Below are 227,290 nucleotides of genomic sequence, written 5' to 3'. Positions count from 1 at the left end.
CATGCAGGCCCGCGCGATCTTTGAAGCGACGATCGAAGCCAGCAAAAACGGCGAACCTGTCGTTCCCGAGGTGATGATCCCGCTGGTTTCCGCGAAACGCGAAGTCGAGCTGGTCAAATCGCGGATCGACTCTGTTGCGGCTTCGGTTGCGGCCGAGCGGGGGCAGGAATTCGAATACAGGTTGGGTGTGATGGTTGAAACACCGCGCGCCTGCCTGCGCGCAGATGAAATCGCGCCACAGACCTCGTTTCTAAGTTTCGGAACCAACGATCTGACCCAGATGACCTACGGGCTGTCGCGCGATGACGCGGGACGGTTTATGTCCGCCTATGTCCGGCAAGGTGTCTTTGCCGAAGATCCGTTCCATGTATTGGATGCAGACGGTGTTGGGGAACTGCTCAAGCTCGGAGCCGAGAGGGGGCGGCAATCGCAACCTGACGTGACCTTGTCTGTGTGCGGTGAACACGGTGGAAACCCCGAATCAATCGCCGTTTGTCGAGATCTGGGATTCGACTATGTCTCGTGTTCACCCTTCCGGGTACCGGTCGCTCGGCTGGCTGCCGCTCAACTGGCGATTTCGTCCAGACTTGGGGGTTGACAGCCCTATGAAACCCTAAGAATAGTAGGAAACAACAAGCATCGCCGTGGGTTATTTTTGACGTAACGGCGATTTTCCACTTGCTTTTTCGACAAAACTGGACGTTTCCGATTCAATTCGGTAAGAGCCTCGTCGCGCCCGCCGGGGGAGGGTTTGGCGCATCATGTGCCTATGCGAGGTTATCTGAATGCTACGTTACATAATGGCTGTTGCCACGATGGCAGCAACCGTGCTGCCAAGTGTTTCCGTCGCTGAGAGGGAAGCCACCGATACTGCCAAGCGTGAACTTGTGGCCCGGACCGAACTGCCCGGTCAAAACTTCCGCGATTACCTGAATTTGTTCAAGCCCCGAAAGGCGGCTGAACCACAAAAAATATCTTACTCGAAGGACTGGCTGGACCAACAGCCCAAGGCCACTGGGGACGAGCACTTCAAGTGCCTGGCCGAAGCACTGTACTTCGAAGCGCGTGGCGAAAGTGTGCGCGGACAGTTCGCGGTGGCCGAGGTCATCCTGAACCGCGTGGACAGCGGACGTTTTCCCGATACTCTGTGCGGAGTGATCAAGCAGGGGACAGGTAAGAAATACCAGTGCCAGTTCACCTATACCTGTGATGGCCGCAAGGAGGTAATCCGCGAGAAAAGAGCCTATGAACGTGTTTCGAAAGTCGCACGTGCGGCCATCGACGGTGACGTGCCTGCGTTGACCGAGGGTGCCACTCACTACCACACAACAGCCGTTCGGCCTTCTTGGGCGCGTGTCTATACGGAAACCGCACGGATCGGCGTGCACATTTTCTACCGGCACAAACATCGCACGGCGAGTAACTAACTGACGCACCCGCGCTGGAAGCTGAATGGCGCGGGGCGTTTTTTGATCTATGTTGCGCGCCAGGAGGCCCGCAATGCTGTTAAATCGTCGACAATTCCTGGGCGCGTCTGCCGCGCTATCTGTGTTTCCCAAAGTGGGTCTGGCCGCTTATCCCGAGCTGGTGGCGCGCGAGGCGGTGCAGCAGATCGCACCGGCTGAGTATCCTGAAACGCCGGTTTGGAGCTTTGGCGGGACTGTACCGGGTACAGAAATCCGTGTGCCGCAGGGTGGGCGTGTGCAGCGCCAGCTCTCGAATGCTCTGCCTCAGGCCACGTCGGTTCACTGGCACGGCATTCGGATTGACAATGCGATGGACGGTGTTCCGGGCCTGACGCAGGACGTCATCGAGCCCGGATCCACGTTCGACTATGATTTCGCCGTGCCTGACGCCGGGACGTATTGGTATCATTCCCATAACCGCACAATCGAACAGGTGGCGCGTGGACTTTATGGCCCGCTGATCATCGAGGAATCCGATAAACCCGACGTGGATCGTGAACTGACGCTGATGCTGGATGACTGGCGGCTGGACGCTGAAACAGCCCAGATCACCAATGATTTCGACAACGGGCATGATCTCAGCCATGCTGGACGATTGGGCAATATTGTTACGGTCAACGGTCAGTTCGACCCTTCGTATAAAGTCAGAGCTTCCGAGCGTCTGCGTCTGCGCCTGATCAATGCATCCAACGCCCGAATATTTGATCTGGGCATAGATGGGCTGACCGGTTGGATCGTTGCGCTGGACGGTATGCCGCTGGAGACTCCGCTGGAGATAACCGATCGTTTCCCACTGGGGCCGGCGCAACGGGCAGACATGATCGTGGACGTGCGTGCCTCTGCGTCCGAGACGGCCAGCCTTGTGAGTTTTGAGCGGGACGGGGGCTTTGGCCTTGTGCGCTTTGATGTATCTGGCCCGGGTGGGGCAGTGCGAACCGGTATCGCGGCGCTACCGCCAAATCCACTGCCGGAACTCTCGGTCGAGGGTACGCCTATGCATCGGATGTCGATGCAAGGCGGCGCGATGCGTTGGTTAAGTTCGGCCAAACTAGGCGAGACCGAGTTGTCAGGACAGGAACTGGCGCAGCTGGGTCGTTTCTGGGCGCTGAACGGGTATGCCGAGCGCCCCAAGGATCCGTTTTTGGACGCGCGATTAGGCGAAACGCATCGGATTGAGTTTGCCAACGAAACAGCCTTTCCCCATGCGATGCACATGCACGGTCATCATTTTCGCATCGTTCTGTCGGATGGCAGCCTTGGTCCGTGGCGCGATACGGTTCTTTTGGGGCGCGGGCAATCGCGCCAGGTTGTTCTGGTTGCAGACAATCCGGGCAGCTGGCTGTTGCATTGCCACATGCTGGGTCATGCCGCGTCGGGGATGATGAGTTGGTTTCGCGTGACCTAACGACGCATTCGATGGCTGGAAAGGCGTTTGTTGCGGTGCTATACGCGCCCGCAACGTCTAATTTGGGCAGATCAGTCCCAAAGCCCGAAAAGGTCCGACCTATGAGTTCTGAAATCCGCCTTGCCTTCGCGCATCCTTCGGAGCGTTCCGAGGCTACCGCGACCCGAGGTCCCTTGGATCGCATTTCGTTGCGGGATCATATTGTCGAAGTCGAGATCGGTGCCTTTCAGGCTGAACGCGGCACAACGCAGCGGGTTTGTTTTAACATTGTGGTTGAGGTGCGGCCACTGACCGACCCGATTGACGATGATGTCGACCGCATCTTGTCTTACGATCGAGTGACCGAGGCGATCGCCTTTGAACTGGCTGCTGAAAGGTTGAACCTTCTCGAAACACTGGCCGACCGGGTGGCAGAACGTATTTTGCTTGAACCACAGGCTGTAAGGGCTTTTGTTCGCATTGAAAAACTGGATCGGGGTCCCGGTGCTCTGGGGGTCGAGATTGTGCGCGGCAAGGATGCAGTTCACCATGATGTGGTCGAAGAAGAACGCCCGCATCCTCGTTTGGTCTTTCTATCGAATGAGGCGATTGCGTCGGGCAACCTGACTGGATGGATCAATCAGCTGGAAAATCGTCAACGCCCGCTGATCCTGTGTGTGGGTGCAGCTGACATGGCTGTTTCGCAAACGGGACATGCGATGACACAACGCCGGATCGACTTGTTGGCGATCGAGCAAAACGCCTGGGTTCTGGCCGCACGGGATCACCGCTGCGTCGTCGTCTCGACGCGGACGGAATTGGACTGGGCGATGAAAAACGGTCAGATTTGCGTCTGGGCGCCGTCCAAGATCGTTCTGGATGCGGTTGATGGCCCTTCGGCTGCGCCATCGGACGCCGTGGCGCTGGCGGCTTGGTTTGCAGCGACGTTCGAAGCCAGCGAGATGATGGTCATCGGTGGTGCGTTGCCGGGCGATCCTGAAACACCACTGCGAGCAATCTCTGTGGAGCAGGCGCAACTGTGACAACCTATTACCGTCCGCTGGTCCAGAACGGCGCGCGGCGTCCCGATGGTGCCGTGTCTTTGGCGGGGCAAGCGCTTTGGTTTACCCATGCGGAACGGCTGAGTCGCTCGGAACGCTCTTCCATTGTCGCAGCACAAGACATGCCCGACGATATCCTCGAATCTCTGTCCCATCCTCGCGCGCCGATAGCGGGGTTGGACATGAATCGGGCTCAGATCATGGGTATCCTCAATGCGACACCGGACAGTTTCTCGGACGGTGGGATGCATAACTCAGTCCAGTCTGCATGCCATGCGGCCGAACAGATGGTCACGCAGGATGCGACGATCCTGGATATTGGTGGCGAATCTACCCGGCCCGGGGCTGCTTTTGTCCCGGAAGATGAAGAGATCGCCCGGACGGAGCCTCTGATCCAAGCGATCCGAGAACAAACGCAAGCGCTGATTTCGATAGACACGCGCAAAGCAAGCGTTGCCAAAGCGGCGTGGCGGGCTGGGGCGGGGCTGATCAACGATGTCTCGGGCTTTACCTTCGATCCTGACTTGGCTCCGTTCTGCGCTGAAGTTGGGGCACCGGTCTGCGTCATGCATATGCAAGGCGACCCGACCACCATGCAGGACGATCCCAGATATGATGACGTGCTGCTGGACGTGTATGACTTCTTGAACGATCAGGTGCAGCAACTAGAAACCCTTGGCCTGAGCCGTAACCAGATCATCGTGGATCCGGGCATCGGGTTTGGCAAATCGGTGGCCCATAACACAACCCTGCTGCGCAATCTCAGCCTGTTTCACGGGTTGGGCTGTCCGATACTGCTGGGCGTATCGCGCAAGGGGTTCATCGGACAGATCGGCAAAGAGACGCGCAAGGACGCCCGTGCGCCGGGTTCGATTGCAGTCGGGTTGGCCGGTCTGGCACAAGGGGTGCAGATCCTGCGGGTTCACGACGTGGCCGAGACCGCTCAGGCCTTGCGTCTGTGGGCTGCCGTCCGTTAATCCGGTCGCAGGCAAGAAACGACGGAGACATATCAATGCGCAAGCTGTTCGGAACCGATGGGGTGCGGGGCACTGCCAATACTCATCCGATCACGGCCGAAATGGCCCTGCGCATTGGCGCAGCCGTAGGTCGGTATTTCCGTCGTGACCAGTCTGGCGCACATCGCGTCGTGATCGGCAAGGACACGCGCCTGTCGGGCTATATGCTGGAAAACGCGCTAACGGCGGGGCTGACTTCGACCGGTATGAACGTTTTGCTGCTGGGGCCGGTTCCGACCCCTGCGGTTGGGTTGATGACCCGGTCGATGCGGGCGGATCTGGGCGTGATGATCTCGGCCAGCCACAACCCGGCCGAAGACAACGGGATCAAGTTTTTTGGCCCCGATGGGTTCAAGCTGTCGGATCAGGCCGAGATCGAGATCGAGCGTCTGATTGAAGAAGGTGTCAAACCCGCGCAAGCCCGGAATATTGGCCGCGCGCGCCGCGTAGATGATGCCCGCTTTCGGTATGGCGAGCGGGTAAAGTCCTCTCTGTCCCGCGATCTGCGGTTGGACGGCCTCAAAGTGGTGGTCGATTGCGCCAACGGTGCGGCACACCGAACCGCCCCCGAAGTGTTGTGGGAATTGGGGGCAGACGTCATCCCTGTCGGGATTGCGCCAAACGGAAAGAATATCAACCTGAATTGCGGCTCGACCAAACCCCAGTTGGCGGCCGAGACTGTGGTGGCCCATGGCGCGGATGTTGGCATCTGTCTGGATGGCGACGCGGACCGTGTGGTGATGGTCGACGAACATGGCAAGGTGGCCGACGGCGATCAGTTGATGGCGCTGCTTGCTGGCAGTTGGTCAAAGGCGGGGCGCCTGCAGGGCGGCGCGCTGGTTGCGACGGTTATGTCCAATCTGGGGCTGGAACGGCACTTGACCGCGTTGGGTCTGCGCCTTGAACGGACGGCGGTCGGCGACCGCTATGTTGTTGAGAGGATGCGAGAAGGCGGTTTCAACTTGGGCGGAGAACAATCAGGCCACATCGTCATGAGCGACTATGCCACCACGGGCGACGGGCTGATGGCCGGGCTGCATTTCCTGGCCGAGATGGTGCATTCGGGCCGTAAAGCTTCGGAATTGGCTGTACAGTTCGAAACGGTTCCGCAGCTGCTGAAAAATGTGCGCTATGGTGAAGGTCAAACTCCGCTGGAAGTCGCCAGCGTGCAGGCCGCCATTGCCGATGCCGAGGCGCGGCTCAACGGGCAGGGCCGTTTGCTGATCCGCAAATCGGGGACGGAACCCTTGATCCGTGTGATGGCCGAGTGCGAGGATGACACGCTGCTGGCGCAGGTCGTCGACGGCATCGTCGCTGAGGTAGAGGCTGTGGCTGGTTAACGCCCGATCAGCATCCGGCGCAGGCTGAACCATTGGCTGATGGCCAACCCGGTGAGGATCATGGCCAGCGCTATGAAGAATCTCAATGGCAACGCCTCGGACAGAATCCATGCGCCAAAGACCATCGACCAGATGGGCACCTGATAGTTAACCAGCGTTAGGAATACCGACCCCGCGCTGCGGATGATGGACACGCGCAGTAGGGTGGCGAATGCGGTGGGGAGGAGACCAAGCGCGATGATTGCCAGGCCAGGGCGCGTGCCCTGCCATTGTGGGACGCCCTCGGTCAGTAGCATGACGGGCAACAATAAAACCGCCCCGACCATCAGCGACAACGCCGCCAACGCGACCGGATCAATCGGTGGACAACGTCGGGTGAAGATCGACGCGCAGGAATAGCAGAGCGCCGCCCCGATACAGGCCAGTTGCGCCAGTGGTTCAGCCCCTTGTCCGATCTGCGCCAGACCGGGGCCGATCAGCACCAAAGCCCCGGAAAAACCCAGCGATACGCCCAGAAATCTGCGCAGATTTAATGGCTCGTCCGAGAAGAAATGCGCTAGTGGCAGTACCATTAGCGGAATCGCTGCCATCGACAGCCCTGCAAAGGCCGAAGGTACATATTGCTGCCCCCAACTCAGTAGCAGAAAGGGCAACGCGGTCGATAACAGGCCGATGATGGCAATAAAGAACCACAGCTTGGCATCGCCCGCAGGCAATTTGCGACCAGTCACAGCCATCATTGCCAACAAAGTGACTGCCCCCAACGTGGTCCGCGCGGTTGCAACCGTGACGGGGCCGTACCCTTCCAACGCCATGGCCACGACCATGAAGGTGCCGCCCCAGATAAGGCCCAGGGCGATAACGCCGCTCCAGTCGCGGGATGTGGGTTGATCAACCATGCGCGGCCTCCGATTGGGACAAAAAAGGCGACCCGAAGGCCGCCCTTTCGCGTGATCCCGTGGGGATCAGTTCTTTTCTTTGTCGACCATTTTGCCGGCCGAGATCCAGGGCATCATGGCGCGCAGTTTTGCACCGGTTTCCTCGATCATGTGCTCGTCATTGGCGCGGCGCGACGCTTTGATGGTCGGCTGGCCAACGGCGTTTTCCAGCATGAAGTCGCGAACGAACTTACCCTGTTGGATGTCGTTCAGAACTTCTTTCATACGCGCTTTGGTCTCGTCGTATTTCAGGATACGCGGGCCGGTGACGTACTGGCCGTACTCAGCCGTGTTCGAGATCGAGTAATCCATGTTCGCGATGCCGCCTTCATAGATCAGGTCGACGATCAGCTTCACTTCGTGCAGACACTCGAAATAGGCCATCTCGGGCGCGTAGCCTGCTTCGACCAGCGTTTCAAAGCCGCAGCGGATCAGCTCAACCAGACCACCGCACAGAACGGCCTGCTCGCCGAACAGGTCGGTTTCGCATTCTTCGCGGAAGTTGGTCTCGATGATGCCGGAGCGACCGCCACCGATGGCCGAGCAATAGGACAGGCCGATTTCCAGCGCCTTGCCGGTTTCGTCCTTGTCGACGGCCACCAGACAGGGCACGCCGCCGCCTTTGACGTATTCGCCGCGCACGGTATGGCCGGGGCCTTTGGGGGCCATCATGATGACGTCGACGCCTTCTTTCGGCTCAATCAGGCCAAAGTGGACGTTCAGGCCGTGGGCGAACGCGATGGCCGCGCCGGGCTTGATGTTGTCATGCACATATTTCTTGTAGGTTTCGGCCTGCAGTTCATCGGGCATGGTGAACATGATCAGGTCACACCAGGCGGCGGCTTCGGCGATACCCATTACGGTCAGACCTTCGGCTTCGGCTTTCTTGGCCGAGGCCGAGCCTTCGCGCAGCGCCACAACAAGGTTCTTCGCACCCGAGTCGCGCAAGTTCAGCGCATGGGCGTGACCTTGCGAGCCATAGCCCAGGATTGCCACTTTCTTGTCTTTGATCAGGTTGATGTCGCAATCGCGATCGTAATAGACGCGCATGTCGCTGGTCCTTTCTGTTTCGATTGCGGATGGTTCTACTGGCTTGAGATGGGGAATGCGATGGTATTTTTCTTGAAATTCGTATGCTGAGGTGAGAATTTATTCGTAGTTAGCTAGATAATGGAAAAAATCATGCTCGATGACATCGACCGGCGTCTTCTGCGTCACTTGCAGGCGGACCCCAGTCTGGCGACTTCGGAATTGGCCGAGCGAAGCAGGATTAGCGCCAGCCTCTGCTGGCGACGTCTGGAAAAAATGCACGAGGCCGGGATAATACAAGGGCAAGAGGCCGTGATCGACTGGGCCGCGCTTGGATATGCTGTTGAAGTGTCTTTGCGGGTTACTCTGGACAAGACACAATCCCGCGCCTTTGATGAATTCACTGCGGCAGCTCGAGGTGTGGCGGAGGTCATCGAGATACAGACCTTTCTGGGGCGCGTCGATGTACGGCTCTCTGTTCTGGCGCGGGATATGTCGCATTACCAGCAGGTCTATCGGGAACAGATTCTGACGCTGCCGCATATCGCGGATATCGAAGCGCTGATGCATATAGCGCGTGTCAAAAGTGATCTGGTGTTGCCGGTATGATTGAACTGGACGAACTTGACCGCAAAATCCTGCGGGCACTGATACAGGATGCGGGGCAGAGCGCCGGAGCCCTTGGGCGAAAGCTGGGCCTGTCTCAGCCAGCGACGTGGCGCCGCATTAGACGACTGGAGCAGGCCGGTGTGATCAAGGGGCGCCGGCTACGCCTGAACGCCGAAGCCCTTGGGTTCGGGGTTACGGTTTTTCTTGGGGTAAAGCTGGCTCGAAAAGGTCAAATCAGCTTGGAAGACTTCGAACGTGCCGTCAGTGCCATCCCCGAAGTGCAAACGGTCGAGCACGTGCTGGGGCTTTACGACTATCGCCTTCGAGTTGTCGCGCGCGATCTTGCCGATTTCGAACGCGTGCTGCGTCGCCGTATCATGACTCTGCCGGGCGCAGGGGATGTCGAGGCCAACGTTCTGCTCAGCGAAGAAAGGTTGCCGGGTCCGATTGGCTGATCAGTACTTGGTACGGATGCAATAGCCGGGATGATGCGTCATGCGCGCAAAAGTCATCGGTTGACCATCCCGCCATGTCGTACGCTCAAGCTGTATCATTGACGCCCCGGTCGTGGTCCCCATGAATTCGGCAAGGCGACCATCCGCCGAGACGGCGCAAAAGGCGACCTCGGCCTCGGTAAACGGGGCGGCCTTCAACAGCCATTCATGCGGGCCATGCTCATTCAGGTCTGCAAACTCGACCTCTGGTACAGCGGCGATATTGATCCAGCGTTCCTCTAGCTGAAAGGGACGGTTGTCGGCGTAATGCATACAGATCACGTGCAGAACGCGTGCATCGTGAGCCACGCTCATTTGCGATGCCAGCCAACCCGGGCTATCGACCACGTTTCGTTCTACAAGCGAATACCTGTAAGTGGAGTTTTGTCTTTCGACCGTTTGGCGGGCCAGTGAAAACTCCAGTTTGGCATGTTTGCTGGGTTCTTTCTTAACCCGCGTTCCGCTTTTGCGCTTGCGTTCCACAAAGCCTTGATCGGCCAGTTCTCGCAACGCGCGGTTAACGGTCGCGCGCGCGCAGTTGAATTCCTCGGCAAGCTGCGTTTCGGTGGGCAGCAACGCTCCCTGCGGCCAGATGCGGGTTTCTATCCTCCGCTTCACCTCGTCCCGAACAACTTGAAAACTGATCCGCTTAGGCGCCGTCACGTTAGGAAATACCTTTCTTCCGTAAAGTGAATGTATCTGGTCAGAAACACGTATGAGTGTAAAGAGCTGGTGACACTAATTGGCGTCATTTATTGATCTATTGCCACCCGAAAAAGTAAATTTTTTGTTGAAGTTACTGGGTTCCCTTGGGTCAATTTTGAAGGTTACAGTGCCGCTGATCCGAACTGGCCCAACTGGTTGGTCAGCTGGTTTATTTGAAAGGAACACTCATGGCAGCGCTTTTGGACACAGTTGACCCAGATGGGTTTGAAGAGTTTTCAGTGGTATTCACCGATCGTTCGCTGAACCATATGTCGGTTAAATTTCAACGGGTCATGCTGGATATTTCTGACATGCTGAGGCAAGTCTACAATGCAGATGGTGTGGCTGTGATACCCGGCGGCGGCACCTATGGGATGGAGGCTGTTGCGCGGCAGTTTGCCCGCAACGCCAATGTGGTTGTCGTACGTAACGGCTGGTTCTCGTATCGCTGGAGCCAGATCATCGAGACCGGAGGGTTGACGGCCTCGGCCACCGTGCTCAAGGCGCGGCAAACCGGGAATTCCAGCCCATCCCCTTTCGCACCTGCACCGATAGACGAGGTTGTGGCGACTATTCGCGATCAGCGTCCGGATGTGGTTTTTGCCCCGCATGTGGAAACGTCGGCTGGGGTTATTCTACCGGACGATTACGTGACCGCCATGGCTGCGGCGGCGCATGAGGTCGGCGCGCTGATGGTGCTTGATTGCATCGCGTCGGGCTGTGCCTGGGTCGATATGAAAGCAACGGGCGTGGATGTGTTGATCTCGGCTCCGCAAAAAGGGTGGAGCGCCTCGCCCTGTGCCGGTCTGGTCATGCTGTCCGAGCGCGCCGAGGCGCGACTGGAGGAAACAAGTTCTGACAGTTTTGCCGTGGACCTCAAGAAATGGCGGCAGATCATGCAAGCATACGAGGCGGGCGGGCACGCCTATCACGCCACCATGCCCACCGATGCGCTGAAGGAATTTCGCGACACGATGGTCGAGACCCGCGACTATGGGTTTGAAAAACTGCGCGAGGCTCAATGGGCACTAGGAAATGGTGTTCGGGCAATGTTGAAGGACAAGGGCATTGTCTCGGTCGCGGCTGATGGGTTCGGAGCGCCCGGCGTTGTTGTCAGCTACACTGACGATGCCGAAGTGCAGAACGGCAAGAAATTTGCGGCCTTGGGCATGCAGATTGCGGCAGGCGTGCCCCTGCAGTGTGATGAGCCTGAGGGGTTCAGTACTTTCCGTCTGGGCTTGTTCGGGCTGGACAAGCTCTATGATGTGGATGGCACGATCGCGCGTTTGAAGCGGGTGCTGGATCAGGTGATATAGGTGCGGGTCAGCGCACACCCAGGCCCATCTGCATAAGCGTCTTGCGCACCGGTGGTAGGGAATAAAGCGCATTCAACCCCATCGCCCGCGCATCACGCAGCGGCCGTGCCTCGATCATCGAGGCGCGGTTCAGCAGGTCGATTCCTTTCACGCGCATCTCGATCTCGGCGTGGCGGGACTTGTGATAGGCGTCCAGCATCTGCGCGTCGCCCAGCCCCTCGGGGCGGGCTGTCGCGAGATCCAACAGGCTGCGCAGATCACCCAGTGACATGTTCAATCCTTGCGCGCCGATGGGTGGCACGACATGGGCAGCCTCGGCCATCAGGGCGATGCGTTCGCCGGACAGACGCTCGGCCGATTGGCTGATGATCGGCCAGATCGTCCGGCGCGACGCCAGTTTCAGTGGCCCGAACAATCCGCACGAACGCTCGGTCATCTGCGCCTCGAACGCGTCGGGATCAGAGTTCAGCAATTCGACCGCGCGCGGCCCACGCTCCATCCACACAATCGCCGAGGAAGGCTGACCCTGCCAGTCGGGGAGGGGGACCAGCGTGAACGGCCCGCCTGAGCGGTGAATCTCGGTCGAGACGTTTTCGTGCGGGATTGGATGCGTGACGGCAAAGGCCAGCGCCTTTTGGCCATAACGGGTTGTGTGGGTTTGGATGCCCGTTGCCTCGCGCATGGGGGAGTTGCGCCCGTCCGCAGCCACAACCAGTTTGCAGCGGATACGGCTGCCGTCGCTGAGGCCCACGCGCGCCTCATTGGTGCGGGTGAACAGGCTGACCGTGCCGGTACCGGGGCGAAAGTCCACATTGGGCAGTTCGGCCAGACGCGCCACCATCTCGCGCCGCAGCAGCCAGTTGGGCAGGTTCCAGCCAAAGGGTTGGTCCGAGATATCGGCGGCATTGAAATCACGCACGACTCGGGGTTCAGGAACGTCCCCGCCCGCGTCCACGATCCGCATGATTTGCAGCGGGGCCGCATGGGCATCCAGCCGCGCCCACAGCCCGCATTGGTCCAAGAGCCCGTGCGCCGGTTGCAGGAAGGCCGTGGTCCGCATGTCGGACCCGTCCACGTCGCGTTCCACCACCGGAGGGGTGGGGTCGACACAGATCACGTCGAACCCGGCTGTTCCGAAAGCCGCCGCAGCGGTCAACCCGGCGATTCCGCCGCCGGAAATCAGGATGTCACAGCTATCTGTCATGGGCTTGGCCTCCGTTTGGGCAGAACCTAGTGCGGTTCCGTGCGGGGTGCCAAGTGACATCCTGTCCCGTGTCTTACCCGCGTGAAATCAGGATGAGGATCAGGAACATCACTGGCACCATCATCACGGCAGGGATGTAGAGACCCGGCAGGCCAAACAACAGGATGGAACACCCCCACATGCTGAAGATCGCCAGGGCGGTATAGCCCCAATCCTCGGCCTCACCATGGGCGGCGTCCTTGGCCATCCAGCCAAACAGGGGAATTGCAAACAACAGGCGCTGCCAGATAGGCAGGCGCCGAGGGGCCTCGATCGCGCTCATGGGTTTCTCCAATTCTGTTCGTCGCTGAGGTGCATATAGGGCCGATGCTGCACCTGCAAAACGAACAGAAGGTCGCAGTGTGACAGCCTATCGCAGGCGGGCCAGAAACGCGGTCAGATCATCGGTGTGGTGGTGGATGTGATCGGCCTTGTGCGGCTCGGGCGCGACGTGGACAGTGCGCATTCCCATCGCGTGTGGCGCGGCCAGATTGCGCGGGTCATCCTCGAACATGGCAGCCTTTTGGGCGTCGATTCCGTCTTGGGCAAAGATCGCCTCGAACGCGGCCTGTTCGGGCTTGGGGCGATAGCCCGCATGTTCGACACCGTAGATCGCATCGAACAATCCGCTGAGGCCACGCGCGGCCAAAACACGCTCGGCATAGGGTGCGCTGCCATTGGTATAGACGATACGTCGGCCGGGCAGGGACCGGATGTGGTCGGCCAGTTCCGCGTCGGGGTCCATATGGCTCATGTCGACCTGATGAACCGCGTGCAGATAAGGGTCGGGGTCCAGATCATGCTCGGCCATCAACCCGGCCAGCGTGGTGCCATATGCGCGCCAGTAGTGCGACCGCAGCCGATCCGCCTCGGCCCGGTCCACGCCGATGGCCTGCACCACATAGTCGGTCATCAGCACCTCGATCTGATCGAACAGGCGCATGTGAGGCGGGTAGAGCGTGTTGTCCAGATCGAACACCCATTGGGTGACGTGGGAAAAGGCGGGTTTGACCATGGGGTTGGGTTTAGGGCGTGGCGAGTTGGTTTTCAATGCCGCACTTGATCCGAAGGGCCGGACGCGGATAGACATGTCCGAACCAGGAGATGAACCCCCCGATGCCCCAATCCAGACAGCCGTCCAAAGACGCTTATAGCCTGATACTCGAAGCGATTGATGTGGGCGTTTACAAGCCTGGCGACCGGCTGGTCGAAAGCGAGCTTGCCGAACGGTTTGGCGTGTCGCGCACCCCCATCCGTGAGGCATTGCAACGGCTAGAGACGCAATCGCTGTTGGAACGGGACGGGCGTTCGCTGATCGTGGCTTCGCTGGACCATAACCAGATGGCTGAACTTTATGTGGTGCGACGCGAGTTGGAAGGGCTGGCCGCAAGCCTGGCCGCCAAGCATGCGACCGAAGAGGAAATCCGGGTACTACAGGACATGGTCGCCGCCGATGATGCGCTGGTCGATGATCCCACAGCGCTGTCGCGCGCCAACCGCCGGTTTCACGAGCAGATTCATCTGGCCTCGCATAACCGCTATCTGGTGCAGCAGTTGGACCTGGTGCATCGCACCATGGCGTTGATGGCAACGACCTCGCTGGCTGTTCGCGGACGCGGAGAGATTGCCCAAAGTGAACACAAGGCAATTGTCGAGGCTATCGCTGCACGCGACGAAGAGGCCGCCGCACGCGCGCTGAAGGAACATATCTCGGTCGCCTTCATGACTCGTCTGAAACAGGATGCCGTTCGGCGTGAAGCCTAAGCGTCAGGGCAGTTTCACGTCTTCTCCGGCCTGTCCGTGCTGTGTTTTGTCCCAGAAGAAAGGATTGCTGACCAACTCCCACAGGGCTTTGTAGGCCGCCAGAACGCCCAGCGGAAAATACAGGGGCATGGTGGGAACCCAGGGCAGCAGAAAACGTCTTTCCTTGGCTGCTACAGCCAGAATTCCGACGACCAGATTGGTGATCTCGGCGGCGACGAAAAGACAAATAAGACCGAAAATGATGTTGTTTGACAGGATCTGATCCAGCGGGCCGGGCTGACCCAGGGTTGTCAGCCAGAACAACCACAGGACCGGGGCCAGTAGAAACTGTCCGACTGTACCCAGAAAGAACGCCTGCACGCCCAGAAACCGTTTTAACCCCAGATCATTAAGCAGGCGCAACGGCGCGCGCATGTGCACAAGATAAGTGACCATGAACCCCTTAAGCCAGCGTGACCTTTGCTTGACCCAGGGCCAGGCGCGGAAATTCGCTTCTTCAAACGTGGTGGTGTCGACCATCTCGGTCCGGTATCCAGCGCGGCTGAGCCTTACCCCAAGGTCGGCATCCTCGGTGACGTTATGCGCGTCCCACCCACCCAGTTCGACCAGCTTGTCGCGTCGAAAGAAAAAGGTTGTGCCCCCCAACGGAACGACCAGACCCATGCGGGCAATCCCTTGCAATATGACACGGAACCAACTGCTGTATTCGATCGTAAAACAGCGCGAGCGCCAGTTTGTTCTGGGATTGTAATAATCCAGGACGCCCTGAAGGCAGACTACGTCCTCGTCCATGCGCGCAAATGTGGAAACGACGCGTTCAAGTTGATCGGGCTGCGGCGCATCTTCGGCGTCCCAAACCCCCAAGATATCACCTCTGCAAAAATCCAGCGCGTAGTTCATGGCGCGAGGCTTTGTCGTCAGCCCGTTCAAGGCGGGGACTTCAACTATCCGGATCCAACTGGGCAGGTCGACACTGGAAAGCGCAGAACGTGTGACCTCGTCGGATTCCTCTAGCACAAGAATGACGTCCAGCAGCGCTTTGGGATAGGTCAGACGATGCAACCGCCTGATCAGAGCGTTCGCGATTTCACGCTCCTTGTACAGAGGGACTAGGATCGATACACAAGGCCGTTTGCCAACTGACGTATGTTTGTCGGCCGTGTCGTGGTCGTTTTGAGGTTTTGTTAGAAAGGCTATCAATCCCGCGACGCGAAGCACCATGAACATAATAAGCGAGAGCGTCGCTAAGGTGACTAGAAGTGCTAATCCATTAGCGGGGAAGACTGTGAAAAGGAACGCAATGGTGATCACGCCGACAACAGGCCTCATCCGCGCGTTTAACGTCCATGAACGGCAGCTTTGTTCAGCGGGGACACGAACCTCTGCGGCTTGTGCAAGGTGGCTTGAATGTACACGAGCGATTTCCCGGTCAATATGTTCGGCCGGCGCTAGGACAGGTATTGCGGTGTAATCTGTATTCTTGAATGCGGCGCGTACCGTATCAAACTGGTCGGGCCGAGATGTCGCTATCAAAAGGATTGGACCAATGCGTTTCCAAGGGACGACATTGTTCTGTAGCCAGAAATCCACGGGCTTCAGGCGACACGCGTCACTTTCCGCGGGAAAAAGATCCAAATCCGCGATTTGCAGCCCGGACTGTTCCGCCAGTGCATGTAGGACGTCCTGCCTGTCCACCCAACCTTCGCCAACCAGTATTTCGCCCAGCGGAGCGTTCTGCCGGGTCCGAAGGTGCAACGCTTTTTCCAACTGATTGTGGGTAATCAACCCACGATCCAACAGGCAGGCGCCCAAGGGTTTCCTGACCTTTGGCGGTATCGGTCTTGCCCGCGCAAAATGCTGCCGGTTCAGTACGACCATGAAAAAACCCTGACACGTTTGACCGCTGTCAGGGTTTATCTATTAAGGTTAACAACCGGTTAACCTTGTTCAATGCAGGTTTATGCCTGTGCTTTTTTGTCCGCCATTGCCGTGGCGAAGCGCTCGAACAGGTAAAAGCTGTCCTGCGGCCCAGGCGAGGCTTCGGGGTGGTATTGCACCGAATAGACAGGCCGGTTGGTCATGCGGATACCACAGTTGGAACCGTCGAACAGCGAGCGATGCGTTTCAACCACGCCCTCTGGCAGTGTTTGCGCGTCGACAGCAAAGCCGTGGTTCATCGAGGTAATCTCGACCTTGCCGGTCTCTAAATCCTTGACCGGGTGGTTTGCGCCGTGGTGGCCGTGGTTCATTTTGACCGTTTCTCCACCCAGTGCGAGGGCCAGCATCTGGTGACCCAGGCAAATGCCGAAAACGGGTAGATCGGTGGTGTCCAGAACCTCTTTGATCATTGGTACAGCGTATTCTCCCGTCGCCGCCGGGTCACCGGGGCCGTTGGACAGGAACACACCGTCAGGATTGTGGGCCAGAACTTCGGCAGCAGTGGCTGTAGCGGGCAAAACAGTCACGTCGCACCCGGCCGAGGCCAGACACCGCAGGATGTTGCGCTTGGCGCCAAAATCCAGCGCCACGACCTTATGCGCAGGCGCTTCTTGCCGTGTGTAGCCATCGGGCCAAGCCCAACGCATTTCGTCCCAACGATAGCTTTGGGCGCAGGTGACATCTTTGGCCAGGTCCATGCCTTCCAGCCCGGCAAAGCCACGGGCGGCAGAGACGAGTGCTTCAATATCGAAATTGCCGTCGGGATCATGCGCCAACGCAACATGAGGGGCGCCTTGCTGCCTGATTGCGCGGGTCAGGCGGCGGGTATCCACGCCACCGATTGCGATGCGTCCACGGCGGGCCAACCATGTCTTCAACTCTTCAGCCGAACGCCAGTTCGATGGCTCGGTCGGATCCCATTTTACCACCATGCCCGCCGCGACAGGATCGCCGGTTTCGTCATCCTCGGGGTTCACGCCGACATTGCCGATATGCGGGAAGGTGAAGGTAACGACCTGACCTGCGTAAGATGGGTCGGTCATGATCTCCTGATACCCGGTCATCGCGGTGTTAAAGCACAGTTCAGCCACGGTTTGACCTGTGGCACCGAAACCCGTCCCGTAGAACAGTGTGCCGTCGGCCAAAGCCAGACATGCGGTGGGCTTGGACGGGGCGTTCTGGGCCATGGCGCGACTCTCCTGCAAGGTAAACCGGCGCATACCTAAGAGGGTTAAGCGCTTGGGTCAAGCCTGTTCAAATTTTGGGCTATATATAAAAATCAATAACTTAGCGATATTCACCCCCTGTTGTATCACGCTTTTTGTTTCGATATGGTCGGGGTTCCTTTTCCATGGGGATGGACAGATCATATGGATATGCGATCACGGGTGAACTCTGCCCTGAAGCAAGCGATGAAAGACAAGGAGGCCGAGCGTCTGTCGACGCTGCGGTTGATCAATGCTGCAATCAAGGACCGCGATATCGCATCGCGCGCCTCGGACAACGAAGAGGTCAAGGGCTGCGGTGATGCCGAGGTTCTTGAAATCCTTGGTAAAATGACCAAGCAGCGCAAGGAAAGCGCCCGAGCCTATGAAGAGGGTGGGCGGCTGGACCTGGCTGAACGTGAACTGCGTGAGGTTGAAGTCATCGAAGAATTCCTGCCCAAGCAGTTGGATGATGATGAGGTCTCTCAGGCGATTCAGACGGCGATCACGACCACAGGTGCTGGCTCGATCCGGGACATGGGTAAGGTGATGGGCGAGCTCAAGACGCGTTACACCGGCCAGATGGATTTCGGAAAGGTCGGACCGATGGTCAAAGACCATCTTTGTGCGGCATCAAGCAACGGCTGCTGATCTTTTTCTGCTAGACAGCAACACTTACTGCGCGACAGGTTCGCGCAGTTTTTGCGTCAGATCACCGTACAACGCTATGCGCTCTTCCTCTGAGAGAAACGCGCCGATTTCCACTTCTCTACCGTCACCTGTCAGGGTTACGTAGTTCGGAACCGGGCCGCCGTGTTTGTGCATCTCTGGCCGGGCCCAATACCGGTTGCAAACCCATTCCTGCTGGCCGGTGCGGGGGTTATGGTGCACAAGACGCGCCTGAGTTCCCGTCAGAGTGAACACTTCGAACACACTGCGAGATCTGTAGTTCGCCTGAATAGCCAGCCAAAGCCCCAAAACTGTCACCAATAGGAACGGTAACAAGCCCCACAGCACCGCTGAGCCAAGCACAGCCATTAGCGGAAGCAGTACGAATATAAAAAGCGAAAACACAACTCGGATCGCCCAGCGAGGCGGCAGAGAGTTATGCGGCCAAAGTCGCAGCTCTTGTTCGGTATTTGAGGTTTGATTCCACTGGTACGGCATAGATCAAAAATAGCGCGGCAGCTTTTGGTGTCGACGGAAAATGCTCAGGCTACGTGCCCGACGCGGGCCCATGACAAAGCGTCTTCCAGGCGATCATCACCCCAGAAAACCTCACCGCGGACAACGAGGTTTGGGGCACCGAAAATGCCGAGCCGAAGGGCCTGATCCGTTTCAACTTCTAGCGCGGACACTATGTCCGGACTGCGCGCACGGGCAAGAACGATGCGAGGATCCTGCTGGCATCTGTGCAGGGCTTCGGTCATTGCGGCTTCGCTGCCAGCTTCGATGCCGTCCTCGAACCAGATACGGTAGATGTTCTGTGCAAAGGACTTACCCCAACCATCACGCATTCCCAGCAACGTAACCTGATTGGCCAGCGCCAGATCGGACACGGGATAGGGCGCGGGCAGGTTGGCATGCAAACGATACTTGGCTGCACGACGCTCGATATCGCGCCACATATAGGCGGATTTTGCAGGGTTCCCGGCGAAGGGGATGTTCTTCTGTTCGGACATAATGGCGCGTACATTGAATGGACGCCAATTGACTGTCGTGTTGTTTTCAACGCACCAGTCGTCCATCCGCATGATGGTTAGAAAGCTATATGTACTGCCAATCGAAAACCAGAAATCAATCTTGGACATTGGATTCCTCCGGACCTGTTGGATAAGGAGTTGCCCCTAGAATAGCCTGTCCTGCAGGTTCTGGCGAATATTCTGAAAACAAGGGAATGCAAAATGAAAAGCCCCGCCAATTTGGCGGGGCTTTCTTTAGATCTTATGGGGTCAGTGGGCGTGGCCCTTGTCCCAGTCTTCCTGCTTGGGCAGCTGCTCGAACGTGTGTTCGGGCGGCGGGGTGGGCAGGGTCCATTCCAGCGTATCTGCATATTCGTTCCACGGGTTGTTCCGCGTTTCCTTAGCACCACGGAACAGGGCGTAGAACACGATGCCGAAGAACAGCAGGAACGAGGCGAACGAGATGAACGCACCAATCGACGATACAAAGTTCCACTGGGCGAATGCCTCGGGATAGTCGATATAGCGACGCGGCATGCCCTGACGACCCAGGAAGTGCTGCGGGAAGAACGTCAGGTTGGCGCCGATGAAGAACATCCAGAAGTGGATCTTGCCCCAAAACTCGGAATACTGACGACCGGTCATCTTGCTGAAGTAGAAGTACACGCCTGCAAAGATCGCGAACACGGCCCCCAGCGACATCACGTAGTGGAAGTGAGCAACCACGTAGTAGGTGTCGTGATAGGCGCGGTCGATACCGGCCTGCGACAGAACCACACCGGTCACACCGCCGACGGTGAACAGGAACAGGAAGCCGAAGGCAAACAGCATCGGTGTCTTGAACTCGATGGAACCGCCCCACATGGTCGCAATCCACGAGAAGACCTTAACGCCTGTCGGAACCGCGATGACCATCGTGGCCAGCATGAAGTAGGCCTGCTGACGCAGCGACATGCCGACGGTGTACATGTGGTGCGCCCACACGACAAAGCCCAGAACACCGATCGCGATAATCGCCCAGACCATAGGCAGATAGCCGAAGATCGGCTTGCGCGCGAAGGTCGCAATCACGTGGCTGATGATGCCGAACCCGGGCAGGATCACGATATACACTTCCGGGTGGCCGAAGAACCACAGAATGTGCTGATACAGGATCGGATCGCCGCCACCGGCCGGATCAAAGAACGTGAAACCAAAGTTGCGGTCCATCAGCAGCATGGTGATCGCGCCTGCCAGAACCGGCAGCGACAGCAGAATCAGCCACGATGTGACGAAGATCGACCAGCTGAACAGCGGCACCTTGAACAGGGTCATGCCCGGAGCACGCATGTTCAGGAAGGTGGTGATCATGTTGATCGCGCCGAGGATCGAGGAGGCGCCCGATACGTGTACGGCAAAGATCGCAAGGTCCATGGACATGCCGCCCTCGGTCGTGGACAGCGGCGGATACAGAACCCAGCCAACACCTGAACCGAGCTGATCGTTACCACCGGGGCTGAGCAGCGAAGCCACACCCAGCGACGTACCAGCGACGTACAGCCAGAAGGACAGGTTGTTCATCCGCGGGAACGCCATATCCGGCGCACCGATCTGCAACGGCATGAAATAGTTGCCAAATCCGCCGAACAGGGCAGGGATGACTACGAAGAACATCATCAGAACACCATGGTAGGTGATCATCACGTTCCACAGGTGACCATTCGGGGTACACGGATCAGCCATGAACCCTTCGAGGCACATGTACTGCACACCGGGGTGCATCAGCTCGAGCCGCATATAGACAGTCATCAAAACCGAAATCAAACCGGCCAAAGCCGAGAAGATCAGGTAAAGAATCCCGATATCCTTGTGGTTGGTCGACATGAACCAGCGCTGGAAAAAGCTGCGCTCGTCTTCATGTCCGTGACCATGAATGGCTGCGTCTGCCATTAGGTGCCTCCTGTTACAATTCTACCGCGCAGCCGAAAGTCTCCGACGCGCGGGATTCCTGCTGGTTTTAGATTGCGAATGGGGCGCCTTCAATGGTCGAGTTTGATCTGGATCAAGAATAATTGTCGCGGGTCGCGGGGCCACTCGCTTATTTTCGACCAAAATCAGCTGTTAGCTGGGTATCACGTCAGGATTTTCAAGGGCTCGGCCTTGGGTTTCAATTCGTCGCTTGACCCCGGCTGGGGGGCACAGCAGAACTGGTGTCGATATCGCGCTTGGAGAACAAACATGACCGCTTACGATACCGACAACATCTTCGCCAAGATCTTGCGTGGGGAAATCCCTTCGACACGTGTGTACGAGGATGACGAGAGTTTGGCGTTCATGGATATCATGCCTCGGTCTGACGGGCATTTGCTGGTGATCCCAAAAACTCCGTGCCGCAATCTTCTGGACGCGACGCCTCAGCAACTGGCGGCAGTCATCGCAACAGTTCAAAAGCTATCGAACGCTGTGGTGAACGCATTTGAGGCTGATGGCGTCACCGTACAGCAATTCAACGAAGCCGCCGGAGGGCAGGAAGTCTTTCACCTGCATTTCCACGTTCTGCCACGTCACGAAGCCGTGCCGTTGCGTGCGCCGGGAAAAATGGGGGATTTCGATCTGATCGCGCAGCATGCCGAAAAGATCAAAGCCGCATTGGGTCAATAAATCGACCGAGCAACTGCAAGCGTCTGACCGTAGAACGAAACCGTCTCTGAAATAGAATTGCCGTTCCGATTTGGGGTCGGAACGGCAGACTCGTTACCAAGAACTTTTCCGATGCACTGGGGGCTTCCGGTGCTGACCGGTTAACACACCACTCACTCTAGAACGGTGAATACATCTTACTCTTGAAACGGTCTCGTGTATTCATTTGAGTGGTTTTTGGGTAAATTTTAGCTTTTGCACCGGGCTACGCCCTAAAGATCAAACCTCTTTTGGAAACAGAGGTGCTGCCACGATACAGATTGTTCGCGATCTTCCCAAGTCTTGCGCGATTCGCGTCTCTATGGGATTGGCGCGATCGGCTCGAACACGCGAGCAAAGGTTTTTCGCAGCGCAATGTCCACGTCAGCTGTTGTAACGGGCAGCCCTAGATCGACCAGCGAGGTGACGCCGTGTTCACTGATGCCGCAGGGAACGATGCCTGAGAAGTGTTCGAGGTCGGGTTCGACGTTGATCGAAATACCGTGAAAGCTAACCCATTTGCGCAGGCGCAACCCTATGGCGGCAACCTTATCTTCGGCAGGTTGACCAGTCGGGGTCAGCGGTTTGTCATCCCGACGCACCCAGACACCAACGCGCCCGTCGCGGATTTCACCGGTAACATTAAACTCGGCCAAGGACGCGATGACCCATTCCTCAAGCTGCTTTACAAAGCGCCGCACGTCCTTGCCGCGCTTGTTCAGGTCAAGCATCACATAAGCAACCCGTTGGCCAGGGCCATGATAGGTATATTCGCCGCCCCGCTTTGCCTCGTAGACAGGGAACCGGTCGGGATCGGTCAGATCACTTGCTTTGGCCGAGGTGCCAGCCGTGTAAAGCGGCGGGTGTTCCAGAAGCCAGATACACTCATCCGCGTCGCCGGCTGCGATAGCCGCAACGCGCTTTTCCATAAAGGACAAAGCCTCGCCATAGTCTGTCAAGCCGTCTGTGATCTTCCATTCCATGAGGGCCTCATACCCCGCAGATGAAGCGTTGAAAAGAGGTCAGGCTGCTTCGGTCAGGCACCGCTGTAGGACTTGGGAATAGGTCTCGGAGCCCTGAGCGCCTGTTAGCAAGTATTTGCCCCCAAAGACCATGGATGGCACGCCCGAGATTCCACGGCTGGTCCAAAACTGCTGCTTTTCGCGTACCGGCCCTACATGCGCACCAGATGCAAGCGCTGCCTGTGCTGCGTCACGATCCAACCCTGCAGCTTGCACCGCTTTCAGCAGCACCTCGGTGTCTGATACATCCAGGCCATCCGTGAAATACGTTTTGAACAGCGTTAGTTTCAACGGGTGTTGTTTGCCCTGTGACTCAGCCCAATCCAAGAGTTGGTGAGCTGCGAATGTGTTAACGATCCGGCTGTCGTCGTTGAAGTTAAAGGTAAAGCCAAGTTCGCCGCCGATTTGAACCAAGCGCTCGCGGGCCTGTTGGCTTTGTTCCGGCGTCGAGCCGTATTTCTCGGTTATGTGCTCCCTCAGGTTTTGGCCCTCGGGTGGCATATTCGGGTTTAATTCGAACGGGTGCCATCGGAGGCGTGCCAGAACGTTTGCCTGTTGCAACGCGATGTCCAATTGCCGAAACCCCACAATGCACCAGGGGCAGACCACATCTGATACAATATCCACCTGAATGACGGGGCGTGGGTCTGGTGTGGTCATGTCGGCGGGCTCCTGTTCAGGGCGGTAAGCAAAGAATTCACTGGTGCAGATATGAGCAGAAAAAAGGAATTCAATCCGGTGTGTTTTTGAGTCTTCACATCCCGTTCCGCACCGTCTATACGCGCCTCTACCAAGTCACATACAGTGCGGTCGTGGCGGAATTGGTAGACGCGCAGCGTTGAGGTCGCTGTGGGGTAACACCCGTGGAAGTTCGAGTCTTCTCGACCGCACCATCTCCCACTCAGATGTCAGTCTTTTCTTAAGGAAATCCTGTGTAGAGATGCACCAGTGAGGACCGGACTGCATAAACCTCTATTTCCTGTCTCGCCCGTGCGGTTAGGGATGTGTATGAGTCGGAGGCAAGACCATTCGGGAAAGGTGCAGATGTCTCAGGCCATTACCGTCTTCACGACAATGAAAAACGAAGGCCCCTATATGTTAGAGTGGGTGGCCTTCCATAAATCCCTTGGGGTGGAACACTTTGTGATCTTCACCAACGCCTGTGAAGATGGCACGGACGACATCGCGCGCAGGCTTCAGGATATGGGCATTGCCACACACGTTCCCAACGAGGTGAAAGAAGGCGGGAACCCGCAGCATCAGATGTTGCGACGTGCACGGCGGCAACCCAAAGTCAAAGAGGCTGATTGGCTGTTATGCCTCGACGTGGACGAGTTCTGGAACATCAGATGCGGAGATAATGGATTCGGGGCTTTGATCGCCGAGGTTGAGGACAGGGCTGGTCAGCCCGTCGATGCTATTTCATTTGCCTGGAAGCTATTCGGCAGTTCAGGCAATATCAGCTTCGAAGATAAACCGGTGACCGAGGCGTTCTCGATGGCGGATCAGCCTTATCCGTATCATTCGGGTCGGGCGTATGGCCTGAAAACCCTGTTTCGAAACAATGGAAAATTCACGCGTTTCGGGCCGCACCGCCCAAAAGGGTTCGAAGATGAAGCTGCGGCCGACATTGCGTGGTCGGATGCTGGCGGCAAGCTGTTTCCGGCGGATAAGGTGGGGTGGCGGGCCTGGCGGGGGTTTGACCATTCGCTTGGGCGTTTGCACCATTATTCGGTTCGGTCTTTGGACGGGTTCCTGATCAAGCGTGATCGGGGAAGAACCAACCATATCCGCGTGGACCAGGGGCAATCCTATTGGACGGACATGAATGCCAATAAAGAGGTCGACCTATCGATCCTGCCTGCCGCTCGCAAGGCTGCTCCGGTTCTTGAACAACTGAAAGCGGATCCTGAATTGAACAGGCTGCACCAACAGGCCTGCGACTGGCATCGGGCCAAGATCGCGGAAATCAAGCTGCGCCCCGACTGGGTCGAGTTTCGCGGTTGGCTGGCTGAGAACCTGATCTGATAGCCATGGCGGACGATCTTTCAAAAGAACAGCTGCAACCCGAGCATCCCGAGCGTAAGACGGGGTATGAGCGGATCCTTACAGATCCACCGCCACCGTGGTTTGTCGAGCTTTATCCGGGTGGCGACGGAACGGGGTTCTTGCAGAAACTCGACCGTCATTCGATCCTGTTTCACCAACGCTCGGCGTCACAACTGGTGATCAGCTTTGACAATATCGCTAACGCCAACGACCTGTCTTTTGCGCGCGAACCCTGGGGTTGGAAGTTCTTCCGGGATGAAGGGTGGTCGCATATGGGGGTTTTTGCGCGCTCTAAGGCGTGGTACCGCGATCCTGAAATCATCGGATATTTTCAGGGTAAGGCGGCCGAAGGCTTCTTTGACAGGTTCGACAAGGTTGTCTTTGCCGGGGCGTCAATGGGCGGGTTCGGGGCGCTGACCTTCTCCGCTCTGGTGCCCGGCGCGACGGTTATTGCCTTCAATCCTCAGACCTCGTTGGATGAACGTCTTGTGCCTTGGGAAACCCGATACCGGTTTGGTCAGGTGCAAGATTGGGATTTGCCACTGGGGGATGCTGCGCAAACGGTGGCAAGTGCAGGTCGGGCCTACGTTTTCTATGATCCATTCTTCGACCTTGACCGACGGCAGGTCGAACGGCTGCAGGGCGACAATGTTTTTCTATTAAAAACGTGGTTTTCAAACCATTTTGCCGCGCCGATGTTGCGCAAGCTGGACATCCTGAAACCTGTTATGCTGGGGGCGATGGATGGATCGTTAGAGCCCGCGGCTTTTTACAAGATGATGCGCGCGCGTCGCAGGCTTCCGATGTTTATGCGGGGCATCGAGGGTATGGCAGGCGACCGTCATGACATGCTGGTTCGGCAAGCGCGTCAGCGGTTTCGCAGGCTTCGCCGGGCTGCAATGGCTGCGGCAGACGACGCATCATGAGCGCTGCGCGTGGTGTCTTCATCGGTCAGCGCCGCGACCGTATGGGTGCGCGCTTACTTATGATGCTGACCTGTATCCGCCTGGCCGAGGACTATGGTACCGACTACCGTGTGAACTGGTTCCCGCAGGGGGCGGACGCGCCAGAGTTGGACCACCCGCACGAGCTGTTCACGCAAGAATGGATGGATGTTCATTTTGCAAACGCCGACGACTTTGACGCGCTGAGCAAAGACGCCAAACCGATCTGGGCATTTCAAGGCGATGCAACCCCGGACAAGTTGATCGCGCATCTTGACGCAGGTCGCTCGGTGCTCGTGGAAGAAGGTTTTGAGGTGCTCGCCTTCCCGTGGGAGGATATCGAAGCGATCCGCCCGCGCTATCGTGACTTTATTCACCGGATTGGCTTCACGGATGAACTCCGTATGATCATGAACTGCGCAGATGAGCGGTTATCGGGGCAGGGGGTTTCAGCCTATCATATTCGGCGTGGTGATATCCTGAATGGCCTACCGTGGAAGCACACGACCTGGCCTGCCAAGATCGAACCCGAGGAGTTCTACGAGGCGCATCTTGAAAAAGCGGCTGGTCGTACGGCAATCATGTTCTCGGACCAGCCAGAACTGATCACGCGGTTTCAAAGGCGGTTTCCGAACCTGTTGCAAATGTCGGATATCGCGGACGTCTCGGGCATGACACGGGCACAGCGCGACTTTCTAGAGCTTTACACGATGTCGCGCGCAGATCAGGTGGTTGCACCCGTGATCAGTGCCTTCTCTATGGCGGCCGCGCGCATTTCAGGGCGACAGCGCAAGGTGTTTCGCGACGTCCTGACCGAGGATGAGATGTCCGAAGCCTATGAAGCTGCGATCGCGCGATTGAAAGGCCCTTTGGACAAGTTTTTGAACCCGTCCGAGGCGGCGCATATCTATTCCAAAGTGTTATTCCACTTTAATCGCCTGAATGCCGAAGATCGTACCGAAGAGGCGTCCAGCTTGGGTGATAAGCTGTTACACGCAGGCGCCGATAACGCATTCCTACCGCTTTTGCAGGCCCTGAACCTGTTCTACCAAGGACAGTGGGATGCCACGTTAGGACTTGTGGACGCTGTCTTTCAGGATCCAAATGTGTGGCCCGAAGACCATGCCGTTCTGTGCGCTCTTAAGGCTGCTGCGTTGGGCGAAAAACGCAAGCGCTGGCAGGCGGCGCAAGCGTTCAGCCAGGGATTTTGGGCAAAGCCGATCCGGCCCGACGTTTTGGTGTTTGGGTCGAGGGTGGTGTATCGGGATCACATTTCACTTCGACTGTTCCCTCCGACCGATTGGGAGTTGCAGAAGGTTATTCGCAGGCCATGGTTCAACTTCAACGCTCACGTTGCACAACGAAAAGTCCTCGTACGGCTGCCATGTAACTTCGATTTTCTGCTTATGGACTGGTGGGATTTGTCGCTGGACCAGAAAGCCCGCAGATTGTTCAGCAGCACACCGCGGTTGCAGCGCCTTGTGGATGGTCTTGCCCGCATGACGGATTTTCCGAACACAGATGTCCGAGTGCAGAGCTTTCGAACCGTGCTGAGCGTGCATACAGGGGAAATCACCGCAACCAAGGCGGTCGACTTGATGCGTCGCGTTGTTGCCGAAGCACCGGAAAACCCCTTGTATCACAAACGACTGGCCGGGCTCTTTGAGGCCGAAGGAGACGCGGCCAACGCACGCCTTGCAATGGCAGATGCATTGGCGTGCGATCCAGGTAATCCGTTTCTTGTCTTTGCGATGGGGCGATGCCTTGAACGGATTGGCGCAACAGAACAGGGGCACAAACAGATTATTCAAGCCGCGGACATGGACAAGAACACGGCGGCAATTCAGGGCGAAGCCGGGCGCATTCTGCTGCAAAGGGGCGACAGGAAAGCGGCCCGGCTTTATTTGCGGGCTGCGAAAGACTTGTGTCCGACATATCAACGCTTTTCCAACCAACTGCAGCGCGCAGGAGGAGGAGCCTCTTGATTTTGCTTGGTTACACTCGGAATTGAACGTAGGAAGTTTGAAAGATCAAAAATGATATGTTCAGCCAGAACAAGGTATCGACAGGGCGATTGAGGCACCCAGGAATGAGCGACGAAGAATCACGGTTTATCAGCATCACCCCCATGAAAAACGAGGGGCCCTTCGTGCTGGAATGGGTGGCGCATAATCGGGCGATTGGCGTTGATCAGATCGTCGTGATGACCAATGATTGCACCGACGGTACGGATGCTTTGTTACAGAGGCTTGATGAGATGGGTGTGGTAACCCATGTCGACAACAACTCTCGTCGCCGGACAAGCCCGCAAAAGCGCGCTTATAACGCGTTTCTTAAGATGGAGATTGCACGCCCGCAGGACTGGGTGATCGTGATCGACGCGGATGAACATATCAACGTCAAGACGGGCGATAACACTCTGCGTGCGCTGACACAGGCTATTCCGGATGCCAAAACGATTTCGATGACATGGCGGTTGTTCGGAAATGCGGGAATCGTTCGATATGAGGATCGGTTCCTTTCCGACCAGTTCCGCAAAGCCGCGCCCGAGAGGATTATTCGCCCGCCACAGGCATGGGGCTTCAAGACGATGTTCCAGCGCGGGCTATGGGACGCGCTGGGCGTCCACCGGCCGAAACGCGCGACCGTCGAAACGATGGAAGAGTGTCACTGGTACAACGGTTCTGGCCAGAAAATGCCCGAGCATTACTATGACAAAAGCTGGCGGTCGACACGCGCGTCTGTCGGGTATGAATATGTTCAACTCAACCACTATGCCCTTAAATCCTGTGAAAGTTATCTGGTCAAAAAGATGCGCGGGCGGGCGCACCACTTGGGCGAGAGCCTGGGTCTGGAATATTGGAACATGATGAACCAGAACGCGACGACCTGCACATCCATTGACGCTGTTCTGGAGCGTAAGCGAACGCTGTATTACGAGATGCTGGCTGACCCGGAAATCGCGCGATTGCATCATATGTCTTGTGATCTCCACAGGCAGCAGATCGCGCAGCTACGCGAGCAGCCTGAAATGCAAGAGTTGATGCAGCAAATGACGTCTGTCTCGGCCGAGAATACGGCTTCATGATGCACCTGTATCCTGACCTCGGAGACATATGATGCTGTGGCTGCATTTGGGTATGCCCAAAACCGGAACAACAGCGCTGCAGGGGTTCTTGCGCGGCAACCAGCCCGTCCTTGATCAGATCGGCTTGCGTTACATGGAAACCGGCCGACGCAGGCTGGACGGAAATCCTCGACTTGCGGTCAGCCACAACATCATCGCGTTCCACATGAACCAAAGCGATCAGCCGATGGATCCTTTCCGGGCAGGGATGACCTCGGAATTTGATGCGCATTCAGGGCAAACCTGTGTCGTGTCATCCGAGATGTTCTATTCCTGCGATTTCGAGAAGCTGGCGCAGGTCTTTGCGGAAATTCCGGCGCGCGCCCTGCGAATTGCATTTTACTGCCGCCGGTACTCGGATTTTTTTGAGGCCGATTACAAACAACGCGCCAAGAACGGACGCTTACCAATTGTCGGTACTGATTACATCCGTTCCCAATTGTCCCGAATTGAAGCGGACCCTGCAGCCTTTAGCTTCACGTCACGGGTTGAGCAAATCCGAAAGGCGTTTCCGGGCGTGACGATTGTTCCCTTGGTGTATGAGCGCGAGCAGATGACCAATGGCCATGTCGTGGACGATTTTCTGACGCGGATCGGAACGCCATTGCCAGAAGGATATGTTACAGGGGCACCATCCAACCCGTCGCAATCGCGTGCCGCCAGCGAAGCCTTTGGGGTTGTCACGCGGGCGCTGGGGCGCAAGAAAAGTCGCCAGCTCAGACGATTGATATCCGAAGACCCCGTCATGGTGCGCCGCCACGACGTTTTGGAGCCGGACGAACGGGAATGGTTGGATACCCTTATGGCAAAGCAGGATGTTGCGTTTCAGCAGGAGTTCTTTCCCGATGCGTCGCAGGTGTTCGCACCGAAACAGCTTAACGCGAGTGAGCTTGAGTTCCGCCGGGACACTCCGCAGGAATATCAGGCGTTCAGCAAAGCGTCCGAAATCGTCTTTCGAATGGCGCTGGAGAGCTGATCGCGACCTAATCCAGCTTGATTTCCTGACGCTGGCGTCCGGTCGTCTTGTCAAAAATCAGAATGCGGTTGTCATTTGTAACGACGGCGTACCAGTTGCTGCCGATTGTCAAAGCTTGGGCCTTGGCGCCATCGGGCAAGGCGATCTGGTCGGGAAGGGTGGGGGTTCTGTCCGTTAGCCGGATGACAATCAGTGCGAATGTCACTAGAACGCCGCCAATCATCACCGCGGTCAGCAACATGACCATCCGCCGCAGCAGTCGAATCTGCGGCGTTTCCAGCGGTTCTTGAGGTTCGGAAGGGACAGTCATGGGCACTCGCCAGATTGAATTTCACATCGCGGACGATCCGCCGCCTCGTCTTGATAAGGCGCTTTCGCGTGATGTTCCACCCGAGGAAAACCTGTCGCGCACCCGTTTGGGCAAATTGATCGAAGAGGGCGCTGTCCGGATTAACGGGTCCGAGGTGTGCGACCCCAAGGCCAAGGTGTCCGCCGAGGCGGTTGTGGTGATCACAGTAGCCGAAGCCGAAGACAGCCATATCGGCCCCGAGGATATCCCGCTGGACGTCGTTTACGAAGACGCCGATTTGATTGTTGTGAATAAGCCCGCAGGCATGGTGGTGCATCCGGCCCCGGGATCGCCCAGCGGAACTTTGGTAAACGCGCTGCTGCATCATTGTGGCGATGACTTGTCCGGTGTCGGGGGGGTCAAGCGCCCGGGAATCGTACACCGGATAGATAAGGAAACCAGCGGCTTGCTGGTTGTTGCTAAATCGGATGCTGCACATCATGGGTTGGCGGCCCAATTCGAAGCCCACAGCGTCGAGCGTTACTATCGTGCGGTGTGTTACGGTGTACCCGACGCAAACGACCCGCGCTTACGTGGCGTAAAGGGCGTGAGTTTTGAGCCCGGCAATGTCATGCGTCTGACCACGCAACTGGCGCGACACAAAACCGACCGTCAGAAACAGGCCGTTCTGTTCCACGGAGGCCGCCATGCAGTAACAAGGGCGCGGTTGGTTGAAACTTTTGGCACTCCGGCGGGTTTGGCGTTGATTGAGTGCTGGTTGGAAACGGGTCGTACGCACCAGATTCGCGTGCACATGGCCCATGTGGGCCACGGTCTGGTTGGCGATCCGGTCTATGGCGGTAAGCGTAAACTGGCCGCTAAGGCGTTCAGCGCGGAAACCGCAGAGCTTGTTCGTGCGTTCCCGCGACAAGCGCTGCACGCCGCTGTTTTGGGTTTCGAACACCCGGTTTCGGGCGAAAACCTGCGGTTTGAAGCGGATCTGCCCGCCGATATGGAAATTCTGATTGAACAGCTGCGCAAGCCGTTGTCATAATGCGCAAACACCTGTGAGTAACACGTTCTTATCTTTCCTTTATCAATCGTTAATCCCAAACTGTTAACGGTACCTCTTGAACGGATGGGGATGACCTCCCATATCCTATGTTAACAACTTAAACATTTGTCGGAGGGACATGAATTATGGCAAATTACGCAAATCTCCCCGCGCCGACGCCGGAAGGCGGACTGAACCGCTATATGCAGGAAATTCGCAAGTTTCCCCTGCTTGAGCCAGAAGAAGAGTACATGCTCGCCAAGCGTTGGGTTGAAGAGCAAGATACTGAATCGGCTCATAAAATGGTCACGTCGCACCTGCGTCTGGCGGCCAAGATCGCCATGGGCTATCGCGGCTATGGTCTGCCGCAGGCCGAGGTGATTTCCGAGGCCAATGTCGGCCTGATGCAGGCCGTCAAACGGTTCGACCCGGAAAAAGGTTTCCGTCTGGCGACCTATGCGATGTGGTGGATTCGCGCCTCGATTCAGGAATACATCCTGCGGTCGTGGTCGCTGGTGAAACTGGGCACGACATCCGCGCAGAAAAAGCTGTTTTTCAACCTGCGCAAGGCCAAGGCACGTATCGGCGCGTTGGAAGAGGGTGACTTGCGCCCTGAAAACGTGGCGCAGATCGCCAATGATCTTGGTGTGACCGAAGAGGAAGTCATCAGCATGAACCGCCGGATGTCCGGTGGCGATGCCTCGCTGAACGCGACCGTCGGGTCCGAGGGCGAAGGCACCATGCAATGGCAGGACTGGCTTGAGGATGAAGACGCCGATCAGGCAGGCGACTATGAGGCGCGCGACGAGCTGGACGCGCGGCGTGAATTGCTGGCCGCCGCGTTGGAGGTGCTGAACGACCGCGAAAAGGACATTCTGACTCAGCGTCGCCTGATGGATCAGCCTGTGACGCTGGAAGAACTGAGCACGCAGTATAACGTCAGCCGCGAACGCATTCGTCAGATCGAGGTACGAGCGTTCGAAAAACTGCAGAAGAAAATGCGCGATCTCGCGCGTGAAAAGGGAATGCTGGGCCAGATGTAATCAGGCCGGTGTGATTAAAAGCCCGCCTGCCTGGGCGGGCTTTTTTTATTGGGCCAACTGCTGGCGAAACACGCGAACCATGTTCTCGCCCATCACCTTGCGGATTTGCGCCTCGGTCAGACCTTCGCTCAACAGGCCCGAGGTCAGCGCTGCTAGTTCAGATGTGTCAAACGCGGTCTCGACCGACCCGTCGTAATCCGACCCAAGCGAGACGTGATCTTCCCCAACAGTATCGACTGCCGCCTTGATCATCTTGGCCACGCCCGCAGGGGTGATATCCCCGCAGGTTACGTCGGCCCAGTATCCCATGCCGATTACGCCTCCGGTGGCCGCGATCTCTTGCATCAGATCATCGGGAAAGTTCCGTTTGACGGCGCAGAAGCCGTGTAGCCCGCCATGGCTGACGATCAGTGGAACGTCCGTCATCGCGATCACATCCCGCGCGACCAGAGGGCTGGAATGCGCGAGGTCGATGACGACGGGCATTTCGGCCAATTGGGCAACAACGTCGCGACCGAATTCCGTCAGTCCGGTGTTCGCCTGTCCGTGCAAGGATGCGCCCAATTCATTGTCAAAGAAGTGCTGAAGGCCAAACACCCGATGACCGGCGTCAAACAGGGCATCCAGATTGGTCAGATCCCCCTCAAGCGCGTGGGCCCCTTCGATGCCGAGGATACCCCCAACAACGTCTTGGCCGTTTGCACGAGCGGCCAGCACGTCTTCCAGATCACTGCGGGATTTGACAACTTTCAGTTTTCCACCCGAGGCCGCCTCGAACTGATGCAGCTTTTCAGCTTGATAGACTGCGCGCTGCATGAGGCTGTCCCAGGTTCGAAGCGGCCAAAGCTGCCCGATCGCCAGGAGGGTGATATTGTCGAACGCATCGGCCGAGTTGGCCTCATAGTTCTGACCAGCAGGGGATTTCGTGACCGCGGTGAAGACCTGCAGGGCAACGTTTCCTTCGATCAGTCGGGGGATGTCCACCTGTCCGCGCGTCCCGCGTTCGGTCAGGTCGCGACTCCATAGCAGAGGGTCAGCGTGCAGGTCGCCTACGATCAAAGTTTCGTGTAACGCGGCGGCTGCATCTGTCACTGGGTACGGCGCGTGGTCGATGACGTTGTTGCGTTTGCCTTCGATATAGGGCGGCAAAAAAACAAAGAAAATTAACAAGCCAGCGGCCATTGCTATTCCTGTCAGCCCGCCGACCCATTTAAGAAATCTGCGCATTCCCGGTTCCTTTCAGTATGCGATGTCAGCTTACGATCGATTGAGGCAGATAAAAGCCTGACTTCGCGTCCAGACGTTGCTAGAACAGCAGGGATTTTGCCGTTAGCGATAACGATGTCGCGAAAATGTGGGAGGGATAAATGCAAAAACCTGTTCAATGGGGCGTACTGGGCGCCGCGAATTTCGCGCGTCGGTTCATGGCACCGGCCATTCACGCAGCGGACGGCGCGCGGTTTGCCGGATTGGCGACGTCCAGCCCAGAAAAGGCCGTACCCTTTCAGGCGTTTTGCCCGGACCTGACCGTTTATGACAGTTATGATGCGATGCTGGCTGATCCGCAGATCGAGGCGGTTTACATTCCATTGCCGAACCACATGCATGTAGATTGGTCCCTGAAGGCGCTGGACGCTGGTAAACATGTGTTGTGCGAAAAACCGATGACAATGCAGGCGCATGAGTTTGACGCCTTGATCGCAAAACGGGATGAAACCGGGTTGCTGGCGGCCGAGGCCTATATGATCGTGCATCATCCACAGTGGCAGTTCGCGCGCAAGCTGATTGCAGATGGGGCTATTGGTAAGCTCGTGCATGTGACGGGGGCGTTCAGTTTTGACAATCGGGAGGAAACCGAAAACATCCGCAATCGTGCGGAAACCGGTGGCGGAGGGCTGCGCGACATTGGTGTCTATGTGATTGGCAGCGCACGGTTCGCTACCGGGCAGGAACCGGTTTCGGTACAATCTGCAATCCGGTGGGAGAACGGTATTGATGCCTTCACCGAAATTCGTGCTCAGTTCCCTGATTTTACATATTCCAGTTACGTTTCGATCCGTATGCATCCCCATCAAGAGATGGTCTTTCACGGCGAGGGTGGCGTTATCCGACTGACGACACCGTTCAACGCGCGGGTCTTTGGCGAAGCGCGCGTCGAACTGCATCGTCCGGGGCTTGAGGTTCAGGTCACACGGTTCCCCGGTGACGATCACTATAAACTGCAGGTCGAGGCATTCTGTCGTTCGGTGCGTGAAGGGGCGGGTTATCCTTGCGCGCTTGAGTTTTCACGCGGGACGCAAGAGGTGATTGACCGCGTGTTCGAAGGCGCAGTGCCGCTCTGACTTGCCACACATGGGCCCCGTAACTTAATCTGGTCGCCACCCAAACAGGAGGCGACCAATGGCTGGCGGCTGGGCGCGCGATGGCGCGGTGAGTGAACAGATCGAGGCGTCGATTTCCGACGAACTGGCCCGGATGCAGGCGCAAAAGCGCCCTCAGGGCGAAAGCTTGACTCATTGCGCAGAATGCGAAGAGCCGATCCCCGAGAAACGCAGACTTGCCTTGCCGGGGGTGAAACTCTGTCTGGATTGCCAGCAGGATAGGGACGGTGCGTTTAAAGCGCGGTCCGGGATCAATCGGCGCGGGTCCAAGGACAGTCAGTTGAAATAGTCCATGCCAAAACAGCCCCTGTTGCAGAATGGATTGGTTCTTGGGTTCCTGGCTGCGTTCTTGTGGGGCACACACAGCGTTATCGTGCGCTATCTGACCAGCGATCTGGGCGGATTGCAGATTGCCGTTTCGCGCCTGTTCATAGCGGCGTTGGCGATCTATTGCATGTTGCGTCTGATGCGGGTTTCCGTCTCGATCCGGTTGAGTGACTGGAATTTCCGTCTGGCCGTATTGTCGACCGTCGTGAACTATATCCTGTTCCACATCGGGCTTGAACATACCGGCGCGGCCAATGCGATGGTTTTGGAGAACACAGCGCCCTTTTTCGTGCTGGTTTTTTTGTATTTTTTTGCGGATACACCGGTCACGCGAACCGATGTTCTGGCCACGGTTTTGGCAATTCTGGGCGTTTTTCTGACCGTTTTCCGGGATTTTCAGGGAGGTGGAGAGCCCTTATTCGGAGACCTTCTTGAAATCGGGGCCGGGCTAAGCTGGGCGGTCTTCCTGATCTCAAGCAGTCGGGCGATGCGCAATTCGAAATCGACCGGAGAGCGGCTGAACTTCCTGTTCGGCATCTTCTTGTGTTCCGGGGTTCTTCTGCTGCCTCTGGCTGTGTTTTCGATGCAGGTTCCAACGGTGAATGACGTCGTGTTCCTGATCCTGCTGGGCGTGTTGCCGACCGCCTGCGCCTATTACCTGTGGTACGAGGCTGCTGCGCGGGTTTCGACCTTGACCGCAACCTTGATGTTTGCGGCCTCGGTCGTGTTCACTTTTATTAATTCGGCACTGTTTCTGGGGGCCGCAATCACGCCGATTGCGGCCCTTGGGGGTGTGCTGATCGTGCTGGCCGTGTTTCTGACCACCAAAAACCAGAAATGATCAGCCTTCCATCGCTTCCAGTTCGTCGATAAAGCCCGAGATCATCGACAGGCCCTTGTCCCAGAACTTGGGATCGCTGGCGTCAAGCCCGAACGGGGCCAACAATTCCTTGTGGTGCATCGAACCACCGGCGCGCAGCATGTCGAAATACTTGTCCTCGAACCCATCGGACCCGCTTGCGTAGACGGAATAGAGCGCGTTCACCAAGCCGTCGCCAAACGCATAGGCGTAGACGTAGAAGGGTGAGTGGACGAAATGCGGGATATAGGCCCAGAAGGTCTCGTACCCGTCCATGAATTCGAATGCCGGGCCAAGGCTTTCGGCCTGAACGCTCATCCACAGGGCGTTGATGTCGTCAGGTGTCAGCTCGCCCTCGCGGCGGGCGGCGTGGAGTTTGCATTCGAAATCATAGAACGCAATCTGGCGGACGACCGTGTTGATCATGTCCTCGACCTTGCCCGCCAATAGCACTTTGCGCTGTTCGGGGGTTTCGGCCTGATCCAGCATTTTGCGGAAGGTCAGCATCTCACCAAAGACCGAGGCCGTTTCGGCCAGTGTCAGCGGGGTAGAAGACAGCATCTCGCCCTGACCGGCGGCCAGTACTTGGTGGACACCGTGGCCCAGCTCGTGCGCCAAGGTCATCACGTCGCGCGGTTTGCCCAGATAGTTGAGCATCACGTAGGGGTGCACGTCGGTCACGGTCGGGTGGGCAAATGCACCCGGCGCTTTGCCCGGCTTCACCGCCGCATCAATCCAGCCTTTGCTGAAGAAGGGGGCAGCAATTTCGCCCATGCGCGGGTCAAACGCGTTATAGGCATCCATCACGGTCTTTTCGGCCTCGTCCCAGCCGACGATGCGTGTGTCTTCCATCGGCAAGGGCGCGTTGCGGTCCCAGACCTGCATAACGTCCAGCCCCAGCCATTTGCGCTTGAGCTCGTAGTAGCGGTGACTCAGCTTGGGATAGGCGGCGACGACGGCTTCGCGCAGAGCCTCAACCACCTCGGGTTCCACGTCGTTCGACAGGTGGCGACCGGTTTGCGCGGTCGGCATGTTGCGCCAGCGGTCGACAATTTCTTTCTCTTTGGCCTGTGTGTTGTGAACACGGGCAAAGGTTTTGACGTTGTCCTGAAACACCCGCGCCAATTCGCGAGCGGCGGTTTCGCGTTTGGTCCGGTCCTGCTCGGTCAGCAGGTTCAGTGTGCCTTCGATGTTCAGCTCTTCGCCTTCGATGTCAAAGGTCAGGCCGGCGATGGTTTCGTCAAACAGACGCTCCCATGCATCGCCGACAACGCCCAGATCGTGCAGGAATTTCTCCAGCTCATCAGACAGTTGATAGGGCTTCATCGCGCGGATGCGGCGGAAGACGGGTTCGTACCGGGCAAGGTCCGCGTTGGCGTCGAACCGGGCTTTCAGCGCGTCATCGTCGATACGGTTGATCTCGAGCGTGAAAAAGACCAGCGGCGTGGTGAAAATGGTGATCTTTTCCTGCATGTCCGACAGGAACTTGGCGCGGTCCGCATCGGTGGTCAGCTGGTAGTACCGCAGACCGGCGAAGGACATGATCCGCCCGGCAATAGCGTTGATCTTTTCGTTACGCAGGACGCATTGCAGCAGTCCATCGGCATCCAGATCGGCCAGCTTGCCCTCGTAATCTGCGGCAAAGGACGCACATTCGCCTTCCAGCCAGTCCAAATCGCGCGACAATTCCGGTGCCTCTTCCGAGCTGTACAGGTCCGTGAGGTCCCATTCCGGCAGGTTGCCAAGATTGTCGGACCCGCCGACTGCGTTTGCGTCACGGACGGGGAAGGGAAGGTCGCGCATGGATCACCTCGAAATAACAGCTTTCGCCAACATCTAGGCGTGCCGGGCAGGGATCACAAGCGGGGTGTTAGTCAGACAGGGCCGGTTCGCGTTCGGCGGCCATGAAATGCGCCGCCAACTGGTCGAAAACGGGGCCGCGGACCTCAGGCGCTTCCATCAAAACCTCGTGTTCCCCGTCGGGGATTTCCTCCAGCGTACCGCTGGGCCAGTTTGCCATGCGGGCGCGGATCGCCTTGCGGTCGACGATCTGTTCATGGGTTCCAAGGAAAGTCAGGCACGGAATGGTGGGGGCGGTCTGTTCCATCAACCAGGCGCATTCGTCCAGCGCCTCGCGCAGCCAGATTGTCGAGGGTGCACCAAGCGCCAACTCGGGGTGGGCGTTCAGCTGATCCTTCATCATCTGGTACATCGCCGGATCGCGGGTCAGTACGTTGCCTTCAAACGGTTGCGACAGGACGTAGCTTTCCAAAGATGTCGTGGGCGGCGTTTTCTCACCCAGCCCAAACCGAGGGCCCCAATAGGCGGTCAAACGGCTCAGCGGTTTCATCAGCGGCGTGAAGAAAATCCCCCACATCGGTCCGGTGAAGGCGCAGGTGGCAAACTTGTCAGTTTCAAGTACAGCCCGCAGGCCAATGGCACCGCCCATCGAGTGACCGATGACGTGCCACGGTTTGGGCAGGTCGAGCTCTGTGGCCAGCGCGAAAGCGGCCTGAGCATCCATTTGATAATCCGGTATCGTATCGACATGTCCGACACGCGGGTCGTCCAGAGGGCGATCGGCTAGTCCCTGACCACGCCAGTCGATTGCCAGAAACGCAAATCCACGCCCGACGAACTCGGTCGCGGCATTACCGTATTTCTCGATATATTCTGTACGGCCGGGAAACATGAACACAGTCCCGACCGCATCACCCTCTGGCAGCCAGTGAGCCACTCGGATGCGAACCCCGTCAGAGGTCGTCAGCCAATGGGCCTGTCCACCGGCGGGTGCGCCGGCCACGTCTTCGAACAAAGGGGCCGACGACATTTCCATCAGGCCAGCGCCGATGCCAGTTGCATGGCGACACCCATGTCACCATCGACGGTCAGCTTGCCGGACATGAAAGCACCGGTCGGGTTCAGCTCACCGCTCAGGATTTGTTCGAACGTGTCGACATCCGCGTTCATGGTGACGTCAGCATCTTCGTCGCTGACACGCGCGCCGCTGCCGTCCAGAACAATCGAACCCACACCTTCAATGGCGAACTTGGCGGATGCGCCAAAGCCGCTGTCGGCCAGTTTTTCGTTCAGCGCCGCTGCGGCTTTTTCCAGAGTGTCGCTCATGGTTCTCCTCACTTTGATTTGAGCACAGGGAATGGACATCCTCCTGCGCTACGCTACACTGACCGTTGTTATGAGCATTGCAAGCACCAATCTCAAAGGTATCGTCGCGGCAACCGCGCTGCTAGTCACGTTTTCCATCCCTTGTCTTGCGCAGCAGGCAGATTCACGGGATGAAGCCGAGCTATTGCAGCAACTGGCGCAATCAACGCCTGATCAAGCGATTGGCATTGATCGTCAACTCAAGTCTCTGTGGTCGCTATCGGGTTCAGCCTCGGCTGATCTCTTGCTGGAACGGGGACGTGAGGCGCTGGATGACGGGGATACCAAGGCGGCTATCGAACATCTGACGGCGCTGACCGATCATGCGCCTGAATTTGCAGAAGGGTGGCACGTACGCGCGTCGGCATTTTTTGGGGTTGAACGGTTTGGCTTGGCCGCCGCTGATCTGGAATACGCACTGACACTTAATCCGAACCATTACGAAGCGATCTACGGTCTTGGCCTGATCTTTGAGATTATTGGCCAACCGGACAAAGCGCTGGCTGTCTACGAGCGTGCATTGGCTATACATCCCCATCATGAAGAAGTAACCAATGCGGTGAATCGACTGAAGCCTCAGGTCGAGGGTTCGGCCCTCTAAGGGGCAGGGGGCAAGAGTGAGCGGGTCATCCCGAATCGTGGCCGTACTGGGCCCGACGAACACAGGCAAAACTCATTACGCGATCGAGCGGATGCTGGGCCACCGGACAGGTGTTATCGGCCTGCCGCTGCGTCTGCTGGCGCGCGAGGTTTATGACAAGATCGTCGCCATTCGCGGGCCGTCTGTCGTGGCGCTTGTTACGGGCGAAGAACGGATCGTGCCGCCGCGCACTCAATACTGGGTCTGCACGGTCGAGGCGATGCCCGAGGGGATGGGTGCCGATTTCGTGGCCATCGACGAAATCCAGCTCTGTACCGACCCCGAGCGCGGCCATGTTTTCACCGACCGTTTGCTGCGGTCACGCGGTACAAGCGAGACGCTGTTTCTGGGCTCGGACACCATGCGTGGTCCCATATCAGCGCTGGTGCCCGAGGCGCAGTTCGTGCGGCGCGAACGCATGTCTCAGCTGGTTTATGCCGGGTCGAAAAAGATCAGCCGGATGCCCCCGCGCAGCGCCATCGTCGGGTTCTCGGTCGATAACGTCTATGCCATCGCGGAACTGCTGCGTCGTCAAAAGGGCGGGGCTGCGGTCGTCATGGGGGCTCTCAGCCCGCGCACGCGGAATGCGCAGGTGGATCTCTATCAGAATGGTGAGGTGGATTATCTGGTCGCAACCGATGCCATTGGTATGGGGTTGAATCTCGATGTGAATCACGTGGCGTTTTCCTCGCTGACCAAGTTTGACGGTCGGCGGATGCGCCCCTTGGCCCCCAATGAATTGGCGCAGATCGCAGGCCGGGCCGGGCGCGGCATGTCGGATGGCACGTTTGGCGTCACGGGCGAGGCCCCGCCGCTGGACGAGGGAACAGCGCAAGCGATCATGGATAGCCGCTTTACGCCGATGAAAAAGCTGAACTGGCGGAATGCCGCTTTGTGGTTCGGCTCAATCGAGGCGCTGATCGACTCGCTTGAGGTCAGCCCCAACGACGAAAACCTGCTCAAGGCGCGGCCGGCTGATGATCTGAACGTGCTGAAATCCCTGTCGCAAGTGACCGAGGTCATGGCCCGCGCCAGTGACCCGCAATCCATCCGTTTGCTGTGGGATGTATGCCGAATCCCCGATTTTCGCGGCATCAGCCATTCCGAGCACGCCAGCCTGCTGGAGGTGATCTACGGGCATCTGCACGAACGCCAGTCGATCCCTGATGACTTCATGGCGCGGCAAATCCGCCGGATCGACCGGACGGACGGAGATATTGATGCGCTGTCCAAACGGCTGGCATATATTCGCACCTGGACATATGTTGCGCAACGAAACGGTTGGGTGCGTGACGAATCCCATTGGCGTGAGGAAACGCGCACTGTAGAAGACAGGCTGTCGGACGCTCTGCATGACCGTTTGACCCAACGATTTGTGGACCGGCGCACGTCCGTGTTGCTGCGCCGGCTCAAACAGAAGGAGGCCCTTTTGGCCGAAGTAAATGACAAGGGTGAAGTGACCGTCGAAGGCGAATTCGTCGGTCGTTTGGAAGGGTTCCGGTTTAGCCCGGACAAGGCTGCGCAGGGGACCGAGGCGAAAGCTTTGAAATCGGCGTCCTTGCAGGCCCTCGCGCCGCAATTCCATCTGCGCGCCGATCGCTTCTACAACGCGCCCGATACCGAAATTGATTTCACCGAACAAGGTGGCCTGATGTGGGGCGAATATGCCGTCGGCAAGCTGGTTGCCGGGTCCGAGCCGCTCAAACCCATGGTCGAGGTCTTCGTGGATGAAGCTGCAGGCCCCGATGTCGAGCAGAAAGTGCAGCGCCGCTTGCAGCACTTCATCGACCGTAAGGTGGCCGCGCTGTTTGAGCCGCTGCTGAACTTGTCACGGGACGAGGAGCTGAGCGGTCTAGCCAAGGGCTTCGCCTTCCGCATGGTCGAGGCATTGGGCATTCTGCCTCGCGCGCAGGTCGCACAAGAGGTCAAGGATCTGGATCAGGACGCGCGTGGCGCACTGCGCAAGCACGGCATCCGGTTCGGTCAGTTCACGATCTTCATGCCGCTGCTGCTGAAGCCCGCGCCGACGCGCCTGCGTCTGGTTCTGTGGGCGCTTGCGGGTGGTTTGCAGGAATTTCCCGAAGCGCCACCTCCGGGTCTGGTCACGGTGCCCGTCGCCAAGGACTCGCCGCGGGGCTATGACACAATGTGCGGTTACCGCGACGCCGGTGAGCGTTCGATCCGTATCGATATGCTGGAACGTCTGGCCGACATGCTCCGGTCCGAGGACAGTCGTGGTGGGTTCGAAGCCAAGCCCGACATGCTCTCGATCACCGGTATGACTCTGGAACAATTCGCCGACCTGATGCAAGGCTTAGGTTACAAGGCCGAGCGGGGCGAGCGTGAAAAAGTCAAAGCTGCGCCCGCCGAACAGCCTGCGGCAGAAGCGCCCAAGCAACCTGTGACTGAGGAAGCCTCGGCAGACGCAGGTGCGACCGACGAGGCGACCGCACCCGCCGAGGCGCCAGCCGAGGCCACCGAAAGCACCGAGGCGGCAGCCGAGGCTCCGGTCGCGGAACCCGTAAGTGATGAGCCCGAGGTCGAGGTGTTCTACACCTTCACATGGGGCCGTCAGCGTCAGCAAAATCGTGGCCCGCGCCGCGAACAGGGGCAGGGCAAGGGCAAGCCGCGTGGCAAGCCTCAGGACAACCGCCGCCCGCAGGGTAAAAAGGGTGGCAAGCCGCAAGGCGCGAAATCCTTTTCGGCCCGCCCACCCAAGAAAGAGAAAGCCATTGATCCCGACAACCCCTTCGCCGCTGCGTTGATGGGGCTGAAGGACGGCAACTAAACGCGCATGTCCGAGCCCAAGCTGCGGATCGACAAATGGCTGTGGCAGGCGCGGTTCTTCAAGACCCGCAGCCTGTCCGCCAAACAGGTCAGCGGCGGCCATGTGCGCGTGAACGGCAACCGGGTGCTGAAACCGGCGGCAGCCATCAGCCCCGGAGACGTTCTGACCTTTCCGCAGGGCCGCATTGTGCGTGTTGTGCGGGTGGAAAAACTGGGTGAACGCCGCGGCCCGGCCCCCGAGGCACAAACGCTGTATACGGATTTGACCGAAAAGCAGGACAAGCCGCCGCGAAATCCAAGCTTTGAAGGAAAAGGTCGTCCAACCAAGAAAGATCGGCGCGCGCTTGATCTTTCTCGCAATCTCGATAGCTGATCCTATCTTGAAGCTGACGCCATACTGATTTAGCTAGACGTCCAAAGCGCAAACGGGAATCCGAACATGACCTACGTTGTCACTGAAAACTGCATTGGCTGCAAATACACCGACTGTGTCGAAGTGTGCCCGGTGGATTGTTTCTATGAAGGTGAAAACACGCTGGTCATTCATCCGGACGAATGCATTGACTGTGGCGTTTGCGAACCCGAATGCCCCGCCGACGCCATCCGCCCCGACACCGAGCCGGGCATGGATCAATGGGTCGAGTTCAACCGGAAATACTCGGAAATGTGGCCGGTTATCATTACTAAAAAAGACCCGCTGCCCGAAGCCGAAGAACGCGACGGTGAAGAGGGTAAAATGGAGAAGTATTTCTCGGAAGCACCGGGTGAAGGCGGTTAAGCGATTCGCCGCCTAAACTCTTTAGTTTAAGAGCAAGAAATCCTCTTAAGATTTTGTTTTTAGTCAAATTTAATGCTTTGACTATCCACGCTGCTTTCGTGTGTCGCATTTTTGTGATATAATCTGTAGCTGAATGATGACTGAGCTGGGGATGACTCCGTAAGTATGTACGCTTTGGAGTTTTGATTTTTAGACAAACAAACCGCCTGACCGGGCCAGAGTGGCGCGGGTTGGGGCGTATTGTTGTCTGTTGTCCAGCTCATTTAACCAAGGATGAACCTGTATGTCTAAGTCGAAAAAGCTTGAGTTCCGCCCGAACGATTATGTTGTCTACCCAGCCCATGGCGTAGGACAGATCATCTCGATCGAGGAGCAGGAAGTCGCGGGATATTCGCTCGAGCTGTTCGTGATTTCTTTTGAAAAAGACAAGATGACCTTGCGCGTTCCGACCAACAAGGCAACGGAATCGGGTCTTCGGTCGCTGAGTTCACCGGACGTTATCAGTCAGGCGATGAAAACCTTGAAGGGTAAGGCCAAGGTCAAGCGCGCAATGTGGTCGCGTCGGGCGCAGGAATATGAACAGAAAATCAACTCAGGCGACCTGATCTCGATCGCCGAAGTTGTCCGCGATCTGCACCGCACCGATGATCAGCGCGAACAAAGCTATTCCGAACGTCAGCTGTACGAGGCTGCGCTTGAGCGTCTGACTCGTGAAGTTGCCGCCGTTTCAGGGGCAGGCGAGGTGTCTGCAGCCAAACAGGTGGACGAAGTCCTGACATCGCGCGCCGCCTAATCGACTGGCAACAATTTTCGATGGGCCGCCTGTATCACGGGCGGCCTTTTCCGTTTGACGGGCTTGGTGAACTCAGGAAAATCCGCTAATTTCCGTTTGGGTAGAGGCGGATAGATGGCAAAGATAAAGAAAACTCTCAGGTATCTGTATATCGGCCACGATCCGGTGTCAGTCTGGTTCCGATATTGTCTGATCCTGTTCGACGCCGGAACTATCGTTTTCTTTATTGCCACGGCGCATATTCCTCATGGTCCCGGAATTTCAGCCGCCAGCATGATCGTGGGCTTTTTGATCCTGTTGGATTTTTCTGCCCGTCTGTGGATCGCAAAGAAACCCTGGCAGCTATTTTTCAAGGTTTACACACTGGCGGATGTGGTAGTCATTCTGTCTTTGATGCTTGACCCCCTGATCACTGGTAATCTGGCGTTTTTGCGTATTCTCAGGGCGTTGCGCTTGATTCACTCGTATCACTTGCTGCGAGACCTGCGCCGCGACAGCTCGTTTTTCCGCACTCATGAAGATGCGGTGATCGCGGCCATCAACCTTTTGGTTTTTGTTTTCGTGACCTCGACAGCTGTTTTGGTGTTCTTCATCCCCGAGAACAGCCAGACAGCCTATATCGACGCGCTGTATTTTACGATGGCGACGCTGACCACCACCGGTTTCGGGGACATCACATTGGCCACTCCGGGTGGTAAACTCTTTTCAGTTTTCATTATGGTGGTCGGTGTTGCGCTATTTGTGCGCCTCGCGCAGGCAATTTTCATGCCGCAGAAGGTGCGCTACAAATGTCCGAGTTGCGGCCTATTCCGTCACGACCCCGATGCAGTTCATTGCAAACACTGCGGCGAGGTGCTGCGGATTGAGACAGGTGGCTCGTCCTAAAGCAAAGTAACGAATGTCAGCAGCATAGCGATTTCAGAGATTTGCTGAGTCGCTCCCAGTACGTCGCCTGTCTGACCGCCGATCTTGGACCTTGCGACCATTGCCAGAGCCAGAACTGCCAGCGCGCTCAACAGAACGGCTGCTAACGCGGAAATCCCGATCAGAACTGCGCAAATCCCAAACGCCAATCCGACGCCGCCCGCGACAATAGATATCTTTGGGGCGCCAACCGATTGGCTCAGCCCCGACCCTCGTGCATTCGGTAAGCTGGCCATAACAGGAGGCATCATCGCGCGCGACCAGACACTTGCGGCCAAAATTGCCGAGAAATACTGGGCCGCGAGCAGCGTCTCGATCAAGGTGACGCGTAACAACAGCGATAGGATCAACGCCAAAACGCCATACGTGCCAATGTGGCTGTCCTTCATAATCTCCAGCCGACGTTCGGGGGTGAAGCCGCCCCAAAACCCGTCAACTGTATCTGCCAGCCCATCCTCGTGCATGGCGCCAGTGGACAGAATGAGTGCGGTTACCACAAAAATGGCGCTGGCCGTGGCGTTCAGCCCGATCGACATCGCAGTCCAACCGACGCTGCAGGCCAAAGCGCCAAGAATGGCTCCGACGAAGGGAAAGGCCCATGCAGCGCTGGCTTGTCGCGCAAATACTTGCGAAGGCAGTTTGGGAACGGGCAAGCGCGTCAACAGGACCAAAGCCAGCGGAATATCCCACAAGGAAATGGGCACCGTGTCGTTTTTTGCCATTTCCACGCCTTTCAGGGTCTTGTTGGATGGATTGCTTCGGTTAAACACACAGGACCACTCTGATGCAACGAGGCTTTGGATGCTGCCTGAACTTAAAGACCTAAATTCCTTTCGAGATGCCCTTCTTCGTGCGCCGGGCCCTGATCAGGACGCTGTGAACGGAGCCGCAGACCGAAATGGGCAACTGACCAAGCCACCCGGCGCATTGGGGCGGCTTGAGGATCTGGCCATCTGGTATGGGGGTTGGCGCGGGGATGCGCGGCCACAGATTTCGGCACCGCAGGTGATTGTTTTCGCCGGAAACCATGGCGTAACGGCGCAGGGTGTGTCTGCTTTTCCACCGGAAGTCACCGTTCAGATGGTGATGAACTTTGAGCATGGCGGAGCGGCCATCAACCAGCTTGCCAGGTCGGCAGGCGCGACCATGGATGTACATGCGCTTGAGTTGGACCGTCCAACAGCGGATTTCACCACGGGTCCTGCGATGTCTGAGGCCGAGGTGTTGGCCGCGCTTCGCACAGGATGGAACGCGGTAGACGCAACCGCCGATTTGTTGGTGGTTGGCGAGATGGGAATTGGCAACACCACCCCGGCTGCCGCAATTGCCTGCGCCTTGTTTGGCGATGACGCTGCGGACTGGACGGGCCGGGGCACCGGCGTAGACGACGCTGGTCTTGCGAATAAAACCCGTGTTGTGGCCGAAGGCGTTGCGCTGCATGGCGGCACGGGTGATGGGATCGAAATTCTGCGCCGTCTCGGCGGACGCGAGATCGCCGCCATGGCTGGAGCGATCGCGGCAGCGCGGGTTTTGCGCATCCCGGTCATCTTGGATGGTTTCATCTGCTCCGCCGCCGCTGCGTGCTTGGCGGATGTCGCCGACGGCGCGTTGGATCATTCCATCGCTGGACATCAAAGTGCCGAAGGTGCCCATGGCGCGGTTTTGGCAAAGCTGGGCAAACAGCCGCTGCTGAACCTTGGTTTGCGACTAGGCGAGGGATCGGGCGGCGCTCTGGCGATCAATATCCTCAAAAGCGCAGTGGCCTGTCATTCCGGCATGGCAACTTTTGCCGAGGCGGGCGTGTCAGACGGTTGATCTTATGGCCTGACCCTTTGGGTCAGGCTGACTTTTTGGCGTGTTTTTCGGCCAGTTCCAACAGCTCGGTTTCAAGATCCTTTTCGAACTGGCGGGCCCGTTCAATGTATTTCTTGTTCTCGGCTGTTGGCATTCCGGGAATCCAAAGCTCGGCCAACTCGCGTACCGACATCCTGTCGTGATGATAGAAGGTCTGTTCGGCCTGCGCGGCCTCGTATTCGCTCAGGCCGATGTTTTCCAGAACATACCGACCGGCACGCAGTGATCCGTCAAACATCTCGCGTACGATATCATTGGCACCAGCCTGATACAGTTCATAGACATGGGTTCTGTCCCGGGCGCGGGCGATAATGTGCAAATCGGGTCGCTGACGACGTGCGAACCCAACCAGACGAGTAACCTGTTTGGGATCGTCCATTGCGGCTACCAAAACAGCTGCTTTTTCCAGGCCCGCGGCGCGCAGCAGTTCAGGACGGGTGGGGTCGCCCAGAAACCCTTTGACGCCGAACCGACGCATCAGTTGAACCGTCTCAATGTCGTGGTCCAGAACGACCGTCTTGGTTCCACTGGCCTGTACCAATCGGTTGACGATCTGACCGAAACGGCCAATCCCGGCAATGATCACAGGGCCTTTCTCATCTATCTCATCGGGTTCGGGTGTCGGAGCGCCGTCGCTCATCCGGCGCGACAACAGATCATAGATGATGAACAGAAGCGGCGTGATCAACATGGTCAAAGCGATGATCATCAGCAGCTTTTGTGACAAATCGGGCGGGATGACGTTCTGCTGGGTCGAAAAGGCAAGTAGAACAAACCCGAACTCGCCCGCTTGCGCCAGCCCCAGCGTGAACAGCCAATGATCGCGACCACGTAATTTAAACGCGCGGCCGACCAGAAACAGAATGATCCCTTTGACGAGGATGACCAAAAGGGCCAGCCCGATCAGATCAAACGGATCATTGAAGAAGTAGGCGACGTCAATTCCGGCCCCGACGGTGATGAAGAAGAGGCCAAGAAACAGACCTTTAAAGGGTTCCAGATCGCTTTCCATCTCATGCCGGAATTCCGAGCTGGCCAGCACTACCCCCGCCAGAAACGCACCGAGGGCCGGGGAAAGGCCAACCAACGTCATCAAAAAGGAAATCCCGACAACGATCATCAATGCCAATGCTGTATACATCTCGCGCAGGCGCGTGGCGTGGATAAAGCGGAATAGGGGGCGGGTCAGGTAGACACCAGCCAGAATAACAAAGGCGATGGCACCGATAGTGACCAATGTGACAGCCCAGCCCGGCAGACCTTCGACCAGTGACAAGCTGTGATGCGCCTTGTCGTGAAGGTCCGTTGCGGCCCTGTTGATGGAACCGTCATTCTGAATTTGCGGAATCGCCGGCAGGGCCAGCAACGGTAGCAGCGCAAGGATCGGGATCACTGCAATGTCTTGCGTCAAAAGCACCGAGAAAGTCGCGCGCCCTCCGTTCGTTTGCATCAAGCCTTTTTCGGACAAGGTTTGTAAAACGATCGCTGTCGAGGACAAAGACAAGGTCAAACCGACTGCCAGCGCCACGGACCACGGATGATTGGCGTAGATGGCAACGCCCGCGATCACTCCGGTAGACAGCAGAACCTGAAGGCCACCCAATCCCAGCAAGCGCTCGCGCATGTCCCACAAAGCGCGGGGTTCCAGTTCCAGCCCGATCAGGAACAGCATCATGACCACACCGAACTCGGCCACATGCTGCAGGCTTTCGGTTTCGGCGCCGACCAGTCCAAACATGGGCCCTATGACGATCCCTGCGGCCAGGTATCCCAAAACCGAACCAAGCCCCAGGCGCGCCGAAAGCGGCACAGCGATCACGGCGGCAGCCAGATAGATCGAAGCCTGGTAAAGGAAATCGTCCATATTATCCTCTTTGGGTCATGTAGGCAGGGGCGCGTCGCGCTTGAGTTGGTCCATAACGATCTGGCTTTGCACACGTGCCACCGCAGGATGCGGCAGTATCACCTGATGAAGCAAGCGATTGAGGGCGGATAGATCGTCGCAATAAACATGAAGCAGGTAATCTGCCTCACCTGTCATCGTCCAGGCGCTGGTGATTTCGGGCCGGGTGTCGACCATGCGGGCAAAGCTTTCGGATTGTTCCGGACCGTGAGTGCCGAGATGAACCTGAACAAAACCTTGCACCTGCAGCCCCAGCTTCAGCGGGTCCAGACGGGCGGCGTAGCCGGTGATGTATCCTTCAGCCTCCAGCCTTTGACGACGGCGGCCGGCTTGACTGGGCGACAGGTTCAGCATCTCACCCAACTGATGCGCCGTCAGATGCGCATTTGTCTGAAGTGCTGATAAGAGTCGCGTATCGGTGGAATCCAGCATATGCGGACTTCTTTCGTAAAAATATCTTTTGGTGCGGACATCGCGCGTTTCCACCCAGTTTACTCGAAAACAATGCGCAGAAACAGCGCCTAATAAGGCGTATTTTGGAATCAGCAAAGAAATTCCTGTTTTCACGGAGACGCGCCATGGGACCCTTCCCGCATAACGCCCCGAAATCTGTCATCAGTAACGAAAACCCCGCCGGAACCGACGGTTTCGAATTTGTTGAATTTGCCCATCCCAACCCGCAAGAGCTGCGTGATCTTTTCACCAAGATGGGCTTTGAGTTGGTCGGTCACCATAAGACGAAGCCATCGGTGGAACTTTGGCAGCAAGGCGATGTGACTTACATCCTCAATGCAGATGCGGACAGTTTTGCAGCTAAGTTCGTTGCAGAACACGGCCCCTGTGCACCGGCGATGGGGTGGCGCGTCGTGGATGCGCAAAAAGCCTATGAACACGCGGTCAGCAAGGGCGCCAAGCCCTATGATGCTGCGGACAAAACGATGGACGTACCTGCGATCAAAGGGATCGGCGGGTCTTTGATCTATTTCATCGACCAATATTATGAGACGTCTCCCTACAACCAAGAGTTCAAGTGGACCGATCATTCCAAGCCGCGGGGTGACGGGTTTTATTACCTCGATCACCTCACCCACAATGTCTACAAGGGAAATATGGACAAGTGGTTCAAGTTTTACGGCGATTTGTTCAACTTCCGTGAGATCCGCTTTTTCGATATTCAGGGTAAGTTCACAGGGCTTTACAGCCGCGCGCTGACATCGCCCTGTGGCCGTATTCGCATCCCGATCAACGAAGATCGCGGCGAGACCGGGCAGATCGTCTCTTACCTGAAAAAGTACAAGGGTGAAGGCATTCAGCACATCGCCGTCGGCAGCGAGGATATCTATGCGTCGACGGATGCGATTGCCGAAAAGGGGTTGAAATTCATGCCCGGCCCAAACGAAGCGTATTACCATATGTCCAAAGACCGTGTGGCTGACCACGAAGAGCCACTGGATCGGATGATGAAACACGGCATTCTGATCGATGGCGAAGGCGTTCTGGACGGCGGCGAAACGCGGATCTTGCTTCAGATTTTCTCCAAAACAGTGATCGGGCCGATATTCTTCGAGTTCATCCAGCGCAAAGGTGACGATGGATTTGGCGAGGGCAACTTTCAGGCGCTGTTCGAATCCATCGAGCGCGAGCAGATCGAAAGTGGTGAGATATCAGCGGCCTGAGCTGGTTATCTAATGCGCATTTTGGGCGGCGAACCACCTGTGCCGCCTTTAACTTCTGGGCATTTTCAGCGTAACGTTCTGACCGCGTTTTTGATATCGCAATTCGCTGTCACTGATCGCGACAACGTTGCCGCCATCAAGACGATCCCCAACCTTCAGCTTTTTGTAGCGCCCGCTGGGCAACCGCACCAACGCGCGACGGTTTGCCGGGGTGCCATACACGCCTATGAGATTCAGTTTTCGCAGGTTGATTGCGTTGTCGATCGTTGCCTGCCGCGCAACCGACGCCGATGAGGGAATTTTCGGGGCCACCGCCCGCGGTTGGAAAGTGTCAGGTTCGTTGGTGCTGCGCTGTATCGCGGCGGTCGACCCAAGACTGACTGCGCTGGTGCTTGCAGGTCGGGTAACACCGGCAGGGCGCGGTTTCGGGCGTGGGACGCGAACAACCGCCAGCGCGGTTGGTGTTTCGTCTATCCGTGGGCGTTGTTGCAACGACGCCGGACGCAATTTGGGCCGTAAAACCGCCAGCTCCTGAAGAGTTCGACCGCCAAGTTGCTGCCGTTCGAACCGTTCTATCAGGTCGGATGGGCGAGGGTTGGGCCGCAGCTCTGCCAGTCTGGTCGTTGGGTCCTCTTCAATTGGTTCCTGTTCGAAACGGACTGGTACTTCTGGCGGGACTTTTGACGGGCGGCCAAGGTAAACTAGAACACCGTCCGGATTCAGCGTGCCTTCTGCTGTTGCGCTCACAAGTCCGCGTTCGTCCAGATCAAACCGCGTCCCTGAGGCGCTGGGTTCGCTGGGTTGGGAGTATACGTCACCCATCGCAAACCTGGTCACCAATGGCGGAGCCACGGCATCGCGCGACAGGTCTGATCGATCGGTTGAAGCTATAAATTGGGCATCAGGCGATTCCGGCGCAGGGCCAGACAGCGGCTCAACCGTGCCTATTTGCGCGCCAGCCTGCAGCTGCTCTGGTTCGGGGGGTGTTTCAATCGGCTCGACTTCGGTGGGTGCAATCTTCAAAGCCTCAAGAATGGCGGCATCGGTCGGCGAAACCTTGGGCGCTTTGGGATCGGTGTCTTCAACTGAGGTTTCTGGCGCCGGTTCGACAGCGGTCAATTCCGTTGGCTTTTCAGCTGGTTCGGGTTCGGCTGTGATTGGGGACGATTCCGGGGTTTCTGCTTCAGACACGGCGGTTTTGGGTGGTGCCTCCTGCGCTGCTTCTTCGACAAGTGCCGTTTCCGGTAGAGTGGCATCATCACCCGACCCAAGGAAGGCCCACATCAAAACGGCGGCGATACCCAGAGCAGCCGCGGCGCCGATAGGTATTCCGTATCCTTCAAGACGGTTTGAAAGTGACACCTCATGGTGCTCTGCAGCCGCCGCTGCGCGGAATTCCGTTGGCTTTTCTTCGGCCGCGATCGCGTGCACCGGAAGCGCCGAAACGGGGGTCTCTTCTGCGGGGGCCGGGTTTCTTGGTGCCAGGAATTGAGGCTCGGACGGGTAGTCCTGCTCGTCGGTGTTGGTCGTGACCTGGGTCGGAACAAAGCCATAGTCGTTGGCGAATGCCATTGCCTCATCCAGCGTCTGCCGGGCGATCGCTGCCACATGTATCACCGCGCCGTCGGTTGCGGTGTCGTATCTCAGGTCTTCGAGCGTATAGGGCGTCGCATCCGTTAACGCGGTCTGAACCAATAGGGTTTGTCCTTCGGCATCTTCATCGCCGGTTTCAAGGTTGAGGAACCGAACCTGATCGGCCGGCAGGACCAGCTTGCAGTTCAGGTCATTTTCCAGCGCGAATCCTTTGTCGCGCAGTGCTTTGACCTGATCTGAAAAATCCGGGGCATCCAGCGAGACATCACCAACGCAGAACCAGTCACCATCCGAAAAGTGGTGCAAAGAAATTCCGGCAGTAGAAAAAGACAGCGCAAAAGCGGGTTTCATAATCCGGAAGAACCATAATTGTCATCGTCTAAGCAGACAGTCATTCTGTCCGCAGACTGACATTAAAGCAGGATCTTGCCGAGGGAAAGAAAAAGCCGGGTTTCCCCCTTGTTCGGCAGACCGTTGCCACCCCATGTTTATGACAAAGAGATCGGAGGGAAGACCTTGAAGAAATACGCTTTTTTAGCGGCTTTGATGGCTGCAACGGCGGCAGGGATGGCCCATGCGGAAGAACGTCGCATTACTGTCGACGCCCTTGGGACCGCTCTGGCGGTGCCCGATATGGCGACCATAACACTAGGAGTGACACATGAGGATGCCGAGGCCGCGAACGCGATGCAGGCCACGTCCGACGCGGTGTCGGCAATATTGGCGCGTCTGGAGCAGATGGGCATTGAAGCACGAGATGTCCAGACAAGGGATCTGTCGCTCTCGCCGGTTTGGTCGGGCCGAAATAATCCCAATGGCGACCGACCCGAGATTTCGGGCTTTTCGGCATCAAACCGAGTATTCGTACGGGTTCGTGACCTAACACAACTGGGTGCCGTAATGGATGCCGTCATCCAAGATGGCGCAAATGATTTCGGGGGGCTGAGCTTTGGTGTTCAGGACCCTAAACCGCTTGAGGCGCAAGCCCGCGCCAAAGCTGTGGCCGAAGCAACCGCCAAGGCAGAGCAACTGGCGCAGGCTGCCTCGTTGACTTTGGGACCTGTGCAACAAATCAACGAGAATGTCGGAGGCATCCGCCCTGCCGCGCAGATGCGCGAATTCAAAGTTGCGGATTCGGCGGGGGTTCCGGTGGCAGGCGGTGAGATTTCAGTCTCGGTCAATGTCACCATGGAATTTGCGATATCCGAATAAATACTACTCTGCCGCACGGGCCTGCAGTGTGTGACGCTGTTGGCCCGATTGGTCGAAGTTTTCTGGCGATAGCCAGGTTTCGAACGCAGTTTTGATGCGTGGCCATTCACTATCCAGAATTGAATACCAGGCGGTATCCCGGTTACGCCCCTTGTAGTGAGTTGCCTGGCGAAAAATGCCTTCGAAAGTAAAGCCCAATCGCTCGGCCGCGCTGCGCGAGGGGGCGTTCAGAGCGTCGCATTTCCACTCATAGCGCCGATAGCCAAGCTCATCAAAGACGCGGCGCATCATCAGATACATGGCCTCGGTGGCCAGAGGGGTGCGCTGCAACACGGGCGAGAAATGAATGTACCCGACCTCGATGACCCCGGCGTCGGGCTGAATGCGCAGATATGTGGCATGCCCAACCGGAGCTCCATCGCCGTCAAGCACCGTGTGAAACAACGGGTCTGCGCTGTTCTCAGCCCAAACCATCCAATCTGCGAAAGCCACTTCAGATGTGATTGGTTCTTCGGGCAGATAGGTCCAGTTTCGACCGTCCTTGTCTTCGGCAAACGCCCGGTACAGACCGGACGTATGCTGTTTCGCGTCCAAAGGCACCACTGAACAGAACCGACCCTGCATGCCCGTGCGAGCTGGCGTCGGGCGAGGAAACTCACCCGAGACCGGCATGCCCACGGGTTGGCCAAGTGCGTTCACCGTGTGCCGCAGCATGGTTTAGGCGGTCGCCTTTGCCAAAGCCTGGTCCAGATCCGCAATCAGGTCGTTGACGTCTTCGATCCCGATCGAAACGCGGACAACCCCCGGACCGGCCCCTGCGGCCTCTTGCTGTTCGGGTGTCAGCTGACGGTGCGTGGTCGAGGCCGAGTGGATGATCAGCGACCGCGCATCGCCAAGGTTCGCGACGTGGCTGAAGATTTCCAGTGCATTCACCAGTTTGACGCAGGCGTCATAGCCGCCTTTTACAGCAAAGGTGAACAGGGCACCGGCACCCTTGGTGTATTGTGCTTTGACCCGATCGTGATAGGGCGACGAGGGCAAGCCCGCATAGGTCACATAATCGACGCGTTCGTCCGCCTCGAGCCAGGCCGCGATCTTTTGTGCGTTCTCGACATGACGCTCCATCCGCAGCGACAGGGTCTCGATCCCCATCAGTGTATAGTGGGCGGCTTGCGGGTTCATGGTCATGCCCAGATCGCGCAGACCGATGGCGATACCGTGGAAGGTAAAGGCGAGGGGGCCGAAGGTTTCGTGGAATTTCAACCCGTGATAGGCTGGCTCGGGCTCGCTGAGCGAGGGGAACTTGTCATTCGCTGACCAGTCGAATTTGCCCGAATCCACGATGCAGCCGCCGGTGACGGTGCCGTTCCCGGTCAGGTATTTGGTGGTCGAGTGCACCACCAGTGTCGCGCCCTGTTCGATGGGGCGGCACAGGTAAGGTGTTGCCGAAGTGTTGTCGACAATCAGCGGTACGCCGGCTTCGTCGGCGATGTCAGCCATCGCCCGAATGTCGGTCACATAGCCGCCAGGGTTCGAAATGGATTCACAGAACACTGCACGGGTGTTGTCATCAATCGCGGCTTTTACCGCCTCGGGATCGTCCATGTCGACGAATTTGGCGGACCAGCCAAAGCGTTTGATGGTCTGGCTGAACTGAGTGACCGTGCCGCCGTAAAGGCGGGTCGAGGCAATAACGTTACAGCCCGGTCCCATCAGCGGGAACAGCGCCATGATCTGCGCGGCGTGACCCGAGGAACAACACACAGCCCCAACGCCGCCTTCCAGCGTGGCGACGCGTTCTTGCAGAACGGCCACGGTCGGGTTGGTCAGGCGCGAATATATAAAGCCCACTTCTTGCAGGTTGAACAGCGCAGCGGCGTGATCGGCATCGCGGAACACGTAAGCGGTGGTCTGATAGATTGGCGTTTGACGCGCACCTGTCGCCGGATCGGGACGTGCGCCTGCATGAATCTGAAGTGTGTCGAAACCGTAATTAGGGCCGTCAGACATTCTGGAAATCTCCCGTTGGTTTTTTGGTTGAAGACTCTGTAGGCGATTGACGGGCTGCGCACAACAATCCTGTCAGCGCATCCATAGGCCCTTTGCCTTGATTTTGTTGCGTATGGCCTGCTCGCGTTGGGGCAGGTTGTCTCGGTCGAACATCTCGCGGATCTTGTGACCCTTGCGCTGAATGACCAGCTTGCGGATCGGCTCATAACCTTTGAGCACTTTTTTGATGCGGTTTGGTGCTACCACCTTCTCCAGCAGCTCGACCACATGGTCGCTTTCACGTGCGTAAAGCAGTGGGAACAGGCGATAGTGACAGCTCACTGTGCCATCCAACAGGCCGTGGGGCAGGGCGTCTCGCCCCCCGCCAAGGGAATGGATCACCAAGGGCAGAGCGATCTGGTCAAGCCAGGGGTCCAATGTCTGGCCTGCCAGCTCCGGGATATCTTCATCCCGGATAGTGCGCGCATAGTCACGGAACCTGTCGCCAAAGATGCGGGGGCAGGAATGGAAGAAATAGCCAGCGTTAAAGTACAAATACCGCCGCCAATAACCATGCGGTTGGCTTGTGTCGACCGAACTTTCGAAATCAAGACCGAACCTGTGATAAAGCGCCTTCCAGATACCATCATATCCGGGCCCATAAAGCGTTGGGCGTGGCCATGTCCCCTCGACTTTCAGCGATGCACCGGGGTGGGCAAAGTCGAAGGGAACGGCGTTCAAATCTCCGGTGATCAGCGTGTCACTGTCGAAGAACACAAACGGCTCGCCTTCTGGTAAAGCCGACAACGCCTCAATCTTGTTCCCATGCGGGTAAGTCTGACCAAAGACCTGATTTTCAAAAGGCAGCAGCTCGGCATCCAATTGGCGCAGCGCTTTAAGGATATCTTCGTCCTGGATGCTGGGATCTTGTGACCAATGTTGGCTGGGTTGTGGAACAGCGACAAACAGGCGGCCGGCAAAATCGGGGCTGCTGTGGCGCAAAGAAGCGGCAAACAGCAATGCCTCGTATTGCAGCCGGTTATTCTGGCCAATGATGACAATATTGAATTTCGAAGGGGTGGCCTGCATCGGTAGGTGGTCGTCGCTCGTATTATCGGTTGGCGGCACAGTACGCAGGGTATGCAGACAAAACCAGATGTGAAGACGATCGCATGATGCAAAAATTGAAAACCGGCATGATGCCCCCATGTTAGGCTGAGATGTCCAGAAGGAGATACCGCATGAGGGTCAACGCAGATTTCACAAAGCGCGTCGCCGTCCACTTTGATCAGAACGAATGGGTCGCGTCCCCCGCAGCCGGGGTCGAACGGAAAATGCTGGACCGGATCGGTGAAGAGGTTGCCCGCGCCACTACAATCGTCCGGTTTGCGCCGGGCAGCGCGTTCGCTGCGCATACCCATGATGGCGGTGAGGAGTACCTGGTTCTGGATGGAGTGTTTCAGGACGAAACAGGCGACTTTCCGGTTGGCAGCTATGTACGCAACCCGCCGACGTCCTCTCATACGCCCTCGGCCAAGGACGGCGCGACGATTCTGGTCAAGCTGCATCAGTTCGACCCTGCAGACAGAACCGAAGTGCGCCGGTCCATCGAGGGGGTGGAAAAACTTCAGCTGTTCAAGGATGACCTTGAGGACGTGCGGGTTCTTAGTTTGGCGCCGAATGAAGCGCTGGATTTGAATGCCGAAAAGGGGCTTGAGCTGTTTGTCATCGAAGGCACTGTTCGGGAATCGGATGAGGCGTTTTCCGATTGGGATTGGCTTCGCTTGCCACCCGGCACCCACTCAGTCGCCACGGCAGGAGAGGCCGGCGCACGGGTCTGGATCAAGTCCGGGCATCTATCGCAGATGGTTTGAATTTCGCCGCTGCATCAAAAACAGGCATATTTTTCTGAAAACCGGGCCGTTGAGCCCGGTTTTTTAATTTTTTGACCATTTGGCAAATTTTACCAATTGATAAAATTTCAGACTGTGGCAAGCTGAGAATATAACAACCATATCTACAGGGAGTAGAGCGATGGCACAGGGCCAGATGGTCCCCGGCGTTGTCTCCGGGCGGCTTTCCAGCGATGAGCTGACCTCGAATTTCACGGATCTGCATCCGCCATTGGCCGCGCATGAGGCCGCCGTGGCAGCAGATCGGTGTTACTTTTGCTATGACGCGCCATGTGTGACCGCCTGTCCGACGGATATCGATATTCCGTTGTTCATGCGGCAGATTCAGGCCGGTCAGCCCGAAGCGGCGGGTGAGACCATATTGGCGCAGAATATTCTGGGCGGCATGTGTGCCCGTGTGTGTCCCACCGAGACATTGTGCGAAGAAGCCTGTGTGCGCGAGACTGCCGAGGGCGCTCCGGTCGAGATTGGGCGTTTGCAGCGCTACGCAACCGACAGTGTGATGGCCGGCGGGGCGCATCCGTTTGCACGTGCCGAGCCGACCGGCAAAACCGTTGCGGTGATCGGGGCAGGGCCTGCAGGTCTGGCCTGCGCACACCGGCTGGCGATGCTGGGGCATGACGTCGTCATTCACGAAAGCAAGCCCAAGCCGGGCGGCCTGAACGAATATGGGATCGCGGCCTATAAATCGACCAACAACTTCGCGCAGGCCGAGGTCGATTGGCTGATGCAAATCGGTGGCATCACGATCGAGACGGGCTCGGTTCTGGGTGACACGATCTCTCTGGACGGCTTGTCCACAAATTACGACGCAGTTTTCCTCTCCATTGGCTTGGCCGGAGTGAACGCTCTGCGCGCGGGTGGCGTTGATAAGGATGGCGTGCGGGCTGCGGTCGAGTTCATCTCGGATGTACGGCAGGCTGGGGATTTGACTGATTTGCCGGTGGGGCGCAATGTGGTCGTCATTGGCGGTGGCATGACCGCCGTGGACGCGGCGGTGAAGTCCAAGCTGCTAGGGGCGGAACATGTCACTATCGCTTATCGCAGGGGACGTGACGCCATGGGGGCCAGCCGGTACGAACAGGACCTTGCGGCCTCACATGGGGTCAAGATCATGACCAATGTGCAGCCTGTGGCCGTGCACGGAAACGGCGCGGCGGCTGAGATTGAGTTGGAATATACCTCGAGCGAGGGTGGTCTATTGACCGGCACGGGCGAAGTGATCCGCTTGCCTGCGGATCAGGTTTTGAAAGCGATTGGTCAGACGCTGGAAGGCGCGCCCGAAGGGCTGACGCTGGACGGCAACAAGATCGCTGTCACTGGCGCGGGTCGGACCTCGATGGCGGGTGTCTGGGCCGGGGGTGACTGCGCGGCTGGTGGCGAAGACCTGACCGTGACCGCTGTGGCCGAGGGCCGCGATGCGGCAATGGACATCCACGCCACACTGACGGCGTGAAACTGTTATTTTGGATGCTGAACAGCATCAGGAGGGCCGAATAAATGGCTGATTTAAAGACAAACTTTCTGGGTATCGAAAGCCCTAACCCGTACTGGCTGGCCTCGGCGCCGCCGACCGACAAAGAATACAATGTCCGCCGCGCCTTCGAGGCCGGTTGGGGCGGCGTGGTTTGGAAAACGCTGGGGGCCGAGGGGCCTCCGGTCGTGAACGTAAACGGGCCTCGGTACGGTGCGGTTTATGGCGCGGATCGGCGGCTGCTGGGGCTGAACAACATCGAACTGATCACCGATCGCCCCTTGGAGGTGAACCTGGAAGAGATGGCCCGGGTCAAGGCCGATTACCCAGACCGCGCGCTGATCGCTTCGATCATGGTGCCATGCGAGGAAGAGGCTTGGAGAGCCATTCTGCCTCGCGTGGCCGAAACTGGTGCTGACGGGATCGAGTTGAACTTTGGCTGTCCCCACGGCATGAGCGAGCGCGGGATGGGATCGGCCGTGGGCCAAGTGCCGGAATATATCGAGATGGTCACGCGGTGGTGCAAAAAATACTATGACCGCCCGGTGATCGTGAAGCTGACGCCGAACATCACGGATATTCGCAAACCCGCCGAAGCCGCAAAGAGTGGCGGCGCGGATGCGGTGTCGCTGATCAACACGATTAACTCGATCACCAGCGTCAATCTGGACACGTTCAGCCCTGAACCGTCGATCGACGGCAAAGGCAGCCACGGAGGGTATTGCGGCCCGGCGGTCAAACCGATTGCCCTGTCGATGGTGTCCGAGATTTCGCGGGCTCAAGCGACGCATGGCCTGCCGATATCCGGCATCGGGGGCGTGAGCACATGGCGTGATGCGGCCGAGTTTATGGCGTTGGGTTGTGGTACAGTTCAGGTCTGCACTGCTGCGATGACCTATGGTTTTAAAATCATCGACGAACTGACCGCCGGGCTGTCGAAATGGATGGATGAGAAGGGGTACAAAGACGTCTCTGAAATCGTCGGTCTGGCTGTGCCAAACGTGACGGATTGGCAGTATTTGAACCTCAACTACGTCGCAAAAGCAAAGATCGATCAGGATCAGTGCATCAAATGCGGCCGTTGCTACGCTGCGTGCGAAGACACCAGCCATCAGGCGATTTCAATGTCTGAGGACCGTGTTTTTGAGGTGATGGACGACGAATGCGTTGCGTGCAACCTGTGTGTGGATGTGTGTCCTGTAGATGGGTGTATTTCCATGGAGCCGATGGCCGCGGGAGAGGTTGACCCACGCACGGGCCGCGAAGTGCAGCCCAACTATGCGAACTGGACGACTCACCCGAACAACCCGATGGCCAAAGCGGCTGAGTAATCACAAAAAAGGGGCCGGCAATCGGCCCCTTTTATCAGGGCGTCAGAAGTTTGCGATACAGTGTATCGATAAAGGGTTCAGCGCCCTCGAACGGGTCTTCATCAGCCAGTATCGCACGGACCTGAACATCAAAATCCGCATAATGCTGCGTCAGGGCCCAGATCGAAAAGATCAGGTGATAAGGATGCAGTTTTGCTATTTTACCCTGATCCATCCATCTGACCAGAATAGCGGTCTTTTCATCGACCAGCGACTTGAGGTCACTCGACAGAGCCGCATGAATTCTGGGGGCACCTTGAACCAGTTCGTTGGCAAACAAGCGGCTTTCTCGCGGCAGGTCACGGCTCATTTCCAGCTTGCGGTGGATGTACGAGAGAATCTCTTGCATCGGATCGCCCGCTTCGTCCAAATCGTGCAAAGGGGCCAGCCAGACGTCTAGCAGGCCGGACAGCAGGGCGGTATGAATCGCTTCTTTCGAAGGGAAGTAATATAGCAGGTTTGGCTTGCTCAGACCCGCTTCGGACGCGATTTGATCCACGGTTGCACCCCGGAATCCGTGCGCTGAGAACACGTTCAATGCGGCCTCGAGAATCGCGGCGCGGTTCTTTTTCTGAATACGGGTCGGGGCGCGGTCTTTGGGCATGTTTTCAGGCTGTCTCTTTTTCCGGCATTCGGGCGTGAAATAGGTCAAAAAATCTGGCGGTGTCCTGCAATTTCTTGACTGATCTCGAACCCGTGATAGCGTGAGTTTGACCAGATGGTCAAATCAAGACACCAAAAGCGAGCCAAATCGCAAGCGACAGGGAAGAACAAGATGGCAGCTCCGGCGCAGAACCTACGGATTAATGGCGACAGGTTGTGGGACAGCCTGATGGAGATGGCCAAAATCGGCCCCGGCGTAGCCGGTGGCAACAATCGTCAAACCTTGACGGATGAGGATGCCGAAGGCCGCGCCTTGTTTCAAAAATGGTGCGAGGATGCGGGCTGTTCGATGGGGCTCGATCAGATGGGCAACATGTTCGCCCGGCGCGAAGGGACAGACCCGGACGCGCTGCCGGTTTACGTAGGCTCGCACCTGGATACGCAGCCTACGGGCGGCAAGTATGACGGTGTGCTGGGGGTTCTGGGCGGGCTGGAGGTCATCCGCACCCTGAATGATTTGGGGATCAAGACGAAACATCCCATTGTTGCAACCAACTGGACCAATGAAGAGGGCACCCGGTACGCGCCAGCCATGCTGTCATCGGGCGTGTTTGCCGGAGTGCATACGCAAGATTGGGCGTATGCGCGCGAAGATGCCGAAGGCAAGGCGTTTGGCGATGAGCTTCAACGGATTGGCTGGCGTGGAGACGAAGAGGTCGGCGCGCGCAAGATGCATGCGTTCTTTGAGCTGCATATCGAACAGGGCCCGATCCTTGAGGCCGAGGGCAAGGATATTGGCGTCGTCACCCACGGTCAGGGCCTCAGCTGGACACAGATCACGGTGACAGGCAAGGATGCACATACCGGTTCGACCCCGATGCCCATGCGCAAGAATGCAGGGCTGGCGATGGCTCGCATTCTTGAAAAGGTGGATGAGATCGCGTGGTCCCATGCGCCTCATGCCGTTGGAGCGGCGGGGCATATCGATGTGTTCCCGAACTCGCGCAATGTGATTCCGGGCAAAGTGGTGTTCACGGTCGATTTCCGCTCGCCCGATCTGGAGGTGATCAAGGATATGGAGGCGCGCCTTCGGGTCGCGGCTGAGGATATCGTGGATGAAATGGGCCTGCAGATTGAATTCGAGAAGGTGGGCGGGTTTGATCCGGTGCAATTCGACGAAGGGTGTGTGTCCGCGGTGCGCGATGCGGCCGAGCGGCTTGGGTATTCGCATACGGATATCATCTCGGGCGCGGGGCATGATGCGTGTTGGATCAACCGGGTGGCACCAACGGCCATGGTGATGTGCCCATGTGTGGATGGGTTGAGCCATAATGAGGCCGAAGAGATCAGCAAGGACTGGGCGGCCGCCGGGACGGATGTTCTGTTTCACGCGGTTGTCGAGACGGCGGAGATCGTGGAGTAGGGGGCGCTGCCCCCGTCGCCCGTTGGGCGACTCCCCCGAGGTATTTTTAGCCAGATGAAGCAAGCGGCGCAGACCGCGTCAGGGAGATAAAAATGAGCACTGTTATCAAGAATGGGACCGTCGTAACCGCGGATCTTTCCTATAAAGCAGACGTCATGGTCGAGGGCGGGGTGATCACCGAAATCGGCTTGGATCTGAAGGGCGACAAAGAGCTTGATGCGACTGGCTGCTATGTCATGCCGGGTGGGATTGATCCGCATACCCATCTTGAGATGCCGTTCATGGGCACCTATTCTAGCGACGACTTCGAAAGCGGGACGCGGGCGGCTTTGGCCGGGGGCACCACGATGGTGGTGGATTTCGCGCTGCCCAATCCGGGGGAAAGCCTGCTGGATGCGTTGAAGCGTTGGGACAACAAATCGACGCGGGCGAATTGTGATTACTCGTTCCACATGGCGGTGACCTGGTGGGGCGAGCAGGTGTTCGACGACATCAAGACCGTGATCGAGACGCGCGGGATCAACACGTTCAAGCATTTCATGGCCTATAAGGGCGCGTTGATGGTGAATGACGATGAACTGTTCGCCTCGTTCAAACGTCTCGCCGAGCTGGGCGGGATCGCCATGGTTCATGCTGAAAATGGCGATGTGGTGGCTGAGCTGAGCGCCAAGCTGCTGGCCGAAGGCAATACCGGCCCCGAAGCGCATGCCTATTCCCGCCCGCCGCAGGTTGAGGGCGAGGCCACGAACCGCGCTATCATGATCGCCGATATGGCGGGTGTGCCTTTGTACGTGGTGCATACCTCGTGTGAAGAGGCGCATGAGGCCATTCGCCGGGCCAAGATGAATGGCAAGCGGGTGTGGGGCGAGCCTTTGATCCAGCACCTGACCCTGGACGAGAGTGAGTATTTCCACCCCGATTGGGACCACGCGGCGCGTCGGGTCATGAGCCCTCCGTTCCGCAACAAGCAGCATCAGGACAGCCTGTGGAACGGGTTGCATTCTGGAACGCTGAGCGTGGTGGCCACCGACCATTGTGCCTTTACCACCGATCAGAAACGCTATGGCGTGGGTGATTTCACCAAGATCCCCAACGGCACTGGAGGGTTGGAAGATCGGATGCCGATGCTGTGGACCCATGGAGTAAATACCGGGCGGCTGACGCCGAACGAGTTTGTGGCGGTGACTTCAACAAACATCGCCAAGATATTGAATTGCTATCCGAAAAAGGGTGCCATTTTGATTGGCGCGGACGCGGATATCGTTGTGTGGGACCCGGACAAAGCCAAGGTGATTTCAGCCGAGACGCAACAGTCTTCGATCGACTACAACGTGTTCGAGGGCAAGGAAGTGCGCGGGTTGCCCCGGTTCACGCTGACCCGTGGTTCGATTGCTGTTCATGATGGCGAGATCCAGACACAGGAAGGACATGGGAAATTCGTGGCGCGTGAAGCCAATACCCATGTGAACAAAGCACTGAGCACGTGGAAAGAGCTGACGGCCCCGCGTCCGGTCGAGCGGACGGGTATTCCTGCGACTGGGGTGTGATGTACAACTATGAATAGTGAATACCCAACCCTTCGACAATTTTTTGACTTTGTCGTCCTGGCGACTTTGATGGCTGTTCTGGCGTTTTTAGGATGGTCTTTAGTAACTATAGACCAATCTGCTGCAAATATAGCGAACCGGGGTACAAGTTTCGGGTTGCTCCTGACAATGACTGTCTTTTTGGGGTGGCCTATCTGGGGGTCGATCCTTCTATTTGGGCTGTTTCCGGGGCGTTTTGTTTTCGTGTTCGTCTGCGACACTCTGAGGCACCTGCCGTTCGGCCGCAACGGCTCTACCCTGATTGCTGCAGCTGCTGTTGCCGTTTCCTCCTGGTTCTTGTCCGCGTTGATTTTTTCGACTTCGAGCTCAAAAGCCGGACTATTTGAATCTCTTTTCCTCCTGCAATTCGGCGTTCCCGCAGCTATGATCGCTGCGTGGATTGCGCTGCCTAAGCCCGAGTAACAATGACTTGTAATGCAAACGACATGTCAGCGGTGATCTGTGCAGAAAACCTCGACCTCACCTTCCAAACCAATGACGGTCCGATCCATGCGTTGAAGGACGTCAACCTGACCATCGACAAGGGGGATTTCGTCAGTTTTATCGGCCCGTCGGGCTGTGGCAAAACCACTTTCTTACGCTGTATCGCGGCGCTTGAGACACCGACCGGCGGGACGCTGACCGTCAATGGCATGGCCCCGGATGAGGCGCGGCGAAAGCGGGCTTATGGCTATGTGTTTCAGGCGGCGGGGCTGTATCCATGGCGGACCATCGCCAAGAACATCAAACTGCCGCTTGAGATCATGGGCTATTCGGCGGCCGAGCAGGAGGAACGGGTCAGCAAGGTTCTGGAACTGGTTGATCTGGGCGGCTTTGGCGGCAAATTCCCGTGGCAGCTGTCGGGCGGGATGCAGCAACGCGCCAGCATCGCGCGGGCCTTGGCCTTTGATGCGGATATCCTGCTGATGGATGAACCCTTTGGGGCGCTGGACGAAATCGTGCGCGATCACCTGAACGAACAGCTTTTGGCGCTCTGGGCGCGGACGGGCAAGACCATCGGATTTGTGACGCACTCGATCCCCGAGGCGGTCTATCTCAGCACCAAGATCGTTGTGATGAGCCCTCGGCCAGGGCGGATTACGGATGTGATCGACAGCCCTCTGCCCAAGGAACGCCCTTTGGATATCCGCGACACGCCCGAGTTTATCGAGGTCGCTCATCGCGTACGTGAAGGGCTGCGGGCGGGGCATTCGGATGACTAGCGGCCTGAAAGCCTTTTGGGCGGTGCTGACCGTCCTGACCGTGATCGTTGCGTTCTGGTACGCGGCCTGCGTGCCGATGAACATCAAGGGCGTGCTGACCGAGCAAGAGCGGGCAGGGGCCGAAGTGCAGCCGCCCTCGGCCAAGGATCGGCGCGACATGTCCGAGTTCGGTCTGCTGCTGAACAACAGCTTTGCCATCCCCGCCACGTGGGCGCAGGACCGCCCCCGTCTGCCCGCGCCGCATCAGGTCGCCATCGAGATGTGGGAGACGACGGTGCAGAAAAAGATCACCTCGAAACGGTCGCTGATCTATCACGGTTGGGTCACGCTGAGTGCGACGATGCTGGGATTTGCCATCGGCACCGGGTTGGGCATTTTGCTGGCGGTGGGGATTGTGCATAGCCGGGTGATGGACCTGTCGGTGATGCCATGGGCCATTGTCAGCCAGACCATCCCGATCATCGCGCTGGCCCCGATGATCATCGTGGTGCTGTATTCCGTGGGCATTCAGGGGATCATTCCCAAGGCGGTGATCTCGGCCTATCTCAGCTTTTTCCCGGTGGTCGTGGGCATGGTCAAAGGTCTGCGCAGCCCTGATGCGATGCAGCTGGACCTGTTGCGCACCTATGGCGCTAGCCGGTCGCAAGGGTTCTGGAAACTGCGCCTGCCGGCCTCGATGCCGTATCTGTTCACCTCGCTGAAGATCGGCATCGCTGCGTCTTTGGTCGGGGCCATCGTTGGTGAACTGCCGACCGGGGCCGTCGCTGGCCTGGGCGCGCGGCTGCTGGCGGGCAGCTATTATGGCCAGACGGTGCAAATCTGGTCGGCCCTGTTTGCGGCGGCCATTCTGGCGGCGGGTCTTGTGGCGCTGCTGGGTTTGATCGAACGGACGGTGCTGAAGCGGATGGGGATGGCGCAATGATCTTGGTTATTGGTGCAATCCTTCTGTGGCTGCTGGGCTGGTGGGTGAATGGCCGTCTGGCCAGTGGTCCGTATGCCGATACGCGAATGGTGGGGGTTCTGGCCCCGCTGATCTTTGGCCTGACCGTCATTGGAATATGGGAGCTGCTGGTGCGGGGGCTTGAGGTGCCCTTGGTCATCCTGCCCGCGCCCTCGGTGATTGCGGTGCGCTTTGCGGACAGTCTGCCGATCCTGTGGGCGGATTTCGTGCAGACCATCGTCAAAGGGGCGCTTAGCGGCTACATCATCGGGTGTGGTGCCGCGTTTCTGATGGCGATCGCCGTGGATCGCTGGGATTTCCTGCGCCTGGGTCTTCTGCCCGTGGGGAATTTCGTGGCCGCGCTGCCCATCGTCGGCACGGCCCCCATTCTTGTGATGTGGTTTGGGTTCGATTGGCATTCCAAGGCCGCAGTTGTCGTTGTGATGGTGTTTTTTCCGATGCTGGTGAACACTGTGGCCGGCCTGCGCGAGGCCACGGCGATGCAGCGCGACCTGATGGAGACCTATGCCGCAACCTATTGGCAGAGCTTTCTGAAACTGCGCCTGCCTGCGGCGATGCCGTTTGTGTTAAACGGGTTGAAGATTTCCACCACATTGGCCCTGATCGGCGCTATCGTGGCTGAATTCTTTGGCTCACCGACCCTGGGTATGGGCTTTCGGATTTCCACCAGCGTCGGACAGCTTTCGCTGGATATGGTCTGGGCCGAGATCGTGGTGGCCGCACTGGCCGGAACCGCATTCTATGGCGCGGTGGCGATGATCGAAAAGGCGGTGACCTTCTGGCACCCGTCACAAAGAGGATAACACTTCAACAGACCCCGAAAACGGGGCACCAACAGCAACTAGGAGACATGAAGATGAATAAGCTACTTAGCGGTGCGCTTGCTGCCTTTGGACTTACAGCCGGTGCGGCATGGTCGGCGGATGAGGTGACATTGCAGCTGAAATGGGTCACGCAGGCGCAGTTTGCGGGTTACTACGTGGCGGCAGACAAAGGGTTCTACGAGGAAGAGGGGCTGGACGTCACCATCCTGCCCGGCGGCCCGGATATCGCACCCACGCAGGTGATCGCAGGGGGCGGCGCGGATGTAACCGTCGAATGGATGCCCGCCGCGCTGGCCGCGCGTGAAAAGGGGCTTCCGCTGGTCAATATCGCCCAGCCCTTCAAAAGCTCGGGCATGATGCTGACCTGCTGGAAGGATGCGGGGATCACCTCGCCCGAGGATCTGAAGAACCGTACGCTAGGTGTCTGGTTCTTTGGCAACGAGTTTCCGTTCATGAGCTGGATGAGCCAACTGGGCATCGACACCAGTGGCAAGAGCGAAAGCGGAGTCGAGGTTCTGAAACAGGGCTTTAACGTGGACCCTCTGTTGCAGCGTCAGGCCGATTGCATCAGCACCATGACCTATAACGAATACTGGCAGGTGATCGACGCAGGCGTCAGCCCGGATGAACTGGTGACGTTCAAATACGAAGATCAGGGCGTCGCCACGCTGGAAGATGGCCTGTATGTGCTGGAAGAAAACCTCAGCGATGCGGCTTTTACCGACAAGATGGAACGTTTTGTCCGCGCCTCGATGAAAGGCTGGAAATACGCCGAGGAGAACCCGGATGAGGCGGCCGATATCGTGCTGGAAAACGACGCGACCGGCGCCCAGACCGAAGAGCACCAAAAGCGCATGATGGGTGAAATCGCCAAGCTGACCGCCGGTTCGAACGGTGCGCTGGACCCTGCGGATTTTGAACGCACGGTGGGTACTCTGCTGGCTGGCGGGTCGGACCCAGTGATCACCAAACAGCCCGAGGGCGCTTGGACACATCAGATCACGGATGCAGCCCTGAACTAAGCCGTCTGTCAGACGCATTTGACGCGGTCCCTTCGGGGCCGCGTTTTGCGTTTGAGATGCCGGAAAAGTGTGTGCCATTCGTTGGAAAATGCCTTAGTATTCCTTTGAAAATAAACGCATATGGTTCCGATTGCGTTGATATGGGGAGAATATGCAGGGATTTGCATCAGAATTCACATCGGCTTTGGCTCTGATCCTGAACGGGGATGCCGAGTTGTGGGCGATTGTTCTGTTGTCCCTGAAAGTTTCGATTTTTGCCGTACTGATCGCTGCATTGATTGGGATGCCTGTTGGGGCCGCATTGGCTGTAGCGCGCTTTCCGGGGCGGCGGGCGATGATCGTGTTGATGAATGCTTTGATGGGGTTCCCTCCGGTCGTTGTGGGGCTGTTGGTTTATCTGATGCTGTCGCGCTCAGGGCCATTGGGTGTGCTGGAACTTCTGTATACGCCCACGGCCATGATCATCGCACAGGTCGTGCTGGTGACACCGATCGTAGCTGCTCTGACACGGCAGGTGATTGAGATGCTGGCCGAGGAATATTCGGAACAGTTGCGATCGCTGGGCGTGTCGCGTCTGGCCTCGGTCCCGGTGCTGCTATGGGACGCGCGGCTGGCGTTGATCACGGCGTTGCTGGCCGGGTTTGGCCGCGCTATCGCCGAGGTGGGCGCAGTGATCATCGTGGGCGGCAACATCAATCACGTGACGCGGGTGATGACGACAACTATCGCGCTTGAGACCTCCAAGGGCAATCTGGCGCTGGCATTGGCGTTGGGCGCGATCCTGATCGGAATTGCAATCGCTGTAAACGCTATGGTCAGCGCAGTCAGCCTGCGGGCTGAACAGGAGGGGCTGCGTCATGCGTGATATGCTAATTGATACAGCCAGCAGCCTGTTGCTGCGAAATTTGCGCGTTGTTCGAAACGGCAAAGCGCTGCTTAGTGTTTCGCGCCTTTCGCTGGACGGGCCGGGTCCGACGCTGATCCTAGGGCCGAACGGGGCTGGTAAAAGCCTGCTTTTACGTTGTTTGCACGGCTTGATCGAACCGGATCAGGGACGGGTTGAGCAGGACGGGACTCCGTTGACCGATAGGCACAAAGCGCAACAGGCGATGGTGTTTCAACAACCTGTGCTGCTGCGCCGCTCGGTTGCGGCCAATCTTGATTTCGTTCTGAAACGTCAGGGGCTGCCGCGCGGTGCCCGCAAGCTACGGATCGAAAGCCTGTTGGCTGAGGGCGGGTTGGAAGGCAAGGCGCGTCAGCCCGCGCGATCCTTGTCCGGGGGCGAGGCTCAGCGGCTAGCCATCCTGCGCGCACTGGCGCTGGACCCCGAGACGCTGTTTCTGGACGAACCCACCAGCGCACTGGACCCAAGCGCGACCCAGATGATCGAGCGGATGATCCTGCGAGCGTCTGCCCGTGGCGTGCGGATTGTCATGGTGACCCATGATATCGGGCAGGCTCGCCGACTGGCGGCAGATATCGTCATGATGCAGGGTGGGCATGTGGTTGAACATGGGTTGGCTAAACAGGTCTTAAACGCGCCTCAAAGTGATGCCGCACGCCGCTATCTGGCGGGCGGGCTTGTGACTTAATCAATAAGACGGAGATCGAAATGATCCGGAATTTTCTTCGGGCAGCATTGCTTTCGCTTGGCCTGGCCGCACCTGCGTTCGCCGAAGAGCCGTTTATCGTCGTGCAATCGACCACGTCCACGCAGAACTCGGGGCTTCTGGACTATATCCTGCCGGGGTTCGAGGCCGAAACTGGGATAGACGTGCGTGTGGTGGCTGTTGGCACCGGGCAGGCGATCCGCAATGCGGTCAACGGGGACGGAGACGTTCTGCTGGTCCATGCCAAACAGGCCGAGGATCAGTTCGTCGCCGATGGTTGGGGCGTCGAACGCTTTGACGTGATGTATAACGATTTTGTTTTGGTTGGGCCGAAATCCGACCCGGCCAAGGTGAAAGGCGGCGCGGATATTGTGGAGGCGTTGACAGCCGTGGCCGTGGCCGAGGCCCCCTTCGCCTCGCGCGGGGATGACAGCGGCACGCATAAGGCCGAGATGCGCCATTGGACTGCGGCCGAGGTTGATCCCACGGCTGCATCAGGCGCATGGTATCGCGAGACGGGCTCGGGCATGGGGGCGACGCTGAATGTGGCCAGCGGCATGGATGCCTATGTGCTGACCGACCGAGCCACGTGGCAATCCTTTGGCAACAGGGGCAATCTTGAGGTGATGGTCGAGGGCGACCCGCGTCTGTTCAACCAATATGGCGTTATTCTGGTGAACCCGGACAAGCATCCACGTGTTCGGGCTGCAGCTGGCCAGCGGTTCATCGATTGGCTGACCGGGCCGGACGGGCAGGCGGCGATTGCGTCTTACAAGCTGGACGGCCAGCAGTTGTTCTTTCCCAACGCCAGCGGGTCTTAACCGCTGGCTCCGTTGTGATGGATCGTGCCCAGATGGTTTAGGTCATAGCCGCCAAACTCGGCGGCGCGGGCTGCAAATCGGTCGGATTGCACAAAGGCCTGCAGTTTCAGCATTGGTTCGTCGAAATAGGCGCGCCGCCAGATAGCTAGATCCAACCGTTCAGCGTGGGTCGGACAGAAGCCCAGATCATACAGCCCGGCCAGCGCGCCCAGACCAAACCCGGCCTCGGCTTTGCCGTCATGCAGCGCGATGGCCAGCTCTTCCTCGGTGCGGGCGCAGGTGGGCAGGGCGTCCAGATCCGCGCGGGTGAGGCCATGTGCCTCCAGTTGCCCGTCAAACAGGCGCTGGCTGGCGGCCGACTCCTGCCGCAGGATCACGCGGCGGCCTTTCAGGTCGGCAAATCCTGAGATGTCACTCACACCCGGAGCCAACAGCAAACCGCGTTGACGCTGCGCGATCTCGAACAGCACCACCGGCGCTTCGCCCAAAGCATCGCGTAAGGCCCCAACGTTAAAGCCGCCGTCTTCGTGAATATGCAGCGCGGCAGCCTGCGCAGTCCGGTCTTTCAACCGGTTCAGGCCATCGAACGAGCCGTCATAATACGTCGCCAAACCCGAGCCGCTTTCGCGCAGCGCCCAGTCCAACAACGGATCATGGCTGCCCGCGACAATCGGGGGTAGGGGCGGTTCTGCCACCTGCGGGCCACTGCGCGACGCGTTCAGCCAGGCAATGACCTCGGCGCGGGGAAACAGCAGCTTTCCCATGGCGCGCACGCAGGGCACCTCGCCCGATGAGGCCAGATCATAGGCTTTACGCTCGCCGATACGCAGCAGGTCGGCCAGCTCTTTCGTGGTCAGATATTCGGACATTCAGTCGAGGCGCACCGCAGACCCGGTGCCCGCATCAGCGGCGCTGAACCCGATCGCACCCAGAATGTTGGGGGCTGCCACTGTGATGACAACCATGGCGGCCACGGCGGCAAGGAAGGCTTTCATCGGTCTCCTCCGGTCTTTCAGTTTTCCGGTGCCGTGGCGCGGCGCAGAAAGGCGACCAGATCGTCCCGGTCGCTGGGCTGAGTGATCCGCTGCATCGGCATTTTCGACCCCGGAATGTAGTGGTCTGGCCCCTCGTCGAAAAGGGCATTTATGGTCTCGTCATTCCAAATGATATCAGAGTCTTGCAACGTGTCCGAGTAGAAATATCCCGGCAGTGTTCCAGCCTTGCGTCCAAAGACGCCGTGCAGTGTAGGTCCGGCGCGGCGCTGTCCGTCCGGAGTCAGGCTGTGACAGATCGAGCATTTGCGGGCAAACTGCCGCTCACCATTGCTCATCTGATCGGGGTTTTTCAGGAAACTGGGCTCCACGGCGGCCATCTGTTCCTGTTCGCGCAGGGCGGCGATGGGCCAGCTATACATGGCCTCGTCAATCCCGCCTGCATGGATGTTCTGGCCGTCCGGCGAAAAGGCCAGCGCCCAAACCGGCCCGCGCAACGTGGCGCGGAAATCCTGTGCGATGCGCCAATCGACCGTGTCGATGAGCATGATATAGCCTTCGCCATCCCCCACCGCCAACAAGCTGCGATCCGGGCTGAGTGCCAGCGCCAGAATAGGGCGACGGTCGAGGGTGAAATCTCGTTCCTCGCCAGTGGTCAGATCGCGAATGCGGGTCACGCCATCGACCGCGCCATAGGCGATCCAGTTGTCTTGCGCGTTCAGGACCAACTCATTGATGCCAAAGCCATGCTCGACCACGCGCAGGGTTTCCTGCCCGCTGGCGACATCCCACAGGCGCAACGCCCCGTCGACCCCGGCGGAATAGAGCTGTGATCCGTCGGGCGTAAACACAACCGCATTGACGCCGCCGCCCGCAGACAGAACCGTAGGGTCCGACCCATCCGCCGGCCAAAGGCCAATCGTGCCGTCCCAACTGGCCGTCGCCACATGTGTTTTTGACGCTGCGATATGGACGATCTTACCCTTGTGCTGGCCCACGACCTCTCCGCCCGGCCAGCGGCGCAAGGTGAAGTCGTCGCCAGCGGAATAGATCGCGGTGCCGTTGAAGGCGACGGCGTTTACCGCCGCCTCGTGTCCTTCCAGCCATTCGGGCATTTGGTTGGACCAAATGCCGACCGAGTTGTCGAAGCTTGCCGTGGCGATCCGCCCATCCGAGGCCGTGGCGATCCCCATGATCGGCCCGCCATGGCCTTTGAGCGTAAAGAACTCGGACCACGCGGGCAGGGGCAATAACGCCAGCGCCAGAACCAGCCCGCGCATCTATTCAGCAGGCGAGGCCGCCGCTTTGCTGGCCTCTTTTTCCTGGACCTCCTCCAGCCACAGCGAATGGTGTTCGCGCGCCCATTGTTCTTCGACTTCGCCGGTTCCCATGGCGTCAAATGCGCCTTCCATCCCGACCGAGCCGAGGTAGATATGGGCGATGATGATGGCGATGAAGACATAGGCGATCATCGCGTGCCAGACCTGCGCGTATTGCATTTCCTCTTGCGGAGACATCTGCACCGGCAGGCTCAAACCCATTGCCTGAGGCAACCCGGTTGCATTGGCGATCTGGAAGGTTTTGGCAAACAGAGGCATCTCGAACGGGAACAGCAGCGACAGCCCCGACAGGCTGATCGACACGCCGAGCAGGATACAGGCCCAGAAGATAACCTTTTGACCGGCGTTGAACTTTTTAGCGGGTGGGTGGCTGTTTTTGGTGAACAAACCGCCACCGGCGGCCAGCCATTTCAGGTCGGTCCGGTTGGGAATGTTATGAGCGATCCAGTTCACCGTCACGATGATCAACCCCAACATAAAGGCCCAGGCGAGGTTGTTGTGCAGCCACTTGCACCCTTGCGCAATTGTCGCGAAGCCTTCTTTTCCGAAGATCGGGATCAGGAAATCCCGCCCATACAGTGTCAGCAGCCCAGTAAATCCAAGCACCAGAAAGGACCCGGCGAAAAGCCAGTGGCCGAACCGCTCAAACCCATTGAAACGCGTGACTGTGCGCCCGGTTTTCTCACCATCAATGCGGATTTTGCCGCGGATCAGGAAAAACAGCAGGATCACGGCGGCCATGCCGGCAATGATGTAGGTGCCGTATTCGCGCAGCGGTCCTGTGCGGAAAGCCCACCACCACATGCCGCCATCTTGGATCAAGACGCTTGCAGCAGGCCCCTGAGACGACACGGTAACATCCGCCGACCCGTAACGCAGCGCGCGATAGACATCACTGTCCGAGGCCACACCGGCAGTACCGAACTGCCCCAGCAACCCTTCGACATTGCCTTGACCTGTGTTTTCCGAGCGATAGGCGTTGTCCACTTTCTCTCCCCGTTGACGGGCCAGAATATCCTCAAGCGTCGTGGCCCCTCCGGTGGCCGAGCGATCCGGTGCCGGGGATTCCGGGGCGTCCTGCGCCCATGCGGCTCCGGTCAGGAAGAGTGAGACGAGCAGAAATTGGATCAGGCGCATGGGTTCTCTCCCTATTCTTGGTCGTATCAGCGGTCAAAGCCGCCGATTTGCGTGTGAAAAACAGCTCCGACAGGAGACAGGGCCGCCTGAAGGTCGTCTTTCGCGGGGCCGTAGACATCAAGCTGAACCGGCGTAAGCAAAGACATAAACCGATCCGCGAAGTTTGCCCCGAAATTCTGCATATGAATCATCGCATCTTCTGAACTGGCGTACCGTTCATAGATGTGAATTGCGCTGTCGCTTTGGTGCCACTCATAGGTTTTGGCACCTGTTTCGTTACGGGTCGCGGCGACCATTTCTGCCATCAAAGCTTCGAACTCGGACTGTTTTTCCCGGTTCAGATCCAGCTTCAACAGCCAGTAGATATCGTTGGTCATAAGCGTCCCACCTTGGTCAGGAAATGCGGTGACCGACAGGCGGCCACCGGCAAGAGTAAGACAGCCCCCCGGCCTAGCGCAGGGGGCTGTCGAGCTTCGGTTAGACCTTAGCCGTCTTTCTGGTCGTAGGCGGTGCCCCAACCCCACGCGCCCGAGCCAAACCCGCGCGCAACAACGCGCTCGCGGTAGATGGCCGAGACCACGTCGCCGTCACCGGCAAGCAGGGCCTTGGTGGAACACATCTCGGCGCAGATGGGCAGTTTGCCCTCGGCGATCCGGTTGCGACCGTATTTGGCGAACTCTGCGGTCGAGTGCGTTTCCTCTGGACCACCGGCGCAGAAGGTACATTTGTCCATCTTGCCGCGTGACCCAAAATTGCCCGCCTGCGGGTATTGCGGCGCACCGAACGGGCACGCGTAGAAGCAATAGCCGCAGCCAATGCACAGGTCCTTGGAGTGCAGGACGACACCTTCTTCGTTCTGATAGAAGCAGTCGACCGGGCACACCGCCATGCAAGGCGCATCCGAACAATGCATACAGGCCACCGAGATCGAGCGTTCGCCCGGGTTGCCGTCATTGATCGTCACCACCCTGCGGCGGTTGATGCCCCATGGCACCTCGTGCTCGTTCTTACACGCGGTGACACAGGCGTTGCACTCGATGCAGCGTTCAGCGTCGCAGAGAAACTTTGCTCTAGCCATTTATCGTCCTCCTTTACGCTGCCGAGATCTTGCAGAGAGTACACTTGGACTCCTGCATCTGGGTCACTGAATCGTAGCCATAGGTCTGGGCGGTGTTGGAACTTTCACCCAAGACATAGGGGTCTGCACCTGCGGGGTATTTCGACCGCAGATCATCGCCCTGGAAATGGCCGCCAAAGTGGAACGGCATAAAGGCCACACCGGCGCCGACCCTGTTGGTCAGCATCGCCATCACCTTGACCTTTCCGCCCTCAGGCCCTTCGACCCAGACCTGTTGCCCGTCACGAATACCAAGGTTGTTGGCATCGCGGGGGTTGATCTCGACGAACATGTCCTGCTGAAGCTCGGCCAGCCACGGGTTCGACCGGCTTTCATCGCCGCCGCCTTCATATTCGACCAAACGACCAGACGTCAGGATTATCGGGTAATCCTTTGAAAAGTCGTTCTTTTGGATCGAGGCATAAAGGGTTGGCAGACGATAGGCCTGACGGTCCTCGTAGGTCGGATAGTCCTCCACCAGATCGCGCCGGTTGGTATATAGCGGCTCGCGGTGCAGTGGGATCGGATCCGGGAAGGTCCAGACGACCGCGCGGGCTTTGGCGTTCCCGAAGGGCGCACAGCCATGCTTGATCGCAACCCGCTGGATACCGCCTGAAAGGTCGGTCTTCCAGTTGGTTTCAGGACCCGCAACAGCGTCAATCGCCGCGCGTTCCTCGGCGGTCAGATCGCCATCCCAGCCAAGATCCATCAGCATCTGCATCGTGAATTCGGGATACCCATCCTGAATTTCCGACCCAACGCTATAGACCCCTTCGGCCAGCAGGTTGTCACCATCGCGTTCCACACCGAAACGGGCGCGGAAGGTCAGGCCGCCTTCGGCCACCGGTTTGGACATATCATAGAGGTTTGGTGTCCCCGTATGACCCATCTCAGCCGTTCCCCAGCAGGGCCACGGAAGGCCGTAGTATTCGCCGTCGTTGGGTCCACCGATGGCTTGCAGCGTTGTTCTGTCGAACGTGTGCTGGTTGGCCATATGGCTTTTCAGGCGTTCCGGCGACTGACCGGTATAGCCGATGGTCCAGAGGCCCGAGTTGAATTCACGCGTGATGCTTTCAACATTCGGGGTCTCGGCATCTTCCATCTCGATATTGCGGAAGAAGCGGTCTGCCCAGCCAAACTTGTTGGCGAACTTGGCCATGATGACCTCGTCCGGCAGGCTTTCGAACAGCGGATCAACAACCTTGTCGCGCCACTGCAGAGACCGGTTCGATGCCGTGGCCGAACCACGTGTTTCGAACTGCGTACAGGCGGGCAACAGGTAGACACCATCGGTGCGGTCATGCAGAACAGCCGAGACAGTGGGATACGGGTCGATCACGACCAGCATGTCCAGCTTCTCCATCGCCGTCTTCATTTCCGTCATCCGGGTCTGCGAGTTGGGCGCGTGGCCCCACAGAACCATGGCGCGGACGTTGTTGTCCTGATCCATGTTGGCTGGGTCTTCCAGAACACCGTCGATCCAGCGGGAGACCGGGATGCCGCGCTCGTTCTGAAGTGGCTTGTCCTTGCCTTCCTTGTCCTTGATCGTGGCGAATTGACCCGCCAGCCATTCGGGATCTTCACCCCAGACACGCGCCCAGTGACCCCAAGCACCCTTGGACAGGCCATAGTAGCCGGGCAGGGTATGGGACAGAACACCAAGGTCCGTCGCGCCCTGAACGTTGTCATGGCCGCGGAAGATGTTGGTGCCACCACCCGAGGTGCCCATGTTGCCCAGCGCAAGCTGAAGCACGCAGTAGGCGCGGGTGTTGTTGTTGCCGTTCGTGTGCTGCGTACCACCCATGCACCATACAACGGTGCCGGGGCGGTTGTTCACCATGGTCCGGGCAACGCGGCGCAGCTGCGAGCCGGGTGTGCCGGTGACGCGCTCAACCTCTTCGGGGTTCCACTTGCGCACTTCTTCCTGAATCTGGTCCATACCCCAGACACGGGTGCGGATGAACTCTTTGTCCTCCCAGCCGTTTTCGAAGATGTGCCACAGGATACCCCAAACCAGTGCAACGTCGGTGCCGGGGCGGAAACGGACATATTCATCCGCGTGGGCCGCGGTGCGCGTAAAGCGCGGGTCGCAGACGATCAGAGGCGCGTTGTTCTGCTCTTTCGCGCGCAGGATATGCAGCAGCGAGACGGGGTGCGCCTCGGCGGGGTTGCCACCGATGATAAAGATGGCCCGGCTGTTGTGCATGTCGTTGTACGAGTTGGTCATGGCGCCGTAGCCCCATGTGTTCGCAACGCCCGCAACAGTGGTCGAGTGGCAGATACGCGCCTGATGGTCCACGTTGTTCGTGCCCCAGTAGGCGGCGAACTTGCGGAACAGATAGGCCTGTTCGTTATTATGTTTCGCAGAACCCAGCCAGTACACGCTGTCTGGCCCGGATTCTTCGCGGATGTTCATCATGCCGTCGCCGATCTCGTCGATCGCCTGTTCCCAGCTGATGCGCTTCCACTCTCCGCCTTCTTTTTTCATCGGGTACTTCAGGCGGCGCTCACCATGGGCGTGCTCGCGGACCGAGGCGCCCTTGGCGCAGTGCGCACCCAGGTTGAACGGGCTGTCCCAGCCGGGTTCCTGCCCGACCCAGACGCCGTTCTGCACTTCGGCAACGACTGTACAGCCGACCGAGCAGTGGGTGCATACGGATTTGATGTTTTCGACGGCCTGATTGGCCGCTGTCTGGGCACTGGCTGGCGTCACGGTTCCACCCGTGGCGCTGATCGCGGCAAGGCCGCCGATCGTCAGGCCCGAGCCACGCAGGAATGCGCGGCGATCGACGGTTTTCTCGCCGACCTGGGACAGGATACTTGTCCGCTGGGGGCGTCTCGCAACCCCGTTGGTCTTTTTCCTAAGCATTACTTTCCTCCCTTGCGTGCCGTGTCAGCCACGGCTGCTTGGTACTTCGCAAAACCGACGTCAGGGCCAATCGCAACCGTCTGTCGGGTGGTGAAGGCGTCCGATCCTAGAACCGGGTGCTTTCCAGATATGCGCGCGTGTGCGCGGTGTCCTGCATCCGGGTTTCGTCCGTGGGCAGCTCGGCTGCTTCGGCCTGTCCGGTCAGAGTGGCGGCGGCGACAGCAGCAGGCGCTGCGGTTCCGGCCAGTTTGAGGAAGTCGCGGCGCGATGCGCCTTCTTCCTTGGTCTTGCTCATGGGGTTCTCCTTTCCCATTTGCAGTTTAACGCCCCGCAAGGGACGCTGGCGAATGACAACGTCTCACGCTGCCGACATTCGGAAAGCTTCGCGCTCAATCTCCATGAACACCCGACCGGCCGTGCCGACCGAGGCATAGAGGACCGAGTTCTCGGCACCTTCCAAATCCGAATAGAAATGCGTGGCCCAAGGGCCGATATGTTTGTTCCAGAACGCTTTCTGGTCTTCCAAAGACGCGGGAGACCCGAACCGGCCGACGATCATCCCCGCCATCATCTCCATCAACGAGGCGATGTTGTCCTCGGGTTCATAGACGTTTTGTGCCCGCGTGATACCGCGCGCGGCCATGTCATTGCGCAGCTGTGCCAGGGGTTTCTCGTTCAGGAACCCGGTCAGGTAGAAGCTGGCATAGGGCAGCAATTCGCCACGCCCCAAACCGATGAACAGTGCGTTGAACTCACGTTCAGCAGCGGCGGGTTTGGTAACTTTGGCCACCCGCGACATCGCCTGGATGGCCTGACCCAGATCGCTGTCATCGCCGCTGAGGCCCACCATCTGGTCCAGCAGCATCTGATCGGGCGGACCGGCCAACAACAGGCCCAGAAAGTTGTAGAAATCCGCGCGCAGGCGATCCTCGGCCGAGACATCCATCTGTTGCGCTTCACTTGCGGTCATTCGGTTATCCTTCGAATTCAAATTTCATACGGCGCGGGGCAGGGGCAATGTCCGCCTCCTCCAGCGCGTCTGGTTCTATTTCCGCCACGAGAACGGGCTCTGGGTCGGGCGTATCGATCTCTTCGGGTTCTGGCTGAGGTTCCTCGGCCTCGACCTCGATATCGGTTTCTTCCGCCTCGGCTTCGGCCTTGGCGGCCAGCGCTTCGACATGAGCCAACATGCCCTTGCCGACCTGATAGGCGGTCTGAAGGTTTTCGATCACACAGGCCGCGTCGGTGTAGTCTTCGCCATAATCGACCAGCCCATCGACATTGGCCAACACCGGATTCAGCCGCCACAACCTGCGCAAGGCGCGGCGGCGCAGACGGTCGGGGACGGCCTTGGCCATAAAGCCCGAGACGTCGTCACCCGCTTGCAACTGATCGGGATCGGGCAGGTTGAACTCGGCCAGAATCTCGGCGTCGGTCTTTTCCTCAAGCTCAGCGCGCTGGTCTGCGATCACCTGTTCTTCGGCTGCGATGACGTCGGCCTCAGCCTCGGCCTGTACGGCGGCTTTGCGGCGGGACCAGAAATCGCGGGCTTCGGTCATTGGATGATCCTCCGCGGGGCGCGGTAAACATCGGATTCTTGCCGTATCCGCGCATCGCCCTTGCCATCTTCGACCAGATCAGTGCGTTTCTTGTCGCGCTTGCGTTTAACGAAGACTTCATCGCGGTGATGTTCCAACGCGAAATCCCGTACCCAGGCGATCAGCCCGTCGGTCATTGGAATCTTCTCGACAATCTCTTCGCCGGTATCAGCATAGTCCTGCCCTTCAAAGGGTGAGGCTGTAACCAGCACAGCATCCATCGGGCGTTGCCCGTCCAGCGCATCACGCAGCACGAGGTATATCGAAGGTGTGCCGTCGGACAGGTTGACCATATACGCCTCGGTCTCATCCGCCCACAAAGTGAGGGGCAGGGTGGCCGCGTGGTATTCCACAGCTTCCCCTTCACGGCGCATTTCGTGCCAGTCCGCAGGACCGGCGCCGGGCAACACCGCAACCGCGCGCCAGTTCCATTTCGCCCAGCGAGTGACACCGGGTGTTTTGCGCACAACAACGCCTATCGGCATTTCAATCTGAGTAGCGGCCTTCGCCACGTAAATCCTCCCCGGAAGGCTCTCCCCTGCCTTCCCCATGTCCACTATGGTACACAAAGTGATCTTCTGCCAAGTCCAAGCACTACGACTTTAGTCGCATACGTCGATAGCGAGTTCGTGAGGGGCCTTGTTCCCGGGTAGAAAAACAGGGTTGTGTAGCACGTCCGGGGTTTGGATTTGGCGTGTTTGCGATGGGGTTTACATTGCCGTTCCCGGAATACAGCTTACTGTGCTGTAAAATGGCGCGACATCCGGGGAGGGGATATGAGCACCAAGATATTGCTATGCGACTGCGCGGGCACTCAGCGCGTAGACGCAGACAAGATCGCATCCGCCTGTGATGCGACCTGTTCCAAGGTCCACACGGCCCTGTGTACGCGCGAGCTGGAGACAACTGCCAAGTTTATGCAGGACGGTGACGTGATCGTCGCCTGTGGGCAAGAGCAGGAAGTCTTTCGCGACCTGGCCGAAGAGCTGGGGGTCGAGGCCCCGGGTTTCGTCGATCTGCGTGACCGCGCGGGATGGTCGGATGAGGGCGCGCATGCAGCACCCAAGATGGCAGCGCTGGCGGCCGAGGTGCTGTTGCCGCAGCCGATCACGCCCAGCGTCGATGTCGTCAGCGAAGGCACGTGTTTTATCATCGGCCCCGGTGCAGTTGTGTTTGATCTGGCAGAGCGTCTGTCCTCGACCTTGGCCGTCACGGTCCTGAGCACTGACGATAGCGAGCCGATGTCGCGCGCCTATGATGTAGTGCGCGGGCGTGTTCGGTCGCTGACCGGTGCTTTGGGTGGGTTTTCCCTGCGTCTGGATGCGCTGCAACAGTTAGAACCCGGCGGGCGCGGGGCGTTTGCATGGTCTGAGCCGCGCGATGGGGCGGGCTCATCCTGCGATATCGTGCTGGACCTGACCGGGGATACGCCGTTCGTGCAGGCCCCTGCCAAGCGCGAAGGGTATCTGAGGGCCGACCCCAAGGATACGGTCGCTGTTGAACGTTTGGCCTTTGAGGCCGCGCAACTGGTCGGCACGTTCGAAAAGCCGCTTTATGTGCGGATGGAGGAAACCCTCTGCGCCCATTCCCGCGCCGAACAGGTAGGGTGTTCGAACTGTCTGGACATCTGCCCGACCGGTGCGATCACCTCTGCGGGTGAACATGTGGCGATCGATCCCATGATCTGCGCCGGATGCGGAGAATGCGCGGCGGTTTGCCCCTCGACTGCGATCACCTACGAAGACCCACCGGTTGCAGCGCTGTTGTCCCGGATGCACATTCTGGCGCGCACCTATCGACGGGCCGAGGGCCAGGCGCCCCGGCTGCTGGTTCATGATGCCCACGGGGCTGAGATGATCCGACTGTCCGCCCGGTTCGGTCGCGGATTGCCTGCCGACGTGGTCCCATTGGAACTGAACGTCATCTCTGGCTTTGGCCATTCCGAAATGCTGGCCGCGCTGGCCCATGGATTTGCCCGTGTGGATGTCTTGCTTGCGCCAACGACCGAGCGGGATGCGCTGGACCGTGAACTGGCACTGGCCGAAGCCATTGCAGGTGCGGGCAAGCTGGGCTTGATTGATCAGGCCGATCCGGATGCCATGTCTGACGAACTATACGCGCAGGACATCCCAGCGCCTTTGACCGATCCGGTGCTGCCCTTGGGGAACCGGCGTCAAATCGCTCGCTTGGCCGCGCAGGCGCTCAACCCTCAGGCCGAAGCGCCGTTGCCATTGCCCGAAGATGCGCCTTACGGGGCCGTTGCCGTCAATACCGACAGCTGCACACTGTGCCTGAGCTGCGTGTCGCTCTGCCCGTCGGGGGCGTTGATCGACAACCCCGACATGCCGCAGTTGAACTTCCAGCAGGATGCCTGCCTGCAATGCGGTATGTGCCGAACAATCTGCCCCGAGGACGCGATCACTCTGGTGCCGCAACTGGACCTGAGCGATGCGGCCCTGTCGCAGCAGGTGTTGAACGAGGAAGAACCCTTTGCCTGCGTCGAATGCGGCGCTCTGTTCGGCGTTAAATCCACAGTTGAAAGGATCATGGAGAAGCTGTCGGGCACGCATCCGATGTTTGCCACCTCGGACAAGGCGCGGATGATCCAGATGTGCGACAACTGCCGTGTGAACGCACAGTTCCAGCAACAGGACAACCCGTTCCAGTCTGCGCCGCGTCCCAAGGTGGTTACGACCGAGGATTATTTCTCAAAGCGCAAGGATCATTGAAGCTGCAACGGTGCGCCCAGATCCGCGGCTTTGATGACCGATACAAAGGCCAGTATCGCCTCCAACTCGTCCAGCGTCATCTGGACGGGGTGGATGGGCGAGGGGCGTTCGGGGTCAAAGGGCAATGTCAGCCCGTCGATCTGGGTAAAGGCGGGGTGTGGGTTCAGAGCAAAGAACGCCTCGAACCGTTCCGACCAGTCGGGCATGGCGCGCAGGACAGCAAAAGAAGGCGTCGAGCCCAGACCATTCATGCGGTTTTGCGGGCCGATCACGTGGCACCGCCCGCAATGAGTCATCGAAAGCTCTTCGCCCCACGCGGCGTCGCCATCAACGACTACCTCTTCCTGCACCGCCGCAACCTCAACCTCCGCCGAGAAGGGCGCGCCGGTTTCCGGAGCAAACCCTTCAACCGTGCGCTTGCCGATATCGGACAGCAGCCAGTCGCGGAACCGTTCGTGTTTGGCATCCTCACCGATCCTGAGGTGATAGATCACACCGTCGCGGGCAAAGACTGGATCGCCCGGCGGGCCGCTTTCCAGCACCAAAACACCCGTATCATCGGCAATAACGCGTATCCCGGTCTTGAGCGAGAAGCGCGGAAGAATATGTTGCAACAGACCAGAGTCGGCAACCTCGGGCGGGGCAGCCAGTCCCAATGCCTCTTGCGACCAAGAGGGGGTGGCGGAGAGCGTCAGGCTCAGGCACAAAAGGATAACGCGCATGGGGTCAGCCTAACGGCAGCGCCCTGATTGCGTCAAATAAACTGAATGAGACGGAGACACATGCAATGAAAATCAACCACTTGGTTGGATCGACACACGGAGAAATGGCATGAGTGTTCGTGACGCAGTTCTGGCGAACCTGAAGAAAATCACCGATCCAATGTCCGGACAAGACATTGTCAGCGCCGGGATCGTGCGTGCGCTGAATGTCGAAAGTGACACCGTGCGCTTCGTGATGGAGATCGACCCTAAGAACGCCGAAAAGATGGAACCCGTGCGCGCAGCGGCCGAGCAGGCCGCGCAGATGGTTGAAGGTGTGTCCAAGGTCTCGGCCATGCTGACCGCGCATTCCGACAAGGCACCGCCGGATCTGAAGCCGAAACCTAAACCCTCGCAAACTGGCCCGCAGCCGGTGGCGGGGGTGGATCGCATCATCGCCGTGGCCTCGGGTAAGGGGGGTGTCGGTAAATCGACCGTGTCCGCGAACCTTGCCTGTGCGCTGGCTGCCGAGGGGCGGCGCGTAGGTCTGTTGGATGCGGATGTGTACGGCCCGTCGCAGCCTCGGATGCTGGGTGTTTCCGGTCGTCCGGCCAGCCCGGATGGCAAAACGATCCTGCCGCTGCGCAATCACGGCGTCACCATGATGTCGATGGGGCTGATGACCAACGAAGGGCAGGCGGTTGTCTGGCGTGGCCCGATGCTGATGGGCGCGTTGCAGCAGATGATGAACCAGGTGCAATGGGGCGCGCTGGATGTGCTGATCGTCGACCTGCCGCCCGGCACCGGTGACGTGCAACTGACGCTCAGCCAGAAGTTCCAGGTGGATGGCGCGATTGTTGTGTCGACCCCGCAGGACGTAGCCCTGATCGATGCCCGCAAGGGGATCGACATGTTCAACCAGTTGAAAACGCCCATCGTCGGCATGATCGAGAACATGTCCACCCATATCTGTTCGAATTGCGGACATGAGGAACATGTGTTCGGCCATGGTGGTGTAGCGTCCGAGGCTGAATCGCTAGGCGTTCCGCTGCTGGGGGAAATCCCTCTGCATCTGGACATTCGCGTGGCCGCTGATGGGGGTGCGCCCATCGTGGTCAGTAAACCCGACAGCCCGCAGGCTGAGGCATTCCGCAAAGTCGCCCGCGACTTAATCGCCAAGGGCAACGCATGAGCGAGCTGGTTTTTCCCCCTCTGTTGGTCGGTCACCCGGTGCAGGGGGGACAAGATCCGTTTCAGCGCGCTCAGGCCATGGCCGCGTTGGGCTGCGATGCGGGCACCGTGGTTTACAATATTCAGGCCGACCGCTTACGCGTGGCTATCGTCTTTGCACCCGAAGTTCCGCTGCAGGACGCGATGGCGATGTTGCCGCTATGTGCCGTAGGATTCCAGAACGCGCTGGGCGCACTGGCGCCGCCCGAGGTGGCGGTGCATCTGGACTGGGACGGCGCGATCTGTGTGAACGGGGCTAAATGCGGGATGTTTCAGGTCGCGGCCTCAAGCACCGCGCCCGAGGAAGAGCCTGATTGGCTGATCGTGGGCTGGGAACTGGCGCTGATACAAACCAGCGATGCGCCCGGCGAAAACCCAGATATTACAGCTCTTTATGACGAAGGCTGCGCCGAGGTATCGCCGACTCAACTGGTCGAAAGCTGGTCGCGGCACATGCTGACATGGCTCAATCGCTGGCAAGAGGACGGCAACGCGCCGCTGCATGCCGAATGGATGGGGTTGCTGCGCGGGGTGGGTGAACCCTATGACACAGGTGTCTTTCTGGGCACCGACGAGCGGTTCGGAATGCTGATCCGCGACGGTGCCGACACAACCCTGCGCCCCTTGACGGATCTACTGGAGTACTAAAGATGAAACTGGCCCGCGCGATCCATTTCGACGAAAGCGACATGAACGTATTTCATTCTCCGGCCCGCACGGGCGAGTGGTGTATCTCGGGCGGGTTCGAGTTTTCGAACTGGGGCGAGGGCGATCTTGAGGGCAAGGCCCGGCAGGCGTTCGCAAACGGATGGCTGGGTGTCGAGACCTTTGGCCGGGTGACATTCGTGGCAGTGACGCAAGTGGAACCAGCCGAGATCGACCAGATTGCGCAGAACCTGGCCGAGCATTTCGTACAAATCTACGGCGCGCCTTCGGTTGAGGCGGCGATGGGCGTCGCGCAAGCCGAAATCACTCATATGTCCGAGCTATGCGAAGAACATGCGCCCAACACCCTGCTGACCGTCGCGCGTGAACTATCCGAGACGGGTGTGCATGAGGCTTTCCGCATCATCACCCCGCAGGAAACCCAGCTTGAAGCGCTGGCCGTGCATGGGTCGCTGGACGAGTAACTAAATTGGTTTCAGCTTAGGGTGCTTCAGCAACTCCATCGGGTCCATGGATTGGTTATTCGGATCAGTGCTGTAGCCTAGTAAGTTGAAATCCGCGCGGAACGTTTCGACGACAATATCTATCATCTCGGAGTTGTAGTGATCCGCAACTACCCTTGATCTATTGGACTTGTTTTGGTGGCTTAAACTGGCTTGGATGTCGACTTTCGCGCAAAAACTCTGAAAGTTGGTGCTTAGGTTTTCCATTCGGCCAACATAGCTGACAAGACATCGGTTCTGTTCGTCCAACAGGAAACTTGTTTGTCTGTAAGGTGAAAGCTCGCCTCCGCAGCGCGTCAATATAAACTCTTTAAAAGAAATACCTTTGACCGCCTGGTGGTCATGATGAATTTCGGTTTGTTGGATGTAGCTATATAGTGAAATCAACAAGTCGAATGGATTACGAACGAATGCAACCGAGCGCATTGTCCAATACACTGGGCCCAAGCGTTCCAGATAGTCTATCGCCTTGGCATGATCTGGAAGTGGCTGGAACCGTGACTTTTGGTAGATGCCCCTGTTTATCGTTCGACCGTCCAAGCTTTTTAACATCCGCTGCAACGGATTCGGCCGATCAAATTCCTTACGTAACGCCCATGCGACCGAGCTTCCGCCGGTTTTGGGTATGTGGACGAAGACTATTTTATTCCTGGTGCCGATCATCGCACTACATTGCTATATTATTCATATATAGCAATGTAATTTAGGTTTATTGATCTATATTAGATCGGCAAAACCTCCAAATTGACCACGCTTGAAAATCAACCCCTTGCCTGTGCGGTACATCACCTTTTCGACCTGGCCAATCAGGATAAGGTGATCTCCGGCATCGTGTTGGGCGTTTAGCGTGCAATCAAACCGAGCAAGGCAATCAGACAGGTGGGGACGCTTGGCATGGTCAGCTATCCAATCTGCGTGCGAGAAGTCTTCGCCATTTTCGGCAAACTTCAGAGCTTGATCCTGCTGATCTTCGGCCATGACATGGATCGAATAATGCTGGCAGTTATGGAACGCGCCGAACCGGTTTGAATCCTTTGCAAGGCACCAAAGAACCAGAGGTGGGTCCAGCGAAACCGACGAAAAGGAATTCACCGTGATCGCCCGCGGCCCCATTTCGGTATGCGTTGTCACAACGGTGACTCCTGTTCCGAAACAGCCCAAGGCTTCGCGGAAAGCGATGCTTTGGTCGGGGGATGGGGTGAAAGTGGTCTCGGTCATCACGCGCTCATTCAGTGGCCGCGCCTCAGGTGCCACGGCGCAATGAAATTGTCCACGAAAAGCTGCGCTTGAAACTGTATTTTTCCAGCCTAGTTGAGGTCTTCCAGTAAGCGTCCGTGCTGACGGGTCGCCTCGATCACCGCGCCAAAGGTGGTCATGCCGCGTGCCTCAAGCATCGGTAACATACGAACCAGCGCCTCGGCCGTTGCGACCGCATCGCCAAGTGCCGTATGGCGCAACTCTGGCGGGATAGTGATGTCGAGCCTGTCACACACGGCGTCCAGTGTGTGTGTGTCACTGGCGCCGAACAGAACGGCGGACAGCAGGACAGTATCCAGAATGGGGTGGTTCCATTCAACGCCCATCCGGTTCGCATGACGGCGCAGAAAAGCCATGTCGAATGGCGCATTATGGGCCACGATCACCGCGTCCTGCGCAAATTGATGAAAGACTCGGCCGGCCTCGGCAATTCCAGGCGCACCAGAGACCATGTTGTCTGTGATCTTGTGAACCTTGGTCGAGGCAGCAGGGATCGGCATACCGGGGTCGACCAATAAATCCAGCCGCTCGCCTTCAATGATCCGACCATTTACGACACGCACTGCTCCGATCTGAACAATTTCGTCCTTGTGTGGCAGCAGTCCCGTGGTTTCGGTGTCGAAGACGACAAAGCAAAGTTCACGTAAGTCGCTGGTCCGAAACTCTTGATTGGCATCCGAGTTTAGTAGGGCAAAGTCATAGACCAGTGGTCGGGCTGCCTCGGGCGCGATATTGGTGGCGCTGTCGTCAAAAATAAGCATGTAACCTGGCGCGTCGCCCAACGGTTTCATGCGTGCCATATAGGTTTGTGTGCCGTCGATGTTTGTCAGCGTGCAGCTGACTTCAAGCCCAGTTTTGGTAAGTTTGGCAAAGGCTTGCTCCAAGGGACCCATCTGAAAATACTCGGACATCGACGCATTCAGGCGGGGATGTGAAATCTGTGCAAGAACTTCGGCCGCCTGACCATCATAGAGCACGATCTTATGCGTCGGGCTGGCCAGCAGCATGGCGACCGGAATGTCGGTCAGCAGGGCTGTCAGCTTCTGCTTTTCGGCAGCCAGATGGGCGGTTTCAGCAGCTACGGCTTCTGCTACGCTCATGGTCTTCTCTGACAATTGGTCGGCAAGACCAGCCGCAGCAGGGGCCAGATCGCCCAGGTAACGCGCGGCCTGAACATCCATTTCCCGATTGACGCCTGCGTGCGCGCGCGCGCGCAGCTCAGCCGAAAGACGCTCGATCGGCTTGGCGACGTTATCATCAAACAGCAACCAAACGGCGGCTATCAGCGCCACAAAGCCAAAAGCCATCAGGATTTCAGCAAAGATGAAGGCGTTGACCAATGCAGGATCTGCAACGCGCCGATAACTGATCCACAAGGCGAGAGAACTGACAGCTAACCCGCCTACAGCCAGCAGGCAAAAAAACAGGAAGATGCGTAAGCGCAGGCTTAACCGTGTCAGCATGTTACACTCCGCAGGTGGCCTCGATGATGGGGTCGTTGGTTTCCGCGTTGATCCAGTCGGCGTTCAGCAGCTGACCTTCGGATCCGAATTCGGCCCCGTCCGCCAGATTGGCGCGCTGGTTCTGTGCGCAATCCACAGCGACCGGCAGCTTGGAAACCGGGGACCAGCGCCCAAAAAAGTAAAGGTCTACCAGCCGTTGCTCGGGCACCTGTTCGTTGGTCCGAACCGAGGCTGTGTCAATCGCGGCAAAACGTTCAACAAACGGGGCCGCATAGGTCCAGGGGCGATAAAACGCGCGACTTTCGATTTCTTGAATAATCGCCATGCCTTCAGGCAGCGTATCTTTGGTGCGGTCATACCAGGAATACTCGCTGGAAATGGTCATTCCGATCATCCCCAAACCGGCCGCAACAGGGGCAGCCCACCTTGGCAAGCGACCGCCCGTCACCTTGTTCACCAGCATCACGACGCCTGCAAATGCGACGCCTGCGAAGAGTGTGGCGATCAGTTCCAGGAACATTGCGTTTCTCCCAATTTCGGCCGGTTTAACCCAGCATACCTTTTCCGTGGCCCACCGCCGATTGCATCGTCTTGATCACGACGAACGCGTCCCGAAGATGGCTGCGTTCGAAATCGGACAGGGCCGTGGGTGGCATGAAGTTGTCCGGCTTTTCGCCACTTTTTACAAGCCGCACCTGGTGTTCCAGACGTGTTTCAGCAATCAGATCATATGCATCCAGCAGATCCCGCGCCCCGGACTCGCTTAGGATACCAGCCGCTCCAGCCGCCCGTAATCGCGCGCGTGTGTTCGCCTCGGGAAGCATGCCTTGCAAGCTGTAAATCCGGGCCAGATCGACGACGGGAACGACACCGTTATGCTTTAGATCCAGCGTATTGCGGTGCTCACCTGACCGGATCGTCGCAAATCCCCGTAACAAACCAAGCGGAGGCGTGTGTTTCAACGAGTTTGAAATCATGTGCGCCACAAAGATCGAATTCGCCCGGGCTGCAGCCAGCGTATCGGCTTGCAGCTTGTCGAACAACTCGAATGCGCCACCGATCGGGCGTAGGTCAAACATGACGGATGCCAGCATTTGTGCTTCGGGGTTCGGCTTGGCGATCCAACCTTTGAAATAGTCGCGCCATACCCGGACAGGTTGGCACCAGCGCGGGTTTGTCGCCATCATGTCGCCGGGGCAATAGAAGTACCCGCATGTGTCCAGCCCGTCCGATACAAACTGTGCCAACGCATGGAAATAGGGCATGTCACCGTCGGTCACGCTGTCGTCCAGCATCAGGCAATTGTCCTGATCAGAAACACCAGTCTGTTCCTGCCGCCCTTGCGATCCGCAGGCCAGCCACAGATAGGGAACGGGGGGCGGGCCAAGCTTGGCTTCGGCCAAGGCCAACAGTCGACGGGTGGCTGTGTCAGCGATATCCGTGATCAGGCGGGTGACGATCTCGTGCCGGTTTCCTGCGGCAACAAGCTGTACCAGAAGCTGCGGGATTTCGTCGGTCACCGCAGCCATCTGTTGCGCTGTCTGCGCGGCTGCAATCCGGCGCACAAGTTCGGCCGAATTGACGGCCTGATAATGGGTCAAGTCGGTTTGTGTGACGATACCGACTAGCCGCCCACCTTCGGAGATAGGAACATGGCCAATCCCCCGTTCCATCATGATATGCAAAACATCCGAGCCTATATCGGAAGGTGACAGTGTAATCGGGTTAGCGGTCATAATCGCGGAAACGGGCGTGTCTGCGGGCATTTCCTCTGCAACAAATTTCCCGGACACGTCGCGCAGAGTCGCGATGCCAAGCAGAGTGTCCTGATCCGTCACGCACAGCGATGAGATATGCTTGTCACGCATCAGCTGCGCGGCTTCGCGGACCGGTGTATCAGGCGGGCAGGTGGCTGGGTTGCGCGCCATGAGAACGTCGATCGAACTGGTGGCCAGACTCTGTGGTCCCGCGCGTGTGGTGCGGCTGCGGTTGAAGAACTTAGCGACGACTTCATGTCCGGCGATCAATTCGCGCACCAGATCCGGAGGCAAAAGCAACAGCACCGATGAGGCGTCGGCGCGTGCCTTGGTGATTGCCTTGCCATCCTTCAAAAGCCCGCGTTCACCGAATGAGTTTCGTAGACCAAGATGCGAAACGACGACATCGTTCCGGTCTTTGATCTCAATCTGTCCCTCATAGATCACAAAAACACCGGGTAAAGAATGACCCAATTTGTAGACCGTGAAGTCCTCTTCGACCTCCCACACCTCGATCTGGTGTGCGATGGCGTCCAAGACATCCGCTGGTAGGGCGTCGTACGGGTGTACGGATTTCAAAAACCGGGTGATCTCATCATGGGACAGGGGCATGGAATACTCCTCGGTTTCCGGTTTAAAAATCCCGCCCGGTGGAGTGCCGGGCGGGAGTAGTCAGTCGAAAGACGCGGCCTTTGGCAAGTAGGCTTGGGGCCGCATCGTGCTCATTTATTCTGAGCTGCACCCGCGCCACGGGGAATGCGGACGCTTTCGACCAGATCCTTGATCTCCTGAGGAGTTTCCTTGGTCGCACCGGCCACGGTATAGGCGACGGCAAAGTTGACCATGGCACCGATTGCACCGAACGAGGTCGACTTGATCGGGCCAAGCAGCGGGTCAGCATCGGTGAACGAGTTGGTGCCCGGAATGAACAGCCAGCCCTTGTGCAGGAAGATGTAGATCAGCGTCACGACCAGACCAGCCAGCATACCAGCAACCGCGCCGGTGTTGTTGATGCGGGTCGAGAAGATCCCCATCATCAGCGCCGGGAAGATCGAGGCTGCCGCCAGACCGAAGGCCAAGGCCACCGTCTGCGCCGCGAAGCCCGGAGGATTCAGACCCAGCCATGTTGCCACAGCAATCGCCACAGCCATTGCGATACGTGCCGACAAAAGCTCGCCTTTTTCCGAGATCTGCGGGTTGATCGCACCCTTGATCAGGTCGTGGGACACCGCCGACGAGATCGCCAGCAACAGACCCGCAGCGGTTGACAGAGCAGCCGCAAGCCCACCAGCCGCGACCAGACCGATCACCCAACCCGGCAGGTTGGCAATTTCGGGGTTGGCCAGAACCAGGATGTCTCGGTTGAACTTGGTCAGCTCGTTTCCAACCCAGCCTTTTTCCTCGGCAATTGCCTGCAGGTCGGCATTCGCGTCGTTATAGTACTGGATTTTACCGTCGCCGTTCTTGTCTTCCCAATCCAGCAGGCCGGTTTTCTGCCACGTCTGCATCCAGTCATAGCGCGGGTCGTTGTCGATCGCTTCGACCGAAACAGCGCCGCCCTCGATGCCACCATTGGGCCACATCATGTCGGTGATGTTCAGACGCGCCATTGCGCCAACCGCAGGGGCGGTCAGATACAGCAGAGCGATGAAGACCAGCGTCCAGCCAGCGGACCAGCGGGCGTCAGACACTTTAGGCACGGTGAAGAAGCGCATGATCACGTGCGGCAGACCAGCAGTACCGATCATCAGCGACAGTGTGAACAGCACCATGTTCAGCGTGTTCGAGTGGTGCGCCGTATACTCGGCAAAGCCCAGTTCGGTCACGATCGCGTCCAGCTTGGTCAGCAGCGGCTCACCACTTGCGGTGTCGCCAAACAGACCCAGCGCCGGAACCGGCGTGCCAGTCAGCTGCAGCGAGATGAAGATGGCCGGGATGGTGTAGGCTGTGATCAGCACGCAGTACTGAGCAACCTGGGTGTAGGTCACACCCTTCATCCCGCCAAACACCGCGTAGGCAAAGACCACACAGGCACCGATCAGAAGACCGGATGTGTTCGACACCTCAAGGAAACGACCAAAGGCCACGCCAACGCCGGTCATCTGACCGATCACGTAGGTCACCGATGCTACGATCAGACAGATCACGGCAACGACACGTGCGGTTTGGCTGTAGAAACGGTCGCCGATGAATTCCGAGACGGTGTATTTGCCGAACTTACGCAGGTAAGGCGCAAGCAGCAGAGCTAGCAGCACGTAGCCACCGGTCCAACCCATCAGGAAGGTCGAGTTGTCATAGCCCGTAAAGGCAATCAGGCCCGCCATCGAGATGAACGAGGCCGCAGACATCCAGTCCGCCGCTGTCGCCATACCGTTGGTGACCGGGTGAACGCCGCGGCCAGCGGCGTAGAATTCCGATGTAGACCCCGCGCGGGCCCAGATCGCGATGCCGATGTACAGCGCAAAAGACGCGCCGACAAACAGCAGGTTGATGGTAAACTGGTCCATGCTGTTACTCCTCGTCCACGCCGTATTCAGCGTCCAGCTTGTTCATGCGCCAGGCGTAGTTGAAGATCAGCACCAGAAAGACCAGGATCGAACCCTGCTGTGCGAACCAAAAGCCCAGATCTGTACCACCCACGGAAATACCCGAAAGCAGCGGACGCAGCAGAATGCCGAATCCAAACGACACCAGCGCCCAGATCACAAGGCTGATGTAAATTAGGCGCAGGTTGGCCTGCCAATAGCCCTTGTCGGACTCGGCAGCCTGCGCGGTGTTTGATGATTGATCCGCCATTGCGGGTTCCTCCTTCGCTTTTTCGCCGTACGGCCTGGCACACAACTCCTCAAGTGCGTCAGGTCGCTTTGCGATTGTGCCCAACGCCCCGTGACGTCAGGTAAAACTTCTCGGTTCTGCCAAGGCAGTTCCTTCGAAGTATTCTGATTTCGGATTAAAGCCCTGCGCTTTGATCCACCCTTTAAGTCATGACCTCTTGCACATACCCTTGCAGGTCGATTGAGATGTCATCTATCTGGCCCATTGCGTTGATACCCTTCAGCACACCCTGGGCCTGATAGTAGTCAATCAGCGGTGCCGTCTGCGCGTGATAGGCCGTCAGCCGGGACGCAACAGTTTCAGCGTTATCATCTGCGCGCCGTTTGAACTCTGAGCTGCCGCATTTATCGCATTTTCCTTCAGCCGCGGGCAGTTTGAACGTGTCGTGGTAGCCTTCACCGCACATGCCGCAGGTGTAGCGACCCGAAATCCGGATCACCATTTCAGCGTCTTCTACTTCGAGGCTGATGGCCGAATTGATCTTTTGCCCAGATTCGGCCAACAAAGTGTCCAGCGCCTGTGCCTGAACCGTGGTGCGAGGAAAGCCGTCAAGGATGATTCCTTTCGCGCAGTCCGGCTCGGCCAGTCGATCGCGCAGGATCGCGATGACAATATCGTCGCTGACCAGATCTCCGGCCTCCATCACGGCTTTGGCGGCCAAACCTGCTTCAGTCCCGGCCGCGACGGCGGCACGCAGCAAGTCTCCGGTGCTGAGTTGAACCAAACCGAACTTCTGTTCAAGCATACGAGCCTGTGTACCCTTCCCGGCACCCGGAGGGCCGAGAAGGATAAGGACGACGGGTGTGGTGATCGTGGCAGCGTCCATCACATCCTCACTTGTTCGCACGGTTTTCGATCAGGTCTTCGACCACTGACGGATCGGCAAGCGTCGAAGTATCCCCAAGCGCACCAAAGTCATCCTCGGCGATTTTGCGCAGGATGCGGCGCATGATCTTGCCCGAACGCGTTTTCGGCAAGCCCGGTGCCCACTGGATCACATCCGGCGAGGCAATCGGTCCAATCTCGGTCCGCACCCAAGTGCGCAGCTCTTTCAGCAGCTCATCCGAGGGGGTGCGATCATTCATCAAGGTGACATAACAATAGATGCCTTGTCCTTTGATTTCATGCGGATATCCCACCACGGCGGCTTCGGCCACAGCGGCGTGGGCGACCAGCGCGCTTTCGACCTCGGCGGTGCCCATGCGGTGCCCGGATACGTTGATCACATCATCTACGCGGCCAGTAATCCAGTAGTCGCCATCCTCATCCCGACGGCACCCATCACCTGTGAAGTAGTAGCCTTTGTAATCCGAGAAATAGGTCTTTTCGAACCGTTCATGATCGCCCCAGACGGTGCGCATCTGACCGGGCCAGCTGTCCTTGATGCACAGCACGCCCTCGACCCCGTTGCCGTTGATTTCGACACCCGATTGCGGGTCCAGAACCACTGGCTGAATGCCAAAGAACGGCTTCATTGCCGCGCCGGGCTTCATCGCGTGCGCACCGGGCAGAGGGGTCATCAGATGACCGCCGGTTTCCGTCTGCCACCAGGTGTCGACGATGGGGCATTTGCCTTTGCCGATCACATCATTGTACCAGTTCCAGGCTTCTGGGTTGATCGGTTCGCCGACAGTGCCCAGAAGGCGCAAGTCGCTCAGGTCGTGCTTCTCGACAAATTCGTTGCCCTGACCCATCAGTGCGCGGATCGCGGTGGGGGCCGTATAGAACTGGTTGACCTTGTGCTTGGCGCACACCTCCCAGAAACGGCCTGCATCGGGGTATGTTGGGACGCCTTCAAACATCAGCGTTGTAGCGCCATTGGCCAGCGGACCATAAACGATGTAGCTGTGGCCTGTGACCCAGCCGACGTCCGCAGTACACCAGTAAACGTCACCCTCGTGATAGTCGAATGTTACCTCATGGGTCAGCGCGGCGTAGACCAGATAACCGCCGGTCGTGTGAACGACGCCTTTGGGCTGACCAGTCGAGCCAGAGGTGTAAAGAATGAATAGCGGGTCTTCGGCATTCATCTCGGCGGGGGCGCAATAGTCGTCGGCCTCCAGTGCCATTTCGTTATAGTCGTAGTCGCGACCGTTGATCCATGTGGTCTGGCCGTTGGTCCGCTTGACGACGAGGCATTTCACCGTGTCCTTACAATGCAGCAGCGCCGCATCTGCGTTGGATTTCAGCGGGGTCTTGCGGCCGCCACGCGGGGCTTCGTCCGCTGTGATGATGACCTTGGCGTCACAGCCATTGATCCGTGCCGCCAGCGCATCGGGTGAGAAGCCGGCAAACACGATCGAATGAATTGCGCCGATACGGGCACAGGCCAGCATTGCGTAAGCAGCCTCGGGGATCATCGGGAGGTAGATGACAACTCGATCACCTTTGCGCACACCCATTGATTCCAGGATGTTGGCCATTCGGCAGGTGCGACGGTGCAGTTCGGCATAGGTAATGTGCTGAGCGGGATCAGTTGGATCATCCGGCTCCCAGATGATCGCGGTTTGATCTCCACGGGTTTTCAGGTGGCGATCCAGGCAGTTGGACGAAACATTCAGAGTACCATCGGCGTACCAGTTAATACCGACCGAGCCGAATTCGTAGCTGACATCCTTGACCTGGGAATAGGGTTTGATCCAGTCGATACGCTTTCCCTGTTCGTCCCAGAAGGCAACAGGATCGTTGACGGAGGCTGCATACATCTCGTTGTATTTGTCGGCATCGACATGTGCACGGGCAACAGTGTCTGCTGATGGCGGATAGGTTTTGGCATCTGCCTGGGCAGCGGTTGTCATTCTGAGGCTCCTCCCTCTGGACTAAATTTCGTGGGGCCGAATTTTGCCTGCTAAACTGACAATGTCGACCCGCTTCCTCCCCATACCGAATAATACGGAGAACAGAAAACAAGGGAATAAATTACCGGAAACTATGGATTAGTTTGTAAAAAAATTTCTCTAAATGCCGTTATGGTGAAAATTTTTTTGGATCAATGTGATAATTAACGATTAATAACAAAGTGATAATTGTAACGGATTTCCATCTTCGTGTTTGCGTTGGCCGGATCCAAAAATGGCATCGGAAATTCATCTTTAGCGTGTTAGCGGTCACTTGATCTGATGATCTTGGTTCCGCGAAATCTTCCGGGGGTTGGCACACTCAGATGTTGGCGCTAGCTTTGCCATTAAGCGCTTCGACAAGGGGCGCAGATAAGGGAGAGATCATAATGAAAAAGATGCTGAGCGGTGCCGCTGTCGCCGCCTTGACCGTTGCCTTCGTATCCGAGGCCGCAGCCACTGAATGGAGCGCCTCGGTCTGGGGTAAACGCCGCGCCTTTACCGAGCACGTTGAAAAGCTGGCCGAGCTGGTCAGTGAAAAAACCGGCGGTGAATTCACCATCAATGTAAGCTACGGGGGCTTGTCCAAGCCGCGAGAGAATCTGGACGGCATTGAAATCGGCGCGTTCGAGATGGCGCAGTTCTGCGCGGGCTATCACCGGGACAAAAACCGCGCGATCACTGTGCTTGAACTCCCATTTCTGGGCGTAAGCAACCTTGAAGAAGAGGTTGCCGTCAGCCACGCGGTTTACGATCACCCGGCGGTGAAAGATGAGATGGCACAGTGGAATGCGCGCATTATCATGACCTCACCCATGCCACAGTATAATCTTGTCGGCACAGGTGACCCGCGCGATAAGCTTGCCGACTTCGAAGGTATGCGTGTGCGCGCCACCGGCGGTCTGGGGCAGGCGTTCGAAGCGGTTGGAGGTGTCCCGACCTCGGTTCCGGCGACTGAGGCATTCAACGCGATGGAATCGGGTGTGGTAGACACTGTGGCTTTCGCCCAGCACGCTCATCTGTCGTTCGGCACCATCAATGAGGCTGATTGGTGGACCGCGAACCTCAATCCCGGCACGGTGAACTGTCCGGTCGTGGTGAATATCGACGCTTATGAAGCGCTGCCAGCCGAGCACCGAGAGGCGCTGAACAGCTCGATTGATGAGGCAATTGACCATTACCTCGCCAACTATGGCGGCCTGCTGGAGCAATGGGACAGCGTCCTGTCCGAGAAGGGTGTCGCCAAGGTTGAAATCGACGAAGCCGTAATCGAGGAGTTCCGCACAAAAGCGGCTGATCCGATCCGCGAGCAGTGGATTTCGGATATGTCAGCGCAGGGCCTGCCTGCGCAAGACCTCTATGATCTGGTTCAGGCAACGCTGAAGCAACAGCGCGGCGGTAACTGATCACTAAGTCCGGGTGCCTGTTCGGCGCCCGGACACCTATAAAGACAACAGGGGATCACCGGCATGGCAGGACAGGCCACGGTGCTTGAAGACGGCAGCCGTCTCAGCCGTCTGGATCATCATTTATTGCGATTGGAGAAGTTCCTGGCGCTGATCAGCGGGATTGCTGTCTTTGGGCTGATGGTTCTGGCGGTGGTATCCGTCAGTGGGCGCAATGCGTTTAACGCACCTTTGCCGGGCTATGTGGATTGGATCGAACAGGCCATGCCGCTGATCGCGTTCCTTGGCATTTCTTTTGTTCAAAGGGATGGCGGGCACATCCGCATGGATATCGTCATCTCGCGCCTGCACGGGCGGGCGCTGTGGCTCTTCGAGCTGATCTCGGTCGTATTGATCCTTGTTCTGATGCTGGCCCTTGTCTGGGGCAGCTGGTCCCATTTCGACCGCTCATTCGATTTTGGCGCACCGTTGTGGAGCCGTGATAGCTCAATCGACATCGGTATCCCGCTGTGGCCTGCCAAACTGTTGGCGCCGGTTGCCTTCTCGGTGCTGTGTCTGCGGCTGGTCCTGCAAATCTGGGGCTATGGTCGCGCCTTTTTCTTAGGGTTGGAGAACCCCGTGGCCGTGCCGCTTATACAGGATGTCGCCGCCCAGGCGGCTGCCGAGGCCGAGCAATTCGAAGGGCAGGACTAGATGGACACGATTGATATCGGCCTGTGGGTTACAGGCGGCCTGCTGGTTCTGGTCGTCACTGGTATGCGCGTGGCCTTTGCGGCAGGCTTGGCAGGTCTGGTTGGGTTGGTTTGGATTTTCTGGGCCAAGTTCGGCTATGACCCCGACCGCTTTGGCAAAGCACTGACCGTGGCCGTCAAAACGGCGGGACAAGTGCCCCATTCCAAGGTTGCGGCCCACACGCTCAGCCTGATTCCGACCTTCATCCTGATCGGATATCTGGCTTATTACGCAGGCTTGACCCGCGCGCTGTTCGAGGCCGCCAAACGCTGGGTCGCCTGGGTGCCCGGCGGGTTGGCGGTGTCCACCGTCTTCGCCACGGCTGGCTTTGCGGCAGTGTCGGGCGCTTCGGTCGCCACCTCTGCCGTGTTTGCGCGCATCGCCATCCCCGAGATGCTGAAGGTCGGCTACAATAAACAATTCGCGGCCGGCGTCGTTGCCGCTGGCGGAACGCTGGCCTCGCTGATCCCGCCCTCAGCGATTCTGGTGATCTATGCGATCATCGTTGAACAGGATGTCGGCAAACTGCTGTTGGCGGGTTTCATTCCGGGCGCATTCTCGGCAGTCATATACGGCCTGTTGATTGTGGGTATCGCCGTGATCTTCAAATCTGTCGGTCCGCCCGTAACTGGGTTCACCTGGAAACAGCGCTTTGCTGCACTGCCCGGTGCGTTCCCCATCGTCGCCGTAATCCTCATAATCATCTGCTTCGTCTACAACCCGTTTGGCGACAAGGCCTGGGGCACTCCTACCGAGGGCGGTGCTATCGGAGCCTTCATCGTCTTCTGTTTTGCCCTGTTTCACGGAATGCGCTGGACTGAGCTGAAATCCGCGCTGTTGGAAACAGCCAAACTGACGGCGATGATCTTCTCGATCATCTGGGGGGTTCTGATCTATGTTCGGTTCCTCGGGTTCGCTGATCTGCCCGGGGCATTCTCGGACTGGATCACATCGCTTGAGATGTCGCCCATGCTGATCCTGATCTGCATCCTGTTGGCCTATGCGGTCCTGGGAATGTTCATGGACGCCATCGGGATGCTTCTGTTGACCTTGCCGGTGGTTTACCCTGCGGTGATGGCCTTGAACGGGGGCGAGACAGTCAGTGCGGCTGACAGCGCTTTTGGTATGTCTGGTCCAATGTGCGCGATCTGGTTCGGGATACTGGTTGTAAAAATGGCAGAGTTCTGCCTGATCACGCCACCCATCGGTCTTAACTGTTTTGTTGTCGCTGGCGTACGACCAGATTTAAGCGTTCAGGATGTATTCAAGGGCGTGACACCGTTTTTTATCGCGGACGCAGTCACTATCGCGCTTCTGGTCGCGTTTCCCGGTATCGTGCTCTACTTACCATCGTTGGCGGGATAGAGAGCTCTTTGCGAGGCTCTGCCTCGCGCTTCGGGATACTTGCTGCCAGATGAAAATAGGATCCCTGGCTTCATCCGGCCAAAAATATCTCGGGGGAGCCGCCCGCAGGGCGGCGGGGGCAGCGCCCCCGTTTAGCCAGCGCGCATCAACATGCCGAACAGATCTCTGGGGTCGTCCGGGTCCGCCAACATGTCCAACGGTTCATAGAAATTCGTGCCTTCGATGGCGGTTTTGATAAACCTTAGCGCCGAGAAATCCTCGATTGCGAAGCCGACACTGTCAAACAGGGTAATCTGCCGGTCGTCTTTACGGCCTGTGGCTTGACCTGTCATGACCTGCCACATCTCTGTCACGGGATGATCCGAGGCCAAGGCCTGTATTTCGCCTTCAACCCTCGTCTGCTCAGGATATTCGACAAAAATCTCCGAGCGGAGAAGGATATCCCGGTGGAGTTCGGTTTTTCCGGGGCAATCTCCGCCGATTGCGTTTATGTGAACGCCGGGCCCCACCATGTTATCTGTCAGTATGGTTGCGTATTTCTTGTCTGCTGTGCAGGTCGTAATAATCTGCGCGCCTTCGATGGCATCCTCGGGCGTTTTGCACAGAACAACAGTCAGTCCTGAATTCTTGAGGTTCGCGGCGCATTTTTCGGTGGCGTTGGCGTCAGTGTCGTACAGGCGAACAGTGTTGATGTTGCACATCGCCTTGAAGGCAAGGCATTGGAACTCGGATTGCGCACCGTTTCCAATCATGGCCATCGTTGTGGCGGATTTGGGGGCAAGGTAGCGACCCACAAGGGCCGACGTGGCCGCTGTTCGCAAGGCTGTCAGCAATGTCATTTCCGTCAGTAGGGTCGGGTACCCAGTGTAGACATCTGCAAGCAGTCCAAATGCTGTGACGGTCTGAAGGCCCTCAGATGTGTTTTTGGGATGGCCGTTGACGTATTTGAAACCATAAGCTTCGCCGTCAGAGGTGGGCATCAACTCAATAACCCCATGCGGAGAATGGGCGGGAATGCGCGGGGTCTTGTCGAAGCTTTCCCACCTTTTGAAATCAGCTTCGATCTGCGCCGCGACCTGAGTGATCATGTGTTCCACGCCGATGTGGTGCACCAGTCGCATCATGTTGTCGACAGATACAAAGGGAACGAGGGCTTTATTGGACGGTTGGGTCATCAGAAACTCCGGGTCGGTCGGTCGAAGATGCGCCGCCCCAGAAGGGACGCGGCCAGATCGACCATCAATTTTGCAGTGCGGCCGCGCTCATCAAGAAACGGGTTGAGCTCGACCAGATCAAGCGAACAGACAAGGCCGCTTTCGTGCAGCAGCTCCATGACCAGATGCGCTTCGCGTTCGGTCGCTCCACCGGGCACGGTCGTTCCGACAGCCGGCGCGATAGAGGGGTCCAGAAAGTCGACGTCCAGTGACACGTGCAGCATCCCGTTTGCGGCGCGAACACGTTCGAGAAAGGCCATAAGTGGTGCTTTGATGCCGTGTTCGTCGATGCTGCGCATGTCTGCCAACATGACGTGATCTTTTTCCAGCTGAGCCCGCTCGGCAGGGTCGACCGAGCGCAGCCCAATCATGCCAACTCGGTCCGTCGGGACCGGTGCAGTGATCGGTGGGAAAGCCTCAAAGCCCGATTGGCCAGTGAAATAGGCAACAGGTGTTCCGTGCAGGTTGCCACTGTCGGTACTCTGCGGCGTGTGAAAATCGCTATGTGCGTCAAGCCACAGCACGAATAGGGGGCGGCCAAGTTTCTGTGCATGTTCGGACATACCAGAAACGGTCCCCATCGACAGGGCGTGATCTCCGCCCATGAATATCGGCATGCCGTTTTGCGCCGCCTCCTGAGCGGCCCGGTTCAATGCACGGGTCCAACCGATACATTCGGGCAGCGCGAATAGGTGCGGATGTTCAGCCACATCCAATTGGTCGGGGACGGCGTCGCCAATATCCTGAACAGCATGCCCAAGACTGTTGAGAGCGGTCTGCAACCCTGCGACCCGATAGGCGTCGGGGCCCATTCGACAGCCCTGTCGGCGTTTGCCCGAATCCATGGGGCTGCCAACCAGTATGATATTAGTGTTTTTCATGTGCTTATTTACGCAGTCATAGTGGGTTGCGAAAAGTCAACAAAATGCTCAAAAAGAACTTTGATGTCTCGAAACGAGAAGTAAAAATGGACGAACTGGATAAGCGGCTGTTAAGTGCACTGCATCGCGATGCGCGCGCATCCCTGTCTGAACTTGCTGAAACGCTTGGGGTAACACGCACGACTGTTCGCAGTCGATTGCAACGGCTCAAGCAATCGGGCGAGATCGTGGGTTTCACAGTCCTGACCCGACAGGATGTGGCCCAAAGTCCGGTTCGCGGGTTAATGATGCTTGAGATCGAGGGCCGCGGCACCGAGCGTACGATGGCCCGTATATCAGCCATGCCCGAAGTGCGCGCCGTTCATTCAACCAACGGGAGCTGGGACCTCATAGCCGAGATCAGCACAGATACCTTGGCCGAGTTGGACGTAGTCCTGTTTCAAATCCGCCGGATGGAGGGGATCACCCGATCGGAAACCAATCTGCTTTTGTCCACACGTAAGGGCCGGATGTAAGAGCCGTAGTGCTTTGAGGTTCAACGAATTTGTGTAAAACTGTTGCAGCACGCAAGCAACCAAAACCTCAAGAGCAGAGAACAGATATGACCGATCAGGATACCGGCCAAGACCTCTGGGCTGTTCGTTTGGCTGAACGTGTGGCCGGGTTTCTGGAACGTCCCTGGATTAAAATCCTGGTCCCCGTTCTGGTCATGCTGGTGGCTTTGACTGTCCTGCACGAGTTGTCTTCGCACGTAAAATGGTCCGATGTGCAGTCGGATGTGGCTAACACTTCTTGGAAGTTGATGTTCTTTGCGCTGTGCTGGACGATGGTCAGCTTCCTGTCGCTGTCGCTCTATGACGTGTTCGCTGTGCAAAGTGTGGCGGATGGCGAAGTGCCATTGCCAGTGGCGGGAATGGCCGGGGCTTGCGGATATGCTGTGTCGAACTGCCTCGGGTTCTCTTATATTACAGGGACCGCGATCCGGTATCGGATCTATGCATCTTTGGGTCTGGATCTGAGCAGGGTTGCGGGGGTCATCGCGACCTCGTGGATTGCGTTCTGGTCAGGCATGGTGCTTCTTTTGGGCACCCTTCTGACACTGCATCCCGATGGGATATCAAAGGTTATTCCGATAAGTGACACAACCGAAACTGTGATCGGCCTGTGCATGCTTGCCGCATTGCTGGGCCTGTTCCTGTGGCTTGCCAATGGTGGGCGACGTCTGGCCTATGGGGGCGTAGGCTTCAACCTTCCAAACGGCAAGTTAGCCAGTCTTCTGACGCTTGCTGCGCTCGGGGATTTGTTTGGCGCGTCGATGGTGCTTTATACATTGATGCCCAGTGATCTGGGCGTCGGTTTTCCTTATTTCTTCACCATATTCATTGCGGCAATCGCGGTCGGGATTGTCAGTCACGCTCCAGGCGGTATCGGCGCGTTTGAGGCCACCATGATCGCGGGTTTGGGGGCCTCGGGTCGTTCGGATGTGATCGCTGCATTGCTGCTGTATCGTCTAGTTTACACATTTCTACCCTTCGTGATCGCCAGCCTCTCGATTGCGGTCGCCTCGGCCCTGAGCCACCGGCACCACATCACAGGTGCCGCCACGTGGGTGTATCGCGTTATCCGACCCATCGTTCCAATGGTCGCAGCCGGCGTTGCTGCGGTTGCAGGTGTCATTTTGCTGGTGTCGGGTGCTCTGCCAGCCAGCAGTGAAAACCTTGGGGTTTTGCGGGATGTCCTGCCGCTGTCATTTGTTGAGGCATCGCATCTGGTCGGTAGCGCGGTGGGCGTATTGCTTTTGCTGGTGTCGCGCGGCCTGTTTCGCAAGCTGTACCGCGCGTGGGTGGTTGCGATGTTGCTTATGGTGGCTGGCTTTGGGGCCTCGATTGCGAAAGGGTTGGATACGCATGAAGCGATCAGCATGTTGGCCACGATTGGGGTGTTGGCCATGTTCCGCGATGCCTTTTATCGGGTAAGCGGCGCGTCGATTTTTCGTTTGAATATACCGTGGCTGGTCAGCGTCATGGCCCTGTTGGCGGTGGTTTTCTGGATCGGTCTGTTTGCCTATTCCCATGTCGAATATCAGAATGCCCTATGGTGGGAATTCGCGTGGAATGGCGACGCCTCGCGGTTTTTGCGCTCTAGTCTGGTGGTGGCAGTGATCCTTGGGATCGTGGCCGTGACCTCTCTGTTCGGGCGCGAAATTCCTATGCCGGAACGCACCGAGATCCCTGCGGTGGTTGAACGGTTGGTGATGGAGAGCGAGGATACTGAATCCCAGATTTCCCTGACCGGAGACAAGCAGTTCCTGATCGCCCCCGATGAAAGCGCGTTTCTGGCCTATGCCGATACCGGCAACGCACTGATCACCAAGGGCGAGCCGGTGGGAGATGAAAAAGCCGGGCAGCAACTGATCTGGCAGTTGCGCGAGATGGCGGATCGCGAAGGCAAGCTGTGCGCGTTCTACAGCGTCTCGACGAAATACCTGCCGACCTTTCTGGATCTTGGCCTGTCGATCCTGAAAATCGGTGAGGTCGCCCGCGTGCCACTCAAGGATTTCTCGCTGGATGGCAAATCGCGCAAACGGTTCCGGCAGGCGAAAAACCGGGCCGAGCGTGAAGGCTATGTCTTTGAGATCATTCGCAAGGAAAACCTTGCGCCGATTCTGCCAGAGCTGCGGAAAATCTCGGATGACTGGCTGGCCCAGAAAGCCGGAGAGGAGAAGGGGTTCGCGCTTGGCGGGTTCGACGACGACTATCTGTCCTATTTCGACCACGCCGCGCTGCGTGAAAGCGAAGGCGGGCGGATCGTGGCCTTCGCCAACCTGTTTCAGGGCGGCCATAAGTCGGAGCTGTCACTGGACCTGATGCGATATGAACCTGACAGCGCCAGCTTCGTCATGGACGCGCTATTTGCCGAGATGATGGCATGGGGTGCCGAGCAGGGGTTCCAGTGGTTCTCATTGGGCGCTGCTCCGTTTTCAGGGATCGAGAACCGGCAACTGGCGTCATTCTGGAATCGCGTCGGTGGGTTTGTTTACGAACATGGCGAGCAATTCTATCACTTCGAAGGGTTGCGCAGTTTCAAACAGAAATTTGACCCGGAATGGAGCCCGAATTATCTGGCCAGTCCCGGTGGGCTGGCGGCTCCGCGCATCTTGTACGAAGTGAACATCCTGATCTCGGGCGGGTTGCGAGGGCTGACGAAATAGCCCTTAGTTCAGGCTGGCGCGCGTTGGGTCTTGTTCCAGCAGGTCGCCCCAATCGGTGCGATAGGCCATTTCAGCCAGTACCGTTTCAGGCAGGAATTCCTGAGTTTGCCGGATCTGCCAGCCGCCGCCCAGACCTTTGTAAACAGCGACCAGATTGCCGGACACCTGCTGGCGCGCCTCGATCAGATTGGCTTGCGAATTCAGCAATGCCGTCTGCGTGTTCAGGATGCGGGAATAATCCACGATGCCGTCCCGGTATTGGTCGACCGCAATCTCGGCCGCGCGGCGCGAGGCGGCGACGCTGTTTTCATAGAATCCAACTTGCTTGCGCGATTGGGTATAAGCGACCATGGCGCTTTCGACCTCGGAATAGGCGGTCAGGACGGTGTTCTGATAATTCGCGATCAACGCTTGATAGGCGGCGTCCTGCGCGCGGACATTGTTCTTGATTCGGCCATAGTTCAGCACGTTCCACACCACGCCTGCATTGGCCAAACCCGTGGAGCTGGCCGGGGTGAACAGGTCGCGCCCACCTGACGCCTGCACCCCGATCGAGCCTGACAGGATAAATTGCGGATACAGGTCTGCGATCGCGATCCCAACCTGCGCCGATTGTGTGGCCGCGGCCAGTTCCGCTGCGCGCACGTCGGGACGGCGTCGCAGCAGTTCGGCCGGAACACCCACGGCGACGTTTGACCGGGCCGACGGGATACGCCCGGAATTGCCCAACAGGCTGGTCATGCGCGAGGGTGTCGTGCCAAGCAGAACCGCCAGCGCATTCTTGGTCTGTTGCAAGTCGCTTTCCAGCGCGGGCACCAGTGCCTTGGTGTTGTTCAGAAGGGCGGTGGATTCTTGCACGTCCAGTTCAGTCGTAACGCCATTGTTGAAGCGCAATTGGGTCAGGTCGGCCGATTCCTGTTGAAGCTGGATATTGTCCCGTGCGACCGCCAACGACTCCTGCAGGGCGCGAATATTGACATAGAGCGCGGCCACATCGCCCGTCAGCGTCACCAGCGCGTCATCGTAATTGGCCACCTGCAACGCAAGATTGGACCGCGCCGCCTGCACGCCGCGCCGTTGCTGGCCCCAAACGTCCAGTTCCCACTGTGCGTCAAACCCGGCTTGTGATGTCGAAAACTCGGTGTCCAGCGGGATTATCTCGCGAATATCGGCAATGGGACCGAGGTTTTCGCTGACCTGACGCCGCTCGATCGAGGCGCCGATGGCCTGTGATTGCGGGTACAACTCGCCAAACGCGATGCCCAACTGCGCACGGGCCTGCAATACGCGAGCTCCGGCAACTTGCAGGTCGAGGTTCTGGGCATAGGCCTCGTTGATCAGCCTGTTGAGAGTAGGGTCATTGAACGTCTCCCACCATTTGACCACGGGTGCGCTGCGCGAGGTCAAGCCGCTTGGCCCCGCACTGGGGCTGTTGACCTCGATCCATTCCTGCACGACCGGCGAGTTCGGGCGCACAAAATCCGGCCCCACCGGTGCGCATCCGACCAACAGGGCGGCGCATAGCGCGGTGCCCATCAACTGGCGGGTCAGGCGGGTTCGTTTCATGCGCTATGTCCTCAGATGTCCAGCGGGCGGATGAAGTTCGCAAATGAGTAGAGGCGAATGTTGATGCGCCGCAGGAACTCAAAGCTTTTGCCCTGACCGGTATAGATCGCAACCGCCGCGTGGCCACCTGCGGGGAAGGTGTGACCATCTGGAATATCGACCGAGATTTGCACCGCAATGCGGCCCGGCAGCTTGGGCAGCTCAAAGCCGGGCAGGCGGCCCGAAGGTAGGTATTGCCCCTGACGGGTGGCCCACCAGATCGCCTCGACCTTGCCGGTGAGGATTTCGCCGGGATAGAGATCGAGCGCGACTTCAACCTCTTGCCCCGGTTCAACGAATTTCAGGTTCTGTTGGCGGTAAGTGGCCAAGATATAAGGATTATCCGTGGTGACGAAGCTGGCAATAGCGCCCAGCCGGATTTCCCCTACAACCATGCCGGGACGTGCCTGTTGCGAGACGATCATGCCGTCTTCAGGGGCGTAAATCGTCGTGTTGTCCAGGAAATACTGCGCTTTATCCAGCTGCGCTTGCGCCTGCAGAATGCCTGTGTTGACCCCGTTAATTTGGGAATCCAGCGCCAGTTGGGCTTTTTCCAGATTGGCCTCGGCCTCTTTGATCTGGGCCTGATCCTCGGTCACCTGTTCGTTCCAGCGGTCCAGCTCATCTTGCCGTGCACCACCTGCGGGCACCAGGTTTTCATAGCGGGTCTGCTGTGTCAGTGCATAAGCCAGCTGCGCGTTTGCGCGCTCGACATTTTCGGCGGCGACGATCACGTCCTGTTCCAGAATTTTCGCGTTTTGCTGGGCAGCGACCAACTGCGCTTTGGCTTCATCGACCTCAAGCGAAAAGACAGTATCGTCAAAGCGATAGAGTGGATCGCCTTTTTTGACCTGCGTATTCGGCTCGACCAGTACCTCGGTCAGGATGGTCGGTTGCGTCAGGCGGGGGACGATCTGAATGGTCGAGCGGATCACATGGCTGTCGAGCGAGAATGGCTGAAAGAACCGCAGGGCGACCATAAAGATCAGCAGCAGATGCGCCCCCACCCAGAACGAGACGATCCCCCAGGCGATATTGAATTTGAGCCATTGCAGTTTGAAAAAGATCAGCCAAACAAAAATGAGGTAAAAAAGCGTAATGCCCAGGGCGACAAACATAGTGTGAGAGTTCCTTTGGCCTTAGCTTCTCTGACTGTCTTCGGGATCCAGCGGGTCGCGGTATTCTTCGGTCAGAGTTCCGCCTAAACGTTTGATTTCCTTGCGCACCGCATCGCGTTCGTCGTCGGGCATACGGCGGATATCGACAGTGGTGCCATCGTGGAAGGCCCAGATAAACGCGTGAACCCAAGGCACGATGGCCAGAAACCCCATCCACCCCATGATCTTAACGGCCTCGGCATGGGGGTGGTTGCGCTTGATCGCGATGCGCCCTGGCAGTCCCATGATGAACAAAAACAGTGCCATCACTGCAGCCAGCAGCAAAATGAGCGCGACAAATGTCAGGTAGTCATAGTAGCCCAGTGGCTGCCCCAATAATCCCATGCTCGTGCCTCCTTATGGGAAGGTTGACCCATCCTCATTTGTTCGCATCCACTTCGTCAATCAATTTATAGCTTGTCGGAGGGTCAGCGCAGATGCCGGGACCACATTCCAGCAGGGCCGACACTGTGTTGAGGGCTCCGAGGCCCAATAGGGTAAAGAACGCGACTTTTGCCAGTATATTGCCGCCAAATCGGGGTTGCTCATCCGGCATGTCGGTGTATTGGCGCGAAAACAACAGCATAATGGCGGTTCCCAGCAGGATCAGGAAAAAGCAGATCGCGGCCCATGTGTAGTAGTGATAGCCGAGAACCGGCGACCCGTAATGGCCGGTTCCTGGTACGATGTGCAGAAAGATCTGTCGGATCGAAACACTGATCCCAAACAGCGCCGAGATCAGCATCAGCGCATAGTGTTGCGGTTGCGCGCCGTATAACAGGTTTAGTGCCAATCCGATCCCGACCGCCATGAATCCCACGCGCTGCAACAGGCATAAAGGGCAGGGCAGTTCGTACAAGGCTAACTGATAAACGAAAGCCAGCAACAGTATCAGGCTAACCGCTAGGGCCCCAATCGCGTTTAGGCTGCGAGACAGTTCGGGTGTCACTGCCGTCTCCTAAAGCTGAATGGTCAGTTGACTGGTCGCGTGATAGCGAAACCAGTAGACGCTCAGCGCCAGGGTTATGAAAAAAACCGCGTTGGCAGCCTTTTTCATCCGGTAGTAGATCAGCCCTATAGCTGTTGTAAGCAGCGCGAATAGTAGTGCGATCATGTCTCGCACCCCCTAATCATAAGAATTGCAATATGTTTAAATATTGTCAGCTTAGCTCGCGTCTGGCAAGAACTTGGGGGTCAAAGTTCGCCTAAAGTGGAAGTCAGGCGCAGATTTCCAATCGCGTGCCCCAGTCAGCGCATTTCTGGACCAAGCTGCGTTGTAGCTGAGCATCGGTATAGAAGACGTCCACATCAGACAGGGATGCGATGCGCGCTGGTGCTGAGCGCTGGAATTTCGAACTGTCTGCCGCAAGCATGACATGCCGCGCCTGTGCTATGATCGTTTGACTGACATGGACCTCTTGAAAGTCGAAATCCAGCAAGTCGCCCTCGGCGTCCAGCGCAGAGCAACTGATCACAGCGTAGTCGAATTTGAATTGCTCGATCGTCGAGGTCGTAAGGTTGCCAATCAGCCCTCCGTCCGACCGGCGCAGCACGCCACCTGCAACCACGATCTGACAGTGCGGGTTTTCGACAAGTATGTTGGCCACGTTCATGTTGTTCGTCACCACCATGAGGTCTTTGTGAGACAAAAGTTGGCGCGCGACCGCCTCGGTCGAGGTTCCGATGTTCATGAACACCGATGCACCGTCTGGAATGTCGCGCGCGCAGGCCTGCGCGATCCGGGTCTTGATCTCGGCATTTAGGGCGCGTCGATCCTCGTAGCCGATGTTTGACACCCCGGACCGCAACACGGCGCCACCGTGAACGCGATCCAGTTTTCCCATGTCTGCAAGATCGGACAGGTCGCGTCGGATGGTCTGAACAGTGACCTCAAAACGCGCGGCAAGGTCTTCAACCGCGACACGGCCATCTTGCTTGGCGATTTCCAGAATATCGGATTGTCGAAACGAAAGGGACACGTGCTCCTCCGGTTGGAATGCTTTTTCGGTTTTCTTCTCTTTTTGAAAAATATCAACCTTAGAAACAGGTGAATGTGCAATTTATACTGAAATGCGACAAATAAGAGCGAGCTAAAACGAACATAAACGAAGAATATCGTTGACGACCCAAGGTCACACCGGGTTAATGGCGGCAGATTTTCAACATCGGGACTCACCGGGTATGACAGTGCAAACAGACGATGTGGCCGACCTTTTCATTATCGGCGGAGGGATCAATGGTTGTGGCATTGCCCGCGACGCGGCCGGGCGCGGATTGTCGGTGACCTTGGCCGAGATGAACGATCTGGCGTCTGCCACCTCGTCGGCCTCGACCAAGCTGTTTCATGGTGGTTTGCGATATTTGGAGTACTTCGAATTCCGCCTTGTACGCGAGGCACTGATTGAACGCGAAACACTGCTGCGTGCGATGCCGCATATCAGTTGGCCGATGCGCTTCGTCCTGCCGTATCACGAGGACATGCGGTTCGACTCGGACACACCGACTTCGCGGCTGTTAAGCACCGTAATGCCATGGATGCGGGGGCGTCGTCCGGCCTGGCTGATCCGGCTGGGCTTGTTCATGTATGACCATCTTGGAGGGCGCAAGATATTGCCCGGTACCTCCTCATTGGATCTGCGATCTGCGCCTGAAGGTGCCCCGCTGAAAAACAAGTTTGAAACGGCCTATGAATACTCGGACTGCTGGATCGAAGATTCCAGGCTGGTTGTATTGAACGCCCGCGACGCCGAAGCCCGAGGTGCAAATATCATGGTGCGGACCGAGGTTCTTTCGGCCGAACGTGTTGCGGACCTCTGGCACGTCACGATCCGCGAAACAGGGACCGATGAAACCCGCGTCGTCCGCGCGAAGATGTTGATCAATGCGGGTGGGCCGTGGGTCGGGGATATCATACAGACCAAGATACGCGTGAACTCTCGTGAAGGGGTTCGTCTGGTCCGAGGCAGTCATATTGTAACGCGCAGGCTGTTTGACCACGATAAATGTTACTTTTTTCAGGGCGAAGATGGCCGCATCATCTTTGCCATACCGTATGAGAGGGATTTTACCCTGATTGGAACCACTGATCAGGACCACCCCAATCCATCAGAGCCGCCAGTCTGCACCGAGGTCGAGCAAGAATACCTCTGCACCTTTGCGACGAAGTATTTCGAGCAGCCTATCACGCGTGATGACGTCGTCTGGACCTATTCCGGCGTGCGGCCTTTGTATGACGATGGGGCCAGCAGCGCCACTGCTGCGACCCGTGATTATACGCTTAAGGTCAATGCGACCGGGGGTGCCCCGGTTTTGAACGTGTTCGGGGGGAAAATCACCACCTATCGACGGCTGGCTGAAAGCGCGATGGAGAAGGTGGCAGAGCATTTCTCTGATCTGCCGGGGCCATGGACGGCTGGTGTGTCCCTGCCAGGAGGCGACTTTCCCGTCGATGGTGTGCAGGATTTGATAGCAGGATTGAAAGCTGATTATGCCTTTCTGGACAGGGCATGGGCAGAACGCTTGGTGCGCGCGTATGGCACCGACGCTGGTACAATTCTGGGTGACGCAAAAACTGCCGAGGATTTGGGAGAAGATTTCGGCGCTAATTTGACCTCGAAAGAGCTGGAGTGGCTGGTCGAGAAGGAATATGCGCGCAGCGCCGAAGACATCGTCTGGCGGCGCAACAAACTGGGCCTAAGGCTCACGCAGGATCAGATCGCCCGTATCCAAGACTGGATCGAAAACCGCTAGAAAAAAGCCCCGCTCAAATGGCGGGGCTTTTGGGTTCAAGCGGTTTCCTCAGCGGGTCCAGGATCATCCTTGGTGCCCTTTAACCATTCTCGCAAGCCTTGCAGCAGGGCATAGAGAACTGGAACGAGGATCACGCCGATCAGCGTAGCGGCCAGCATTCCGCCGAACACAGCCACACCAATCGCTTTCTGGCTGGCTGCACCTGCTCCGTTAGCGGCCAAGAGTGGAACGACCCCCAAAAGGAACGACAGCGCTGTCATCATCACCGCGCGGAAACGCTGATGCGCAGCTTCGGCGGCGGCTTCTTTGACTGACAGTCCTTTGGCGCGCTGTTCCATCGCGAATTCCACGATGAGGATGCCGTTCTTAGACGCCAGCCCAACAAGCATGATCATCCCGATCTGCGTATATAGGTTGATGTCGCTGCCAACGATAGCCACGGCAGCAACCGCTCCGAAAAGCGCGACAATCACAGACAGCAGAATGGAAACTGGAAGCGACCAGCTTTCGTATTGTCCGACAAGGAACAGGTATCCGAACAAGATCGCCAGTCCAAGGATCACGATCACCAGACCGCCCGAGGCCAGCTGCTGCTGGGCCGTGCCGGTCCATTCAAACGCGTATCCGGGGGGCAGGGCGGTCGCAGATTCTTCGGTCATGACAGAGATGGCGTCGCCGGTCGATAGCCCCTCGGCCGGGACAGCCGTGACCGTGGCCGAACGGAACAGGTTGTGACGTTTCAGCAAAACCGGGCCCAGTACGTTTTCAACGTCGATCAGGGTGCCCAGAGGAACCATTTCGCCTTTTTGCGACCGAACATACAGGTTTGAGATATCGTCGACATTGTCCCGATACGTCCCATCGGCTTGGATCATCACACGATACACCCGTCCGAACAGGTTGAAGTCATTAACGTAGTAGGATCCCAATTGCGCCTGCATGGTCTGGAACACTTCGGCGACTGACACTTGCAGTGTCTTGGCTTTTTCACGGTCCAGATCGACGAACAGCTGCGGCACGTTTGCCCGGAAGGTCGTGTAAGCTTGCCCAATCTCAGGGCGCTGGTTCGCGGCATAGACGAACGAGCCAACGGCCGAGGCCAGGTCCTGTGGGGTACCCCCACCGGTTTGCTGGACTTCCATCTCGACCCCGGCCGAGTTGCCAAGGCCCTGAATGGGGGGGGGGTTGAAGGCCACGATGGATGCAGCGGTCTCGCCATATGCAATGGCCAAAACCTTTTCCAGAATGGCATTTGCGCTCAGGTCGTCTTCCTGACGCTCGTCCCAGTTGTCGAGGTTCACAAAGATCGCGGCACCGTTGGTCGACGTCCCGTTCAGGATCGAGAAGCCGTTAATCAGAACCGTGTTGGCCACACCCGGAATTTCCCGGATTTGGTCATCCACGCGCTTGGTGACAACTTCGGTACGTTCCAGAGTTGCCGCATCGGGCAATTGCACATCGACGAACAAATAGCCGTTATCTTCAAGCGGCAGGAACCCGCTGGAGGTTTTGGACATGATTGTCCCGGTCCCCATCGCCAAAGCCACGATGATCCCCAGCGCAACGATCGGCAGGATCAGCAACCGGCGCACGATGGCGACATAGCCTGAACGCAACGAACCGATGAACCGCTCGAACACAGCCAGCAACCCTGTCGGTGGACCAGATCGTGCGCGCAGCACAAGACCACAAAGCGCAGGTGACAGCGTCAATGCGTTGATTGATGAGATCACAACCGCGGTCGAGATCGTCACGGCGAACTGTGAGTAGAGCCGCCCCGAGATGCCGGGCATGAAGGTCACGGGGACGAAAACCGCCAAAAGAACCAGCGTTGTCGCGATGACGGGACCGGTGATCTGGCTCATCGCCTTGCGGGTCGCCTCGGCCGGAGGCAGGCCCTCTTCTGCGATGATACGCTCGACGTTTTCGACCACCACGATGGCGTCATCGACCACGATCCCGATGGCCAAAACCAAGGCGAACAGCGAAATCGTGTTCAGGGACATTCCAAAAAGCAGTAAGAAGGCAAAGGTCCCGATCAAAGACACGGGGATTGCGACCGCTGGGATGATGGTTGCCCGCCAACTGCCAAGAAAGACAAACACCACCGAGATCACCAAAATGAATGTCAGGATCAGGGTGGAGACCACATCGTTCAGCGATTGTTCAACAAAGTCGGTGGTATTGAACGGCACAGCATATTCTACATCCGTCGGGAATGAGCGAGACAGCCGGTCAAGTTCAGCCTGCACCCGTTCAGAAACTGCCAGCGCATTCGCGCCGGGGGCCTGATAGATGCCTATTACGGTCGCAGGTACGCTTTGGAAATAGCCCGAAGCGGCGTAGTACTGTGCCCCAAGCTCGACCCGGGCGATGTCTTTGACACGCACGATGGCGCCAGCGTCTCCGGTGCGAATGACAATCTCACCGAACTCGTCGGCGGATGTCAGGCGTCCCTTGGTTTTGATCGTATATTGAAACGTCTGCCCTTCAGGCACCGGAGGTGCGCCGATTGAGCCTGCCGAAACCTCGACGTTTTGTTCACGAATGGCGCTGATCACATCGCCGGGTGTGATGGACAGGCCGGCCATTTTGTCAGGATCCATCCAGATGCGCATCGCGTATTCCAGATTGGTCAGAACATCCGCCTTACCGACCCCCTGAACCCGCGCCAGCGCGTCCTTCAGGTTAATCGAGGCATAGTTGGAGAGGAAAACACTGTCATATGTCCCGTTTGGCGACGTCAGCGTCACCAACAGCAGCATATTGGTGGATGCTTTTTGGGTCACAACACCGGACGAGGTCACTTCCGTCGGCAACGACGACATCGCTTGCGCCACGCGGTTCTGCACGTTGACAGATGCAATATCGGGGTCGGTGCCGACCTCGAATGTGACATTCAACGAGTAGGAGCCGTTATCCGATGAAGTCGACGTCATATAAATCATGTCGTCCACACCATTGACCTGAGCTTCAATCGGCGCGGCGACGGTGTTTTCTACGGTTTCGGCATTGGCGCCGGTGTACGTGGTCGAAACGCTGACCACGGGCGGCGTGATGTCAGGAAATTGCGCAACCGGCAGAACCAGATAGCCGATACCGCCCATGATGGTCAGCACCAACGAAATAACAAGTGCCAGCTTGGGCCGGCTGATGAACAGGGCAGAGAACATTCTTTATTCTCCCGGCTGCTCAGAGGCGACTACAGCATCTACAGCCACGCCGGGACGCACCCGCTGGAGGCCCTCAACAATCACGCTTTCACCATCGCGTAGACCATCCTTTACAATGATCGCTGTCCCTTCGGTCGTGCCTGTGGTGATGTAGCGCTGTTCAACCATTTGCTGGTCATTCACCACCAGAACAAATTCGCCACGCTGGTCGCGTTGCAGTGCAGCTTGCGGAACCAGAACTTCCAGGGTGGGTTCGAGTGCTTCAATCTGTACGGACAGGAAGGCTCCATCCACGATCAGGCGTTTATCATTCTGAAATTCGGCGCGCATCGTGATTGCGCCGGTGAGCGGGTCGATGCGGTTGTCAACGAACACGATCTTGCCGGTCTCGTCCAACTCTGATCCGTTAGGCAGGATCACTTTTACGACCGGACTTTTGTTGCTTTCGGCCAGAGTGGCTGCATTTTCGCCAACCGTTTCCAAAACCGAGGTGAACTGTTTTTCGTTCAGCGAGAAATTGACGTAAATCGGCGCCTCGCTGACGATATTTACCAATGGCGGGTTTGTGGGGCCAACGACGTCGCCGACACTGATAGCGACGCGGCCAATGCGACCGGTGAAGGGGGCGTGTATCTGGGTATAGCTCAGATCCAGTTCAGCCTGCTGGATCGCTGCCTTTGCGGATTTGACTTCAGCCTCGGCGACCAGTTCGTTGGCACGCGCGATATCACGCTCAGATTCTGGTGTGGCATCCCGTTCGTAGAGTTCCTGTTTACGAGCCAGCTCGACCTTGGCCAATTCCAAGTTCGCTTCGGCCCGGTCCAGATCCGCATTCCTGGCATCCAATGTCGCTTGGTAAAGGTCGGGTTCGATAGTGAACAGTAGATCGCCTTCGTTTACCAAAGCGCCATCTTCGACGTTCTGGCTGTCCAGAAACCCGCTGACGCGGGCAACAATATCCGCTTTGTCCAGCGCCTCGGCGCGGCCGATAAACGTCGCTTCTTCGGTTATTTCCTGAGTGTAGGCCGCAGCAATAGAAACCTTGGGCGGCGGGGCTTCGCTTTGGTCTTGCGCCGTGGCTGTTGATGCCACCCCGATCAAAGCCGCCGCGGTCGCGCGCCGCACGAAAGCCGGCGTCACGCTGGATAGGCAGAGTCTGGAAATCGTCTGTGAAAGGGGCATTGCAATCGCCTCACTGAAGTAAAACTGTACGCGCCTCGGCGCTTGCAAGGTGGCCGAGTCGACTAAACTCTCTGTGAGGATGGCGGTTTTAAGTTGATTTCTCAAGCGTGTTGAACGCCTCGACCCGGCTTTTGGTTGTGGAAATTATGCTGATGATCCTTATATTTACTCACTGATGTGCCGAATTGAGGCGACCCTAAACGAAAAAGGGGCCACCAAGGCCCCTTGTGTTCTTGTGATGTGGTGAACCGTCAGTCGCGGGTGCCAGCAAAACGAGTTTGCCAGTCTTCGCGCTGTTCATCGGTAATCTTGGCGAAAAGAACATCTGGAACAGCAAATTCATGACCAGCGGGCAGGGCGTTCAACGCGGCTGCGATGTCTTCTGGCCAATCGGTGTCCAGCGTGTTCATCGCGCTCAGCATCCGAGCCGAGGTGGTGGGGATGAACGGTGCGCTTAACACGGCGTACAGTCGGATCAGGTTCAGACCAAGGCGTACTTGTGCGGCAGCCTGTGCCGGGTCTTCCTTGAAGGTTGACCAGGGCGCGGCGGATTGCAGGTATTCGTTGCCCGCGACCCAAATCGCACGCAGTTCTTGCGCAGATTTGCGAACCTCCATCGATTCCATAAAATCTTCATAGGCGCGGACCCGGCGGGTGAGCTCTGCGATAAGCTCCTGTTCACGCTCACCAAAAACGCCACCCTCAGGCACGGCCTCACCGAATTTCGAACGGCAGAACTTGGTGATCCGGCTGACGAAGTTGCCCAGCACGTCGGCGAGGTCCTTGTTCACCGACTGCTGGAAGTTTTCCCATGTGAACTCGCTGTCGCTGCTTTCGGGCGCATGGCTCAGCAGCCACCAGCGCCAGTAATCGGCGGGCAGGATCTCAAGCGCCTGATCCATGAATACGCCACGACCCTGAGAGGTCGAGAACTGGCCACCATCATAGTTCAGGTAGTTGAAGGATTTCAGGTGATCGACCATCTTCCACGGCTCGCCTGATCCCAGAATGGTGGCCGGGAAGCTGAGCGTATGGAAGGGTACGTTATCTTTGCCCATGAACTGCACATAACGCACGTCATCCGCACCCTTGTCGGTGCGCCACCAGCGCTCCCACTCGGCATCCGGCTTTCCACTGGCATCGGCCCATTCCTTGGCACAGGCAATATATTCGATCGGCGCGTCGAACCAGACATAGAAGACTTTGCCTTCCATCCCCGGCCAGTCCTGATCGCCTTTCTTGACCGGAACGCCCCAGTCCAGATCGCGGGTGATGCCGCGATCCTGCAGGCCGTCTCCGTCATGCAACCATTTCTTGGCAATCGAGGTGGTCAGGATCGGCCAGTCAGCCTTGCTGTCGATCCACGCATCCAGCTGATCTTTCATCGCGGATTGACGCAGATACAGGTGCTTAGTCTCGCGGACCTCAAGATCAGTCGAGCCGCTGATCGCGCTGCGGGGCTCGATCAGGTCGGTTGGGTCCAGCTGCTTGGTGCAGTTCTCGCACTGATCGCCGCGTGCGCGGTCATAGCCGCAATTGGGGCAGGTACCCTCGATATAGCGGTCGGGCAGGAACCGGCCATCGGCGTTGGAATAGACCTGTTTCTCGCTGACTTCACGGATCAGCCCGGCCTCGTCCAGTTTGCCCGCGAAATGCTGGGTCAGGTGCTTGTTCTGATCGCTGGACGACCGGCCAAAGTGATCAAAGCTCAGTCCGAACCGGTTCGCGATATCGGCCTGAACGGCATACATGTCAGCGCAGTATTCGGCCACAGGCTTACCCGCTTTGGCGGCGGCCAGCTCGGCCGGGGTGCCGTGTTCGTCGGTGGCGCACAGGAACATCACCTCATTCCCGCGGCCACGCTGATAGCGCGCGTACAGATCAGCCGGCAGCTGCGAGCCGATCAGGTTGCCGAGGTGCTTGATCCCGTTGATGTAGGGGATCGCCGAGGTGATGAGAATCCGAGCCATTTTGCGTGTCCACGTAACTGTCTGCGCGCCCGTCTACCTTATGTAACCGGGCAGCAAAAGCCCGGCTTTTGCGTGTGGCGTTAATTGTTAACTCAATTCGACCGGTTCAGGGGTTGTTTTTGCCGGCCTCACGTGACCGTTTCAGCAGCCGCCCAATCGTGAAGGATGTTCGCGGAGCGTAGACATAGTTTGTTCGCTCATCCGGTGTCGGACGCGACCGCATTCGCGCCAGGCCAAATACGATCAGGAAGACATGACCCAAAGCAACAAACGCAAACAACGCGCCCGGGCCGAACTGCTGAATCAGGTTAGACGATACATAGGGTGACGCAATCGCACCCAGCGCAAACCAGAACATCAATGCGGCTGAAAGCTCGACCCGTTCTTCGGTTGTGGCAAAGTCGTTTGCGTGCGCAGACGAGACGGAAAAGATCGGGAATGTCGTCAATCCAAAGATACCCGCAGCCAACATCACGCCTATTGTTCCCGCCCCACCGGCTGCCATTGTGATGCCGCAACTCAGGACCGCTGCGGCAGACAGCCAGATCAACACCCAGCGACGGTCATACTTGTCGGCCAACCAACCCACCGGGTATTGCGCCAGTGCCCCGCCCAGAACGAAAGACGCCAGAAAGAAAGCAATCTGGTCGACGCCAAGTCCGACCTCTTGCCCATAGACCGGTCCGACCATGCGGAAGGATGCCGAACTGAGCGCCGCGACGATCACGCCCGCCACAGCCAGCGGTGAACTGCGCCATGCCAGTTTAGGACGCAGGCGAGGGGCGTCGGGCGTTTTAGGTTGGCTGGCCTTGGTCAAGGTCAGTGGCAACAGTGAGGCACAGCACAAAATGGCCAGCAAGTTGTATGAGACATAAGATGCGGGCGGCAGCACGGCGATGATCAATTGGGCACACAGCGACGCGCCCAGATCGGCGATGCGGTAACTGCCCATGACACGGCCACGCGACTCGTTGGTGACCTTGGCGTTCAGCCAGGCCTCGATCACTGTATAGCACCCAGCGACGCAGGTGCCTGACGCGATCCGTAGTACGGCCCAGACGTTCGGGTTTTCTGTCAGAGTATGCCCCAGCAACCCCATCGCGCCCAATGCCGTGCAGACAGCAAAGGCGCGGGAATGTCCCACGCTGCCCATCAGACGAGGAGCCCACCAGCAACCCACAAAAAAGCCAATGAAATGTGCCGATCCCAGCAGACCGATCTGCTCGGTTGAAAAGTCCAGCGTAAGTCCCGAGATGGCGTCAAGCGGCCCCACGCCGCCGGTCGACAACTGCAGCAGAATAACCGAAAGAAACAGGGCGGCAAAAGAAATCATCGTGCGCATAACGACACCACCTTGGGACATCCGCAGCAAGATGCGCGCAGCTTATCGACCTTGACGCGTCGTTTTTCTGCTATTGTGAGCGTTGGATTTCCGCCCGGATGTCCAAGCCTACGGTGTCCTGTACCAGATCAGCATAGCCTGACGCGCCGAAATCGTGCCGGTTCAACTCTCCGGTCAGGCGGATGGACAGGTCGTTCAGATTGTCAGCGGCACTGCCCGGAGGTCGGAATAGATCAGCTTTCAATTCAATTGGGCGGGTGACGCCACGAACGGTCAAATCCCCGCTGATCCTGGCGCCCTGAGAGATGCGGCCGCTTTCACCAAGTTGTACGCTTGTTGACACAAAATGGATGGTTGGAAACCCTTCGGCATCCAGGACGCTCTCGCTCAGCATGGGTTTGCGGGCGAATGGCAGCTTGGTCCGCGCTTTGGCGACGTTCAGGATCACGTCCACACGGCTGTTCAGCAGGTCGTTCAGGTCGATCCGAATGTCGGCGGATTCGATGGGCATGGTGCCGGATTGTGAGATGCCGGAAAGGTCAAAGGTGAAATCGACGGATGTTCCGTCCGGCACCAATTGGTACGTGCGCGGCGCAGCCAGTGCTGAACCCGCAAGGGTCAGTACAGCCAAGCCTGCCAGTACGGCGCGTCGTGTTACTTGGGTCATGCCATGACCTCCTGCCTGCGGGGGCGCGAGCGCTTCAGCAACATCAGCAGGATTGCGATGTTCAGCCCGTTCCAGAGAATGCCGTTGATAAAGGCCAATTGATAATTTCCGGTTACGTCGTAAATCCAGCCCGACATCCAGCCGCCCAGAGCCATCCCCATGATGGTCATCATCATGACAAAGCCCACGCGGGCTCCGGCCTCTTGCGGAGGCATGTATTCGCGCACAACCAGCGCGTAGCTGGGTACGATCCCACCCTGTGCCAGCCCGAACATGAGACTGATGATGTAAAGCGAAACCATCCCGTCATAGGGCAGGAACAGAAACAGGGAGATGCATTGCAGTATTGACCCGATCAGCAGGGTCATCAGCCCGCCCAGCTTGTCGGCCACCATCCCGGAAATCACGCGGCTGACCACGCCGCCCAGCAACATAAGTGACAGCATCTCGGCCCCGACGGCGGGCCCATAGCCCAGCCCAACGCAGTATGAGACGATGTGAACCTGCGGCATCGACATCGCAACGCAACACCCGATCCCGGCCAGACCCAGAATGTATTGCAACGCGCGTGGTGAGATCCCGACGCTGCTTGCCTTGATGCTGGCGCTTACGGCTGCGGTCTGATGCGCCTCGGCCGGAACCTGACGTCGCAGCAATAGGGACAGGGGGATGACGATCACCGGAGTTATTAGGGCCAGCGTCAGATAGACCTGCTGCCAGCCGTCGCGCGCCAGAATATCCGACAGAAGGGTGGGCCAGATCGCGCCCGACAGGTAGTTGCCGCTGGCCACCAGTGCCACGGCAATGCCGCGCCGCTTCATGAACCAGTGCGAGATATCGGCGATCAGCGGACCAAACCCGATCGAGGTGCCTAGTCCCACCAACAGATGTGCCAGCGACAGCATGACCATGTTCGGCGCTAGGGTTGCCAGCACATAGCTGACGGTGCTGAGCACGGCTGCCCCGATCAACGCCTTGGTCACACCCAGCCGATCGACCAGTTGCCCCAGCCACATGTTCCCCAGCGCAAAGCCGATCATGGTCAGAACGTAAGGCAGCGAGGCTTCGGCCCGCCCCGCGTCGAACTGTGTCTCAATCGCGGGCATGACCACGATGACCGCCCACATGCCCACATTCGCCACCATCGCGATGGCAAGCGTGATTGTAAGGCGTAGCCAAGAATAGCGGCTGTCGTGGATTGCGTGGCTCATTCCCGGAACGCTAGGGCGCAGGGTAGGGGTTGGCTAGTCACTTCTTTCGTGATCACGCTGTGGTGTCACACTGATACCTCGTCGGTTGCCGTTCTTTGCAGGTTCAATCCGACGCGCGGTTTGGTCTGGGTGGCCTGCCATGTGACCGGGGGCAGGGCGCGGGCACGGCGGCGGGTCAGGGTCCAGCGGCGGGCCTCTTGAGTGTGGTTCGCGGCCATGTGCCAGCGCGTCTCAACCCCCTGCGCGCCGCCATCACCCGGTGTCAGCAACAGCCCCAGCGGAGCCCGCCCCAGCGTGCCCCCCTGTTCGGCGGCCAGATGCATTCGGCGCACGGGCGTCAGGCTGGGCGCACCAGGCAGGTCACCGATGATCAGCGGGATCGCCCCGCTGCGCAGGGCTTCTTCCAGACACCATAAAATATCCTCGGCGCGGGTTGGGTGGATAAAGATGAAGCGGCCGGGATCGACAAAGGGCATCATGCCGTCAGGGTTCAACTGGCCCGGCTCCCACGCGGGGGAAATCCACAGCACGGGACCTTGCGTCTGACCGGCCAGCCAGGTGGCGAAACTGCGTCGAGCAGGGCCACAGGCTTCGTGCACGCGGCCCAGTTGTAAGGTGATCTGAGGATGCAGTGCCAGGCCCGCTGCTGTGCGTTTGGCTTTACGATCAAGAAGATGTGCAGACATGCATTCAGGTTAGCATGTTCTTACTTTGTTCTCAATGGTGAAGTGCGATCAACGCGACAGGATCATGCGCCCATCCGCAAACTGGATGTTCGAGAAAAGATGCAGATAGTCCATGCCCAGCAGCGACTGGAACAGCTCTCCTTCATTTACCCAGGCCGAGACATTGCGGTCTGTAACCGGGCCCAGCGTCAGCGTATCCAGACGCACCGGCGCCGTCCGGACCTCGCCATTCGCCGTTGCGGCGCGGCCGATATAGTTCAACTGATCAGGATCAATGCCCAGACGTTCGGCATCGCGCTGGGCCAGCACAATCTGGCTGGCTCCTGTATCAACAAGAAAGGTGATCGACTGGCCGTTAACCTCGACCGGCAGATAGTAGTGACCATCATACGCACGGGGGACCTCGATCACCTCGCCGGTTACGGTCATCTGAGGCGAAGGACCAACAGTTGAGCGGATATCTTCCCATAGGCCGACCACGGCGATAACGCCAATGAAGATGAAAACCCAGGCCATCGCCTGTTGCAAGGTTTTGTTCAGGGATTGCCGGTTTTGGGAAAAAAACCACGCCACAACAGCCGCGCCAAGCAGGCTCAAATATGCCAAACGTGCAAAGCTGTCGCCGTCCATACCATCATCCTATCCAATTCTATTGAAAGATATATGGGGCTCAGGACGCAAAACCAAAGGCTTTGAGACCATCCAATATGAACTGAACAGACAGAGCCGCCAGCAGCATTCCCAACAAACGGGTAAGCACGTTCAAACCGGTTTTGCCCAGAATGCGCGCGATCACGCCACCCGACAGGAAAAAAATGAAAACAACGGCCATGACGGCCAGCATGACGATGCAAGCCTCGACGATACCCAGAACGCCGGGGTGCTGCCCGGCCAGCAGGATGATCGTGGCTATCGAGCCCGGCCCCGCGATCAACGGAATGGCCAGCGGAAACACGGACGGGTCGGGGTGCTCCTCTTCCTCGGCCCGGTCCTCGCGCCGTTTGGTGCGGCGGTCGAACAGCATGTCCAGCGCGGTCAGGAACAGCAATGCGCCACCAGCGACGCGGAACGCCTCCATCGAGATGCCAACAAAGCCAAGCACCGCCTCGCCAAAGGCAGCAAAGGCGATCAGGATGCAAACGGCGGTCAGGCAGCTACGGATCGCGGTTTTGCGGCGGGTTGCGGCATCCATATCCTGTGTCAGCGCCACGAAGATGGGCGTGGTGCCAAACGGGTCGATCACCACGAACAGGGTGGTGAATGCGGTGACGAAAAAGGCTAGGTCGATCATCCTGTGGCACCGCCCTGAAGTTCTGTCAGGATTGCTACGGCCTTATCGGCCTGATCGCTGGGAACATAAACATGGTCATGGTGATACCCCGCAACCATGTTTGCCGGAATGTCAGCTTGCGCAAGCGCACTTGAGACGGCAGCGGTGAGACCGACACCTTCAAGCGAGGAATGCACCTGCAGGGTAATGCAGCGCATAGGTACAGCGCCGTTCTGCGCTGCCTTGAAGGGAACGATCAGAGAAAGGCCCTCGGCCTCGATACAGCTGGCCCGTGTGCCCCTTGGCCATTCTGCGTCGGGGGGCCAGACAACAAAGGCATATTCACCGGGCTGACGCGCGGGGCGCATACCGGCTATCATGTCTTTAGTTTCGGTGACTGGGCAAGTCATGACGCTTCAGCTTCCTCCAGACGTTCTGCGGCGGACACCCAAAGGGCTTCGGCTTTTTGCATCGCTTCAACCACCTCAGCGAATTTGCGGTTCCAGGTTTCCAGATCGTTGATCCGATCGTCTTCATACAAGGCCGGATCGGCTAGTTTTGCAGACAGCTTTTCATGCATATCCGTCAGCTTCTCAATCCGTTCTTCGCATTTGCGCAGATCGGCGCGAAGGGCCAGCATCGCATCCCGCGAGGGGCGTTTTGGCTTCGCGGCGGCAGGCTTTTCCTTGACCGGCTTGTCGCGGGCCAGCAGCAGGGCACGATAGGCCTCCAAATCGCCCTCGAACGGTTTTACCGACCCGTCCGAGACAAGCCACAGCCGATCCGCAACCAGCGACAGCAGGTGCATGTCGTGGCTGACCAGAACCACCGCGCCGGAATAGGCAGTCAGCGCTTCGACCAGCGCTTCGCGGCTTTCGATGTCCAGGTGGTTGGTCGGTTCGTCCAGAATCAGCATATGTGGCGCATCAATCGTGGCCAGCAGCAGCGACAGGCGCGCTTTCTGGCCGCCCGACAGACGCCCGACCTCTGTATCCGCCTGATCGGCGTTCAGGCCAAACCCGGCCAGACGGGATCGCCATTTGCCCGGTGCCTCATCCGGGCGCAAACGGCGCAGGTGGTCCAGGGGCGTCTCGTCCACATACAGCTCATCCACCTGATGCTGCGCGAAATAGCCGATGCGCAGCTTGGAACTGCGGGTCATCTTGCCCGCCATCAGGGGCAAACGGTCGGACAGCAGTTTCGACAGGGTCGACTTGCCCTGACCGTTCTTACCCAGTAAGGCGATGCGGTCATCCTGATCGATGCGCAGGTTCAGACGGCGCAGCACCTCGGTGTCGCCATAGCCGGTCACGCCGCCCTCAATATGGATGATCGGGGGAGACAGCTCCTCGGGCTCGGGGAAGGAAAACGCGCGCAGGGCGGCCTCTTGCGGGGTTGAGACCAGCTGAATGCGCTCGATCATCTTCAGGCGCGATTGGGCCTGCACAGCCTTGGTGGCCTTGGCGCGGAACCGGTCCACGAAGCTTTGCAGATGCGCGATGCGGGCCTTGGCCTTAGCGTTCTCCGATTCCGCCTGCGCAATACGTTCGGCACGGCGTTCGGCGAATTTGTCGTAAGGCACCGCGTAATAGGTCAGCTTGCGGTCTTCCAGATGCAAGATCGACCCCACCGCGCGGTTCAACAGCCCGCGATCGTGGCTGATGATGATGACCGTGTGCGGGTATTTGGCCAGATAGCTCTCCAGCCACAGAGCGCCTTCGAGGTCCAGATAGTTGGTCGGTTCGTCCAGCAGCAGCAGGTCGGGCTGCGAAAAAAGCACCGCTGCCAGCGCAACCCGCATCCGCCAGCCGCCCGAGAAATCCGAGCAGGGTTTCAGCTGATCCTCGTCGTCAAACCCCAGACCTTTCAGGATCGAGGCCGCGCGCGCTTCGGCCGACCAGGCGTCGATATCGGCCAGCCGGGTCTGAATGTCAGCGATGCGGGCAGGGTCGGTGGCGCTGTCGGCTTCGGCCATCAGGGCGCTGCGTTCGGTATCGGCCGCCAAAACGGTGTTGATCAGCGAGACATCAGACGAGGGCACCTCTTGCGCCACGCCGCCGATCCGCGCGCGTTTCGGCAGCACGATATTGCCCGATTCCAGCGCCAGCTCTCCCCGGATCAGGCGGAACAGGGTAGTCTTGCCGGTGCCGTTGCGGCCCACAAGCCCCACCTTGTGCCCATCGGGAATGGTCGCACTGGCCCCGTCGAACAAAGGGCGGCCTTCGACGGCGTAATTGATGTCTTCGATCCGTAGCATGGGCCGCTCTTAGCAGAGGCGTGATGCCGCCGCCAGCGGCTTGGCATGTTCATTGCGTGATCAGTGTGATAGCGCTGACATGTTTGGTTAAACAGGAATACGCGATGAAGCCCGCGCAGACGCCTCCGTCGATGATCACGCTGGTCCTGCTGACCGGGCTGTCCGTGCTGTCGCTGAACATGTTCCTGCCGTCTCTGCCCAGTATTGGTGAGGCGTTGCAGGCGGAGTATGCGTTGGTGAACCTGTCGGTCGCTGGCTATCTGGCGCTATCGGCAGTGCTGCAGCTGATCATGGGGCCTTTGTCCGACCGCTTCGGGCGCAGGCCGGTTTTGCTCGTCTGCATGGTTATCTTCGTCGTGGCGTCAATCGGCTGTGCGCTGGCGCAGTCGATCTGGGTTTTTCTTGGATTTAGGATGCTGCAAGGCGCCGTGGTGGCCGGGCAGGTGCTGGCGCGGGCCGCGATCCGGGATATGCATTCACCGAACGAGGCCGCCGCAAAGCTGGGTTATGTCTCGATGGCCATGGCGCTTGCCCCAATGCTGGGGCCGATGCTGGGCGGTCTGCTTGAGATGCTGTTTGGCTGGCGCGCCGGGTTCATTTTGTATGTTCTTCTGGGCGCGGGCCTCTTGGCATTGATCTGGGTCGATCTGGGCGAGACCAACACAAACACAACTGCCACTTTCGCCGCGCAGATGAAACTGTATCCGCAGCTCTTCAACTCGCGCCGGTTCTGGGGCTATTCCTTCTGTGCTGCGTTTTCGATTGGAGGGTTCTATGCCTTTATCACCGGTGCGCCTTTGGTTGCGGCGACGTGGTTCGACCTGAACCCGGCGCTGCTGGGATTGGGGATCGGGATCATCACGCTGGGGTTCATGGCGGGCAGCTATCTGACCGGGCGGCTGGCGGCGCGGATCCGGTTGAACTCCATGATTTTGACGGGGCGGGTGATAGCCTCGGTCGGGCCCTTGATGGGGTTCGTGGTTTTCGCGGCCGAGGGCGGCAGCGTCTGGACCTTTTTCGGCTCGGCAATTCTAGTGGGGTTCGGCAACGGGTTGACGGTGGCCAATGCGACCGCCGGGCTGATGTCGGTGCGCCCGCAACTGGCGGGCAGTGCGGCGGGGCTGTCGGGGGCGATGACCGTGGCGCTTGGCGCGTTGCTGACCATGGCCACGGGCGCGCTGGTCACGGCGCAAAACGCGCCCTTTGTTGTTTTGGGCATGATGTGCGCCAGCAGTTTCGCCGGGCTTTTGTCCATCCTATATGTCCGCCGGGTAGACTTGCGTGACCCGCTACCCGACACGATCTAATCGCCACGTCACATAGTGCTTTTCATAAAGCACATACCGTGCTACGCGGCGCGCGATGGATTTCGGCGCACACCACGCGCCACATTGTAAGGAGAGGCCGATATGGCACTGGAACGCACATTCTCGATCATCAAACCCGATGCAACCCGCCGCAACCTGACTGGCAAGATCAACGCCAAGTTCGAAGACGCGGGCCTGCGCATCGTTGCGCAAAAGCGCATCCACATGACCAAAGAGCAAGCTGGCAAGTTTTACGAAGTCCACGCCGAGCGTCCGTTCTATGACGAACTGTGCGAATTCATGTCGTCGGCTCCGGTTGTTGTTCAGGTTCTGGAAGGCGAAGGCGCCATTGCCAAGAACCGCGAAGTCATGGGCGCAACCAACCCCGCAGACGCCGCCGCCGGCACCATCCGCGCCGAGTTCGCTGAATCCGTTGGCGAAAACTCGGTCCACGGTTCCGACGCACCGGAAACCGCCGCCGTGGAGATCGCCTATTTCTTCTCGGGCATCGAACTGGTCGGCTAAACCTTAGCTACCGCAGAATTCAGGGCCGTTCCCGTCACCGGGGGCGGCCTTTTTCATTCGGGTTTGAGGTCCGCAGCCGAGACCCGCACGCCGATCGCATCCAGATCAGCGATGATCTGCATCTCAGGCGCGGTACTGACCCCGGCCTTGATCGCATCGAACCGTTTGCGCAGCGCCTTCTTCTCTTCGCCTTTGCAATCGTTCCATGGACGCCCCTGCAGCCCCATCACAAGCACGTAATAGCCGATGAAATGTGGGCGCGAGCCACTGCGCAGCAGGCGGGTATAAGCTGCATCCGCACCCAGATCGCGCAACTGCTGTGCCGAATGGATGCCGGCGCGGGCACAGGCCTGTTCAAATGCAGGGCCAAGGTTTCGGATCGAGGAAACAGGATCAGACATGGTCTCGTCTTAGCCCGATGCGTCCGCTCTGTCATCGGCAAGTTCGACAAGCCCAGTGCAGTCGTGAGAAAGGGTTGATTTCGGGGCGGAATCGCCATCTCCTGACAATGTCTTGTCTCATCGGGCAGGGGTTGTTTGCGATGACGGATACTGACGCTGTTTTCATTTTGGCAGGCGGCTTTGACGCGCGGCGTATTTCGTCACGCCTGAAAGGGTATGTTTTATCGGTCGAAAAAGGGCTTTTGCACCAGCCTTTTCATGTCTTGGATTGTCACGACCAGTCAATCCGGGCCACGGGTCGCGTACTTTTCCAGATATCCGATGAACTGAAATTGGTCGGCGACGGTATGGTCTTGGCGCAGAAAGCTCGGGCAGAAGGCTGTTTTCTAAGCGATCTTACTGCTGGCCCCGTTCGCGATGCACTGGGTGATTTTCCGAAACTGCGAGCGTTTATGCGCATCGGATCAGGTGTGATGTCGACCCAAGATTTATCTGTCTTAGACGACCTGCAAAAAACGCGGGTGCGGGGGGTGTTGACAACGCTGACGTCAGAGCACGGCCAAGCCTGTATTCTGACACTTGGGCGCATGAAAGGCTATGATCGAACATTTCATTTATTGCGTGATAACATAGATTTGGACGTGAATGTTGGACTGGAATCTCTGTACGTTACCCTCTTTCCAGACACTGTTCCTTACCGGGCAAAGCCAGAAATAAGACTGGGAAAGACCGAGCCTTCGGTCGAGGTGGCGACTGACCTGATCCATACTTTCCTGACCGTCGCGCGCCAGAATGAGACGGGGTTGCTTGCGGATATCGACACCGAGTTTCTTCACGACTACCGCGTGTCCCTGCGGCGCGTGCGGTCAGTTCTCAGCCTGTTTAAAGGCGTGTTTTCCGAGCGGCAAACCATCAAATTGAAACGAACGTTTTCTGATCTTATGGCACCAACCGGGCGGGTGCGGGATCTGGATGTCTATCTGCTAGAGAAGAATAATTATTTTAAATTGTTACCGCCGAGTCTTCATGTGGGTGCGGGTATCATGTTTACAATGCTCGAAGACGAGAGAAAGCAGGTACACGCCGCTTTGTGCAGGCGTTTGCGATCGGCGAAATACAAGAAACACGTCAGCGAGACTTTGAAGCTGTTTTCAGATCCATCCAACTTTGAGCCCGGCCCCAACGCGCAGCGCGGCGCTTACGATTACGCCTGTGCGTTGATTTGGAAGCGTTATCGCAAAGTCTGTAAACGCGCACGCATGATCACTGGGGAAACACCCGATTCTTTGGTTCATGATCTTAGGATTGACTGCAAAAAGTTACGCTACCTGGTGGAGTTTTTTTGCCCACTCTTTGACCAAAGTGCTTTCAAAAGAATCCTCAAGCCTCTGAAAAAATTGCAAGATAACCTTGGGTTTTTCAATGACGCCGCGGTTCAGCAAGAGGCGTTAATTGACTTTATCCAGCAGCGGACAAATACCCAGCACCGAGCGGATGCGCAATTGGCGATGGCAGTCGGAGGCCTTATTGCGGTCTTGGATCAAAGGCAAAAAGTCGAGCGCGCGCGGGTGATTGCTAACTTCCAGAACTTCGATAGCCCACAAGTTAGAAACATGTTTCGCAGCCTGTTTCACCACAAGGAGGATTAAGGCGTGAAAATCATTGCCTGTTACAGCAATAAGGGCGGGGTTGGTAAGACCGCGACGTCAGTTAACCTAGCTTACGCTTTTGCCAAGGACGGGAATACTGTTCTTTTGTGTGATCTTGATCCGCAGGGGGCATCCAGCTTTTATCTGCGCGTCAAACCGTCCAAAAAGCTGACCGAGGCCACGTTCTTTGAAGACGTTGAGAGGTTTACAAAATCCATCCGTGCCAGCGACTTTGACGGGCTTGATGTTCTGCCTGCCAACATGACATTTAGGGACTTTGACGTGTTTCTGTCGCGTATGCGCAACAAGCGCTCGCGGTTGAAAAAGGCCTTGGTTGGTGCAGGGAGTGACTACGACGTAATCATACTGGATTGCCCACCGAATTTTTCGACACTATCCGAAAACATTTTCAAGGCAGCGGATCAGATCGTCGTGCCCGTTATACCCACTACTTTGTCTGAACGAACTTTCGATCAGTTGGTTGGCTTCTTTGAGCAAAAGAAGTTGCCCAGAAAGAAGATAAAGGCTTTCTTCTCGATGGTTCAGCAACGCAAGTCCTTGCACCAAGAAACGATGGAAAGCATGCGCAAACAGTACCGCAAAAGGTTTTTGCAGACCGTAATTCCGTTCGCCGCAGATATTGAACGTATGGGCCAGAACCGCGCACCGATCAGTATCTACGCTCCGCGCAGCCAAGCCTGTGCAGCTTATCAGGCATTGTTCGATGAACTGGAAGATGGTTTGGGTTCAAAAAGATGAGCGCCGAGATTGAACGTAAATTCCTGGTGGCGGAACTGCCCGATCTGAGCAGGGCTGAAAGGGCAGTGGTGCGTCAGGGTTATCTGACTGCACCTGATGATTCCACCGAGCTACGCCTGCGGCAAAAAGGCGACCGCTACTACCTGACGTTAAAGGGCGCTGGGTCATTGGTACGGATCGAACGTGAGGCAGAGATATCGGCAGAGCAATTTGAGACCTTCTGGCCTGAAACTGACGGACGTCGGGTCGAAAAAGAGCGCTACACGGGCCGCATGGAAGATGGTCGGGTGTTCGAGTTGGATATCTTCTTTGGCGATCTCGCCCCGTTGCGCCTGGTCGAGGTGGAATTCCTTTCCGAACCCGAGGCGCTGGCCTATGCGCCTCCGGACTGGTTTGGTGCGGACGTCACGGAAGATAAACGCTACAAGAACAAAATAATGGCGATTAATGGCGTGCCAGTTTGATCGTCGCCTCAAGGCCGGGGTTGCAATTACGCGCAGTGAAGGCCCCGCCATGCATATGTGAAATCGCGGCGACAAGGGCCAATCCAAGCCCTGCGTTACGCTCGGTACGGGCAGGATCCAGCGTAACAAATGGCACCTGCAAGCGCGGCAGATCTTCTGGTGGAACTCCGGGGCCGTGGTCACGAACGCTAAGGATAGCGTTAGGGCCATCTTCACTGACTGTTACAGTTATTGCTGTGTGTTCAGGAGCATATCGCAGGGCGTTCTCGAGCAAGTTGGACAACGCCTGAGACAACAGTGGACGGTGGCCCTGTATCGGAGCGACCGACCCCACAACTTCAAGATTTAACCCCTGATCAGCGGCGACCGGTTCATAGAGTTCCACGACATCTCCGACAAGCTGCTGCAGATCGACGGTTTCGAACTGTTCACGCCCGACACCGGCTTCGGCGCGTGAAATCTCGGTCAATTGACCCAGCACACGCAAAACATGGTCGATTTCAACGGATGCACGGGCGACATCAATTTCTCTTTCGTGATCGGTTTTGGCAGGGTCTGACAACGCCTCGACCCTTTGTTTGAGACGCGACAGAGGGGAGCGGAGGTCATGAGCAATAGAATTCGAAGTCGTGCGCAGATTGCTAATCAATTCCTCGATGCGGTCCAGCATCGTGTTCAGTGTTCCTGCCACCTGATCAAACTCGTCTCCGGTCCCGCGCATTGGCATTCTGCGGGACAAGTCCCCAGAGACTATGTTTTCCGCGGTGCTGGCAATGTCGGACAGGCGTGAAAAGACCAACCTGGTAAACAACCATCCGGTCAAAACACTCAACGCAAGTGCAATTCCCAGCGCTATTCCAACCGAACGTAACAAAACCCGGTCAAATTGTTGCCGTGCCAACGCGTCTCGACCGACCAAGAGTCGTTCTCCACCAGGCAGGCGGATCGAAGCCGCCGAAATCGGTACCAACTGGTCATTGTCCGCCCGGTGCAGCTCAAGTTCGACCCAACCGCTGCCCGCGGTGATATCGACTGGCCATTGTTTCAGGTTACCAGCAAGTTTCGCGCCAAATCGGTCAGTTAGCAGATAAAGCGCATCTCGTTCTGAGGCCGAGGGCAGGCGGCGCTCAATGGCCGTTAATAATCCGATCAATCCCCGGCGCTCGTACTCATCCGCCAAGCCAGTCAATTCTGCAGACACAACCGACCGCGTTTCGCCCTCAATGCTGCGATTTGCGGTCACATAGACCAGCGCAAGTACCGTCGCCGTCAGCAATGTGCTGAGGATCATACTGGCCAAGACAAAGCGCGTCCTGGAATTGTTGAACGAAAGCCGTATGTTATCCATCAGATATCATGTAACCCGCACCGCGGACGGTTTCGATCAATGGTGTCCGACCGTCCTCATCCAACTGCCTCCGCAGTTTTGAGATATGGACGTCCACAACATTGGTGTTCGGGTCGAAATGATAATCCCACACACCTTCTAGTAACATGGTTCGTGACACCACCCTGTTCTTGCGTCGCAGGAAGTATTCGAGGATCTGAAATTCGCGCGGTGTCAGCGTGATCTCGTGTCCTTCGCGCGTTACTTTGCGGGTCAGCAGATCCATTTCGAGATCGCGACAAGTCAGTGTCGCGCTTTCCTCAGATTCCTGAGGTCGCCTTAAAAGTGCTTCAATACGGGCGTGCAACTCTTGGAAAGAAAATGGTTTTACCAGATAGTCGTCCGCTCCTGACCGCAGCCCTTTGACCCGCTCATCCACGGCGCTCATCGCGGTAAGCATCAACACCGGGGTCTTCATTCCGGCAGCCCGAAGGGAACGGATCAGAGATAATCCGTCCAGCCCCGGCAGCATTCTGTCCAGCACGATGGCATCGAACCCGCCATCGGTGGCATGGTATAGGCCCTCGCGGCCATCTGCGGCCTGTTCGACCACATAGCCTTCCTCGCCAAAGCCTTTGGCGATGAACTCGCGGGTGTCTGCGTCATCTTCGACGATCAACAGGCGACGGCTCATGATGCGAACTCCTTTCACTTTGAATTTAACCACAGAATGTCGGGTCACGCACTGTGTTTGGGGAAAGAACGTGCCGGGTGCGTCGTTGCGCACCCGGCAGTCCCGGCGGAGAGCGGACAAATCAACCCGCCGGGGAGGCGCACGCCAGATATTCCCCATCACGTGGCGCGCGCGGGTGTCAGATCAGGCGATTTCCACCGCAACAAAGATCTGGTTGCCTGCTCGATTGATCAGAACCAACGCGGGGCCGGTTTTTTCGCTTTCCAGTGCAGCCTTCAACGCGTCCGGTGTGGTTGTGTTCTGACTACCCAGTTTTACGATAACGTCACCGCGTTGCAGTCCGGCTTTGGCGGCTGGACTACCGGATTCAAGCGCGGTGACCAAAACACCGCTGACGTTTTCGCTTAGTCCCATCTCGGTGCGGTTGGCATCGGTCAGTGGGGCAACTGTCACACCCAGAGCAGAGCCTTCGATCGCATCGTCAACAGACGTGTCGATGTCGGCCGAGGCGCTTTGATACTGGCCGATGGTCAGCTCAATCTGCTGTTTTTTACCGTCACGCAAAACGGTCAGGGTGCTGTCGGTACCAACTTTGGTTGTTCCGACAAGAATTGGCAGGTCGCTGCTGGATTCGACGGCTTCGTCGTTGAACATCAGAATAACGTCGCCCTGCTTGAGGATACCCTCTGACGGGCTGCCATCAACCACGTCAGATACCAGCGCTCCGGTTGAAGCATCGATACCCATCGCGGCGGCGATTTCGGGGCTGACATTCTGGATCGAGACGCCCAACCAGCCGCGGCTAACCTGACCGTCATCGCGCAGATCAGAGGCGATGTGGTCCACGATGTTGGACGTTACTGCAAAGCCCAAGCCCACCGATCCGCCGGTTGGCGAGTATATGGCCGAGTTCACCCCAATTACCTCTCCGTCCATGTTGAACAAAGGTCCACCCGAGTTACCCTTGTTGATTGCGGCATCCGTCTGGATGAATTCGGCGTATGGCCCCTGCGAGATGTTGCGACCCTTGGCCGAAACGATCCCCGTAGTCACGGTCGAGCTGAGCCCAAACGGATTTCCGATGGCGACAACATCTTCGCCCACACGGATGATATCGCTGTCGCCCAGTTCCACGGCTTGCAAGTCCTCACCCGCGTCGATTTTGAGCACGGCGATATCCGTCAAAGGGTCGGTCCCGATGACTTCGGCCTCGAACGTACGGTCGTCGCTTAGGCGGACGGTCACAGACTCGGCATTGTCGACGACATGGTGGTTGGTGATAATGTAGCCTTCCTCATCAAGTACAAATCCCGATCCCAGACCCTGTGCCGGACCGCGTTGCGGTGCATCGAAGCCTTCAGGCGCGCCGAAACGTTTGAAAAATTCACCGAACGGATGTCCCTCAAAATCAAAGTTCTGTCCCTGGGTCGGCATCTGGCGCGCTTTCTGTTCCGCGACAATGGTCACGACAGACGGCGATACGCTCTCGACCAGATTCGCCAGCGCTTCGTCTGCCTTGGAGGGCAGGGCGGTCGTCGCAAGAAGCGCGGCGCTTAGGGCGCTGACGCCAACCCAACTGGTTGTGCGCGGCATGAGAAGAGAAGATTTTCGGATGCTCATTTTGGTCTCCTGTTTATATCACGCGGATGCGGTCGCGCGTTAAGACAGCAGATGCGGCACCAGTCTGATCATTTCCTTTAACAAAGGTTAAGAAATCTTAATTTTGCCATAAATCGGATGTCTTATTCGCCGATCTGAATGGATGGAAGGTGCAAAACGGGACGAATCAAACCAGCGAATCTTCCAAATTGTTTCCCAATGAAGGGCCAGAAAGAGAAAAGTGAAGAATTGAGACAAATTCGATAACAAATGATGCAAGTGGATTTTTACACTCCGTGAAATCATCTTTAGGTTGTACGCCCTTCTCGTGAGCAGGTCGCTGAAACGCAAACAACCATGAACAATATAAATCAATTTTCATATAGATCTGATCATATTCGAATTTCCCTGCATTCATCGGGGGTTAATAAACATCTTTAGGTAGATTGCCGATTTCAGAGATGTTGCGGAAAAACCATTCTGATATGTCGAAAATTAACCGAAATTCCTGTTTTAGCGTTGTTTGCGCGGGGCGGATCGGTGACGATAGGCATGCCCAAGCGAGGGGAAGCTGATGGCACTAGGGGGTGCCAAAAGCTCGTCACTGTTACCAGAAGCGCTCAGCGGCATGTTAACGAGGGGGTCTTGTTTAGGTTCGGCAGCGGAATAGCCAAGGTGCCACTGGCATTTTTTGGCCGCGCTTTTGGAACGTGTGAAACGTGGTAATCCCGTTTTGGGCACCGGCCCGGTCTGAGAAGACCGGGCCGTGTTACTTTTGACTTAACGTTGATTGCGCCAACGTGCCCAATCCTCGGGTGTGTCCAAATCCAGTAACGCATGTTCTCCGGGCAGGGGCAGCAAGAAAACCTTGTCCAAATGGGCACGCACAACGGATTGAGCCCCTTCATCACCGGACAGGGTGTTAAGCTCGGAAAACAGACTTTGATCAAAAACCACCGGATGACCGGGCTTACCCGAGGCTGTGGCTCCACGCCAAATCAAGTGGTCGGGGTGATCAATGACAGCGGACAAGACTGCGGTTAAGTCCTGCGCCGTGATCTCGGGCAGATCGGCCAACAAAACCATGACCGCCGGGGCATCGCTTGGGATATGAGCCAATGCACGGCGTAAACTGGCATTCATCCCTTCCGCCGCATCGACAACCTCGATCCTGTGCAAGTCCAACCCGTCCAATGCGGTATACCGATCATGTGGCCTTGGGGGCAGCGCGACGAACACCTCTCCGGCATCCATTGCAGTTAGGGCGGATCGGCGCATCAGGGTCATCCCGTCCACTTGTTGCAGCAATTTGTCTTGTCCACGCATACGCTTGGACTGACCGGCAGCCAGCAAGATAATTGGTATTTTTTTCATGCGCCTAGAATGACGTTCTGGCTGGCTGATGTCATCCCCGCATTCGGGTTCCGTCACCATCAAACAAAGGGGTCGACACCATCCGGGCCTTACGCATTTGACCAAGAATTTCGATCTCGACCTCTGTTCCCTCCGCGATGTGTTCAACAGGAAGGAAACCCAAAGCAACCGATTGTTGCGCATGGTGGGAATACCCGCCCGAGGTGCAGAAGCCCACAACCTCACCCTGTAGCCAAATCGGTTCATAAGCATTCACGTCAGCGTCTTCGGCATCAACGATGAAGGAAACCAACCTGCGCGCAGGTTTTTCCGAGCGCTCTAATTCTGCGGCGGCACGTCCGATGAAATCATCGGGTTTCGAGAATGAAATGAAGCGGTCCAACCCGGTTTCACCTGGGGTGTAGTCGGGCGAATATTCTCGCATCCACGACCCAAAGAACTTGTCCAGACGCAGGCTCATCATCGCCCGCATACCGAAAGGGGTCATGCCGAGCGGCTCTCCGGCCTGCCAGAGCGTCCACCAAAGCTGCCGCTGCGCCATCGGATCGCAGTAGATCTCGTAACCCAGATCTCCGGTGTAGCTTACACGTTGCACGATACAGTCAGTCATGCCGAAGGTCACTCGGCGGACATCCATGAAACGCAGGTCCGAGAGGTCGTCTCGGGTACACGCCGCTAGAACTTCCGTGGCCTTGGGGCCAGCAATCTGAAACCCGTTCAGGCGATCGCTGATGTTTTCGATGTGAACATCGCCTTTCTGGTGCTGCAGGAACCACCGCATATGAAATGCTTGCGCGCCATAAGATGCGGTCAGGCGGAACTCGGTCTCATCTAGGCAAGATACGGTGAAATCCCCGATCAGCTTGCCTTTGGGTGACAGCATCGGCGTCAGTGACAGGCGACCAGGCTGCGGGATACGCCCGGCCATGATCCGATTGAGCCATGTTCGCGCATCGGGGCCGGTGATACGGTATTTGCCGAAGTTGTGGACCTCGTTGATACCCACTGCATTGCGCACCGCACGTACCTCGCGTCCAGTGGCCGCAAATGCGTCAGACCGGCGGAATGAAGGTGTTTCGTATTCGGGCTCACCATCCTGGGCGAAATAGTTTGGAACCTCCAGCCCGTATTGCTGACCCCAGACTGCACCCAGATCGGTGAAGATGTCATACATCGGCGTGGTTCGATTGGGGCGCGCGGCGGGCAGTTCCTCGTTCGGGTAGGAAACGCTAAAGCGTTTCTGATAGTTCTCGATCACCTTGGGGCGAGTATAGCCGGGGCTGATCCAGTCGCCGAACCGGGCCACGTCCATGGCAAAGACATCGCGCTCGGGCTCGCCTTCGATCATCCATTGCGCCAGCGTCAGACCCACGCCACCGCCCTGGCTGAAGCCCGCCATTACACCACAGGCAGACCAGTAGTTGCGCAACCCGGGGACGGGGCCGACCAGAGGGTTCCCATCGGGCGCAAAGGTGAACGGCCCGTGGATTACCGATTTCACCCCGGCTTCGGCCAAGACCGGGAAACGGCGATAGGCGAACTCGATACTATCGGTGATTTTGTCATAGTCGTCGGGCAGTAATTCATGCCCGAACTCCCAAGGCGTGCCATCTACGGCCCAAGGCTTGCAAGGCTGTTCATAAAACCCGATGCAAAGCCCGCGCCCTTCCTGCCGCAAATAGCTTTCTCCGGCTGGGTCCATCACATGCGGATGCTCTCCGCCCGCATCAATGATGGCTTCTATCTGAGGGATCGTGTCGGTGACCAGATACTGATGCTCCATCGGGTGCAGCGGGAAATAGACGCCCGCCATCGCCCCGACTTCGCGCGCCCATAAGCCGCCTGCATTCACCACGTGCTCCGCGTGAATGATGCCCTTGTCGGTGACCACATCCCAAGTGCCATCCCGCCGTTGCAGGGTTTCGTGCACCATGCAATGGGTTTCAATCGTGGCCCCACCCATGCGCGCAGCCTTGGCATAGGCATGAGTTGTACCGGAAGGGTCCAGATGCCCGTCCAGCGGATCATAAAGCGCGCCTATGATGCCGTCCGTATTGGTAATTGGCGCAATTTTCCTGATTTCATCAGGTCCAACGATCTCGGTTTCCAGCCCCATGAAGCGGTGCTTGGCGCGTTCGGCCAATAACATGTCGAACCGATCCTGATTGTCCGCCAAAGTGATCCCGCCAACATGGTGCAGGCCACAGGACATGCCGGTAATCTCTTCCAGTTCTTTGTACAGGCGGATCGTATAGCCCTGCAGCGCGGCCATATTGGTGTCGCCGTTCAGCGTGTGAAACCCGCCCGCCGCGTGCCACGTGGACCCGCTGGTAAGTTCCGAGCGTTCCAATAGCATGACGTCAGACCATCCCAGCTTGGTCAGGTGATAAAGGACGGAACAGCCGACAACTCCTCCGCCGATTACTGCCACTTGCGTTGTCGTCTTCACGTCCTCGCCTCCATCCGAATTTACCCCGAACCTGCAAGGGCGGGTGCGGGTTTACTGTTCCGTTCCCGACACAAGGTGTCGCGGATTGTTCGTTACAACGGTCGGATTTTGAGCTCGGTGATCCGATTGCCCTCGCGTGCGGTGACCTCGAAACGGAAACCATGGAAGGAAAAGACCTGACCTACGATGGGGATCATCTGCGCCTCGTGAATGACAAGACCCGCGACGGTGTTTGCCTCTTCGTCCGGCAGGGACCATTCCATTGCCCGGTTCACGTCACGGATCGTCATCGCGCCTTCAACCAGAAATTGACCATCATCTGTGCGCGTGACGGGGACATCTTCTTCCAGATCAAACTCGTCCGCGATCTCACCAACGATCTCTTCCAGAATATCCTCGAGCGTGATCAATCCGCGCAGCGAACCATACTCATCCACGACCAGTGCAAAATGGCTGTGCATCCGCAGGAATTCCCGCATCTGATCGTCAAGAGTGGTGGTTTCGGGTACGAAATACGGATCGTTGGCCACCTTCGAGATATCGAAACTCTCTAACTGGTTCGGCTGGCTTTCGCGATCCCCGGCGTGGGCATACATGGCCCGAAACAGGTCCTTGGCGTGGACGACGCCTACGATGTTCTCGGGTTCGTCCCGAAAGACCGGCAGGCGGGTGTGAGGGCTTTTCAGACATTGTTGAAGGATCGCCTCGGGCGCGTCGTCTGCGTCAATCATCTCGATGTTCGAGCGGTGCAGCATGATCTCTTCAACTGCGCGGTCACCTAGATCGAGCGCGCCAAGAATTCGGTCGCGGTCTTCCTTTTCGACCACACCTTCCGAGTGTCCCAGTTGCAATGCACCGGCGATCTCTTCCCGCACAGCCAGAATGTTGCTGTCGGGATCGATCCGAACGCCGAAGAGGCGCAAAACGCCGCGCACCAACAGACGTACTGCTGCCACAACAGGCGAGAATACGGTGACGACAACACTGATAATGGGCGCCACCAAAGATGCCGCTTTTTCGGCGTTTGTGATGGCATAGGTTTTTGGCAGCACCTCGGCAAAAATCAGCACCAGCAGGGTCATCACCAGCGTCGCCAAAGCCACGCCACTTTCCCCGAACAGTTTGGTGAACAAAGCAGTCGCCAAAGATGCCGCAAGGATGTTGACCAGGTTGTTGCCAAGCAGGACCGAGCCGATGAGACGTTCGTTGTCGTCGGTGATATCCAGCGCCTTTTGTGCGCCGCGAGACCCTTTGTCGGCCTGCGCCCGCAACTTACCGCGCGATGAGGCGGTCAATGCTGTTTCAGAACCCGAGAAAAAGCCCGACAGGACAAGCAAAAGCAGAATAGCGCTTGTGGTAAACCAGAATGCGCCGTCGATCATAGAGGGTGAGGGTTCCATTGGTCCTTGTGGGTTGGTGTTGCTTCATTCGTTATGGGGGCGCGGCCCCGGCGGATCAAGGGGTTAGCCTTTGTCCTGCGGCTCTTTGGCTAGCGGGTGATGCTCCAACACCAACTCGGCAAGGCGTTCGTCCAATACATGCGTGTAGATTTCCGTGGTCGCGACATCGGCGTGACCCAGCAACGTCTGGATCGATCGCAGATCGGCCCCGTTTGCCAACAGATGCGTGGCAAACGCATGACGCAGCGTGTGCGGAGTGACTTTTTCTGGCGACACGCCGCCCTGAACCGCAAGCTCTTTGATCAGGTGAAAGAACATGTGTCTCGTCAGATGACCCGATTTACCACGCGAGGGAAACAGGAACCGCGACCTTTGCCCGCCATCGGCCACCAATTGGTCTTCGGCCTCGTCCCGCGTTTTCAGCCATAGCGCCAGCGCCTCGCGGGCTGGGGGCGACAGTGGCACCATCCTCTCTTTCCCGCCTTTACCCAGAACCAACAACATTCGTGGGTCACCCCGTGCGGAAGACACCGGCAGCGAGACTAACTCGGTCACGCGCATGCCTGTTGCATAGAGAACTTCCATCAAACAAGTGTTGCGGATGCGGTCGGTTTCGGTGCGACCAGTTTCACGCGCGGCTTGCAGCAAACGGTCAACTTCCGGCACGTCCAGGGTTTTCGGCAGGCGTTTTTGGCGACCCGGTCCTTTTATCTGGATGGCGGGGTTGGTTTCACGCCAGCTTTCCTCGAATGCAAAACGGTAAAGCTGCTTGATCGCGGACAGCCGTCTTGCGCGGGTGGATTGGGACAATCCCTGCGCGTCACATTCGATCAGATAACGTTCGATTCTGTCGCGGTCCGCCTGATCAAAGGTGGTTTTTCGACGCTCGAGCCACGCGGCGAAGTCTTTCAGGTCGCGCCCATAGGCCAGCAATGTATTGGGTGACGCCCCAAGCTCGGCCGCTTGCGCCTGAAGAAAGGTTGAAATCCAAAGGTCATGCGAGGCCGGGGCTACCATGGTCACGTGCCCTGTAGGATCAAAAGGTTCAGCGCAGCGCGACGGGCCGTGTCTTCAAGACCAACCCTCCGCAGGGTTGCGATGGCGGCTGAAAGGTCCACGAGGTTGCCGCGTGACCCATGTGCGAACAACTCCATCGTCTCAAGGACGGCTTCGCCCAGTTGTCCGTTGCCAAGCAAACGGTCGATATCGGCGGGAACAGGTGCGGCCCAGGCGAAACCCTGCGCGACAGCATCTGCCAAAGGCGATGGAGAGCGCGCACGTCCGGGATCACCCTGAGCCAAAGCGGCGAGGAACTGGTTCTCTTCCCCTTGGTCAGGAACAGTCAGGGCAGCGGTTTCGTAAAGGTCGGACAGCAACAGAATACGCCAGCGCAATTCCTCGGCGGCTGGGTCGTTCAATGTGACTTTTGACAGCCGGTTCGCAAAAAGCTCGGCGAATGGAACTTCAAGCCCCACGCTGCGCATCTGCTCCCACACGGTGGGCAGGGACTGCGCGATCGCGCCGGCTTTACCGGAGTCCAACGCACTTTCAAAACGTTGAACGGCGGCGACGCGGTCCCAGACCGCTCCGGATGCTGCCGGAGAGCGTTCGGTATATAGTCCAAGCAACTGGTTGGGCGTCAAAGCGCCCACGCGAGTCAGTCGTTCGGCTGCTTCGATCTGCGCTTTCCATCCGGCCACATCGCGCAGATCGGCATTGGCAAAGGCGCGCGGCAGCGAAGTTGAGGGCAAGCGCTCGCCAATTGCCTCATACAGTCGGAATGTAAGCGGGTCAGGGCGCTCGGGTTGCGGTAGGTATTCGGCGTCTTCGAACAGCTCGGGGCTGAGGAACCTGTCCAGCAATGCAAGGTCCATTTCCGGAAGAAGCTGCAACGCATGAGCTGCCTCGAGCGTCAGCGCGGCTGAGGTCCAATCGCCACGCCGGGCCTTGCAGAATATCTGGGCTGCGTAATCCCGTGACAGGTGCGGTTGCGCGATCAGCGCTGTGCAACTTCTATCTTCGTCTCCGGTCAGAAGGGTGGCGTCAAACCAGCGTTGGAACCGGTCGCGGCTGTCCGTTGGGCCGGCAAGTTGCACCAGAGACTGCGCGGGATCAGCTGCGCCAAGCTGCATCAACCGGTCCAGCCGCGCCAGCAGCAAGGTCTCCTCGGCATCGGGTCCGGATGGTGCACGAGCTTCTGTAAGCAACAGAGTGAAAAGCAGACGCTGCATGGCCGGGTTGTATTTGACCGGCACGTGCCCGATCAGTTCCGCCAACCGTGCGGGATCGCTGTTTTGCCACACATCCACCGGCAGGCCTGTCACCGATGACGACACCAATCCCAAGGGCTGGGACAACGCCTCAAGCGGAGTGACTTCCACACCCGGTTGCAGCCCGGTATCCGATACAGGCGGTTCCAGCAGAACAGTGCCGGGCAGGTTGTCCGGTGGCTGGCTCAGCCAGTCGATCACAGATAAAGGTTCCTGCTGCGCCTGTGCCGCACTGGCCAGCAGCATCGCAGCCGCTGCGGCCTTAATCCACATTCAGAATGACCGGCTCGCGCACTTCTTCCTGCGGGGCCGAAAAATCAACGCCAAAGAAAGGACCTAGATACGCGTAGCCCACCAACCCGATAAAACACAGGCAGATCAGATATATCAGGAATTTTATCAGACGGCCCATCGCTCAACATCGCCTCATTTTTCTGTTTTGTCCCAGTTATAGCTGGCATTTTTCTTAAGATCACGTCATTCACGTTGAAATGAGCGAAATTAAGCATAATACCGATGCGAAAGTCCGTGCTCCGGGCCTTCTATTGCACAAAACGGTTGTTCTGGTGGGCATGATGGGGGCGGGAAAGACTGCGGTCGGCCGCGCTTTGGCGGCGCGATTGGCGGTTCCGTTCCTCGACAGTGATGCCGAAATCGAATCGGCGGCCAATATGACCATCCCCGAGATTTTCGAACGCGACGGCGAGCCGTTCTTTCGTGACAAGGAAAGTCAGGTGATCGGGCGGCTACTGGACGAGGAAAAAGGCATCCTTTCAACGGGCGGGGGGGCGTTCTTGGCCGGGCATAACCGCCAGATGATCACAGAGAGGGGCGTATCAGTCTGGCTCAGTGCCGATCTGAACGTGCTGTGGAACAGGGTCAAGCACAAGGACACGCGCCCTTTGCTGCGCACCGCAGACCCTTATGCGACATTGCGTGCCCTCTATGAGGATCGCGTGCCGGTTTATGCGCAAGCGGATCTGACGGTTACGTCGGACGGGGAAATCTCGATAGATAATATGGTGGACCGGGTTGTGGACGCATTGCTGACGCGACCCGATGTTTTGGAACGGACTTAAATGCACCAAACCGTACATGTTGAACTGGGCGAGCGCTCGTATGACGTCGAAATAGGGCCGGATCTGCTGGCGCAATCCGGGACACGGATCGCTCCGCTGCTGCACAGGCCCAAGGTCGCCGTCTTGACCGATGAAAATGTGGCTGCTTTGCATCTGGATGCGCTGCGCGATGGGTTGGCCTCGGCGGGGATCGAGATGTCGGCACTGGCCCTGCCTGCGGGTGAGGCAACCAAAAGCTGGCCTCACTTTGAACGCGCGGTCGAATGGCTGCTGGCCGAGAAGGTCGAGCGCCGGGATGTTGTCATCGCGTTTGGCGGTGGCGTGATCGGAGACCTTGCGGGCTTTGCCGCAGCCGTTTTACGGCGCGGTGTACGGTTCGTGCAAATCCCGACCTCTCTTCTGGCGCAGGTGGACAGTTCGGTCGGCGGCAAGACCGGCATCAACGCGCCACAGGGCAAGAACCTGATCGGGGCGTTCCATCAGCCTTCGCTGGTGTTGGCCGATACCTCGGTTCTGAGCACAATGACGGATCGGGATTTCTTGTCCGGATATGGCGAGGTGGTCAAATACGGGCTGCTGGGTGACGCCGATTTCTTCGAGTGGCTTGAAGAAAGCGGAACCAAGGTCTCGGGTGGTGATATGGCAGCACGTGTGCGTGCTGTGACCCGTTCAGTGCAAATGAAAGCTGATATCGTGGAAAGAGATGAGACCGAGCAGGGCGATCGCGCCTTGCTCAATCTGGGTCACACTTTCTGCCACGCGCTTGAGGCTGCGACTGGGTATTCGGACCGCCTGTTGCATGGTGAAGGCGTGGCCATCGGCTGCGCGCTGGCCTTTGAGCTGTCCTCTCGTCTGGGCCTCTGTTCGCAGGAAGACCCAAGCCGCGTGCGGGCGCATCTGCGCGCGATGGGGATGAAGACCGACTTGGCCGACATTCCCGGAGAGCTTCCGGGGGCTGAGGCTCTGGTGAATTTGATGGCGCAGGACAAGAAGGTCATAGACGGCCAGTTGCGATTCATTCTGGCGCGCGGGATTGGTCAGGCGTTCGTCACATCGGATGTGCCGCGCGACGCCGTGTTGTCGGTGCTTCAGGACGCGCTGGCAACAGCCTGATCAACGGCTGCGGATCACCATCAACTCGCCGATATTTTCGCGTGTGATATATCCGACCATTGCGCCCGCCTGTGTACAGACCGCAATGGCCGGAGCACCTTTGTGCAGCCCGTCCAACACCGCCTCAAGCCCGTCGCTCAGGCGGACTTTTGGAACGTCCGTCTCCATGATTGACGTTGCAGGGTTGGACCGGGGCGTTTCATCAGCAAGCGCGGCAAACAATCGGTTGCGTGTGACAAAGCCGAGTAATTCGCCGCCGTCAGACAGTACCGGAAACTCGTGTTGCGTCGTGTGGATGACCGCTTGGGCGGCGGTCGCTAGCGTGTCGTTTGGTGATAGCGCGTGGAACTCGGTAATCATGGCGTCGCGCGCCTGTACCTGCCGCGCGACTGCGCGCATAGTCACATCCTGACTTTCTGCATTGGCGGCAACGAAGACGAACACTGCGATCAAGACCAGCAGCGGATTTCCTGTGCTGAGACCCAGAAAGCCAAACCCCACCGCAACCGCCTGACCAGCTAACGCAGCGACCCTTGTGGCTTTGACCCGGTCCATTTTTAGGCACAACAAAGCGCGGAACACGCGCCCGCCGTCCATTGGAAAGGCGGGGATCATGTTGAACAGAGCCAGCAGCAGGTTCACATAGGCCAGACGGTTCATCAGACCCGGCGTCGTGCTGTCAATCTGCGCCATCGTTTCAATCGGCATGTTGGCACCAAGCAAGACCAAAACGATCCAGATCACGACATTCACGGCGGGGCCTGCCAGAGCGACCCAGACCTCTTGCACCGGGTTTTCCGGCATCCGCTCGAGACGCGCCAAACCGCCGATTGGTAACAGAGTGATGTCCGGAGTCTTGATCCCGTACCGCCTTGCCATCAGCGCGTGGCCAAATTCATGAGCGACCACACAGGCAAATAACGCCAACACGAAAATCAGGTTTTCAACGGCCGCCTCGAGACCTCCGTTAGAGTAGGCGGCGAAACCGACCCAGGCGAGCAGTAGGAAAAAGGTGACATGGACCTTCAATTCCGACCCCAATATCCGGCCGAGTGAGAAGGACCATGTCATGATATGTCTCCGTTTTACTTAGAACGGAATCTCGTCGTCGTCGATTCCGCTAGAGGCCGGGGCAGGAGCGCTGGATGGTGCGCCGTACGGATCACCATAGCCGCCGCCAGCCTGACCGCCGCCGTATCCACCTGACTGGCCACCACTATAGCCGCCGCCACCGCCACCTTCGCCGCGGGCATCAAGCAGGGTCAGCTCGCCCCGGTAAGGACGCAAGACCACTTCGGTCGAGTAGCGATCCTGACCCGATTGGTCCTGCCATTTCCGGGTTTCCAGTTGGCCTTCGATATAAACTTTGCTGCCTTTACGCAGATATTGCTCGGCAATCCGTGCCAGAGGCTCCGAGAAAATGGCGACCGAGTGCCACTCGGTACGCTCGCGGCGCTCGCCGGTGTTGCGGTCTTTCCAGGTCTCGGAGGTGGCGATACGCAGGTTACACACTTTGCCACCATTCTGGAATGAGCGCACTTCAGGATCGCGACCGAGATTTCCTACCAGAATGACCTTGTTGACTGAGCCTGCCATATACGTCCCCGTTCTTTATCTAACAGTATGCGTCCGAATCTGACGCCAATTCTCACTGCGACCCTATACGGCCTGCGTCATGGTTAAAACACAGTTGATGGGTATTGAGATAAGCAGGAATTTACCAAGGCTGGATTAACCATGCTTTCATTATTGGCTGAAATACCTATACTCAATCGGGTTCGTGAAAATGCAGGACTGGCGTTAATGCGGTTTTTGGTGAGTGGTTTTTCAGTTCTTTTTCTCGCGCTGGTTTCGGGCCCAGCTGCGGCTGATACTCTGTCGACCAAAAGCCGCAAGGATATATTTCTTAAACAATCCAAGGTTTTGGATACGCGTGCTGCGACGCAGTACAGGGATTCCGAGCGTTTGAAACCGAAAACCCCTAAACGTCAGTTCGTTCAGCGCTATACCGGAAAATATAAAGGTGAATATGTTGCGCTCGCGCGTGAAGCAGCACGAAAGCACAGCGTGCCTGAAGAGCTGTTCCTGCGACTTGTTCAACAGGAAAGTGGATGGAATCCACAAGCCGTCTCGCATAAGGGCGCTTTAGGACTTGCCCAGCTTATGCCGGGGACTGCGCAGCTGCTGGGCGTGAACCCGCACGATCCGAAACAGAACTTGGAAGGCGGTGCCCGATACTTGTCGTGGCAATATCGTAAATTCAAGTCATGGCGCCTTGCGCTGGCGGCATATAATGCTGGACCAAAGGCTGTGGAAAAACATGGTGGCGTGCCGCCTTACAAAGAGACGCAGAACTACGTTCGTGTAATCTGGGGAAGTTAACCTTACTTCTCTATCCTAGCCTAGACCGGCATTGCTGCCGGTCCATTTGGGTTTATGATTTACTCCGCCGCAACTTTGATGACGGGTTCCATCCGCGCCAGAATATCTTCCGCCAGGTGACATTTGACCTGATGACCTTCGGCCAGAGTTTTCACAGGCGGTACTTTTTCTTCGCACAAGCCGCCGGGTACTTCGGATTTCCAACGACACCGCGTTTGGAATGGGCAACCGGGGGGTGGGTTCATGGCTGACGGGATGTCGCCCTCCAACACGATGTGCTGCTTTTCGACCGAGGTGTCCGCAATCGGAACCGCGCTCAGTAGCGCCTCGGTATAGGGGTGGTAGGGCGGAGCAAAAACCTGATCTGTAGTGCCCAACTCGACCACATGGCCCAGATACATCACCATCACCCGGTCGCTGAGATAGCGTACGATCGACAGGTCATGGCTGATGAACAGCAGGGTGGTTTTGTGTTCGCGCTGAATCTCCATCAACAGGTCCGTCACTGCTGCCTGCACCGAGACATCCAGCGCTGAGACCGGCTCATCTGCCACAACAATCCGTGCATCTCCGGCAAATGCTCGGGCAATACCCACGCGCTGTTTTTGCCCTCCCGACAACTGGCGTGGCATCCGGTCGGCAAAGGCGCGTGGCAGTTTCACAAGATCCAGAAGTTCGAGCATCCGCTTTTTGCGCTCGGCTTCAGAGTTTCCAACACCGAAAATCTCAAGCGCACGAATGATTTGACGGCCAACCGTCATCGAAGGGTTCAGCGTGTCGAACGGGTTCTGGAAGACCATTTGAACCTCGCCAACGGTCTTGGCATCGCGTTCCTCGATGGGCACGGCCTCGATATTGCGGTTGTCCAGAAGGATCTGCCCATCTGTCGCGGTTTCCAACCCCATCAGAACCTTGGCAAAGGTAGACTTTCCGCAACCGGATTCTCCTACAATGGCAAGCGTCTCGGATTCATGTGCTTCGAAGCTGAGCGTCTCGTTGGCTTTCACCACCTTTGTCTCGCCTCCACCGAAGAGAGCGTTGGCCGCGACCTCATAGTATTTCTTGAGGTTGTCCATCTTCAGAACGGTTCGACCGATTTCGGCCTTTTCCTTCTGCTCAGACAACGTGATCGGCGCGTTCCAGTCGATTTCCTTGAACTTTAGGCAACGCGTGTGATGGCGATCATTGCCGGGTACGGCCTCCATCAGAATGTCTTGTGCGTCGCAACGACCTTCTTCGAAATAATCGCAACGTGGTCCAAAGTTACATCCCGGAGGACGCTCATGCGGCAACGGGAAGTTCCCGGGGATCGCCACCAAAGGCCGCGCATTTTTGTCTGCACCTGGCAGGGGGATCGACCGGAACAGTGCCTGCGTATAAGGGTGCTGCATCTCGTCGAACACGTCATGGATCGAGCCGCGTTCAACCGCCTCGCCGGAATACATCACGCACAGACGGTCACAAGTCTCAAGCACCAGCCCCAGATTGTGCGAGATAAATAGCATCGAAGTGCCATATTTCTTGCCCAGATCCTTGACCAATTCGACCACTGCGGCCTCGACGGTCACGTCCAGTGCTGTTGTTGGTTCGTCCAGTATCAACAAAGCCGGTTTAGACATCAGCGCCATCGCAATAACGATCCGCTGTTGCTGACCGCCCGAAAGCTGATGTGGAAAAGAGTTCAGCATCCGTTCAGGGTCGGGAAGGCGGACATCTGTTACCACTTCAAGCGCGCGGGCATAGGCCTCATCCGTGCTCACGCCTTCGTGGATCATCGGCACTTCCATCAACTGTTTGCCGATCTTCATGGCCGGGTTCAGCGACGCCATTGGTTCCTGATAAATCATCGCGATCTCATTGCCGCGAATGTCGCGCAACTCGTCCGTGCTCATCTCGGCTAGATCACGTCCCTTGAACTTGATCGTTCCACCCACGACCCGCCCGTTCTTACCAAGGTCCTGCATAACACCCAGAGCCACAGTAGATTTGCCGCAGCCGGATTCGCCGACCAGACCAACCGCTTCGCCGGGCTGCACACTGACCGAGAAGTCCATGACAGCGGGTATTTCCCTCAGACGGGTGAAAAACGAAATCGACAACTTATCGATCTCAAGAATTGGCCCATCATAATCCGCCAGTTTGTTCATCTTGTTTTCTCCTCGCGAGAGTCAGGGGATCCCCTTCATCTGGCTGAAAATATCTCGGGGGGTCCGGGGGGGCTGGCCCCCCGGCCGCTTTCACATCAATCCTTCAGGCTTTCTTCGCGCAGACCGTCTGCCAGCAGGTTCAAACCGAGAACCAATGACAACAGCGCCAGCGCCGGAGGAAGGGCAGGGTGCAGATAGACCGACAACAGCTTGCGCCCTTCATTGATGGTCGACCCCCAATCCGGGCTTTCTGGCGGTAGACCCAGGCCAAAGAAGCCCAAGGTACCCAAAAGGATTGTGGTATATCCTATCCGCAGACAGAAATCGACGATCAGAGGGCCACGCGCGTTGGGCAGGATTTCCCACAGCATGATGTACCATGGTCCTTCACCCCGCGTTTGTGCCGCGGCCACATAGTCGCGTGTTTTGATGTCCATCGCCAATCCGCGCACGATACGGAACACTGTAGGTGAGTTCACGAAGACCACCGAAACGAAGACCACGAGGATGCCGCCGGGAACGTCGAAAAGGTCCAGAAAGGTTGGCAGGCCCCAAATGCCGTAGGCGTCGGTGTTAACCACATACCCGTCTGTCGAAATCAGCGATAGGTACAGCCAGAGCGCGACACCCAGAACACCAATCAAAAGAGGCGTTCGGAACGTCGGCCGTGTGTAATAGCGCGAGTTCAACAGCACCCCAAGAAAGATGATCGGAAAGATGAACAGAACAGCGGCCATATAGTTTGGCACCCCTGTCGCCACGATCTCGGGCGTCACAAGCAAGTAGAACAGCAAGATGACCGGGAAGGCGAGGATCAGGTTGGCAAGGAAAGACAGCAATGTGTCCAGCCGCCCACCGTAGAAACCTGCAGGCAAACCCAACGTGATCCCGACCATGAAGGCAAACATCGTCGCCAGAGGCGCGATCTGCACCACAATCCACGCGCCCTTGACCATTCGGCTAAAGACGTCGCGGGCCAGGTTGTCGCCCCCCAGCAGGTACCACGCATATTCTCCGTCCTCCACGCTGGGCAAAGGCGTTCCGGGCACTTTGTTCTTCATCCCAGAGACTTGTGACAGCGAGTCATGCGTCACGATCAGGTCAAGCGCGCCGAAAATCCCGGTGAAAACCCAGAACATCACAAGGCCAAAGCCGATCATGCCAATCGGACTGTCAAACAGCTTGCCATACAGTCCCAATTTTCGTTTGAACGCGATGGACATTGCATACAGCAGGATCAACGAAAACCAGACGGGCAGGAATTGCTGCATCATTGCGCCGATGATACCTGCGCTGGTTCCCATCAAAATGCCCAAGACGATATAGGCAACAGCAAGCCCGACACTTGCCAGAAAGCTGTATCGCATCAGGGCTTGGATTAGGTTTCGTATGCCAGATCCCGATGTCAGCGTCCCGTCGGGGTTCACCGTCATCTGAGGTTCGGGCAGAACGATACTGGCCAATATCCAAGCCAGGATCGATGCGGCCATAAGAACGAGTGCAATCGCCAAAAGCGGGTTCAGGAAGGCAATAGAGCCGGTCCAGGTTAATGGTTCCATGATCTCTGCCTCCTCACGAAATACGAATACGCGGGTTCAGGTAGACATAGCCGATATCGGATATCAGCTGGGTCACCAGCACCACAAAGACTGACACTACCGAGATCGCCAGCAGCAATTGGATGTCGTTGTTGCCTGCTGCCTGAACCAATGCCCAGCCAAAGCCCTTGTAGTTGAACAAGGTCTCGACGATCACCACACCGTTCAGCAGCCATGGGAACTGCAGCATGATGACGGTGAAGGGGGCGATCAGCGCATTGCGCAACGCATGTTTCATCACGATGTTTGGGAACGAGACACCCTTCAGGCGCGCGGTTCGGATGTACTGCGCCGTCATCACCTCGGTCATCGAGGCGCGGGTCATCCGGGCGATATAGCCCATCCCATAAAGCGCGATTGTCAGCACGGGTAAGAAGAAATTCTCAAACGTCGGGTTCTCCATCGCCTGTGTGGCGGTGCCCTTGAACCATTTTAGCCCCACAGCAGAGGACGTGAAGATCGCGATGAAGATCACGCCTGATACGTATTCCGGCGTTGCCGTTGTGGTGATGGCAAAGGTCGAAAGCGTCCGGTCGGTGGCCGAGCCTTCCTTCATACCCGCCAAAATACCCAAGATCAGAGCTGACGGTACCATTAGCAGCATCACCCAGAACATCAGCCGTCCGGTCAGGGCAAGACGTGTCCCGACAACGGTCGAGACCTCTTCTTTGAACACGGTCGAATAGCCCCAGTACCCCTGCAGAATACCACAGAAATTCGGAGACTCTTCGGCAGTCTTGCCGGGCAGGATACATCTGCCCTGAACTGTGCCGTCCTCATTCGTGTGCCGATAAGATGGCAGGATTCCCAACCATTCACCGTATTTCACGGGGGTTGACTGCAGATATCCACCTTTTTCCAGAAAGCTCTCGACCTGCTCGTCGGACATACGGAAGTTGCCCTGCGTCTTCGCAAGTTTTTCGAGATTCGGATAAAGGTTCGTCAGGTAGAAGACCAGAAAGGTAAGGCACAGCGCTGTCAAAAGCATGATGCCCACGCGCCTTAAGATGAATAATCCCATGTTAGCCCCTGTTGGTAGGCTCGCGCATCGGTCGCCGGACCGTGCGCATCGCTGTTGTTTTGGTCGCCGTCGTCAGGATGAAAAGGCCGCGCCCGTCAGGCGCGGCCTTGTGTTGTTCGGCTTAGGAAACGAGGCCGAATTTATAAAGCTGCGGAAGGTCCGCAATGTGCTTTTCGACACCGACCATGTTGTCGCGATGGTGACGCATCGCTGTGCGCCAGTAAGGCTGGATGGTCACGCCTTCTTCGATCATGATCGCCTGCAGCTTGGCCATCACCTCGCGGCGCTTGTCCACATCTGCGATCGAGTTCGCCTCGGCCAGCAACTTGTCGAACTCTTCATTGGCGAAACCGGATTCGTTCCACGCAACACCCGACTTGTATGCCAATGCCAGAACCTGCGTGCCCAGAGGACGGTGGTTCCAGTTGGTCGAGGAGAATGCGTATTTCGTCCAGTCGTTCCAGAAGGTCGAGCCCGGAAGGATCGTGTGTTTGGCCTTGATCCCGGCATCATTAAGTTGTGCAACAACAGCCGCAGTGGTGTTCCGACGCCAGTCATCGTCGATGGACTGAACTTCGTGCTCGAAATCAGCCATACCCGCTTCTTCCATCAGGGCTTTTGCCCCTGCCGGATCATACGGGATACGGGTCACGGCCGAGTCGTACTCGGGGTGCATCGGACCCACGTGACAGTTTTCGGCAGGAATACCATAGCCAGACATGCCCAGCTCTAGGCAGACCTCATTGTCGACGGCCATTGCCAGCGCCTGACGAACCCGCTTGTCGCCGTAGATCTTGTTGCCGCTATCGTCCTCGGCCAGCTGGTTCGGGCGGATGACGATGGTAAAGCCAGACGGGATTTCCGAGCGCACCAGACCGATACCATCAAAGATGTCGACGAATTCGCCCACCGACTCCCAATTCATGTCGATTTCTTCGGCTTCGTATGCAGCCAGGAACGCCGCAGGGTCGGTGCCGTAGTCGATGAACTCGATTCGGTCGATATAGCCGCCTTTGCCGGCCTCATATCCCCACCAGTCAAAGCCTTCGTTACGCACCAGCACGCCTTTAACGCCAACTTCGTGGCTTTCCGGGATCATAAAGCCAGTACCGATCGGGTTGGCCAGCATGTTGTTTGCGTCAAAGCTGCTGTGAACAATGGCACCCGGATAGTCTGCCATGCCTGGGATGATGGTAATATCCGGGGCGTTGCATTTCAGTTTTACAGTGTGAGAATCGACCACGGTGATGGCACCATCCGCCGCCTTTTGAGTGGCTTCATCGACCAAAGACGCCATGCGTGACGCCATGGAATTGCCCTCTAGCGTCGCATCGCACCAGCCGGTGATATTGCGCGCGACGTCCTCGGCGGTGAAATCGTCACCGTTGTTCCACTTAACGCCTTTGCGGACGTTCAGAGTGTATTCGGTCGCATCGTCATTGGCTTCCCAGCTTTCCAGCAACATGGGTTTGAATGAGCCGTCATTGTTGTATTCGACCAGATATTCGAGCCAACCTGCGGTGAAGGTGGCAATCTGTGTCCAGTCGTAGGTGCGCGGATCTTTCAGCGCACGCACTTCCATCTGGTAGCGGATCGTGCCGCCGCGCTGTGGTTCCTGCGCGGCTGCGGGTGAGCTTAGGCCGATCATTCCATAGGCGGCAGGAACAGCGACACCCAATGCCGTGGCGCGGGCCATGAACTCACGCCGGCTGAGCTTGCCGTCACGAAATTCCTGTGCATGCATTTCCGCCGCCCAGTGCATCGGTGCTCCGGTCAAGGTTTGCTTTGTCATTAATGTCTCTCCCTGTGACATAGATTTTTATGATTGAATGTAGAACCGCTCAGGCCCGGCAGGCGCGGGTGGCTGGCTCTCGGGTTTCCGTTTTTGTGATACTGAACATCCCCATGCGTTCATTCGGCACCAGAAATCGGGTCAGGTCAATGTTCGAAATCGTCATTCAGGGCACAAAAACGACATTCGTCGGGGTCGGTTGCCGCTAACACCGCCCGAGTCTGGACCTGTATTACATTGGCTGATCGGTCTGAAGGCAGGGGATTCGACCTATTCGCGCGGGGTAAAAAGCCGCCTCAGTGGTCAATCAACAAAAAGTGGTATCACTTTGAGAAATCGACGCGATTCCAGTTTTTCATGCGCGCACGGAACCATGTCCGCTGACGTTTGGCAAATTGACGGGTCGAGATTGTGGCGCGTTCACGGGCGGCCTCGAGTGTCATGTAGCCGTCAAGGTAGGCCATAAGCTCGGGAACTCCGATGGCCTTAAAAGCAGAAAGCGACGCGTCGTAGTGCGCACGCATGGCTTTGACCTCTTGCAATGCGCCGGTGTCCAGCATCAAGTCAAACCGCAGATTGATCCGGTTCAGCAACCACTGTTTGTCCACGTCGAAAACGATGGGCACTGTATCCGTGATGTTCAAAACCGGAGGCGGCGTGTCGTTCTGCCAGTCGCGTAGGCCGCGACCGGTTGCGCGCAGAACCTCCCACGCGCGCTGAACTCGTGCGCGGTTCTGCGTGTCGATCCCCGCCAGAGTTTCGCGGTCAACGCCACGGATCAGATCGGGCAGGGTAAGTTGATCCGCCTCGGTCCTGATGTCAGATGGGGTTGCCGGTATGTCAGCCATACCTTCCGTCAGAGCAGAGAAATAGAGCCCGGTTCCGCCCACTATGATGGGGCGTTGAGGTCCGCTTAAAAGTGGTTTGACCTCGCGCAGCCAATGGCCGGTGGAATAGTCCTGATCATAAGCGATATGCCCATACAACCGATGGGGTGCGCGCGCCTCGTCGTCGGCGGATGGCCGGGCTGAAATTACCTGCCAGCACGCATAGACCTGACTGGCATCGGCATTCACGATGACACCGCCGAAGGTTTCAGCGATCCGCAACGCCAGTTCGGATTTGCCCGAGGCTGTGGGCCCGGCAATTAGCACAGGTTTATCGGCGGGAATGGGGGGCAGGCGGTCCCAAATCTGCGATGTGTTCGTGTTGGCCATCCAAGAGTGCCTTGTTCCTCATGATCCGCATTGAACCCGCAGAGGTTTTGCTTCATTTTGCGGCGAAATAAAACCCGTGCCAGCCCGGAGCGCAACATGAGCCTTTCCCCCGAAACCGACACCCCGAAAACCAAATACAGTCGCGTGATGCTGAAAATTTCAGGCGAGGCGCTTATGGGCGATCAGGGCTTTGGCCTGCACCCGCCGACGGTTCAGCGCATCGCACAAGAGGTGAAATCCGTGCACGATCTGGGGGTCGAAATCTGCATGGTCATCGGCGGAGGTAATATTTTCCGTGGTCTGAGCGGTTCGGCGCAGGGGATGGAACGGACGACCGCTGATTATATGGGGATGCTGGCAACGGTTATGAACGCGCTTGGGATGCAGTCAGCACTTGAGGAAGTTGGGGTTTTCACGCGTGTGATTTCAGCCATTCGCATGGATGAGGTTTGTGAGCCCTATATTCGCCGCCGCGCTGTACGCCACCTTGAAAAAAAGCGTGTGTGCATCTTTGCTGCCGGAACGGGTAACCCTTATTTCACGACAGATACCGCCGCCACGCTACGCGCGAATGAAATGGCCTGCGAGGCGATATTCATGGGCAAGAACGGTGTGGACGGGGTGTATGACAAGGACCCCAAGGAACACGCGGATGCAGTGCGCTATGACACGGTCAGTTATGATGATGTTCTGGCAAAGCGTCTGCGGGTCATGGATGCCTCGGCTATTGCGCTGGCGCGCGACAATAACCTGCCGCTGATCGTGTTCGGTCTGGATGAACCGGGCGGGTTCCGCGGTATTCTTGCCGGTGAAGGAACCTATACCAAAGTTCAAGGATAAGCCTCGTCCCCAAAGGCCGGGCATTCTGTATTCAAGTGCTTGACGTGGACGCGAAGGCTGGGCAATTTGTCCCGGTCTTTGCGACTGCAGGGGCTGCCATCGCGAACGCGAAGGCTTGGCTGGAAGACCCGCCATGATTTCCGAGGGACCCGGAATCATGCACCGGTGTCCTCATGGATTGACGTGCATGATCTAAGGAGCCTCGTGCCATGAGCACTCTCGATATCGATTTCGTTCGGTCGCAGTTTCCGGCCTTTGCCGAACCCAGCCTTCAAGGACAAGCGTTTTTTGAGAATGCAGGCGGATCCTATACCTGCAAACCAGTCCTGGATCGCCTGTTTCGTTTCTATACCCAGCGCAAAGTACAACCCTACGGCCCCTACGAAGCAAGTCGGCTGGCGGGCGAGGAAATGGACGAAGCCCGTGTCCGTATGGCAGCGATTCTGGGAGTCGATACTGACGAGTTGAGCTTTGGTCCCTCCACGACTCAAAACACCTATGTATTGGCGCAGGCGTTCCGGCGCTGGATGCAACCCGGAGAGGCGATCATTGTTACCAATCAGGATCACGAGGCCAACTCAGGTCCCTGGCGCCGCCTTGCTGAGGAGGGTATCGAGGTCCGGGAATGGCAGATCGACCCCGAGACCGGATCGCTGAACCCGCATGATCTGGAAAACCTGTTAGATGAAAAGGTGCGTCTGGTCTGTTTTCCGCATTGTTCGAATGTGATCGGAGAGATCAATCCGGTGACCGAGATCACTGCGATCGCCCATGCCGCTGGCGCATTCGTGTGTGTGGATGGTGTCTCTTATGCGCCGCATGGGTTCCCCAATGTCGGAGATATGGGGCCGGATATCTATCTGTTCTCGGCCTACAAAACCTATGGCCCTCATCAGGGGTGCATGGTCATGCGACGGTCGCTGGGTGAGTTGCTGCCGAACCAGGCGCATTATTTCAATGCGGACAGTTTGTACAAAAGGTTTACGCCTGCCGGCCCGGATCACGCCCAGATCGCGGCCTGTGCGGGAATGGCAGATTACGTCGACCTTCTGTGCGATCACCATGGCGGCCCTCAAAGGGGAGCGACCGAACGGGGTGCGTTTGTGCACAACTTGATGCGAGGGCAAGAGGTTGCAATGCTGCAACCTGTTTTGGACGCCGTGAAGGATCGCAATTCGGTCCGGTTGATCGGGACCTCTGACGCGGCCCGTCGTGCGCCAACCGTAGCTTTGGCTTTGGAACAAAATGCCGAAGATGTGGCAAGCAATCTGGTCAAGCACGGGATCATGGCCGGGGGCGGAGATTTCTACGCAGTTCGCCCACTTGAAGCGATGGGTGTCGATCTGACCCGAGGTGTGCTGCGTGTCAGTTTCACTCATTACACGTCTGAGAGCGAAATCAACCAGTTATTGGAAAGTCTTGACACCGTTTTGTGATCCGGTTTTCGCCCTGTTTCGTATAAAAGAAAATACAAAGGGCGATCATGGAAAACGAGCAGTCACCGATCATCATTTGGTACCGGCGGGACTTGCGCCTGTCGGATCACCCAGCTTTGAACGCAGCAGTTCAAAGCGGTCGTTCCGTCATTCCCGTTTACATACTCGACAATCTTGCTCAGACGCTGGGTGCTGCGCCTAAATGGCGACTGTCGCTAGGGCTGGAAGCGCTGCAGCAGCGTTTGACGCAAGTTGGCAGTCGGTTGATCCTGCGGCAGGGAAATGCCATCGAGGTTTTGCAACAGCTTGTCCGCGAAACCGGAGCATCTGCAGTGTACTGGACCCGCGCTTATGATCCGGACTCCATTGAGCGGGACAGCAGAATTAAGACAACGCTGAAGGACCAAGGGGTCGAAGCAAAGTCGTTTTCCGGCCATCTGCTGTTCGAACCCTGGACAGTAGCGACGAAGAGCGGACAACCTTTCCGCGTGTTCACGCCGATGTGGAGAGCTGTTCAACACAGGGACGTTGACGCACCGGTGCCAACTCCAAACCGCCTGATTGCACCGCCAGCTTGGCCAAAGTCGGATGACATTGGGAGTTGGGCCATGGGGGCGGCAATGAACCGAGGCGCCGGAGTGGTCGCGCAGCATGTGCGCGCAGGTGAAGAGGCCGCCTTTGACGTTCTCGAAGCGTTTATTGGTCGTGTTTCTGACTATTCCAACGATAGAGACCGGTTGGATCATAACGGAACATCGGCCTTGGCCGAATATCTCTCACTGGGTGAGATCAGCCCACGCTCGATCTGGCATCGTGTCAGGATGTCTGAGATGAATGGCGTGTCGGGTGCAGATGCGTATCTGCGCCAACTTGTGTGGCGCGAATTCGCGTATCACTTGATGTTTCACACTCCACATCTGCTTGGCGACAACTGGAAACCCGAGTGGGACGCATTTCCGTGGCGTTTCGATGAAGACAACCCAAAGGTAATTGCCTGGAAAACAGCAAGAACGGGTATTCCCGTCGTAGATGCCGGCTTGCGCGAGATGTACGTAACCGGGCGGATGCACAACCGGGCACGGATGATCGTCGCAAGCTATCTGACCAAGCATCTGATGACTCACTGGAAAGTCGGCCTGAGGTGGTTCGAGGAGTGTTTGGTGGACTGGGATCCCGCATCGAATGCGATGGGATGGCAGTGGGTGGCAGGCTCGGGGCCTGACGCGTCGCCGTTCTTTCGGATTTTTAACCCCGTGACACAACAAGAGAAATTTGACCCATCATCCGCCTATGTGCGCAAGTGGGTGGCCGAGGGCCAGACTGCTCCGCCAGATACCGCCTTGGCGTATTTCGAAGCGATCCCTCGGGCCTGGGGCCTTGAGCCCACGGATAACTACCCGGCCCCTGTCGTTTCATTGTCCGAAGGACGAGCACAGGCACTGGCCGCCTATGAGCACCGGAAAACCCAGTAAGGAACTGAAAACTTGCCAGAAACACAAACTCGGCCTAGCCTGAAACAACAACCGCACAGGGGAGAGCGGATGATCCTGACCACCACAGACGGACAGAAAGACCTGCCACGCTATTTCGGGCAGGTTGTTAAAATGCTGAACAAGATGGAATACGGCCGCCTGGATATCGCGCTGCCGGATGGCCGTGTTTTCCGAGCCGAAGGTACAAAGCCCGGGCCAATTGCGCGGGTCGATATTCACAACCCGGACGTCTTTGCCCGGCTGATCCGAGAGGGCGAATTGGGGTTCTCGGACGCCTATTTGGAAGGCGACTGGAGCACGCCGGATTTACGGTCTTTCATGGATTTGGTCCATTTGGGAACCGAGACCGTTTACGACGATTTCACCGGTAAGTTTCTGGTTCAAGCCTATGAGAGGCTTCGCTTTTGGTTGAACGGAAACAGTCGTAAGCAAGCCAAAAAGAATATCTCTTATCACTACGATTTGGGCAATGAATTCTATGCCGTGTGGCTGGATGATACGATGACCTATTCCAGCGCGCTGTTTGAGACTGGGCAGGAAAGTCTTGAGAAAGCGCAAACCGCCAAATACGCCAGTATGGTTGATGAGATGGGGGCAAGGCCCGGTGATCACATCCTTGAAATCGGCTGTGGTTGGGGGGGATTTGCTGAATATGCAGCAAAAGAGCGTGGCCTACGGGTCACAGGCCTGACGATCAGCGAAGAGCAGTTGAAGTATGCCCGGCAACGCATTGATAAAGCGGGATTGTCCGATATGGTTGAGTTCAAGTTGCAGGACTACCGTGATGAGCGTGGCCAGTATGATGGTATCGCATCAATTGAGATGTTTGAGGCGGTTGGTCAAAAATACTGGCCAGTCTATTTCGAAGTTGTGCGCGAACGTTTGAAGCCGGGTGCTCAGGCGACTTTACAAATTATCACCGTGGCAGATCATCGTTGGGAGGTTTACCGCAATGGTGTTGATTTCATTCAGAAATACATCTTTCCCGGCGGTATGCTGCCTGCACCTTCGGTGCTAAAAGAGCAGGTCGCTCAGGCAGGTTTGAAAGTGGTGACATCCAAGGAATTCGGCAAAAGCTACGATCTGACTCTGCGCCGCTGGTATGACACGTTCAATGACAAATGGGACGTCATTTCTGAGATGGGCTTTGATGAGCGTTTTCGCCGCATGTGGAATTATTATTTGACTGCCTGCGGCGCAGCCTTTGACACCGGCAATTGCGATGTGACACAGATTACTGTAGCAAAACCAACGTAATGAACGGACCCACCTGATGCCCACTGCTGCGCGACTTGTAGCCTCCATTTGTCTTTTGGTGGTGGCCTTTTTAGTTTCGAGCATGATCATCGCTAATGGGGAAGATGGTAAGGACTACGGTATTTTTACCTACGTGAACATGATCATTGCGGTTGCGTGCGGCTGGAAAATCATGGGCAAACGAGCTGGCAAAGGGTGGACGTCCGGACTGAACAACGGTTTGACCGGGGTAGTCTCACTGGTTTTCTGGGGTCTGTTTGTTCAAGGGTGCAACGAAATGTTCCGATTGGCTATGCGCCATCGGTATGACGGACCATTTGAGGCACTGTTGGCCATTTTCCAGATTGGGATTGAATTTGGTCAGCAGTTGTTAGCACCAGAAATCCTGTGGACGCTCGGGATCGGTGCTGTGATCGCGGGTCTCGCCACGGAAGAGGCCAGTCGCCGCTGGCGGTGAGGGCTACTGGCACTACGAGGGTAATTTTGTGTCCGCACTATTTTTCTATGGAACGCTTCGCCATCTGCCATTGTTGGAGACCGTTCTGGATCGATCGCTCTCCGACTTGCAGATAAGAGACGCAGTTCTGCCAGACCACGCGGTCTATGATGTTCGGGACGAGCATTTTCCGATGATCTGTCCGGAAACAGGCCATAATGCCCCGGGGTTGGTGGTTGAAGGGCTCGGGCCAGAAGACCTGAAGCGGTTAAAGTTTTATGAGGCCGGTTTCGATTATGAGATGGAGCCTCACACTTTGAACCTCACTGATGGGTCTCGCATTTTGGCAAGCGTGTTCTACCCGCAGCCGGACTTGTGGACCTCTGACGGTCCCTGGTCCTTGCAGGATTGGGTGGACGACTGGGCGGAAATGTCGGTGTCAGCGGCGCAAGAGGTGATGGGCTACTATGGTAAGGTCGACGCGGACCAGATTTCCCGCAGCTTTCCGGCCATCCGTACGCGCGCTTGGGCAAGGCTCGCCGCGCGCAAGCGGCACACTGGCGATCCGCGCGATGTGCGCAAAGACGTGGTCGTGCAACAACACGCGCGAGAGTATGTCGACTACTTCGGGATGGAAAGGATCGAGCTGCAGCATCGGCTGTATGATGGCTCGATGGGGCCGGTCGTACATCGTAGCGGGCTGATGCAGGGCAGTGCGGTTGTCGTTCTGCCCTACGATCCGATCCGCGATGCCGTCCTTTTGGTCGAACAATTCCGGGCACCGGTCTTCATGGCCGAAGATCCCGAGCCTTGGATGTGGGAACCCGTCGCTGGAATGATTGACCCCGGCGAAACGCCGAAACAGGCGGCTCGGCGCGAGACGCTTGAAGAGGCTCATGTAAACCTGTTGGTGCTGGAAAGCGCGGGATCAGCCTATTCGTCAAGCGGATCATCCACCGAATACCTTCATCTCTATGTCGGGCTGGCTGACCTTAATCAGACAGTCAACAATGGTGGCCTTGCTTCCGAGGGCGAGGACATTCGCACACAAATCCTGCCGTTTGTGGACTTCATGGACAGAGTTGACGCCCATGGGTTCAAAGATTTGCCGTTGCTGGCGCTGGCCCATTGGCTCGCGCGACATCGGAACCGTCTGCGCTCGTGATGATCGCTGCTTGTGGTTGGCGCGCGGCAACTGTAAATCTGCCTTGATCCGTAATGAAATGAGGGCGCCATGCGCATTGCGAAAGACCTTGCCGACGCAGTCGGAAAAACCCCGCTGATCCGATTGAAGCGCATTAGCGAGGAAACCGGATGCGAAATCCTTGGAAAGGCCGAGTTTATGAACCCCGGCCAATCGGTCAAGGACCGCGCGGCGCTCTATATCATCAAAGACGCCATCGCGCGGGGCGAGTTGAAACCCGGTGGTACGATCGTTGAAGGAACTGCGGGCAACACAGGTATCGGTCTGGCTTTGGTCGGAGCTTCGATGGGCTTCAAGACCGTGATCGTGATCCCGGAAACTCAGTCCGAAGAGAAAAAGGACATGCTGCGCCTTGCCGGTGCGCAATTGGTGCAGGTGCCAGCCGCGCCTTATCGCAACCCTAACAACTTTGTCCATTACTCGCGCCGTCTGGCCGAGGAGCTGGCGCAGACTGAACCCAATGGCGCGATCTGGGCAAACCAGTTCGACAATGTGGCCAACCGTCAGGCGCATGTGGAAACCACCGGGCCTGAGATCTGGGAACAGACCGTCGGCAAAGTCGATGGCTTTGTCTGCGCCGTGGGGTCCGGCGGAACGCTGGCCGGTGTGGCCGATGCTTTGCAGCCCAAGGGCGTAAAGATCGGTCTGGTCGATCCGATGGGGGCGGGGCTTTATTCCTATTACACCACTGGCGAAATCGCGATGGAGGGCAGCTCGATCGCCGAAGGCATCGGGCAGGTGCGCATCACCAAGAACCTCGAAGGGTTCAAGCCCGATTACGCCTATCAGATGACCGACAATGAGGCGCTGCCTCTCATCTTCGACCTGCTGCGCGAAGAGGGGTTGGTCATGGGCGGTTCGACCGCGATCAACATGGCGGGTGCCGTGCGTTTGGCCAAAGACCTTGGGCCGGGCCATACTATCGTGACAATCCTGTGCGACTATGGAACGCGCTATCAGTCCAAGCTGTTCAACCCGGAATTCCTGCGTGAAAAAGAACTGCCGGTGCCCGATTGGATGACCGAAGCTCCGCGCAGCATACCCGGCGTGTTCGAGGACGTGTGATGCTGCGACAGGTCCGCCTGCTCCTAGCGCTTGTCTCAATTTGTCTGGCGGTTCTCTGCGGCCCTGCGGCTGCTCAGCTTTCCGACCGACAGAGCGAGTACTATCAGGGCTGGGTGAAAACGGCGGACCGAGCAGAAGTAGTGATCGAGGCCGACCGGGCCTCGAATGCTTCGCTTGAAAACTTACGTTCGGAAATTCATGCCTATCGCGATGATTTCAATCGCGCGCGTGGTGCAAATACCGACCGCATACAGACGCTTGACGCTCAGATCGAGGCGCTTGGGCCGAAGCCCGAGGGGGATGCGAGCGAACCCAAAGACATTGCCGCCCTGCGCGCGCATCTTGAAGAGCAACTGAATGCGCTTCAGGTTCCTAGGATTATCTCGGAAGAAGCGTTCAGCCGCGCCAACGGTTTGATCGCAGAAATCGATCAGCTTCTGCGTAACCGCCAGACCAAAGAGCTGTTAGAGCGCGGTCCGTCTCCGATTAACCCAATCTATTGGGGGCCAGCATGGACAGATGTTACCGAAGCAGCCCGCGGCCTGTTCAATGAAGCCCGAAGGAATCTGCAAACCGATGTTGCCCACGAGAAGTTGCGCAATCAGGGCTTGGGTATTTTTTTACTGGTGGTTCTCGCCGGGGTACTGTTGTTCTACGGCAAGCATTGGTCCGAGCTTGCAGGGAACTACTTGCGTAAGCTGGGCGGCCGGGGCAGCGGTGTTTGGACGTTCCTAACGTCACTGCTGCGTATTCTTTTACCCTGGCTTGGGGTCTGGTTGATCGTCAAGGCGATCGTAATGACCGGGGTGCCGGGCTTGCGTGGCACTTTGCTGTTGGAAAACATCCCGTATTGGGCTGCGATTATCCTCTATTTTGATTGGATTGGCCGACAGGTTTATGTCCTGCAAGAGGCGCAGGGTTTTAAGCGTCTGACCGCGAAGCGGGTGGCCGAACTGCGGGTCTATCTCGATATGCTTGCAGTCCTTTTGATCCTGCACGAATTGGTGAATCTGTTCGAGCAGATCGAGAACATCTCGGACGCGACGCGCGCGGTTGTCGGTTTCCCTGTGACAATAATTACGGCACTGGTTCTTTTGCGGGTGCGTCAGGTGCGCAGCACCGAGGTCGTCGTGGACTCGGATGAGCCCGGCGCGACCCGAGGCGCGGGTTTGGCGCAGTTGATAGAATTCCTGCGTCGAGCCCTGTTTCTGCTGGGTATTGCCAGCCCGGTGCTGGCAGTGGTCGGTTATACCAACGCCGCCGAGGCGATCGTTTATCCTGCTGTCAAATCCCTTGTTCTCATTGCGGCTCTGGTCATCGTTCAGCGGTTCCTGACTGCTGTTTACGGGTGGGTCACGCGACAGGGCGACGCGGCCAAGGATTCCCTGTTTTCCGTCTTGATCGGCTTTGCGATGGCCATTTTCGCCATCCCTGTTCTGGCAATCTACTGGGGCGCGCGCCAGACGGATTTACTTGAGGTTTGGTCGCGTATCCTGCTGGGATTCGATGTCGGTGGCGTGACAGTTTCACCGAAGAATTTCTTTACCTTCCTGATCGTCTTCTTGATGGGGTATGGCCTGACACGGATGCTTCAAGGGGGGCTGCGCAGCTCACTGCTGCCAAAAACCAAGATCGATCCCGGCGGCCAAAACGCGATTGTCGCGGGGACAGGCTATGTCGGCATATTCCTTGCCGCCCTTTGCGCCATCATGGTTGCCGGATTCGACCTTTCTTCGTTGGCCATTGTGGCCGGTGCGCTGTCGGTCGGAATTGGTTTCGGCCTGCAGACCATCGTGTCTAACTTTGTTTCAGGCATCATCCTTCTGGTCGAGCGACCGATCTCGAAGGGCGATTGGATCGACGTCAACGGGATGATGGGCTATGTGCGCGATATTTCGGTCAGGTCGACGCGGATCGAGACCTTCGACCGATCCGATGTGATCGTCCCCAACTCGGATTTGATTAGCGGTGTGGTGACCAACTACACCCGCGGCAACACGATCGGGCGGGTGATTGTTCCTGTCGGCGTCGCCTACGGAACCGATACTCGCAAGGTCGAGAAAATCCTGGGCGAAATTGCAAATGCGAACCCGATGGTTCTTGCCAACCCTGCTCCCAGTGTTGTGTTTCAGGGCTTCGGCGCGGATTCTCTGGATTTTGAAATCCGTGCTATTCTGAGGGATGTTAATTGGATGCTGTCTGTAAAGTCAGACATGAACCATGAGATCAACCGTCGCTTTGTTGAAGAGGGCATCGAGATCCCGTTCGCGCAGCGTGACGTGTGGTTGCGCAACCCTGAAACTCTACGCAACACCGGTCCAGAGGTGAAGGTTGCCCCCAACTCCGAAGAGGGCTCCGCAGGCAAACCTGCGCCGATTAAAATGACCGAAGCCGATATGTCGGATAGCGACGGGGACGAGATTTGATCGGTTTTCCGGTCCCGCTCAGGAAGGTTGAATTTTCACCCTATTGGGGCCTTGCAAATCTGCAAGCGATAGTCCAAATATCGCCCGCACGGAGAGGTGGCCGAGTGGTCGAAGGCGCACGCCTGGAAAGTGTGTAGGCGGGAAACCGTCTCCAGGGTTCGAATCCCTGTCTCTCCGCCACATACCTTAAAAGTTGATTGGCGATGCTTGGTCTAACGAGTTTAGACACCTATGTGCTTTTCGCTCACCTCGGACGTCAAGTCGGACATGGCGCCACTCCAGACTGTGCGCCCGCTTGCCAGGATGGTTGCAGTGTCTGATACAGTGGCCAGTTCTTTCAAGGACTTGTCGATCAAAAGGATTGCGACGCTGGTGTTCTGCTTTAACTGCCGCATTGCAGCCCAGATTTCCTGTCGGATGATGGGTGCGAGACCCTCGGTTGCCTCATCCAGAACAAGAAGACGCGGGTTCGTCATCAATGCACGTCCGATGGCCAGCATTTGCTGTTCACCGCCAGACAATGAGGCGGCTCGCTGGTTTCCACGTTCATCCAGCCTTGGGAACAGACTTGCGACCTTGCGCAGATCCCACTCCCCGGGGCGGGCTGCAGCGATTAGGTTTTCGTGCACGGTTAAGTCCATGAAACACCTGCGCCCTTCGGGAACCAGACCTACACCGCTCCGCGCAACCTTGTGACTGGGCAGGCCCTGCAGGTTCTTGCCATCTAAGGTGATCGTGCCTGAGGAACGGATCATCTGACAGATCGCCTTGACGGTGGTTGTCTTGCCCATGCCATTCCGCCCCAGCAATGCGGTAACTTCGCCCTCAGCCACGCGCAGATCGACACCGAAAAGCGCTTGGCTTGGACCATAGGCTGCCTGAAGGTTCTCGACCGTGAGAAAACTCATACTTCTTCTCCCAGGTAGGCCTCTCGGACATCCGCGCTTTGGCGGATGTCGTCTGCTGATCCCGTGGCGATCACCGCGCCATAGACCATCACGCTGATGCGGTCTGCCAAAGCAAAAACGGCATCCATATCGTGTTCGACCAGCAGGATCGGGGCTTCGGCACGAAGACCGTCGAGTAGAGCAGTCAGGTTCCGGGACCCCTCTGCTCCGAGACCGGCCATGGGTTCATCCATAACAAACGCGCGGGGTGAAAGCGTAAGCGCAACGGCGACTTCCAACTGTCGTCGCTGCCCGTGGCTGAGGCTGGAGCACTGTGTGTCGCGAAAATCCGCAAGGCCGACACGATCCAGTGCACCTTCCGCACGGGACCGTAAAGTTTTTGACTTCTGAGCGGCCCCCCAGAACCGCCATGAGGCCCCTTCGATTGCCAGACAGCCTAAAATCGCGTTTTCTAAAACAGTGTCTTCCATGCATAAGTCGGAAATCTGGAACGTCCTACCCAAGCCAGCGCGTGCGCGAACGTGGGGGGGCAGGGCCGAAACATCCCGATCATCCAACAAAACGCGACCGGAATCGGGGTGGACTTCACCGCATATCTGTTTGATCAGCGTGGACTTGCCGGCTCCGTTCGGGCCAATGATCGCATGGATTTCCCCTGGGTTGAGGTCGATCGACACATCGTGTGTCGCAGTCAACGCGCCGAACCGTTTGCTAATTGCATCAGTGGCAAGGATGGGCTTAGACATGCGCACCCTCTTTCCCAGTGAGTAGGCCGATCAGTCCACCACGCCCGAACAGGACAATGCACAATAGGACGACTCCAAGGTAAACATGCCAATAATCGGTCAATGCTCCTAAAAAATGCTCGAGTGCTACAAAGACACAAGCCCCGATGACCGGCCCCATCAGCCGTCCAACGCCACCGATCACGATCAATACGATAAGCTCTCCGGACAATTGCCAGCTAAACATTGTGGGCGACACAAACCGGTTGAGGTCAGCGAAGAGCGCGCCCGCCAATCCAGTTATTGCGCCTGAAAGAACAAAGGCCAGCAAACGAATTCGCGTAGGGTTCAGACCGACTGCCTGAACACGTGATCTGGTTTGGCGGGTGGCGTTCAGTGCCAAACCGAAGGGCGAAGCCTGAAGGCGGGCAAACAGGAACAACACGATGCACAGAAGAGTGAAACAGATGCCGAAGAACTGAATTGGCACCAGCGTGTTTAAGCCGGGAAAACCGTTGCGCACATAAATGGACAGTCCGTCCTCGCCGCCGTACTGCGCCCATGAGATGGCAAAGTAGAAAAACATCTGGCCAAATGCGAGGGTGATCATGATGAAATAAACCCCGGTTGTGCGCAGTGACAGTATGCCGATGAAAAACGCGGCCAGCGCCGAGATGACCATAGCCGACAGCCAGATCACCGGCATCGACGTTGTCCCATCAGTGCTGAACAGACCAAGGTTTAAGGTTGAATACGTCTGCGCATGATAGGCAAGAATACCCATGGTATAGCCGCCAAGGCCAAAGAACGCAGCGTGGCCCAGGCTGACCATTCCGCCCAGACCCAATGCAAGGTTCAATCCGACGGCTGCCAGTGCAAGGACGACCGCTCGGGTGGCCAATGTGATCGTGAAAGGTTCGTCCATCGCCAATGCCCAAATGGGTAATAGAAACAGGCCAGTCAGAACGACGCCATTGATGTATCTTTCCGTAACTCTCATGCGCGGGCTCCGAACAAGCCGGTAGGGCGCCAGATCAGAACAAGCCCCATCAGTATGTAAATCCCCATCGAGGCAATGGCTGACCCGCTTTTTTGCGCTGCACCGGGCTCCATGAACAAGCCAAGGAATTCTGGAAGGAAAACGCCGCCCAACGTGTCGGTCAAACCAACCAGCAACGCACCAATGAACGCCCCTCGGATCGACCCGATACCGCCGATTACGATAACCACAAAGGCAAGGATCAGAACGGGTTCACCCATGCCTACCTGCACCGATTGGATTGCTCCAACCAAAGCGCCGGCCAGCCCGGCCAGAGCTGCTCCTAGGGCAAAAACGAGGGTGTAGAGTTTTGAGATATCAACGCCAAGCACCGCGATCATCTCTCGGTCGTTTTCACCGGCCCTGATCTGAATGCCTATGCGTGTACGTTCGATGAACAGCCATAATCCGCCCGCGATTGCCACTCCGATGACAATCAGGCTTAGACGGTAAAGGGGGTATTCGATGCCGCCGGGCAGGGTGACAGGCCCCGAAAGAGCTTGCGGGATATTTAAAAACAAGGGGAAAGACCCGAAAAACCAGCGGGTTCCCTCCGAAAAAATAAGTATCAGGGCAAAGGTAGCCAGAACCTGATCCAGATGAGGTGCATCGTATAGCCTTCGTATGACAACAATTTCAATTATCGCTCCGGCAAGCGCAGCTGAGGCGAGCGCCGCGACTAGACCCAGAAAGAACGATCCCGTGGCACCGGCCACAGCGGCTGCTGCGAAAGCCCCGACCATGTAAAGCGAGCCGTGGGCAAGATTGATCAGCCCCATGACGCCAAAGATAAGTGTCAGGCCCGCAGCCATCAGAAATAACATGACGCCAAATTGCAGACCATTGAGGATCTGCTCGACAATCAGGATCGAGGACATGGGAACTCCGGTGGTCTGCCTGCCGTCTGGTTGACGGCGGGCAGCAGTCGTTTCTTACATTTTGCACTCGGCGGCGTAGGCGTCCGAATGAGCTTCAAGCGCGGTGCCGATGATCTTGTTGGTAAAAACATCACCTTCCTTGATCACTTCACGCGCATAGATCGTTTGTACCGGGTGGTGGTTCGGACCAAATGCAAAATCCCCGCGCGTGCTGTCGAACTCAGCGGCTCGCAGGGCTTCGCGGAAAGCACTTGCGTCTGACGGATCGGCTTTTTCCAATGCGGATAAAAGCAGGTTCGCGGTGTCGAAACCCTGGCTGGCGTAAAGCGACGGCAGGCGGCCGTATTCGGCCTTGAAGCTATCGACAAAAGCCTTGTTGGTCGGATTGTCGATATCCTTGTTCCATTGCGAGGTGTTCACAACACCCAAGGCTGCATCACCCACTGCCTGCAAGATACCCTGATCAAAGCTAAAGGCCGGGCCGACGACAGGCAGATCGATTCCGCTGTCGGCATATTGCTTGAGAAAAGAAATCCCCATGCCGCCGGGCAGAAAGAAAAATACACTGTCTGCGTCACTCGCGCGGATTTGGGCGAGCTCGGCGGCATAGTCCGTTTGACCAAGCTGGGTGTAAATCTCTCCGGCCAGGTCGCCATCGAAGAAACGTTTGTACCCGGTCAGTGCATCCGTACCCGCCGGGTAATTCGGAGCCAGAATGAAAGACTTCTTGTAGCCAGCATCATTTGCGTATGCTCCGGCCGCTTCGTGCAGGTTATCATTCTGCCATGCCACGTTGAAATAATTCTGATGGCATCCTTTTCCCGCCAAGGCCGAAGGGCCTGCGTTGGGGGATAAATAGAACACGTTCTGGTTAACCGCTGCTGGAACGACGGCCATGGCAAGGTTCGACCAAATAATGCCTGTCATGACGTCGACGCGTTCTGATTGAATCATCTTGTCTGACAGTTGCACCGCAATGTCGGGCTTGCGCTGGTCGTCCTCGATCACGACTTCGATGTCGTCACGTCCTGACTGTTCAATCGCCAGAAGGAACCCGTCGCGCACGTCAAGACCCAGGCCGGCTCCGCCGCCCGAAAGGGTAGTGATCATCCCGACCTTGACCTCAGCGAATGCTGATGTGGCTAGCAGCGATGCAGCTGATGCAGCCAACAATAGCTTTTTCATTTTTCTCTCCCTCGTTGGTTAGCCACAGTTGATACTAAAAACGCGGGTCATGACCAGCCGAAGGTTTGATTTTCGTTGGAAAAACTGTGCAGACCTGCAATCAAGTTGCGGTTTTGGATCATCAGACAACGCTTTGTCTTAAGATGGGCTCATTGCTGCCACATCGTACAGGCAAGAACGGCGCGAATATTTTGCGTGCAGTCCGTCTGCACGGGTGATTGAATGTGTCGCATTGGTAACTACGGTCTGAAAACTGGAACTTACCGATTAGCGGCGCCCGGGTGTTAAGATATCAAGGGTTCCGACCCAATACGAAGAAGCTAAACCAAAGCGACGTGTTCCAACAGAAGCGAAATATTCGCCACAAAATCGAGCAGGACAGATCGCGTTCGGAGGTTAAATGTTACTGTCTGTAGTCGTTCCATGTATGAACGAAGAGGACTCATTGCCAGCTCTGGTAGAGCGCTTGATCGCAGCAACAGACGCATGGTCCGGCGACACCGAGATCCTGTTGGTCGACGATGGTTCGACCGACGACACCTGGGATGGGATCTGTTTACAAAGCCAGAAGCATCCGCGAGTGCGTGGTCTGAAACTGTCCACGAACAGGGGGCATCAGGTGGCTTTGACAGCCGGGTTGATGGCCGCGACGGGTGAGCGCATCTTTATGTTGGATGCGGACCTGCAGGATCCGCCCGAATTGCTATCTGACATGATGGCGATGATGGATCGCGGATACGATGTGGTGTACGGCCGCCGCAGCGAGCGCAAAGGAGAAAGCTGGTTCAAAAAGCTGACCGCTCATGGGTTCTATCGCATTCTCAACCGGTTGTCGGATGTCCCGATCCCGAATGACACAGGTGATTTCCGACTGGTCAGCCGCCGTGTGTTGGACGCGGTGCTGGATATGCCAGAACGTGCACGTTTCATACGCGGGATGTTCGCCTGGGCTGGGTTCCGGCAGATTGGTATCGAATATGTGCGTGACCCACGGGTCGCTGGCGAGACCAAATACCCCATGTCCAAAATGATCCGCCTGGCCTTTGATGCGTTGTCCAGTTTTTCTATCAAACCGCTACAGATCGCCACGCGCCTTGCGTTCTTAACCCTGATCGTTGCGGCGTTGATGCTGGTTTATGTGTTCTGGTCGCTGATCCTTTACAGCACCGTCGCTGGTTGGGCCTCGACCGTTCTGGTGATCAGCTTCTTCTCGGGTATCCAGTTGCTGACATTAGGTATTATAGGCGAATACCTCGGACGGCTCTACATCGAAGCCAAAGGGCGCCCCTTGTTCTTCATCGACGAACAAGTCGGCGGCGTGGTTGAGAACACGCCGGAAACCATGAGCAAACAAGCATGAGCGAACGCCGCCGGATAGTCCGCTTTGCGGTCGTGGGAACGGGTGTGGCCGTTTACTATATCCTGGCCTATCTGGGGTTGCTCAGGTTGTTCGGATCGTCTTGGGTTGCAAACTTTCTGGCGTTTGGGTCGGCCATCCTTATCCAGTATGTCGGCCAAACCAGCTGGACCTTTGAAAAGAAGCTGGCCGTTCCAGCTCAGTTTGGTCGATTTTTGTGCATGATTGGCATCGGATTGATCGTGTCTTCGGTTCTGACATCGGTTCTTGGCCCCAGACTGAACATGTCCGAGCTTGCAACGGCTGGGGTGGTGGTTGTCGTTCTACCTGTCATCAATTTCGTGATCCTGCGGCTGTGGGTCTATCGCGAAGAGAATTCAATTTAGAGAGTTGAGATGTCACATATCTATTCCAACGAGTTCTTCGACTATATCGACCGCGGCGCAAGGCAGTCGGCTGTTCGGTTGATTAAGTGCCTGCGCGCCTGGGTTAAACCAGAAAGCGTTGTGGATTTCGGATGTGGACGAGGTGTATGGTTGTCCGAATGGGCAGCTGCCGGTTGCCCGGATGTTGCCGGGGTCGATGGTGACTATGTTGACCGGGATCGGTTGGCTATCGCGCCCGAGTCTTTTTTTGCTGAAGACCTGAGCAAACCCGTTGACTTGGGTCGGAAGTTTGGTTTGGCGCAATCGCTTGAAGTCGGAGAGCACCTTCCCAATGCGGCGTCCGCCAGCCTTGTGCAAAGCCTGACAACCCACAGCGATCTCGTACTTTTTTCGGCGGCAGTGCCCGGGCAAGGAGGAGAGTTCCACGTCAACGAGCAGCCTTTGGCATTCTGGCAGGGCCTGTTTGCCGAGCGTGGTTACACTGCCTATGACTGCTTGCGCCCCGTTCTGTTCAAAGACAGCTCGATTGAGCCTTGGTATCGCTACAACAGCGTTCTTTATGCCAGTGACGCAGGAGCCGAAACTCTGCCGACCGAGGTGTTGAGCACTAAAGTCGCGGCAGGTGCTCTGAAAGAGGTCGGCAGCTTCGGATGGAACCTGCGCAAGATTATCGTTCGCCAATTGCCGCAAAAAACCGTTACCTCGATCGCGCAGGCTCGCGCCTCGGTCATCGCCCGCGCTCACCGGAGTAAATGATGAGTACACAGTCTTTGGGAGGCGATGTCATCCGGTTTTCGTTGCTGGGACTGGCGGCGCTTGTTCTGGTTTACGCGCCCTTACTGTTCGATCCGCTGGTTCGGCATGATGACTTCCCGGCTTTGCTGGGAACCAAAGAAATGGCGTATAGAAAAGCGCTGGATGAAGGGCGCTGGTTGAATTACTGGTGGCAGTTTCGCCCTTATCTTTGGCCTGCGCCCGTCAGTTTTGCACTTTACCTTATCGCCTGTGCCATTTTTGCGGCATCGACAGCCTTGATCGTTTTTGGCCGGGATGCTCCGGGTTGGTACCGCGGCTACTTTACCTTGTTCGTGGTGCTATCGATCCCGACATTTTTGATCAGCTTTTGGTTCAACACGTTGTTGCCTGGGGCATGGGTTATTGCGTTTTTTGCGCTTGCGGTGGTGTTTTTGCCCCATCGCATCGCGCTGGCCCTGATGTTGATCGCAGTGCCACTGTCCTTCATGGCCTATACGACCTATCCGTTTCTGTTGCTGACGCTGCTGTTATTGTCGCACAAAGCGCCACAGACTTACAAAAGCATGGTCACCACGTTGTTTGTCTTCTTTGTCAGTCTCGTGCTGGCGGTCGTGTCGGTTTACTCGCTCAATTATCTCTACCACGGCGTTTTCGGTATCCCCATAGCCGAGTGGCGGGCCCCGACAGAAGCCAAAACGCTGGATGACCTGATAGTAAACCTGGGCAAGCTGAAACGGTTTCTAATGATGACCGTCCGCCAATTCGGGGGTGGGACTGCAGGAACCGGAGCTGTGCTGTTGCTGTTTTTCGGTGGGGCATGGGTTTGCTTGTTTCGTTGGCAACGGTTCACTGCCATAGCCGTTTTGGCCGCAGCGCTGGCCGGTCTTGCACCTTTGTTCGCCAAGTCACTGATGTCCGGCGTGTTGGTGCCTGTGCGTGCCTATGGCTGGATTTGGATCCTCATCGGATTTACCTTTACCACGGCAACCTTGCACATGGCCAAAACACCAGGCAGGTGGGCGAGTGTCGCGCGGATTACAATAATGTACGTGCTGTTGATCAAGTTGATCCTATTTGGACGCGCGACTTACTTTCAAATTCCGGAATGGCAAAAAACCACCCGCGATTTGGCGGCGTCCATTCCTGAAGGCACGAGCGCGATCCATATTTATGGTGAATTTCTTGGTTTGAACGGCGCGCGTTCGGCTGGAATCCAGTTTTCGCGTGGGCTGCAGCTGCGCCTGGCTTATCTAACCGGGGCCGAGGTTTTCATCTGTCATAAACAACCTGAAGATTGCAAAAAGGAAATGCCTCCTTTCGACCCTATGGATTGGACACATGTTCCGGTAGTTGAAAGCCGCGGTGATGTCACTTTCATTCTGTTGCCTCCGCCTCCGGTCGGGCCGTAACGGGACGATATGAACTAACTACGCCCTGTCTTTCCCGACGGGGCGTTTTTCATTTGGTTTGGGCAAAAGTCATTTGTAACAATTCTAAGAAGGTTTTATTAAGCCAATTCCGGTTTGACACTTTATTCCGAATGACGCGACCGTCGTCTTCTATCATAGGGCAACACTAAATGATTGATCTCAGTGGGCGTAAGCCTTTGCGAGAAAGTCGCAACTACCTGATTTTCGAACACCCGGATCACGACGACGCGCTGCTAAAGGTCAGAGCGGACATTCCTGTCAGAAATCACGCTGTCCAGCGCTATGCCGAAAGACGATACGGCATTTTACGCCAATGGAACCGCGAGGCTAACGAGTACCTCGCCGCGCTGCACAGGGGGTGTCCAGAAATTGAGCGCCTTGCGCTGTTTATGGGTTACGCACCAACCTCATTGGGGCCAGCCATGGCCGTAGAAAAACTGACAGGTCCCGATGGCGGACTGGCGCCGACGGTTTACAGCGAGTGGCTGTTGGTCAAAGACGATCCCGTTGCTCTGAAGCGTTTGCACGATGATTTCGCCGAGTTAATGGACGATCTGGAGCGCGGACGGATCATCGTCGGAGACATGAGCCATGAAAATGTAGTGCGCGCTCAAGAGCGTGGCGGAAAGTTGACTGTCATCGACGGCGTCGGTGAGAGGGTTCTGCTTCCGCTGGCTCTGGTCAGTGATTTAGCCTTTCGCAAGTCGATACAACGTCGACGTGAGAGGATGCTTGGCATGCTGCGCCCGTAGTTCGTCAGGGTTGTTTCCGTTCGTGAAGAATCTGTTCACGGATGCGGACTTGTGGCCAGGATAATTCAATGTGCAGAGATGACAGAATCGAGATTGGTTTTCTGCTGTTTGATGGCTTTCCGATGGCTTGCCTGACTTCGGTTATCGAACCTTTGCGTGCCGCCAACGAGATCGCAGGGCAGGAGACCTTTTGTTGGACTTTACTGTCCGAGCGCGGACAAAAGGTACGTTCTAGCGCCGAGGTGGGATTTGACGCAATGCGCGGCTTGCTGGATCACGGTGAAGTCGACATTCTGTTCCTTCTTAGTAGCCCGACCTCGAGGTTTGAAAACGCCAGCGCGGGAAATGCTGCTTTGCGCAGCCTTGGGCGACACGGAACAATTCTGGGTGGGATCAGCGGTGGTGTGTTCCCGCTTGTCCGCTCGGGCACGATGCAAGGGCAACCGGTCTCGGTCCATTGGTGCTATGAAGCGGCGTTCGAGGCCGAGTTTCCCGATTTTGATGCCCGGAGTGAAGTCATCGTCAGAACCGCAACGCGCTACACCGCCGCCGGGGCCGCAGCAGGGTTTGATCTGGCATTGCATCTGATTCAGGATCGTCTTGGAGCGGAAATCGCGCATGAGGTTGCCTGTTGGTTTCAGCACCCCATGATGCGTGGAGCCGGGGTGCGCCAACAGGTGCCCAGTGCCACACAACCGGAAACGGGCGACAGTCTTCCGCCGCTTGTCGCGCGCTGCGTTGCGCTGTTTGGACAGGATATGAGCGAACCAGTCTCGATCGCCGACGTCGCACGGGAAATAGGCGTCACGCCGCGCCAGATTGAACGTGCCTTCAAACGGGCAACTGGTAAAAGCCCCAGTCACTACTACAGGGCCATGCGTATGAAGGCCGCGCGGCAGATGGTGATGTACACAGCGGATCCGATCCCCGAGATCGCCGCATCTGTCGGCTATAGTTCCGCCGCGCCTTTGGTGACCCATTACCGGGCTGCATTCGGACTCAGCCCGGCCGAGGATCGCCGCCGGATCAACCGGTTCCGGGTCGAGGGCAATGCGCCACTGCCATCAGTTTAGTAGACCGATCGCATCGAGGTCAGCACAGCGTGATGTAGCGACCCGGCCGAGGATCGTGGGCCGTATATGCTGTAATGATCTGCATCGCGGCACAAAAGGTAACACCCGACATGGTGGATCGAACAGCGTGCTGCGGTGCCGGAGGACAGGCGGCGCAGGTCCAGCTGGCTTAGCAATTCTAACACTGACGGAATGCCATCACCGCGCAGGTCGAACCGTACCCAGGCGTCGGTCTGTTCGGTGACGGATGCTGTATTCCCGACGGTTGCCTTGACCTGATCCGCAAGGTCTTGGTGGCCTTCATAGGGGGCCTCGACCATCCATTGATCGGGGCCGGACCAAAAGGCGGTTTTCTCGCCACCTGCTATGCGCTGGTTGTCGGGTACAGGTGCGCCGATCACTTGGGCCAACGCTGTGCGTGCCTTGGCTTCCTGTCCCAACCGAGCCGCGACTGAGGCCAGCGCCACGTCGGGCACCTCGGTACATGTGACCGGCCCGACCGTGTCTACGCGCGGCGCGGCCCCGCCGAGGGCGGTTATTGCTACAAGATCATGCACGCAGACGTTCTCCTTCGGGGTCAATGAAATGGGCCGAGACAATTTCGACCTCGACCGTTAGGTCGGTAAGTGGCGAAACAAGGCGCATCTTCTCACCCATCCGCGCATCGCCGCGTTTCAGCAGGCCCAGCCCGATATTGCTGTTCAGATTGGGCGAATAGGCCGCCGAGGTCACATAACCCTGATCATGCGCCGCATCGACCGGGCCATCCGTGTTCATCAAGTGGCCGCCAGCGGTGATCTTGTCCTCGGGGTTGACCGGTCTCAGCCCGACCAGTTTCAGCGCATCGTGCGCGGTCAGGGCCTCGCGTTCGGAGAGAACCGATCCAATGCTGTCTTTCTTCTTTGATACCATCTTGCCCAGACCAAGATTCAGCGCCGTGGTGGTGCCGTTCAACTCATTGCCGACCGGGTGGCCTTTTTCGATGCGCATCACGCTCAGCGCTTCGGTACCATAGGGGGTGACGTCGAACTCTTTGCCCTCACTCATCAACCGTCGCATCAGCGCATCGCCATAGCGCGACGGGACGGCGATCTCGAACGCCAATTCGCCCGAGAACGAGATACGGAACAGCCGCGCCCGTAATCCACCACAGACGGTGATGGTGCCGCAGGCCATGAAGGGAAACGCCTCGTTCGAGATATCGAATTCCGGGTCCACGATCTTTTGCAGCAACTTGCGGGAATTGGGCCCAGCCACCGCGTATTGCGCCCAGCCATCGGTGGTTGAGATCAACTGCACATCCATGTCCGGGTAAAGGCACTGACGCACGAATTCCATGTGCCGATAAACACTTACGGCATTTGCGGTTGTGGTGGTGACGACGAAATGATCTTCGGCCAGCCGCGCGGCGGTGCCATCATCCATGACCATGCCATCCTCGCGCAGCATCAGCCCATAGCGGGTTTTGCCGACCGCCAGCTTGGCAAAGCCGTTGGCGTAAACGCGGTTGAGGAACGCGGCGGCATCCGTGCCCTGCACGTCGATCTTGCCCAGCGTGGTGCAGTCGCACACCCCGACCGAAGCGCGGGTCTGGCGTACCTCACGGTCGACGGACTCGCGCCAATGGGTTTCGCCGGGCAGGGGGAACCACTGCGCGCGCAGCCAGTTCCCGGCCTCGACAAACACCGCGCCGCGTTCCTTGGCCCAATGGTGCGAGGGCGTCAGGCGGGTCGGGTGGAACTCTTTGCCCGTCATTCGGCCCGCGAAGGCACCGATGGGCACGGGCGTATAGGGCGGGCGGAAAATTGTGGTGCCGGTCTCGGGGATCGACTTGCCCGCGACCTCGGCCATAATCGCAAGGCCCGTGATGTTCGAGGTCTTCCCCTGATCGGTGGCCATGCCCAGCGTGGTGTAGCGTTTCAGATGCTCGACCGAGCGGAAGCCTTCCTGATAGCTGAGCTTCACATCCTTGACGGTCACGTCGTTCTGCTGATCGACCCAGGCGCGTTTGCAGCCCTGCACATACCAGAACGGTTTTTGCGCGATCGGCGCGTCCTCGGCCTCGGGCAGGTCGGGCAGAGTGGTCAGGTCCAGCGCGGTGGCGGCCGCTTCGGCACCCGAGCGCAGCGCACCATGGGTCGACATCACGCCTTTGGCTGAACCCGCGACGGACATGCCGACCGGTAGGTTTTCACCCGGAACGAAAGCAGCAAGGGCGTCATTCCAAACAGGCCGCCCGCGTTGGTGGCAAGTCAGATGAACATTCGGGTTCCAGCCGCCCGACACGCCCAGTGCGCCGCAATCCAGCGTGCGGATCGAGCCATCCGGCAAGGCGACCTCGACAAAGCTCAGGCCCAGACGGCCCTTGGTGTTTACGACCTGCGCGCCCTTGAGCACTTCATAATCATAACTGAGGGGGGCATCGTCGCGCACATCCACCACGGCGGCGATCTTGACGCCTTTGACGTGCAGGTCCGAGGCCGTGCGGTGGCCGTCATCATTGTTGGTAAAGATCGCAACCCGAGGCGAAGCTGTCACCGCAAAGCGGTTGGCATAGGTCCGCAGCGCGCTGGCCGTCATGATGCCGGGCCGGTCATTGTTTTCAAACGCAATTGGCCGCTCGGTCGCCCCGGCACACAGCAGCGCCTTTTGGCTGTAGATCCGCCACAGGATCTGGCGCGGTTTGCCTGCGGGCAGCGCGGGCAGGTGATCGCCGGTTCGCTCGACGGCCCCATAGATGCCGTGGTCGAAGGCTCCGATCACCGTGGTGCGCGGCATCAGCCGGACATTCGGCATGGCGGAAAGCTCAGCCACAGCCTGTGCCGCCCAGTCGGGCGCGCTGTGGTCGCCGACCGAGAAGGTCTCGCTGTTCAGACGTCCGCCCAGCGTGAAATCCTCATCCGCCAGAATGACATCCGCGCCCGCGCGTCCGGCGGTCAGCGCTGCCATCAGCCCCGCAGGCCCGGCGCCGATGATCAGCAGATCACAGTGACGAAACCCTTTGTCGTATTCATCCGGGTCGGCCTCCATTGACAGTGAGCCTAGACCGGCGGCGCGGCGGATGATCGGCTCGTACAGTCTCTCCCAAAACGCGGCGGGCCACATGAAGGTTTTGTAGTAGAACCCCGCCGACAGGAAGTTCGAGAACAGGTCATTCACCGCCAAAGCATCGAACCGCAAACCTGGCCAGCGGTTTTGCGAGTTTGCCTGCAAGCCGTCGAACATCTCGATCGTCGTGGCGCGGGTGTTGGGTTCCTTGTGCGCTCCGCTGCGCAGTTCTACGATTCCGTTGGGCTCCTCGGACCCCGCCGTCATCAACCCGCGCGGGCGGTGGTATTTGAACGACCGCCCGATCAACCGCACATTGTTGGCCAGCAGCGCCGAGGCCAGCGTGTCTCCGGGATGCGCGGTATAACTGCGCCCGTCAAACCGGAAGTTGAGGGTTGTGTTGCGGTCGATCTGCCCGCCGTTCAGCCGGTTTGCTTGCGTCATTTCGAACGTCCCCGCGCGCGGGCCACATCGCGGGCCAGTTCCACCTTTGAAATCTTGTGGGTCAAGGTGTTGCGGGTGACAACCAGCCAAGACCGGTCCCCGGCCTCGTGATACCACAGCTCGCGGTGTTCACCGGCGGGATTGTCGCGCAGATAGGCATAGTCATAAAACGCATCAGCCGCATTCTCGGCCATACCGTCGGGCCGGTCGATCAGGGATGCATCGCCCAGATAGGTGAACTCTGAGGCATCGCGGGGCCCAAGCAGAGGGTGATTGATGATCATGTCCCTAGGTTCCCTCTAATGCAGGTTGGGCTGATTGCCCGCGCCTTTTTCGTCGATCATGCGGCCAGTGCGGAACCGGTCCAGACGATAGGCGGTGGCAACGGGGTGCGGTTCGTCTTTTGCCAGCAGATGCGCAAAGCAATAGCCCGAGGCAGGTGTGGCCTTGAACCCGCCGTAGCACCAGCCGCCGTTGAAATAGAGCCCCTGAACCGGGGTGCGGTCGATGATGGGTGAGCCGTCCATCGACATGTCCATCACACCGCCCCACATCCGCAACAGGCGCGCGCGGCCGATCATGGGCATCAGGGCCATGCCGCCCTCGCAAACATCCTCGACTACGGGCAGGTTGCCGCGTTGGGCATAGGTGTTATAGCCGTCGATATCGCCGCCAAAAACCAGCCCGCCCTTGTCGGATTGGCTGACATAGAAATGGCCCGCACCAAAGGTGATGACGCTGGGCAGGACAGGCTTCAGCCCCTCGGACACAAACGCCTGCAACACATGGCTTTCAATTGGCAAACGCATCCCGGCCATGCCCATCACGCGGCCCGAGTTTCCAGCGACTGCACAGCCCACTTTGCTGGCTCCGATAAAGCCTTTTGAGGTTTCGACGCCCAAGCAGGCGCCATTTTCGATCCGCAGGCCTGTGACCTCGCAATTCTGGATAATGTCCACCCCGTGCAAATCCGCCGAGCGCGCATAGCCCCAGGCCACCGCGTCATGGCGGGCCGTGCCCGCGCGGCGCTGGACCAGACCGCCTTTGATGGGAAAGCGGGCGTCGTCGAAATTCAGATAGGGATGCTCGGCCCGGACCTGATCGGCGTCCAGCAGTTCCGCATCGGCACCGTTCAGGATCATCGCATTGCCGCGCCGCGTATAGGCGTCGCGCTGGCCGTCCGTGTGGAACAGGTTGATGATCCCGCGCTGGCTCATCATGGCGTTGTAGTTGACGTCCTGCTCCAACCCCTCCCACAGTTTCAGCGAGAATTCGTAGAAGGGCTCATTCCCGTCCAGCATATAGTTCGAGCGTACAATCGTCGTATTGCGCCCCACATTGCCGCCCCCAATCCAGCCTTTCTCGACCACGGCCACGTTGCGCTGGCCGTAGACCTTGGACAGGTAATGCGCCGTGGCCAGCCCGTGGCCGCCGCCGCCAATTATGATGACGTCGTAATGGGGTTTTGGCTCAGGCTCGCGCCAAACCGGTTTCCAGCCCTTGTGGCCGGTCAGTGCCTCTTTGATGACTCGAAAGCCGGAATATCGCATGAATCGGACCTTTTTTGCCAGAGTTCACTATTTTGGTGCAGTTTGATATCCTCAGATGCGACATCGACATGTCTGAATCAGACCCTCAACAGGTCTGAAAACCATCCGGTAAAGGCGTCTATCTCGGTTGACCGGCGTTGGACGGCCAGAAAGTACCCTTCGGTCGCAGGGGCCGAGTGATCCGATGCCAGCATCACCTGGCCGGACCGCAGGGCGTGCGCGGCGATCAGTTGGTTGACCAGAGCGACCCCGTTGCCCGATGCCGCCATCTGCAGCGCCAGCCCATAGGAATCCACGAAATACGTCGGAGTGCCCATGGTTTGGCCCGTGGCCTCGGCCCATGTGGTCCAGCTGTCCGAGGTTCCCACGGATTCAATCAGCGGCAGGGCCTCGCCCTCAAGCGCTGGGGATTTCACCGGCACAAGTCGATTGGGTTGCAGGGCCACTGCGTCCTTGCCCACTTGTTTCGCCGATCCAAACCGAATTTCCACATCGGCGCGCGCGGCGGCGTATTCATCGGGCCAGATCGTACTGACAAACCGCACCGAGGTTTCAGGATGCTGGGCCTGAAACGCGGGCAGGGCGGGGGCGATCACCCATTCGATGATACTGATCGAAGCAGCAACTGTGATGTGTCGCGCCTTCTCCTCGGTCAGATAAGGAGAGGCGGCGGTTTCCAACATCTCAAGCGCGGCCTCGACCTGAGGCAACAGTTTGCGCCCTTCATCCGTCAGGGATAGGCCCCGCGCGTGGCGGTGGAACAGAACCACACCCAGCCGCGTTTCCAACGCACGGATCTGCTGGCTGACGGCGGATTGGGTCAGCCCGATCTCATCCGCGGCGGCGGTAGAACTCAGCCGCCGTGCGGCGGCCTCGAAGGATCTGAACCATGTCAGCGGGGGCAGTGTTTTGGCCATCAGTAACTTACCTAGTAGTGATGGTAATACCTAAGGCTGAACTTCTTTCGTTTGTCAAAACATGACTCTGCCGTGGATATTCCGCGCAACACGCAGGAGGACACCGTGCAGCCAGAAATCCGCAAAATTGTGACGTATGACGAAGAGGTTCTGATCGAAGGTTTCCGCCCGGCGGACCGCCCGTGGCGCATGTTCGCCGTGGCCGCCGTGATCAAAAATCCCTGGGCCGGGCGGTATGTCGAAGACCTGCGCCCCGAAATTCTGGTCTATGGTCCGGTGCTGGGCGAGATGATGACCGACCGGATGGTGGCGCTGGCCGGTAGCGGCGAGGTGATCGAAGCCTATGGCAAGGCGGCCGTAGTGGGTTTGGATGGTGAGGTCGAACACGCCTCGGGACTGATCCACACGCTGCATTTCGGCAATTTCTACCGGCAGGCGGTGGGGGCCAAATCCTACCTGTCTTTCACCAACACTCGCGGCCCGGCGAATACGCCGATCATGGTGCCGATGATGGACAAAAACGATGCGGGTCGCCGGTCGCATTACTTGACGCTGCAATTCTCCATCCCCGATGCGCCGCGCGCGGATGAGGTTGTGGTGGTGCTGGGCGGGGCGACCACAGGGCGTCCGCATCATCGGATCGGAGACCGCTACCAAGACCTGAAGGATCTGGGACATGACGTGGACAACCCGGCCTCGGTCTGAGGTCGGCGGCCTCGCCGCGATTGACGCGGGCGAGGGGCCGCTGGTCGTTTTGCTGCACGGTGTTGGCCTGCGGGCCGAGGCGTGGGGCGCGCAGATTGACGCTCTGGTCGCGGCGGGGTTCCGGGTGCTGTGCCCGGACATGCCGGGGCATGGGGCATCTGCGTTTCACCCGGTCGAGGGGCTGGAGAGCTATGCCGCACCCGTGGCGGCGCTGATTGACCAACCGGCGGTTTTGATCGGGCATTCGATGGGCGCGCTGATCGCAACCCGGATTGCGGCAGAGGGTGGAACGGTCATGGGCGTGGCCGCGCTGAACGCCATTTTCCAGCGCTCGGACGAGGCCCGGAATGCAGTTCTGGCGCGGGCGCACGCGCTGGATGCCGAGCGGGCGAATAACCCCTCGACCACGTTGCAGCGCTGGTTCGATGACAGGGCATCCCCGGAGCGGGACGCTTGCGATAGCTGGCTGCGAAAGGTCGATCCACGCGCCTACAAGGCTGCCTATACCGTCTTCGCCGAAAGCAACGGCCCGACTGCTGAGCAGTTGGCTGCGATCCCCTGTCCAGCACTGTTTCTGACCGGCGAGGATGAGCCGAACTCGACCCCGCGCATGTCGCAAGACATGGCGGCGCTTGCCCCGAACGGGCGGGCCGGGATCATCCCGAACGCGGCCCACATGATGCCGATGACACATGCCCAACAGGTCAACGCGACTCTGGTGTCGTTTGTTAAGGAGTGCCTGAAATGACGCTTGATCCCCGCGCGCTGCGCGACGCTTTCGGTAGTTTCATGACCGGTGTGACCGTGATTACGGCGCGCGATGCAATAGGCCAGCCCGTCGGGTTCACGGCCAATTCGTTCTCGTCCGTGTCGTTGGATCCACCTTTGTTGCTGGTCTGTCCGGGCAAATTCCTGTCGAGTTATGAGGTGTTTGCGGGCTGCAGCCACTTTGCCGTCAACATTCTGGCTGAGGGGCAGCAGGACGTCTCGAACACGTTCGCCAGCTATAAAGGCGACCGTTTCGCCAAAGTGGCCCACAGCACAGGGGCCCATGATCTGCCGCTGATCGACGGCGCGCTGGCGCAGTTCTGTTGCTCCACCCATCAGGCGATCCCGGCGGGCGATCATACGGTGCTGATCGGGCAGGTCACGGATTTCTCGCATGCCGGGGGCCGGGGGCTGGGTTATGTGGGCGGCTCGTATTTCAGCCTCGGGCTGGAACAGGAGATGGACAGCGATCAGCCCACCATCTGCGGCGCGATCATCCGGGCCGGTGACGCGGTGTTGATGGAGCGGCTGGGAACCACGCACAGCCCTTTCCACATCGCCGGTGCCGCGCCCGGCGGGCAGCGTCTGCGGCTGGCACAGGGTCTGGCGGACCGGGGCATCGAAGCACAGCTGGAACAGGTCTATTCCTCGTTCAACGACGCGACGACCAAGCTGCATTACACGTTCTTTCTGGCCTCATCCGCCGGGACAGCGGCCCCCGATGGGACCGAATGGATCGCCATCGAACACCTGCCCAAGCTGACCTATGCCACCCCGTCGGTGGGCCATATGATGACACGCTTTGCGCTGGAAGCGCGCGAAGGGAATTTTTCGCTCTACCTTGGCGATGCCGACCGGGGTGAGCTGCACAGTTTCGACAAAGGAGCCGGTTGATGGAGTTTTCCCTCTTTGCCCATATGGAACGTCTGACACCCGATCAGCCCCATGACGTGTTGTATGATGAGTTCGTGAGCCTTGTGAAAATGGCTGATGATGGGGGCATGCGCGCGGTCTGGACGGGTGAACATCACGGGATGGAATTCACCATCGCGCCGAATCCGTTTCTGTCTCTGGTCGATCTGGCGCATCAGACCAAGAATGTGCGCCTGGGCACCGGTACGGTGATCGCGCCCTTCTGGCATCCGATCAAGCTGGCGGGTGAGGCTGCGGCGGCGGACCAGATGACCAAGGGCCGGATCGAGCTGGGGATCGCGCGCGGGGCCTATTCTTATGAATACGAACGTCTGATGCCGGGCATGGATGCGTGGGAGGCCGGGCAGCGCATGCGCGAATGCACCCCTCTGGTGCCACAAATCTGGCGCGGGGATTGTGCGCATGAGGGCGAGTTCTATTCATTTCCGGCGGCCACCTCGGCCCCAAAGCCGTATCAGGAAGATGGCCCTCCGATCTGGATCGCAGCGCGCGATCCCAACAGCCACGAATTCGGCGTACATAACGGGTTCAACATTCAGGTCACGCCGCTGTGGCAGGGTATGGAAGAGATCGAGACGCTGATGAGTCGCTTCAATGCCGCCTGCGAAAGCTATTCCGGCCCACGCCCCAAGATCATGCTGTTGCATCACACTTACGTCGGTGCGGATCAGGATGACGTGGCGCAGGGTGTGCGGGAATTGCGGCGTTATTACAATTACTTCGGCGCATGGTTCCTGAACAAACGACCCGTGCAGCAGGGGCTGATCGAACCGATCTCGGATCAGGAGATGGACGCCAACCCGATGTATACGACCGAGAAACTGGGTCAGGACCTGACCGTCGGCACAACGCAGCAGGTGATCGACCGGATCAAACGGTACGAGGATATGGGCTATGATGAGTTTTCGTTCTGGGTCGACAGCGGCATGACCAATGACCGCAAGCGTGCCTCGTTGGCGCGGTTCATCGACGAAGTCATGCCAGCCTTTCAGTGAGGAACACCATGGGACACCTTCCACATTTTCAGCTTTTCATTGACGGCGCATGGTCCGAGGGCGCGGATGCGCAGGTCATGACCTCGGAAAACCCGGCCACCGGGCAGGGCTGGGCGACATTCGCCTGCGCCGCGCCCGATGACGTGAACCGCGCCGTGGCTGCGGCCAAGCGCGTGTTGGACGACCCTGCATGGCGCGACATGACGGCGACGGCGCGCGGTAAGCTGCTGTACCGGCTGGCCGATCTGGTGGCCGAAAACGCGCAGAAATTGGGCGAGCTGGAGACCACCGACAGCGGCAAGCTGCTGGCGGAAACGGCGATGCAGACGGGCTATGTGGCCGACTATTACCGCTATTTCGCGGGGCTAGCGGACAAGGTCGAAGGCACCGTTTTGCCCATCGACAAGCCGGATATGCACGTCTTTACCACGCGCGAGCCAATCGGTGTTGTCGCCGCCATCGTGCCGTGGAATGCGCAGATGTTCCTGACGGCCACCAAGCTGGGCCCGGCGCTTGCGGCGGGGTGTTCGGTGGTGCTGAAAGCCTCGGAAATCGCCCCCGCGCCAATGTTGGAATTCGCGCGGCTGATCGAACAGGCCGGGTTCCCGCCCGGCGTTGTTTCGGTCATCACCGGCGACGCCCAGAACTGCGCGATCCCGCTGACCCGCCACGCGGATGTGGACCGCATCGCCTTTACCGGAGGGCCCGAGACTGCACGCCACGTGGTGCGCAACTCGGCCGAGAATTTCGCGGTGACTTCGCTGGAGCTGGGCGGGAAATCTCCCATCCTTGTGTTTGACGACGCCGATCTGGACGGGGCCGCAAACGGGCTGATCGCCGGGAATTTCGGGGCCTCGGGTCAAAGCTGTGTGGCGGGGACGCGGGGATTGGTGCATCACTCGATCCTTGAGCCGCTGATTGAGAGGATTTCACAAAAGGCCAGCGCCATTCGGCTGGGCGATCCGCTGCAGCCCGACACACATGTCGGCCCGCTGTGCACCGCTGCGCAGGTCAGCAAGATCGAGGCGACTCTGGCCGCCGCTCAGGGGCAGGGGGCGAAAATCCGCTTTGGCGGCGCGCCCGCAGATCGACCGGGCAACTACATGACGCCCACGCTGGTCGAATGTACTTCGCCCGAAACCGAGACGCTGAAGGTCGAGATGTTCGGCCCGGTCATGTCTCTGCTGCCGTTCGAGACCGAAGAAGAGGCCATCGCGCTGGCCAATTCCACGCCTTACGGTCTGGGGTCCGGCGTCTTCACGCAGAACCTTGCGCGCGCGCATCGGGTGTCGAAACGCATCCGCGCGGGGATTTGCTGGGTGAACACGTACCGCGCAATTTCCCCGATTGCGCCCTTTGGCGGGTTCAATCAGTCAGGTTACGGGCGCGAGGCCGGGGTTGAGGCGATCCTGGATTACACCCGCACCAAAACCACGTGGATCAGCACCGCGCAAGAGCCGATGGCGAACCCGTTTGTGATGCGCTAAACCTGTGGCAACACAGGGAGAGCGCGCATGAAACTGAAGACACCCCACTTCCCAGCCCCCGCAGATGCGGGGGCGCGTAAGGACATTCCTCCGCTCGTCTGCTATCCGCCGGATACGCTGCCCCAACCCGATATCGCCGGGCTGAACACCCTGCGGCAAAGCGCAATCAAAACGGCTGAGGCTACAGCGGCTCCGCGCGATGCGGCCTGTATCGAGGTGCCCGCTGGGGCCTTTTTACGCGTGGTGTCGGTGGATGGCCCGCAGGTTGGCGACCTGAACATGTGGAACAAGCACGACCTGACCGAGCGGTTCTATTCCGGCAAAACGCGCGCTTTGCACGGTACGCATTTGTCCACCGGCGACCGTATGTGGTCCAGCTTTCCCAACATGCGCCCGATGGCAACCATCGTGGGGGACACGCTGGATTGGTACGGGTTCGATGCCTATGGAGGCTCGGTCCATGATGTGATCGGGACGCGCTGTGATCCCTATACGGGGCGGCTGTTGTCCGGCGATGACTATCACTATTGCTGCCATTCGAACCTGACCCGCGCCTTGGCCGATCATTGCGATTTGTCGCTGCACGAGGCTGAGATGCATGTGCATGACGTGCTGAATGTCTTCATGTGTACCGGCTTTACCCGCGATACGGGGCAGTATTTCATGAAGGCCAGCCCGGTGCGCCCCGGCGACTATTTGGAATTCTACGCCGAGATTGACCTGATCGTGGGCCTGTCGGCCTGTCCCGGCGGCGATTGTTCATCCGAGCATTCCTCGGACGTGGCCGCCTGCTATCCGCTGCTGATGGAGGTCTATGACCCCGGCGAGGATGCCCGCGCGGCCCATGTTCAGCCGCCGCGCTCCGCCTATGATCGGACGCACGGCACGGGCTAGGCGGTCAGGCGGCGACCCAATCGGTCGAGCATTCGGCAACACAGGTCCAGCTGCTCAACCTCGACATATTCGTCGGCCTTGTGCGCCTGTGTGATCGAACCCGGGCCGCAGACGATCGCATGCACACCAAGCTGCTGGAACAGACCGGCCTCGGTGGCGAAGGCGACCGTGCCGGTGCCATTGGCGCCGGTCAGCTCGGCCACCAGTGTGCGAGCGGCGTTGTCCTCCATCGGCTCCAATCCTTGCACCTCGGCCACCACGTCCTGGGTGATGCTGGCGTCGGGGTGGACTGCCTGCATCTCGGGCAGCAGCGTGTGGGTCACGAAATCGCTGAGCGTCTGGTTGACGAGGTCGGCGTCGCTGGCCTGCACCGGGCGCATTTCCCAACCGATCTCGGCTTTGCTGGCGATCACGTTATGGGCCACGCCGCCGTTGAAGAACCCGACATTGATCGTCGTCCACGGGGGTTCGAACAGGCTGCCCGCAGGGGCGCGGGATTTCAGAACGTGACGCAATTCCAACAGCTTACCCACATAGCGCGCGGCGTATTCGGCAGCGTTCACGCCGTCATCCGGGGCCGAGCTGTGACCCTCCAGCCCGGTAAAACGCGTGGTGTACTCAAAGCACCCTTTGTGGCCTTCGATCACCCGCATTTCGGTCGGTTCACCGATGATGGCAATGTCGGGCACGATGCCGCGTTCGGACAGGTCATTGACCAAATTCTGCGCGCCCAGACAGCCGGTTTCCTCGTCATAGGTAAACGCGAAATGCAGCGGTTGGGTCAGTTTGCCGGCGTCTAACCCTTCGGCAAAGGCCAGAGACGCCGCGATAAACCCCTTCATGTCGCAGGTGCCGCGTCCATACAGGCGGCCATCACGCTCGACCATCTCGAAGGGGTTCGAGGTCCAGTCCTGATCGGCCACCGGCACCACATCCGTATGGCCGGATAGCAGGATGCCGCCGGGCATGTCGGGGCCGAGGGTGGCAAAGACATTGGCCTTTTTGCCGGTTTCATCGCGCGTTTCGATACAGCGCGCACCCAAGGCCTGAAGGTGGTCGGTCAGGTATCGGATGGCCTCAAGATTGCTGTCCGCAGATACAGTTTCAAAACCGATCAGATCGGCGAGGATTTCGGTGGTTCTGGTCAGGGTCATGGTTTGACGAACAGTTTGCGGGGCCGGTTACACAGACATTCTGCACGGCCGGAATCGGTGATCAGGATGGTCTCAGTGATTTCAAGGCCCCAATCGTTCATCCAAAGGCCGGGCATGAAGTGGAACGTCATGCCGGGTTCCAGAACCGTCTCATCCTCGGGGCGCAGGGAGATCGTCCGCTCACCCCAGTCCGGCGGATAGCTGAGGCCCACCGGATAGCCGCAGCGCGCGCCGCGCTCGATGCCTGCACGTTCCAGCGGGGCGGCCAACGCCAGCGCGATGTCGCGCGCCTGATTTCCCGCGCGGGCGGCGTCCAGCCCGGCCTCAAGCCCTTCGACCAGTGCGGCCTCGGCCCGCAACAGGTGGTCGGGCGGCTGGCCCAGAAAGACCGACCGGCAAAACGGCGCGTGATAGCGGCGATAGCAGCCAGACAGTTCGAAAAACGTGCATTCCCCGGATTTGAAGGGCGCGCCGTCCCATGTCAGATGCGGCGCGGCGGCATCGGGCCCCGAGGGCAGAAGGGGCACAATGGCGGCATAATCGCCCCAATCCTCACCCACGCCCGAGATCGCATCATGGTAAATCTGCGCCACCAGTTCATTCTTGCGCAGGCCGGGTTCTATCCGCTCCAGCACGCCGTCGATCACATGTTCCGAGATCCGCGCAGCTTTGTGCATCAGGGCGATTTCTTCACTTGATTTCACGGCGCGCTGCCAGTTCACCAAAGCGTTGGCATCTTCCAACGTGGCCTGAGGCAATTCGGCGGCCAATGTCAGATGCGCTTTGGCCGAGTAATAGTAATTGTCCAACTCAACCCCGATACGCGCCTGCCCAAGACCACAATCGAGGATCAGCCGGGCAAGATCCTGCATCGGGTGCCGCTCGGTCGATTGAACATAGTTATCTGCATAGCCGTGAATGCGGTCATCGCTCATCCAGACCGTGCGCCGCGCGCCGTTGGCGTCCTGATTGCGGCCCCACCAGATGGGATCGGCATCGTGAAGGACGACGACGCCTTGATGCACGTAGAAGGACCAGCCCTCATAACCGGTTAGCCACGCCATATTCGATGGGTCCTGCACAAACAGGGCATTTAAACCAGCGGCTGCCATTGCGGAACGCGTCTTGGCAAGCCGGCGATCATATTCGGCGCGTGAAAAGGCCGGATTGGTATGAGGCATGGCAGCTCCGATCATGTTCGAGTTTTGTTGACAGAACTGGACGAATGCAGTCACGTCAATGGGCAACTCAGGAAAGACGCCCCATTGAAGATCACACTCAACCCACATCGCGGAGGCCGGAAACTTGCCGCTTCTGCCCCGTACCCGTCAACTGATGCAGCCCGCGTAGCCGATCTGCTGTCGCAATGCCCCGCTGCGGGTGAAACTCCATTGGTCGATGCAAAAGAGCTTGCCGACGTGGCCAATCTTTGGATCAAGGACGAGCGCGGCCGCATGAATCTTGGGTCTTTCAAGGCGCTTGGGGCGGCCTACGTAATCGCGCGACATGCGGCCGAGGCAACGGATGCGCCGGACCGCAATACATTGAACAGTCGAACCTATGTCACGGCCAGTGCAGGAAACCATGGCATGAGCGTCGCCGCAGGCGCGCGGGTATTTGGCGCGCAGGCGGTCGTCTATATCGCCGAAACTGTACCTGAGAGTTTCGCGGACCGCCTCCGCGCGCAAAAGGCGCAGGTTGTGCGCCAAGGCGTCGATTATGCCGCCAGTATGGAGGCCGCCAGCCAAGCCGCGCAGGATAACGAATGGACCCTGCTGTCCGACAGTTCATGGAACGGATATATTGAAATTCCGCATATGCTTATGGAGGGGTATCTGCAGATGGCTGCCGAGGCCGTGCGTCAATGTCCGGAAATGCCCAGCCATATCATGCTGCAGGCCGGGGTTGGCGGGCTGGCGGGCGCGGTGGCGGCCTATGCGCGTCATGTCTGGGGGGACGCGCCCAAAATCATCGTGGTCGAGCCCGAGTCCGCCCCCGCGCTACAAGCCAGTATCGAAGCCGGAGCCTGCGTTTTCGCTGATGGCCCTGACAGCACAATGGGACGTCTGGATTGCAAAGAACCTTCGTTGATCGCTCTGAACGGCTTGGCCAGAGATGCCGACGCGTTTTTGACTTTGACCGATGACGAGGTTGTTCAGCATTTGCCTGCGATGGCGGCGGCCGGGGTGGCAACGACAGCATCCGGTGGGGCAGGGATTGCCGCTGCTATGAATGCCGAAGTGCTGCAGGGTTTAGGAATTGGTGCGGACGCCATGATTCTGTGCTTTCTGTCCGAGATTGCGGAATGAGAGGGTTCGACACCGCCGAGTTCACGGCCCGGTTGCAGCGTGCGCAAAAGATGATGGCCCAAGCGGACTTGTCTGCCTTGCTGCTGACAACTGAACCCGAGATTCGGTACTTTACGGGCTACTTGACCCGGTTTTGGGAAAGCCCGACCCGACCTTGGTTTCTGGTGGTTCCGGTCAGTGGAAAACCGATTGCCGTTATCCCCTCTATTGGTGCTGCACTGATGGGGCAAACCTGGATCGACGATATCCGAACCTGGAGCTCTCCGGACTTGTTGGATGACGGCGTTAGTCTGTTGGCGGAAACCCTGATCGAGGTCACTCCGACCGATGCCACCATTGGTTTGCCTGATGGGCACGAAACTCATGTCCGTATGCCGATGGCCGATTTGTTGCGCCTTCAATCGCTATTGGGCTCGCGGAGGGTTGCTGGCGATGCGGAACTTGTGCGCAGCCTTCGGATGATTAAATCAACGGCTGAGATCGCGAAAATCGAAACCGCCTGCGCGATTGCCGCGCGGGCTTTTCAGCGTGTTCCTGAAATCGCAGGATCTGGCATTGCCGTTGATGAGGTGTTTAGAAAGTTCCAAATGCTGTGTCTGGAGGAAGGCGCCGATTGGGTGCCCTATCTTGCGGGCGGTGCCGAGCAGGGGGGATATACGGATGTAATCTCTCCGGCCCGAGATACGGCGATGGAGGCCGGAGATGTCCTGATGTTGGACACTGGTTTGGTGTGGGGCGGGTATTTTTGTGACTACGACCGAAACTGGTCGATTGGTCCGGCCTCGGCGTTAGTACGTTCTGCATATGCAACCTTGATTGAGGCGTCGGATGCAGCATTCGAAATTGCAAAGCCGGGCGCGACCGCTTCTGACCTTCATCATGCAATGAACAGTGTTCTGTCACGTCAAAATGCGGATACGGGGGCTGGGCGTCTGGGGCATGGCTTGGGGATGTCCCTCACAGAATGGCCTTCGTTGATTCCCGACGATCATACTGTGTTGCAACCCGGCATGGTTTTGACGCTTGAACCCGGAATAGCCGTTGGCGACAAAATTCTGGTTCACGAGGAGAACATCGTGATCACCGAAGATGCGCCGCGGTTCATCAGCCCTCGGCTTGGGTCGGAGTTGCCTGTGATATGAGCTATTTACCCTATGAACTGGAAGAGGACGACCCGCAGCTCAACCCGATGGGCCTGATCGTTTTGCAGACGGACGAAACGATTGAACCGGAATTCAGTGCTTACTTCGCAAATTGCCGCGCGCCGATTTACGTTTCCAGAATTCCCAGCGGCGCGGAGGTGACAACGGACACGCTGGCCCAGATGGAGAACGCCCTTCCTGCAGCCTCAGATCTATTGCCCAAAGTCCGGCCTTATAAGGTTGTGGGGTATGGCTGCACCTCGGCCAGCTCCGTGATCGGTTCAGCTATGGTCGAGCGCATGGTTCAAAAGACCTGCAACGTTGCGACCGTCACGAATCCGCTGCGTGCAGCTTCCGCCTGCGCTGCGGCAAAAGGTGTTTCCAAATTCGCTTTGCTGTCGCCCTATATCGAAGAAGTGAACGATCCATTACGCCGTGCCTTCGCAAAAAACGGAGTGACAATGGACGTTTTTGGCTCTTTCGGTGAGTCCGAGGAATCCAAGGTTGTTCGAATATCCCGCCAATCGCTAGTCGATGCGGCGCTTAATCTGGGCTCTGATTCGGCGGTTGAGGGTGTTTTTATAAGCTGCACGAATCTAAGGACATTTGATGCTATACCGGAAATTGAAAGTCGGTTGGGAAAGCCGGTTCTTTCAAGCAATCAAAGCCTTGCGTGGCATATGCGACGCTTGAATGGCGCCTGAATATCAGGCGTGTGGCGCTTTCTTTGTCATTCTCGTGACATATTTTGGTTGCGTCGCCTGTCCTGCTTGTCCTTAAATGGGCTCTGACAGGTCCTTGAGATCCGGATAAACCGGGCAAGCAAGGACAGACAGGGGAGCCAAGTTGGTAATGTCTAATGACGCAGCGTTCGTCGAGTTTCAGCGTGTCCAGAAATCTTACGACGGCGAGATCCTTGTCGTAAAAGATCTAAATCTTTCAATGCCTAAAGGTGAGTTCCTGACAATGCTCGGCCCGTCCGGGTCAGGCAAAACCACTTGCCTTATGATGTTGGCGGGGTTCGAAACGGCCACCCATGGCGAGATCATGCTGGATGGTCGTCCGATCAACAATATTCCGCCGCACAAGCGGGGGATTGGCATGGTTTTTCAGAACTATGCGCTTTTCCCGCACATGACGGTTGCCGAAAATCTCGCTTTCCCGCTGGAAGTTCGAAAAATCGGGAAGGACGAGCGCGAAGAAAAAGTGAAACGCGCCCTAGATATGGTTCAGATGGGGGCATTTGGCAGCCGGCGGCCCGCTCAGTTGTCCGGTGGTCAACAGCAGCGGATCGCATTGGCCCGCGCACTTGTTTTTGAACCCGAGCTTGTTTTGATGGACGAGCCGTTGGGTGCGTTGGATAAACAGTTGCGCGAGCATATGCAGTTCGAAATCACGCGTCTGGCGCATGAGTTGGGTATTACCACTGTTTACGTAACCCACGACCAGACCGAAGCGCTGACCATGTCGGACCGTGTGGCTGTTTTCGACGACGGACGAATCCAGCAGCTTGCGCCGCCCGATTTGCTGTATGAAGAACCAGAAAACAGCTTTGTGGCTCAATTTATTGGTGAAAACAACACATTGGAAGGTGTTGTTAAGTCGATTGACGGCGACTCGTGTGTTGTTGCGCTGGACGATGGGTCTGAGATTGACGCTAAACCGGTGAATGTGTCGAAGGCGGGCGAACGGACCAAGGTCTCTATCCGGCCTGAACGGGTCGAGTTCAACAAGGATCGCTTGCACGCTGATGCACATACGCTCAAAGCAACGGTGAAAGAGTTCATCTATATGGGCGACGTGTTCCGCTTTCGTCTGTCGGTTGCCGGGAACGATGACTTCATCATCAAAACCCGCAACGCGCCGGACGCGGTACGCCTGTCTCCCGGTCAGGAGGTCGAAATCGGCTGGCTGGCCCATGACTGCAGGGCGCTGGACGCCTGAGTCACAAATACCCCGAATGTTTGGGGTAAGAGTTGGCCGGTTTGCCCCGTGATCCGGCCTAAGAAAAGTAAAAGTAACGGGTATAACAGGGAGTTAAACATGAAAGTTAAAACCACTCTTATGGCAAGTGCGGTTGCTGCCGTAGCCGGTGGTGCGATGGCCGAAGAAATGACCATCGTGTCCTGGGGCGGTGCTTATTCCAAGTCGCAGCTGAAAGCATATCACGAGCCCTATTCGGAAAAGACAGGCGTCACCATCCTGAACGATGACAGCTCGGCTGAGGCGGTGGCTAAACTGCGCGCGATGAACGAAGCGGGCAACATCACTTGGGACGTGGTGGATGTTGTTGCAGCGGATGCGATCCGTTTGTGCGACGAAGGTCTGGCGATGGAGATCGATTTCGACAGCCAACTGGCCGCTGCACCTGACGGGACACCCGCATCCGAAGATTTCGGCGATCTGTTGGTCAGTGACTGCTTTATCCCGCAGATCGTGTACTCGACCACTTTCGGCTATCGTACCGATCTGGTGGGCGACACGCCTCCGACCGAGATCTGCGCCGTGTTCGATCTGGAAAACTATCCCGGCAAACGCTCGCTGGAAAAGCGTCCGATCAACAATATGGAATGGGCGCTTCTGTGTGATGGCGTAGCCAAGGACGACGTCTATGACGTTCTGGCCACCCCGGAAGGGCAGGATCAGGCACTGGCCAAGCTGGACACCATCAAGGACAGCGTTGTCTGGTGGTCTGCCGGTGCTGACACGCCGCAGCTGCTGGCCGATGGCGAAGTCATTATGGGCTCCACCTATAACGGTCGTCTGTTCAGCGTGATCGAAGAGCAGAAACAGCCCGTCGCCATGCTGTGGGACGCGCAGGTATTCGATCTGGATGGCTGGATCATCCCCGCCGGCCTGAGCGAAGAGCGTCAGCAGCGCGCGCTGGACTACATCATGTTCGCAACTGACACCCAGCGTCTGGCGGATCAGGCCAAGTACATCTCGTACGGTCCTGCCCGTGCCTCGTCGGCCCCGCTGGTGGGTCAGCACGCCGATCTGGGCATCGACATGGCACCGCACATGCCGACCGACCCGGAAAACGCCAAGAATACGTTCCTGTATAACTACGAGTTCTGGGCGGATTACCGCGACGACATCGACGCCAAGTTCCAAGCGTGGCTGGCACAATAAGCCCTTCTTGAACACTGGTTGGGGCCGGTTCTGGCCCCAGCCCACCAAAAGACCAAGGGACGCAGATGACTGACGCAACTCAATCCGGTCCGATGCTGGCCGCTGACGGCACGCCGCTGAAGAAATCTCTGGCGCGGTCGCTGCGCCGCCGCAAAATGCGGGCTTTGGCCCTGATTGCACCGCTGCTTCTGTTCGTTCTGCTATCCTTTGTGATCCCGATCGTTTCGATGCTGTTCCGATCGGTTGAAAACGGCATTGTGGCCGAGACACTGCCTCTGACTGTGGTCGAGTTGAAGAACTGGGATGCGGAAAGCGGCGAACTACCGGATGAGGCATTATACGCCGCGTTCACCAAAGATATGGTCGTCGCCATTGACGAAAAGACACACACCCGGCTTGGCTCGCGCCTGAACTATGAGCAGACGGGTATGTCCTCGATGTTCCGTCGCTCGGGCCGCCAGATTAAAAAACTGGACCCTGAAACCGATGGCCCGTTCAAGGACAAGCTGATCGACATTCACGACGGTTGGGGGGATGTCGAAACCTGGCGCACCATCAAGACCCACGCTGTTCCGATCACCAACGGATATTTCCTGAACGCAATCGACATGCGCCGCACGCCCGAAGGTGCGCAGGCGCAGCCTGAGGACAAACAGATCCTGATCAAGCTGTTTGGGCGTACGCTGATGATGTCGCTGATCATCACTGCTTCGTGCATCCTACTTGCCTATCCGGTGTCATATATTCTGGCGACCTTGCCGATGCGGGTGTCGAACCTGCTGATGATCCTTGTGTTGCTGCCATTCTGGACATCACTTCTGGTGCGAACCTCCGCGTGGAAGGTGATGCTGCAGCAGCAGGGTGTGATCAACGAAACGCTGGTCTGGCTGGGGTTGGTGGCGGATGACGCGCGATTGGTGATCATCAACAACCAGTTCGGCACGATCATCGCAATGACGCATATCCTGCTGCCGTTCATGATCCTGCCGATGTATTCGGTGATGCAGACCATTCCTGAATCCTATACCCGCGCCGCGAAATCCATGGGTGCGACCAATTGGACGACCTTCTGGCGCATCTACTTCCCGCAATCCATTCCGGGCATCGGCGCGGGTTCGATCCTCGTGTTCATCCTTGCCATCGGCTACTACATCACGCCGGAAATCGTTGGCGGGACCAAGGGTGTCTTCATCTCGAACCGGATTGCGTACCACATCTCATCCTCTCTGAACTGGGGGCTGGCGGCGGCGCTTGGCACGATCCTGCTGGCGGTCGTTCTGTTACTCTACTGGTGCTATGACAAGATCGTAGGCATCGACAACGTGAAGCTGGGATAAAGACGATGGCAGCACTTACACCAATATCCCGCAAACCCATGTCGGTGGTTCTGCCCGCTGTGGCCATCGCCGGAGGTTTCGTCGGCATGTTTGTCGGGGCCGGGCAGGGCAGTGTCCTGCTGGGCATCGTGATCGGAGCCGCCTTGATGGCCGGTCTGGCCTGGCTTTACATGAATGTCCTGGACAATGAGCGTGTCGCCCGCTGGATCACGATCCTTGGGATGGGCGTGTTGGGTTTTGTGTTCGCTGGGGCGACTGGCCTGATCATCGGCCTGCTGGTGGGGTGGTTTTTTGCCTTCTTCATCTTCTGGCTTTACGAAGGGCGATACCGCCAAAAACTGCTGCCTTATATGACCGGTCGACAGGTGTTCTGGCACTATACGTTCCGGGTGATCTGCGGTGCGATATTTGTGTTCCTGATCACTCCGATCCTTGTGGTTCTGCCACTGTCGTTCAACGCGCAGGATTTCTTTACTTTCACGCCTGAAATGCTGCGGCTGGACCCCGAAGGCTATTCGCTGAAGCATTACCGTGACTTCTTCACCAACAATGAATGGCAGCGCAGCTTCAAGAACTCGCTGATCATCGCGCCGATTGCGACGATCATCTCCGTGTCGCTGGGCACACTGGCGGCCATCGGCCTCAGCCAGAGCCACGTTCCGGGCAAACGGGCGATTATGGGTATCCTGATTTCACCCATGATCGTGCCGCTGATCATCTCGGCCACCGGTATGTTCTTTTTCTACAGCGATATCGGCCGGTTTCTTGAAGGAACTTTGGGCATGGACAAGAACTTTGTGGGCTATGTGAAGGTTATCCTTGCCCACGCGGTTCTGGGCATTCCGTTTGTGATCATCACCGTGACGGCGACCTTGGTCGGCTTTGACCAATCGCTGACGCGCGCGGCGGCAAACATGGGCGCAGGGCCGGTGCGGACCTTCTTCAAGATTCAGATGCCGCTGATCCTGCCGGGCGTGATCTCGGGTGGCTTGTTCGCCTTCATCACCTCGTTCGACGAAGTCGTCGTGGTGCTGTTCGTAGGCTCCGCCAGCCAGAAAACGCTGCCGTGGCAGATGTTCACCGGTCTGCGCGAACAGATCAGCCCGACCATTCTGGCGGTGGCGACGATCCTTGTGGTCATCTCAATTGCGCTGCTGACCACGGTTGAATTGCTGCGCCGCCGGTCCGAGCGTCTGCGGGGCCTTTCCCCCGCTTGACGTACGCCGCGCCGTGATTTAGCCATTGCGATATGCAGCCCGGTCACGATGGCGTCGTGACATCTATACGGGCGCATGGCTCTCGGTTCCCGAGGCCGCTTGTCCTGAACGCCGGGGCTTGTGGCCGGGCACCTTTCGTCCGGCATTGCAGGAGAGAGCATGATGACAGATCTGACAAACCGCCCCGAGTTCTTCACCAGCCATAATGGCGATAAGGCCCCGTTGCCGTTCAGCAAGGCCGAATATGACCGCCGCCTGTCGGGCTTGCGCGCCATGATGGCTGCACGCGATATTCCGGCGGTGCTGCTGACGTCGATGCACAATATCGCCTATTACTCGGGCTTTTTGTATTGCGCCTTTGGCCGGCCTTACGGCTGCGTGGTGACGCAGGACGCATGTACGACGGTGTCGGCGAATATCGACGCGGGCCAGCCGTGGCGACGCTCGGTCGAGGAAAACGTGATCTACACCGACTGGAAGCGCGACAATTACTGGCGTGCAGTGGCCAGCCTGATCGGGGGTGCCAAGCGGGTCGGGATCGAAGGCGACCACATGACACTGGCCGCGCGTGACACGGCACTGGCGATGCTGGGGCAGCCGGAACTGGTGGATGTGGCTGCTGATACGATGGCGGCCCGGATGGTGAAATCGGCAGAAGAGATCGAGTTGATCAAAGGCGGGGCCCGCACCGCAGATGTGGGTGGGGCCGCCATCCACGCCGCGATCCGTGAAGGCGCAACCGAGATCGAGATCGCCATGGCCGGGCGCGATGCGATGGAGGCTGAGATCGCGCGCGCTTATCCAGACGCCGAATACCGCGACACATGGGTCTGGTTCCAGTCGGGCCTGAACACCGACGGCGCGCATAACCCTGTGACCAAACGGGCGCTGCAAAAGGGCGATATTCTGTCGCTGAACACCTTCCCGATGATCTCGGGCTATTACACCGCGTTGGAACGCACCCTGTTTCTGGGCGAACCCGACGCCAACAGCCTGCGCATCTGGAAGGCCAATGTGGCCGCGCATGAGCTTGGCCTAAGCCTGATCAAACCCGGCGCGACTTGCTCGGGCATCACCGCCGAGATCAATCGGTTCTTCGCCGAAGAGGGGCTGCTGCAATACCGCTCGTTTGGGTACGGTCACTCTTTCGGCGTCCTCAGCCATTACTATGGGCGCGAGGCAGGGCTGGAGCTGCGTGAAGATATCGACACGGTGTTGGAACCCGGCATGGTCGTGTCAATCGAGCCGATGTTGTGGATTCCCGAAGGTCAGCCCGGTGCGGGTGGCTATCGTGAGCATGACATTCTGGTTGTCGGCGATGATGGGGCCGAGAACATCACCGGGTTCCCCTATGGGCCGGAACACAACACGATCACCTGATCCAAAGGGTAAGAGGGGCGCTTAGCTCCTCTTGCTACGTTCGTGGAAAATGAAGCCGATGAAATTCAGCAGTACCTGCGCGGCTAGAATCTGCGTGCTCTCAGTCGGGTCGTAATTTGGCGCGACCTCGACCAGATCAATGCCGACCACATCGCCGCGTTGCGCGAGACCTTGCAGGATTTCCAGCACGTCATAATACAGAAACCCCCCGTGGCTGGGCGTGCCGGTGCCTGACGCAATCGATGGGCAAAAAGCGTCGATATCAATCGTCACATAATACCGCGCGCCTTCGGGGATGCGGTCCAAGACACCCTCGGTTCCCAGTTTGCGGACCTGTCGCACAGACAGGATATCGGACCCTCGGGCGCGGGCATCCTCATAGCCTTCCTTTGCGGTCGATGACACGTTGCGGATACCCAGCTGGGTCATGCCCGAGACATAGTCTTTCTCAATCGCGCGCCGCATTGGGTTGCCGTGACCGGCAGTGACGCCGTGGCGTTCATCCACGAAATCCAGATGGGCGTCGATCTGAACCACATGAATCGGGCCGTTTTCCGCGCACTCCTCGGCAAAGGCATTGATGCAGGGGATGTTGACCGAGTGATCGCCGCCGATCGTCACGGGCAGGGCACCGGCGTTCAGGATTTTCTGGACCCCGAACTGGATGTTGGCGTGGCTTTCCTCGGTCTTGGTATGGATGATATCCGCGTCGCCGATATCGACCATCCGGACCGAGCTATCCAGATAGGTCGCGTCATCCTCGTGATCATACGCCCCGGCATGGCCAAAGCTGAACAGTGTCGACGCCTCGCGCACCGCCCGCGGCCCGAACCGTGCGCCGGATCTCCATTGTGTGCCGAAATCGAAGGGTGCGCCCATGATCGCCACATCCGCGTCGATCTGGTCCCAATCTTCGACATAAGGTGACTTGCCAAAGGTCGAAATCCCAACGAATGGCAGGTTCAGACGGCCACTTGCATACCCATGAGACGACATAGCGCGATTCCCGTTTCTTGTTTGTCCGTTGCAGCTTAGAAGCGTTGTCTTAAGCAGGATAGGTTTCTTTGGGGGGTGGATGGGTTGAATGTCGCCCGCCAAGGGTGTCTATCTGAGCGAAAGGTCTGAAAGGAATTGCCGTGGGACAGCACGAACTGCCACCCAAGACAGGTGTGTTCTACATCAATCTGGATCGTGTTCCCGCCCGTCGGGATTTTATGGAACGGCAGTTCGCGCATGCTGGCCTGTCTGCTGCCGTCCGTTTCAGTGCCGTTGACGGGCAGCGAACCGGCGCGTTGGACCAGAACGGCTATGTTCCTGGCACTGGCAGCCGTTGGGGGCTGAAGCAGAGCGAGATCGCCTGTTTCGAAAGCCATCGTGCTGTTTGGCAAGCCGCCGTTGATCAGGACTTGAGGGCTGTGGCTGTTTTTGAGGATGACGTGGAAATGTCCAGCAGTGCAGGGCGCGTTGTCACCAATATTCTGAATGAAAGTTCCAAGTTTGACTTCGTGAAGCTTGATTATTCCCCCCGAGAGTTGCGATTTGGGGCCCTTCAGACCGTTGGCGCAGTTGACGTGCGACCGATGTTGGAGATGGCACCAAGCGCTGCTGCGTATGTCTTGTCCAATGCCGCCTGCCGTAAGCTATTGGCCTGGTCCAACGTCTATTCCGACCATCTGGATGACTTCGTCTCGATCCCGCGTGCGGATTGGCGCATGTTTCAGTGCTTTCCGGCCGTCGGTGTGCAGGTGATCTGGTCTCAGCACCAGGAACAGACGCAAGAGGATGTTAAGGTTAGCGAACGCTCTAGGGATCGAAAAACCAACAGCGGCCTCGACAAAGGGCCCACTTGGTTCCGCTTGCGACGAGAGCTTTTGGCCGCACAGCGGAAACTGTATTGGCGGATGGGTGGCCAAAAGCGGCTGATCCGGCAGGGCGGCTTTGTTGGCTTTATTCCTTGTGCGGGCGATCTCAACGTTTAGGCGCGTCGTTTTGTGGTGCCGCGAGCCCATTCGGTGCTTTCTGCACGTATTAGCGTTAACAAAACTGTCAGTTTGATATAACGTTGTGGTGTTGTTTACGGGTGGCGCACGGGTTCGCAGCATGAGTCAGACGATTTACGAACGCTACGGTGGGTTCAAAACGATCAGTCGGATCGTTATGACGTTCTATGAAATGGCCTTGGATTCCGATCAGATCGGTGGGCATTTTGAAGATATCGATATGCCGCGTCTGATCGATCACCAGACCAAGTTTGTATCGTCTTTGGTTGGCGGACCCGCTTCGTTCAGCGATGAGCGTATCGAGGCCGTGCATCGGCACCTCAATATTTCACACGAGGATTTTGATGAGATGGCTGCGCTGTTTGCGCAGGCGCTTGAAATGCACGGGATGGATGATTCTCATGTTAAAACCGCGCTGGGAGCCATTGAATCGAAACGCAGAATAATCGTTACACGCAGCGCGGCATGAGCATTTTAGCGATAAACGAGCAACTGTTACGCGCCATTGGAGTCGGTGTTGCGGTTGTGCGCGCCTCGGACCTTGGCTTTGTCTTTTACAATGGTCCGTTTTCTGAATGGTTCGGCACACCGGCTGAGGGCCAAACTCTGCTGGACATTTTCCCGACTCTTGATCAGCGTGAGTTGGAAGACGTCAAGCAATCGGGGCTGCGCTATTCCTTCGAGATGCAACTGAAGCCAAAGCGCAGGACTTTGGTTTTTGCGACGGCTATCTCATTGGCCAACGGAGCGGAAGAGCAGCTTTTGGTCATTGAGTGCCAGAACATCACCCGCATTCGTGAACTGGAAAGCATGATCGACAGCTACTCGACCATGGTGGAACGCAATACGCGCGAATTGGAGCGGGAAAAAGAGCGGGTCGAGCGTCTGCTGCTGAATCTGATGCCGCGCGCTGTATATGAAGAATTTAAGACGTTCGGCGTTGTCACGCCTCAGCTGTACGATCAAGTTTCAGTTGTTATGCTTGATTTCGTGGGCTTCACCGACTTTGCCGCCAAGACGGATCCGACGGTTACACTGAGTGAATTGAACGACATTTTCACAGCGTTTGACCGCATCGTCGAACAATTTGGTTGCGAGAGGATCAAGACCATCGGCGACGCGTATCTTGCTGTATCCGGGATGCCGGATGCTACGCCGGACCATGCGACCGCAGTTGCACATTGTGCAGTCCGTTTCCTGCGCTACTTGGAACGTCGTAACGAAAGCCACCCGCACAAGTGGCAGGCAAGAATTGGTCTGGGCATGGGCCCCGCCGTGGGATCTGTGGTTGGGATTCAGAAATACGTCTACGATGTGTTCGGACCTGCGGTTAACATTGCGTCTCGGCTGCAAGTCTTTGCCAACCCAATGAATATTGTCGCTCCGGAAGAGATGAAATATGCGTTGATCGACGAGTTTCAGGTCTCCGACTTAGGACGCGTTGACATCAAGGGTATGGGCGAGATGGATCTGATCAATGTGACATCAGGATTGAGCATGCCTCAGCCTCGATCCCTGTTTTAGGCACTGTCACTCATCTGGTGGTACCAGTCCCAGTCCCCTCAAATAGATGCCGATCCCTGATTCCAGCAAGTCCTCGGGCGGGAACGGAGAGCTTGCACCAGTATTGCGCGCAAACAGCTCTACCACCCCGTGGCTCATGGCCCAGATATGAGCGCTGAACATTGAGGCCGGAGGGCGCTTTTCTGGTGGGATATGTTGGGACAGGTCAGAGGCGGCCTTTTCAAGTACGCTTTTGGCGCGGTTCGCGGCCAGTGACAGCTCCGGCGTGCGATTGAGCGAAACGCCACTTTCGAACATCGCGATATAGTGACCGGGATGCTTGCGAGCAAAGGCCAGATAGGCCCGTCCGGTGGCCTCGAACGCGGCCAAAGCTGACGGCTGCCCCTTGTCGTAGGCATATTGCATCAGATCTGCGAACATCTCGAAACCCTGACGAGCTGCCTCGGCAATCAGATCCTCGCGGCCCTGATAGTGCCTATACACTGCAGCGGGTGTAACCCCGGCAGTCTTTGCGGCCTCGGATAAGGTGAATCCGGTCGGGCCCTTCTTTTCAATCAGCGACAAAGCAGCCTCGATCAGTGCTTGTTTTAGATTGCCGTGGTGATACCCGCGTTTCGTCATCCCCTGATCAGCTGCCTTTGTTGTCGTTGTTTGTTGTTATTTCGACATAATCCGTGACCGGGCTTCGTCCAATAGCAACAGTGGAACACTCATGCATCCCAGATGTCCGGTCCGCCACAGATTTTCGGGTCATTTTTACCGATGGCATCTGCGTCTTTTTCATCATAGTCGACCGCGTGCAGAACCGTCCGGATTGCAGCCAAACGCGCGCGTTTCTTGTCGTCGGAACGAACGATCGTCCAGGGACAGTGGTCAGTATGGCTGCGGGTCAGTGTTTCGCTGATCGATTGCGTGTACTCATCCCACTTACTAAGCCCAGCGACATCAATTGGACTAAGTTTCCATTGCTTGAGGGGGTCAGTTTCGCGCGCAAGAAACCGGTTCAACTGTTCGGCGCGACCGACATTCAACCAAAACTTAAACAACTGGATACCGTCATTGACCAGCCCGGTCTCAAGCGGCAGGACCTGTCGGAAAAATCTTTCGCGTTCATCTGGTTCGCAAAAACCGAAAACGTTTTCGACAACGCCGCGATTGTACCAGCTGCGGTCAAAAAACACGATTTCTCCTGCCGCAGGTAGATGTTGGATATAGCGCTGGAAATACCACTGGCTGCGTTCCTGATCCGAGGGTTTACTGAGCGCAACATTGCGTGCCCCGCGTGGGTTAAGGTTTTCTCGGAACCGTTTGATTGTACCGCCTTTACCTGCGGCATCACGGCCTTCGAAAATAAGCGCGATGCGGCTGCCGGATTCTTTTACCCAAGACTGCATTTTGACCAGCTCGACCTGCAGAGCCTCCATCTGCTTGTCATAGTCCTTACGCTTCATGCGCTCGTTGTAAGGGTATGATGGATTGAGGATGTCGTCTTTGTCGGATTTCTCAATGGCCGAGCGGACATCCTTTGGCGCTTCTTTACGGAAGTATTTTTCAATAGAGCCTTTTTCAGACCGGGCCATACCTCACCTCACAATAAAACCCATAACTTACTATGGATTAGCCGGCGAATTAACGCAAACCTGCCCTTTGGGCTGCGCGATCAATGGCTGCGGCGACTTCGGGGGCTGCGACGACCTGCGGCATGTGGCCAATGCCCTCAAGCTCGATCAGCTCTGCGCCGGGAATCTGTTCGATCAAGCGATGTGAATGCCAACCAAGACCCACGGTGTCATCCGCAGTGCCGTGTACGATCTCGGTCGGTACGTCGATGTTCTTATAGCTGGGCTGCAGGGCGCGCACTTCTTCCAGAAGGTTGGCACGTTGCTTGGCGTTGGCGTGCATCGAAGCACGGCGGATCGTCAAGCCGGGGCCAAAATGGTCAGCATATCCTTCGGGGGCGGTTTGAGGTGCGAAGACGCGATCCAAAGCTTGTTCGACATACCATTCCGGAACAAACGCACTGATCAGCGGCAGCGCCAGCACGTTTCCTGTAGGTGTTGAGGCCATCTTGTTGAACCCATCAAGAGGTGTCTCCCACGGGATGGCAGCAGGCGCGATCAGGACCAGCGCTGAAAGGTTATCAGGACGCGTCACCGCCCATGCCAGAGACACAGCCCCCCCATAGCTTTGCCCAGCTACTATAGGTTTCTTGGCGCCAAGTTTTTCAGCCGCTTTTTGCAAGATTTCCGCTTGCTCTACAATAGTTTCCCCGTTGGGATTAAAGCTGTCGCTATATCCCAAGCCGGGACGGTCGAACACGATAACCCGGTAGTTTTCGGCAAGGATCGGCGCCAGTGCAAAGGTCATGTCCCGTGTGTTGCCACTCGATCCATGGATCAACACAACATCGGGGCCATTACCCATTATGACAGCGTGAATGCCGACGCCATCAACGTCGATGATCTGGCCCTCTGGTGGGAAAGCAGTTTCCGCGCGCGCCTTATTGTGCGACTCGCGCCAAGTGGTGATGACGGCAAGCCCAATGACGAGCAAAAGAACTGTTATAAGCGCTTTAACGGCCAATGTTTTCCATCTCGAACGGGGTAGACTGATAAATCTCGTTGATCCAGTTACCGTAGAGCAAATGCGCATGGCTGCGCCATCGGTTCTGCGGCGGACGGCCTGGATCATCGTCAGGGTAGTAGTTCATCGGCACGTTGATTGGGGTACCGTTCGCCACGTCGCGGTCATACTCCTGTTTCAGCGTATCACTGTCATATTCGAAGTGATTGAAGATATAGATCGCGCGGTGGGCCTGATCCTCGACCAGGCACGGTCCGACTTCGTCACTGCCCAAAAGCGTTTTTAGCCCCGAGGCGGTGTCGATCTCGGATTGTTTCATTTCGGTCCAACGGCTGACAGGGATAACGCAATCGTCCGAAAAACCCCGTAAGAAGGGCGACGCTGGTGCAAGATTGCTGTGACGGAAACATCCAAACGCCTTGGCGTCCAGGATGTGCTTTTTGACGCCGTGGAAATGATTGATCATCGCCATTCCACCCCAACAAACGCCAAAAGTTGAATGGACATTGGTCTGAGTCCACTCAAAGACTTCGCTGATTTCGTCCCAGTAGGTAACATCATTGAACTCAAGATGTTCGATAGGTGCGCCGGTGATAATCAGGCCATCAAATTTCTGATCTTTGACCTCCTGAAACGGGCGGTAGAACTCAGCCATGTGTTCGGCCGCAGTATTTTTCGTGCGATGCTCGGTCATCCGGATCAACGACAGGTCGATCTGCAAGGGCGTCGCGCCAATCAGGCGGGCGAATTGGTTTTCGGTCTGAATCTTTTTCGGCATCAGGTTCAGCAACCCGATCCGCAAAGGGCGAATATCCTGACGCATTGCCTGATCCTCGGCCATGACCATGACACCCTCTTTCGAGAGGACGTCGAATGCGGGCAGGTCGGAGGGAATCTTGATTGGCATCAGTGCAAGCCTTTGGAGTTACAGTGTAGAGGCGGTAGTTAAGCGTGGTGAGCGCGGGTCTCAAGGGTGCGTTCGATCAACTCATCGAAATCACCCGCGTCACGAACGCTGTGCATGTCATTTGCAGTGACCGTCACGCCCCAATTGTCGGCCATCGCCTGATAGCGCGGTTGCCGATGCGCTAACGCGCGTGCATAGGTCCACCGGACAAAAGCATCTGGATCGACTTCGGTCGCGCTGCAGCCTTGTTCTGCCAGATATTCCTCCCAAACTCGTGTTAGGAACTCTGGCTGGTAGGACATCGGTTTAGGGGCCTTGTCGAACCTGCGGACCAACTCGGCGGTGTGGTCCTCATCGCCTTTTAACCAGATCATTAATGTCTGGCGCGACAATTCCGACAAGACCGGATCGCGCGCATCATCAGGATCAACCCACTCGCAAATAGAACCGCCCGTGTCGCAAATGAAATGCGGATATTGGTACAGGCGCTTGGCACGATCAATGAAATATTCGGTGTCCAGAAGAGCGTGAATTTCAGCCAGGCGAAACTGCTCTTGTCTGCGGCGATACTCCGACAGCTCCAACCCGCCGAACGCAGGATCGCCCGGCTTGCCCAGGTAAGCGGCAACAGGGGTCAGGTTTTCGAACGAGATATTCGAGCCGATGTAAATCGAATCCGACAACAGAAGATCGCGCAGAAAAGGGACCTTCATGGCTTGGGCTTTGGCGTTATCGATAATGTATTCGCCCATGTAACGTGTGCCGATACGATAATCGATCGAGTAGTGAAACCAGTCTCCTGAATCCCGTAGCACGTTCGAGACATAGGTTTTGCCAAGCCCTGACATGCCGAAGAAAAGCACTTTCTTCCGCTCTGCGTCCCGCCACTCTTTCGCCGAATTGTAGATCATCGACCGCTATCCCTTTTTTAGACCTTGCTAATTCGGGGCAGCGGCGGCGTCAATCGCGCGCAGCGGATCGGTTAAGTATTAGCAGCCCAAGTCCGAGAACCGCAAAACCTAGATAAGCTTGTACCGGAAGGGCTTCGTCCCTCAGGACACTGCCCAGCAGAATGGCGATGGGCGGAATGACAAGTGTTACTAACATCAGGTTTCCTGCACCCGCCATAGCCAGAACGCGATAATACAAAAGATACGCACCTGCGGTCGCGACCAGGGCGTAATATGAGATCGCGGCCCACGTTAACGCAGGCAGATTGAGCACGGGTATCCCGTCGGTCATCAAGGTTATGGGAAGGATCACCACCGTAGCTCCAGTCAACATCCCCGCTGCTGCAACGGTTGGGGGAAGGTGCGAAAGCGTAACTCTCGCCCATGCGCTGGCGAAAGCGTATGACAGTGCGCCGGCAATGATCGCCAGTTGGGCGACGTTTTGTATGTTAATGCTCGCAAAGTTCCGCCAGCCGATGGCGATAGTCACACCCAGAAAACCTAACCCGACACCAAGGGCGCGGGCTTTAGTCAGCCTTTCGTCCCGGAACAGCATGGCGGCTACCAATACACCGAAAACCGCCGTGGCCGCGTTGAGGATCGAGGTCAGCCCGGTGTCGATATACAACTGACCCCATGCCATAAGGGTGAATGGAATAGCGTTATTCAGCAGCCCCATGACAAGAAACGCACCCCATGTACGCAGGTCGGTCGGGACGCATTGTTGTTTTGCCCAGACTATTAGCCACAAAGCCAGCATCGCCCAGAACACACGATGCAGAACAGAAGTCATGACTGGGATTGTGTCCAAAGCGATGCGGATCGCCAAAAAGGATGCACCCCAGATCAGCCCCAGAAGTAAAAGCTCGGCCCATGCGCGGCCAGAGAGATGTTTTTGATCAGCCATATGTTTGTTTCTCATATCGCCAAGGCTGGAGGCGACCCGAAACATGCGAAAAGGCCCCACCGATTGGGCGGGGCCTTTGAATGGTTTGGATTATTCTAATTAGTCCAGCGCGTAGGTCAGCTGCAGACCGACGCTCCAGGCGGAGTTTCCGCTGAACTCGCCGCCAGTGGTTGTGGTCGCGTCGCCGATATCTGTATAGCGAATACCGCCCGAGATCTGAGTTTTCTCAATCGAGTAGGTGCCACCGACGCCGACGCTCCAGAAACCGTTGGTCGGGCCCAGGTTGGACACCTCGGAGCCTGTGTCTCTTTCATAGCCAAAGGACAGCGCACCCGAGAATTCTTCGGAAAACTGGTAGCCGACACCCAAAGTGTAGGTGAAGGTATCATCTGCGAAGCTCACAAGGTCTGTGTTAGCAAGGCTAGCGAAAACCTCTGGGGTCACATTGGCTTGCGGCCAATCTACCCACCGAACAGATCCAAAAACCAGTGTTTTTGGCGCTACGCCGGTTTGGAAATCCAGATTAACTGATTGTGGCGTCTCGACCCTAGTCGTCGATTCGGTCGGGACAACTATCACACCCGTCGGGCCAAGGCCGTTCACGGACTCAGTTGTGCTGATATCGTGGGTTATTTTGGAGTTGTAAACCAGTGATACACGTGCGGCAATTTCTGGTCGTTCCCAAGCAACACCAACTAGGTATCCGAAGTCTGTTGTGTTGTCGAATTCAACTTCGTACCCAGCTACGAATGGGACCGCGACTTCTGCCTCAATTCGTTGTCCGCGAACGCCACCAATCGCACTAAAGCCGCTGCCAATTTTGTAGCGAAGAACGGCTGTAAGTGCGTCCACGTCTGCATCAGCACGCAAAACGTCTTGACGACCAGCAGCCCCAAAAGGAACGTTCTGAGAAAGTGGGAAGTTCGATGGATATTCGACGTCTGCACCAAAGGGCTGGTCATAAAGAAGCGCAAAATCCAATTTATCCGTCAGGGCCCGTTTGTAGCCCAGACCCGGAGAGAAAAAGCTTTCACCGACGTTTCCGGAATCCACACCGTTCTGCTCACCGCTGATATCTGGGTTTGCGTAACCCAGGCGCGCCTGGACCACCGAACCGTCTTCGAAAATCAGGTTGATGCCCTGACCGCTACGATCAAGTCCTGCGGCATGCACGCCAGTCGCGCCAACGCACAAAGCGCACGCTTGTAGAAGCGCCTTTTTCATGAATTTCCTCCCTTATACTTTCCTGTATGCTGCGCAGTGCTGTGATGTGAGTGCGCGCAGTGTGGTGTTTACTTATGATGCTCAATATTCACTCGGGGTTCATTTTAGCGTCAACTGGTGACGGTGCGTTACTTGCGCTGAGTGTCGCGAGGAACTGTTGCTAAACTGTTACGATTTTCGGCGTGAACGTTCAGAAAGATACCTGCAAAGATCACAACGGCCCCTAAAAGCGTCCAGTGATCCAGTGGTTCTTGGTAGAGAATCACCCCGACAATCGCGATTGTCGGCAGTCTGGCGAAGTCGAAAGGCACCACAATTGTGGCCGGAGCAATCGCCAGAGCGTTCGTAATACAGAAATGCGCAAGCAACCCAGCCAGCCCGACGAGCAGCAGGAAAGGGGCGGTTGATAATGTCGGCAAGGTGATCTGGCCATCGAATGCAGAAGCAGCAAACCCGAGGCCGGCCTGAATGACAGTCAGCCAGAACATAATGCACCCGATGCTTGCGAATTGGGTCAGTTTTTTTGTCGAGATCGTCGTCAGGGCAAAGAATATCGCGGACATGGCGGCAGCCACAACGCCCGCGCTGAGGGGAACGGCCCCCGGACGCGCCACGATGAGGATACCGAGGAATCCGATCAGGGCCGACAGGACCCGAGTTGTGGTCAAACGCTCACCCAGCAAGAGCGGAGACAGCAGGATCACCCAGATGGGCTGCGTGAATTCAAGTGCAAACACTTGCGCCAGCGGAACAACCGAAACGGCGTAGAACCACAGATTTTGCCCGGTGAAATGCAACACGTTCCGAATGCTGTGCAGCCCCAGCCTGTGCGTTGAGACCTGATGCCAATTACCGGTTGCCGTAAGAACAAGGCCGACGACCAAGATGCCGACAATGCTGCGGTAGAACATGATTTCGAACGTGTCATGCGTCACGCTCAGCTCGCGTCCGGCTACCGCCATTGAGGAAAACGAAGCGATCGCACCGAGCATCCATAAAGCGGCCTTGCCGATTTGCGGTCTGGAATTTTCCATGCAAGGCCCTGTTAACTCTGATGTGTATTGTTCTGATACGTAACCGGAAATCTGTCGCGCAGAAACAAAAAAGCCGGGCGATGGCCCGGCTTTTTGCGTCATTCCCACTCGATTGTGCCCGGAGGTTTCGAGGTAATGTCATAGGTGCATCGGTTGATCCCCTTGACCTCGTTGATGATCCGCGTGGCCGTCTCGCCCAGGAATTCATGTGTGAAGGGATAATAATCTGCGGTCATGCCATCGACCGAGGTCACCGCCCGCAGGGCGCAGGCATAATCATAGGTGCGCCCGTCGCCCATCACGCCCACGGTGCGCACGGGCAGGATCGCCACGAAGGCCTGCCAGATCTCATCATAAAGACCGTGCTTGCGAATCTGGTCGATATAGACCGCATCCGCCTCGCGCAGAATTTCCAGCTTTTCGCGGGTGATTTCGCCGGGGCAGCGGATCGCCAGGCCGGGGCCGGGGAAGGGGTGACGGCCGATGAAACTCTGAGGCAGGCCCAGTTCGCGGCCCAAAGCGCGTACTTCGTCCTTGAACAGCTCGCGCAGGGGTTCGACCAGCTTCAGGCCCATTTTCTCGGGCAGGCCGCCGACATTATGGTGCGACTTGATCGTGACCGAGGGTCCGCCGGAAAAAGACACGGATTCAATGACATCGGGGTACAAAGTGCCCTGCGCCAGGAACTCGGCCCCGTCGATGGTGTCGGCGTGTTTCTGGAATACGTCGATGAACAGCTTGCCGATGATCTTGCGCTTGGTCTCGGGGTCGGACTGGCCTTCCAGTTCGCCAAGGAACAGGTCGCTTTCATCGGCGTGGATCAGCTGGATGTTATAGTTGTCGCGGAACATGCCGACGACTTCCTCGGCCTCGTTCTTGCGCAGCAACCCATGGTCGACAAACACGCAGGTCAGCTGATCGCCGATCGCCTCGTGGATCAGGATCGCCGCGACCGAGCTGTCGACACCACCGGACAAGCCGCAGATGACCTTCTTGTCGCCCACCTGTTCGCGGATCTGTTCGATCATCTGCTCGCGATAGGCGCCCATGGTCCAGTCGCCGCTGAACCCGGCCAGTTTGACGAAATTCTCATACAGTTTCGCACCTTTGGGGGTGTGGTGCACTTCGGGGTGGAACTGCACCGCATAGAAATGACGCGCGCTGTCGGCGGTGATGGCAAAGGGCGCATTTGGAGACGTCCCGAACACCTCAAACCCCGGAGCGATTTCACTGACGTGATCGCCATGGCTCATCCAGACCTGCTCGTCACCCTCGGCGAACCAACCGTCCAGAATGTCCAACTGACCCTTAGGAGTGACGAAGGCACGACCGAATTCGGCAGTACCGTGGCCGCTTTCGACCTTGCCGCCCAGTTGGTGCATCATCACTTGCTGGCCATAGCAAATGCCAAGGATCGGCACGCCATAGTCGAAAATTTCCTGCGGGGCGCGGGGTGAGCCCTCGCGCGTAACGCTGTCCGGTCCGCCTGAGAAGATTACAGCTTTGGGTGCCATCTGGCGCACAAAGTCCATAGTAACATTCTGGTAGGGGTGGATTTCGCAGTAGACGTTCAGCTCGCGCAGGCGACGGGCGATAAGCTGCGTTACCTGGCTGCCGAAGTCGATGATCAATAGGCGGTCATGGGATGTCTGGCTCATGGTTGGCTATTAGGTCGCACGGCGGCTATGTGCAAGCGTTATGAGGTGTTTCTGACCAGATACGAGAGGGAGATTGGATCAATGACTGCCATTCGTTTCGCGAACGCGACTCAGAAAGACACCACGGCGATCACTAATTGCATAAAGGCGGCTTATTTTAATGCGCGTGAATACCTTACCGATTTACCGGATGTGACTGCGGGTATTGATCGGGATATCGCTGAAAACAGGGTGGTTATGGCCGTTTCAGAGGACCGTTTGGCGGGGGTGATCATTTTTGCACGGCAAGGCGCCGAGATGAAGGTTTTCAATCTGGCCGTCTCACCAAAGGCGCAAGGGCAGGGAATAGCCGGAAAGCTGCTTGCCCGGGCCGAGGCCGAAGCGCGCGAAGCCGGATGCACCCTGATGGTATTGCGCACGCACCGGCTGATGCAAGATACCCGCGCGATCTACGCGCATCTGGGTTGGATTGAAACAGAAGTCAGCGGAAATTCCGTGGCCATGCAAAAAACGCTTGAAGCAGATTAGCCCATCGATTCCGATTTTTCACTGCCTCGATGAGAGGCACGGCTAACATCGGCCCGGTAACTCCAGATCGCGATGAGGGACCAGCAAAGTATGTAGAAAATGCCTGTGAGGATAAGAAACTCACCGGGAATGGGGCCGACATCAGCTCGATCGAGGGCCTGATGAAAACTTTCAACCGGTGTCGGATGGACCGAAATCTTGACGCAAAAGGCAAGGCTCTGGATCAGTAAAATCCACAGATAATTCCTTCGGATTCGCCGCCCGATCGCGATCATCAGGCTGACGTGGTAGCGTGGGTGCAAATAGTCCTGAGCCAAAACCTTTTGCCAGTTCTCTTCCATGTGAAGATCGCCGTCATACAGAAGTGGTGCATAGAAATGGGTTTCCAGCCATCTGGCCCGGGCGCGCCACACATTGAAATACCGGTAACGCCGCGCTTCGAGCATCAGGAAAAGGATAATCAGAACGCCAACAAGTACCAGTGGAAGCGGCGAAGCCTCGGGCGATGAAAAAGAAATCGACAGCGCAACGCCCAATGTGACAACTGCCCAGTTGGTCGTGGTATCCAGCCGTGTGCGCCAGATCGTGCTCCGGTAGACTTCGCCGCGGTATAGATGCGCAACTGCACCAATCTCGGCCGCGTCCAGACTTTTTCGTTCCGCAGATGGGCCCGCGGCGTGAGGCGTTTCCGAATCCATTCTTACATTTTGAGCATTCGAGAAATGGGGTCAAAACAAAAGCGAATGACGGATCATGTCGCTTTTACCCCTATTGCGACGCAATCCACGTCTGGTGACTCCGGCTGTTCCGGTAACACAATGTCCAACGTGAACATGTTTAACGGGATCATCTCATGACAGAGGCAAACACCCGACGCAGAGCCAGAAGCGGTGGCGGAGCCGCCCGCCGGGCCGAGCGTACCGCGGTTCGTATCGAAACGGCGAAGTATATCGAGCGCAATATTCCGAACTTTGAAGTTTTGAACGAGGAAGCGCTGGAAATTATCGAAAGCAACGCTGAAACCATTCTGGCCGAGGTTGGCGTCAACTTTGTCGACAACCCCGCTGCACTAGAGCGCTGGAAGAACGCCGGTGCCGACATTGATGGCGAGCGTGTGCGTATCCCCCGAGGGTTGGCGCGTGAACTGATCAAAACCGCACCCAGCGAGTTCACCCAGCACGCCCGCAATCCCGAGAAATCGGTGGTCATCGGTGGCCGCAATCTGGTTCTGGCTCCGGTCTATGGCCCGCCCTTCGTGCGCGATGCGCAGGGCGGTCGCCGCTATGCGACCATGGATGATTTCAACAAGTTCGTGAAACTGGCCTACATGTCCAAGTGGTTGCACCACTCGGGTGGTACGGTCTGCGAACCGACAGATGTGCCGGTGAACAAGCGCCACCTGGATATGTTGATGGCGCATATGACTTTGTCGGACAAACCCTTTATGGGTTCGGTTACCGACCCAAGCCGCGCGCAGGACTCGGTCGAGATGTGCGAGATTCTGTTCGGCAAAGAGTTCGTGCAGGAAAACACCGTCATGACCTCGTTGACCAACATCAACTCGCCGATGACCTTCGACGATGTGATGATGGGCTCGCTGGAGGTGTACGCCGCGAACAATCAAGCCTGCATCATCTCGCCCTTCATCGTGGGCGGTGCGATGGCTCCGGTTTCGGTAGCGGGGACGCTGACGCAAGTTCTGGCCGAGGTTCTGGCCGGTGTCGCCTATAGCCAGATCATCCGTCCCGGCGCACCAGCGATCTTTGGCGCGTTTGTGTCGTCGATCGACATGAATTCGGGCGCGCCAACCTTCGGGACGCCTGAGGCGTCTTTGGTTACCTATGGTGCGGGTCAGCTGGCACGTCGCCTTGGGTTGCCATACCGGTCAGCAGGGTCGTTCTGCGGTTCGAAACTGCCTGACGCGCAGGCCGCATATGAAACCGCGAACTCGCTGAACATGGGGCTGATGGCCGGTGTTAACTTTATGTTGCATTCCTGTGGCTGGCTGGAAGGTGGTCTGGTGGCGGACTTTGAAAAGTTCGTCATGGATGCTGATCAGTTGGGTGTTCTGCACGGCGTGGCCAAAGGCGTCGCCTTTGACGACAACGCACAGGCAATGGATGCGATCCGCGAAGTGGGCCCCGGTGGTCACTACCTTGGCTGCGCCCACACGCAGGCCAACTTCAAGGACGCGTTCTGGAAATCGGAACTGCTTGACTACAAGCCGTTCGAAACCTGGGAAGATGAAGGCGGTCGGGATACTCGGCAGCTGGCTACTTCGCGGGTCGAACATCTGCTGGCGAACTACCAGCAGCCGCAGCTCGACCCGGCGATCCATGCCGCTCTGAACGAGTATATCGAGAAGAAAAAGGCCTCTATGCCCGACGCTTTTGCCTGATCACTGATATTGCGCGGCGCGGCTGGCTTTGTACAGCTGCGCCTCGCCCAAGAGCGCGATCAACAGGTCCAGATGGCGGACCAGAGAATAGGCGGCGTCTTCGGCCAGCCTTTGCGCGTTTACATCTTTCTCCATTTCCATCAACTGCATGAGTGCCGCGCCAGATCCGGGCAGTGCACCATAGCCCAACAGGCGTTGAAGGTGACGATCTCGATCGTAGTCTTGCGCTCCGTGTTTTGCGGCCCGCGCCAGCAAACGAGGGCGGCGGAGGGCGGTGATCATGGTCATCAGGTCCTGCATGTCGGGGTTCCTTGGTCCGAGTAAAAGTTGCCCTCTTTGTCACACAACCTAAACGGGCGTTGCCTCAACCGCATTCCCTCCGAACGATGGTTTCATGAGTGTTTATGATTTTGAAGCAAATCTGGTTTTCGTCCCTGTTGGTTAACGAACGAGTAACGAAAGCGGCTCTAGTTAGAATTGGTTAACACATTTATCGGGGGCGATTGGGAACGGAATTGTTTTGTCGACGAGGGCAAGGAAATATGGAAAATAACGTGGCTTTTACCATTCCGGCTTGGGTACCCGAAGGGGCGCAGAGGTATCTCGCGCATACCGAAACCGGTCAGTCGATCCGCGATATAGCGCGGTCAGCGGGATGCCATGCGTCGACCATACTCAGACAAATTCGCCGGATTGAGATGCGGCGAGACGATCCGCTGGTGGATGCCGCGCTTCAGACGCTGGCGGAAGCTCATTTTTCGGACACAGCTCAACAGAGCTGCGCCTTTCCGGCCGCTCAGGAAGACGATCTTGCTGCGGCCGAGGAAAAATTCAATCGAGAGGCGATGCGCGTTCTCAGGCGGCTTTGCGAAACTGGGTCAGTTCTAGCCGTGGCCGAAGAAATGGATAAGGCCGTTGTGGTGCGCGATGCGGGTGACAGCGGTACCACGCGGACGGCGGTAGTGGATTGCAAAACCGCTCAAGCCTTGGCTTTGAAGGACTGGATCACGTGTGATAACCCCGGACGAATTTCACGTTATCGGATTTCGACTTCGGGTCGTGCCGCGCTTAGCCAGCTTGTGGCCGAGGCGGAAAACAAGGCACGTAACCGAAATGATTTCGGGTTGGCCGAGGCACAAGCGCCGTTTCAGACAGCCTCATCCCTTGCGCAAGTGGGCGCTGCAAAGGCAGAACGTCCTCGGCGCATACGTTACAGCGCCGCTGAAAGCCCTCTGATCGCCTTGGCACGGCGTCGGGATCGGGACGGAAAGCCTTTTCTGGACGAAGCACTGGTTCGGGCGGGTGAGAGGCTGCGCGAGGATTTTGAACTTGCTCAGATCGGTCCTCAGGTTGCGCAGAACTGGGATCATTTCCTGACGGCAGGCGGCCGCGGCAGTTTTGGCGCGGGTGCGAAGGACGGGCGGGGTTCGTCAGATGCGCGCGATCGGGTCGAGCGGGCTCTGTCCGACCTGGGGCCGGGACTCAGCGATGTTGCACTGCGCTGCTGCTGTTACCTGGAGGGTTTGGAACTGGCCGAGAAACGCATGGGGTGGTCTGCACGCTCGGGCAAAATTGTGCTGCGGATTGCACTTCAACGGTTGAAACGCCACTATGAGAGCCAAGCAGAAAAGAGCCGGATGATCGGCTAGCGCGATAATTTACGGTTGCGGATAATGCGTGTTGAGATAATCAGGGGTTATGAATTTTACACTCCGACAACTTCAGTATTTCAGCGCAGTGGCCGAACAGCGAAATTTCGGCAGGGCGGCACAGAAATGCAACGTGTCACAACCCGCCCTGTCAGTTCAAATCAAAACGCTTGAGGAAACGCTGGGCGGCCCGCTGTTTGAACGGCAAGCGCGCGACATCCTGTTAACCCCGTTGGGGCGGGATGTTCTGGACTATGCGCAGCAGGTTTTGGGGGCTGCTAATCGTCTCGACCAGTTTGCTCGGGATCATTCGGGCGGTCACCGGTCTTTGTCGATCGGGATCATACCGACGATTGCACCCTATATTCTGCCCGGCGTCTTGGCAGGATTGCGGACGATGGACGTTTCGTTGCGCGTGCAGATTCGCGAGGCGCGCACCGATCGACTGTTGGACATGCTACGGGCTGGTGACATTGATGCGGGGGTCATGGCTCTGCCCTCGGGCGGCTCTGAGTTGTTTGAGCAGCCTTTGTTCGAAGACAGGTTTTTACTGGCGGGCAGTGCTGGCCGGTTGCAAACCATGCAGCGCGACACCGAGGCTTTGCGACCGGTGGACCTTCAAACTACGCAGTTGATGCTTTTGGACGACGGGCATTGCCTGACAGATCAAGCGCTGGAGGTCTGCGGTCAGGACCGCAGCAGCGGCTTGATTAATATGGGGGCTTCTTCGCTGGCGACATTGTCGCGTCTTGTTGCCGAGGGATTTGGGTTGACCTTGATGCCGGAACTGGCCGCGCAGGCTGAGATTGGTGCTGTGCGAGGTCTAAGCTTAAAGCGTTTCGGCGCACCACAACCCTTCCGGACCGTAGGTTTGGTGCGTCGGATTTCTACCCGGGGTGAAGACTGGTTTGACAGTCTGGCCGGCGTCATCCGAGCAGTCGGAACGGATATCGTTTCGGCAACGCGGACATGAAAAGACCCGCCAACAGGGCGGGTCTTGCAGAGGTACTCAAAGTCGCGATCAGGCCAGAGTTAGTTCTTTCTCTGCTTCCAGATGCGTCATCAGATTTTCCGGAGATGACACGCCATAGGGGTCTTCGGGGCAGTTATCCATCAGTCCGGGCTCTTCGAACCACGCTTCGACAACGCCGTCGGTGATGATGGCCGCATAGCGCCACGAACGCATTCCGAATCCCAGATTGTCTTTGTCGACCAGCATCCCCATTTTACGTGTGAACTCGCCCGATCCATCGGGAATGACCTTGACGTTCTTCAAGCCCTGATCTTGCGCCCATTTGTTCATGACAAAGCTGTCATTGACCGACATGCAGTAGATCTCATCAATGCCGTTTTCCTTGAAGTCGGCAAAGCCGTTTTCAAAACCGGGCAGTTGGTAGGTCGAGCAGGTGGGCGTGAATGCACCGGGTAACGAGAACAGGATCACGCGCTTGTCGGCAAAGTAATCTGCGGTGGTCTTGTCTTCCCAGCGATAGGGGTTGGGGCCTTCGACGGCCTCGTCACGCACGCGGGTGCGGAAGGTCACTTTCGGCAGCTCGGTCCCGGTCTTCATGTTCAAATTCCTGTGATTCCTGTGTGAATTGAGGCGGATTTAAAACAGTTCTAAATGTGCTTCAATGCGATTGTTTTCGCAGATGCGAATTTTCTGATATTTATTGGAAGACGCTGAAATATCGCAATAATCGATTGAATCAGTACAGTCAGTATTCTGCAGATGCATGGTGCGCGGTCATGGCAGCTATGCACGGGTGGGCTAGCTTGTTACACAGGAATGTACTAAATCCCACTCAAGTGACCCTAAGTCAGGAAAGCCGCCGTGCGTGATCTGAAGATCCCCGAACAACGTCATCCCGAAAAAGCGCATCGTCAGGACAATGCGCAGCCGAAAAAACCGAAATGGATTCGGGTGCGGGCACCAGGGGGCAAGGGCTACGCAGAAACGCACAAGATTATGCGTGAAAACAATTTGGTCACCGTCTGCGAAGAAGCTGGGTGCCCCAATGTCGGCGAATGCTGGAGCCAGGGCCACGCCACCATGATGATCATGGGCGAAATATGTACCCGTGGCTGCACCTTCTGCAACATCGCCACTGGTCGCCCTGATGAACTGGACGCGTTCGAGCCGGGCCGCGTGGCCCATGCGGTGCAAAAGCTGGGTCTGAACCATGTGGTTATCACTTCGGTGGATCGCGATGATCTTGCCGATGGTGGGGCCGAGCATTTTGCGCAGACCATCCGCGCCGTGCGTCATCGCTCGCCCAAGACCACGATCGAGATCCTGACCCCCGATTTTCTGAAGTGTGATCCTGCGGTTCTGGAAACCGTGGTCGAGGCCAAGCCGGATGTTTTCAACCACAATCTGGAAACCGTTCCCGGCCTCTACCCGCAAGTCCGCCCCGGTGCGCGCTATTTCCACAGCCTGCGCCTGTTGCAGCGGGTGAAAGAGATGGACCCTTCGATCTTCACCAAATCCGGCATCATGGTCGGTCTGGGTGAAGGCGAGCAAGAGGTTCGGCAGGTTATGGATGACATGCGCGCTGCCGATATCGATTTCCTGACCATCGGCCAATACCTACAGCCGACGCCAAAACATCACGGTGTTGATCGCTTTGTAACGCCCGAGGAGTTCGCTTCATACGAGAAGGCTGCTTTTGGTAAAGGTTTCCTGATGGTATCGGCGACTCCGCTAACGCGTTCGTCCTATCATGCAGGTGACGACTTTGCGCGCCTGCGTGACGCGCGTCAGGCAAAGCTCGAACAAGGGTGAGCCCCGAGGTGTTGGCCCGGCTAACCCGGCTGCGGCACGAATTGCATCAATATCCTGAATTGTCCGGGCAGGAGGCCGAAACGGCCGCCCGGATCGCTGATGAATTGCGCGCGCGCGATGCCGATCAGGTATTGACCGGGATCGGCGGGCATGGCGTGGCTGGAATATTCGACAGCGGCCAGCTCGGGCCCACAGTGGCGATCCGTTGCGAGCTGGACGGGCTGCCGATTCAGGAAATATCGGATGCAAGCTATGCCTCACGCGTGGTGGGCAAGGGGCATCTGTGTGGACATGATGGCCATATGGTCATGGTTCTGGGCGTAGCTGATCATCTGGCGGAGACCCGCCCTAAAAGGGGTCGCGTGGTTCTGATCTTTCAACCCGCCGAGGAGACCGGGCAGGGGGCTGCAGCCTTTCGCGCTGATCCCCAGTTCGCGTCCATCGCGCCGGACCATGTATTTTCGTTGCACAATCTGCCCGGCCTTGCGCTGGGTGAGGTGTTGCTGTGTGAAGGCCCTGCCAACTGTGCGTCACGTGGCATGAGAGTGGTGCTTAAGGGTAAGACCTCGCACGCAGCGGAACCGCAGGATGGAGTCTCTCCGGCAAAAGCGCTTGCGTCTTTGATTCCACAACTGGCAGGTTTGGGATCGGGCGGCGCACTGAATGCCGATTTCGCCCTGACCACTGTGACCCACGCCCGGCTGGGCGAACCCACGTTTGGCGTCGCCCCGGGCGCGGCCGAGCTTTGGGTGACGCTGCGCACCGTATCCGACGCTCGGATGCAGAACCTGATCGCCGAAGCCAAAGCGCTTGTCGCCCAAACCGCAGAAACCCAGGGCCTTGCGGTTGAGATCACCTATGAGGATGTGTTCGAGGCCTGCACAAACAACGGGCAGGCTGTAGCCACTGTAGCTGAGGCCTGCGCCGCGCTCGGCGTTCCTTGTACTTTTACGACGGAACCCCAGAAATTTTCCGAGGACTTCGGCCAGTTTGGCAAAAGCGCCGCGGCGGCGATGTTTTGGCTGGGTGCCGGACAAGCGCACCCGCAATTGCACAATCCGGACTATGATTTTCCGGATGCGCTGATCCCTGTTGGGGTAGATGTATTCAGTGCAGCAATTCGATCTCTTGTAGGCTGAGCCCTCAGTTTACAAGATCACCGACGATTCCAACGGCATCAATAACTGTCTTTGTGTCATCGGATATCGACAGGATTTCGTCATCTACGCGGATATACCGCTGACCGGCGGGCAGGGGTTTCAACTTCCAACCATCCAGATCGTCAAGATAGTCAAAATCCAAGTCATTAGGGATTTTCTGACCTCGCGTATAACGCTTGATCTGTCCGGGCGGAACACCGACGCCTTTATTTGTTTTTACCGACTTTTCAATTTTCGACTTGTCGGGGCCTTGACCTTTGCCCTTGTTGTCCTTTGCTTCCGCAATTCCAACTGTTGCGGCTAGCGCGAAAGCCGCCAGAACCCCAATAGACAGTGTTTTCATATGTATAAAACCTCCCAAAGTACTCGAATGGTAGTCGCTTGCTGGGAGGAATGTCCAATAATATTCCAATAGATGAATTTTTAGGAGGCTTAACCACTGCTCCTTGCACAAGCTGGATAGGTCAGAAGGCCGCTCAGTCTTCGACAAATCGAACCTTACCGATAAACGGCAGGTTGCGGTTGCGCTGCGCGTAGTCGATGCCGTAGCCCACGACAAACTCATCAGGGATTTCAAACCCGATCCAGTCCGAGCGGAAATCGACCTCGCGGCGGCTGGGCTTGTCGAGCAAAGCGATGGATTTCAGCCGCGCGGGTTTACGGCTGCGCAACAGTTTGGTCACGTGGTTCAGGGTGTGGCCAGTATCGACGATATCTTCAACCACCAGTACATCGCGTCCTTCAATTGCGCCGCGCAAGTCTTTGAGAATACGTACTTCACGGCTGCTCTCCATCGAGTCGCCGTAGGAGGACGCCTCAAGGAAATCCACCTCGATTGGCAGATCTAGTTCACGCACCAGATCGGCGATGAACACAAAACTGCCGCGCAACAGACCCACAACAACCAGCTTGTCGGTGTTGCCGAATTCCTGCGTGATCTCGCGGCAAAGTTCTTCGATCCGGGCGGCTATGGCCTTGGCCGAGATCATCTCATCTATCACATATGCGCGGTCTGTCATCACTGCCCCCTTGATCTTTGGCGCGCAACATACGACATGACGCGCCATTGTCACCTGCAAATAGCGGACCGCCATGCCGACCCATTCCGAGACACGTCACCTGCCGTATACCGCTCAGCAGATGTATGACCTTGTCGCGGATGTGGCCAAGTACCCGCAGTTTTTGCCGTGGTGCGCGGCGGCCCGGATCAGGCGCACTTACGCGGCGGGCGAGGCCCAGGTGCTAGAGGCCGATCTTGTGATTTCCTTCAAAGTTTTCCGCGAACGGTTCGGCAGCCGTGTGACGCTACACGCCGAGGATCGCCGGATCGACACCGAATATCTGGACGGGCCGTTCAAATACATGAAGTCCGACTGGCAGTTCGAAGACGCGGCTGATGGGGGCTGCAACATCTCATTCCATGTGGATTTCGAATTCAAGAACGCCATCTTGCAGGGCATCATCGGCGTCGTCTTCAACGAAGCCATGCAGCGCGTGGTCAAAGCCTTCGAGGCCCGCGCCGCAGATTTGTACGGCTAAGGCTTTACCCATCCCCGGCGCACGCTAGACTGCGCCGCATGAGTGATTTTACCACCGCTTTGGCCGGGTTCGCGGCCGGTCCCGTATCCACGTCGCAGCAGGCTCGGATCGTTACGTCTTTGTCCGTTCTGGATTGGCTGGCCGTTGGGCGGGCAGGCGCGGAAGAACCCGTGTCGCAATCTGTCCGCGCGCTGGTTCTGGACGAAGGCGGCGCGGCGCAGGCGCATCTGTTCGGCGGTGGGGCAGCACCCTTACGTGGGGCGGCGCTGGTCAACGGGACGGTGTCGCACGCGCTGGATTATGACGACACGCATTTCGCCCATATTGGCCACCCCTCGGTTGCCATACTGCCAGCGGCTCTTGCGCTTGGTGAGTGGGACGACCGCATTCTGGTTGATGTTCTTGAGGCCGCTTTGGTGGGGATGGAGGTCTCGATCCGTGTGGGTCTTTGGTTGGGGCGCGACCATTATCAGGCCGGGTTTCATCAGACAGCAACAGCGGGTGCGTTTGGGGCAGCTGTCGCAGCGGGCCGAATTCTGCGGTTCGATGAGGGTCAGATGCGCAAGGTTCTGGGCCTGACAGCGACCCGCGCGGCGGGGCTCAAGGCGCAGTTCGGGACGATGGGCAAACCCTATAACGCGGGGCTTGCGGCCTCGGCCGGGGTCGAGGCCGCGCTACTGATCGTCAAAGGGTTCGACCCTAACGCGGATGCGCTGGAGGGCCCCTATGGGTTCGGGGCTACGCATCAGGGGCAGGGTGATGTGCAGACCGCTCTGGACGGATTGGGCGAGGATTGGCTGTTCACATCCGTAAGCCATAAGTTTCACGCTTGCTGCCACGGCCTGCACGCGGCGCTGGAGGCCGCACGCGCGTTGGACATCGCCGAACCCGAAGTGGCCGAGATCACGGTCAAGACCCATCCGCGCTGGATGAGCGTGTGCAACCAGATGTCTCCGACCACTGGGTTGGGGGCCAAGTTTTCATACCGGACGGTGATTGCGATGCAAGCGTTGGGGTATGACACCGCCTTGCCCGCCAGCTATTCCCAGAAGACATGCGCCGATCCGCGCCTGATCTCGCTGCGCGACCGCGTTACGGTCGAAGCGGATGAAACGCTGTCCGAGACACAAGCCCACCTGACCCTGCTGCGCCGCGACGGCGCGCGCAAAGAGGCCAGCCATGACCTGCTGGCCCCAATGCCTCTGTCCGAGCGTGAAGACCGGGTGCGTGGCAAGGCTGCCAAGCTGATCGGAGGTGATGAGGCGGACGCGATCTGGTCGATGCTGCGCACCGGTGGCCGCGCCCGCGATCTGGCAGAGCTGCTGGCGGGTTAAACCACCCGCCAGTGCAGCGGGAAACCGGGGTCGAACACCGTAACAGGCCCATCACCGGACTCGATCTTGTCGGGATAGACGACCGCTTCGCCCTTGGTCAGCGTGATCGTGCCCTCATTCACCGGCAGGCCATAAAAGCCCGGACCATTGAGCGAGGTAAACCCTTCCAGCTTGTCCAATGCCCCCTCGCGGTCGAACATCTCGGCCACCAGTGACATGGTGTTGGTCGCGGTGAAACACCCAGCGCAGCCACAGGCCATTTCCTTGTTCGCATCCGTATGCGGTGCGCTGTCGGTGCCCAGAAAGAACCGTTTATCGCCCGAGGTCGCCGCGGCCAGCAACGCCAGCCGGTGTTCCTCGCGCTTGGCGACGGGCAGACAGTAGTAATGAGGCTTGATCCCGCCGACCAGAATATGGTTGCGGTTGATGATCAGGTGATGCGCCGTGATCGTCGCGCCCAGATCGGTGTCATTAGCCTTGACGTAATCCACGCCGTTCGCGGTGGTGATATGCTCCATCACCACGCGCAAGCCGGGGGTCGACTTACGGATCGGGTCCAGAACACGGTCGATGAAAACGGCCTCGCGGTCGAAAATGTCGATCTCAGAGTCCGTGACCTCGCCATGCACACACATGGGCAGGCCAATCTCGGCCATCTTTTCCAGCACCGGACGTATCTGGTCGAAATCCCGCACACCCGAGGCCGAATTGGTCGTGGCCCCCGCTGGGTACAGCTTGCACGCCTTGATCAGCCCGCTGGCATGGGCGGCGGCGACGTCTTCGGCATCCGTGTCCTCGGTCAGATAGAGGGTCATCAGCGGCTCAAAGCTCATCCCGTCGGGCAGGGCGGCCAGAATGCGGTCGCGATAGGCGGCGGCCTGATCGCCGCGCACCACGGGCGGTACAAGGTTCGGCATGATGATCGCGCGGGCGAAATGGCGCGCGGTTTCGGGCAGGACAGCTTCCAGCATCGCGCCATCGCGCAAATGCAGATGCCAGTCGTCGGGGCGGCGGATCGTCAGGGTATCGGTCATGGCCACCGGCTAGCACAGAGCGCGCAGCCGTAAAAGGCCCCGAATGCGCGGCTGCCCCTTGTCAATATGCCCGAACGTCGTAACTCCTTGCAAAGCCCCGGTCTTGACGCGCGCGCGCTGTCGTGACCTCTTGTGCCCCGAGGGAGATCGCCATGACACAGCCAAATTCCATCGACGCCGTTCAGACCATGCTGGGCGATCAGGGCTATGTCTGCGGACGGGCCTTGGCCACGGTCGTCTTCCTGTCGCTGAAACTGGGCCGCCCGCTGTTTCTGGAAGGTGAGGCCGGGGTCGGCAAGACCGAGATCGCCAAGGCGCTGGCCGCCGGGCTGAACCGCCGCCTGATCCGCCTGCAGTGTTACGAGGGGCTGGATGCGTCCTCGGCCGTTTACGAATGGAACTTCCCGGCGCAAATGGTGGCTATCCGCACCGCCGAGGCATCGGGCGGGGCCGACCGGGGTGCCCTGCAATCCGAGCTGTTTTCGAACGACTACCTGATCGAACGCCCGCTGCTGCAGGCTATGCGCCCGGACGAACACGGTGCGCCGGTCCTGCTGATTGATGAATTGGACCGCACGGATGAACCGTTCGAGGCGTTCCTGCTGGAGGCGCTCAGCGATTTTCAGGTCACGATCCCCGAACTGGGCACCGTCAAAGCGCCGGAGCCGCCCATTGTCATCGTCACCTCGAACCGCACGCGCGAGGTGCATGACGCCCTGAAACGCCGCTGCCTCTATCATTGGGTCGACTACCCCGATTTCGATCGTGAGATTGAAATCCTCCACGCCCGCGCACCCGAAGCGGCACAGCAGCTGAGCCGCGAGGTGGTGGCCTTCGTCCAGCATTTGCGCACCGAAGACCTGTTCAAGAAACCTGGCGTTGCGGAGACGATAGACTGGGCCAAATGCCTGCTGGCACTGGATGTGATCAACCTCAGCCCCGAAGTGATCGGCGACACACTGGGCGCGATCCTGAAGTACCAGGACGACATCCAGAAACTGCAGGGGTCCGAGGCAAAGCGCATTCTGGACGAAGCCAAAGCCACGCTTGAACCGATGTGATGGCGGAGCAGCTTCCCCTAGATATCCCAGATGACCCCAAACTGGCGCAGAACATCACCCATTTCGCGCGGGCCCTGCGCAAGGCGGGCTTGCCCATAGGTACGGGTCGTGTTGTCGATGCCATCCGCGCGGTGCAGGCTGCCGGGTTCTCGGAAAAGCAGGATTTCTACTGGACCCTGCACGCCTGTTTCGTGAACCGTCCCGAACATCGCACGGTGTTCGCGCAGGTCTTTCGTATGTATTGGCGCGACCCGCGGTATATGGAGCATATGATGGCCATGATGCTGCCGGCGATCCGTGGTGTTCAGGAAGACCGCAAGGCCGACGCGGGCGAAAAGCGCGCGGCCGAGGCACTGCTGGACGGGGTCGAACGCGATCAGCCGGAAACGCAAGATTCGGGCGAAGAGACAGAGCTTGAGATCGACGCTTCTCAAACGGCCTCGACCGAGGAACGCCTCCGCAGTCTGGATTTCGAGCAGATGAGCACTGCCGAGATCGCGCAGGCCAAGCGCATATTGGCGCGCATGACGCTACCCGTAAAACCAATCGCATCCCGGCGCGGTCAAGCCAGCCATGTAGGGCAAAGGATCGACCGCGCCCGCACTTTGCGCGCCGCCATGCGCCAGGGTGGAGAGTTGCACGAAATCGCCCGACAAAAACCCCGAACCCGCTGGCCAAATCTGGTGGTGCTGTGTGATATCTCGGGGTCGATGAGCCAATACAGCCGCATTATCCTGCATTTTCTGCACTCGGTCTCGAACGCGAAAGGCGCTGGATGGGCCAAGGTTCACGCGTTCACTTTCGGGACGCGGCTGACCAATATCACCCGCCACCTGCATCAGCGCGATGTGGACGCCGCTTTGGCCGCCGCTGGGGCGGAAGCGCAGGATTGGGAGGGCGGCACCCGCATCGGCGAATGCCTTCACGCGTTCAACCGCGACTGGTCGCGGCGCGTCATGGGGCAGGGCGCGGTGGTTCTGCTGATCTCGGACGGATTGGACCGGGGCGAACCGCAAGCGCTGGGGAAAGAGATGGAGCGTCTGCACCTTTCCGCCCGCCGTCTGATCTGGCTGAACCCACTGCTGCGCTGGGACGGGTTTGCACCTAAGGCGCAGGGCGTGGCCGCGATGCTGCCGCATGTGGACAGCTTTCGGGCCGGGCATTCGATTGCTTCGCTCGAGGATCTTGCCGAGGTCATCTCGAAACCCGATGACATGGGTGAGAAAGCGCGGCTGATGACCGCGCTTTCAAGTTAGAGTTAACTTAGCTGTTCTTCGTTGCACTTGCGGGCCATTTCCATGGCCTTGTAGGTACCAGTCAGATCCACGGTGAAGGCAAATTCCTTCTCGGGGAAGACAAGCATCACCTTTTGCTTGGCGATGTCTTCAGCGAATTGGGGATCATTGGACAGAACGTATCCGCCCGAATACCCCTTGGTGATGTTGCCTTTCATGCCGGTGGCTTCACCGATATAGAGGTTGTCGCCCAGCAGAATTGCCACAGCCTCGGTATCGCCGCGCTTGATGTCTGTTTCTTCTTTGGTGAAGACGCCTACATAGCCAACGCCGCGATCTTCGGTTAGTCCCATCTGAACCACGTTTTCGGCGTCATCGATGGCCTCAATCAGGCAGGATTTCTTGTCCTGATCAATGAATACCTTCCAGCCCTCGACCTCGCCATAGCGCAGGAATGTATCTGCACTGACTGCCGTGGATGCCAAAAGTCCGATTGCTGTTCCGAGTGCAAAAATGCGTTTCAACTCTTTGTCTCCCTTGTGAAAATTAAATATGCGCATATTGGAATGCCGCAGGGGTATGTGTAGGCTAGAATCAGCTCTGTCGACAATCAATGCTTTGCGGTGAATTGTAAAAACTCAGCCAATTCACGCCTAACCCTGACTGTGGTTTCTGACCCTAAAGTCGGGGTTCCTTTTCATCTGGCCAAACCTGCCTATGTTGGGTCAAAGCACTATGGGAGGGCGCAATGGATAGATTCGACAACAGCCCAGAAACTGCGCTGCGCTGGTTCAGCGATGGAAAAAAGGCCGCGCTTGCCACCGTGGTTGAGACTTGGGGAAGCGCCCCGCGCCGTGTGGGCGCGCAGTTGGTCATTGGCGGCGATGGTCGGATCGAAGGTTCGGTGTCTGGCGGGTGCGTCGAAGGTGCGGTAATTGTCGAAGCATTGGAAGCCATTGATGAAGGCGAAGCCCGTCTGTTGGAGTTTGGCGTCAGCGACGAAGATGCGTTTGCCGTCGGTCTGGCGTGTGGCGGTACGATCCGGGTGCTGGTCGAGCCCATCGGAAGCGTTCTGCCCGAACCCATGCTGCGTGAACTGGTCGAGGCGCGGGCCGCGCGAGAACCACTCGCCTATGTGGTCAATGTCGAGACCGGCCACCGCGCGCTGCGTCGCAACGCGTATGCCGACCGGCTGCGCATGGATCGCTCGGGGTTTGAAGAGGACGGCAAGACCTTTGTGGCTGTTCACAACCCACCTTTGCGCCTGATCGTTGTGGGCGCGGTTCACATTGCGCAGGCGCTGGTGCCGATGGCGCGGATTGCGGGCTATGACCCTGCGATTATCGACCCAAGGGATGCATTTGCATCCAGCGCCCGGTTTCCGGGTGAAACCATCCTGACCGATTGGCCAGATGAGGCTGTCGCTAAACTGGGTCTGGATTCGCGCACAGCTGTTGTATTGCTGACTCATGACCCAAAGCTTGACGATCCCGCATTGGAATCCGCACTGCAGGCCGGAGTGTTTTATATCGGAGCCCTCGGCTCAACCCGGACCCATGCCAAACGCGTGGCCCGTATGACCGAAGCCGGGTTCACCGAAGATCAGATAGCCCGCATTCATGGTCCGATTGGTTTGGATATCGGTGCTGCTGACCCGTCCGAAATCGCGGTCGCAATACTGGCTCAGATGACCGCCGTGTTACGGGGGAAAGCGTGAAATTCGGGCCTGTCCCCGTTGCCGAGGCGGCTGGCGCGATCCTTGCCCACTCGATCAAGGTCGGTGACCGCAAGCTGCGTAAAGGCATCACGCTAACGGCAGACCACATCAACGACCTGACCGAGGCTGGCCTTGGCTCCGTCACTGTCGCGCGACTTGAACCGGGTGACTGTCACGAGGATGAGGCCGCCCGGATCCTGGCTGCCGCTCTGGCTCCGAATCCTGTCGAGGCGGGCTTGCGCGTCACCCAACCTTTCACCGGTCGGGTGAACCTGCTGTCGGATGGACCGGGCGTCGCCGTGCTGGATGTTGAGGCGTTGGAGGCCTTCAATCGCGTCAACCCGATGATCACTGTCGCGACCGTTCCTCAGTATCAGCAGATGGGCGAAGGCGGGATGGTGGCGACGATCAAGGTCATCTCGTACGCCGTGCCGGGTGGCGATGTAATGCACGCCGCTCGTTTGGCGCAGGCGTCCATTCGTATGGTCTCGCCGGTTCATGCAACGGCGGGGTTGGTGGTTACCGATATCCCCGGAGGACCACCGAATGAAAAGGGGATCGCAGCAATCCGTGGCCGCGTCGAAGCCTTGGGGATGCAGTTGGCAGACGTTCGGATTGTTCCGCATCAGGCGGAACCTTTGTCCACGGCTGTGTCCGACGCTGCCGGGGATATCGTCATGATCCTGACCGGGTCGGCCACGTCCGACGTGTTCGATGTTGCGCCCGAGGCTGTTCGCGCCGCCGGAGGGCAGGTGGACCGCTTTGGTATGCCGGTCGATCCGGGCAACCTGTTATTTCTCGGCTCGCTTGGCGACAGGCCCGTGATTGGCCTGCCGGGCTGCGCGCGTTCACCGGCACTGAACGGGGCCGATTGGGTCTTGTCCCGCGTGGCCTGTGGGATCGAAACAACTGGGCTTGATATCGCTGGAATGGGGGTCGGCGGCTTGCTGAAAGAGATCCCGACACGACCGCAACCCCGCTCTTCTCGGAAACCGTGATGGGGTTGGGTTGCCCGACAATCCTCTGAACCGTCTCAGATTTTTGTTCTCAAATGAAAACCCGCGTGTTTAACTCGGCCTGAGGAATAACACGAAACGGGAGGGTTTCATGACACAGGTCTCGATGACTGTGAACGGCTTAGCTGTGAGCGGTGAAGTTGAGGGTCGGACGTTATTGTCTGGATTTTTGCGTGAACATTTGGGGATGACCGGGACGCATGTTGGGTGTGACACGGCGCAATGTGGTGCGTGTGTTGTGCATGTGGA

The 227,290-nt window shown here is 57.7% G+C and carries 218 protein-coding genes, 2 tRNA genes and 1 pseudogene (1 of these 221 cut by a window edge); 108 read left to right on the top strand and 113 right to left on the bottom strand.

Annotated features, from left to right (window positions below; all coding sequences use genetic code 11):
• From J7380_RS15100 to glmM, 6 genes are all read left to right on the top strand, one after another.
• Nucleotides 1-598, top strand: partial view of a putative PEP-binding protein gene (locus tag J7380_RS15100; RefSeq protein WP_348539110.1) — the end only. It extends 1,943 nt beyond the left edge of the window; only the last 598 of its 2,541 coding nucleotides appear in the window; its start codon lies beyond the left edge, outside the window; the stop codon is at nt 596-598.
• Between the two features lie 187 nt (nt 599-785).
• Nucleotides 786-1,427, top strand: a complete 642-nt coding sequence (locus J7380_RS15095; protein WP_209196590.1) for a cell wall hydrolase — start codon at nt 786-788, stop codon at nt 1,425-1,427.
• A gap of 73 nt (nt 1,428-1,500) precedes the next feature.
• On the top strand, nt 1,501-2,871 hold the full coding sequence (locus J7380_RS15090; RefSeq protein ID WP_209196589.1) for a multicopper oxidase family protein: 1,371 nt from the start codon (nt 1,501-1,503) through the stop codon (nt 2,869-2,871).
• Between the two features lie 101 nt (nt 2,872-2,972).
• Nucleotides 2,973-3,893 carry a dihydroneopterin aldolase gene (locus J7380_RS15085; RefSeq protein ID WP_209196588.1) on the top strand — a complete coding sequence of 307 codons (921 nt, stop codon included), beginning with the start codon at nt 2,973-2,975 and terminating at the stop codon, nt 3,891-3,893.
• A complete protein-coding gene (gene folP, locus J7380_RS15080) occupies nt 3,890-4,888 on the top strand; it encodes a dihydropteroate synthase (protein ID WP_209196587.1) in 999 nt (332 codons plus the stop codon). Before J7380_RS15085 ends, folP begins: the two co-directional genes overlap by 4 nt.
• 35 nt (nt 4,889-4,923) lie before the next feature.
• A complete protein-coding gene (glmM, locus tag J7380_RS15075; RefSeq protein WP_209196586.1) occupies nt 4,924-6,267 on the top strand; it encodes a phosphoglucosamine mutase in 1,344 nt (447 codons plus the stop codon).
• Here the strand turns inward: glmM and J7380_RS15070 are convergent.
• Together J7380_RS15070 and ilvC are read right to left on the bottom strand one after the other, a co-directional pair.
• Nucleotides 6,264-7,166 carry a DMT family transporter gene (locus tag J7380_RS15070; protein ID WP_209196585.1) on the bottom strand — a complete coding sequence of 301 codons (903 nt, stop codon included), beginning with the start codon at nt 7,164-7,166 and terminating at the stop codon, nt 6,264-6,266. The genes glmM and J7380_RS15070 overlap by 4 nt on opposite strands.
• 66 nt (nt 7,167-7,232) lie before the next feature.
• Complete coding sequence (gene ilvC, locus J7380_RS15065; RefSeq protein ID WP_170352808.1) at nt 7,233-8,255, bottom strand: ketol-acid reductoisomerase; 1,023 nt, start codon at nt 8,253-8,255, stop codon at nt 7,233-7,235.
• A gap of 132 nt (nt 8,256-8,387) precedes the next feature.
• Here ilvC and J7380_RS15060 point away from each other — a divergent pair, with 132 nt between their 5' ends.
• A complete protein-coding gene (locus J7380_RS15060; RefSeq protein ID WP_170352809.1) occupies nt 8,388-8,843 on the top strand; it encodes an Lrp/AsnC family transcriptional regulator in 456 nt (151 codons plus the stop codon).
• Nucleotides 8,840-9,298 carry an Lrp/AsnC family transcriptional regulator gene (locus tag J7380_RS15055; RefSeq protein WP_209196584.1) on the top strand — a complete coding sequence of 153 codons (459 nt, stop codon included), beginning with the start codon at nt 8,840-8,842 and terminating at the stop codon, nt 9,296-9,298. Before J7380_RS15060 ends, J7380_RS15055 begins: the two co-directional genes overlap by 4 nt.
• Here the strand turns inward: J7380_RS15055 and J7380_RS15050 are convergent, their stop codons facing one another.
• Complete coding sequence (locus J7380_RS15050; RefSeq protein ID WP_170352811.1) at nt 9,299-10,000, bottom strand: GntR family transcriptional regulator; 702 nt, start codon at nt 9,998-10,000, stop codon at nt 9,299-9,301.
• 230 nt (nt 10,001-10,230) lie between these two features.
• Here J7380_RS15050 and J7380_RS15045 point away from each other — a divergent pair, with 230 nt between their 5' ends.
• Nucleotides 10,231-11,358 carry an aminotransferase class V-fold PLP-dependent enzyme gene (locus tag J7380_RS15045; protein ID WP_209196583.1) on the top strand — a complete coding sequence of 376 codons (1,128 nt, stop codon included), beginning with the start codon at nt 10,231-10,233 and terminating at the stop codon, nt 11,356-11,358.
• A gap of 7 nt (nt 11,359-11,365) precedes the next feature.
• Here the strand turns inward: J7380_RS15045 and J7380_RS15040 are convergent, their stop codons facing one another.
• From J7380_RS15040 to J7380_RS15030, 3 genes are all read right to left on the bottom strand, one after another.
• Nucleotides 11,366-12,562 (bottom strand): UbiH/UbiF family hydroxylase, encoded by a 1,197-nt coding sequence (locus J7380_RS15040; RefSeq protein WP_209196582.1) that lies wholly within the window; start codon nt 12,560-12,562, stop codon nt 11,366-11,368.
• Between the two features lie 73 nt (nt 12,563-12,635).
• Complete coding sequence (locus tag J7380_RS15035; RefSeq protein WP_209196581.1) at nt 12,636-12,884, bottom strand: hypothetical protein; 249 nt, start codon at nt 12,882-12,884, stop codon at nt 12,636-12,638.
• A gap of 87 nt (nt 12,885-12,971) precedes the next feature.
• On the bottom strand, nt 12,972-13,616 hold the full coding sequence (locus tag J7380_RS15030; protein ID WP_209196695.1) for a pyrimidine 5'-nucleotidase: 645 nt from the start codon (nt 13,614-13,616) through the stop codon (nt 12,972-12,974).
• 101 nt (nt 13,617-13,717) lie between these two features.
• Between J7380_RS15030 and J7380_RS15025 the strand changes: the two genes are divergently transcribed.
• A complete protein-coding gene (locus J7380_RS15025; RefSeq protein ID WP_170352816.1) occupies nt 13,718-14,365 on the top strand; it encodes a GntR family transcriptional regulator in 648 nt (215 codons plus the stop codon).
• A 3-nt stretch (nt 14,366-14,368) separates the two neighbouring features.
• Here J7380_RS15025 and J7380_RS20400 read toward each other — a convergent pair whose 3' ends face one another.
• From J7380_RS20400 to carA, 3 genes and pseudogenes are all read right to left on the bottom strand, one after another.
• Nucleotides 14,369-15,427: a glycosyltransferase family 2 protein gene (locus J7380_RS20400; RefSeq protein ID WP_247742590.1), complete on the bottom strand. Its 1,059-nt coding sequence runs from the start codon at nt 15,425-15,427 to the stop codon at nt 14,369-14,371.
• 399 nt (nt 15,428-15,826) lie between these two features.
• Nucleotides 15,827-16,243: pseudogene (locus J7380_RS20395) on the bottom strand (glycosyl transferase); the annotation flags it as partial.
• Between the two features lie 80 nt (nt 16,244-16,323).
• Nucleotides 16,324-17,490, bottom strand: coding sequence for a glutamine-hydrolyzing carbamoyl-phosphate synthase small subunit (carA, locus tag J7380_RS15015; RefSeq protein ID WP_209196579.1), 1,167 nt, complete (start codon nt 17,488-17,490; stop codon nt 16,324-16,326).
• Nucleotides 17,491-17,673: 183 nt separating this feature from the next.
• Between carA and J7380_RS15010 the strand changes: the two genes are divergently transcribed.
• Nucleotides 17,674-18,159: a GatB/YqeY domain-containing protein gene (locus J7380_RS15010; RefSeq protein WP_170352819.1), complete on the top strand. Its 486-nt coding sequence runs from the start codon at nt 17,674-17,676 to the stop codon at nt 18,157-18,159.
• A gap of 24 nt (nt 18,160-18,183) precedes the next feature.
• Here the strand turns inward: J7380_RS15010 and J7380_RS15005 are convergent, their stop codons facing one another.
• The 3 genes from J7380_RS15005 to ctaD form a co-directional block, all read right to left on the bottom strand.
• A complete protein-coding gene (locus J7380_RS15005; RefSeq protein ID WP_209196578.1) occupies nt 18,184-18,675 on the bottom strand; it encodes a DUF2244 domain-containing protein in 492 nt (163 codons plus the stop codon).
• A 44-nt stretch (nt 18,676-18,719) separates the two neighbouring features.
• Complete coding sequence (locus J7380_RS15000; RefSeq protein WP_209196577.1) at nt 18,720-19,319, bottom strand: DsbA family protein; 600 nt, start codon at nt 19,317-19,319, stop codon at nt 18,720-18,722.
• A 141-nt stretch (nt 19,320-19,460) separates the two neighbouring features.
• On the bottom strand, nt 19,461-21,119 hold the full coding sequence (ctaD, locus tag J7380_RS14995; RefSeq protein ID WP_209196576.1) for a cytochrome c oxidase subunit I: 1,659 nt from the start codon (nt 21,117-21,119) through the stop codon (nt 19,461-19,463).
• Between the two features lie 288 nt (nt 21,120-21,407).
• Between ctaD and J7380_RS14990 the strand changes: the two genes are divergently transcribed.
• Entirely contained in the window at nt 21,408-21,830 is a 423-nt protein-coding gene (locus tag J7380_RS14990) for an HIT family protein (RefSeq protein WP_209196575.1), read from the top strand.
• A gap of 338 nt (nt 21,831-22,168) precedes the next feature.
• On the opposite strand, the gene lipB is transcribed toward J7380_RS14990, so the two are convergent.
• Together lipB and J7380_RS14980 are read right to left on the bottom strand one after the other, a co-directional pair.
• Entirely contained in the window at nt 22,169-22,831 is a 663-nt protein-coding gene (gene lipB / locus J7380_RS14985; protein ID WP_209196574.1) for a lipoyl(octanoyl) transferase LipB, read from the bottom strand.
• Nucleotides 22,832-22,870: 39 nt separating this feature from the next.
• Complete coding sequence (locus tag J7380_RS14980; protein ID WP_209196573.1) at nt 22,871-23,530, bottom strand: DsbA family oxidoreductase; 660 nt, start codon at nt 23,528-23,530, stop codon at nt 22,871-22,873.
• Between the two features lie 146 nt (nt 23,531-23,676).
• On the opposite strand from J7380_RS14980, the gene J7380_RS14975 reads away from it, so the two are divergent.
• The 6 genes from J7380_RS14975 to J7380_RS14950 all read left to right on the top strand — a co-directional run bounded on the left by J7380_RS14975 (nt 23,677) and on the right by J7380_RS14950 (nt 29,966).
• Nucleotides 23,677-23,763 (top strand) — tRNA-Leu (locus J7380_RS14975).
• A 151-nt stretch (nt 23,764-23,914) separates the two neighbouring features.
• The gene (locus J7380_RS14970; RefSeq protein ID WP_209196572.1) at nt 23,915-24,898 is read left to right on the top strand and encodes a glycosyltransferase family 2 protein; all 984 of its coding nucleotides are present in this window, start codon (nt 23,915-23,917) and stop codon (nt 24,896-24,898) included.
• Nucleotides 24,899-24,903: 5 nt separating this feature from the next.
• Nucleotides 24,904-25,845 carry a hypothetical protein gene (locus J7380_RS14965; protein WP_209196571.1) on the top strand — a complete coding sequence of 314 codons (942 nt, stop codon included), beginning with the start codon at nt 24,904-24,906 and terminating at the stop codon, nt 25,843-25,845.
• Complete coding sequence (locus J7380_RS14960) at nt 25,842-27,848, top strand: hypothetical protein (protein ID WP_209196570.1); 2,007 nt, start codon at nt 25,842-25,844, stop codon at nt 27,846-27,848. Before J7380_RS14965 ends, J7380_RS14960 begins: the two co-directional genes overlap by 4 nt.
• A gap of 104 nt (nt 27,849-27,952) precedes the next feature.
• The gene (locus J7380_RS14955) at nt 27,953-28,951 is read left to right on the top strand and encodes a glycosyltransferase family 2 protein (RefSeq protein WP_247742577.1); all 999 of its coding nucleotides are present in this window, start codon (nt 27,953-27,955) and stop codon (nt 28,949-28,951) included.
• 31 nt (nt 28,952-28,982) lie between these two features.
• Nucleotides 28,983-29,966: a hypothetical protein gene (locus J7380_RS14950; protein WP_209196569.1), complete on the top strand. Its 984-nt coding sequence runs from the start codon at nt 28,983-28,985 to the stop codon at nt 29,964-29,966.
• 7 nt (nt 29,967-29,973) lie between these two features.
• On the opposite strand, the gene J7380_RS14945 is transcribed toward J7380_RS14950, so the two are convergent.
• Nucleotides 29,974-30,276: a DUF6476 family protein gene (locus J7380_RS14945; RefSeq protein ID WP_209196568.1), complete on the bottom strand. Its 303-nt coding sequence runs from the start codon at nt 30,274-30,276 to the stop codon at nt 29,974-29,976.
• Between J7380_RS14945 and J7380_RS14940 the strand changes: the two genes are divergently transcribed.
• A complete protein-coding gene (locus J7380_RS14940; RefSeq protein ID WP_209196567.1) occupies nt 30,275-31,309 on the top strand; it encodes an RluA family pseudouridine synthase in 1,035 nt (344 codons plus the stop codon). The two genes, J7380_RS14945 and J7380_RS14940, sit on opposite strands and share 2 nt — an antisense overlap.
• Nucleotides 31,310-31,455: 146 nt before the next feature.
• A complete protein-coding gene (gene rpoH / locus J7380_RS14935; RefSeq protein WP_170750687.1) occupies nt 31,456-32,352 on the top strand; it encodes an RNA polymerase sigma factor RpoH in 897 nt (298 codons plus the stop codon).
• Between the two features lie 45 nt (nt 32,353-32,397).
• Here the strand turns inward: rpoH and J7380_RS14930 are convergent, their stop codons facing one another.
• Complete coding sequence (locus tag J7380_RS14930) at nt 32,398-33,579, bottom strand: membrane dipeptidase (protein WP_209196566.1); 1,182 nt, start codon at nt 33,577-33,579, stop codon at nt 32,398-32,400.
• 140 nt (nt 33,580-33,719) lie between these two features.
• Here J7380_RS14930 and J7380_RS14925 point away from each other — a divergent pair, with 140 nt between their 5' ends.
• From J7380_RS14925 to J7380_RS14915, 3 genes are read left to right on the top strand one after another with little or no spacing between them, the layout of a single operon-like run.
• On the top strand, nt 33,720-34,694 hold the full coding sequence (locus J7380_RS14925; protein ID WP_209196565.1) for a Gfo/Idh/MocA family oxidoreductase: 975 nt from the start codon (nt 33,720-33,722) through the stop codon (nt 34,692-34,694).
• A gap of 58 nt (nt 34,695-34,752) precedes the next feature.
• The gene (locus J7380_RS14920) at nt 34,753-35,022 is read left to right on the top strand and encodes a DksA/TraR family C4-type zinc finger protein (protein WP_170352835.1); all 270 of its coding nucleotides are present in this window, start codon (nt 34,753-34,755) and stop codon (nt 35,020-35,022) included.
• Nucleotides 35,023-35,025: 3 nt separating this feature from the next.
• Nucleotides 35,026-35,901: a DMT family transporter gene (locus J7380_RS14915; protein WP_209196564.1), complete on the top strand. Its 876-nt coding sequence runs from the start codon at nt 35,026-35,028 to the stop codon at nt 35,899-35,901.
• Here J7380_RS14915 and J7380_RS14910 read toward each other — a convergent pair whose 3' ends face one another.
• From J7380_RS14910 to J7380_RS14900, 3 genes are all read right to left on the bottom strand, one after another.
• Nucleotides 35,902-37,722: a M3 family oligoendopeptidase gene (locus J7380_RS14910; RefSeq protein WP_209196563.1), complete on the bottom strand. Its 1,821-nt coding sequence runs from the start codon at nt 37,720-37,722 to the stop codon at nt 35,902-35,904. It lies immediately after the preceding gene.
• Between the two features lie 67 nt (nt 37,723-37,789).
• Nucleotides 37,790-38,755 (bottom strand): alpha/beta hydrolase, encoded by a 966-nt coding sequence (locus tag J7380_RS14905; protein ID WP_209196562.1) that lies wholly within the window; start codon nt 38,753-38,755, stop codon nt 37,790-37,792.
• Nucleotides 38,755-39,045, bottom strand: a complete 291-nt coding sequence (locus J7380_RS14900) for an SCP2 sterol-binding domain-containing protein (protein ID WP_170352839.1) — start codon at nt 39,043-39,045, stop codon at nt 38,755-38,757. The genes J7380_RS14905 and J7380_RS14900 overlap by 1 nt, the downstream gene beginning before the upstream one ends.
• A gap of 31 nt (nt 39,046-39,076) precedes the next feature.
• Here J7380_RS14900 and J7380_RS14895 point away from each other — a divergent pair, with 31 nt between their 5' ends.
• From J7380_RS14895 to J7380_RS14870, 6 genes are all read left to right on the top strand, one after another.
• Nucleotides 39,077-39,685: a tetratricopeptide repeat protein gene (locus tag J7380_RS14895; RefSeq protein WP_209196561.1), complete on the top strand. Its 609-nt coding sequence runs from the start codon at nt 39,077-39,079 to the stop codon at nt 39,683-39,685.
• A gap of 16 nt (nt 39,686-39,701) precedes the next feature.
• Complete coding sequence (locus J7380_RS14890) at nt 39,702-42,512, top strand: helicase-related protein (protein WP_209196560.1); 2,811 nt, start codon at nt 39,702-39,704, stop codon at nt 42,510-42,512.
• Between the two features lie 6 nt (nt 42,513-42,518).
• A complete protein-coding gene (locus J7380_RS14885; protein WP_209196559.1) occupies nt 42,519-42,884 on the top strand; it encodes an RNA-binding S4 domain-containing protein in 366 nt (121 codons plus the stop codon).
• A gap of 66 nt (nt 42,885-42,950) precedes the next feature.
• On the top strand, nt 42,951-43,289 hold the full coding sequence (fdxA, locus tag J7380_RS14880) for a ferredoxin FdxA (RefSeq protein WP_170352843.1): 339 nt from the start codon (nt 42,951-42,953) through the stop codon (nt 43,287-43,289).
• A 283-nt stretch (nt 43,290-43,572) separates the two neighbouring features.
• Nucleotides 43,573-44,082, top strand: coding sequence for a CarD family transcriptional regulator (locus tag J7380_RS14875; RefSeq protein ID WP_170352844.1), 510 nt, complete (start codon nt 43,573-43,575; stop codon nt 44,080-44,082).
• Nucleotides 44,083-44,196: 114 nt separating this feature from the next.
• Nucleotides 44,197-44,967 (top strand): ion channel, encoded by a 771-nt coding sequence (locus J7380_RS14870; RefSeq protein ID WP_209196558.1) that lies wholly within the window; start codon nt 44,197-44,199, stop codon nt 44,965-44,967.
• On the opposite strand, the gene cobS is transcribed toward J7380_RS14870, so the two are convergent.
• On the bottom strand, nt 44,964-45,728 hold the full coding sequence (gene cobS / locus J7380_RS14865; protein ID WP_209196557.1) for an adenosylcobinamide-GDP ribazoletransferase: 765 nt from the start codon (nt 45,726-45,728) through the stop codon (nt 44,964-44,966). The two genes, J7380_RS14870 and cobS, sit on opposite strands and share 4 nt — an antisense overlap.
• A gap of 79 nt (nt 45,729-45,807) precedes the next feature.
• Here cobS and cobT point away from each other — a divergent pair, with 79 nt between their 5' ends.
• Nucleotides 45,808-46,821: a nicotinate-nucleotide--dimethylbenzimidazole phosphoribosyltransferase gene (gene cobT / locus J7380_RS14860; protein WP_209196556.1), complete on the top strand. Its 1,014-nt coding sequence runs from the start codon at nt 45,808-45,810 to the stop codon at nt 46,819-46,821.
• A gap of 22 nt (nt 46,822-46,843) precedes the next feature.
• On the opposite strand, the gene J7380_RS14855 is transcribed toward cobT, so the two are convergent.
• Nucleotides 46,844-48,724 carry a monovalent cation:proton antiporter-2 (CPA2) family protein gene (locus tag J7380_RS14855; RefSeq protein WP_170352848.1) on the bottom strand — a complete coding sequence of 627 codons (1,881 nt, stop codon included), beginning with the start codon at nt 48,722-48,724 and terminating at the stop codon, nt 46,844-46,846.
• Nucleotides 48,725-48,739: 15 nt separating this feature from the next.
• Nucleotides 48,740-49,195 (bottom strand): Lrp/AsnC family transcriptional regulator, encoded by a 456-nt coding sequence (locus J7380_RS14850; RefSeq protein ID WP_170352849.1) that lies wholly within the window; start codon nt 49,193-49,195, stop codon nt 48,740-48,742.
• 146 nt (nt 49,196-49,341) lie between these two features.
• Between J7380_RS14850 and hppD the strand changes: the two genes are divergently transcribed.
• Nucleotides 49,342-50,439, top strand: a complete 1,098-nt coding sequence (gene hppD, locus J7380_RS14845) for a 4-hydroxyphenylpyruvate dioxygenase (RefSeq protein WP_209196555.1) — start codon at nt 49,342-49,344, stop codon at nt 50,437-50,439.
• A gap of 48 nt (nt 50,440-50,487) precedes the next feature.
• Here the strand turns inward: hppD and J7380_RS14840 are convergent, their stop codons facing one another.
• Entirely contained in the window at nt 50,488-52,383 is a 1,896-nt protein-coding gene (locus J7380_RS14840) for a hypothetical protein (RefSeq protein WP_209196554.1), read from the bottom strand.
• Nucleotides 52,384-52,548: 165 nt separating this feature from the next.
• Between J7380_RS14840 and J7380_RS14835 the strand changes: the two genes are divergently transcribed.
• The gene (locus tag J7380_RS14835; RefSeq protein ID WP_209196553.1) at nt 52,549-53,244 is read left to right on the top strand and encodes an SIMPL domain-containing protein; all 696 of its coding nucleotides are present in this window, start codon (nt 52,549-52,551) and stop codon (nt 53,242-53,244) included.
• 3 nt (nt 53,245-53,247) lie between these two features.
• Here J7380_RS14835 and J7380_RS14830 read toward each other — a convergent pair whose 3' ends face one another.
• The 3 genes from J7380_RS14830 to J7380_RS14820 form a co-directional block, all read right to left on the bottom strand.
• Complete coding sequence (locus tag J7380_RS14830; RefSeq protein ID WP_209196552.1) at nt 53,248-53,958, bottom strand: GNAT family protein; 711 nt, start codon at nt 53,956-53,958, stop codon at nt 53,248-53,250.
• 3 nt (nt 53,959-53,961) lie between these two features.
• Nucleotides 53,962-55,254, bottom strand: a complete 1,293-nt coding sequence (locus tag J7380_RS14825; protein ID WP_209196551.1) for an O-acetylhomoserine aminocarboxypropyltransferase/cysteine synthase family protein — start codon at nt 55,252-55,254, stop codon at nt 53,962-53,964.
• 72 nt (nt 55,255-55,326) lie between these two features.
• The gene (locus J7380_RS14820) at nt 55,327-56,322 is read right to left on the bottom strand and encodes a hypothetical protein (RefSeq protein WP_209196550.1); all 996 of its coding nucleotides are present in this window, start codon (nt 56,320-56,322) and stop codon (nt 55,327-55,329) included.
• A gap of 152 nt (nt 56,323-56,474) precedes the next feature.
• On the opposite strand from J7380_RS14820, the gene J7380_RS14815 reads away from it, so the two are divergent.
• From J7380_RS14815 to preA, 3 genes are all read left to right on the top strand, one after another.
• Nucleotides 56,475-57,107: a cupin domain-containing protein gene (locus J7380_RS14815; RefSeq protein ID WP_209196549.1), complete on the top strand. Its 633-nt coding sequence runs from the start codon at nt 56,475-56,477 to the stop codon at nt 57,105-57,107.
• 160 nt (nt 57,108-57,267) lie between these two features.
• A complete protein-coding gene (locus J7380_RS14810; RefSeq protein ID WP_209196548.1) occupies nt 57,268-58,602 on the top strand; it encodes an NAD(P)-dependent oxidoreductase in 1,335 nt (444 codons plus the stop codon).
• 44 nt (nt 58,603-58,646) lie between these two features.
• Nucleotides 58,647-59,951: an NAD-dependent dihydropyrimidine dehydrogenase subunit PreA gene (gene preA, locus J7380_RS14805; protein ID WP_209196547.1), complete on the top strand. Its 1,305-nt coding sequence runs from the start codon at nt 58,647-58,649 to the stop codon at nt 59,949-59,951.
• A gap of 34 nt (nt 59,952-59,985) precedes the next feature.
• On the opposite strand, the gene J7380_RS14800 is transcribed toward preA, so the two are convergent.
• Complete coding sequence (locus J7380_RS14800; RefSeq protein WP_170352859.1) at nt 59,986-60,594, bottom strand: TetR family transcriptional regulator C-terminal domain-containing protein; 609 nt, start codon at nt 60,592-60,594, stop codon at nt 59,986-59,988.
• A 171-nt stretch (nt 60,595-60,765) separates the two neighbouring features.
• On the opposite strand from J7380_RS14800, the gene J7380_RS14795 reads away from it, so the two are divergent.
• The 10 genes from J7380_RS14795 (at nt 60,766) to J7380_RS14750 (ending at nt 70,063) form a co-directional block, all read left to right on the top strand.
• Entirely contained in the window at nt 60,766-62,016 is a 1,251-nt protein-coding gene (locus tag J7380_RS14795; RefSeq protein WP_209196546.1) for a Zn-dependent hydrolase, read from the top strand.
• A gap of 92 nt (nt 62,017-62,108) precedes the next feature.
• Entirely contained in the window at nt 62,109-63,563 is a 1,455-nt protein-coding gene (hydA, locus tag J7380_RS14790; protein ID WP_209196545.1) for a dihydropyrimidinase, read from the top strand.
• A gap of 9 nt (nt 63,564-63,572) precedes the next feature.
• Complete coding sequence (locus tag J7380_RS14785) at nt 63,573-64,025, top strand: hypothetical protein (protein WP_209196544.1); 453 nt, start codon at nt 63,573-63,575, stop codon at nt 64,023-64,025.
• A gap of 2 nt (nt 64,026-64,027) precedes the next feature.
• Complete coding sequence (locus tag J7380_RS14780; protein WP_209196543.1) at nt 64,028-64,825, top strand: ABC transporter ATP-binding protein; 798 nt, start codon at nt 64,028-64,030, stop codon at nt 64,823-64,825.
• Nucleotides 64,826-64,829: 4 nt separating this feature from the next.
• Entirely contained in the window at nt 64,830-65,747 is a 918-nt protein-coding gene (locus tag J7380_RS14775; RefSeq protein ID WP_209196693.1) for an ABC transporter permease, read from the top strand.
• Nucleotides 65,744-66,589, top strand: a complete 846-nt coding sequence (locus tag J7380_RS14770; RefSeq protein ID WP_209196542.1) for an ABC transporter permease — start codon at nt 65,744-65,746, stop codon at nt 66,587-66,589. Before J7380_RS14775 ends, J7380_RS14770 begins: the two co-directional genes overlap by 4 nt.
• Before the next feature lie 53 nt (nt 66,590-66,642).
• Nucleotides 66,643-67,632 carry an ABC transporter substrate-binding protein gene (locus J7380_RS14765; RefSeq protein WP_170724175.1) on the top strand — a complete coding sequence of 330 codons (990 nt, stop codon included), beginning with the start codon at nt 66,643-66,645 and terminating at the stop codon, nt 67,630-67,632.
• Nucleotides 67,633-67,783: 151 nt separating this feature from the next.
• The gene (locus J7380_RS14760; protein ID WP_170352871.1) at nt 67,784-68,497 is read left to right on the top strand and encodes an ABC transporter permease; all 714 of its coding nucleotides are present in this window, start codon (nt 67,784-67,786) and stop codon (nt 68,495-68,497) included.
• The gene (locus J7380_RS14755) at nt 68,490-69,224 is read left to right on the top strand and encodes an ATP-binding cassette domain-containing protein (protein WP_209196541.1); all 735 of its coding nucleotides are present in this window, start codon (nt 68,490-68,492) and stop codon (nt 69,222-69,224) included. The genes J7380_RS14760 and J7380_RS14755 overlap by 8 nt, the downstream gene beginning before the upstream one ends.
• A 20-nt stretch (nt 69,225-69,244) precedes the next feature.
• Complete coding sequence (locus J7380_RS14750) at nt 69,245-70,063, top strand: substrate-binding domain-containing protein (RefSeq protein WP_209196540.1); 819 nt, start codon at nt 69,245-69,247, stop codon at nt 70,061-70,063.
• Here the strand turns inward: J7380_RS14750 and J7380_RS14745 are convergent.
• From J7380_RS14745 to J7380_RS14700, 11 genes are all read right to left on the bottom strand, one after another.
• The gene (locus J7380_RS14745; protein ID WP_209196539.1) at nt 70,060-70,932 is read right to left on the bottom strand and encodes a helix-turn-helix transcriptional regulator; all 873 of its coding nucleotides are present in this window, start codon (nt 70,930-70,932) and stop codon (nt 70,060-70,062) included. The two genes, J7380_RS14750 and J7380_RS14745, sit on opposite strands and share 4 nt — an antisense overlap.
• The gene (locus tag J7380_RS20510; RefSeq protein ID WP_280635769.1) at nt 70,933-71,058 is read right to left on the bottom strand and encodes a hypothetical protein; all 126 of its coding nucleotides are present in this window, start codon (nt 71,056-71,058) and stop codon (nt 70,933-70,935) included. It lies immediately after the preceding gene.
• A 17-nt stretch (nt 71,059-71,075) separates the two neighbouring features.
• Complete coding sequence (locus tag J7380_RS14740; protein WP_209196538.1) at nt 71,076-72,335, bottom strand: c-type cytochrome; 1,260 nt, start codon at nt 72,333-72,335, stop codon at nt 71,076-71,078.
• The gene (locus tag J7380_RS14735; RefSeq protein WP_209196537.1) at nt 72,336-73,532 is read right to left on the bottom strand and encodes a formate dehydrogenase subunit gamma; all 1,197 of its coding nucleotides are present in this window, start codon (nt 73,530-73,532) and stop codon (nt 72,336-72,338) included.
• A gap of 26 nt (nt 73,533-73,558) precedes the next feature.
• Nucleotides 73,559-73,909, bottom strand: a complete 351-nt coding sequence (locus J7380_RS14730) for an antibiotic biosynthesis monooxygenase (RefSeq protein ID WP_209196536.1) — start codon at nt 73,907-73,909, stop codon at nt 73,559-73,561.
• Nucleotides 73,910-74,016: 107 nt separating this feature from the next.
• Entirely contained in the window at nt 74,017-74,610 is a 594-nt protein-coding gene (gene fdh3B / locus J7380_RS14725; RefSeq protein WP_037307340.1) for a formate dehydrogenase FDH3 subunit beta, read from the bottom strand.
• A 13-nt stretch (nt 74,611-74,623) separates the two neighbouring features.
• Nucleotides 74,624-77,518, bottom strand: a complete 2,895-nt coding sequence (locus J7380_RS14720; RefSeq protein WP_209196535.1) for a formate dehydrogenase subunit alpha — start codon at nt 77,516-77,518, stop codon at nt 74,624-74,626.
• A gap of 106 nt (nt 77,519-77,624) precedes the next feature.
• Nucleotides 77,625-77,813: a twin-arginine translocation signal domain-containing protein gene (locus tag J7380_RS14715; protein WP_209196534.1), complete on the bottom strand. Its 189-nt coding sequence runs from the start codon at nt 77,811-77,813 to the stop codon at nt 77,625-77,627.
• Between the two features lie 63 nt (nt 77,814-77,876).
• The gene (locus J7380_RS14710; RefSeq protein WP_209196533.1) at nt 77,877-78,488 is read right to left on the bottom strand and encodes a molecular chaperone TorD family protein; all 612 of its coding nucleotides are present in this window, start codon (nt 78,486-78,488) and stop codon (nt 77,877-77,879) included.
• A gap of 4 nt (nt 78,489-78,492) precedes the next feature.
• The gene (locus tag J7380_RS14705; RefSeq protein ID WP_209196532.1) at nt 78,493-79,077 is read right to left on the bottom strand and encodes a DUF3306 domain-containing protein; all 585 of its coding nucleotides are present in this window, start codon (nt 79,075-79,077) and stop codon (nt 78,493-78,495) included.
• Nucleotides 79,074-79,628, bottom strand: a complete 555-nt coding sequence (locus J7380_RS14700) for a DUF3305 domain-containing protein (protein ID WP_209196531.1) — start codon at nt 79,626-79,628, stop codon at nt 79,074-79,076. Before J7380_RS14700 ends, J7380_RS14705 begins: the two co-directional genes overlap by 4 nt.
• A gap of 264 nt (nt 79,629-79,892) precedes the next feature.
• On the opposite strand from J7380_RS14700, the gene J7380_RS14695 reads away from it, so the two are divergent.
• On the top strand, nt 79,893-81,845 hold the full coding sequence (locus J7380_RS14695; protein ID WP_209196530.1) for a 4Fe-4S binding protein: 1,953 nt from the start codon (nt 79,893-79,895) through the stop codon (nt 81,843-81,845).
• On the opposite strand, the gene J7380_RS14690 is transcribed toward J7380_RS14695, so the two are convergent.
• Complete coding sequence (locus J7380_RS14690; protein ID WP_209196529.1) at nt 81,839-82,567, bottom strand: hypothetical protein; 729 nt, start codon at nt 82,565-82,567, stop codon at nt 81,839-81,841. The genes J7380_RS14695 and J7380_RS14690 overlap by 7 nt on opposite strands.
• A 109-nt stretch (nt 82,568-82,676) precedes the next feature.
• Between J7380_RS14690 and J7380_RS14685 the strand changes: the two genes are divergently transcribed.
• From J7380_RS14685 to J7380_RS14675, 3 genes are read left to right on the top strand one after another with little or no spacing between them, the layout of a single operon-like run.
• Nucleotides 82,677-83,738: an Mrp/NBP35 family ATP-binding protein gene (locus J7380_RS14685; RefSeq protein ID WP_209196528.1), complete on the top strand. Its 1,062-nt coding sequence runs from the start codon at nt 82,677-82,679 to the stop codon at nt 83,736-83,738.
• Complete coding sequence (locus J7380_RS14680) at nt 83,735-84,424, top strand: biotin/lipoate--protein ligase family protein (protein WP_209196527.1); 690 nt, start codon at nt 83,735-83,737, stop codon at nt 84,422-84,424. Before J7380_RS14685 ends, J7380_RS14680 begins: the two co-directional genes overlap by 4 nt.
• A gap of 2 nt (nt 84,425-84,426) precedes the next feature.
• Nucleotides 84,427-84,906: a DUF6505 family protein gene (locus J7380_RS14675; RefSeq protein ID WP_170750768.1), complete on the top strand. Its 480-nt coding sequence runs from the start codon at nt 84,427-84,429 to the stop codon at nt 84,904-84,906.
• Here the strand turns inward: J7380_RS14675 and J7380_RS14670 are convergent, their stop codons facing one another.
• The 9 genes from J7380_RS14670 to acs all read right to left on the bottom strand — a co-directional run bounded on the left by J7380_RS14670 (nt 84,907) and on the right by acs (nt 95,055).
• Nucleotides 84,907-85,608: a sulfotransferase family 2 domain-containing protein gene (locus tag J7380_RS14670; protein ID WP_209196526.1), complete on the bottom strand. Its 702-nt coding sequence runs from the start codon at nt 85,606-85,608 to the stop codon at nt 84,907-84,909.
• Nucleotides 85,609-85,662: 54 nt separating this feature from the next.
• A complete protein-coding gene (locus tag J7380_RS14665; RefSeq protein ID WP_209196525.1) occupies nt 85,663-86,163 on the bottom strand; it encodes a flavin reductase family protein in 501 nt (166 codons plus the stop codon).
• A gap of 89 nt (nt 86,164-86,252) precedes the next feature.
• On the bottom strand, nt 86,253-87,665 hold the full coding sequence (locus tag J7380_RS14660) for a 3'-5' exonuclease (protein WP_209196524.1): 1,413 nt from the start codon (nt 87,663-87,665) through the stop codon (nt 86,253-86,255).
• A 1-nt stretch (nt 87,666) separates the two neighbouring features.
• A complete protein-coding gene (locus J7380_RS14655) occupies nt 87,667-88,185 on the bottom strand; it encodes a hypothetical protein (RefSeq protein ID WP_209196523.1) in 519 nt (172 codons plus the stop codon).
• A gap of 25 nt (nt 88,186-88,210) precedes the next feature.
• A complete protein-coding gene (locus J7380_RS14650) occupies nt 88,211-90,034 on the bottom strand; it encodes a DUF294 nucleotidyltransferase-like domain-containing protein (RefSeq protein WP_209196522.1) in 1,824 nt (607 codons plus the stop codon).
• 110 nt (nt 90,035-90,144) lie between these two features.
• On the bottom strand, nt 90,145-91,929 hold the full coding sequence (locus J7380_RS14645; protein WP_209196521.1) for a sodium:solute symporter family protein: 1,785 nt from the start codon (nt 91,927-91,929) through the stop codon (nt 90,145-90,147).
• A 4-nt stretch (nt 91,930-91,933) separates the two neighbouring features.
• On the bottom strand, nt 91,934-92,218 hold the full coding sequence (locus tag J7380_RS14640; RefSeq protein ID WP_209196520.1) for a DUF4212 domain-containing protein: 285 nt from the start codon (nt 92,216-92,218) through the stop codon (nt 91,934-91,936).
• 181 nt (nt 92,219-92,399) lie between these two features.
• Complete coding sequence (locus J7380_RS14635) at nt 92,400-93,083, bottom strand: adenylate kinase (RefSeq protein ID WP_209196519.1); 684 nt, start codon at nt 93,081-93,083, stop codon at nt 92,400-92,402.
• Nucleotides 93,084-93,090: 7 nt separating this feature from the next.
• Nucleotides 93,091-95,055, bottom strand: a complete 1,965-nt coding sequence (gene acs / locus J7380_RS14630) for an acetate--CoA ligase (RefSeq protein ID WP_209196518.1) — start codon at nt 95,053-95,055, stop codon at nt 93,091-93,093.
• A 428-nt stretch (nt 95,056-95,483) separates the two neighbouring features.
• On the opposite strand from acs, the gene dctP reads away from it, so the two are divergent.
• The 3 genes from dctP to J7380_RS14615 all read left to right on the top strand — a co-directional run bounded on the left by dctP (nt 95,484) and on the right by J7380_RS14615 (nt 98,597).
• Complete coding sequence (gene dctP / locus J7380_RS14625; RefSeq protein WP_209196517.1) at nt 95,484-96,500, top strand: TRAP transporter substrate-binding protein DctP; 1,017 nt, start codon at nt 95,484-95,486, stop codon at nt 96,498-96,500.
• A 63-nt stretch (nt 96,501-96,563) separates the two neighbouring features.
• Entirely contained in the window at nt 96,564-97,193 is a 630-nt protein-coding gene (locus J7380_RS14620) for a TRAP transporter small permease (protein WP_209196516.1), read from the top strand.
• Complete coding sequence (locus J7380_RS14615; protein WP_209196515.1) at nt 97,194-98,597, top strand: TRAP transporter large permease; 1,404 nt, start codon at nt 97,194-97,196, stop codon at nt 98,595-98,597.
• A gap of 131 nt (nt 98,598-98,728) precedes the next feature.
• On the opposite strand, the gene J7380_RS14610 is transcribed toward J7380_RS14615, so the two are convergent.
• Both J7380_RS14610 and rocF read right to left on the bottom strand, forming a co-directional pair.
• Entirely contained in the window at nt 98,729-99,772 is a 1,044-nt protein-coding gene (locus J7380_RS14610; RefSeq protein WP_209196514.1) for an ornithine cyclodeaminase, read from the bottom strand.
• Nucleotides 99,772-100,692 carry an arginase gene (gene rocF / locus J7380_RS14605; RefSeq protein WP_209196513.1) on the bottom strand — a complete coding sequence of 307 codons (921 nt, stop codon included), beginning with the start codon at nt 100,690-100,692 and terminating at the stop codon, nt 99,772-99,774. The genes J7380_RS14610 and rocF overlap by 1 nt, the downstream gene beginning before the upstream one ends.
• Nucleotides 100,693-100,778: 86 nt before the next feature.
• On the opposite strand from rocF, the gene J7380_RS14600 reads away from it, so the two are divergent.
• The gene (locus J7380_RS14600) at nt 100,779-101,207 is read left to right on the top strand and encodes an Lrp/AsnC family transcriptional regulator (protein WP_209196512.1); all 429 of its coding nucleotides are present in this window, start codon (nt 100,779-100,781) and stop codon (nt 101,205-101,207) included.
• 86 nt (nt 101,208-101,293) lie between these two features.
• Nucleotides 101,294-103,903: a bifunctional lysylphosphatidylglycerol flippase/synthetase MprF gene (mprF, locus tag J7380_RS14595; protein ID WP_209196511.1), complete on the top strand. Its 2,610-nt coding sequence runs from the start codon at nt 101,294-101,296 to the stop codon at nt 103,901-103,903.
• A 3-nt stretch (nt 103,904-103,906) separates the two neighbouring features.
• Here the strand turns inward: mprF and J7380_RS14590 are convergent, their stop codons facing one another.
• The 6 genes from J7380_RS14590 to J7380_RS14565 form a co-directional block, all read right to left on the bottom strand.
• Nucleotides 103,907-105,469, bottom strand: coding sequence for an efflux transporter outer membrane subunit (locus J7380_RS14590; RefSeq protein WP_209196510.1), 1,563 nt, complete (start codon nt 105,467-105,469; stop codon nt 103,907-103,909).
• Nucleotides 105,470-105,480: 11 nt separating this feature from the next.
• On the bottom strand, nt 105,481-106,626 hold the full coding sequence (locus tag J7380_RS14585; RefSeq protein WP_209196509.1) for an HlyD family secretion protein: 1,146 nt from the start codon (nt 106,624-106,626) through the stop codon (nt 105,481-105,483).
• Nucleotides 106,627-106,647: 21 nt separating this feature from the next.
• Entirely contained in the window at nt 106,648-107,010 is a 363-nt protein-coding gene (locus J7380_RS14580) for a DUF3302 domain-containing protein (RefSeq protein ID WP_170352930.1), read from the bottom strand.
• 34 nt (nt 107,011-107,044) lie between these two features.
• Complete coding sequence (locus J7380_RS14575) at nt 107,045-107,614, bottom strand: disulfide bond formation protein B (protein ID WP_209196508.1); 570 nt, start codon at nt 107,612-107,614, stop codon at nt 107,045-107,047.
• Between the two features lie 9 nt (nt 107,615-107,623).
• Nucleotides 107,624-107,779 (bottom strand): DUF5993 family protein, encoded by a 156-nt coding sequence (locus J7380_RS14570; RefSeq protein ID WP_209196507.1) that lies wholly within the window; start codon nt 107,777-107,779, stop codon nt 107,624-107,626.
• 103 nt (nt 107,780-107,882) lie between these two features.
• On the bottom strand, nt 107,883-108,644 hold the full coding sequence (locus J7380_RS14565; protein WP_209196506.1) for a DeoR/GlpR family DNA-binding transcription regulator: 762 nt from the start codon (nt 108,642-108,644) through the stop codon (nt 107,883-107,885).
• 202 nt (nt 108,645-108,846) lie between these two features.
• Between J7380_RS14565 and glpD the strand changes: the two genes are divergently transcribed.
• A complete protein-coding gene (gene glpD / locus J7380_RS14560; protein ID WP_209196505.1) occupies nt 108,847-110,415 on the top strand; it encodes a glycerol-3-phosphate dehydrogenase in 1,569 nt (522 codons plus the stop codon).
• A 35-nt stretch (nt 110,416-110,450) separates the two neighbouring features.
• Here glpD and J7380_RS14555 read toward each other — a convergent pair whose 3' ends face one another.
• The 11 genes from J7380_RS14555 to J7380_RS14505 all read right to left on the bottom strand — a co-directional run bounded on the left by J7380_RS14555 (nt 110,451) and on the right by J7380_RS14505 (nt 124,173).
• Entirely contained in the window at nt 110,451-113,588 is a 3,138-nt protein-coding gene (locus J7380_RS14555) for a multidrug efflux RND transporter permease subunit (RefSeq protein ID WP_209196504.1), read from the bottom strand.
• 3 nt (nt 113,589-113,591) lie between these two features.
• Complete coding sequence (locus tag J7380_RS14550) at nt 113,592-114,770, bottom strand: efflux RND transporter periplasmic adaptor subunit (protein WP_209196503.1); 1,179 nt, start codon at nt 114,768-114,770, stop codon at nt 113,592-113,594.
• A 251-nt stretch (nt 114,771-115,021) separates the two neighbouring features.
• A complete protein-coding gene (gene metG, locus J7380_RS14545) occupies nt 115,022-116,740 on the bottom strand; it encodes a methionine--tRNA ligase (RefSeq protein ID WP_209196502.1) in 1,719 nt (572 codons plus the stop codon).
• Between the two features lie 106 nt (nt 116,741-116,846).
• Entirely contained in the window at nt 116,847-118,082 is a 1,236-nt protein-coding gene (locus tag J7380_RS14540; RefSeq protein ID WP_209196501.1) for an MFS transporter, read from the bottom strand.
• A gap of 70 nt (nt 118,083-118,152) precedes the next feature.
• On the bottom strand, nt 118,153-118,749 hold the full coding sequence (locus tag J7380_RS14535) for a YceI family protein (RefSeq protein WP_209196500.1): 597 nt from the start codon (nt 118,747-118,749) through the stop codon (nt 118,153-118,155).
• Nucleotides 118,746-119,960: an MFS transporter gene (locus J7380_RS14530; RefSeq protein ID WP_209196499.1), complete on the bottom strand. Its 1,215-nt coding sequence runs from the start codon at nt 119,958-119,960 to the stop codon at nt 118,746-118,748. The genes J7380_RS14535 and J7380_RS14530 overlap by 4 nt, the downstream gene beginning before the upstream one ends.
• A 65-nt stretch (nt 119,961-120,025) precedes the next feature.
• A complete protein-coding gene (locus tag J7380_RS14525; protein WP_209196498.1) occupies nt 120,026-120,646 on the bottom strand; it encodes a hypothetical protein in 621 nt (206 codons plus the stop codon).
• Nucleotides 120,647-120,694: 48 nt separating this feature from the next.
• Nucleotides 120,695-121,276 carry a TIGR02281 family clan AA aspartic protease gene (locus tag J7380_RS14520; RefSeq protein ID WP_209196497.1) on the bottom strand — a complete coding sequence of 194 codons (582 nt, stop codon included), beginning with the start codon at nt 121,274-121,276 and terminating at the stop codon, nt 120,695-120,697.
• A gap of 40 nt (nt 121,277-121,316) precedes the next feature.
• Nucleotides 121,317-121,937, bottom strand: a complete 621-nt coding sequence (locus J7380_RS14515) for a MarC family protein (RefSeq protein ID WP_170352956.1) — start codon at nt 121,935-121,937, stop codon at nt 121,317-121,319.
• Nucleotides 121,934-122,326: an ACT domain-containing protein gene (locus tag J7380_RS14510; protein ID WP_209196496.1), complete on the bottom strand. Its 393-nt coding sequence runs from the start codon at nt 122,324-122,326 to the stop codon at nt 121,934-121,936. The genes J7380_RS14515 and J7380_RS14510 overlap by 4 nt, the downstream gene beginning before the upstream one ends.
• Complete coding sequence (locus tag J7380_RS14505) at nt 122,323-124,173, bottom strand: ABC-F family ATP-binding cassette domain-containing protein (RefSeq protein ID WP_209196495.1); 1,851 nt, start codon at nt 124,171-124,173, stop codon at nt 122,323-122,325. Before J7380_RS14505 ends, J7380_RS14510 begins: the two co-directional genes overlap by 4 nt.
• 104 nt (nt 124,174-124,277) lie before the next feature.
• Here J7380_RS14505 and J7380_RS14500 point away from each other — a divergent pair, with 104 nt between their 5' ends.
• The gene (locus J7380_RS14500) at nt 124,278-125,480 is read left to right on the top strand and encodes a multidrug effflux MFS transporter (protein WP_209196494.1); all 1,203 of its coding nucleotides are present in this window, start codon (nt 124,278-124,280) and stop codon (nt 125,478-125,480) included.
• 102 nt (nt 125,481-125,582) lie between these two features.
• On the top strand, nt 125,583-126,005 hold the full coding sequence (ndk, locus tag J7380_RS14495) for a nucleoside-diphosphate kinase (protein WP_170352964.1): 423 nt from the start codon (nt 125,583-125,585) through the stop codon (nt 126,003-126,005).
• Between the two features lie 53 nt (nt 126,006-126,058).
• On the opposite strand, the gene J7380_RS14490 is transcribed toward ndk, so the two are convergent.
• The gene (locus J7380_RS14490; protein ID WP_209196493.1) at nt 126,059-126,406 is read right to left on the bottom strand and encodes a TfoX/Sxy family protein; all 348 of its coding nucleotides are present in this window, start codon (nt 126,404-126,406) and stop codon (nt 126,059-126,061) included.
• Nucleotides 126,407-126,546: 140 nt separating this feature from the next.
• On the opposite strand from J7380_RS14490, the gene J7380_RS14485 reads away from it, so the two are divergent.
• From J7380_RS14485 to J7380_RS14475, 3 genes are read left to right on the top strand one after another with little or no spacing between them, the layout of a single operon-like run.
• The gene (locus tag J7380_RS14485) at nt 126,547-128,055 is read left to right on the top strand and encodes a CHAD domain-containing protein (RefSeq protein ID WP_209196492.1); all 1,509 of its coding nucleotides are present in this window, start codon (nt 126,547-126,549) and stop codon (nt 128,053-128,055) included.
• A gap of 3 nt (nt 128,056-128,058) precedes the next feature.
• On the top strand, nt 128,059-128,814 hold the full coding sequence (locus tag J7380_RS14480) for an AAA family ATPase (RefSeq protein ID WP_209196491.1): 756 nt from the start codon (nt 128,059-128,061) through the stop codon (nt 128,812-128,814).
• A complete protein-coding gene (locus J7380_RS14475) occupies nt 128,811-129,278 on the top strand; it encodes a CYTH domain-containing protein (protein WP_170352972.1) in 468 nt (155 codons plus the stop codon). Before J7380_RS14480 ends, J7380_RS14475 begins: the two co-directional genes overlap by 4 nt.
• Here J7380_RS14475 and J7380_RS14470 read toward each other — a convergent pair.
• From J7380_RS14470 to J7380_RS14430, 9 genes are all read right to left on the bottom strand, one after another.
• Nucleotides 129,259-130,626 (bottom strand): ATP-binding protein, encoded by a 1,368-nt coding sequence (locus J7380_RS14470; protein ID WP_209196490.1) that lies wholly within the window; start codon nt 130,624-130,626, stop codon nt 129,259-129,261. The two genes, J7380_RS14475 and J7380_RS14470, sit on opposite strands and share 20 nt — an antisense overlap.
• The gene (locus tag J7380_RS14465; RefSeq protein WP_170352976.1) at nt 130,619-131,299 is read right to left on the bottom strand and encodes a response regulator transcription factor; all 681 of its coding nucleotides are present in this window, start codon (nt 131,297-131,299) and stop codon (nt 130,619-130,621) included. The genes J7380_RS14470 and J7380_RS14465 overlap by 8 nt, the downstream gene beginning before the upstream one ends.
• Before the next feature lie 183 nt (nt 131,300-131,482).
• Nucleotides 131,483-132,919: a Do family serine endopeptidase gene (locus J7380_RS14460; protein ID WP_209196489.1), complete on the bottom strand. Its 1,437-nt coding sequence runs from the start codon at nt 132,917-132,919 to the stop codon at nt 131,483-131,485.
• A gap of 759 nt (nt 132,920-133,678) precedes the next feature.
• The gene (locus J7380_RS14455) at nt 133,679-134,272 is read right to left on the bottom strand and encodes a nucleotidyltransferase family protein (RefSeq protein WP_209196488.1); all 594 of its coding nucleotides are present in this window, start codon (nt 134,270-134,272) and stop codon (nt 133,679-133,681) included.
• Nucleotides 134,273-134,303: 31 nt separating this feature from the next.
• Nucleotides 134,304-136,721, bottom strand: coding sequence for an FAD-dependent oxidoreductase (locus J7380_RS14450; RefSeq protein WP_209196487.1), 2,418 nt, complete (start codon nt 136,719-136,721; stop codon nt 134,304-134,306).
• Nucleotides 136,722-136,813: 92 nt separating this feature from the next.
• Nucleotides 136,814-138,121 carry an HlyC/CorC family transporter gene (locus J7380_RS14445; protein WP_209196486.1) on the bottom strand — a complete coding sequence of 436 codons (1,308 nt, stop codon included), beginning with the start codon at nt 138,119-138,121 and terminating at the stop codon, nt 136,814-136,816.
• 63 nt (nt 138,122-138,184) lie between these two features.
• The gene (locus J7380_RS14440; protein ID WP_209196485.1) at nt 138,185-139,138 is read right to left on the bottom strand and encodes a tyrosine recombinase; all 954 of its coding nucleotides are present in this window, start codon (nt 139,136-139,138) and stop codon (nt 138,185-138,187) included.
• 2 nt (nt 139,139-139,140) lie between these two features.
• The gene (locus J7380_RS14435; protein ID WP_209196484.1) at nt 139,141-140,664 is read right to left on the bottom strand and encodes a hypothetical protein; all 1,524 of its coding nucleotides are present in this window, start codon (nt 140,662-140,664) and stop codon (nt 139,141-139,143) included.
• Nucleotides 140,654-140,803: a hypothetical protein gene (locus tag J7380_RS14430; RefSeq protein WP_170352987.1), complete on the bottom strand. Its 150-nt coding sequence runs from the start codon at nt 140,801-140,803 to the stop codon at nt 140,654-140,656. The genes J7380_RS14435 and J7380_RS14430 overlap by 11 nt, the downstream gene beginning before the upstream one ends.
• 79 nt (nt 140,804-140,882) lie before the next feature.
• Here J7380_RS14430 and J7380_RS14425 point away from each other — a divergent pair, with 79 nt between their 5' ends.
• Complete coding sequence (locus J7380_RS14425) at nt 140,883-141,470, top strand: shikimate kinase (RefSeq protein ID WP_209196483.1); 588 nt, start codon at nt 140,883-140,885, stop codon at nt 141,468-141,470.
• Nucleotides 141,471-142,583: a 3-dehydroquinate synthase gene (aroB, locus tag J7380_RS14420; RefSeq protein WP_170750846.1), complete on the top strand. Its 1,113-nt coding sequence runs from the start codon at nt 141,471-141,473 to the stop codon at nt 142,581-142,583.
• Here aroB and J7380_RS14415 read toward each other — a convergent pair whose 3' ends face one another.
• Entirely contained in the window at nt 142,584-143,654 is a 1,071-nt protein-coding gene (locus J7380_RS14415; protein WP_209196482.1) for a site-2 protease family protein, read from the bottom strand.
• Between the two features lie 18 nt (nt 143,655-143,672).
• Nucleotides 143,673-144,179 (bottom strand): single-stranded DNA-binding protein, encoded by a 507-nt coding sequence (gene ssb, locus J7380_RS14410; RefSeq protein WP_209196481.1) that lies wholly within the window; start codon nt 144,177-144,179, stop codon nt 143,673-143,675.
• Between the two features lie 207 nt (nt 144,180-144,386).
• Here ssb and J7380_RS14405 point away from each other — a divergent pair, with 207 nt between their 5' ends.
• Nucleotides 144,387-144,965: a lytic transglycosylase domain-containing protein gene (locus J7380_RS14405; protein ID WP_209196692.1), complete on the top strand. Its 579-nt coding sequence runs from the start codon at nt 144,387-144,389 to the stop codon at nt 144,963-144,965.
• 59 nt (nt 144,966-145,024) lie between these two features.
• Here J7380_RS14405 and J7380_RS14400 read toward each other — a convergent pair whose 3' ends face one another.
• From J7380_RS14400 to miaA, 5 genes are all read right to left on the bottom strand, one after another.
• Nucleotides 145,025-147,112, bottom strand: a complete 2,088-nt coding sequence (locus tag J7380_RS14400; protein WP_209196480.1) for an ABC transporter ATP-binding protein — start codon at nt 147,110-147,112, stop codon at nt 145,025-145,027.
• 95 nt (nt 147,113-147,207) lie between these two features.
• Nucleotides 147,208-148,671: an ABC transporter permease gene (locus tag J7380_RS14395; RefSeq protein WP_209196479.1), complete on the bottom strand. Its 1,464-nt coding sequence runs from the start codon at nt 148,669-148,671 to the stop codon at nt 147,208-147,210.
• Between the two features lie 13 nt (nt 148,672-148,684).
• The gene (locus J7380_RS14390; protein WP_170353001.1) at nt 148,685-149,731 is read right to left on the bottom strand and encodes an ABC transporter permease; all 1,047 of its coding nucleotides are present in this window, start codon (nt 149,729-149,731) and stop codon (nt 148,685-148,687) included.
• Between the two features lie 121 nt (nt 149,732-149,852).
• Nucleotides 149,853-151,523 (bottom strand): ABC transporter substrate-binding protein, encoded by a 1,671-nt coding sequence (locus tag J7380_RS14385; RefSeq protein WP_209196478.1) that lies wholly within the window; start codon nt 151,521-151,523, stop codon nt 149,853-149,855.
• 323 nt (nt 151,524-151,846) lie between these two features.
• Nucleotides 151,847-152,740: a tRNA (adenosine(37)-N6)-dimethylallyltransferase MiaA gene (gene miaA, locus J7380_RS14380; RefSeq protein ID WP_209196477.1), complete on the bottom strand. Its 894-nt coding sequence runs from the start codon at nt 152,738-152,740 to the stop codon at nt 151,847-151,849.
• Nucleotides 152,741-152,836: 96 nt separating this feature from the next.
• Between miaA and pyrH the strand changes: the two genes are divergently transcribed.
• The 9 genes from pyrH to J7380_RS14335 all read left to right on the top strand — a co-directional run bounded on the left by pyrH (nt 152,837) and on the right by J7380_RS14335 (nt 163,077).
• Nucleotides 152,837-153,580, top strand: coding sequence for a UMP kinase (gene pyrH / locus J7380_RS14375; RefSeq protein ID WP_170353007.1), 744 nt, complete (start codon nt 152,837-152,839; stop codon nt 153,578-153,580).
• 209 nt (nt 153,581-153,789) lie between these two features.
• Entirely contained in the window at nt 153,790-155,016 is a 1,227-nt protein-coding gene (locus J7380_RS14370) for an aminotransferase class V-fold PLP-dependent enzyme (RefSeq protein WP_209196476.1), read from the top strand.
• 47 nt (nt 155,017-155,063) lie between these two features.
• On the top strand, nt 155,064-156,488 hold the full coding sequence (locus J7380_RS14365; RefSeq protein WP_209196475.1) for a deoxyribodipyrimidine photo-lyase: 1,425 nt from the start codon (nt 155,064-155,066) through the stop codon (nt 156,486-156,488).
• Nucleotides 156,489-156,557: 69 nt separating this feature from the next.
• Entirely contained in the window at nt 156,558-157,766 is a 1,209-nt protein-coding gene (locus J7380_RS14360) for a cyclopropane-fatty-acyl-phospholipid synthase family protein (protein WP_209196474.1), read from the top strand.
• Between the two features lie 16 nt (nt 157,767-157,782).
• Complete coding sequence (locus J7380_RS14355) at nt 157,783-158,223, top strand: TrgA family protein (protein WP_170353015.1); 441 nt, start codon at nt 157,783-157,785, stop codon at nt 158,221-158,223.
• Nucleotides 158,224-158,251: 28 nt separating this feature from the next.
• Nucleotides 158,252-159,367, top strand: coding sequence for an NUDIX domain-containing protein (locus J7380_RS14350; RefSeq protein ID WP_209196473.1), 1,116 nt, complete (start codon nt 158,252-158,254; stop codon nt 159,365-159,367).
• A gap of 69 nt (nt 159,368-159,436) precedes the next feature.
• Complete coding sequence (locus J7380_RS14345) at nt 159,437-160,471, top strand: cysteine synthase A (protein ID WP_209196472.1); 1,035 nt, start codon at nt 159,437-159,439, stop codon at nt 160,469-160,471.
• A complete protein-coding gene (locus tag J7380_RS14340; protein ID WP_209196471.1) occupies nt 160,471-162,897 on the top strand; it encodes a DUF3772 domain-containing protein in 2,427 nt (808 codons plus the stop codon). Before J7380_RS14345 ends, J7380_RS14340 begins: the two co-directional genes overlap by 1 nt.
• A gap of 90 nt (nt 162,898-162,987) precedes the next feature.
• Nucleotides 162,988-163,077, top strand: a tRNA-Ser gene (locus J7380_RS14335).
• 41 nt (nt 163,078-163,118) lie between these two features.
• On the opposite strand, the gene J7380_RS14330 is transcribed toward J7380_RS14335, so the two are convergent.
• The 5 genes from J7380_RS14330 to J7380_RS14310 are packed head-to-tail and all read right to left on the bottom strand — an operon-like array spanning nt 163,119 to nt 167,632.
• Nucleotides 163,119-163,805, bottom strand: coding sequence for an ABC transporter ATP-binding protein (locus tag J7380_RS14330; protein WP_209196470.1), 687 nt, complete (start codon nt 163,803-163,805; stop codon nt 163,119-163,121).
• The gene (locus tag J7380_RS14325; RefSeq protein WP_209196469.1) at nt 163,802-164,551 is read right to left on the bottom strand and encodes an ABC transporter ATP-binding protein; all 750 of its coding nucleotides are present in this window, start codon (nt 164,549-164,551) and stop codon (nt 163,802-163,804) included. Before J7380_RS14325 ends, J7380_RS14330 begins: the two co-directional genes overlap by 4 nt.
• Nucleotides 164,544-165,530: a branched-chain amino acid ABC transporter permease gene (locus tag J7380_RS14320; protein ID WP_209196468.1), complete on the bottom strand. Its 987-nt coding sequence runs from the start codon at nt 165,528-165,530 to the stop codon at nt 164,544-164,546. Before J7380_RS14320 ends, J7380_RS14325 begins: the two co-directional genes overlap by 8 nt.
• Nucleotides 165,527-166,447: a branched-chain amino acid ABC transporter permease gene (locus J7380_RS14315; protein ID WP_170750877.1), complete on the bottom strand. Its 921-nt coding sequence runs from the start codon at nt 166,445-166,447 to the stop codon at nt 165,527-165,529. The genes J7380_RS14320 and J7380_RS14315 overlap by 4 nt, the downstream gene beginning before the upstream one ends.
• A 54-nt stretch (nt 166,448-166,501) precedes the next feature.
• Nucleotides 166,502-167,632, bottom strand: a complete 1,131-nt coding sequence (locus tag J7380_RS14310) for an ABC transporter substrate-binding protein (RefSeq protein WP_209196467.1) — start codon at nt 167,630-167,632, stop codon at nt 166,502-166,504.
• A 400-nt stretch (nt 167,633-168,032) separates the two neighbouring features.
• On the opposite strand from J7380_RS14310, the gene J7380_RS14305 reads away from it, so the two are divergent.
• The 6 genes from J7380_RS14305 (at nt 168,033) to J7380_RS14280 (ending at nt 173,386) form a co-directional block, all read left to right on the top strand.
• Complete coding sequence (locus J7380_RS14305; protein WP_209196466.1) at nt 168,033-168,992, top strand: glycosyltransferase family 2 protein; 960 nt, start codon at nt 168,033-168,035, stop codon at nt 168,990-168,992.
• The gene (locus tag J7380_RS14300) at nt 168,989-169,375 is read left to right on the top strand and encodes a GtrA family protein (RefSeq protein WP_209196465.1); all 387 of its coding nucleotides are present in this window, start codon (nt 168,989-168,991) and stop codon (nt 169,373-169,375) included. Before J7380_RS14305 ends, J7380_RS14300 begins: the two co-directional genes overlap by 4 nt.
• Nucleotides 169,376-169,384: 9 nt before the next feature.
• Nucleotides 169,385-170,131 carry a methyltransferase domain-containing protein gene (locus J7380_RS14295; RefSeq protein WP_209196464.1) on the top strand — a complete coding sequence of 249 codons (747 nt, stop codon included), beginning with the start codon at nt 169,385-169,387 and terminating at the stop codon, nt 170,129-170,131.
• Nucleotides 170,131-171,540 (top strand): hypothetical protein, encoded by a 1,410-nt coding sequence (locus J7380_RS14290; RefSeq protein ID WP_209196463.1) that lies wholly within the window; start codon nt 170,131-170,133, stop codon nt 171,538-171,540. Before J7380_RS14295 ends, J7380_RS14290 begins: the two co-directional genes overlap by 1 nt.
• Before the next feature lie 170 nt (nt 171,541-171,710).
• Complete coding sequence (locus J7380_RS14285) at nt 171,711-172,313, top strand: YrbL family protein (RefSeq protein ID WP_209196462.1); 603 nt, start codon at nt 171,711-171,713, stop codon at nt 172,311-172,313.
• Nucleotides 172,314-172,381: 68 nt separating this feature from the next.
• Complete coding sequence (locus J7380_RS14280) at nt 172,382-173,386, top strand: helix-turn-helix domain-containing protein (protein WP_209196461.1); 1,005 nt, start codon at nt 172,382-172,384, stop codon at nt 173,384-173,386.
• Here J7380_RS14280 and J7380_RS14275 read toward each other — a convergent pair.
• The 5 genes from J7380_RS14275 to J7380_RS14255 all read right to left on the bottom strand — a co-directional run bounded on the left by J7380_RS14275 (nt 173,383) and on the right by J7380_RS14255 (nt 179,345).
• Nucleotides 173,383-173,943 (bottom strand): sarcosine oxidase subunit gamma, encoded by a 561-nt coding sequence (locus J7380_RS14275; RefSeq protein ID WP_209196460.1) that lies wholly within the window; start codon nt 173,941-173,943, stop codon nt 173,383-173,385. The two genes, J7380_RS14280 and J7380_RS14275, sit on opposite strands and share 4 nt — an antisense overlap.
• Entirely contained in the window at nt 173,936-176,878 is a 2,943-nt protein-coding gene (locus tag J7380_RS14270; protein ID WP_209196459.1) for a sarcosine oxidase subunit alpha family protein, read from the bottom strand. The genes J7380_RS14275 and J7380_RS14270 overlap by 8 nt, the downstream gene beginning before the upstream one ends.
• Nucleotides 176,875-177,162, bottom strand: coding sequence for a sarcosine oxidase subunit delta (locus tag J7380_RS14265; RefSeq protein WP_209196458.1), 288 nt, complete (start codon nt 177,160-177,162; stop codon nt 176,875-176,877). Before J7380_RS14265 ends, J7380_RS14270 begins: the two co-directional genes overlap by 4 nt.
• A gap of 15 nt (nt 177,163-177,177) precedes the next feature.
• Entirely contained in the window at nt 177,178-178,428 is a 1,251-nt protein-coding gene (locus J7380_RS14260; protein WP_209196457.1) for a sarcosine oxidase subunit beta family protein, read from the bottom strand.
• A gap of 77 nt (nt 178,429-178,505) precedes the next feature.
• Nucleotides 178,506-179,345: a LysR family transcriptional regulator gene (locus tag J7380_RS14255; RefSeq protein WP_209196456.1), complete on the bottom strand. Its 840-nt coding sequence runs from the start codon at nt 179,343-179,345 to the stop codon at nt 178,506-178,508.
• Nucleotides 179,346-179,450: 105 nt separating this feature from the next.
• Between J7380_RS14255 and J7380_RS14250 the strand changes: the two genes are divergently transcribed.
• Genes J7380_RS14250 through J7380_RS14225 form a run of 6 tightly spaced genes read left to right on the top strand, consistent with a single transcriptional unit; the run spans nt 179,451 to nt 185,127 of the window.
• Entirely contained in the window at nt 179,451-180,050 is a 600-nt protein-coding gene (locus J7380_RS14250) for an amino acid synthesis family protein (RefSeq protein ID WP_209196455.1), read from the top strand.
• On the top strand, nt 180,022-180,798 hold the full coding sequence (locus J7380_RS14245; RefSeq protein ID WP_209196454.1) for an alpha/beta hydrolase: 777 nt from the start codon (nt 180,022-180,024) through the stop codon (nt 180,796-180,798). Before J7380_RS14250 ends, J7380_RS14245 begins: the two co-directional genes overlap by 29 nt.
• Nucleotides 180,795-181,712 carry a flavin reductase family protein gene (locus tag J7380_RS14240; RefSeq protein ID WP_209196453.1) on the top strand — a complete coding sequence of 306 codons (918 nt, stop codon included), beginning with the start codon at nt 180,795-180,797 and terminating at the stop codon, nt 181,710-181,712. The genes J7380_RS14245 and J7380_RS14240 overlap by 4 nt, the downstream gene beginning before the upstream one ends.
• The gene (locus J7380_RS14235; protein ID WP_209196452.1) at nt 181,712-182,746 is read left to right on the top strand and encodes an LLM class flavin-dependent oxidoreductase; all 1,035 of its coding nucleotides are present in this window, start codon (nt 181,712-181,714) and stop codon (nt 182,744-182,746) included. The genes J7380_RS14240 and J7380_RS14235 overlap by 1 nt, the downstream gene beginning before the upstream one ends.
• Before the next feature lie 8 nt (nt 182,747-182,754).
• On the top strand, nt 182,755-184,233 hold the full coding sequence (locus J7380_RS14230; RefSeq protein ID WP_209196451.1) for an aldehyde dehydrogenase: 1,479 nt from the start codon (nt 182,755-182,757) through the stop codon (nt 184,231-184,233).
• 27 nt (nt 184,234-184,260) lie between these two features.
• The gene (locus J7380_RS14225; protein WP_209196450.1) at nt 184,261-185,127 is read left to right on the top strand and encodes a DUF1989 domain-containing protein; all 867 of its coding nucleotides are present in this window, start codon (nt 184,261-184,263) and stop codon (nt 185,125-185,127) included.
• Here J7380_RS14225 and argE read toward each other — a convergent pair.
• Together argE and J7380_RS14215 are read right to left on the bottom strand one after the other, a co-directional pair.
• Complete coding sequence (gene argE, locus J7380_RS14220; protein WP_209196449.1) at nt 185,124-186,281, bottom strand: acetylornithine deacetylase; 1,158 nt, start codon at nt 186,279-186,281, stop codon at nt 185,124-185,126. The two genes, J7380_RS14225 and argE, sit on opposite strands and share 4 nt — an antisense overlap.
• Nucleotides 186,278-187,462, bottom strand: a complete 1,185-nt coding sequence (locus J7380_RS14215) for a M24 family metallopeptidase (protein WP_247742574.1) — start codon at nt 187,460-187,462, stop codon at nt 186,278-186,280. The genes argE and J7380_RS14215 overlap by 4 nt, the downstream gene beginning before the upstream one ends.
• 84 nt (nt 187,463-187,546) lie before the next feature.
• Here J7380_RS14215 and J7380_RS14210 point away from each other — a divergent pair, with 84 nt between their 5' ends.
• The 8 genes from J7380_RS14210 (at nt 187,547) to J7380_RS14175 (ending at nt 196,798) form a co-directional block, all read left to right on the top strand.
• Nucleotides 187,547-188,590: a pyridoxal-phosphate dependent enzyme gene (locus J7380_RS14210; RefSeq protein ID WP_209196447.1), complete on the top strand. Its 1,044-nt coding sequence runs from the start codon at nt 187,547-187,549 to the stop codon at nt 188,588-188,590.
• Nucleotides 188,587-189,732 (top strand): Xaa-Pro peptidase family protein, encoded by a 1,146-nt coding sequence (locus tag J7380_RS14205; RefSeq protein WP_209196446.1) that lies wholly within the window; start codon nt 188,587-188,589, stop codon nt 189,730-189,732. The genes J7380_RS14210 and J7380_RS14205 overlap by 4 nt, the downstream gene beginning before the upstream one ends.
• The gene (locus J7380_RS14200; protein ID WP_209196445.1) at nt 189,729-190,436 is read left to right on the top strand and encodes an aspartate/glutamate racemase family protein; all 708 of its coding nucleotides are present in this window, start codon (nt 189,729-189,731) and stop codon (nt 190,434-190,436) included. Before J7380_RS14205 ends, J7380_RS14200 begins: the two co-directional genes overlap by 4 nt.
• Nucleotides 190,437-190,584: 148 nt before the next feature.
• Complete coding sequence (locus J7380_RS14195; RefSeq protein ID WP_209196444.1) at nt 190,585-191,676, top strand: ABC transporter ATP-binding protein; 1,092 nt, start codon at nt 190,585-190,587, stop codon at nt 191,674-191,676.
• A gap of 99 nt (nt 191,677-191,775) precedes the next feature.
• A complete protein-coding gene (locus tag J7380_RS14190; protein ID WP_170353070.1) occupies nt 191,776-192,864 on the top strand; it encodes an extracellular solute-binding protein in 1,089 nt (362 codons plus the stop codon).
• Nucleotides 192,865-192,929: 65 nt separating this feature from the next.
• Nucleotides 192,930-194,201 (top strand): ABC transporter permease, encoded by a 1,272-nt coding sequence (locus tag J7380_RS14185; RefSeq protein WP_209196443.1) that lies wholly within the window; start codon nt 192,930-192,932, stop codon nt 194,199-194,201.
• Nucleotides 194,202-194,206: 5 nt separating this feature from the next.
• Nucleotides 194,207-195,418, top strand: coding sequence for an ABC transporter permease (locus J7380_RS14180; protein WP_209196442.1), 1,212 nt, complete (start codon nt 194,207-194,209; stop codon nt 195,416-195,418).
• 162 nt (nt 195,419-195,580) lie between these two features.
• On the top strand, nt 195,581-196,798 hold the full coding sequence (locus tag J7380_RS14175; protein ID WP_209196441.1) for an aminopeptidase P family protein: 1,218 nt from the start codon (nt 195,581-195,583) through the stop codon (nt 196,796-196,798).
• A 21-nt stretch (nt 196,799-196,819) separates the two neighbouring features.
• Here the strand turns inward: J7380_RS14175 and speB are convergent, their stop codons facing one another.
• A complete protein-coding gene (gene speB / locus J7380_RS14170; protein WP_209196440.1) occupies nt 196,820-197,794 on the bottom strand; it encodes an agmatinase in 975 nt (324 codons plus the stop codon).
• 140 nt (nt 197,795-197,934) lie between these two features.
• On the opposite strand from speB, the gene J7380_RS14165 reads away from it, so the two are divergent.
• The 3 genes from J7380_RS14165 to J7380_RS14155 all read left to right on the top strand — a co-directional run bounded on the left by J7380_RS14165 (nt 197,935) and on the right by J7380_RS14155 (nt 200,322).
• Complete coding sequence (locus J7380_RS14165) at nt 197,935-198,777, top strand: glycosyltransferase family 25 protein (RefSeq protein ID WP_209196439.1); 843 nt, start codon at nt 197,935-197,937, stop codon at nt 198,775-198,777.
• Between the two features lie 121 nt (nt 198,778-198,898).
• A complete protein-coding gene (locus tag J7380_RS14160) occupies nt 198,899-199,267 on the top strand; it encodes a group 1 truncated hemoglobin (protein ID WP_209196438.1) in 369 nt (122 codons plus the stop codon).
• A complete protein-coding gene (locus J7380_RS14155) occupies nt 199,264-200,322 on the top strand; it encodes an adenylate/guanylate cyclase domain-containing protein (protein WP_209196437.1) in 1,059 nt (352 codons plus the stop codon). The genes J7380_RS14160 and J7380_RS14155 overlap by 4 nt, the downstream gene beginning before the upstream one ends.
• Nucleotides 200,323-200,328: 6 nt before the next feature.
• Here the strand turns inward: J7380_RS14155 and J7380_RS14150 are convergent, their stop codons facing one another.
• The 9 genes from J7380_RS14150 to guaA form a co-directional block, all read right to left on the bottom strand.
• Nucleotides 200,329-200,943 carry a TetR/AcrR family transcriptional regulator gene (locus tag J7380_RS14150; protein WP_209196436.1) on the bottom strand — a complete coding sequence of 205 codons (615 nt, stop codon included), beginning with the start codon at nt 200,941-200,943 and terminating at the stop codon, nt 200,329-200,331.
• A gap of 89 nt (nt 200,944-201,032) precedes the next feature.
• On the bottom strand, nt 201,033-201,902 hold the full coding sequence (gene ppk2 / locus J7380_RS14145) for a polyphosphate kinase 2 (protein WP_209196435.1): 870 nt from the start codon (nt 201,900-201,902) through the stop codon (nt 201,033-201,035).
• 49 nt (nt 201,903-201,951) lie between these two features.
• Entirely contained in the window at nt 201,952-202,905 is a 954-nt protein-coding gene (locus J7380_RS14140; RefSeq protein ID WP_247742573.1) for an alpha/beta hydrolase, read from the bottom strand.
• A complete protein-coding gene (gene metA / locus J7380_RS14135; protein WP_209196433.1) occupies nt 202,895-203,812 on the bottom strand; it encodes a homoserine O-succinyltransferase in 918 nt (305 codons plus the stop codon). Before metA ends, J7380_RS14140 begins: the two co-directional genes overlap by 11 nt.
• A 38-nt stretch (nt 203,813-203,850) precedes the next feature.
• The gene (locus J7380_RS14130) at nt 203,851-204,723 is read right to left on the bottom strand and encodes an ATPase (protein ID WP_209196432.1); all 873 of its coding nucleotides are present in this window, start codon (nt 204,721-204,723) and stop codon (nt 203,851-203,853) included.
• Nucleotides 204,724-204,772: 49 nt separating this feature from the next.
• Nucleotides 204,773-205,669, bottom strand: coding sequence for a DMT family transporter (locus J7380_RS14125; protein WP_209196431.1), 897 nt, complete (start codon nt 205,667-205,669; stop codon nt 204,773-204,775).
• Nucleotides 205,670-205,768: 99 nt separating this feature from the next.
• Entirely contained in the window at nt 205,769-206,893 is a 1,125-nt protein-coding gene (locus J7380_RS14120; RefSeq protein ID WP_209196430.1) for an outer membrane protein transport protein, read from the bottom strand.
• A gap of 128 nt (nt 206,894-207,021) precedes the next feature.
• Nucleotides 207,022-207,927, bottom strand: coding sequence for a DMT family transporter (locus tag J7380_RS14115; RefSeq protein ID WP_209196429.1), 906 nt, complete (start codon nt 207,925-207,927; stop codon nt 207,022-207,024).
• A gap of 98 nt (nt 207,928-208,025) precedes the next feature.
• Nucleotides 208,026-209,585 (bottom strand): glutamine-hydrolyzing GMP synthase, encoded by a 1,560-nt coding sequence (gene guaA, locus J7380_RS14110; protein WP_209196428.1) that lies wholly within the window; start codon nt 209,583-209,585, stop codon nt 208,026-208,028.
• 81 nt (nt 209,586-209,666) lie between these two features.
• Between guaA and J7380_RS14105 the strand changes: the two genes are divergently transcribed.
• Nucleotides 209,667-210,113 carry a GNAT family N-acetyltransferase gene (locus J7380_RS14105; RefSeq protein WP_209196427.1) on the top strand — a complete coding sequence of 149 codons (447 nt, stop codon included), beginning with the start codon at nt 209,667-209,669 and terminating at the stop codon, nt 210,111-210,113.
• Here the strand turns inward: J7380_RS14105 and J7380_RS14100 are convergent.
• On the bottom strand, nt 210,110-210,811 hold the full coding sequence (locus J7380_RS14100) for a DUF2270 domain-containing protein (protein ID WP_209196426.1): 702 nt from the start codon (nt 210,809-210,811) through the stop codon (nt 210,110-210,112). The genes J7380_RS14105 and J7380_RS14100 overlap by 4 nt on opposite strands.
• A 155-nt stretch (nt 210,812-210,966) precedes the next feature.
• Between J7380_RS14100 and J7380_RS14095 the strand changes: the two genes are divergently transcribed.
• Complete coding sequence (locus J7380_RS14095; RefSeq protein WP_209196425.1) at nt 210,967-212,511, top strand: trimethylamine methyltransferase family protein; 1,545 nt, start codon at nt 210,967-210,969, stop codon at nt 212,509-212,511.
• Here J7380_RS14095 and J7380_RS14090 read toward each other — a convergent pair whose 3' ends face one another.
• Nucleotides 212,512-212,811, bottom strand: coding sequence for a DUF6477 family protein (locus J7380_RS14090; RefSeq protein WP_209196424.1), 300 nt, complete (start codon nt 212,809-212,811; stop codon nt 212,512-212,514).
• A gap of 242 nt (nt 212,812-213,053) precedes the next feature.
• On the opposite strand from J7380_RS14090, the gene J7380_RS14085 reads away from it, so the two are divergent.
• Together J7380_RS14085 and J7380_RS14080 are read left to right on the top strand one after the other, a co-directional pair.
• Nucleotides 213,054-214,160, top strand: a complete 1,107-nt coding sequence (locus J7380_RS14085) for a DUF6456 domain-containing protein (protein ID WP_209196423.1) — start codon at nt 213,054-213,056, stop codon at nt 214,158-214,160.
• A 49-nt stretch (nt 214,161-214,209) separates the two neighbouring features.
• Complete coding sequence (locus J7380_RS14080) at nt 214,210-215,133, top strand: hydrogen peroxide-inducible genes activator (protein ID WP_209196422.1); 924 nt, start codon at nt 214,210-214,212, stop codon at nt 215,131-215,133.
• Between the two features lie 48 nt (nt 215,134-215,181).
• On the opposite strand, the gene J7380_RS14075 is transcribed toward J7380_RS14080, so the two are convergent.
• A complete protein-coding gene (locus J7380_RS14075) occupies nt 215,182-215,730 on the bottom strand; it encodes a peroxiredoxin (RefSeq protein ID WP_209196421.1) in 549 nt (182 codons plus the stop codon).
• A gap of 264 nt (nt 215,731-215,994) precedes the next feature.
• Here J7380_RS14075 and lipA point away from each other — a divergent pair, with 264 nt between their 5' ends.
• On the top strand, nt 215,995-216,945 hold the full coding sequence (lipA, locus tag J7380_RS14070) for a lipoyl synthase (protein ID WP_170353094.1): 951 nt from the start codon (nt 215,995-215,997) through the stop codon (nt 216,943-216,945).
• Nucleotides 216,942-218,084, top strand: coding sequence for an amidohydrolase (locus J7380_RS14065; protein WP_209196420.1), 1,143 nt, complete (start codon nt 216,942-216,944; stop codon nt 218,082-218,084). The genes lipA and J7380_RS14065 overlap by 4 nt, the downstream gene beginning before the upstream one ends.
• 4 nt (nt 218,085-218,088) lie before the next feature.
• On the opposite strand, the gene J7380_RS14060 is transcribed toward J7380_RS14065, so the two are convergent.
• Both J7380_RS14060 and hpt read right to left on the bottom strand, forming a co-directional pair.
• Entirely contained in the window at nt 218,089-218,448 is a 360-nt protein-coding gene (locus tag J7380_RS14060; protein ID WP_209196419.1) for a hypothetical protein, read from the bottom strand.
• 133 nt (nt 218,449-218,581) lie between these two features.
• Entirely contained in the window at nt 218,582-219,124 is a 543-nt protein-coding gene (gene hpt, locus J7380_RS14055; protein ID WP_170353097.1) for a hypoxanthine phosphoribosyltransferase, read from the bottom strand.
• 73 nt (nt 219,125-219,197) lie between these two features.
• On the opposite strand from hpt, the gene J7380_RS14050 reads away from it, so the two are divergent.
• A complete protein-coding gene (locus J7380_RS14050) occupies nt 219,198-219,644 on the top strand; it encodes a type II toxin-antitoxin system RatA family toxin (protein ID WP_170750955.1) in 447 nt (148 codons plus the stop codon).
• A 38-nt stretch (nt 219,645-219,682) separates the two neighbouring features.
• Entirely contained in the window at nt 219,683-220,978 is a 1,296-nt protein-coding gene (locus J7380_RS14045) for an MmgE/PrpD family protein (protein ID WP_209196418.1), read from the top strand.
• Here J7380_RS14045 and pyrC read toward each other — a convergent pair.
• Nucleotides 220,975-222,012: a dihydroorotase gene (gene pyrC / locus J7380_RS14040; protein ID WP_209196417.1), complete on the bottom strand. Its 1,038-nt coding sequence runs from the start codon at nt 222,010-222,012 to the stop codon at nt 220,975-220,977. The two genes, J7380_RS14045 and pyrC, sit on opposite strands and share 4 nt — an antisense overlap.
• A 152-nt stretch (nt 222,013-222,164) precedes the next feature.
• On the opposite strand from pyrC, the gene J7380_RS14035 reads away from it, so the two are divergent.
• Together J7380_RS14035 and J7380_RS14030 are read left to right on the top strand one after the other, a co-directional pair.
• The gene (locus J7380_RS14035; protein ID WP_209196416.1) at nt 222,165-223,073 is read left to right on the top strand and encodes a MoxR family ATPase; all 909 of its coding nucleotides are present in this window, start codon (nt 222,165-222,167) and stop codon (nt 223,071-223,073) included.
• A complete protein-coding gene (locus tag J7380_RS14030) occupies nt 223,073-224,329 on the top strand; it encodes a VWA domain-containing protein (protein ID WP_209196415.1) in 1,257 nt (418 codons plus the stop codon). Before J7380_RS14035 ends, J7380_RS14030 begins: the two co-directional genes overlap by 1 nt.
• A 2-nt stretch (nt 224,330-224,331) precedes the next feature.
• On the opposite strand, the gene J7380_RS14025 is transcribed toward J7380_RS14030, so the two are convergent.
• Nucleotides 224,332-224,832 (bottom strand): hypothetical protein, encoded by a 501-nt coding sequence (locus J7380_RS14025; RefSeq protein WP_209196414.1) that lies wholly within the window; start codon nt 224,830-224,832, stop codon nt 224,332-224,334.
• A 224-nt stretch (nt 224,833-225,056) separates the two neighbouring features.
• On the opposite strand from J7380_RS14025, the gene J7380_RS14020 reads away from it, so the two are divergent.
• The 3 genes from J7380_RS14020 to J7380_RS14010 all read left to right on the top strand — a co-directional run.
• On the top strand, nt 225,057-226,025 hold the full coding sequence (locus J7380_RS14020) for an XdhC family protein (RefSeq protein WP_209196413.1): 969 nt from the start codon (nt 225,057-225,059) through the stop codon (nt 226,023-226,025).
• Nucleotides 226,022-227,023 (top strand): molybdopterin-binding protein, encoded by a 1,002-nt coding sequence (locus J7380_RS14015; RefSeq protein ID WP_209196412.1) that lies wholly within the window; start codon nt 226,022-226,024, stop codon nt 227,021-227,023. Before J7380_RS14020 ends, J7380_RS14015 begins: the two co-directional genes overlap by 4 nt.
• Nucleotides 227,024-227,132: 109 nt before the next feature.
• Nucleotides 227,133-227,290 (top strand): 2Fe-2S iron-sulfur cluster-binding protein (locus tag J7380_RS14010; protein WP_209196691.1); only part of this gene is annotated, 158 nt, incomplete at its 3' end.

The sequence above is a fragment of the Ruegeria sp. R8_1 genome, assembly GCF_017743815.1.
GTDB lineage: Bacteria > Pseudomonadota > Alphaproteobacteria > Rhodobacterales > Rhodobacteraceae > Ruegeria > Ruegeria lacuscaerulensis_A.
The sequence above is the reverse complement of the archived record's forward strand: the minus strand, read 5'-3'. Positions and strand labels throughout refer to the sequence as shown.

What these genes read in the sequence shown, in the direction of transcription:
- J7380_RS15095 (WP_209196590.1), top strand. Translation starts at nt 786, where the DNA reads ATGCTACGTTACATAATGGCTGTTGCCACGATGGCAGCAACCGTGCTG.
- J7380_RS15090 (WP_209196589.1), top strand. Translation starts at nt 1,501, where the DNA reads ATGCTGTTAAATCGTCGACAATTCCTGGGCGCGTCTGCCGCGCTATCT.
- J7380_RS15085 (WP_209196588.1), top strand. Translation starts at nt 2,973, where the DNA reads ATGAGTTCTGAAATCCGCCTTGCCTTCGCGCATCCTTCGGAGCGTTCC.
- glmM (WP_209196586.1), top strand. Translation starts at nt 4,924, where the DNA reads ATGCGCAAGCTGTTCGGAACCGATGGGGTGCGGGGCACTGCCAATACT.
- J7380_RS15070 (WP_209196585.1), bottom strand. Translation starts at nt 7,166, where the DNA reads ATGGTTGATCAACCCACATCCCGCGACTGGAGCGGCGTTATCGCCCTG.
- ilvC (WP_170352808.1), bottom strand. Translation starts at nt 8,255, where the DNA reads ATGCGCGTCTATTACGATCGCGATTGCGACATCAACCTGATCAAAGAC.
- J7380_RS15060 (WP_170352809.1), top strand. Translation starts at nt 8,388, where the DNA reads ATGCTCGATGACATCGACCGGCGTCTTCTGCGTCACTTGCAGGCGGAC.
- J7380_RS15055 (WP_209196584.1), top strand. Translation starts at nt 8,840, where the DNA reads ATGATTGAACTGGACGAACTTGACCGCAAAATCCTGCGGGCACTGATA.
- J7380_RS15045 (WP_209196583.1), top strand. Translation starts at nt 10,231, where the DNA reads ATGGCAGCGCTTTTGGACACAGTTGACCCAGATGGGTTTGAAGAGTTT.
- J7380_RS15040 (WP_209196582.1), bottom strand. Translation starts at nt 12,562, where the DNA reads ATGACAGATAGCTGTGACATCCTGATTTCCGGCGGCGGAATCGCCGGG.
- J7380_RS15035 (WP_209196581.1), bottom strand. Translation starts at nt 12,884, where the DNA reads ATGAGCGCGATCGAGGCCCCTCGGCGCCTGCCTATCTGGCAGCGCCTG.
- J7380_RS15030 (WP_209196695.1), bottom strand. Translation starts at nt 13,616, where the DNA reads ATGGTCAAACCCGCCTTTTCCCACGTCACCCAATGGGTGTTCGATCTG.
- J7380_RS15025 (WP_170352816.1), top strand. Translation starts at nt 13,718, where the DNA reads ATGCCCCAATCCAGACAGCCGTCCAAAGACGCTTATAGCCTGATACTC.
- carA (WP_209196579.1), bottom strand. Translation starts at nt 17,490, where the DNA reads ATGGCCCAGAACGCCCCGTCCAAGCCCACCGCATGTCTGGCTTTGGCC.
- J7380_RS15010 (WP_170352819.1), top strand. Translation starts at nt 17,674, where the DNA reads ATGGATATGCGATCACGGGTGAACTCTGCCCTGAAGCAAGCGATGAAA.
- J7380_RS15005 (WP_209196578.1), bottom strand. Translation starts at nt 18,675, where the DNA reads ATGCCGTACCAGTGGAATCAAACCTCAAATACCGAACAAGAGCTGCGA.
- J7380_RS15000 (WP_209196577.1), bottom strand. Translation starts at nt 19,319, where the DNA reads ATGTCCAAGATTGATTTCTGGTTTTCGATTGGCAGTACATATAGCTTT.
- ctaD (WP_209196576.1), bottom strand. Translation starts at nt 21,119, where the DNA reads ATGGCAGACGCAGCCATTCATGGTCACGGACATGAAGACGAGCGCAGC.
- J7380_RS14990 (WP_209196575.1), top strand. Translation starts at nt 21,408, where the DNA reads ATGACCGCTTACGATACCGACAACATCTTCGCCAAGATCTTGCGTGGG.
- lipB (WP_209196574.1), bottom strand. Translation starts at nt 22,831, where the DNA reads ATGGAATGGAAGATCACAGACGGCTTGACAGACTATGGCGAGGCTTTG.
- J7380_RS14980 (WP_209196573.1), bottom strand. Translation starts at nt 23,530, where the DNA reads ATGACCACACCAGACCCACGCCCCGTCATTCAGGTGGATATTGTATCA.
- J7380_RS14970 (WP_209196572.1), top strand. Translation starts at nt 23,915, where the DNA reads ATGTCTCAGGCCATTACCGTCTTCACGACAATGAAAAACGAAGGCCCC.
- J7380_RS14965 (WP_209196571.1), top strand. Translation starts at nt 24,904, where the DNA reads ATGGCGGACGATCTTTCAAAAGAACAGCTGCAACCCGAGCATCCCGAG.
- J7380_RS14960 (WP_209196570.1), top strand. Translation starts at nt 25,842, where the DNA reads ATGAGCGCTGCGCGTGGTGTCTTCATCGGTCAGCGCCGCGACCGTATG.
- J7380_RS14955 (WP_247742577.1), top strand. Translation starts at nt 27,953, where the DNA reads ATGAGCGACGAAGAATCACGGTTTATCAGCATCACCCCCATGAAAAAC.
- J7380_RS14950 (WP_209196569.1), top strand. Translation starts at nt 28,983, where the DNA reads ATGCTGTGGCTGCATTTGGGTATGCCCAAAACCGGAACAACAGCGCTG.
- J7380_RS14940 (WP_209196567.1), top strand. Translation starts at nt 30,275, where the DNA reads ATGGGCACTCGCCAGATTGAATTTCACATCGCGGACGATCCGCCGCCT.
- J7380_RS14945 (WP_209196568.1), bottom strand. Translation starts at nt 30,276, where the DNA reads ATGACTGTCCCTTCCGAACCTCAAGAACCGCTGGAAACGCCGCAGATT.
- rpoH (WP_170750687.1), top strand. Translation starts at nt 31,456, where the DNA reads ATGGCAAATTACGCAAATCTCCCCGCGCCGACGCCGGAAGGCGGACTG.
- J7380_RS14930 (WP_209196566.1), bottom strand. Translation starts at nt 33,579, where the DNA reads ATGCGCAGATTTCTTAAATGGGTCGGCGGGCTGACAGGAATAGCAATG.
- J7380_RS14925 (WP_209196565.1), top strand. Translation starts at nt 33,720, where the DNA reads ATGCAAAAACCTGTTCAATGGGGCGTACTGGGCGCCGCGAATTTCGCG.
- J7380_RS14920 (WP_170352835.1), top strand. Translation starts at nt 34,753, where the DNA reads ATGGCTGGCGGCTGGGCGCGCGATGGCGCGGTGAGTGAACAGATCGAG.
- J7380_RS14915 (WP_209196564.1), top strand. Translation starts at nt 35,026, where the DNA reads ATGCCAAAACAGCCCCTGTTGCAGAATGGATTGGTTCTTGGGTTCCTG.
- J7380_RS14910 (WP_209196563.1), bottom strand. Translation starts at nt 37,722, where the DNA reads ATGCGCGACCTTCCCTTCCCCGTCCGTGACGCAAACGCAGTCGGCGGG.
- J7380_RS14905 (WP_209196562.1), bottom strand. Translation starts at nt 38,755, where the DNA reads ATGGAAATGTCGTCGGCCCCTTTGTTCGAAGACGTGGCCGGCGCACCC.
- J7380_RS14900 (WP_170352839.1), bottom strand. Translation starts at nt 39,045, where the DNA reads ATGAGCGACACTCTGGAAAAAGCCGCAGCGGCGCTGAACGAAAAACTG.
- J7380_RS14895 (WP_209196561.1), top strand. Translation starts at nt 39,077, where the DNA reads ATGGACATCCTCCTGCGCTACGCTACACTGACCGTTGTTATGAGCATT.
- J7380_RS14885 (WP_209196559.1), top strand. Translation starts at nt 42,519, where the DNA reads ATGTCCGAGCCCAAGCTGCGGATCGACAAATGGCTGTGGCAGGCGCGG.
- fdxA (WP_170352843.1), top strand. Translation starts at nt 42,951, where the DNA reads ATGACCTACGTTGTCACTGAAAACTGCATTGGCTGCAAATACACCGAC.
- J7380_RS14875 (WP_170352844.1), top strand. Translation starts at nt 43,573, where the DNA reads ATGTCTAAGTCGAAAAAGCTTGAGTTCCGCCCGAACGATTATGTTGTC.
- J7380_RS14870 (WP_209196558.1), top strand. Translation starts at nt 44,197, where the DNA reads ATGGCAAAGATAAAGAAAACTCTCAGGTATCTGTATATCGGCCACGAT.
- cobS (WP_209196557.1), bottom strand. Translation starts at nt 45,728, where the DNA reads ATGGCAAAAAACGACACGGTGCCCATTTCCTTGTGGGATATTCCGCTG.
- cobT (WP_209196556.1), top strand. Translation starts at nt 45,808, where the DNA reads ATGCTGCCTGAACTTAAAGACCTAAATTCCTTTCGAGATGCCCTTCTT.
- J7380_RS14855 (WP_170352848.1), bottom strand. Translation starts at nt 48,724, where the DNA reads ATGGACGATTTCCTTTACCAGGCTTCGATCTATCTGGCTGCCGCCGTG.
- J7380_RS14850 (WP_170352849.1), bottom strand. Translation starts at nt 49,195, where the DNA reads ATGCTGGATTCCACCGATACGCGACTCTTATCAGCACTTCAGACAAAT.
- hppD (WP_209196555.1), top strand. Translation starts at nt 49,342, where the DNA reads ATGGGACCCTTCCCGCATAACGCCCCGAAATCTGTCATCAGTAACGAA.
- J7380_RS14840 (WP_209196554.1), bottom strand. Translation starts at nt 52,383, where the DNA reads ATGAAACCCGCTTTTGCGCTGTCTTTTTCTACTGCCGGAATTTCTTTG.
- J7380_RS14830 (WP_209196552.1), bottom strand. Translation starts at nt 53,958, where the DNA reads ATGCTGCGGCACACGGTGAACGCACTTGGCCAACCCGTGGGCATGCCG.
- J7380_RS14825 (WP_209196551.1), bottom strand. Translation starts at nt 55,254, where the DNA reads ATGTCTGACGGCCCTAATTACGGTTTCGACACACTTCAGATTCATGCA.
- J7380_RS14820 (WP_209196550.1), bottom strand. Translation starts at nt 56,322, where the DNA reads ATGCAGGCCACCCCTTCGAAATTCAATATTGTCATCATTGGCCAGAAT.
- J7380_RS14815 (WP_209196549.1), top strand. Translation starts at nt 56,475, where the DNA reads ATGAGGGTCAACGCAGATTTCACAAAGCGCGTCGCCGTCCACTTTGAT.
- J7380_RS14810 (WP_209196548.1), top strand. Translation starts at nt 57,268, where the DNA reads ATGGCACAGGGCCAGATGGTCCCCGGCGTTGTCTCCGGGCGGCTTTCC.
- preA (WP_209196547.1), top strand. Translation starts at nt 58,647, where the DNA reads ATGGCTGATTTAAAGACAAACTTTCTGGGTATCGAAAGCCCTAACCCG.
- J7380_RS14800 (WP_170352859.1), bottom strand. Translation starts at nt 60,594, where the DNA reads ATGCCCAAAGACCGCGCCCCGACCCGTATTCAGAAAAAGAACCGCGCC.
- J7380_RS14795 (WP_209196546.1), top strand. Translation starts at nt 60,766, where the DNA reads ATGGCAGCTCCGGCGCAGAACCTACGGATTAATGGCGACAGGTTGTGG.
- hydA (WP_209196545.1), top strand. Translation starts at nt 62,109, where the DNA reads ATGAGCACTGTTATCAAGAATGGGACCGTCGTAACCGCGGATCTTTCC.
- J7380_RS14785 (WP_209196544.1), top strand. Translation starts at nt 63,573, where the DNA reads ATGAATAGTGAATACCCAACCCTTCGACAATTTTTTGACTTTGTCGTC.
- J7380_RS14780 (WP_209196543.1), top strand. Translation starts at nt 64,028, where the DNA reads ATGACTTGTAATGCAAACGACATGTCAGCGGTGATCTGTGCAGAAAAC.
- J7380_RS14770 (WP_209196542.1), top strand. Translation starts at nt 65,744, where the DNA reads ATGATCTTGGTTATTGGTGCAATCCTTCTGTGGCTGCTGGGCTGGTGG.
- J7380_RS14765 (WP_170724175.1), top strand. Translation starts at nt 66,643, where the DNA reads ATGAATAAGCTACTTAGCGGTGCGCTTGCTGCCTTTGGACTTACAGCC.
- J7380_RS14760 (WP_170352871.1), top strand. Translation starts at nt 67,784, where the DNA reads ATGCAGGGATTTGCATCAGAATTCACATCGGCTTTGGCTCTGATCCTG.
- J7380_RS14755 (WP_209196541.1), top strand. Translation starts at nt 68,490, where the DNA reads ATGCGTGATATGCTAATTGATACAGCCAGCAGCCTGTTGCTGCGAAAT.
- J7380_RS14750 (WP_209196540.1), top strand. Translation starts at nt 69,245, where the DNA reads ATGATCCGGAATTTTCTTCGGGCAGCATTGCTTTCGCTTGGCCTGGCC.
- J7380_RS14745 (WP_209196539.1), bottom strand. Translation starts at nt 70,932, where the DNA reads ATGTCCGAATATCTGACCACGAAAGAGCTGGCCGACCTGCTGCGTATC.
- J7380_RS20510 (WP_280635769.1), bottom strand. Translation starts at nt 71,058, where the DNA reads ATGAAAGCCTTCCTTGCCGCCGTGGCCGCCATGGTTGTCATCACAGTG.
- J7380_RS14740 (WP_209196538.1), bottom strand. Translation starts at nt 72,335, where the DNA reads ATGCGCGGGCTGGTTCTGGCGCTGGCGTTATTGCCCCTGCCCGCGTGG.
- J7380_RS14735 (WP_209196537.1), bottom strand. Translation starts at nt 73,532, where the DNA reads ATGCGCCTGATCCAATTTCTGCTCGTCTCACTCTTCCTGACCGGAGCC.
- J7380_RS14730 (WP_209196536.1), bottom strand. Translation starts at nt 73,909, where the DNA reads ATGACCAACGATATCTACTGGCTGTTGAAGCTGGATCTGAACCGGGAA.
- fdh3B (WP_037307340.1), bottom strand. Translation starts at nt 74,610, where the DNA reads ATGGCTAGAGCAAAGTTTCTCTGCGACGCTGAACGCTGCATCGAGTGC.
- J7380_RS14720 (WP_209196535.1), bottom strand. Translation starts at nt 77,518, where the DNA reads ATGCTTAGGAAAAAGACCAACGGGGTTGCGAGACGCCCCCAGCGGACA.
- J7380_RS14715 (WP_209196534.1), bottom strand. Translation starts at nt 77,813, where the DNA reads ATGAGCAAGACCAAGGAAGAAGGCGCATCGCGCCGCGACTTCCTCAAA.
- J7380_RS14710 (WP_209196533.1), bottom strand. Translation starts at nt 78,488, where the DNA reads ATGACCGCAAGTGAAGCGCAACAGATGGATGTCTCGGCCGAGGATCGC.
- J7380_RS14705 (WP_209196532.1), bottom strand. Translation starts at nt 79,077, where the DNA reads ATGACCGAAGCCCGCGATTTCTGGTCCCGCCGCAAAGCCGCCGTACAG.
- J7380_RS14695 (WP_209196530.1), top strand. Translation starts at nt 79,893, where the DNA reads ATGAGCACCAAGATATTGCTATGCGACTGCGCGGGCACTCAGCGCGTA.
- J7380_RS14690 (WP_209196529.1), bottom strand. Translation starts at nt 82,567, where the DNA reads ATGCGCGTTATCCTTTTGTGCCTGAGCCTGACGCTCTCCGCCACCCCC.
- J7380_RS14685 (WP_209196528.1), top strand. Translation starts at nt 82,677, where the DNA reads ATGAGTGTTCGTGACGCAGTTCTGGCGAACCTGAAGAAAATCACCGAT.
- J7380_RS14680 (WP_209196527.1), top strand. Translation starts at nt 83,735, where the DNA reads ATGAGCGAGCTGGTTTTTCCCCCTCTGTTGGTCGGTCACCCGGTGCAG.
- J7380_RS14675 (WP_170750768.1), top strand. Translation starts at nt 84,427, where the DNA reads ATGAAACTGGCCCGCGCGATCCATTTCGACGAAAGCGACATGAACGTA.
- J7380_RS14670 (WP_209196526.1), bottom strand. Translation starts at nt 85,608, where the DNA reads ATGATCGGCACCAGGAATAAAATAGTCTTCGTCCACATACCCAAAACC.
- J7380_RS14665 (WP_209196525.1), bottom strand. Translation starts at nt 86,163, where the DNA reads ATGACCGAGACCACTTTCACCCCATCCCCCGACCAAAGCATCGCTTTC.
- J7380_RS14660 (WP_209196524.1), bottom strand. Translation starts at nt 87,665, where the DNA reads ATGCTGACACGGTTAAGCCTGCGCTTACGCATCTTCCTGTTTTTTTGC.
- J7380_RS14655 (WP_209196523.1), bottom strand. Translation starts at nt 88,185, where the DNA reads ATGTTCCTGGAACTGATCGCCACACTCTTCGCAGGCGTCGCATTTGCA.
- J7380_RS14650 (WP_209196522.1), bottom strand. Translation starts at nt 90,034, where the DNA reads ATGCCCCTGTCCCATGATGAGATCACCCGGTTTTTGAAATCCGTACAC.
- J7380_RS14645 (WP_209196521.1), bottom strand. Translation starts at nt 91,929, where the DNA reads ATGGACCAGTTTACCATCAACCTGCTGTTTGTCGGCGCGTCTTTTGCG.
- J7380_RS14640 (WP_209196520.1), bottom strand. Translation starts at nt 92,218, where the DNA reads ATGGCGGATCAATCATCAAACACCGCGCAGGCTGCCGAGTCCGACAAG.
- J7380_RS14635 (WP_209196519.1), bottom strand. Translation starts at nt 93,083, where the DNA reads ATGGACGCTGCCACGATCACCACACCCGTCGTCCTTATCCTTCTCGGC.
- acs (WP_209196518.1), bottom strand. Translation starts at nt 95,055, where the DNA reads ATGACAACCGCTGCCCAGGCAGATGCCAAAACCTATCCGCCATCAGCA.
- dctP (WP_209196517.1), top strand. Translation starts at nt 95,484, where the DNA reads ATGAAAAAGATGCTGAGCGGTGCCGCTGTCGCCGCCTTGACCGTTGCC.
- J7380_RS14620 (WP_209196516.1), top strand. Translation starts at nt 96,564, where the DNA reads ATGGCAGGACAGGCCACGGTGCTTGAAGACGGCAGCCGTCTCAGCCGT.
- J7380_RS14615 (WP_209196515.1), top strand. Translation starts at nt 97,194, where the DNA reads ATGGACACGATTGATATCGGCCTGTGGGTTACAGGCGGCCTGCTGGTT.
- J7380_RS14610 (WP_209196514.1), bottom strand. Translation starts at nt 99,772, where the DNA reads ATGACCCAACCGTCCAATAAAGCCCTCGTTCCCTTTGTATCTGTCGAC.
- rocF (WP_209196513.1), bottom strand. Translation starts at nt 100,692, where the DNA reads ATGAAAAACACTAATATCATACTGGTTGGCAGCCCCATGGATTCGGGC.
- J7380_RS14600 (WP_209196512.1), top strand. Translation starts at nt 100,779, where the DNA reads ATGGACGAACTGGATAAGCGGCTGTTAAGTGCACTGCATCGCGATGCG.
- mprF (WP_209196511.1), top strand. Translation starts at nt 101,294, where the DNA reads ATGACCGATCAGGATACCGGCCAAGACCTCTGGGCTGTTCGTTTGGCT.
- J7380_RS14590 (WP_209196510.1), bottom strand. Translation starts at nt 105,469, where the DNA reads ATGAAACGAACCCGCCTGACCCGCCAGTTGATGGGCACCGCGCTATGC.
- J7380_RS14585 (WP_209196509.1), bottom strand. Translation starts at nt 106,626, where the DNA reads ATGTTTGTCGCCCTGGGCATTACGCTTTTTTACCTCATTTTTGTTTGG.
- J7380_RS14580 (WP_170352930.1), bottom strand. Translation starts at nt 107,010, where the DNA reads ATGGGATTATTGGGGCAGCCACTGGGCTACTATGACTACCTGACATTT.
- J7380_RS14570 (WP_209196507.1), bottom strand. Translation starts at nt 107,779, where the DNA reads ATGATCGCACTACTATTCGCGCTGCTTACAACAGCTATAGGGCTGATC.
- glpD (WP_209196505.1), top strand. Translation starts at nt 108,847, where the DNA reads ATGACAGTGCAAACAGACGATGTGGCCGACCTTTTCATTATCGGCGGA.
- J7380_RS14555 (WP_209196504.1), bottom strand. Translation starts at nt 113,588, where the DNA reads ATGTTCTCTGCCCTGTTCATCAGCCGGCCCAAGCTGGCACTTGTTATT.
- J7380_RS14550 (WP_209196503.1), bottom strand. Translation starts at nt 114,770, where the DNA reads ATGCCCCTTTCACAGACGATTTCCAGACTCTGCCTATCCAGCGTGACG.
- metG (WP_209196502.1), bottom strand. Translation starts at nt 116,740, where the DNA reads ATGGCTCGGATTCTCATCACCTCGGCGATCCCCTACATCAACGGGATC.
- J7380_RS14540 (WP_209196501.1), bottom strand. Translation starts at nt 118,082, where the DNA reads ATGCGCACGATGATTTCTTTTGCCGCCCTGTTTCTTTCGGTTATTCTG.
- J7380_RS14535 (WP_209196500.1), bottom strand. Translation starts at nt 118,749, where the DNA reads ATGACCCAAGTAACACGACGCGCCGTACTGGCAGGCTTGGCTGTACTG.
- J7380_RS14530 (WP_209196499.1), bottom strand. Translation starts at nt 119,960, where the DNA reads ATGAGCCACGCAATCCACGACAGCCGCTATTCTTGGCTACGCCTTACA.
- J7380_RS14525 (WP_209196498.1), bottom strand. Translation starts at nt 120,646, where the DNA reads ATGTCTGCACATCTTCTTGATCGTAAAGCCAAACGCACAGCAGCGGGC.
- J7380_RS14520 (WP_209196497.1), bottom strand. Translation starts at nt 121,276, where the DNA reads ATGGACGGCGACAGCTTTGCACGTTTGGCATATTTGAGCCTGCTTGGC.
- J7380_RS14515 (WP_170352956.1), bottom strand. Translation starts at nt 121,937, where the DNA reads ATGATCGACCTAGCCTTTTTCGTCACCGCATTCACCACCCTGTTCGTG.
- J7380_RS14510 (WP_209196496.1), bottom strand. Translation starts at nt 122,326, where the DNA reads ATGACTTGCCCAGTCACCGAAACTAAAGACATGATAGCCGGTATGCGC.
- J7380_RS14505 (WP_209196495.1), bottom strand. Translation starts at nt 124,173, where the DNA reads ATGCTACGGATCGAAGACATCAATTACGCCGTCGAAGGCCGCCCTTTG.
- J7380_RS14500 (WP_209196494.1), top strand. Translation starts at nt 124,278, where the DNA reads ATGAAGCCCGCGCAGACGCCTCCGTCGATGATCACGCTGGTCCTGCTG.
- ndk (WP_170352964.1), top strand. Translation starts at nt 125,583, where the DNA reads ATGGCACTGGAACGCACATTCTCGATCATCAAACCCGATGCAACCCGC.
- J7380_RS14490 (WP_209196493.1), bottom strand. Translation starts at nt 126,406, where the DNA reads ATGTCTGATCCTGTTTCCTCGATCCGAAACCTTGGCCCTGCATTTGAA.
- J7380_RS14485 (WP_209196492.1), top strand. Translation starts at nt 126,547, where the DNA reads ATGACGGATACTGACGCTGTTTTCATTTTGGCAGGCGGCTTTGACGCG.
- J7380_RS14475 (WP_170352972.1), top strand. Translation starts at nt 128,811, where the DNA reads ATGAGCGCCGAGATTGAACGTAAATTCCTGGTGGCGGAACTGCCCGAT.
- J7380_RS14470 (WP_209196490.1), bottom strand. Translation starts at nt 130,626, where the DNA reads ATGGATAACATACGGCTTTCGTTCAACAATTCCAGGACGCGCTTTGTC.
- J7380_RS14465 (WP_170352976.1), bottom strand. Translation starts at nt 131,299, where the DNA reads ATGAGCCGTCGCCTGTTGATCGTCGAAGATGACGCAGACACCCGCGAG.
- J7380_RS14460 (WP_209196489.1), bottom strand. Translation starts at nt 132,919, where the DNA reads ATGAGCATCCGAAAATCTTCTCTTCTCATGCCGCGCACAACCAGTTGG.
- J7380_RS14455 (WP_209196488.1), bottom strand. Translation starts at nt 134,272, where the DNA reads ATGAAAAAAATACCAATTATCTTGCTGGCTGCCGGTCAGTCCAAGCGT.
- J7380_RS14445 (WP_209196486.1), bottom strand. Translation starts at nt 138,121, where the DNA reads ATGGAACCCTCACCCTCTATGATCGACGGCGCATTCTGGTTTACCACA.
- J7380_RS14440 (WP_209196485.1), bottom strand. Translation starts at nt 139,138, where the DNA reads ATGGTAGCCCCGGCCTCGCATGACCTTTGGATTTCAACCTTTCTTCAG.
- J7380_RS14435 (WP_209196484.1), bottom strand. Translation starts at nt 140,664, where the DNA reads ATGTGGATTAAGGCCGCAGCGGCTGCGATGCTGCTGGCCAGTGCGGCA.
- J7380_RS14430 (WP_170352987.1), bottom strand. Translation starts at nt 140,803, where the DNA reads ATGGGCCGTCTGATAAAATTCCTGATATATCTGATCTGCCTGTGTTTT.
- J7380_RS14425 (WP_209196483.1), top strand. Translation starts at nt 140,883, where the DNA reads ATGAGCGAAATTAAGCATAATACCGATGCGAAAGTCCGTGCTCCGGGC.
- aroB (WP_170750846.1), top strand. Translation starts at nt 141,471, where the DNA reads ATGCACCAAACCGTACATGTTGAACTGGGCGAGCGCTCGTATGACGTC.
- J7380_RS14415 (WP_209196482.1), bottom strand. Translation starts at nt 143,654, where the DNA reads ATGACATGGTCCTTCTCACTCGGCCGGATATTGGGGTCGGAATTGAAG.
- ssb (WP_209196481.1), bottom strand. Translation starts at nt 144,179, where the DNA reads ATGGCAGGCTCAGTCAACAAGGTCATTCTGGTAGGAAATCTCGGTCGC.
- J7380_RS14405 (WP_209196692.1), top strand. Translation starts at nt 144,387, where the DNA reads ATGCGGTTTTTGGTGAGTGGTTTTTCAGTTCTTTTTCTCGCGCTGGTT.
- J7380_RS14400 (WP_209196480.1), bottom strand. Translation starts at nt 147,112, where the DNA reads ATGAACAAACTGGCGGATTATGATGGGCCAATTCTTGAGATCGATAAG.
- J7380_RS14395 (WP_209196479.1), bottom strand. Translation starts at nt 148,671, where the DNA reads ATGGAACCATTAACCTGGACCGGCTCTATTGCCTTCCTGAACCCGCTT.
- J7380_RS14390 (WP_170353001.1), bottom strand. Translation starts at nt 149,731, where the DNA reads ATGGGATTATTCATCTTAAGGCGCGTGGGCATCATGCTTTTGACAGCG.
- J7380_RS14385 (WP_209196478.1), bottom strand. Translation starts at nt 151,523, where the DNA reads ATGACAAAGCAAACCTTGACCGGAGCACCGATGCACTGGGCGGCGGAA.
- miaA (WP_209196477.1), bottom strand. Translation starts at nt 152,740, where the DNA reads ATGGCCAACACGAACACATCGCAGATTTGGGACCGCCTGCCCCCCATT.
- pyrH (WP_170353007.1), top strand. Translation starts at nt 152,837, where the DNA reads ATGAGCCTTTCCCCCGAAACCGACACCCCGAAAACCAAATACAGTCGC.
- J7380_RS14370 (WP_209196476.1), top strand. Translation starts at nt 153,790, where the DNA reads ATGAGCACTCTCGATATCGATTTCGTTCGGTCGCAGTTTCCGGCCTTT.
- J7380_RS14365 (WP_209196475.1), top strand. Translation starts at nt 155,064, where the DNA reads ATGGAAAACGAGCAGTCACCGATCATCATTTGGTACCGGCGGGACTTG.
- J7380_RS14360 (WP_209196474.1), top strand. Translation starts at nt 156,558, where the DNA reads ATGATCCTGACCACCACAGACGGACAGAAAGACCTGCCACGCTATTTC.
- J7380_RS14355 (WP_170353015.1), top strand. Translation starts at nt 157,783, where the DNA reads ATGCCCACTGCTGCGCGACTTGTAGCCTCCATTTGTCTTTTGGTGGTG.
- J7380_RS14345 (WP_209196472.1), top strand. Translation starts at nt 159,437, where the DNA reads ATGCGCATTGCGAAAGACCTTGCCGACGCAGTCGGAAAAACCCCGCTG.
- J7380_RS14340 (WP_209196471.1), top strand. Translation starts at nt 160,471, where the DNA reads ATGCTGCGACAGGTCCGCCTGCTCCTAGCGCTTGTCTCAATTTGTCTG.
- J7380_RS14330 (WP_209196470.1), bottom strand. Translation starts at nt 163,805, where the DNA reads ATGAGTTTTCTCACGGTCGAGAACCTTCAGGCAGCCTATGGTCCAAGC.
- J7380_RS14325 (WP_209196469.1), bottom strand. Translation starts at nt 164,551, where the DNA reads ATGTCTAAGCCCATCCTTGCCACTGATGCAATTAGCAAACGGTTCGGC.
- J7380_RS14320 (WP_209196468.1), bottom strand. Translation starts at nt 165,530, where the DNA reads ATGAGAGTTACGGAAAGATACATCAATGGCGTCGTTCTGACTGGCCTG.
- J7380_RS14315 (WP_170750877.1), bottom strand. Translation starts at nt 166,447, where the DNA reads ATGTCCTCGATCCTGATTGTCGAGCAGATCCTCAATGGTCTGCAATTT.
- J7380_RS14310 (WP_209196467.1), bottom strand. Translation starts at nt 167,632, where the DNA reads ATGAAAAAGCTATTGTTGGCTGCATCAGCTGCATCGCTGCTAGCCACA.
- J7380_RS14305 (WP_209196466.1), top strand. Translation starts at nt 168,033, where the DNA reads ATGTTACTGTCTGTAGTCGTTCCATGTATGAACGAAGAGGACTCATTG.
- J7380_RS14300 (WP_209196465.1), top strand. Translation starts at nt 168,989, where the DNA reads ATGAGCGAACGCCGCCGGATAGTCCGCTTTGCGGTCGTGGGAACGGGT.
- J7380_RS14295 (WP_209196464.1), top strand. Translation starts at nt 169,385, where the DNA reads ATGTCACATATCTATTCCAACGAGTTCTTCGACTATATCGACCGCGGC.
- J7380_RS14290 (WP_209196463.1), top strand. Translation starts at nt 170,131, where the DNA reads ATGAGTACACAGTCTTTGGGAGGCGATGTCATCCGGTTTTCGTTGCTG.
- J7380_RS14285 (WP_209196462.1), top strand. Translation starts at nt 171,711, where the DNA reads ATGATTGATCTCAGTGGGCGTAAGCCTTTGCGAGAAAGTCGCAACTAC.
- J7380_RS14280 (WP_209196461.1), top strand. Translation starts at nt 172,382, where the DNA reads ATGTGCAGAGATGACAGAATCGAGATTGGTTTTCTGCTGTTTGATGGC.
- J7380_RS14270 (WP_209196459.1), bottom strand. Translation starts at nt 176,878, where the DNA reads ATGACGCAAGCAAACCGGCTGAACGGCGGGCAGATCGACCGCAACACA.
- J7380_RS14265 (WP_209196458.1), bottom strand. Translation starts at nt 177,162, where the DNA reads ATGATCATCAATCACCCTCTGCTTGGGCCCCGCGATGCCTCAGAGTTC.
- J7380_RS14260 (WP_209196457.1), bottom strand. Translation starts at nt 178,428, where the DNA reads ATGCGATATTCCGGCTTTCGAGTCATCAAAGAGGCACTGACCGGCCAC.
- J7380_RS14255 (WP_209196456.1), bottom strand. Translation starts at nt 179,345, where the DNA reads ATGGCCAAAACACTGCCCCCGCTGACATGGTTCAGATCCTTCGAGGCC.
- J7380_RS14245 (WP_209196454.1), top strand. Translation starts at nt 180,022, where the DNA reads ATGACGTGGACAACCCGGCCTCGGTCTGAGGTCGGCGGCCTCGCCGCG.
- J7380_RS14240 (WP_209196453.1), top strand. Translation starts at nt 180,795, where the DNA reads ATGACGCTTGATCCCCGCGCGCTGCGCGACGCTTTCGGTAGTTTCATG.
- J7380_RS14235 (WP_209196452.1), top strand. Translation starts at nt 181,712, where the DNA reads ATGGAGTTTTCCCTCTTTGCCCATATGGAACGTCTGACACCCGATCAG.
- J7380_RS14230 (WP_209196451.1), top strand. Translation starts at nt 182,755, where the DNA reads ATGGGACACCTTCCACATTTTCAGCTTTTCATTGACGGCGCATGGTCC.
- J7380_RS14225 (WP_209196450.1), top strand. Translation starts at nt 184,261, where the DNA reads ATGAAACTGAAGACACCCCACTTCCCAGCCCCCGCAGATGCGGGGGCG.
- argE (WP_209196449.1), bottom strand. Translation starts at nt 186,281, where the DNA reads ATGACCCTGACCAGAACCACCGAAATCCTCGCCGATCTGATCGGTTTT.
- J7380_RS14215 (WP_247742574.1), bottom strand. Translation starts at nt 187,462, where the DNA reads ATGCCTCATACCAATCCGGCCTTTTCACGCGCCGAATATGATCGCCGG.
- J7380_RS14205 (WP_209196446.1), top strand. Translation starts at nt 188,587, where the DNA reads ATGAGAGGGTTCGACACCGCCGAGTTCACGGCCCGGTTGCAGCGTGCG.
- J7380_RS14200 (WP_209196445.1), top strand. Translation starts at nt 189,729, where the DNA reads ATGAGCTATTTACCCTATGAACTGGAAGAGGACGACCCGCAGCTCAAC.
- J7380_RS14195 (WP_209196444.1), top strand. Translation starts at nt 190,585, where the DNA reads ATGTCTAATGACGCAGCGTTCGTCGAGTTTCAGCGTGTCCAGAAATCT.
- J7380_RS14190 (WP_170353070.1), top strand. Translation starts at nt 191,776, where the DNA reads ATGAAAGTTAAAACCACTCTTATGGCAAGTGCGGTTGCTGCCGTAGCC.
- J7380_RS14185 (WP_209196443.1), top strand. Translation starts at nt 192,930, where the DNA reads ATGACTGACGCAACTCAATCCGGTCCGATGCTGGCCGCTGACGGCACG.
- J7380_RS14180 (WP_209196442.1), top strand. Translation starts at nt 194,207, where the DNA reads ATGGCAGCACTTACACCAATATCCCGCAAACCCATGTCGGTGGTTCTG.
- J7380_RS14175 (WP_209196441.1), top strand. Translation starts at nt 195,581, where the DNA reads ATGACAGATCTGACAAACCGCCCCGAGTTCTTCACCAGCCATAATGGC.
- speB (WP_209196440.1), bottom strand. Translation starts at nt 197,794, where the DNA reads ATGTCGTCTCATGGGTATGCAAGTGGCCGTCTGAACCTGCCATTCGTT.
- J7380_RS14160 (WP_209196438.1), top strand. Translation starts at nt 198,899, where the DNA reads ATGAGTCAGACGATTTACGAACGCTACGGTGGGTTCAAAACGATCAGT.
- J7380_RS14155 (WP_209196437.1), top strand. Translation starts at nt 199,264, where the DNA reads ATGAGCATTTTAGCGATAAACGAGCAACTGTTACGCGCCATTGGAGTC.
- J7380_RS14150 (WP_209196436.1), bottom strand. Translation starts at nt 200,943, where the DNA reads ATGACGAAACGCGGGTATCACCACGGCAATCTAAAACAAGCACTGATC.
- ppk2 (WP_209196435.1), bottom strand. Translation starts at nt 201,902, where the DNA reads ATGGCCCGGTCTGAAAAAGGCTCTATTGAAAAATACTTCCGTAAAGAA.
- metA (WP_209196433.1), bottom strand. Translation starts at nt 203,812, where the DNA reads ATGCCAATCAAGATTCCCTCCGACCTGCCCGCATTCGACGTCCTCTCG.
- J7380_RS14130 (WP_209196432.1), bottom strand. Translation starts at nt 204,723, where the DNA reads ATGATCTACAATTCGGCGAAAGAGTGGCGGGACGCAGAGCGGAAGAAA.
- J7380_RS14125 (WP_209196431.1), bottom strand. Translation starts at nt 205,669, where the DNA reads ATGGCTGATCAAAAACATCTCTCTGGCCGCGCATGGGCCGAGCTTTTA.
- J7380_RS14120 (WP_209196430.1), bottom strand. Translation starts at nt 206,893, where the DNA reads ATGAAAAAGGCGCTTCTACAAGCGTGCGCTTTGTGCGTTGGCGCGACT.
- J7380_RS14115 (WP_209196429.1), bottom strand. Translation starts at nt 207,927, where the DNA reads ATGGAAAATTCCAGACCGCAAATCGGCAAGGCCGCTTTATGGATGCTC.
- guaA (WP_209196428.1), bottom strand. Translation starts at nt 209,585, where the DNA reads ATGAGCCAGACATCCCATGACCGCCTATTGATCATCGACTTCGGCAGC.
- J7380_RS14105 (WP_209196427.1), top strand. Translation starts at nt 209,667, where the DNA reads ATGACTGCCATTCGTTTCGCGAACGCGACTCAGAAAGACACCACGGCG.
- J7380_RS14100 (WP_209196426.1), bottom strand. Translation starts at nt 210,811, where the DNA reads ATGGATTCGGAAACGCCTCACGCCGCGGGCCCATCTGCGGAACGAAAA.
- J7380_RS14095 (WP_209196425.1), top strand. Translation starts at nt 210,967, where the DNA reads ATGACAGAGGCAAACACCCGACGCAGAGCCAGAAGCGGTGGCGGAGCC.
- J7380_RS14090 (WP_209196424.1), bottom strand. Translation starts at nt 212,811, where the DNA reads ATGCAGGACCTGATGACCATGATCACCGCCCTCCGCCGCCCTCGTTTG.
- J7380_RS14085 (WP_209196423.1), top strand. Translation starts at nt 213,054, where the DNA reads ATGGAAAATAACGTGGCTTTTACCATTCCGGCTTGGGTACCCGAAGGG.
- J7380_RS14080 (WP_209196422.1), top strand. Translation starts at nt 214,210, where the DNA reads ATGAATTTTACACTCCGACAACTTCAGTATTTCAGCGCAGTGGCCGAA.
- J7380_RS14075 (WP_209196421.1), bottom strand. Translation starts at nt 215,730, where the DNA reads ATGAAGACCGGGACCGAGCTGCCGAAAGTGACCTTCCGCACCCGCGTG.
- J7380_RS14060 (WP_209196419.1), bottom strand. Translation starts at nt 218,448, where the DNA reads ATGAAAACACTGTCTATTGGGGTTCTGGCGGCTTTCGCGCTAGCCGCA.
- hpt (WP_170353097.1), bottom strand. Translation starts at nt 219,124, where the DNA reads ATGACAGACCGCGCATATGTGATAGATGAGATGATCTCGGCCAAGGCC.
- J7380_RS14050 (WP_170750955.1), top strand. Translation starts at nt 219,198, where the DNA reads ATGCCGACCCATTCCGAGACACGTCACCTGCCGTATACCGCTCAGCAG.
- J7380_RS14045 (WP_209196418.1), top strand. Translation starts at nt 219,683, where the DNA reads ATGAGTGATTTTACCACCGCTTTGGCCGGGTTCGCGGCCGGTCCCGTA.
- pyrC (WP_209196417.1), bottom strand. Translation starts at nt 222,012, where the DNA reads ATGACCGATACCCTGACGATCCGCCGCCCCGACGACTGGCATCTGCAT.
- J7380_RS14035 (WP_209196416.1), top strand. Translation starts at nt 222,165, where the DNA reads ATGACACAGCCAAATTCCATCGACGCCGTTCAGACCATGCTGGGCGAT.
- J7380_RS14030 (WP_209196415.1), top strand. Translation starts at nt 223,073, where the DNA reads ATGGCGGAGCAGCTTCCCCTAGATATCCCAGATGACCCCAAACTGGCG.
- J7380_RS14020 (WP_209196413.1), top strand. Translation starts at nt 225,057, where the DNA reads ATGGATAGATTCGACAACAGCCCAGAAACTGCGCTGCGCTGGTTCAGC.